At 51.2% G+C, this 230,686-nt stretch carries 199 protein-coding genes, 6 tRNA genes and 1 pseudogene (1 of these 206 cut by a window edge); 96 read left to right on the top strand and 110 right to left on the bottom strand.

What is annotated here, in order from left to right; all coding sequences use genetic code 11:
• Positions 1-376, bottom strand: a 376-nt coding sequence (locus tag ACY2RQ_RS00005) for an IS1096 element passenger TnpR family protein (protein ID WP_490110893.1), incomplete at its 3' end; no start/stop codon positions are given.
• Between the two features lie 217 nt (positions 377-593).
• On the opposite strand from ACY2RQ_RS00005, the gene ACY2RQ_RS00010 reads away from it, so the two are divergent.
• From ACY2RQ_RS00010 to ACY2RQ_RS00020, 3 genes are all read left to right on the top strand, one after another.
• Positions 594-1,088: an ISAs1 family transposase gene (locus ACY2RQ_RS00010; RefSeq protein WP_490110894.1), complete on the top strand. Its 495-nt coding sequence runs from the start codon at positions 594-596 to the stop codon at positions 1,086-1,088.
• 163 nt (positions 1,089-1,251) lie between these two features.
• Entirely contained in the window at positions 1,252-3,108 is a 1,857-nt protein-coding gene (locus tag ACY2RQ_RS00015; protein WP_490110895.1) for an RING finger protein, read from the top strand.
• Between the two features lie 610 nt (positions 3,109-3,718).
• Positions 3,719-6,502: a hypothetical protein gene (locus ACY2RQ_RS00020; RefSeq protein ID WP_490110896.1), complete on the top strand. Its 2,784-nt coding sequence runs from the start codon at positions 3,719-3,721 to the stop codon at positions 6,500-6,502.
• Between the two features lie 387 nt (positions 6,503-6,889).
• Here the strand turns inward: ACY2RQ_RS00020 and ACY2RQ_RS00025 are convergent, their stop codons facing one another.
• The 4 genes from ACY2RQ_RS00025 to ACY2RQ_RS00040 all read right to left on the bottom strand — a co-directional run bounded on the left by ACY2RQ_RS00025 (position 6,890) and on the right by ACY2RQ_RS00040 (position 9,832).
• Positions 6,890-7,339: an acyl-CoA thioesterase gene (locus ACY2RQ_RS00025; RefSeq protein WP_490110897.1), complete on the bottom strand. Its 450-nt coding sequence runs from the start codon at positions 7,337-7,339 to the stop codon at positions 6,890-6,892.
• A 403-nt stretch (positions 7,340-7,742) separates the two neighbouring features.
• Complete coding sequence (locus tag ACY2RQ_RS00030; RefSeq protein WP_490110898.1) at positions 7,743-8,243, bottom strand: acyl-CoA thioesterase; 501 nt, start codon at positions 8,241-8,243, stop codon at positions 7,743-7,745.
• A gap of 2 nt (positions 8,244-8,245) precedes the next feature.
• Complete coding sequence (locus tag ACY2RQ_RS00035; RefSeq protein ID WP_490110899.1) at positions 8,246-9,394, bottom strand: acetyl-CoA acetyltransferase; 1,149 nt, start codon at positions 9,392-9,394, stop codon at positions 8,246-8,248.
• A 3-nt stretch (positions 9,395-9,397) separates the two neighbouring features.
• Complete coding sequence (locus tag ACY2RQ_RS00040; protein ID WP_490110900.1) at positions 9,398-9,832, bottom strand: Zn-ribbon domain-containing OB-fold protein; 435 nt, start codon at positions 9,830-9,832, stop codon at positions 9,398-9,400.
• A gap of 268 nt (positions 9,833-10,100) precedes the next feature.
• On the opposite strand from ACY2RQ_RS00040, the gene ACY2RQ_RS00045 reads away from it, so the two are divergent.
• From ACY2RQ_RS00045 to ACY2RQ_RS00060, 4 genes are all read left to right on the top strand, one after another.
• Positions 10,101-11,147: a TetR/AcrR family transcriptional regulator gene (locus ACY2RQ_RS00045; protein WP_490110901.1), complete on the top strand. Its 1,047-nt coding sequence runs from the start codon at positions 10,101-10,103 to the stop codon at positions 11,145-11,147.
• Between the two features lie 278 nt (positions 11,148-11,425).
• Positions 11,426-11,671: a hypothetical protein gene (locus tag ACY2RQ_RS00050; RefSeq protein WP_490110902.1), complete on the top strand. Its 246-nt coding sequence runs from the start codon at positions 11,426-11,428 to the stop codon at positions 11,669-11,671.
• 111 nt (positions 11,672-11,782) lie between these two features.
• Positions 11,783-12,049: a hypothetical protein gene (locus ACY2RQ_RS00055; RefSeq protein WP_490110903.1), complete on the top strand. Its 267-nt coding sequence runs from the start codon at positions 11,783-11,785 to the stop codon at positions 12,047-12,049.
• Between the two features lie 434 nt (positions 12,050-12,483).
• Positions 12,484-12,741 (top strand): hypothetical protein, encoded by a 258-nt coding sequence (locus tag ACY2RQ_RS00060; protein ID WP_490110904.1) that lies wholly within the window; start codon positions 12,484-12,486, stop codon positions 12,739-12,741.
• Positions 12,742-13,152: 411 nt separating this feature from the next.
• On the opposite strand, the gene ACY2RQ_RS00065 is transcribed toward ACY2RQ_RS00060, so the two are convergent.
• Complete coding sequence (locus ACY2RQ_RS00065; protein ID WP_490110905.1) at positions 13,153-15,144, bottom strand: hypothetical protein; 1,992 nt, start codon at positions 15,142-15,144, stop codon at positions 13,153-13,155.
• Between the two features lie 274 nt (positions 15,145-15,418).
• Here ACY2RQ_RS00065 and ACY2RQ_RS00070 point away from each other — a divergent pair, with 274 nt between their 5' ends.
• The gene (locus ACY2RQ_RS00070) at positions 15,419-16,543 is read left to right on the top strand and encodes an LLM class flavin-dependent oxidoreductase (RefSeq protein WP_490110906.1); all 1,125 of its coding nucleotides are present in this window, start codon (positions 15,419-15,421) and stop codon (positions 16,541-16,543) included.
• A 72-nt stretch (positions 16,544-16,615) separates the two neighbouring features.
• Here ACY2RQ_RS00070 and ACY2RQ_RS00075 read toward each other — a convergent pair whose 3' ends face one another.
• Both ACY2RQ_RS00075 and ACY2RQ_RS00080 read right to left on the bottom strand, forming a co-directional pair.
• Positions 16,616-17,959: a hypothetical protein gene (locus tag ACY2RQ_RS00075; RefSeq protein WP_490110907.1), complete on the bottom strand. Its 1,344-nt coding sequence runs from the start codon at positions 17,957-17,959 to the stop codon at positions 16,616-16,618.
• A gap of 134 nt (positions 17,960-18,093) precedes the next feature.
• On the bottom strand, positions 18,094-19,299 hold the full coding sequence (locus tag ACY2RQ_RS00080) for an aromatic ring-hydroxylating oxygenase subunit alpha (protein ID WP_490110908.1): 1,206 nt from the start codon (positions 19,297-19,299) through the stop codon (positions 18,094-18,096).
• Positions 19,300-19,465: 166 nt separating this feature from the next.
• Between ACY2RQ_RS00080 and ACY2RQ_RS00085 the strand changes: the two genes are divergently transcribed.
• The 5 genes from ACY2RQ_RS00085 (at position 19,466) to ACY2RQ_RS00105 (ending at position 25,285) form a co-directional block, all read left to right on the top strand.
• On the top strand, positions 19,466-20,740 hold the full coding sequence (locus ACY2RQ_RS00085) for an MFS transporter (protein WP_490110909.1): 1,275 nt from the start codon (positions 19,466-19,468) through the stop codon (positions 20,738-20,740).
• A 56-nt stretch (positions 20,741-20,796) separates the two neighbouring features.
• A complete protein-coding gene (locus tag ACY2RQ_RS00090) occupies positions 20,797-21,222 on the top strand; it encodes a GtrA family protein (protein WP_490110910.1) in 426 nt (141 codons plus the stop codon).
• A 126-nt stretch (positions 21,223-21,348) separates the two neighbouring features.
• Positions 21,349-22,860: an ArnT family glycosyltransferase gene (locus ACY2RQ_RS00095; RefSeq protein WP_490110911.1), complete on the top strand. Its 1,512-nt coding sequence runs from the start codon at positions 21,349-21,351 to the stop codon at positions 22,858-22,860.
• Positions 22,861-22,958: 98 nt separating this feature from the next.
• The gene (locus ACY2RQ_RS00100) at positions 22,959-24,677 is read left to right on the top strand and encodes a proline--tRNA ligase (protein WP_490110912.1); all 1,719 of its coding nucleotides are present in this window, start codon (positions 22,959-22,961) and stop codon (positions 24,675-24,677) included.
• A 14-nt stretch (positions 24,678-24,691) separates the two neighbouring features.
• Positions 24,692-25,285: a transglycosylase SLT domain-containing protein gene (locus ACY2RQ_RS00105; protein WP_490110913.1), complete on the top strand. Its 594-nt coding sequence runs from the start codon at positions 24,692-24,694 to the stop codon at positions 25,283-25,285.
• A gap of 32 nt (positions 25,286-25,317) precedes the next feature.
• On the opposite strand, the gene ACY2RQ_RS00110 is transcribed toward ACY2RQ_RS00105, so the two are convergent.
• A complete protein-coding gene (locus tag ACY2RQ_RS00110) occupies positions 25,318-26,511 on the bottom strand; it encodes a Tle-like phospholipase domain-containing protein (RefSeq protein ID WP_490110914.1) in 1,194 nt (397 codons plus the stop codon).
• 114 nt (positions 26,512-26,625) lie between these two features.
• On the opposite strand from ACY2RQ_RS00110, the gene ACY2RQ_RS00115 reads away from it, so the two are divergent.
• The 3 genes from ACY2RQ_RS00115 (at position 26,626) to ACY2RQ_RS00125 (ending at position 28,850) form a co-directional block, all read left to right on the top strand.
• A complete protein-coding gene (locus tag ACY2RQ_RS00115; RefSeq protein ID WP_490110915.1) occupies positions 26,626-27,276 on the top strand; it encodes an HAD family hydrolase in 651 nt (216 codons plus the stop codon).
• 69 nt (positions 27,277-27,345) lie between these two features.
• Positions 27,346-28,320 (top strand): alpha/beta hydrolase, encoded by a 975-nt coding sequence (locus ACY2RQ_RS00120; RefSeq protein ID WP_490110916.1) that lies wholly within the window; start codon positions 27,346-27,348, stop codon positions 28,318-28,320.
• Positions 28,321-28,493: 173 nt separating this feature from the next.
• Positions 28,494-28,850: a hypothetical protein gene (locus ACY2RQ_RS00125; RefSeq protein WP_490110917.1), complete on the top strand. Its 357-nt coding sequence runs from the start codon at positions 28,494-28,496 to the stop codon at positions 28,848-28,850.
• Here the strand turns inward: ACY2RQ_RS00125 and ACY2RQ_RS00130 are convergent.
• Positions 28,800-28,970, bottom strand: a complete 171-nt coding sequence (locus tag ACY2RQ_RS00130; protein WP_490111272.1) for an IS1 family transposase — start codon at positions 28,968-28,970, stop codon at positions 28,800-28,802. The two genes, ACY2RQ_RS00125 and ACY2RQ_RS00130, sit on opposite strands and share 51 nt — an antisense overlap.
• Positions 28,971-29,059: 89 nt before the next feature.
• Between ACY2RQ_RS00130 and ACY2RQ_RS00135 the strand changes: the two genes are divergently transcribed.
• Complete coding sequence (locus ACY2RQ_RS00135) at positions 29,060-31,507, top strand: acyl-CoA dehydrogenase (protein WP_490110918.1); 2,448 nt, start codon at positions 29,060-29,062, stop codon at positions 31,505-31,507.
• Between the two features lie 90 nt (positions 31,508-31,597).
• Here ACY2RQ_RS00135 and ACY2RQ_RS00140 read toward each other — a convergent pair whose 3' ends face one another.
• Positions 31,598-32,065, bottom strand: coding sequence for a thiol-disulfide oxidoreductase DCC family protein (locus ACY2RQ_RS00140; protein ID WP_490110919.1), 468 nt, complete (start codon positions 32,063-32,065; stop codon positions 31,598-31,600).
• A 169-nt stretch (positions 32,066-32,234) separates the two neighbouring features.
• On the opposite strand from ACY2RQ_RS00140, the gene ACY2RQ_RS00145 reads away from it, so the two are divergent.
• Positions 32,235-33,614, top strand: a complete 1,380-nt coding sequence (locus ACY2RQ_RS00145; RefSeq protein ID WP_490110920.1) for an amino acid permease — start codon at positions 32,235-32,237, stop codon at positions 33,612-33,614.
• Positions 33,615-33,619: 5 nt separating this feature from the next.
• On the opposite strand, the gene ACY2RQ_RS00150 is transcribed toward ACY2RQ_RS00145, so the two are convergent.
• On the bottom strand, positions 33,620-35,992 hold the full coding sequence (locus ACY2RQ_RS00150) for a DNA polymerase II (RefSeq protein ID WP_490110921.1): 2,373 nt from the start codon (positions 35,990-35,992) through the stop codon (positions 33,620-33,622).
• A gap of 80 nt (positions 35,993-36,072) precedes the next feature.
• Positions 36,073-36,684, bottom strand: coding sequence for a hypothetical protein (locus tag ACY2RQ_RS00155; protein ID WP_490110922.1), 612 nt, complete (start codon positions 36,682-36,684; stop codon positions 36,073-36,075).
• A 272-nt stretch (positions 36,685-36,956) separates the two neighbouring features.
• Here ACY2RQ_RS00155 and ACY2RQ_RS00160 point away from each other — a divergent pair, with 272 nt between their 5' ends.
• From ACY2RQ_RS00160 to ACY2RQ_RS00170, 3 genes are all read left to right on the top strand, one after another.
• Positions 36,957-38,942 carry a RecQ family ATP-dependent DNA helicase gene (locus tag ACY2RQ_RS00160; protein ID WP_490110923.1) on the top strand — a complete coding sequence of 662 codons (1,986 nt, stop codon included), beginning with the start codon at positions 36,957-36,959 and terminating at the stop codon, positions 38,940-38,942.
• Positions 38,943-39,091: 149 nt separating this feature from the next.
• The gene (locus tag ACY2RQ_RS00165; RefSeq protein WP_490110924.1) at positions 39,092-40,492 is read left to right on the top strand and encodes an MATE family efflux transporter; all 1,401 of its coding nucleotides are present in this window, start codon (positions 39,092-39,094) and stop codon (positions 40,490-40,492) included.
• 81 nt (positions 40,493-40,573) lie between these two features.
• Positions 40,574-43,495: a hypothetical protein gene (locus ACY2RQ_RS00170; protein ID WP_490110925.1), complete on the top strand. Its 2,922-nt coding sequence runs from the start codon at positions 40,574-40,576 to the stop codon at positions 43,493-43,495.
• Here the strand turns inward: ACY2RQ_RS00170 and ACY2RQ_RS00175 are convergent.
• From ACY2RQ_RS00175 to ACY2RQ_RS00210, 8 genes are all read right to left on the bottom strand, one after another.
• Positions 43,492-44,427 (bottom strand): hypothetical protein, encoded by a 936-nt coding sequence (locus tag ACY2RQ_RS00175; protein WP_490110926.1) that lies wholly within the window; start codon positions 44,425-44,427, stop codon positions 43,492-43,494. The genes ACY2RQ_RS00170 and ACY2RQ_RS00175 overlap by 4 nt on opposite strands.
• Positions 44,428-44,511: 84 nt before the next feature.
• Positions 44,512-52,995, bottom strand: coding sequence for an SEL1-like repeat protein (locus ACY2RQ_RS00180; protein WP_490110927.1), 8,484 nt, complete (start codon positions 52,993-52,995; stop codon positions 44,512-44,514).
• A 141-nt stretch (positions 52,996-53,136) separates the two neighbouring features.
• On the bottom strand, positions 53,137-53,610 hold the full coding sequence (locus ACY2RQ_RS00185) for a ProQ/FINO family protein (protein ID WP_490110928.1): 474 nt from the start codon (positions 53,608-53,610) through the stop codon (positions 53,137-53,139).
• Positions 53,611-54,034: 424 nt separating this feature from the next.
• Positions 54,035-54,110, bottom strand: a tRNA-Ala gene (locus ACY2RQ_RS00190).
• Between the two features lie 36 nt (positions 54,111-54,146).
• A tRNA-Glu gene (locus ACY2RQ_RS00195) sits at positions 54,147-54,222 on the bottom strand.
• 151 nt (positions 54,223-54,373) lie between these two features.
• Positions 54,374-54,449, bottom strand: a tRNA-Gly gene (locus ACY2RQ_RS00200).
• Positions 54,450-54,455: 6 nt separating this feature from the next.
• Positions 54,456-54,531, bottom strand: a tRNA-Glu gene (locus ACY2RQ_RS00205).
• An 18-nt stretch (positions 54,532-54,549) separates the two neighbouring features.
• Positions 54,550-54,625 (bottom strand) — tRNA-Ala (locus tag ACY2RQ_RS00210).
• A 230-nt stretch (positions 54,626-54,855) separates the two neighbouring features.
• On the opposite strand from ACY2RQ_RS00210, the gene ACY2RQ_RS00215 reads away from it, so the two are divergent.
• Complete coding sequence (locus tag ACY2RQ_RS00215; protein ID WP_490110929.1) at positions 54,856-55,401, top strand: hypothetical protein; 546 nt, start codon at positions 54,856-54,858, stop codon at positions 55,399-55,401.
• 67 nt (positions 55,402-55,468) lie between these two features.
• Here the strand turns inward: ACY2RQ_RS00215 and gltX are convergent, their stop codons facing one another.
• On the bottom strand, positions 55,469-56,968 hold the full coding sequence (gene gltX / locus ACY2RQ_RS00220; protein WP_490110930.1) for a glutamate--tRNA ligase: 1,500 nt from the start codon (positions 56,966-56,968) through the stop codon (positions 55,469-55,471).
• A gap of 333 nt (positions 56,969-57,301) precedes the next feature.
• Here gltX and nhaD point away from each other — a divergent pair, with 333 nt between their 5' ends.
• A complete protein-coding gene (gene nhaD, locus ACY2RQ_RS00225) occupies positions 57,302-58,696 on the top strand; it encodes a sodium:proton antiporter NhaD (protein WP_490110931.1) in 1,395 nt (464 codons plus the stop codon).
• 175 nt (positions 58,697-58,871) lie between these two features.
• Here the strand turns inward: nhaD and ACY2RQ_RS00230 are convergent, their stop codons facing one another.
• The gene (locus ACY2RQ_RS00230) at positions 58,872-59,366 is read right to left on the bottom strand and encodes a hypothetical protein (RefSeq protein WP_490110932.1); all 495 of its coding nucleotides are present in this window, start codon (positions 59,364-59,366) and stop codon (positions 58,872-58,874) included.
• A gap of 111 nt (positions 59,367-59,477) precedes the next feature.
• Between ACY2RQ_RS00230 and ACY2RQ_RS00235 the strand changes: the two genes are divergently transcribed.
• The 5 genes from ACY2RQ_RS00235 to ACY2RQ_RS00255 all read left to right on the top strand — a co-directional run bounded on the left by ACY2RQ_RS00235 (position 59,478) and on the right by ACY2RQ_RS00255 (position 62,925).
• Positions 59,478-59,693 carry a transposase gene (locus ACY2RQ_RS00235; protein WP_490110933.1) on the top strand — a complete coding sequence of 72 codons (216 nt, stop codon included), beginning with the start codon at positions 59,478-59,480 and terminating at the stop codon, positions 59,691-59,693.
• A 134-nt stretch (positions 59,694-59,827) separates the two neighbouring features.
• On the top strand, positions 59,828-60,457 hold the full coding sequence (gene msrA / locus ACY2RQ_RS00240; RefSeq protein WP_490110934.1) for a peptide-methionine (S)-S-oxide reductase MsrA: 630 nt from the start codon (positions 59,828-59,830) through the stop codon (positions 60,455-60,457).
• 56 nt (positions 60,458-60,513) lie between these two features.
• Complete coding sequence (locus ACY2RQ_RS00245) at positions 60,514-61,329, top strand: alpha/beta fold hydrolase (RefSeq protein WP_490110935.1); 816 nt, start codon at positions 60,514-60,516, stop codon at positions 61,327-61,329.
• A 43-nt stretch (positions 61,330-61,372) separates the two neighbouring features.
• A complete protein-coding gene (locus tag ACY2RQ_RS00250) occupies positions 61,373-62,539 on the top strand; it encodes a tyrosine-type recombinase/integrase (protein WP_490110936.1) in 1,167 nt (388 codons plus the stop codon).
• Between the two features lie 83 nt (positions 62,540-62,622).
• Complete coding sequence (locus ACY2RQ_RS00255) at positions 62,623-62,925, top strand: HU family DNA-binding protein (protein WP_490110937.1); 303 nt, start codon at positions 62,623-62,625, stop codon at positions 62,923-62,925.
• 83 nt (positions 62,926-63,008) lie between these two features.
• Here the strand turns inward: ACY2RQ_RS00255 and ACY2RQ_RS00260 are convergent, their stop codons facing one another.
• Entirely contained in the window at positions 63,009-63,338 is a 330-nt protein-coding gene (locus ACY2RQ_RS00260) for a helix-turn-helix domain-containing protein (RefSeq protein ID WP_490110938.1), read from the bottom strand.
• Between the two features lie 416 nt (positions 63,339-63,754).
• On the opposite strand from ACY2RQ_RS00260, the gene ACY2RQ_RS00265 reads away from it, so the two are divergent.
• Positions 63,755-64,651 (top strand): DNA replication terminus site-binding protein, encoded by an 897-nt coding sequence (locus tag ACY2RQ_RS00265; RefSeq protein WP_490110939.1) that lies wholly within the window; start codon positions 63,755-63,757, stop codon positions 64,649-64,651.
• A 127-nt stretch (positions 64,652-64,778) separates the two neighbouring features.
• A complete protein-coding gene (gene gltS, locus ACY2RQ_RS00270; protein WP_490110940.1) occupies positions 64,779-65,972 on the top strand; it encodes a sodium/glutamate symporter in 1,194 nt (397 codons plus the stop codon).
• 63 nt (positions 65,973-66,035) lie between these two features.
• Here the strand turns inward: gltS and ACY2RQ_RS00275 are convergent, their stop codons facing one another.
• From ACY2RQ_RS00275 to ACY2RQ_RS00290, 4 genes are all read right to left on the bottom strand, one after another.
• On the bottom strand, positions 66,036-66,608 hold the full coding sequence (locus ACY2RQ_RS00275; protein ID WP_490110941.1) for a hypothetical protein: 573 nt from the start codon (positions 66,606-66,608) through the stop codon (positions 66,036-66,038).
• 87 nt (positions 66,609-66,695) lie between these two features.
• Positions 66,696-67,409 carry a purine-nucleoside phosphorylase gene (gene deoD, locus ACY2RQ_RS00280; RefSeq protein WP_490110942.1) on the bottom strand — a complete coding sequence of 238 codons (714 nt, stop codon included), beginning with the start codon at positions 67,407-67,409 and terminating at the stop codon, positions 66,696-66,698.
• A 13-nt stretch (positions 67,410-67,422) separates the two neighbouring features.
• A complete protein-coding gene (locus ACY2RQ_RS00285) occupies positions 67,423-67,596 on the bottom strand; it encodes a XapX domain-containing protein (RefSeq protein WP_490110943.1) in 174 nt (57 codons plus the stop codon).
• Between the two features lie 21 nt (positions 67,597-67,617).
• Entirely contained in the window at positions 67,618-68,826 is a 1,209-nt protein-coding gene (locus ACY2RQ_RS00290; protein ID WP_490110944.1) for a NupC/NupG family nucleoside CNT transporter, read from the bottom strand.
• A gap of 328 nt (positions 68,827-69,154) precedes the next feature.
• On the opposite strand from ACY2RQ_RS00290, the gene dusA reads away from it, so the two are divergent.
• Together dusA and tal are read left to right on the top strand one after the other, a co-directional pair.
• Positions 69,155-70,177 carry a tRNA dihydrouridine(20/20a) synthase DusA gene (gene dusA / locus ACY2RQ_RS00295; RefSeq protein WP_490110945.1) on the top strand — a complete coding sequence of 341 codons (1,023 nt, stop codon included), beginning with the start codon at positions 69,155-69,157 and terminating at the stop codon, positions 70,175-70,177.
• Positions 70,174-71,136, top strand: coding sequence for a transaldolase (tal, locus tag ACY2RQ_RS00300; RefSeq protein ID WP_490110946.1), 963 nt, complete (start codon positions 70,174-70,176; stop codon positions 71,134-71,136). Before dusA ends, tal begins: the two co-directional genes overlap by 4 nt.
• Before the next feature lie 61 nt (positions 71,137-71,197).
• Here the strand turns inward: tal and ACY2RQ_RS00305 are convergent, their stop codons facing one another.
• The 3 genes from ACY2RQ_RS00305 to ACY2RQ_RS00315 all read right to left on the bottom strand — a co-directional run bounded on the left by ACY2RQ_RS00305 (position 71,198) and on the right by ACY2RQ_RS00315 (position 73,914).
• Positions 71,198-71,719 (bottom strand): STAS domain-containing protein, encoded by a 522-nt coding sequence (locus ACY2RQ_RS00305; protein WP_490110947.1) that lies wholly within the window; start codon positions 71,717-71,719, stop codon positions 71,198-71,200.
• Between the two features lie 13 nt (positions 71,720-71,732).
• Positions 71,733-73,040 carry a response regulator gene (locus ACY2RQ_RS00310; protein WP_490110948.1) on the bottom strand — a complete coding sequence of 436 codons (1,308 nt, stop codon included), beginning with the start codon at positions 73,038-73,040 and terminating at the stop codon, positions 71,733-71,735.
• 103 nt (positions 73,041-73,143) lie between these two features.
• Complete coding sequence (locus ACY2RQ_RS00315) at positions 73,144-73,914, bottom strand: MlaA family lipoprotein (protein WP_490110949.1); 771 nt, start codon at positions 73,912-73,914, stop codon at positions 73,144-73,146.
• A gap of 249 nt (positions 73,915-74,163) precedes the next feature.
• Between ACY2RQ_RS00315 and ACY2RQ_RS00320 the strand changes: the two genes are divergently transcribed.
• The 3 genes from ACY2RQ_RS00320 to ACY2RQ_RS00330 all read left to right on the top strand — a co-directional run bounded on the left by ACY2RQ_RS00320 (position 74,164) and on the right by ACY2RQ_RS00330 (position 75,662).
• Positions 74,164-74,239: transfer RNA gene (locus ACY2RQ_RS00320), tRNA-Arg, on the top strand.
• 235 nt (positions 74,240-74,474) lie between these two features.
• The gene (locus ACY2RQ_RS00325) at positions 74,475-75,017 is read left to right on the top strand and encodes a hypothetical protein (protein ID WP_490110950.1); all 543 of its coding nucleotides are present in this window, start codon (positions 74,475-74,477) and stop codon (positions 75,015-75,017) included.
• 240 nt (positions 75,018-75,257) lie between these two features.
• Positions 75,258-75,662: a hypothetical protein gene (locus ACY2RQ_RS00330; RefSeq protein ID WP_490110951.1), complete on the top strand. Its 405-nt coding sequence runs from the start codon at positions 75,258-75,260 to the stop codon at positions 75,660-75,662.
• Between the two features lie 23 nt (positions 75,663-75,685).
• On the opposite strand, the gene ACY2RQ_RS00335 is transcribed toward ACY2RQ_RS00330, so the two are convergent.
• From ACY2RQ_RS00335 to ACY2RQ_RS00345, 3 genes are read right to left on the bottom strand one after another with little or no spacing between them, the layout of a single operon-like run.
• On the bottom strand, positions 75,686-75,946 hold the full coding sequence (locus ACY2RQ_RS00335; protein WP_490110952.1) for a FeoC-like transcriptional regulator: 261 nt from the start codon (positions 75,944-75,946) through the stop codon (positions 75,686-75,688).
• Complete coding sequence (feoB, locus tag ACY2RQ_RS00340) at positions 75,936-78,260, bottom strand: Fe(2+) transporter permease subunit FeoB (RefSeq protein WP_490110953.1); 2,325 nt, start codon at positions 78,258-78,260, stop codon at positions 75,936-75,938. Before feoB ends, ACY2RQ_RS00335 begins: the two co-directional genes overlap by 11 nt.
• Positions 78,229-78,495: a FeoA family protein gene (locus ACY2RQ_RS00345; protein ID WP_490110954.1), complete on the bottom strand. Its 267-nt coding sequence runs from the start codon at positions 78,493-78,495 to the stop codon at positions 78,229-78,231. The genes feoB and ACY2RQ_RS00345 overlap by 32 nt, the downstream gene beginning before the upstream one ends.
• 283 nt (positions 78,496-78,778) lie before the next feature.
• Between ACY2RQ_RS00345 and ACY2RQ_RS00350 the strand changes: the two genes are divergently transcribed.
• Entirely contained in the window at positions 78,779-79,654 is an 876-nt protein-coding gene (locus ACY2RQ_RS00350) for a hypothetical protein (RefSeq protein WP_490110955.1), read from the top strand.
• A 72-nt stretch (positions 79,655-79,726) separates the two neighbouring features.
• Here ACY2RQ_RS00350 and ACY2RQ_RS00355 read toward each other — a convergent pair whose 3' ends face one another.
• Complete coding sequence (locus ACY2RQ_RS00355; protein ID WP_490110956.1) at positions 79,727-80,752, bottom strand: hypothetical protein; 1,026 nt, start codon at positions 80,750-80,752, stop codon at positions 79,727-79,729.
• Positions 80,753-80,992: 240 nt separating this feature from the next.
• Complete coding sequence (locus tag ACY2RQ_RS00360) at positions 80,993-82,063, bottom strand: methyltransferase (protein WP_490110957.1); 1,071 nt, start codon at positions 82,061-82,063, stop codon at positions 80,993-80,995.
• A gap of 196 nt (positions 82,064-82,259) precedes the next feature.
• Between ACY2RQ_RS00360 and udk the strand changes: the two genes are divergently transcribed.
• Positions 82,260-82,880, top strand: coding sequence for a uridine kinase (gene udk, locus ACY2RQ_RS00365; protein ID WP_490110958.1), 621 nt, complete (start codon positions 82,260-82,262; stop codon positions 82,878-82,880).
• A gap of 102 nt (positions 82,881-82,982) precedes the next feature.
• Here udk and ACY2RQ_RS00370 read toward each other — a convergent pair whose 3' ends face one another.
• A complete protein-coding gene (locus ACY2RQ_RS00370) occupies positions 82,983-83,597 on the bottom strand; it encodes a glutathione S-transferase C-terminal domain-containing protein (protein WP_490110959.1) in 615 nt (204 codons plus the stop codon).
• Positions 83,598-83,789: 192 nt separating this feature from the next.
• On the opposite strand from ACY2RQ_RS00370, the gene ACY2RQ_RS00375 reads away from it, so the two are divergent.
• Together ACY2RQ_RS00375 and ACY2RQ_RS00380 are read left to right on the top strand one after the other, a co-directional pair.
• Positions 83,790-84,830, top strand: a complete 1,041-nt coding sequence (locus ACY2RQ_RS00375; protein WP_490110960.1) for a GMP reductase — start codon at positions 83,790-83,792, stop codon at positions 84,828-84,830.
• A 413-nt stretch (positions 84,831-85,243) separates the two neighbouring features.
• Positions 85,244-85,702 (top strand): hypothetical protein, encoded by a 459-nt coding sequence (locus ACY2RQ_RS00380; RefSeq protein ID WP_490110961.1) that lies wholly within the window; start codon positions 85,244-85,246, stop codon positions 85,700-85,702.
• Positions 85,703-85,767: 65 nt separating this feature from the next.
• Here ACY2RQ_RS00380 and ACY2RQ_RS00385 read toward each other — a convergent pair whose 3' ends face one another.
• From ACY2RQ_RS00385 to ACY2RQ_RS00395, 3 genes are read right to left on the bottom strand one after another with little or no spacing between them, the layout of a single operon-like run.
• Positions 85,768-87,072 carry a sodium ion-translocating decarboxylase subunit beta gene (locus tag ACY2RQ_RS00385; protein ID WP_490110962.1) on the bottom strand — a complete coding sequence of 435 codons (1,305 nt, stop codon included), beginning with the start codon at positions 87,070-87,072 and terminating at the stop codon, positions 85,768-85,770.
• Positions 87,073-87,082: 10 nt separating this feature from the next.
• On the bottom strand, positions 87,083-88,864 hold the full coding sequence (oadA, locus tag ACY2RQ_RS00390; RefSeq protein WP_490110963.1) for a sodium-extruding oxaloacetate decarboxylase subunit alpha: 1,782 nt from the start codon (positions 88,862-88,864) through the stop codon (positions 87,083-87,085).
• Positions 88,865-88,905: 41 nt separating this feature from the next.
• Complete coding sequence (locus ACY2RQ_RS00395; protein WP_490110964.1) at positions 88,906-89,163, bottom strand: OadG family protein; 258 nt, start codon at positions 89,161-89,163, stop codon at positions 88,906-88,908.
• A 380-nt stretch (positions 89,164-89,543) separates the two neighbouring features.
• Here ACY2RQ_RS00395 and ACY2RQ_RS00400 point away from each other — a divergent pair, with 380 nt between their 5' ends.
• The 3 genes from ACY2RQ_RS00400 (at position 89,544) to ACY2RQ_RS00410 (ending at position 92,931) form a co-directional block, all read left to right on the top strand.
• Positions 89,544-90,527: a tRNA-dihydrouridine synthase gene (locus ACY2RQ_RS00400; RefSeq protein ID WP_490110965.1), complete on the top strand. Its 984-nt coding sequence runs from the start codon at positions 89,544-89,546 to the stop codon at positions 90,525-90,527.
• Positions 90,528-90,558: 31 nt separating this feature from the next.
• Positions 90,559-92,556, top strand: a complete 1,998-nt coding sequence (gene mnmC, locus ACY2RQ_RS00405; protein ID WP_490110966.1) for a bifunctional tRNA (5-methylaminomethyl-2-thiouridine)(34)-methyltransferase MnmC2/FAD-dependent 5-carboxymethylaminomethyl-2-thiouridine(34) oxidoreductase MnmC1 — start codon at positions 90,559-90,561, stop codon at positions 92,554-92,556.
• 126 nt (positions 92,557-92,682) lie between these two features.
• Positions 92,683-92,931, top strand: coding sequence for a hypothetical protein (locus tag ACY2RQ_RS00410; protein WP_490110967.1), 249 nt, complete (start codon positions 92,683-92,685; stop codon positions 92,929-92,931).
• Here ACY2RQ_RS00410 and msrA (ACY2RQ_RS00415) read toward each other — a convergent pair.
• Together msrA (ACY2RQ_RS00415) and ACY2RQ_RS00420 are read right to left on the bottom strand one after the other, a co-directional pair.
• On the bottom strand, positions 92,928-93,554 hold the full coding sequence (gene msrA / locus ACY2RQ_RS00415; RefSeq protein ID WP_490110968.1) for a peptide-methionine (S)-S-oxide reductase MsrA: 627 nt from the start codon (positions 93,552-93,554) through the stop codon (positions 92,928-92,930). The genes ACY2RQ_RS00410 and msrA (ACY2RQ_RS00415) overlap by 4 nt on opposite strands.
• A 29-nt stretch (positions 93,555-93,583) precedes the next feature.
• Positions 93,584-94,471, bottom strand: a complete 888-nt coding sequence (locus ACY2RQ_RS00420) for a M23 family metallopeptidase (protein WP_490110969.1) — start codon at positions 94,469-94,471, stop codon at positions 93,584-93,586.
• Between the two features lie 314 nt (positions 94,472-94,785).
• Here ACY2RQ_RS00420 and ACY2RQ_RS00425 point away from each other — a divergent pair, with 314 nt between their 5' ends.
• Complete coding sequence (locus ACY2RQ_RS00425) at positions 94,786-96,534, top strand: multicopper oxidase family protein (RefSeq protein WP_490110970.1); 1,749 nt, start codon at positions 94,786-94,788, stop codon at positions 96,532-96,534.
• Between the two features lie 272 nt (positions 96,535-96,806).
• Here ACY2RQ_RS00425 and ACY2RQ_RS00430 read toward each other — a convergent pair whose 3' ends face one another.
• Complete coding sequence (locus ACY2RQ_RS00430; RefSeq protein ID WP_490110971.1) at positions 96,807-97,175, bottom strand: hypothetical protein; 369 nt, start codon at positions 97,173-97,175, stop codon at positions 96,807-96,809.
• Between the two features lie 236 nt (positions 97,176-97,411).
• On the opposite strand from ACY2RQ_RS00430, the gene ACY2RQ_RS00435 reads away from it, so the two are divergent.
• Positions 97,412-97,810 carry a hypothetical protein gene (locus ACY2RQ_RS00435; RefSeq protein WP_490110972.1) on the top strand — a complete coding sequence of 133 codons (399 nt, stop codon included), beginning with the start codon at positions 97,412-97,414 and terminating at the stop codon, positions 97,808-97,810.
• Between the two features lie 28 nt (positions 97,811-97,838).
• On the opposite strand, the gene hemG is transcribed toward ACY2RQ_RS00435, so the two are convergent.
• Positions 97,839-98,408, bottom strand: coding sequence for a menaquinone-dependent protoporphyrinogen IX dehydrogenase (gene hemG, locus ACY2RQ_RS00440; RefSeq protein WP_490110973.1), 570 nt, complete (start codon positions 98,406-98,408; stop codon positions 97,839-97,841).
• A gap of 300 nt (positions 98,409-98,708) precedes the next feature.
• Between hemG and hutG the strand changes: the two genes are divergently transcribed.
• Complete coding sequence (gene hutG / locus ACY2RQ_RS00445; RefSeq protein ID WP_490110974.1) at positions 98,709-99,821, top strand: formimidoylglutamase; 1,113 nt, start codon at positions 98,709-98,711, stop codon at positions 99,819-99,821.
• Here the strand turns inward: hutG and ACY2RQ_RS00450 are convergent.
• Together ACY2RQ_RS00450 and ACY2RQ_RS00455 are read right to left on the bottom strand one after the other, a co-directional pair.
• Complete coding sequence (locus ACY2RQ_RS00450; RefSeq protein ID WP_490110975.1) at positions 99,808-100,371, bottom strand: hypothetical protein; 564 nt, start codon at positions 100,369-100,371, stop codon at positions 99,808-99,810. The genes hutG and ACY2RQ_RS00450 overlap by 14 nt on opposite strands.
• 20 nt (positions 100,372-100,391) lie before the next feature.
• Entirely contained in the window at positions 100,392-101,744 is a 1,353-nt protein-coding gene (locus tag ACY2RQ_RS00455) for a hypothetical protein (RefSeq protein WP_490110976.1), read from the bottom strand.
• A 224-nt stretch (positions 101,745-101,968) separates the two neighbouring features.
• Between ACY2RQ_RS00455 and ACY2RQ_RS00460 the strand changes: the two genes are divergently transcribed.
• Positions 101,969-102,646: a M15 family metallopeptidase gene (locus ACY2RQ_RS00460; RefSeq protein ID WP_490110977.1), complete on the top strand. Its 678-nt coding sequence runs from the start codon at positions 101,969-101,971 to the stop codon at positions 102,644-102,646.
• Positions 102,647-102,795: 149 nt separating this feature from the next.
• On the top strand, positions 102,796-104,682 hold the full coding sequence (locus ACY2RQ_RS00465; RefSeq protein ID WP_490110978.1) for a bifunctional metallophosphatase/5'-nucleotidase: 1,887 nt from the start codon (positions 102,796-102,798) through the stop codon (positions 104,680-104,682).
• An 81-nt stretch (positions 104,683-104,763) separates the two neighbouring features.
• On the opposite strand, the gene ACY2RQ_RS00470 is transcribed toward ACY2RQ_RS00465, so the two are convergent.
• From ACY2RQ_RS00470 to ACY2RQ_RS00480, 3 genes are all read right to left on the bottom strand, one after another.
• Entirely contained in the window at positions 104,764-105,717 is a 954-nt protein-coding gene (locus ACY2RQ_RS00470) for a lipase family alpha/beta hydrolase (protein WP_490110979.1), read from the bottom strand.
• A 68-nt stretch (positions 105,718-105,785) separates the two neighbouring features.
• Positions 105,786-106,862, bottom strand: coding sequence for a lipase secretion chaperone (locus tag ACY2RQ_RS00475; RefSeq protein WP_490110980.1), 1,077 nt, complete (start codon positions 106,860-106,862; stop codon positions 105,786-105,788).
• 301 nt (positions 106,863-107,163) lie between these two features.
• The gene (locus tag ACY2RQ_RS00480; RefSeq protein WP_490110981.1) at positions 107,164-109,203 is read right to left on the bottom strand and encodes an oxidoreductase; all 2,040 of its coding nucleotides are present in this window, start codon (positions 109,201-109,203) and stop codon (positions 107,164-107,166) included.
• Between the two features lie 167 nt (positions 109,204-109,370).
• On the opposite strand from ACY2RQ_RS00480, the gene ACY2RQ_RS00485 reads away from it, so the two are divergent.
• Together ACY2RQ_RS00485 and ACY2RQ_RS00490 are read left to right on the top strand one after the other, a co-directional pair.
• Positions 109,371-110,396: an AraC family transcriptional regulator gene (locus ACY2RQ_RS00485; protein WP_490110982.1), complete on the top strand. Its 1,026-nt coding sequence runs from the start codon at positions 109,371-109,373 to the stop codon at positions 110,394-110,396.
• A gap of 93 nt (positions 110,397-110,489) precedes the next feature.
• Entirely contained in the window at positions 110,490-112,178 is a 1,689-nt protein-coding gene (locus tag ACY2RQ_RS00490) for an HAD family acid phosphatase (RefSeq protein WP_490110983.1), read from the top strand.
• Between the two features lie 135 nt (positions 112,179-112,313).
• On the opposite strand, the gene ACY2RQ_RS00495 is transcribed toward ACY2RQ_RS00490, so the two are convergent.
• Genes ACY2RQ_RS00495 through gspE form a run of 9 tightly spaced genes read right to left on the bottom strand, consistent with a single transcriptional unit; the run spans position 112,314 to position 119,982 of the window.
• Positions 112,314-112,817, bottom strand: a complete 504-nt coding sequence (locus tag ACY2RQ_RS00495) for a type II secretion system protein M (protein ID WP_490110984.1) — start codon at positions 112,815-112,817, stop codon at positions 112,314-112,316.
• Positions 112,817-114,169 (bottom strand): type II secretion system protein GspL, encoded by a 1,353-nt coding sequence (gspL, locus tag ACY2RQ_RS00500; protein ID WP_490110985.1) that lies wholly within the window; start codon positions 114,167-114,169, stop codon positions 112,817-112,819. Before gspL ends, ACY2RQ_RS00495 begins: the two co-directional genes overlap by 1 nt.
• 2 nt (positions 114,170-114,171) lie before the next feature.
• Positions 114,172-115,140 carry a type II secretion system minor pseudopilin GspK gene (gene gspK, locus ACY2RQ_RS00505; protein ID WP_490110986.1) on the bottom strand — a complete coding sequence of 323 codons (969 nt, stop codon included), beginning with the start codon at positions 115,138-115,140 and terminating at the stop codon, positions 114,172-114,174.
• On the bottom strand, positions 115,140-115,877 hold the full coding sequence (gspJ, locus tag ACY2RQ_RS00510; protein WP_490110987.1) for a type II secretion system minor pseudopilin GspJ: 738 nt from the start codon (positions 115,875-115,877) through the stop codon (positions 115,140-115,142). The genes gspK and gspJ overlap by 1 nt, the downstream gene beginning before the upstream one ends.
• Positions 115,874-116,260 carry a type II secretion system minor pseudopilin GspI gene (gspI, locus tag ACY2RQ_RS00515; RefSeq protein WP_490110988.1) on the bottom strand — a complete coding sequence of 129 codons (387 nt, stop codon included), beginning with the start codon at positions 116,258-116,260 and terminating at the stop codon, positions 115,874-115,876. Before gspI ends, gspJ begins: the two co-directional genes overlap by 4 nt.
• A 43-nt stretch (positions 116,261-116,303) precedes the next feature.
• Positions 116,304-116,816, bottom strand: a complete 513-nt coding sequence (gene gspH / locus ACY2RQ_RS00520) for a type II secretion system minor pseudopilin GspH (RefSeq protein WP_490110989.1) — start codon at positions 116,814-116,816, stop codon at positions 116,304-116,306.
• Entirely contained in the window at positions 116,813-117,262 is a 450-nt protein-coding gene (gene gspG, locus ACY2RQ_RS00525; RefSeq protein ID WP_490110990.1) for a type II secretion system major pseudopilin GspG, read from the bottom strand. The genes gspH and gspG overlap by 4 nt, the downstream gene beginning before the upstream one ends.
• A 36-nt stretch (positions 117,263-117,298) precedes the next feature.
• The gene (gene gspF, locus ACY2RQ_RS00530) at positions 117,299-118,522 is read right to left on the bottom strand and encodes a type II secretion system inner membrane protein GspF (RefSeq protein ID WP_490110991.1); all 1,224 of its coding nucleotides are present in this window, start codon (positions 118,520-118,522) and stop codon (positions 117,299-117,301) included.
• Between the two features lie 2 nt (positions 118,523-118,524).
• Positions 118,525-119,982 carry a type II secretion system ATPase GspE gene (gspE, locus tag ACY2RQ_RS00535; RefSeq protein WP_490111273.1) on the bottom strand — a complete coding sequence of 486 codons (1,458 nt, stop codon included), beginning with the start codon at positions 119,980-119,982 and terminating at the stop codon, positions 118,525-118,527.
• Between the two features lie 402 nt (positions 119,983-120,384).
• On the opposite strand from gspE, the gene ACY2RQ_RS00540 reads away from it, so the two are divergent.
• The 3 genes from ACY2RQ_RS00540 (at position 120,385) to ACY2RQ_RS00550 (ending at position 124,333) form a co-directional block, all read left to right on the top strand.
• A complete protein-coding gene (locus tag ACY2RQ_RS00540; protein WP_490110992.1) occupies positions 120,385-121,041 on the top strand; it encodes a type II secretion system protein N in 657 nt (218 codons plus the stop codon).
• Between the two features lie 42 nt (positions 121,042-121,083).
• Positions 121,084-123,126: a type II secretion system secretin GspD gene (gene gspD / locus ACY2RQ_RS00545; protein WP_490110993.1), complete on the top strand. Its 2,043-nt coding sequence runs from the start codon at positions 121,084-121,086 to the stop codon at positions 123,124-123,126.
• 124 nt (positions 123,127-123,250) lie between these two features.
• Positions 123,251-124,333 (top strand): hypothetical protein, encoded by a 1,083-nt coding sequence (locus ACY2RQ_RS00550; protein ID WP_490110994.1) that lies wholly within the window; start codon positions 123,251-123,253, stop codon positions 124,331-124,333.
• 478 nt (positions 124,334-124,811) lie between these two features.
• On the opposite strand, the gene ald is transcribed toward ACY2RQ_RS00550, so the two are convergent.
• The gene (gene ald, locus ACY2RQ_RS00555; protein WP_490110995.1) at positions 124,812-125,933 is read right to left on the bottom strand and encodes an alanine dehydrogenase; all 1,122 of its coding nucleotides are present in this window, start codon (positions 125,931-125,933) and stop codon (positions 124,812-124,814) included.
• Positions 125,934-126,209: 276 nt separating this feature from the next.
• On the opposite strand from ald, the gene ACY2RQ_RS00560 reads away from it, so the two are divergent.
• The gene (locus tag ACY2RQ_RS00560; protein WP_490110996.1) at positions 126,210-126,905 is read left to right on the top strand and encodes an endonuclease; all 696 of its coding nucleotides are present in this window, start codon (positions 126,210-126,212) and stop codon (positions 126,903-126,905) included.
• Between the two features lie 53 nt (positions 126,906-126,958).
• Here the strand turns inward: ACY2RQ_RS00560 and ACY2RQ_RS00565 are convergent, their stop codons facing one another.
• From ACY2RQ_RS00565 to sdhC, 12 genes are all read right to left on the bottom strand, one after another.
• Positions 126,959-127,675 carry an isochorismatase family protein gene (locus tag ACY2RQ_RS00565; RefSeq protein WP_490110997.1) on the bottom strand — a complete coding sequence of 239 codons (717 nt, stop codon included), beginning with the start codon at positions 127,673-127,675 and terminating at the stop codon, positions 126,959-126,961.
• A 134-nt stretch (positions 127,676-127,809) separates the two neighbouring features.
• Positions 127,810-128,229 carry a globin family protein gene (locus ACY2RQ_RS00570; RefSeq protein WP_490110998.1) on the bottom strand — a complete coding sequence of 140 codons (420 nt, stop codon included), beginning with the start codon at positions 128,227-128,229 and terminating at the stop codon, positions 127,810-127,812.
• A 34-nt stretch (positions 128,230-128,263) separates the two neighbouring features.
• A complete protein-coding gene (locus tag ACY2RQ_RS00575; protein ID WP_490110999.1) occupies positions 128,264-128,770 on the bottom strand; it encodes a hemerythrin domain-containing protein in 507 nt (168 codons plus the stop codon).
• A gap of 183 nt (positions 128,771-128,953) precedes the next feature.
• Positions 128,954-129,826 carry a succinate--CoA ligase subunit alpha gene (gene sucD / locus ACY2RQ_RS00580; protein ID WP_490111000.1) on the bottom strand — a complete coding sequence of 291 codons (873 nt, stop codon included), beginning with the start codon at positions 129,824-129,826 and terminating at the stop codon, positions 128,954-128,956.
• The gene (sucC, locus tag ACY2RQ_RS00585; RefSeq protein WP_490111001.1) at positions 129,823-130,992 is read right to left on the bottom strand and encodes an ADP-forming succinate--CoA ligase subunit beta; all 1,170 of its coding nucleotides are present in this window, start codon (positions 130,990-130,992) and stop codon (positions 129,823-129,825) included. The genes sucD and sucC overlap by 4 nt, the downstream gene beginning before the upstream one ends.
• Before the next feature lie 135 nt (positions 130,993-131,127).
• On the bottom strand, positions 131,128-132,564 hold the full coding sequence (gene lpdA / locus ACY2RQ_RS00590) for a dihydrolipoyl dehydrogenase (RefSeq protein ID WP_490111002.1): 1,437 nt from the start codon (positions 132,562-132,564) through the stop codon (positions 131,128-131,130).
• 37 nt (positions 132,565-132,601) lie between these two features.
• Positions 132,602-133,822 carry a 2-oxoglutarate dehydrogenase complex dihydrolipoyllysine-residue succinyltransferase gene (gene odhB, locus ACY2RQ_RS00595; protein WP_490111003.1) on the bottom strand — a complete coding sequence of 407 codons (1,221 nt, stop codon included), beginning with the start codon at positions 133,820-133,822 and terminating at the stop codon, positions 132,602-132,604.
• 32 nt (positions 133,823-133,854) lie between these two features.
• On the bottom strand, positions 133,855-136,701 hold the full coding sequence (locus tag ACY2RQ_RS00600) for a 2-oxoglutarate dehydrogenase E1 component (protein ID WP_490111004.1): 2,847 nt from the start codon (positions 136,699-136,701) through the stop codon (positions 133,855-133,857).
• 445 nt (positions 136,702-137,146) lie between these two features.
• The gene (locus ACY2RQ_RS00605) at positions 137,147-137,851 is read right to left on the bottom strand and encodes a succinate dehydrogenase iron-sulfur subunit (RefSeq protein ID WP_490111274.1); all 705 of its coding nucleotides are present in this window, start codon (positions 137,849-137,851) and stop codon (positions 137,147-137,149) included.
• 20 nt (positions 137,852-137,871) lie between these two features.
• Positions 137,872-139,644: a succinate dehydrogenase flavoprotein subunit gene (gene sdhA / locus ACY2RQ_RS00610; RefSeq protein WP_490111005.1), complete on the bottom strand. Its 1,773-nt coding sequence runs from the start codon at positions 139,642-139,644 to the stop codon at positions 137,872-137,874.
• A gap of 3 nt (positions 139,645-139,647) precedes the next feature.
• Positions 139,648-140,016 carry a succinate dehydrogenase, hydrophobic membrane anchor protein gene (gene sdhD, locus ACY2RQ_RS00615; RefSeq protein WP_490111006.1) on the bottom strand — a complete coding sequence of 123 codons (369 nt, stop codon included), beginning with the start codon at positions 140,014-140,016 and terminating at the stop codon, positions 139,648-139,650.
• Positions 140,010-140,384 carry a succinate dehydrogenase, cytochrome b556 subunit gene (gene sdhC, locus ACY2RQ_RS00620; protein WP_490111007.1) on the bottom strand — a complete coding sequence of 125 codons (375 nt, stop codon included), beginning with the start codon at positions 140,382-140,384 and terminating at the stop codon, positions 140,010-140,012. The genes sdhD and sdhC overlap by 7 nt, the downstream gene beginning before the upstream one ends.
• A 501-nt stretch (positions 140,385-140,885) precedes the next feature.
• Here sdhC and gltA point away from each other — a divergent pair.
• On the top strand, positions 140,886-142,172 hold the full coding sequence (gltA, locus tag ACY2RQ_RS00625) for a citrate synthase (protein ID WP_490111008.1): 1,287 nt from the start codon (positions 140,886-140,888) through the stop codon (positions 142,170-142,172).
• 93 nt (positions 142,173-142,265) lie between these two features.
• Positions 142,266-142,985 carry a TerC family protein gene (locus ACY2RQ_RS00630; protein WP_490111009.1) on the top strand — a complete coding sequence of 240 codons (720 nt, stop codon included), beginning with the start codon at positions 142,266-142,268 and terminating at the stop codon, positions 142,983-142,985.
• Positions 142,986-143,011: 26 nt separating this feature from the next.
• Here the strand turns inward: ACY2RQ_RS00630 and ACY2RQ_RS00635 are convergent, their stop codons facing one another.
• A complete protein-coding gene (locus ACY2RQ_RS00635) occupies positions 143,012-143,767 on the bottom strand; it encodes a sulfite exporter TauE/SafE family protein (RefSeq protein ID WP_490111010.1) in 756 nt (251 codons plus the stop codon).
• A gap of 125 nt (positions 143,768-143,892) precedes the next feature.
• Between ACY2RQ_RS00635 and ACY2RQ_RS00640 the strand changes: the two genes are divergently transcribed.
• From ACY2RQ_RS00640 to ACY2RQ_RS00665, 6 genes are all read left to right on the top strand, one after another.
• A complete protein-coding gene (locus ACY2RQ_RS00640; RefSeq protein WP_490111011.1) occupies positions 143,893-144,732 on the top strand; it encodes a sulfotransferase in 840 nt (279 codons plus the stop codon).
• A 211-nt stretch (positions 144,733-144,943) separates the two neighbouring features.
• Positions 144,944-145,873, top strand: coding sequence for a sulfate adenylyltransferase subunit CysD (gene cysD / locus ACY2RQ_RS00645; protein ID WP_490111012.1), 930 nt, complete (start codon positions 144,944-144,946; stop codon positions 145,871-145,873).
• Positions 145,873-147,771, top strand: a complete 1,899-nt coding sequence (gene cysC / locus ACY2RQ_RS00650; RefSeq protein WP_490111013.1) for an adenylyl-sulfate kinase — start codon at positions 145,873-145,875, stop codon at positions 147,769-147,771. The genes cysD and cysC overlap by 1 nt, the downstream gene beginning before the upstream one ends.
• An 18-nt stretch (positions 147,772-147,789) precedes the next feature.
• Positions 147,790-148,590: a sulfite exporter TauE/SafE family protein gene (locus tag ACY2RQ_RS00655; protein WP_490111014.1), complete on the top strand. Its 801-nt coding sequence runs from the start codon at positions 147,790-147,792 to the stop codon at positions 148,588-148,590.
• 167 nt (positions 148,591-148,757) lie between these two features.
• Positions 148,758-149,078 carry a hypothetical protein gene (locus tag ACY2RQ_RS00660; RefSeq protein WP_490111015.1) on the top strand — a complete coding sequence of 107 codons (321 nt, stop codon included), beginning with the start codon at positions 148,758-148,760 and terminating at the stop codon, positions 149,076-149,078.
• Complete coding sequence (locus tag ACY2RQ_RS00665) at positions 149,075-149,374, top strand: hypothetical protein (protein ID WP_490111016.1); 300 nt, start codon at positions 149,075-149,077, stop codon at positions 149,372-149,374. The genes ACY2RQ_RS00660 and ACY2RQ_RS00665 overlap by 4 nt, the downstream gene beginning before the upstream one ends.
• On the opposite strand, the gene ACY2RQ_RS00670 is transcribed toward ACY2RQ_RS00665, so the two are convergent.
• The 6 genes from ACY2RQ_RS00670 to ACY2RQ_RS00695 all read right to left on the bottom strand — a co-directional run bounded on the left by ACY2RQ_RS00670 (position 149,323) and on the right by ACY2RQ_RS00695 (position 157,739).
• Positions 149,323-151,968: a nitrate reductase gene (locus ACY2RQ_RS00670; RefSeq protein WP_490111017.1), complete on the bottom strand. Its 2,646-nt coding sequence runs from the start codon at positions 151,966-151,968 to the stop codon at positions 149,323-149,325. The genes ACY2RQ_RS00665 and ACY2RQ_RS00670 overlap by 52 nt on opposite strands.
• Positions 151,969-152,001: 33 nt before the next feature.
• Entirely contained in the window at positions 152,002-153,243 is a 1,242-nt protein-coding gene (locus tag ACY2RQ_RS00675; protein WP_490111018.1) for an NAD(P)/FAD-dependent oxidoreductase, read from the bottom strand.
• A gap of 2 nt (positions 153,244-153,245) precedes the next feature.
• Entirely contained in the window at positions 153,246-153,590 is a 345-nt protein-coding gene (nirD, locus tag ACY2RQ_RS00680) for a nitrite reductase small subunit NirD (RefSeq protein ID WP_490111019.1), read from the bottom strand.
• 174 nt (positions 153,591-153,764) lie between these two features.
• On the bottom strand, positions 153,765-156,299 hold the full coding sequence (nirB, locus tag ACY2RQ_RS00685; RefSeq protein ID WP_490111020.1) for a nitrite reductase large subunit NirB: 2,535 nt from the start codon (positions 156,297-156,299) through the stop codon (positions 153,765-153,767).
• A gap of 378 nt (positions 156,300-156,677) precedes the next feature.
• Positions 156,678-157,079 carry a hypothetical protein gene (locus tag ACY2RQ_RS00690; protein WP_490111021.1) on the bottom strand — a complete coding sequence of 134 codons (402 nt, stop codon included), beginning with the start codon at positions 157,077-157,079 and terminating at the stop codon, positions 156,678-156,680.
• 414 nt (positions 157,080-157,493) lie between these two features.
• Positions 157,494-157,739 (bottom strand): YecH family metal-binding protein, encoded by a 246-nt coding sequence (locus tag ACY2RQ_RS00695; protein ID WP_490111022.1) that lies wholly within the window; start codon positions 157,737-157,739, stop codon positions 157,494-157,496.
• Between the two features lie 134 nt (positions 157,740-157,873).
• Here ACY2RQ_RS00695 and ACY2RQ_RS00700 point away from each other — a divergent pair, with 134 nt between their 5' ends.
• A complete protein-coding gene (locus ACY2RQ_RS00700) occupies positions 157,874-158,299 on the top strand; it encodes a desulfoferrodoxin family protein (RefSeq protein ID WP_490111023.1) in 426 nt (141 codons plus the stop codon).
• Here ACY2RQ_RS00700 and ACY2RQ_RS00705 read toward each other — a convergent pair.
• A complete protein-coding gene (locus ACY2RQ_RS00705; protein ID WP_490111024.1) occupies positions 158,296-158,544 on the bottom strand; it encodes a hypothetical protein in 249 nt (82 codons plus the stop codon). The two genes, ACY2RQ_RS00700 and ACY2RQ_RS00705, sit on opposite strands and share 4 nt — an antisense overlap.
• Positions 158,545-158,801: 257 nt before the next feature.
• Here ACY2RQ_RS00705 and ACY2RQ_RS00710 point away from each other — a divergent pair, with 257 nt between their 5' ends.
• Genes ACY2RQ_RS00710 through ACY2RQ_RS00725 form a run of 4 tightly spaced genes read left to right on the top strand, consistent with a single transcriptional unit; the run spans position 158,802 to position 166,079 of the window.
• On the top strand, positions 158,802-160,295 hold the full coding sequence (locus tag ACY2RQ_RS00710; protein ID WP_490111025.1) for a type I restriction-modification system subunit M: 1,494 nt from the start codon (positions 158,802-158,804) through the stop codon (positions 160,293-160,295).
• A complete protein-coding gene (locus tag ACY2RQ_RS00715) occupies positions 160,292-161,794 on the top strand; it encodes a type I restriction-modification system subunit M (protein WP_490111026.1) in 1,503 nt (500 codons plus the stop codon). The genes ACY2RQ_RS00710 and ACY2RQ_RS00715 overlap by 4 nt, the downstream gene beginning before the upstream one ends.
• On the top strand, positions 161,794-162,993 hold the full coding sequence (locus ACY2RQ_RS00720) for a restriction endonuclease subunit S (RefSeq protein ID WP_490111027.1): 1,200 nt from the start codon (positions 161,794-161,796) through the stop codon (positions 162,991-162,993). The genes ACY2RQ_RS00715 and ACY2RQ_RS00720 overlap by 1 nt, the downstream gene beginning before the upstream one ends.
• A gap of 23 nt (positions 162,994-163,016) precedes the next feature.
• Complete coding sequence (locus tag ACY2RQ_RS00725) at positions 163,017-166,079, top strand: type I restriction endonuclease subunit R (RefSeq protein ID WP_490111028.1); 3,063 nt, start codon at positions 163,017-163,019, stop codon at positions 166,077-166,079.
• Between the two features lie 247 nt (positions 166,080-166,326).
• Here the strand turns inward: ACY2RQ_RS00725 and ACY2RQ_RS00730 are convergent, their stop codons facing one another.
• The 3 genes from ACY2RQ_RS00730 to ACY2RQ_RS00740 are packed head-to-tail and all read right to left on the bottom strand — an operon-like array spanning position 166,327 to position 169,153.
• Positions 166,327-167,205 carry a lysophospholipid acyltransferase family protein gene (locus tag ACY2RQ_RS00730; protein ID WP_490111029.1) on the bottom strand — a complete coding sequence of 293 codons (879 nt, stop codon included), beginning with the start codon at positions 167,203-167,205 and terminating at the stop codon, positions 166,327-166,329.
• Positions 167,205-167,459, bottom strand: coding sequence for a hypothetical protein (locus ACY2RQ_RS00735; protein WP_490111030.1), 255 nt, complete (start codon positions 167,457-167,459; stop codon positions 167,205-167,207). The genes ACY2RQ_RS00730 and ACY2RQ_RS00735 overlap by 1 nt, the downstream gene beginning before the upstream one ends.
• Before the next feature lie 56 nt (positions 167,460-167,515).
• Positions 167,516-169,153, bottom strand: coding sequence for an amino acid adenylation domain-containing protein (locus ACY2RQ_RS00740; protein ID WP_490111031.1), 1,638 nt, complete (start codon positions 169,151-169,153; stop codon positions 167,516-167,518).
• Positions 169,154-169,489: 336 nt separating this feature from the next.
• Here ACY2RQ_RS00740 and ACY2RQ_RS00745 point away from each other — a divergent pair, with 336 nt between their 5' ends.
• The 8 genes from ACY2RQ_RS00745 to ACY2RQ_RS00780 all read left to right on the top strand — a co-directional run bounded on the left by ACY2RQ_RS00745 (position 169,490) and on the right by ACY2RQ_RS00780 (position 177,200).
• Entirely contained in the window at positions 169,490-170,941 is a 1,452-nt protein-coding gene (locus tag ACY2RQ_RS00745; RefSeq protein WP_490111032.1) for a diacylglycerol/lipid kinase family protein, read from the top strand.
• Positions 170,942-171,083: 142 nt separating this feature from the next.
• Entirely contained in the window at positions 171,084-171,581 is a 498-nt protein-coding gene (locus ACY2RQ_RS00750; protein WP_490111033.1) for an acyl-CoA thioesterase, read from the top strand.
• A 278-nt stretch (positions 171,582-171,859) separates the two neighbouring features.
• Positions 171,860-173,014: a ribonuclease D gene (gene rnd, locus ACY2RQ_RS00755; RefSeq protein WP_490111034.1), complete on the top strand. Its 1,155-nt coding sequence runs from the start codon at positions 171,860-171,862 to the stop codon at positions 173,012-173,014.
• 39 nt (positions 173,015-173,053) lie between these two features.
• Positions 173,054-173,353, top strand: a complete 300-nt coding sequence (locus ACY2RQ_RS00760) for a YcgL domain-containing protein (RefSeq protein WP_490111035.1) — start codon at positions 173,054-173,056, stop codon at positions 173,351-173,353.
• A 117-nt stretch (positions 173,354-173,470) separates the two neighbouring features.
• Positions 173,471-173,926 (top strand): YcgN family cysteine cluster protein, encoded by a 456-nt coding sequence (locus tag ACY2RQ_RS00765; RefSeq protein ID WP_490111036.1) that lies wholly within the window; start codon positions 173,471-173,473, stop codon positions 173,924-173,926.
• A 388-nt stretch (positions 173,927-174,314) separates the two neighbouring features.
• Entirely contained in the window at positions 174,315-175,298 is a 984-nt protein-coding gene (locus ACY2RQ_RS00770) for a hypothetical protein (protein ID WP_490111037.1), read from the top strand.
• A 302-nt stretch (positions 175,299-175,600) separates the two neighbouring features.
• Positions 175,601-175,960: a saposin domain-containing protein gene (locus tag ACY2RQ_RS00775; protein WP_490111038.1), complete on the top strand. Its 360-nt coding sequence runs from the start codon at positions 175,601-175,603 to the stop codon at positions 175,958-175,960.
• Between the two features lie 520 nt (positions 175,961-176,480).
• The gene (locus ACY2RQ_RS00780) at positions 176,481-177,200 is read left to right on the top strand and encodes a hypothetical protein (RefSeq protein ID WP_490111039.1); all 720 of its coding nucleotides are present in this window, start codon (positions 176,481-176,483) and stop codon (positions 177,198-177,200) included.
• Positions 177,201-177,267: 67 nt separating this feature from the next.
• Here ACY2RQ_RS00780 and ACY2RQ_RS00785 read toward each other — a convergent pair whose 3' ends face one another.
• A complete protein-coding gene (locus ACY2RQ_RS00785; protein WP_490111040.1) occupies positions 177,268-178,902 on the bottom strand; it encodes a SulP family inorganic anion transporter in 1,635 nt (544 codons plus the stop codon).
• A gap of 224 nt (positions 178,903-179,126) precedes the next feature.
• Here ACY2RQ_RS00785 and ACY2RQ_RS00790 point away from each other — a divergent pair, with 224 nt between their 5' ends.
• Positions 179,127-179,636 carry a nuclear transport factor 2 family protein gene (locus ACY2RQ_RS00790; protein WP_490111041.1) on the top strand — a complete coding sequence of 170 codons (510 nt, stop codon included), beginning with the start codon at positions 179,127-179,129 and terminating at the stop codon, positions 179,634-179,636.
• 53 nt (positions 179,637-179,689) lie between these two features.
• Here ACY2RQ_RS00790 and ACY2RQ_RS00795 read toward each other — a convergent pair whose 3' ends face one another.
• The gene (locus tag ACY2RQ_RS00795) at positions 179,690-180,331 is read right to left on the bottom strand and encodes a hypothetical protein (protein ID WP_490111042.1); all 642 of its coding nucleotides are present in this window, start codon (positions 180,329-180,331) and stop codon (positions 179,690-179,692) included.
• 43 nt (positions 180,332-180,374) lie between these two features.
• On the opposite strand from ACY2RQ_RS00795, the gene ACY2RQ_RS00800 reads away from it, so the two are divergent.
• The 3 genes from ACY2RQ_RS00800 to ACY2RQ_RS00810 all read left to right on the top strand — a co-directional run bounded on the left by ACY2RQ_RS00800 (position 180,375) and on the right by ACY2RQ_RS00810 (position 181,765).
• Positions 180,375-180,512, top strand: coding sequence for a hypothetical protein (locus tag ACY2RQ_RS00800; RefSeq protein WP_490111043.1), 138 nt, complete (start codon positions 180,375-180,377; stop codon positions 180,510-180,512).
• A 105-nt stretch (positions 180,513-180,617) separates the two neighbouring features.
• A complete protein-coding gene (gene syd / locus ACY2RQ_RS00805) occupies positions 180,618-181,196 on the top strand; it encodes a SecY-interacting protein (RefSeq protein ID WP_490111044.1) in 579 nt (192 codons plus the stop codon).
• A 125-nt stretch (positions 181,197-181,321) separates the two neighbouring features.
• Entirely contained in the window at positions 181,322-181,765 is a 444-nt protein-coding gene (locus ACY2RQ_RS00810; RefSeq protein WP_490111045.1) for a DUF3010 family protein, read from the top strand.
• Between the two features lie 237 nt (positions 181,766-182,002).
• On the opposite strand, the gene ACY2RQ_RS00815 is transcribed toward ACY2RQ_RS00810, so the two are convergent.
• The 6 genes from ACY2RQ_RS00815 to ACY2RQ_RS00840 all read right to left on the bottom strand — a co-directional run bounded on the left by ACY2RQ_RS00815 (position 182,003) and on the right by ACY2RQ_RS00840 (position 188,852).
• Entirely contained in the window at positions 182,003-182,500 is a 498-nt protein-coding gene (locus tag ACY2RQ_RS00815) for a hypothetical protein (protein ID WP_490111046.1), read from the bottom strand.
• A gap of 81 nt (positions 182,501-182,581) precedes the next feature.
• Complete coding sequence (locus ACY2RQ_RS00820) at positions 182,582-183,472, bottom strand: radical SAM protein (protein WP_490111047.1); 891 nt, start codon at positions 183,470-183,472, stop codon at positions 182,582-182,584.
• Positions 183,473-183,530: 58 nt separating this feature from the next.
• A complete protein-coding gene (locus ACY2RQ_RS00825; protein ID WP_490111048.1) occupies positions 183,531-183,785 on the bottom strand; it encodes a formate dehydrogenase subunit delta in 255 nt (84 codons plus the stop codon).
• A gap of 96 nt (positions 183,786-183,881) precedes the next feature.
• A complete protein-coding gene (gene fdhF, locus ACY2RQ_RS00830) occupies positions 183,882-186,761 on the bottom strand; it encodes a formate dehydrogenase subunit alpha (RefSeq protein ID WP_490111049.1) in 2,880 nt (959 codons plus the stop codon).
• Entirely contained in the window at positions 186,754-188,364 is a 1,611-nt protein-coding gene (locus ACY2RQ_RS00835) for a formate dehydrogenase beta subunit (protein ID WP_490111050.1), read from the bottom strand. The genes fdhF and ACY2RQ_RS00835 overlap by 8 nt, the downstream gene beginning before the upstream one ends.
• On the bottom strand, positions 188,361-188,852 hold the full coding sequence (locus ACY2RQ_RS00840; RefSeq protein WP_490111051.1) for a formate dehydrogenase subunit gamma: 492 nt from the start codon (positions 188,850-188,852) through the stop codon (positions 188,361-188,363). Before ACY2RQ_RS00840 ends, ACY2RQ_RS00835 begins: the two co-directional genes overlap by 4 nt.
• 657 nt (positions 188,853-189,509) lie before the next feature.
• Between ACY2RQ_RS00840 and ACY2RQ_RS00845 the strand changes: the two genes are divergently transcribed.
• Complete coding sequence (locus ACY2RQ_RS00845) at positions 189,510-189,815, top strand: hypothetical protein (protein WP_490111052.1); 306 nt, start codon at positions 189,510-189,512, stop codon at positions 189,813-189,815.
• Between the two features lie 179 nt (positions 189,816-189,994).
• On the opposite strand, the gene ACY2RQ_RS00850 is transcribed toward ACY2RQ_RS00845, so the two are convergent.
• From ACY2RQ_RS00850 to adk, 4 genes are all read right to left on the bottom strand, one after another.
• Entirely contained in the window at positions 189,995-190,795 is an 801-nt protein-coding gene (locus tag ACY2RQ_RS00850) for a class I SAM-dependent methyltransferase (protein WP_490111053.1), read from the bottom strand.
• 4 nt (positions 190,796-190,799) lie between these two features.
• A complete protein-coding gene (locus ACY2RQ_RS00855; RefSeq protein ID WP_490111054.1) occupies positions 190,800-191,606 on the bottom strand; it encodes an undecaprenyl-diphosphate phosphatase in 807 nt (268 codons plus the stop codon).
• Entirely contained in the window at positions 191,606-192,310 is a 705-nt protein-coding gene (gene tsaB / locus ACY2RQ_RS00860) for a tRNA (adenosine(37)-N6)-threonylcarbamoyltransferase complex dimerization subunit type 1 TsaB (protein ID WP_490111055.1), read from the bottom strand. Before tsaB ends, ACY2RQ_RS00855 begins: the two co-directional genes overlap by 1 nt.
• Positions 192,311-192,449: 139 nt before the next feature.
• Positions 192,450-193,100, bottom strand: coding sequence for an adenylate kinase (gene adk / locus ACY2RQ_RS00865; protein ID WP_490111056.1), 651 nt, complete (start codon positions 193,098-193,100; stop codon positions 192,450-192,452).
• 253 nt (positions 193,101-193,353) lie between these two features.
• Between adk and ACY2RQ_RS00870 the strand changes: the two genes are divergently transcribed.
• Positions 193,354-193,665 carry a hypothetical protein gene (locus tag ACY2RQ_RS00870; protein ID WP_490111057.1) on the top strand — a complete coding sequence of 104 codons (312 nt, stop codon included), beginning with the start codon at positions 193,354-193,356 and terminating at the stop codon, positions 193,663-193,665.
• A gap of 55 nt (positions 193,666-193,720) precedes the next feature.
• Here the strand turns inward: ACY2RQ_RS00870 and ppc are convergent, their stop codons facing one another.
• The 3 genes from ppc to ACY2RQ_RS00885 form a co-directional block, all read right to left on the bottom strand.
• Positions 193,721-196,354, bottom strand: a complete 2,634-nt coding sequence (gene ppc / locus ACY2RQ_RS00875; RefSeq protein ID WP_490111058.1) for a phosphoenolpyruvate carboxylase — start codon at positions 196,352-196,354, stop codon at positions 193,721-193,723.
• A 310-nt stretch (positions 196,355-196,664) separates the two neighbouring features.
• Positions 196,665-197,711, bottom strand: a complete 1,047-nt coding sequence (locus ACY2RQ_RS00880; RefSeq protein WP_490111059.1) for a hypothetical protein — start codon at positions 197,709-197,711, stop codon at positions 196,665-196,667.
• Positions 197,712-198,060: 349 nt separating this feature from the next.
• Complete coding sequence (locus ACY2RQ_RS00885) at positions 198,061-198,546, bottom strand: hypothetical protein (RefSeq protein ID WP_490111060.1); 486 nt, start codon at positions 198,544-198,546, stop codon at positions 198,061-198,063.
• 319 nt (positions 198,547-198,865) lie between these two features.
• Between ACY2RQ_RS00885 and ACY2RQ_RS00890 the strand changes: the two genes are divergently transcribed.
• Positions 198,866-199,816 (top strand): phytanoyl-CoA dioxygenase family protein, encoded by a 951-nt coding sequence (locus tag ACY2RQ_RS00890; protein ID WP_490111061.1) that lies wholly within the window; start codon positions 198,866-198,868, stop codon positions 199,814-199,816.
• Between the two features lie 63 nt (positions 199,817-199,879).
• On the opposite strand, the gene rluB is transcribed toward ACY2RQ_RS00890, so the two are convergent.
• From rluB to ACY2RQ_RS00910, 4 genes are all read right to left on the bottom strand, one after another.
• On the bottom strand, positions 199,880-200,806 hold the full coding sequence (gene rluB, locus ACY2RQ_RS00895; protein ID WP_490111062.1) for a 23S rRNA pseudouridine(2605) synthase RluB: 927 nt from the start codon (positions 200,804-200,806) through the stop codon (positions 199,880-199,882).
• 171 nt (positions 200,807-200,977) lie between these two features.
• A complete protein-coding gene (scpB, locus tag ACY2RQ_RS00900) occupies positions 200,978-202,111 on the bottom strand; it encodes an SMC-Scp complex subunit ScpB (RefSeq protein ID WP_490111063.1) in 1,134 nt (377 codons plus the stop codon).
• Positions 202,108-202,992: a segregation and condensation protein A gene (locus ACY2RQ_RS00905; RefSeq protein WP_490111064.1), complete on the bottom strand. Its 885-nt coding sequence runs from the start codon at positions 202,990-202,992 to the stop codon at positions 202,108-202,110. The genes scpB and ACY2RQ_RS00905 overlap by 4 nt, the downstream gene beginning before the upstream one ends.
• A gap of 41 nt (positions 202,993-203,033) precedes the next feature.
• Positions 203,034-204,245 carry a tryptophan--tRNA ligase gene (locus tag ACY2RQ_RS00910; RefSeq protein WP_490111065.1) on the bottom strand — a complete coding sequence of 404 codons (1,212 nt, stop codon included), beginning with the start codon at positions 204,243-204,245 and terminating at the stop codon, positions 203,034-203,036.
• Positions 204,246-204,450: 205 nt separating this feature from the next.
• Here ACY2RQ_RS00910 and ACY2RQ_RS00915 point away from each other — a divergent pair, with 205 nt between their 5' ends.
• Together ACY2RQ_RS00915 and ACY2RQ_RS00920 are read left to right on the top strand one after the other, a co-directional pair.
• Positions 204,451-205,818, top strand: a complete 1,368-nt coding sequence (locus tag ACY2RQ_RS00915; protein ID WP_490111066.1) for a hypothetical protein — start codon at positions 204,451-204,453, stop codon at positions 205,816-205,818.
• Between the two features lie 141 nt (positions 205,819-205,959).
• Positions 205,960-207,312: a hypothetical protein gene (locus tag ACY2RQ_RS00920; protein ID WP_490111067.1), complete on the top strand. Its 1,353-nt coding sequence runs from the start codon at positions 205,960-205,962 to the stop codon at positions 207,310-207,312.
• 41 nt (positions 207,313-207,353) lie between these two features.
• On the opposite strand, the gene ACY2RQ_RS00925 is transcribed toward ACY2RQ_RS00920, so the two are convergent.
• Complete coding sequence (locus ACY2RQ_RS00925) at positions 207,354-207,974, bottom strand: L-threonylcarbamoyladenylate synthase (protein WP_490111068.1); 621 nt, start codon at positions 207,972-207,974, stop codon at positions 207,354-207,356.
• A 73-nt stretch (positions 207,975-208,047) separates the two neighbouring features.
• Complete coding sequence (locus ACY2RQ_RS00930; protein ID WP_490111069.1) at positions 208,048-208,944, bottom strand: PHP domain-containing protein; 897 nt, start codon at positions 208,942-208,944, stop codon at positions 208,048-208,050.
• Between the two features lie 98 nt (positions 208,945-209,042).
• Between ACY2RQ_RS00930 and ispZ the strand changes: the two genes are divergently transcribed.
• Positions 209,043-209,651: a septation protein IspZ gene (gene ispZ / locus ACY2RQ_RS00935; protein WP_490111070.1), complete on the top strand. Its 609-nt coding sequence runs from the start codon at positions 209,043-209,045 to the stop codon at positions 209,649-209,651.
• A 116-nt stretch (positions 209,652-209,767) separates the two neighbouring features.
• Positions 209,768-210,439 (top strand): TIGR04211 family SH3 domain-containing protein, encoded by a 672-nt coding sequence (locus tag ACY2RQ_RS00940; protein ID WP_490111071.1) that lies wholly within the window; start codon positions 209,768-209,770, stop codon positions 210,437-210,439.
• A 19-nt stretch (positions 210,440-210,458) separates the two neighbouring features.
• Here ACY2RQ_RS00940 and ACY2RQ_RS00945 read toward each other — a convergent pair whose 3' ends face one another.
• Positions 210,459-210,752 (bottom strand): Rdx family protein, encoded by a 294-nt coding sequence (locus ACY2RQ_RS00945; protein ID WP_490111072.1) that lies wholly within the window; start codon positions 210,750-210,752, stop codon positions 210,459-210,461.
• 208 nt (positions 210,753-210,960) lie between these two features.
• Between ACY2RQ_RS00945 and ACY2RQ_RS00950 the strand changes: the two genes are divergently transcribed.
• Both ACY2RQ_RS00950 and ACY2RQ_RS00955 read left to right on the top strand, forming a co-directional pair.
• Positions 210,961-211,755, top strand: a complete 795-nt coding sequence (locus ACY2RQ_RS00950) for a hypothetical protein (protein WP_490111073.1) — start codon at positions 210,961-210,963, stop codon at positions 211,753-211,755.
• A 240-nt stretch (positions 211,756-211,995) separates the two neighbouring features.
• Entirely contained in the window at positions 211,996-213,018 is a 1,023-nt protein-coding gene (locus ACY2RQ_RS00955) for a glycoside hydrolase family protein (protein WP_490111074.1), read from the top strand.
• A gap of 551 nt (positions 213,019-213,569) precedes the next feature.
• Here ACY2RQ_RS00955 and ACY2RQ_RS00960 read toward each other — a convergent pair.
• The 3 genes and pseudogenes from ACY2RQ_RS00960 to ACY2RQ_RS00970 form a co-directional block, all read right to left on the bottom strand.
• Positions 213,570-214,013, bottom strand: a complete 444-nt coding sequence (locus tag ACY2RQ_RS00960; RefSeq protein WP_490111075.1) for a regulatory protein RecX — start codon at positions 214,011-214,013, stop codon at positions 213,570-213,572.
• Positions 214,013-215,053: a recombinase RecA gene (gene recA / locus ACY2RQ_RS00965; protein WP_490111076.1), complete on the bottom strand. Its 1,041-nt coding sequence runs from the start codon at positions 215,051-215,053 to the stop codon at positions 214,013-214,015. The genes ACY2RQ_RS00960 and recA overlap by 1 nt, the downstream gene beginning before the upstream one ends.
• 236 nt (positions 215,054-215,289) lie before the next feature.
• Positions 215,290-215,388, bottom strand: a pseudogene (locus ACY2RQ_RS00970) (YkgJ family cysteine cluster protein); the annotation flags it as partial.
• 252 nt (positions 215,389-215,640) lie between these two features.
• Between ACY2RQ_RS00970 and ACY2RQ_RS00975 the strand changes: the two are divergent.
• On the top strand, positions 215,641-217,803 hold the full coding sequence (locus ACY2RQ_RS00975; RefSeq protein WP_490111077.1) for an FYVE zinc finger domain-containing protein: 2,163 nt from the start codon (positions 215,641-215,643) through the stop codon (positions 217,801-217,803).
• 168 nt (positions 217,804-217,971) lie between these two features.
• Here ACY2RQ_RS00975 and ACY2RQ_RS00980 read toward each other — a convergent pair whose 3' ends face one another.
• Together ACY2RQ_RS00980 and ACY2RQ_RS00985 are read right to left on the bottom strand one after the other, a co-directional pair.
• Complete coding sequence (locus ACY2RQ_RS00980) at positions 217,972-218,868, bottom strand: hypothetical protein (protein ID WP_490111078.1); 897 nt, start codon at positions 218,866-218,868, stop codon at positions 217,972-217,974.
• A gap of 123 nt (positions 218,869-218,991) precedes the next feature.
• Entirely contained in the window at positions 218,992-220,269 is a 1,278-nt protein-coding gene (locus ACY2RQ_RS00985) for an alanine racemase (protein WP_490111079.1), read from the bottom strand.
• Between the two features lie 167 nt (positions 220,270-220,436).
• On the opposite strand from ACY2RQ_RS00985, the gene ACY2RQ_RS00990 reads away from it, so the two are divergent.
• Complete coding sequence (locus ACY2RQ_RS00990; RefSeq protein WP_490111080.1) at positions 220,437-221,690, top strand: valine--pyruvate transaminase; 1,254 nt, start codon at positions 220,437-220,439, stop codon at positions 221,688-221,690.
• Between the two features lie 215 nt (positions 221,691-221,905).
• Entirely contained in the window at positions 221,906-222,439 is a 534-nt protein-coding gene (locus ACY2RQ_RS00995; RefSeq protein ID WP_490111081.1) for a hypothetical protein, read from the top strand.
• Positions 222,440-222,523: 84 nt separating this feature from the next.
• On the opposite strand, the gene ACY2RQ_RS01000 is transcribed toward ACY2RQ_RS00995, so the two are convergent.
• Entirely contained in the window at positions 222,524-223,927 is a 1,404-nt protein-coding gene (locus ACY2RQ_RS01000; RefSeq protein ID WP_490111082.1) for a YfcC family protein, read from the bottom strand.
• 615 nt (positions 223,928-224,542) lie between these two features.
• Between ACY2RQ_RS01000 and arcA the strand changes: the two genes are divergently transcribed.
• The 6 genes from arcA to ACY2RQ_RS01030 all read left to right on the top strand — a co-directional run.
• Positions 224,543-225,763, top strand: coding sequence for an arginine deiminase (gene arcA, locus ACY2RQ_RS01005; protein WP_490111083.1), 1,221 nt, complete (start codon positions 224,543-224,545; stop codon positions 225,761-225,763).
• A gap of 143 nt (positions 225,764-225,906) precedes the next feature.
• Positions 225,907-226,908: an ornithine carbamoyltransferase gene (gene argF / locus ACY2RQ_RS01010; protein WP_490111084.1), complete on the top strand. Its 1,002-nt coding sequence runs from the start codon at positions 225,907-225,909 to the stop codon at positions 226,906-226,908.
• Positions 226,909-227,116: 208 nt separating this feature from the next.
• Positions 227,117-228,055, top strand: a complete 939-nt coding sequence (gene arcC, locus ACY2RQ_RS01015; protein ID WP_490111085.1) for a carbamate kinase — start codon at positions 227,117-227,119, stop codon at positions 228,053-228,055.
• A 345-nt stretch (positions 228,056-228,400) separates the two neighbouring features.
• The gene (locus ACY2RQ_RS01020) at positions 228,401-229,801 is read left to right on the top strand and encodes a V-type ATP synthase subunit B (RefSeq protein WP_490111086.1); all 1,401 of its coding nucleotides are present in this window, start codon (positions 228,401-228,403) and stop codon (positions 229,799-229,801) included.
• Between the two features lie 3 nt (positions 229,802-229,804).
• On the top strand, positions 229,805-230,425 hold the full coding sequence (locus tag ACY2RQ_RS01025) for a V-type ATP synthase subunit D (protein WP_490111087.1): 621 nt from the start codon (positions 229,805-229,807) through the stop codon (positions 230,423-230,425).
• On the top strand, positions 230,422-230,686 hold the start of the coding sequence (locus tag ACY2RQ_RS01030; RefSeq protein ID WP_490111088.1) for a V-type ATP synthase subunit I. Its footprint extends 1,526 nt past the window's final position; only the first 265 of its 1,791 coding nucleotides appear in the window; its start codon is at positions 230,422-230,424; the stop codon falls past the right edge of the window. Before ACY2RQ_RS01025 ends, ACY2RQ_RS01030 begins: the two co-directional genes overlap by 4 nt.

Genomic DNA, 230,686 nt, shown 5'->3' on the forward strand with positions numbered 1-230,686 from the left:
TATCTGTCAGGCTGGTCTGACCTGTGTAACCATCAACGTCGCTGGTGGCCTCATGTCCGATATAATGCACAGCACCATAGCAGTCGAAGAACTCGAAGTGATACAGATGGTCATTATCAAACCGGAAAGCCTCGAGAATTGCCTCGGCAATTTCATCCAGGTTATGGCCGGATGAAACAGATAGCCTCCGCCAACACCCCTTACCCAGACTGACCTTGAGAATATAAGCGGAAGCTACCTCTTCGTCCTTAACAGTCAACCACCGTTGCACACCTGGGCAATGCCTTTGCACCAAAGCCGCAAACGGATACTCATCAGAACTTTCGTCAGGGTCATCGCTACCAAACAGTGCATCTATAGCGATAGCATGACTCATAACGAGAAGCTGAATCCCCCATGGAGTGAAACCGAACTGCTTCAGCTCCTTTCACAACGGCTCCGAACATCGGTCACTCTGGAGATTAAGGCAGGTATTATTAAAGGAAAACGCGGATTTTACACCATCAGCCACATCAATCAGATGTTTTAGTGCCACACATTTATTAAGGAAAACAACTTGCCAAAGCAAACACCTGATAGCCGAGCCTCTTGTCGTGGAAGGTGATCATATCCGGCAGGTCAAGGATAATCAGTTACTGGTTATAGAGGTGAAATCCACCTACCTGCGCAGCACCATCGAAGAGATCTGGCATTATAAAACCCGCACGCTTCGCAAAGCTGGTGAACAGGTACGTCGCAAGCGGGCAATGGTCGAATGGCTGGATAGTTGCAAGAAAGGCAAAGGGCAGACATTAATGCGTTACTTTATCTCAAGTCGTCAACTCTCTGCCGAAGAGGTTCTGAAGGCCACCCGAAAACACTGGTTGATTGAGAATCAGCTGCACTGGGTGCTGGATGTTGCTTTCGACGAAGACCGTTGCCGGGCAAGAGACGGTTATGCCGCTGAAAACCTGGCCGTTGCTCGACAGGTGACGCTTAATATCCTGAAGCTGGATACTTCAGTAAAAGCAGGTATCAAGAATAAACGGAAAACCTGTGGCTGGAGTGAAGACTACATGATGAAAGTGTTTGGGCTGATCAATTTATGATCATGTTTTTGCCCTGTTGTAGGGAGCAACTCGTTTGATAAATTGCTCTATGGTAAGAGCACCTAACAAAAACAGTATTTTGATAATTCAATATGTTTGTTGGAAGAACTTGTTGCCAACAATAGGGTCAAATCAGTGATGTTATGTTGAGCTGAGAAAAATCATGGATACAAGTTCCCTCTCAAAAACACACTTCACTGCCCAGTGCACACAACAGATAAGTCGAAATCAGAACCCATCAGCCATTTGCGGAGCATCTCTTTCATTCTTTTCGGGGGTCTCTGGCGCTTCCGCTGTACCTATTCATGGCAGAAAAGCTGAGGTTGTTCAACAGCTGTCGCCGGAAGATGTCGAAAGTAAAATTCATCTCAATACTGAAGATGCGCTTGAACTGGGAATACTAATGGGCCTGCCTCCCCAAACCCTTCTTTCACTCCATGGTGGAGATAAAAATTTAGCGGCTCTGAACAAGCTTGTGCATGCCAATCCTGCCAATTTTACCCCCGCCAAAACTATTGCGGCCCTGAAGCGAGTGACACTTCAAAAATGGAGTCTGGCTGAACAGATTGAAAAGTGGGTTAAGTGGAAAAAGCTTGACCTCGACCAGCCCCTGGATGAAAAAGACAGGGACACTCTTATCCAGTATCTGAAGCCAGTGGCGTCAAACTGGAAAACGCTTGGATTAAACACCAGGATACCCATCTCAGTAATGCATCAACTGGAAGATACATTACCTTCTCTAGGATTTATTCGTCATAGAGTTTATGAGCTTGCACAACAGCATAACCTGCTAACCACTGAAAACCTGACCGGAGCTTTGCTGGCTATGGGGCAGTTAGGCCATGCAAGGCGTTTTCTTCCAAATGTTGATTATCCAAAGTACGGGTCAAATAGCCATTGGGCGCCTTTGTTAAAAACACTGCAAACATCTGGGCGAGTTCATCTGGCCGAGTTGTGGTTTGCTCTCAGGAAAACTCATTCGGAAGAAATGCAGCTCTGCCTGGAAAGCACTTTATCAGGAGTGAATAAAAGTCTGTCCGCGATTTTAGCTTTTCTGGAACTGGCATCCAAAGATCAGCTCACCCTGCCACAGGTTCGGAAAATGGTTGTCTGCAATGTTGGTTCTCCTATACCTGCTGCCGTTCACGGATATTTCAAGGATCTCTTGCCAGAAGATAGCGCAAAGTGCTGTCTTCAACCCAGTGATTTTGCCCCTTTTCTATTAAGGGGCAGTACACCAGATCAAACCCTGCTCAGGCTTGCCACTGCCCTGGGCATCAGAATTCAATGTTCTCTCCTGCCGGACATAAGCAGAACGCCCCGTGGCCGAGCACTTTATCTTATAGGGGAGATAGTTAACTCTCTGCCAGGCCTGCAAAAGGGACACCTTAAACAGGCTCTTATGGTTCATCAGATGGATCACGCTCTCCGATTTATGCCGGAGATCGCTAATGCCCAGGATCCGGGCACATCCCTTTATAGCATCAGCTACCATGCCGGAATCGTTTCTGATCTTGGGTACCTTCTAAGACAGCATCCTCAAAAAGCCGAGAGGATAACCAGCGCATTAAGAAGACAGGCATATGACTGGTGTGAGATAGGTGATGGAGTCACAAGCATTCTTAATCATTTACTCTGCAACCAAGGGGCTGTAAAACTGATATACCAATACTTGGATGAATTATCTTTTGAAACGCCTCAAGACCGGCAACGGTTAACCCAGATTAAAAAGGTTATGTCCCATAACTCTGATATACCGCCGGATGACCTTGTCTGTCCTCTCACTCTGGATTTGATTGAGAACCCAGTCGCCCTCAATATTCAAACAGACCCGGAAAAACTGCCAGTTATCCGGTATTTTGAGAAAGCAGATTTGCTGCAAGCTGTTCATATAAAAAATGAAAATCCTCTGACACGGGAATATTTAGCACCAGAGATGGTAATGGGACTGCCTGTTGATCAAGCTCATGTCCAGAGAACCCGGCAATGGCTAGGTGAGCATCCCGGTTATCAAAGCTAGAGTTAAGGTCTCGCGGCTGCAGGGCATTTTGCTTTATGGCAGCCGCGCCCTGTCACAGTATCAAAACCTGAATCTTGAACGTCGCGAGATACTGGCTGCGATTGAACGCGATCTTCGTAACGATAAAGGAACATATATGGTATTGCTATGCATGAGTACCAGCGGCTGGATATGAATATTATGAAAGCTGTTATCGAAGGTCACCTTGATGATTTGCGTATGCTTGGAAAAACATTACTCTCCTCCCAACTGTCCTGACTCTGCGGGGGCTGCTGAGACTTAAGATTCAGGGCAGAGCTTTGGCTCCGCCACTAAAAGAACGATCGTGCCAAAAAGAGTAAATTACAAACATAAAAATATAAATAGATGATCCATCTGCAATATACGACTATATAAATTTATTCCTTATCCCGTCCTGATTACGTTTTAATAATCAAAACTTCCGCCGGAAAGATCACTTATAGCGATTAGTATTGGTACGCTGAAACTTTTTAGATTTTACCTGAGGCCAGCTTGCAAGACCGCAATCCCCTGCTAGATATACCCACTTAGTCTTTATGGTGAGCGTTTTTTGCGCCCATTCTGCCAGGGGTGTTGCAGAGGAAAAGTCATGCCAGGTATACAATGTTCGAAAAAAGAATCAGGTCGACTGCTACTGTCCGCCAGTATTGCCATGTCCGCTCAGGTTATGGCATCTGCCGATGTCTCAGAACAATTACAGGTATTGGGGGGGGCCCTCGCAGGCAAAAGTGGTTTTGCCTCGGTTCCTGCCTTGAAGGATGCCGCCAAAAAGCATCAGCAGTACGCTTCCTGGCTGCCTGGTTACAAAATGGCGAACCTGGCTTCAAGCCCATACAGTGCCGCAGACCGGGTATGGGAAGTCGTTTCCGGAGAGATTACCCCCGTTGCCGCCATCCTCGCTCTGCATACGGTATCCACCTGGGGCGGGCTGAATATCCAGCTCAGCAGCCTTGATGACGAGAAACTTGCCGACCTTATCTGGCGCCTGTCAGAAGGTCTTGGGGACTTCGCCACCACAGACAGCCATTCTGAGCTGCTCTGGCGCCTGTTCGCGTCCAATATAGACCTGATCCAGTCTCCCAACCTCAGCTCAAAATCCGCGAAAAACATGCTGTGGTTATTCAAGCGGGTTCTTGCTTACACGCCCATGCTGTACAAGACAGTACCTGAATCCCTGAGAGAGTATGTACTGAACTCTATCGGGTATGCCGGTATTGCCTATGAAACACCCGAGCTGAACGAGAACTTCCCGCTGACTTTTGTCAGCTCAAGCTCTGCGGATGATCCGGGTCGCCCCTCCGACGCTTACCTGGACATGAGAATTAATCACGAAGCACCTCCCTACACCTCAGACATGGCGGTGGGGCGTTTTGAAGAAGCTTTGTCTGCGCTGGATGTGACAGCCAGAGACAACAACCTGACGATGATTCGCTTCTACCCAACGGTTATGGGCGATCACCGCAAAGGGGGCAAACTGACCCTGTTTGTCCGCCCCTACTTCAACAACCGTCCCGGCCCCCTTGTACGCTTCCCGGCCAGTTTCGGTTCCAGTAATGACCGTCTGTGGTGGACCGACGCGGTTAACAGGAACATCCTGCAGGGGGTTTATAACGAAGATCAGTACACTGTCGTTAATTACATCAACAGGGCTCTCGGCTATGACAAGTCCCTGATTACACCGATTTCAGACAGAATTCTGGAAAAACTTCCCGAAATTGTGAAGTGGGCTGCCAATGAGCCTGAAGCCAGCGATTACGGCTTCTCATTTGAAGAACAAATGCATACAGCGGCTGAACCCGAAGGCATTGAGGCAGATGACAGCATCAACCTTGGCCTGCCGGGAATTCCCAAGCAGTCAATGTACCATACATCCATTAATCTTGGTGACAATGGTCATATGTTCATTGATGACACCTTCAGCCAGCGGGTTGAATTGCCACTGTTCACCATGGTGACCCGTGCCCGTTACAGTGACATCAAAACTTCAGATCTTCTGAAGCTCGAAAAATACCTTCCATGGAAACAATACCGTGGAATGGAAAAAATTGGTTTCACCCTTGCGAAAGGGCAAGCCTACAGCTGGTTTGTGAAAAAATTGATGCAGGCTCGCTCAAAAGAGTTAAGGGAGCGCAGAGAAGCTGCCCAGGAGTTTGTGAAAGCCCTGCCAGATGCAGGCTATGACGAACTTCTACTTCTGCACAACCACAAGAAAGCCCTTCTTAATGGTGAAGATCTTGATAACGCACTTGAAACACAAAAGAGAAAAGTCAAAGAGTTGCCGGAAGAAGCCCGTAACAAATACGAGGCGGCAAAGGAAGCTCTCGTCCAGGCCAGGAAAGATAAAGTTGCGCTTGACGTAAGCGGTGCTGCTCTTGAGAGAAAAATGAGTAATGCAAGGGAAGGATTGATAAAAGCCCAGGAAGAACAGGCGGAGAAACTCGGAAAAGCCAAAAAAACACAGCAGAAAAAATACGAAGAACTTCTTGAACTCCATAAACAGCTTGCAAATGAGCAGACCAAAGGTAAACAGCAAAAAGCCCTCAGGGGGAAAATTGAAGAGGCCAAAGGCAAGATTCTTGTTGATCTTTCCAAGAGACTGGACAGGATTCATCAATTTGAGAAAAACATCAGCAAAGTTGAAAAAGATCTTGAGACTCACAGGGAAAAAGCTGGGCCAGCACAACAAGCTCTTGATGAGGCCCACAAAGGTGTTAAGGAAGCTCTTGCTCCAAACAAGGAACTTAGAAAACTGGTCTACCTTCAGCTTGTAAAAGATGTACTGACTCCTCAAAAAGAAGCTCTGGAACAGGCGATAGTGCGGGAAAATATTAAGGAAATGAAGGAGCATGGTAGAGAACTCAATTTACCAGAAGCTGGTGGTGTAGTTGAACATGCGAAAGATTTCGCCAGAAACGCACTGCATGCATTAACACCAGACCTCAGTTTCCTGCGTAAGAAAGAAGCTAAAAGCACGGACGCACATGCAGCGGATGCCCCCCCCCGAAAAGACGACAAAAAAGCAAAGGCTGAAAAGTCAGAAAAAGTAGATGATGGACAGAAAGAAGAAAGCGAAGTGTCTAAAAGACCCAGAAGGGGGCTGAGACAAAAAACCAAGGAAAAATCAGCCGAAATTGATGCTGATTTAAGTGACACTGCTGATTTAAGTGGCACTGCTAGTGGCACTGCTGATTTAAGTGGCACTGCTAGTAGCACTGCTAATGACACTGCTGATTTAAGTGGCACTGCTGCTGAGGAAGCCTCCTCTCAAACATCCTATGAACCCGAAGAAAGACTGGTTGAATCTGAAGAAAGCGAACAGCCCAAAAAAGGCAAGAAAGGTCAGAAAAGGGGAGGAGTGAAGAAAAAGAAATAATTAACCTGGGAACACTCTTTCAACAATAGCAAGTATCTTTCTTGTATCAGTCATGCATTATCAGCCAGGGATGGCCGTATTTCTCCCCGAAAAGCCGAAATCAAAGGATACCTGATAACCATTGATGCTATGGGCTGCCAGAGAGCTATTGCCCAAAAAGAGCTATTACCCAAAAAATTGTTGAAAAAGAAGCCGATTACCTGCTGTCGGTTAAGGGAAATCAGGGCAAGTTACACGATGCATGTCAAAGCCATTTCAACATGATGAGGGTGCAAAACTGGTCGGGTGACAGCTATGAAACGGTTGAGAAAAATCATGGCCGCCATGAAACACGATTGTAACTATTCAGCACCCAGTCAGCACCCAGCAATGGCTCAGCATGCCCAATTATTTTAAAAACAGTTCCAGCGCCGCTCGCACATTCAGGGGTACCGGTGCTGAACTATCTTTTTCCCGATCCACATAAACATAGGTAAAGGTGGCACAGGCCGCAGCCTCAGTCTCGCCCTGTTTAAACATGGCCACTCCATACTCCACACTGCTGCGACCAATGCGGTTAACCCGCAGGGCAATCTCAATATCATCGGGATAGGCCAGAGACTTGAGATAGTTGCACTGGGAATGCACAACGTAAGCGACAACCCTGTCCTGCTGCACATCCAGTTTGCAGTTCTCCCGCAGAAAGTCGCCGACGGTGCAGTCAAAATAGGCGTAGTAAACGGAGTTATTCAGATGGCCGTAATGGTCATTGTCATCCCAACGGGTATTGCGGGAGACATAGTAACGGTAATTCTCCCGCAGAGTGGCTTCTTTATGATCAATTCCGGACTCACTCATAATCGGCTTCCCTTATTATTTTTGTTTTACTTCTTGGTATTGTTCACAGGCAAAAAAATACCGCCGTTCTTTAGGGGCTGTTCACAATTAGTTATCGCGCTCAGCCTTTCCGAGGACTTTCAGGGCAAGGCGCAGCGACGAAGGAATACTGGTTGTCTTTCAAGTCGCTGTAACGCAGCCATGGAAGCCCTCGGAAAGGCCCTTCGGGTGTCCCTAAAAGCAGCTATCCGCTGCGTCGGGCTTGTTCAATGTAGAATAACTACGATTTTCACAAGCCCTTCTAACGGCTGACTGCTTTTAGGGACACTGAGTCGTATAACTAATTGTGAACAGCCCCTAATCATTTGAAGAGCGGCAGTATTTTTATTCGGCTATTCGAGAACCCATGCTTAGGTAAACATGCTCAGACAATATAGTCCTGCATCTTTTCACGAATATCGTCCGGTACCGGGACTGGCTGGCCACTGGCCCGCTCTACGTAAACATGGGTAAAGGTACCATGGGCCGCAGCCTGGCTCTCCCCTTCCCGAAACATGGCGAGGCCATACTGCACGCTGGTGCGGCCAATTTTATTGATTTTCAGGGCCAAATCAACACTGTCAGGATAGCTGACAGAGGACCGGTAATTACACTGGGAATGGGCCATATAGGCTACCACCGGCTGGTTCATAAAGGTACCCTCGGTCAGCTTCGCCAGGAAGTCACCCAGGGTGCTATCGAAGTAGAAATAATAAACGGCATTATTCATATGACCGTAATGGTCATTGTCATCCCAGCGCGTAGGCCGGGTGACGATGAATCGATAATCTTGCCGCTCATGGCTACTTTCCCGGACATGGCTGTTTTTATCAACAGCCGCCGGGTCCATATTGGCTACTTCCGCCTTAACTGCAGGCTCGCCCATAATTACAGAGTATCCTCAGTTCCGAATACAGTGGTGAACTGGTGAGACAGGGTACCGCCGTTACCATGGGCAATCGCCAGGTTGGCACCGTCAATCTGACGAGCACCCAGGCCACCACGAAGCTGACGTACAGCTTCAATCATACAGAAGGTGCCGTACATGCCGGGGTGTACGCAGGAAAGACCACCACCGTTAGTATTTACAGGCAGTTCACCGCCGGGGGCGATACGACCACCGGAAACAAAGTCACCACCCTCGCCCTTTTCACAGAAGCCCAGGTCTTCCATAAACAGAACAGTGTTGATGGTAAAGGCATCGTACAGCTGAACCACGTCGATATCGCTGGCCTTGATACCAGCCATCTCGTAGGCACGGGCACTACTTTCAGAAGCTGCAGTTACTGTCAGGTCAGGCATCTGACTGATTTCACGGTGCCAGTGAGCACCGGCAGCACCCAGCAGATAAACCGGCTTCTGCTTCAGATCACGGGCACGGGCTGCGCTGGTCAGAATCAGTGCACCGGCACCATCACTCATCAGACAGCAGTCATACATGCTCAGGGGGTCAACAATCACCGGCGCTTCCAGCACTTCCTCAATGGTGAGGTCGTCCTGCATGGTAGCTTCCGGGTTCAACTGAGCCCACTTACGGGCAGACACAGCAACTTCGGCCAGCTGACGTCTGGTAGTGCCGTACTGGTGCATATGACGACCGGCGGCCATGGCATAGCCGCCCATGGGGACCAGGTATTCGTAAGGCTCTTCAAAGAACGGAGTCTCCACCAGACCGTTCAGATCTCGGCTGCTACGGGCGTTACTACCGTAAGCCACCAGCACGGTATTACAGATACCGCTGTTAATGGCCATAGCCGCCTGCTGGATGTGGGACATAAAGGAAGAACCGCCCACCATATCGGAGCTGGACCACTTGGGCTTGATACCCAGATACTCAGCAACAGAGAGAGACGGGAAGAAGTGATAAAAAGTACCGGCACAGATACCGTCGATATCACTCAGCTGCAGGCCAGCGTCGTCCAGGGCAACCTTTACCGCGCCGGACATAAGCTCCATGGGGTTCATGCCCGGAGTTTTGCCCAGACCGAAACAGCCAACACCGGCAACCGCGGTTTCGCCACGAATAGAATGAGTCATAATTTATTCTCCGGGCTGTTCTTGAGTGGCGGGGTAGAAAATGACAATGGGCTGTTCACTGTCTTTGTATTTACCAAAGGCAGGCACTTCCACTTTGGCTTTCACCTTCATGCCGATCTTTACGGTCAGGGGGTCACAGCCTTCCACGCGGCTCATCATGCGGGGGCCTTCCGCCAGCTCCACCAGGGCCAGGTTGTAGTTGCCGCCACGCTTTTCTGGCCGACGAACAGTTGTTGTGGCGTAAACAGTGCCTTCACCGCTGGCTTCCACCCATTCCAGATCGGTGTCGCCGGTTTCCGGCTCCATGGTCCGAGGGTAAAAAATATAATTACCGGATTTGCGGGCCCGCTGGATCATAAAGCGGCCTTCGCGCAGCAATTCCATAAATTTGGCTTCAGGTCCGGACTGAAAACCTTCGCCGGCAAGCTTCTCACTCATGATGTCAGGTCTCCCCCACACATTCCGGACAGAGGTCCGCCGGTCGCATGGATTCTTATTAACAGATATGTTTTTAGCGAGTGAACGTTCGGGCGAATTAGAATAAACTTTTATACCCCCGTCAACCGATACCCCTCAGGCATCCCGACGGGATACCGCTAAAGACCGTTGACTGGCCTGAACAGCCAGCCACTTTTCAGGGTTTCTGTTACAGTTCGGCCCTTGTCTTTGCTGTTTTGACCTTTTACCGGGACGAGCTTCTCTGTATATGAGCACGGATGATCTGACAAAACTTTTGGGTATTCGCTTCGAACGTGAGGACGACGGACGCTTTATCGCCTGGAGCAACCTGTCCGCTGAAACCACTGTCGGCACCATTGATCCGGCCCGCTGGATAATGACCGCTATCGCCGATGCCTGTGCCCAGTTCGGGGCCGACAAACTCGCCGGCAAGAACAAAACCGCGCTGATGTGTGGCAGCAGCAGCCGTTTTTTCAGTAACGGCAAAGGCAGCCGCTTTATGGCTGTGGCCGAAATTCTTTACCGGGATAACGAAACCAGCTCCTGGCGCACCTGCCTCTATCGCCTGGGCGATAATGAACGGCAGACCCCCGAGAAGCTGGTGGCGGACTTTAATGCCGACTTTATTGATATTGACCAGCCGGAAGCGCCAGTCACATCATCCGAACAATCCAAACTTCTGTCTCCGGTCGAATTAACTCCCTTTGCCGAAAGCCAGACCGAAACAGTTGCCGACCGCCGTCGCCAGCAGATATTTGTGGGTGCCTGTGAAGTGATTGCCCGCAAGGGTTTTGGAGCGGCCTCCATGCGGGAAATTGCCAAGGCCGCCAACATCACTATTCCGACGATGTACAAGTACATCGAAACCAAGGAAGACATACTGTTTATGATTACCCAGGTGTGCATGGAGGAGATTTTTAATAACTTCCAGCACAGCCTGAAAACCTCCGATGACGCCCAGACAAAGATGACCTGCGCCATCGACGCTTATGTGCGCTATGTTTCCAAAAACCGGAAATATATCAACCTGGTGTATCGAGAGACCCGCTCCCTCAACTCCGAGAACCGCAACCGGATTTTCAACCTGGAGCGGGAGTTTATGGAGCTGTGGGAGCAGATTATTCGTCAGGGTATTGAAGAAGAGGTGTTCCGGGAGCAGGACACTTATCTTTCCGCCAATATGATCTACTTCTTCTGTAATGTCTGGGCTCTGCGGCAGTGGACACTGGATGGTTATACCGAGTTGCAGATTAAAGAGCGGCTGGTTTCGTTTATCCTGCCGGGTTTAACGTAAGAAAGCTCTTATTTCGCTAAAGTCACCAACCTTGAACACAATCCCCGTCATAAGGCAGGGGTTGTTTATCAGTCCAACCAGGTATCCTGCTCGCATCAGGCGTGCCGGATGCATCAGTCTGGATGCATTTGTTACATGCTGAGTGATGTACTATATATACAACCTCTATAGTATATTTTTGTGTATGTCACCACATATTTAAGATTTTTTAGTTTTAAGATTTTTTAGTCGTATGGTCGAGACACCCTGATTATTAATTGTTTAAAATGAGTTTTAAGATGAAGTTATTAACAGGTATTGGGTTGGTTATCTTTCTGCAAATAATGGGTGCAAATGCATTTGCAGATACAGATGCAGATCCAAATTTTCCTAAGTGTAATGACCAGGAAAACTGTAATGATTTGCTAAAACATATTGCATACTCATTGGGTTTTTTGTGTGCTACTGGTGATGCATGTCTTTTAAAGCAATTCCGTTATTGCAAACTTTGTGGTAAAAGCTACACAAACGAAAACTTTGAATGAGAATTTCATCAGGAGTGAAGCTAAAAATCAGTTGATTTTTTAGCCTGATTTTTTAGTCATAGTGTCGAGAGACACCCTTATTACTATTTTTTAATTAAAATGAGTTTTAAGATGAAGTTATTAACAGGTATTGGGTTGGTTATCTTTCTGCAAATAATGGGTGCAAATTCATTTGCAGATGCAGATGCAAATGCAGATCCAAATTTTCCTAAGTGTAATTACCGGGAACGCTGTGGAGATGTGCTAGAGAGTCTTTTATACTCATTTGGTTTTTTGTGTGCTACTGGTGATGCATGTCTTTTAAAGCAAATCCGTTATTGCGGGTACTGTGGCAAAAGCCACCTTAACGAATATTTTGAATGGGAACTTTATCAGTAGTGCAGTAGTGAAGCTCAAAATCAGTTGATTTTTTAGTCGTAGTGTCGAGAGACACCCTGATTATTAATTGTTTAAAATGAGTTTTAAAATGAAATTATTAACAGGTATTGGGTTGGTTATCTTTCTGCAAATAATGAGTGCAAATTCATTTGCAGATGCAGATACAGATGTAGATCCAAATTTTCCTATATGTGACAACCGGACAGACTGTGACGGTGTGCTAAGGAGTCTTATAAACTCATTGGGGACTTTGTGTGCTATTAGTGATGCATGTCTTTCAAAGCAAATCCGTTATTGCAAACTTTGTGGTAAAAGCTACACAAACGAAAACTTTGAATGGGAATTTTATCAGTAGTGAAGCTCAAAATCAGTTGATTTTTTAGTCGTAGTGTCGAGAGACACCCTTATTATTAATTGTTTAAAATGAGTTTAAGATGAAGTTATTAAAAGGCATTGGGTTGGTTATCTTTCTGCAAATAATGGGTGCAAATGCATTTGCAAATGATGATCCAAATTTTCCTAAGTGTAATTACCGGACAGAATGTGCAGAGATGCTAGAGGATATTTTATACTCATTTGGGACTTTGTGTGCTACTGGTGATGCATGTAATTTAAAGCAAATCCGTTATTGCAAACTTTGCGGTAAAAGCTACACAAACGAAAACTTTGAATGGGAATTTCATCAGGAGTGAAGCTCAAAACCAGTTGTTTTTTTAGCCTGATTTTTTAGCCATAGTGTCGAGAGACACCCTGATTATTAATTGTTTAAAATGAAATTATTAACAGGTATTGGGTTGGTTATCTTTCTGCAAATAATGAGTGCAAATTCATTTTCAGATGATAATTTCCCTAAGTGTAATGGCCGGGTATGCTGTGCAGATTTGATAAAAAATATTGCATACTCATTGGGGTTTTTGTGTGCTAGTAGTGATCCATGTGATTTAAAGCAAATGCATTATTGCGGATCCTGTGGAAAACTTAACGAAGATTCTGAATGGTAATTTTATCAGTAGTGAATCTCAAAATCAGTTGATTTTTTAGCCGTAGCATCAAGAGAAACCTTCTACTTTCTGTTGCATGGAGGTTTCTCAGCTATACAGTCGCTATTTTAACTCTTGTTGTTGAACCTTCACAGACATTAATATTACTTCATTACATTGCGGGCCCTTCTTACCGAGATTTTTTTCCTGTTCAGAGGGGGCAAATTTGATTCTTGACCCACAGAACTCTCCCCGGTGCGGACATTTCCAACACCAGTCACGACACTTCTTAAGCAGATGAAAAAGGGTTGGACCGCATCCACATTTATAACGAACAAATTCTTCAATCCCCAGCAACACAACACTGCCCAACAAACCACCTGCCACTCCCAGAGCAACAGCATTCGTTGCCACAGGCACTGCCTTGGCAACAACAGTAGGGGATGGCAAAGGACAGAAAAGCCCATAGGAATTACACATAGCCTGGCTGAATGCGGATGCCGCTCCTCCGGCAGAGGAAGCAGCTGTAGCCCCTGCGGCACCGAGTTGTGAAAGCGTTACCCTGGTTGGAGAGACATGTTCTGCTTCTGAAGGTACAGGTGTCGTTGTCGTTGAAGAAGGTACAGAGGTTGTAGCAAATGAGGGTGTTGGCACCATAGAAGGCACTTTTGTCGTTGGAGGCGCTTTTGTCGTTGGAGACGGTTTCGGCATAACAGGGGCACGGCAATACATTCTGCGCACCACATTATTCCCCCCATGCTCTGTCCTTAAAGAACAACCAGATGAGTTCTCCAGACAAACATCAGTACCATTACAACGACCAGACATTCGACAACTGCCACAGGTATCCTGCATCACCAGCTGATAACCGGAAGCCACCTCATTCTCTTTAAAAAGGATGGAATTCCTGTCTCCTCTGGCCAGCACAACATCGTCCGGCAATTCAAAAAGGCTGTTCAGTACATGCCCGGAAGCGTCCCTGGCCCGAAGTAAAAGATCATGTGAGGACTCGGGGCTGCTGTTCCCAGGGCCGGAACCACTGCCTTCAGGACTGGTAAAATGGAGGTTTTCCAGCACACAGTGACTGCCATCTGTACATCGAATCGCCCCTGTAGAATCCATCAAATCAGGATTAACCACAATCTGCGCCCGGGGGTAATTGGTGGAGTTCCCAGGGGGGAGTGGTTCTAACGTCTCGTTACCCGGCGAGCCCGAGCCAGACAGGTCAGTCTGCTCCCCAAGACGCCAACCGACTAGAGTCACCCGGCTGCCCTGGTTCATCACCAGGCTTTTATTCATAGGCACCGCACCATAGGTATCATCAACAATCACCATAACCCTTCCTCTGGGAAACTCTTCCAGGTAATGATTTAAGGGAACAGTGCCGGTGTCCGCATTCAGGTAGAGGGCATTATCGTAGTATTCAGTGCCTACATAGTCCTGAAAGGGCTGAATCTCTCCCGGTGTATGGCTCCAGTTCTGCACTTCCGTTTTATTCAAGGCACCGTGTTCCAGGCCCCTGACACAGACATCACCTCCGACAGGAGGTAACCGGGAAAAAGGAGAATAGACTTTGCCAGTAATCGTTTTGGTACTGGTACTTTCCCAGGAACTCGTATCTGGCTGAAAAAGCACCCAGTAAAACTGCACGGATATATTATTGTCAGAAGCTCTGGCCCGACGAAACAACAACCCTTTTATGCCATTACTGTTTCTGGTAAAGAATCTGTCCGGCAGAGTCGATGTCGTATATTTCTGCCCGTTAATCCGGTAAAAAAGCGAGGTATTTGGAGGAAGATTCAGGCTTTCCGGGGAGAGAAAGAGCATATCCCCACCTTCCGTGGTCCGAATAAGTAAAGGGTAGTCATTCCCTGTATATTCCACATAAGTCGTCGCTCGCTTGCTCCGCAGAAAATAATCATGAGGTATGGGCTGTTCTTCCCTGTGCTGCTTCTGCCCGTCTATAGCTTCCCTCAAAGTCTCTTCAAGCGGCATAAGCTTCGGTGCAGTCTGGCCTGGGCGTTTGGTGTCGAAAGATGCCTGAACCATCCATACGCTGACCATCAAACCCAAAAAGAGGACTCTGGCGGTGAAGCGACGAAACGGAACAGACATATCAATACAACTCACTACTCTGATACTCCACATCTACAGAAAATATCCACCCACTATAGTCAACTTCCCTCAGAAATCAGGCGGCCAATGGGGATGAGAATTCTTATACATCGTTCCAGTTCCATTGATTCTCCAAATTGGCTCACGTACACTTCCGAACGAACGTTCACCTTATAAGAAACGTCCGCAACAGCGAAACATTAGAAAAAAAAGATTAGAAAAAAAGTCATCCGAACTGCGTAAGCAGAATTATCAAAAAACCGGAAGATCAATCATGAAAGCCCACGTTCTTGTTCAGCCGTATATGCGCGGCATCGGCGAAGATGTAAAAAATCCCGGCTCTGACCCCCAGCGTTACCAGGATCTGCTGGAAAACCTGACGACCCAGATGAAGTTCGCCGACGACAACGGCTACTATGGCTTCTGTATGACTGAGCACCACCTGCAGGTTGAAGGTATTGAAACCACCACCAACCCGATCCTGTGGAACATGCATGTTGCCAACCACACCAAGCACTTGAAAGTTGGTCAGGTAGGTATGTGTCTGCCGGCTCATAACCCGGTGACCCTGGCCGAAGACCTGGCCATGCTGGACCATATGACCAAGGGTCGTCTGTACGTTGGTTTCGTGCGTGGTAACACGCCCCGCTGGCTGAATACCCTGGCCCAGCACCTGAACATCTCCACCTCCCAGTCTGATAAGTCTGAGGTGGACCAGCGCAACCGTCGCCTGTTTGAAGAGAACTACCGCATTATCAAGAAGCTGTGGACTGAAGACACCATCAATTTCCAGGGCGAATTCTGGAACATTCCCCCGAAAGATCCGATTGAGTGGCACTTCCCCCCCACCAAACTGTGGAGCCGTGAAGGTGACACCGACGAGAACCACATCATCCAGCGTGTGGGTATTGTGCCCAAGCCTTACCAGGACCCGCATCCGCCCATCTACGCGCCCTTCTCCTGGTCCATGGACACCTGTCGTTTCTGGGCCCGTGAAGGCGGCAAGATGGTCTCCTTCGTTGGCAAGAACGACTTTATCGATATCACCATCGATGAATATGTGAAGGAAGCTGAGACTGTCGGCCGCAAGGTTGCCCGCAGCGACGTACTCGCCCTGGGTGGTCACCTGGTGATCGGTCGTACCGAAGCCGAGTCCAAGAAGCACAAAGCCACCTTCGAGAACCTGTTCAACACTGCCTACAACGTGCCTCCCTACAAGGTTCCCATGGGTCGACTCTGGGAAGGTTCCATCCAGCAGGTAATCGACCAGGTCGGCACCCTGAAGGAAACCTACGGCGTTGACGAGTTCGTCTGCTGGCACCACGTTGGCTACTTCCCCCAGGAAGAAGAACTGGCCATGCTGGATGCCTTTGGTGAAGTTATCAAGGCGCTTAAGTAAATTGAGAAATCTGCCTCTTTCCAGAGGCAGATTGAACAGCCCCGGCCTTACAAAAGAGCCGGGGCTGTTTATTTATTCGCGTTCATCCAGATAGTCAGCACTGTCTATCGCCTGAGTGATTCTGGCCTTAACAGGATTTTCGCTGTCTTTTTTCTCAATCGTGTCCATAGCCATAATCAGGTCAACCATCGCCGGATAACTTTCTTTAATGTGGGGGTTTGCATTTGCTATCCAGGCACGCAAAATATTTCTGATCCATGGTTTTCCATTGTTTTTATTATCCCGGCCAGAGAGGTTGTTCTCCCCAAGACTATAGAAATCAAAATCAGATTCCGGACCAATCAACAGCAATACTCTGCCAAATTTTCTGACATTATCTGAATACTTATTGAATAACGAATGCATCTCTTTACACCGAGTATCAACCCAATCGACGATTTCGTCCGCATTCATCAAAACCCCTACCCCCATAGTAGCGGCAGCCCCCCCTGTACCGGGAAAAAAATCCCTCATTTCCGGCGCGGCCAAAAAGCGCTGAGGGTTTTGTACCACTTCCTTGCTGGCGAGGTGCCGGACCCAGTAACTTTGAAATATTTCTCTGGCTTTGGGCTGGTCAAACTTTCTCATGGCCACACCCAGGTATATCCAGGAAGGCTCAACCTCATAATTCAGATTACCTTCATCCTCTTTCAGGATCCGGCGTTGAATAACCTCCCAAAATGCATCCTCCTCCCCTTTGGCAGTAAGATTTGGAACGTTAAAAAAACCAAAGTCCAGGGCAATAGATTTCCAGTGTTTGATCACTTCATCATTAGGTTGCCCCAGACGTTTTACTTCCTCAAAATGCTGCTCCGTTTCAAGTGGCCCAAGGGAAATCTTAAGTCTTTGTTCTGGGTCACGGATGAGGTTTGCCCCCTTCTCATGGCGTAACACAGGCACGGTTGGAGTAGAAGAGGTCTCCATAGGTTCTTCAGGCATTATGGAACGAACCGTGCGCCTTGATATCCGAGACCTTCCTGCAAATAAATTATCAATAAGCTCTTTATGGGGATTTGGACGTGGTGCATATACAAAACCTGTTTGCACAAGCCTGATATTCTGCAAATCCATGCCATGGTTATTTGCAAGTCCGTGAAGCTTTCTGACCACGGCACTATCATCATCTTTTGCTTTGAATAAAGCGGCAGCGAGAATAGTTTCATTCAAAGACACAGTTTTCCCGCCACACATAATCGTATCATCGACAAAGCTTTCTTCTCCCCTGACTTTCTCCAGAAGCGTAACCGCAGGAAGCTTAAGATCTTTCGGCAGACCAGCCATTGAAAAACCCGAAAACAGGAAAACCAACAGAAAAAAGCAGCTGCGTTTTATAACAGCCAGACGGGAAATCGCATGCCTCAAAAAGGTATAATACATACAACGGCTCCAATGCATAAAAAAAAGCCGGAGCAGTATAGATGCTCACTCAAGGTGCAGAACGCCATACTCACCCATAAAAAAGGGGAGCCCGGCAGGTGCTCCCCTTGATACTACCCAGACTGAATTGAAGCTCAGGCTACCTCAGTAGATTTCTCGTCAGTCACATCCACTGTTTCGATAATATCCAGCCCCATAATCTTGTGCCCTTTCTCCTCGGAGTATGGCTTATCAGGCTCTGTTCCAAACAGACGGTTGGAGAAATACTGGTGGAAGTCCACCACTATCCGCTCCAGTTCCACCAGCGGTCCGCTTTTATGGTGCCGGGTAGACATACCGGAGTGGGCCCGCTCACAGATAAACTTGTCTTCAGCAAAGAAGTCATCAACAAACTTCTTCACTGCGCCGGTCGGTTCTTTCTCATCTTTACCAACCCCCCCGCCACGCACGTAACTTCTGTTGGGGCCTTCCGGCAGGATGGCGATATAACCAAACATACCACCAGAAGACATAACGCCGACAAAAGAAGGTGGCAGGGAAATCAGGGTGTAATAACCCGTCCCACCGCTGTTTTTCGGCATAAACATGCGGTAATACCAGGGCATATCTGGTGTGTGAGTTATTCCCCCGGTCACTGACCATTCCGCCCCGCCCTGCACGTAATAAGCGTCTTTGGTGGGAGTAATGGTTTCCAGAGTCGGCTTATGTACCTTGAACAGATGGTAGCTTTCCATGGCATTTTCCATGGCCAGCTTCCAGTTGGATGCCCAATGGTCAGACTCTGACTCATAACCACTGTTAATGCCTTCAGGATGATGCTCGGCAATATAGCGGTCCAGACCGGCAATGCGCTCTTCAAAGGGGCGGGCATTGGGGTCCAGGTTCACAAACAACAGGCCATGCCAGTTGGCAAGCTGATACTGGGGCAGGCAGAGTTTCTTTTTATCCAGCTTGACCGAACCGGTCATGGGTGCGCCACGCAGCTTGCCATCTTCGGTAAAGTTCCAGGAGTGGTAGGGACATACCAGGTTGGTGGTGCCTTCACTGAAACCATCATCAGCCAGGAGAGTACCCCGATGACTGCAGGTGTTAGACATCGCCCGAAGCGTACCATCCTTGCCCCGCAGAATAACGACCGGTTCATCAGCCAGCTTAAAGGCAAAACGATCACCCGGGTTAGGGATAGCATACTCATTGCAGATAAAGACCCAGTCCGAGTGGAAGATTTTTTTGGTCTCTTCCTCATAAACATCCTGGTCAATGTATGTTTCAAAAGGGAGAGCCACAGCAGAGCCGGAGCTACCCGTTGCCGCTTCTTTAATCTCTTCAAACAGACCCATGACTTGTTCTCGTTATAGTTAGAATTGTTGTTATCAGGTAGTGGGATTTCATTATAGAACACATTTGTTCCATTTATAAATATAAAAATCACCATAAAATATTCTAAAAAGCCAGAAAAATTCGGCTAGATTTGTGCCTTCAGTTCAATAAGCTGCACAAAACTGTATGAAAGCACACCCCAAATATCCAAAATACCACTGGCCGGGATATCGCTGGATTGTGCTTGTGTCTTTTATGGCACTGACCGCCATTATTCAGGTTCAGTGGCTGGCGCTGGCCCCTGTCGCGCGAGCCGCGACCGCGTTTTATGGTGAACAAATCTCTGCCAGTCACTGGTTTGACATTGATGATCTGGCGACTGTTTACATGCTGGTCTACCTGGTGGCAGCCCTTCCTGCTTCATGGATGATTGCCCGTTTTGGCCTGAGAAAAAGCCTGGGGCTGGCCGCTGTTCTGACCGGTGCTTTCGGCCTGCTGAAAGGCTGTTATGCCAGAGACTTCTATCTTGTTCTGCTGGCCCAGACTGGTCTCGCAATTGCCCAGCCACTGACCATCAATGCTGTTACCACCCTGACGGACCAGTGGTTTCCTGAACCAGAACGAGCCGTTGTAGCAGGGCTCGGGGTTTTCGCCCAGTTTATCGGCCTGCTTCTGGCCATGGCCATTACCCCTCTTGTTATCAATACAATTCCATCCCATGCCGGATTCGGCCAGGGTGTTGATTCTGTTTTGATGGCTTACGGTGTGGCCTGTGCTGTTGTTGCTGTTATAGCGTTAATTTTTATCCAGGAACATCCCTCAGCCGACAGATCACGTCTTCCGGAACACGTCCCGCTTTCCTCCCACATGCTCACTCTTCTGAAAAACCGTAATATGAGGATCTGCCTGTTTCTCTTTATTATCGGGCTAGGCATTTTTAATGCTGCAGGAGCGTTGATTGATACCATCAGCGCCCACCTTGGCATACCCGATTCCGACAGTCTGGGAACGATTATGCTACTGGCAGGTATGGCTGGCGCTGTTGTTCTTCCCTTCTTTTCCGATTACCTGCAGACCCGCAGGAAAATGCTGATTACCTGTATCTCCGCCATGCTGCCCGGACTTGCCGGCCTGGCATTTGCCAATGGCCTGTCATCACATATCGATACCATCTCCCTGATCGCCCAGCTCTCCTGTCTGCTGTTCGGATTCTTTGTGCTTGGTGCCGGTCCTATAGGCTTTCAATATATTGCAGAGGTCACCAGGCCCGTGCCCGAAGCCATCTCCCAGGGTTTTCTTATCCTTGTTGGCCAGGCGTCAGGAATGGTTTTTGTCTGGCTGATGTCTATACACAACCATGCATGGCTTGGAACCATGCTGGGTCTGTTTATCCTGTCCGGTATCATCTGTCTGCTTATGGTGACAAAGCTGACAGAGTCTCCGGACATGGCCAGGGTTTAATAACCACAGGCAGATGAACCCACATTTTTTCACAGGCTCCATGCCACGCTTCAAGCATGAAAACACTCATATATTGGCAACACTCTCTGCTCAGGCACCCTTTCCTGAAATTCTGTCTGGTTGGCGGAAGTGGATTTCTTGTTGATACCGCCTTGTTTCTGATGTTCAGCAGCCTGCTGGAATCCATGATTATTTCTCGCATTACCGCCTTCTGGGGCGCAGCCAGCTGGAACTGGTTCTGCAACCGTCACTTCACCTTTCAGCGAACCCAAAAAAAATCCCCCGCCCTGCAACAGTGGGGGCAATATATGTTGGCATCCATTATTGGTTTCTTCCCCAACGTTGGAATGTTCTGGTTTCTGACAACCTTTACCAGTCTTAGCCAGTGGCCGGTGGCCCCTCTGATTATTGGTATTCTCGCGGGACTGTTTTGTAATTATCTGCTGACCAGTCGGCTAATCTTCAAGACCTCACCGACCTGAATACGACCATGGCCGTACAACCAGAACCCACCACTGGTATTATTCAAACCACGGCCAGTATCTATAACAAGGAGGCTGTCAGCTTCCCCCGAACAAAAACCTTCCAGAAAACCATGAGGCCCACCTGTGAACCAAAAGCCAGATACAAGAACCTTTTCCGTGATCAGGCTGGCCCTGTGGCTCACTATTGCGGCACTGGGTATACGCCTGCTCAGTCTCGGCCTCTATCCGCTAATGGACACCACCGAAGCCCGCTACGGTGAGATCGCCCGGATTATGGCGGAAACAGGTAACTGGATTACCCTGCAGTTTGATTACGGAGTGCCTTTCTGGGGCAAGCCGCCCCTGTACAGCTGGATAACTGCCGCCAGCTTTAAATGGCTGGGTATCAGTGAATTTGCCGCCCGTTTACCCCACTTTCTTGCCGGACTGATGGTGCTTGGCCTGGTGTGGCAACTGGCCCGGAAGCAGGAAGGTCTGCCCAACGCAGCTTTATCTGTTCTGGCCCTTTCAACTACAGCGGTTTTCCTGATCAGCATCGGCGCAGTGATGACCGATACGGTCCTGCTACTGGGAATTACCCTGACGCTGGTGTCTTTCTGGCTAGCCTGGCACAGCAACCGAAAGAAAGGGGGTATCTGGGGGTATCTGTTCTTTATCGGGCTGGCTATCGGTCTTCTGGCAAAAGGACCGCTGGTTTGGGTACTTGCGGGTCTGCCGGTAATCTTCTGGTGCCTCCCTGAAAAGCGCATTCTGAAGCTCTGGTACAAGCTGCCATGGATATCTGGCACCCTGCTAATGCTGGCCATCGCCCTGCCCTGGTATATTCTTGCAGAGCAGGCCACCCCCGGGTTTCTGGATTATTTTATTCTTGGCGAACATATCCGTCGCTTTCTGGTTCCCGGCTGGAAAGGTGATTTATACGGCACTGCCCATATACAGCCGAAAGGCACTATCTGGCTGATGTGGCTCTATGCGGCACTGCCCTGGAATATTATCCTGCCCCTGGCCTGGTGGAAAAGCCGGTCTCTGAATAAAAGCTCTCAAAATAAACAGTCGGAAACGCCCGGATATATAAATAGCAGAAGCTGGAGACAGTTTCTTCTGTACTGGCTGCTCAGTCCGATGATTTTCTTTACCCTGTCGGGAAATATTATCTGGACTTATGTTCTACCGGCCACTCCGGCTCTGGCGTTGCTGACTGCCAGTTACCTGAAACCTTTGACTCACAACATGACCCAAGCCGACCAGGACAGATTCCCGCACCGCTGGATTACTGTTCCTGCAGCCCCTATCCCGGTTCTTCTGATTGCCCTGGTGCTGGGGATGAATCTCGGGCTGAAATATTCCGCTGCTGATGCTGTTCAGACCTGGCAAGAACAACCCGACAGCCGGCAGGCTCCCCTGCTGTTCTGGAACAAGGAGCCTTTCTCCGGACAGTTTTATTCCAGCGGTAAGGCTATTCAGGTGACCAGCACCGCAGAGCTTATAAAGTGGATAGATAACAGCCCTACAGGTGTTTATATCACTATCCGCACCAAAGACAGCGATACCCTGCCAAAGGAAGTCTGGGATAAACTGGAGCTGGTCCGTGAGTTTAACAGGCGGTCACTCTGGAGAACCCGGGGAAATGGTTAATTTAAAAAACAACACAATAAAATTCTTCTTTGCCAATATGGCCAGTCCCCTTAAAATGGCTGGCCATATTTCATTTATTTCGGCATAGCAGAATATCCATGCGTGCAAGCCAGTATTATTTACCGACCCTGAAAGAAACCCCTGCGGACGCTGTTGTTATAAGCCACCAGCTGATGCTCCGCGCCGGCATGATCCGCAAACTGGCCTCCGGCCTGTACACCTGGCTGCCAGCAGGCAAGCGAGTGCTGAACAAGGTTGAGCGTATTGTCCGTGAAGAGATGGACCGCTCCGGTGCCCTGGAATGCTGGATGCCGGTGACCCAGCCCGCCGAACTCTGGCAGGAAAGCGGTCGCTGGGAGGCCTATGGCCCTGAACTGCTGCGCATCAAGGACCGCCACAATCGTGATTTCGTACTCGGCCCAACCCACGAAGAAGTGATCACCGATATGGTCCGTGGCGAGCTGACCAGCTACAAGCAGCTGCCGGTAAACCTGTACCAGATCCAGACCAAGTTCCGTGATGAAATCCGCCCCCGCTTCGGACTGATGCGCGCCCGTGAATTCCTGATGAAAGACGCCTACTCCTTTCATGCCGATACCGAGTGCATGAAGAAAGAGTACGCCAACATGCATGCGACTTACTGCCGCATCTTCGACCGTCTGGGCCTGGATTACCGCCCGGTGGAAGCGGACACCGGCTCTATCGGTGGTACCGGCTCCCACGAATTCCATGTACTGGCCATGTCCGGCGAAGATGCCATCGCCTTCAGTGACAGCAGCGACTACGCCGCCAATATCGAAAAAGCCGAAGCCCTGGCACCGGAAGGTGACCGTCCGGCTCCCTCTGAAGAGATGGCCCGTATTGCCACTCCCAATGCCAAGACCATTGAAGAGCTGGTTGAACAGCACGGTATCGCCATTAAGAAGACCGTAAAAACCCTGATCGTAAAAGCGTCTGAAGACGCCGAAGCGGACCTGATTGCCCTGATGGTACGCGGTGATCACGAGCTGAACGAAATCAAGGCGGAAAATCTGCCGGACGTAGCTGCTCCCCTGGAAATGGCTTCCGACGCGGAAGTGCGTACAGCGATTGGTGCAGGCTTTGGTTCCCTCGGTCCTGTTGGCCTGAATATCCCCGTTATTGTTGACCGCACCGTCGCCAAGATGGCCGACTTTGGTGCCGGCGCGAACAAAGATGGCGAACACTTCTTCGGTATTAACTGGGAACGCGACGCCAGTTTTACCCGTGTGGAAGACCTGCGCAGTATCGTTGAAGGCGACCCCAGCCCCTGTGGTAACGGCAAGCTGTTTATCAAGCGTGGTATCGAAGTGGGCCATATCTTCCAGCTGGGCCAGAAGTACAGTGAAGCCATGAAAGCCACGGTACTGGACCAGAACGGTAAAGACGCCACCATGTACATGGGCTGCTACGGTATCGGCGTAAGCCGGATTGTGGCTTCCGCCATTGAGCAGAACCACGATGACCGAGGCATTATCTGGCCCGACACCCTGGCACCGTTCCAGGTATCCCTGATCGCCCTGAAGATGGAAAAGTCCGAAGCTGTCCGTGAAACCACCCTGAAACTCTACGATGAGCTGACCACCGCTGGTTACGAAGTACTGATGGATGACCGCAAGGCCAGCCCCGGTGTGAAGTTTGCCGACGCTGAACTGGTTGGTATTCCCCACCAGATCGTAATCAGTGACCGTGGCCTGGGGGACGGAACCCTGGAATACAAGCACCGTCGCAGCGGCGAGAAGCTGGCTTTCCCCGTTGATCAGGTTGTTGCTGAACTCAAGAACAGGATTCAGCTCTGAGCTTCGGCTTTCTCATGAAAATGCAGCGGCCCCGGCTTATGCCGGTGCTGCTGCTTTGCTCTGCGCTTCTCTGCGCTCTTGTCTCCTTCCATTCCCATGCCGTCGATAAGTTTATTGACGACGATATGAGGGCTTATCTCAAACAGACCATAGAAAACGCGGAAAGCTTCCCCGACCCTTATACGGCGGAAGTCTGGCTTGTGGATATGTCCCTGCGCCTGTCCCGCTACATTAAAGACGACGCAGAACGTCTTAACCTTTTGCAAACCGTGCACCGGGAAGCGAAAAGAACCAAACTGCAACCGGAACTGGTACTGGCTGTTATCCATACCGAAAGCACATTCGACCGTTACGCCATCTCCTCGGTGGGTGCCCAGGGGCTGATGCAGATTATGCCGTTCTGGAAAAAAGAGATTGGCCGGGAAGACGACAACCTTACGGAACTGGAAACCAATATACGCTACGGCACAACTATCCTCAGTTACTACCTGAAGCGGGAAAAAGGCAATCTGACCCGCGCCCTGGCCCGCTATAACGGCAGCCTCGGAAAAACCTGGTACCCGGAAAAAGTCATGGTGCGCTGGGAGAAGTACTGGACGACTCGTTAGCCAGGGCAAAAAGTGCCTGAAGGCCAGACAGATTAATCAGTTTTGCCGCCGTCCAGCTGTTTGTTCACGGCTACCATTACATGTTTATGGGCGTGCATATGCCTTCCTATCACGTAATTCCGATGCTTTGAACTTTGACCATCCATAACGATACGGGTACCAATATGGGTCGCGGAAAAATGCTTATGATAAGCACTCAGGCCCAAGGGGTTACTGACCGGATCTCCCTTGAACATGACATGGGTGATGTTCTCCTTCAACCATTCAGAATCAAGCCTCTCCCTGGCAGCCAGTTCAACCAGGGCAGCCTTGCCCAGGGCCGCCGGGCTGAAGCAGTTGGCCGGAATCCGGTGCATGGCACCGGCATACTGGGCCAGCCCCGCACCCAGGGAGTGGCCGGTCAGGGTCAGATTTCCCTTAAAACTGTCCCTGGCAATACGGGCCATTTCCTCAGCCTGATGATAGCTTTTGGGAATGCCCAAACCGGTAAAGTTTACAGCATCAGCCCCCGCCTGCCTGAGCAACAGTTTTTTCCCGGTAAGAAATGACAGGCGCTTGCCCGCCGTTGTTCCCCCAAACACCAGTTTGGTTTCACCGGAGGTTTTGTCCTGAAAGAGTGTCGCAACCAATCCGCTTTTCTTGTCTATTAATAAGCCCTTTTTCATTTTCAAGCGTCCTTTAAAGAGGTCACTCTGCTCAAGGGTGCTTTTAAACTCTTTCAGTTCCTGTCCAGTCATCTGGGTGCATTCATTCATGGTACCCCTGACTTCGGATACATCCCCGGCATTAAGGTTCAAGGCTTCCTGCACTTCTTTACGGTTCTGTTCGTAGGGGAACTGGGACAGGGCGGAATCAATAGCTATCTGGCGGCAAGTGGTTTTATCGTTCGGTAAAGTGGATTGTTTCTGCCACAATGTGGAGCGATCCAACTGTTGGAAAGCACTTTTGCCCGGAGAGTAAGAGTCTCTTTTACCCAGAGCCTTACTCACGACCCAGCTCACCGGTGAGAAGACTCTTTTCGCCAGGCGTTTGCCCTTTCCTTCCCGGGGCCGGTCAGCTCCATCCTCAGCCTTTAGAGAATACTTAGACTGTGAGTCAGTAACTTGTACGGTGCGCTGTTCAAAAACAGAAGTCCCGCTTTTCTGCTGGGTTGGAACTCCCTCTCCGGAGGATGTACCAGGTACGGAAGGTCTTTGGGAAGGGTCAATAGATGGAGGCAGTGACATATTCAGTTCCTTTGAATTCAGAGATGTTTTTAGTCTAGAACTTCCGTGCCCTTGCCCGCTTTCCAATAAAGAGTAATTATGACGCTTTCCTAAACTTCACCGGAGCCAGCTATCTTGCCTCAGCCCCCTTCCGTCATTCTTCTGGATATGGATGGCACTCTTTTTGACAGCGAATCCTTCTATAAAGGTCTCTGGCAACAAACCGCCGGTGATTTTGGCATCCACCTTGATGATGCGACCTACCAGCGTTTTATCGGAGCCAGGTTTGATCAGTGTCAGACATATATGAAGACACTGGGGGGCCCGACTCTGGATATGAAAGCCTTTCTTTCTCAAATGGAAAACCATGCCTCCGCAATGACCTCCCTGCCTTTAAAACCGGGCGTTCAGGAGCTGTTCCAGTGGCTGGAAAAAACCGGACAGACCACAGCTCTGGTCACATCTTCCGGTACAGAATTTATTCAGCGACATTTTGCAACCTATGGCGGTACCGGCCACTTCAAGATAATTGTCTCCGGCGATGATGTAGAAAACCCGAAACCCAATCCTGAACCCTACCTGCTGGCCTGTAAAAGACTCAAGGTACAACCCTCGGAATGCGTAGCTGTGGAAGATTCCAATACCGGCGCACGCTCTGCTATTGAAGCTGGCTGTCGAACGGTTGTGATTCCCGATACAGTACCTCCAGCAGAGGATGTGGTGAATAAAGCTGCGGTTATTCTGGAATCCCTGTTTGAACTGCCAGACTGGCTAACCCGGTTATAGGTTAGCAACAGCAACCCCGGTATACTCAAGGCAGTTTTTATTATTTATCTCAGTTCCGGACCGAAGAACGTGCCCAGAGCCATACCCAACGGCGAGCGCCTGCAAGATCTGCGTAAACATATGCCACCGCTGTCGCTCGACCCGCAACAACCGGATGAAGATCAGCAATATTTTCTTGATGCCTACCAGCTGAGCTTCCACCAGACAATGGAAGGCATCTCCTATAACGGCGGCTATCTGAAAGTAGGCAGCCAGAGAATAGCCTGCCATCAGTGGCAGCAAGACGCTCCACACAACAAGGGCACTGCATTTATCCTCCATGGTTACTACGACCATACCGGCCTGTACAGTCACCTTATTCGGTTCTACCTGAAACAGGGCTACAGTGTGTTTGCCTATGACCATCCGGGTCATGGTTTATCCGACGGTCCCCGGGCGGATATCGACACATTTACCAATTATACCCAGGTTCTGCGCCTATGCCTGGACTGGGCTATCAACGCCGGATTACCACAGCCATTCCATCTGAACGGACAAAGCATGGGTGGAGCCATTATTACCGAGCTACTGGTAAGTGAAGGCTGCAGCCGGAACGACTATCCCTTAGGCAAAATCATACTGTTCGCACCACTGATTCGCCCGATACTCTGGCGCTGGGGGCGGATTCAGTACCATATCGTCCGCCACTTCCTTAACAGTATTCCCCGGTCCCGATCCCAGAACTCCCATGACCAGGAGTTTCTCGATTTTCTGCACCGGGAACCTCTGCAGCCCAAAACCCTGCCGGTGAGCTGGGTAGGCGCGATGGATAAGTGGATAAAGAAGATTGAAGCCACCCCATACCCCTGTGATTTCGACGCAATTATTATTCAGGGACAGAACGATAAAACCGTAGACTGGCGACACAATATGTCGGTGTACCAGACGCTTTATAAGTCAGTGAAAATCTATTTCCTGCCAAAGGGCCAGCACCATCTGGTTAATGAGTGTGAAGATTTTCGTAAAGATTATCTGGACTGGCTGGCTGAGAAACTGGCGGAATAGAAAAAAGAGCCGGAAACCATTCATCCAAACAGCTGGCTCTGCGAGGAGCCAGGAACACCCTGTCCGTGATACCGGCGGCTATTCCGTTTGGCATTTTCTATGTCTGACAAAAACCAGAGATTGTCGTTTATGGCGGCCATGGCCATGTCGTGAGTGAGTGATAAGTGGTTACAGTGGATAACTCTACCTGTTTTCTTGACAGGCACTATGCTTACGAAGCTTTTCCTTCAGCTAGCGTTGATACCATGATTACTATTGCCATCGACTGGAGTCAGGCCGGCCCCCAGGAAATCATCGGTTCCATCGCATCTTTTTTGGTGTTTCTGTCCTTTTTTGAAAAGGATATGAAACGCCTGCGCATCGTCGCTATTGCCAGTAATATTATGTTTATATCTTATGCGATTATACGATGGCTGCCTCCTGTTATAGTGCTCCACTCTTTGCTGCTGCCCCTAAATATCTGGCGACTTTCTCAGATTTTAATCAACCAGAAGCAGGAAAACCAAAAAAAGATGGAAGATTCGGACTAACCCCTCATATAAACGTCGATTGGCGTACATCCCCACCTTGTTGATCAGTAACCCGATGACAATATCGTGCATGTCCTCAAGTTTGGAAAAGCAGATCGCTTTCCGGGCCAGACGTTTGATCCAGGTTCTGAATCTCTGAAGGACAAGCCTGCCCTTCCGCTAATCCCCGGCTATGCTCCCTGATGAATATTCACCGGAGGGCGTGCATAATGGCCTGGGTTATCTTTATTGCCGTAGTTCTGGCATTGGCTTACCAGCGGGTTGAACTACGCCTGTCCACTATCACCCTCTGCATTCTGACCCTATTGTTTTGGGTGACCGATGCCGGCAGCTGCCTGACCTGGCTGACTCTGCTGTTTACCATTCTTCTGGCCGCGCTGGGTCAGACCGGGTTTCGCGCCCGCATACTGACCCGTCCTGTCTTTGAACTGTACAAACAGAAAATGCCGGAGATGTCCGACACTGAACGTACAGCCCTGGAAGCGGGTACCGTGTGGTGGGATGGTGAGATTTTTTCCGGCCATCCGGACTGGAGCAAACTCCATGACCTTCCCAATCCTCTGTTAAGGGACGACGAACAAGAGTTTATCGATACCCATGTCGATACCCTGGCCTCCATGATTGATGAGTGGGAGATTGAACAGGCGGGCGACCTGCCCAAAGAGATCTGGGATTACATCAAGTCCAGCGGTTTCTTCGCCATGATCATCCCCAAAGAATACGGTGGACTCGAATTTTCCGCCCGGGCCCAGTCGGTGATTCTACAGAAACTCTCCGGGCTTTCCGGAGCCGTGCTCTCCACCGTTGGAGTCCCCAACTCCCTTGGTCCTGGGGAACTGCTGCTGAAATACGGCACCCGGGAGCAGAAGGAATACTACCTGCCCCGTCTGGCGGATGGCCGGGAGATCCCCTGCTTTGCCCTGACCGGGCCAAGGGCCGGATCTGACGCTACATCTCTGCCAGATACAGGGGTAATCTGCGAAGGCGAATACAACGGTGAAACTATCACCGGTATTCGTCTGAACTTTTCCAAACGCTATATCACCCTGGCCCCTGTAGCCACAGTAATCGGGCTGGCCTTCCGTATGTTTGACCCGGACCAGTTTCTGGGGAAAGAAACAAACATAGGCATTACTGTTGCCCTGTTGCCCCATAACCTGCCGGGGCTGGATATCGGCCATCGTCACAAGCCTCTGGGTTCTCCTTTTATGAACGGTCCTGTGCGTGGCAAGAACCTGTTTATTCCTCTGTCGTTTATTATCGGTGGCCCGGAGAGACGGGGCCAGGGTTGGACCATGCTGGTGGAATGCCTCTCTGCCGGACGCAGCATTACCCTGCCATCGTCCGGTGCCGGTGGTGGCCGCTACGCCATTGCTGTGACCGGAGCCTACGCCCGGATTCGCCGGCAATTTAATGTGCCTATATCCAAACTTGAAGGTGTGCAGGAAGCTCTTGCCCGCATTGCCGGCAACGCCTATATTGCCGCAGCAGGTGCCAGGATCACCGCTATAGCCATCGACCAGGGGGAGAAGCCAGCCGTTGCCTCCGCCATCCTGAAGTACAACATTACCGAAATTGCCCGACAGGTGTCTCTGGACAGCATGGACATTCACGGGGGCAAAGGCATTATCACCGGCCCCAATAATTATCTGGCCAGCAGCTACGCCTCTGTTCCTGTGGCTATTACCGTGGAAGGTGCCAATATCCTGACCCGGGCCATGATGACCTTTGGCCAGGGCGCTGTGCGCTGCCACCCGTTTTTACTTCCGGAAATCCATGCTGCGGAAGAGAACAGCCTCCAAGACTTTGACCATGCTCTGTTCGGACACCTCGGTTTTATTACCAGCAACACCATACAGGCATTGCTGCTCGGACTCTCCTGCAATACCCTGGGAAACTCTCCCGAACATGGCCCGACCAAACCCTATTACAAGGCCATCAGCCGCTATAGCGCCGCTTTTGCCCTGACAGTGGATGGCTGCATGCTCTCCCTGGGGGAAAAGCTGAAGTTCCGGGAACTGATCTCCGCCCGGCTGGCGGATATGCTCTCCAAGCTTTACCTGGCCTCCTGCGTACTCAGGCACTGGCACAACGAGGGTTGCCATACAAGTGATCTGCCCCTGGTGGAATATTCCTGTAGCCAACTGTTCTTTGAATTTGAAGATGCCCTGAACGATGTGCTTGCCAATCTTTCCGCACGTCCTCTCTCATGGCTGCTAAGGCTATTGACCCTGCCTCTCGGCCGCCGGGCCCATAAGCCCTGTGACAAGGCGATCCATAAAGTAGTGGAACTCATTACCAATCCTACTGATGCCCGGACACGCCTGACCAGCCATGTCTTCCGCAGGGATACTGGCCGTAACCCTGTACCGGTTCTGGACTCACTGCTGGAACGAGCCGATAAAGCGGAAGCCTGTTACAGGAAAATCAATCAGGCGGTACATAACGGGCAGTATAATGAACAGGTGTTATCTATTGAACGTCGTATAACTGATGGGGTAGGGAACGGAGTTCTTACAGAAGAAGAAGGTCAGTTTATGCTGGCTTTTGAAAAAGATGTGATGAAGATTATTGATGTGGATGAGTTTCCCCTGGAATTCTTTGGCCCTGTGGCTGAAACCCGTAACCTTAAAACATCTTTAAACAATGTAGAATAAGCCAGCACACTCCCTGTGCTGCTGTTTCACTCAAAGGGCATCCCTGGCCGTCTCTTTTAGGCGGTCGCAGACAGGGAAAACATGACCTGATCAGGGTTTTTCCCGTGTATTAACCGAGCAAGAGGGTTTTCCCAGAACAAAAGACAACTTTCTTGCCAGAACATGGCGATTATCCGCAAACAGCCGATAAGCCTGATCCGACAACCACCGCAGACCCGGCCAGCGCAAAGGCACAATCCACAGACCTTTGCCCACTGCTTCCCAGGCCGCCAGGGTGGCATCAACACCTGTCACCACCCGGCCACTGCCAAGACGGGCATGAATCAGCCGGTCAAAATCCTCAAGACGCTTTCCGGAAAGGTTCTTTTCTGAAAAGCTTTTTCCGGAGAAATACTGTTCGTACTCCTGCTGAAATGCCTGACTGTGAATATCCACCATACACAGCCTGCTGTGTAAGTCCTTCCTTTGCAACCAGTGAATCTCTTTTATGCAGACAGGGCACTGGCCATCATAATACAGGGTTACGGGAAAACTGATATCGCTACGCTTTAAAACCATAGACCCTCCGTTTTACCATTCTGTCCCTATATTCACCTGTCTATTCCCAAGCCTGTGAGTCTGATGGTATACCCCCCCGCAGAAATCTGTCCATCTTTGGGACAAAATAGAATCTAATGAAATATCCGGGCTATAGTCTGACTCTGATTATGCGCTGTCAGGCTGCTTTTTGACTCGGAAAATCCCCCTCTTTAATCTGGTGATGATAATCACCGGAATAATCACCAGTATCCATGGTGCCGCCTCCATGGCCGAGTATGGCCTGGCGCTGGTCTTTATTTACTGCGTGGTTGCTCTTGTATTTTTGTTGCCAAGTGGATTGATCGCAGCCGAACTCGCCACTGGCTGGCCAGACGACGGTGGTGTGTATATCTGGGTGCGCGAAGCATTTGGTGAGCAATGGGGGTTTATCGCCGTCTGGCTGCAGTGGACAGAAAGTGTCATCTGGTTTCCTTCCATCCTGCAGATCATGGTGGTTACTGCGATTTACAGCTTTGCACCAGATTTACAGAACAACACTCTGTTTATATTTGTGTCTGTAAACCTGATGTTCTATACCCTCACGGGGCTGAATATCAGAGGGCTACATATTTCCAGCAGGATAGCGATTCTGAGTGCTATCTTTGGTCGCATTCTTCCCATTTTCTTTATCTCATTCCTGATTATACGACATTTAGTGCATGGCTTCCCTTCACAAACTCCTTTGGATTTTCCGCACTTTTTTCCTGATATGACCAGCGAAGGAATGCTGACCTTTATCGTCGGTTCATTTTTTACCTTTACAGGTATTGAAGTAGCGGCCTCCAATGCCGACAGCATTCACAACCCTACGAAAAACTACCCCAAGGCCATTTTTATTTCATCTGTGCTGGCTTTTATCATGGTCACGCTGATTTCCCTGGCGATCGCCATTGCCATTCCCCATGAAGATATAGGTCTAGTGACGGGCGTTATGCAAACTCTTTCACGGATTCTTGATGATAGTGGTCATGGGGACCTGATCCCGGTATTTGCGATATTGATTATCCTGGGGATGTTGGGGGAAATTAATAACTGGATACCTGGCCCGACAAGAGGACTGCTGGTGGCGGCCAGGCACGGGATTCTGCCACCTTTTTTCAGGCAAAAAAACCACCGGGGTATGCAGGGGAATATCCTGATCGTGCAGTGTGGTATTGTGACCCTGATCTCATCTCTGGTGTTTATATTTGAAGTAGAGATAGCCTGGTGGATCATGAATATTGTGCCAACGATGCTTTACTTGGTGATGTACGCGATGATGTTTATGGCCGCTGTCAGGTTACGCTACACCAGACCTGATGTGGAGAGAATCTACAAGGTTCCGTTCGGCTATTCAGGTATCTGGTTATTGGCAGGGCTGGGTACAACAGCCTGTATAACAGGGTTGGTGTTTTCTTTTTTCCCGCCGGGAACACTGAACCGCGAGCAAGCTTCTGCATATATTCTCTGTATCACCCTGACGTTTATTGTCTTTACTGTCTTACCCCTGCTGATATACAGAATGTGCAAACCTGAGTCGGAAGCATAGACTGGCTAAAACAAACCAATCTGGTCATCCACCAGCTGATCAAAATCCAGGCCGATAAACGGCAGTATGCCATCCGCCACCGGCTTCAACTGTTTCTCGATATAATGCTGGTAATCGATCAGACTGGTACAGTGCTCTACCACCTCCGGCCCGTTCAGAGTAATAACATAACTGATCCAGGCTTTATGCTGATAGCGCAAAGGTTTGCCCTGCTGCCGGTTCTGTTCATCCGCCTGACGGGCCGCCCGTACCTGTGGCGGAATATTTTTTATATATTCGTGAAGATGACGACGCAGACGCTTGCGGTACACCAGATAATTATCCAGCAGACCAGTTCGGGTGTCGTTTACATATTTCAGCACCAGTTCAACCGGTGACTTACCGGTAAATACCAGCTGATAGAGTTCTGCCTGGAAATGCTTGGCCACTGCCGTCCAGTCGGAACGGACAGTTTCCAATCCTTTAAAAACCAGCTCTGGCTCTCCCGCATCATTAACTTTTATACCGGCATAGCGTTTTTTGCTGCCGGTTTCAGAACCGCGAATAGTCGGCATCAGGAAACGGGTGTAGAGGGTTTCATATTCCAGCTCCAGGAAACACTCCAACCCCAGCTCATCTTTGATAACACACTGCCAGTGCTGGTTAATATCTTGTTCCAGATTATGGCCAATCCGGTCCGCTTCTTCCGCAGATACATTATCCCCCAACAGCACAAAGGTGGAATCCGTATCCCCATAGATTACCCGATAGCCCTGTTCCTCTATCCAACAGGCGGTCTGCTGCATAATTTTATGGCCACGCATGGTAATGGAACTGGCCAGACGGGTGTCGTAGAAACGGCATCCTCCGGAACCCAGCACCCCATAGAAGGAGTTCATAATAATTTTCAGGGCTTGGGAACGGGCTGCGTCCTTCTCCCTCTTAGCCTCATCCCGCTGCTGCCACAGGGAAGTGATAATATCCGGCAGAAAGTGTTTATCCCGGGAGAACATGCCACCCCGAAAACCGGCAATGGCTGTATCTGGATGCCGCAGACCTTCCACAAGCCCCATGGGATCTATACGGAAAGTACGAATAATAGAGGGATACAAACTTTTAAAATCCAGCACCAGCACATTACTGTAGAGACCGGGTACAGAGTCCATCACATAACCGCCTGGGCTGGCCAGACCGCCCCCTTCCGGAAGATTAGGGGCAATATATCCGGCCCGGTGCAGGCGAGGCAGATAAAGATTGGTAAAAGCTGCCACAGAACCACCGAGGCGATCCAGCTCCAGTCCCGTTAACTGACTGCGCAGACGCAGATAATCCAGCAAACGGGTTTTCTCAAAGATATCCCAGACCAGACGACAGTCTTCCAGGTTATAACAGGCCAGTTTAAGCTTGTTATGGTGAAAATCATGGGTAATGGCTTCCAGGCGATTTTCTACATCTTCTGTCGCCTTACCACGCCCCAACAGCTCCTGACTGACAAACTCCAGGCTGAAACTATCAAAATGCCAGGTGGCCGCTTTCAGGCTGTCAATGCCATCTATTACCACCCTCCCGGGCAGGGTGACAAAACCCTGGTTGCGCTCCCCCTGCCTGTCCCGCCAGTTGGCAAACTGTCCTCCACGGCCCAGCTTTAAACGCTGTTTGTGAAGTTCTGCCCGTTGCAGTAACAGGCGGAAATCAAAGTTAATAACATTCCAGCCAATAATAATATCCGGGTCCCACTGGCTGATACGGGATTCCAACTCCCTTAACAGCTCCCGTTCATCATTAAGCCAGACAATGGAATCATCACTCCCGCTCTCAGGCTTGAGTCCTATCATCAGCACCAGTCCGGAGATACCTCCCAGGTCGTTATGTCCATACAGGCCGATAGAATAAAGTTCACCGGACGCGGAACATTCAATATCCAGGGAAACCACCCGGAAACTGGGCACATACTCCACCGGCCGTACCTTAACCTGACGGAACTCCCGATAACCTTCTTTCGCTTCACATCTGCCAGTAAATTCCAGAGCGCCGTTAACAAAACGCTCCATCAGGTAACGGTCCTGGAGGCGAAAGTCAGCTTCGTACAGGGTTATTCCCGCCAGACAGTCACGGGCATGGCGAAAGGCTTCAATCGTAAGGAAATAAACGGCACAGACAGGTTGCTGGTCAAAGGTTCTCAGGGACAACTCACGGTGACGAAAAGTAATACCCTGCCCCTGCAATCTTATATGAACCTTTGGCCAGTCCTTCTGGGAGAGGAAGAAAACCGGCTGCTCACCTTCCACTACCAGCCTTGCCGGCCCGTGATCTGTCGACACCCACAGCACAATCTCCGTATGGCGGCTGCGATCATGGCTGTTACGGGTCAATAGAAAGCCGGTATATATCTCTGTCACGGGCTGGAATCATTATCTGTCAGTCATGATTTATCCTACCACGGCCACGGATTATTTTACTTGCTCAGGGGGCAGACAGATCAGAAGGTGCAGACAGGTCGGACCGGTAAATCACCTCCAATAACCGTCACCTGATTCCCGTGCTGTAATCTCCCCCATCGTAGTTCCTGCTCCCGAATGGTGTTTTGAACCGTACCACCGTGCTCCCAATACTCATGCTGCTCATAGGGCAGGTTCATACGCGGGTCCATAATAATACGATGGCTGCTGTCAGCTTCGAGAATATGCTCTGCCGCAGATACTGCTGTGTCCTCTTCAAGGCAGCCTGTCATCAGTACCGTATCTATGTTGTCTTGCTCCATGGCAGGCAGCAGATCGTCCTCTACCCAGGGACCCATCTCGTCTGAAGGCTTCGGGTTGACAACAACCCAGCCAGGCTCACCCTCAAGAAGATCAGGTTCCCAGGTACCTTCATCAGAGGCATAAAAACGGGCAATCTGGTTCCTGCGAATGAGACCTGCAATATCCCCCACTGTCGTGTCTCCCGCTCTCTCTACCTCCAGACGCCTGAAGACAACCCGAGGGTTTTCCGCATATCTTTCAAACAGCTTGACGTAATCATTAAGCATTTGCTGAACATTATTATCATTAAGGTCAAAAGACTCTCTTGTCATATTGCAGATCAATATCATGACTTTCTTGCCACCTCCTGCCAGCGCTGCGTCAATAGCTTCTGAAGATGACCTAACTAGATCAGGATTCCTCCCACTAGCCATAGAAGAAAGAAAAAAAAGAAGAAGAGCAATTTTTATTGAATATACGACGTATCTAGCATAATTAATCATGGTGCAGCCTAACGCGACTCCCATAATAGAAAACCGAGTATAGCCGACCCTTTGTCTGACCTACTCCTCACCCCGTCACCTGACGTACAATGGTTTTTTTCTTCGCTGGAACCTCTTCAATGACCCAGGGCGCAAACGCCAACCCGGCCCTTAGCCAGAATCTTCACAACACCCTGCAACAATATTTTGGTTACTCATCATTTCGGGAAGGACAGGAAGAGGTTATACAGTCTCTGGTCTCAGGGCACTCTGCCGCCGCTATTTTCCCCACAGGCTCCGGGAAATCCCTGTGTTACCAGCTGGCAGCCCTGCATCTGCCCCATCTGACCCTTGTTGTCTCTCCGCTGCTGGCTTTAATGCAGGACCAGCTCACATATCTCAATGCCCATAATATTCCTTCTGCCAGTATCGATTCCGGTCGCAGCAGCGAAGATATTCGTGCAACTATGCAGGCAGCCCGCAATGGCTCCCTGAAAATACTGATGGTGTCTGTTGAGCGGCTAAAGAACGAAAGGTTCCGGCAGTTTCTCTCGGGGGTTCAGGTCTCCATGCTGGTGGTGGACGAAGCCCACTGTATTTCCGAATGGGGCCATAACTTCCGGCCGGATTACCTGAAGCTGCCGGCCTATCAGAAAGAGTTCAATATTCCCCAGGCTCTGCTGCTCACAGCCACAGCCACCCCAAAAGTGATTGCCGATATGCAAAGTAAGTTTTCTATTGCTGACCAGCATATTGTCCGTACCGGGTTTTACCGCCCGAATCTCGATCTCTCAGTGGCATCAGTGGCTCAGGAACAGAGGAACCAGGAGCTGATCAACTGGCTCCAGCCCCATAAATACCAGCCCACCATCGTTTATGTCACTTTACAGAAAACCGCAGAAAACCTTGCTTCGATGCTGCGGGATAACGGTATCAACGCTATCGCCTACCATGCGGGCATGAACAGCGAACAACGGGAACAGGTCCAACAGGCATTTATGGAAGACCAACACCGCTGCATTGTCGCCACCATCGCTTTTGGTATGGGCATCGACAAAAGCAATATTCGCGCTGTTGCCCATTATGATCTGCCCAAATCCGTTGAGAACTATTGCCAGGAAATCGGTCGGGCCGGAAGGGATGGCGAACAGGCCCACTGCCAGGTACTGGGCAGCCGGGACAATATCCATGTACTGGAAAACTTTGTCTATGGCGATACCCCCGGTTTTAAAAATATACGCAGAGTATTGATGGCCATTCGGGAAGCGGGCAGCCAGTGGGAATTTCTGCTGAACAGATTGTCCAGTGACACCAATATCCGCCAGCTGCCCCTGAAAACTCTGCTGGTTTACCTGGAAATCCAGGGGATTATCAAACCACTGTACAGCTATTTTGCTGAGTACAGACTGCAGTACCGCCTGCCTCCGGAAGAGATTATTCAGCACTTTAAAGACGAACGTCGTGAGTTCGTGGAAGCTCTGCTGCGCAATGTGCGCATCGCCCGTACCTGGGGTTCACTGGATATCGATAATGTCTGCCGGGGCTATCCTAAAGCTGACCGCCCCCGCATTCTGAAAGCCCTGGATTATTTCCAGGAACAGGGCTGGATTGTGCTGGAAAGCCAGCAGATGACCGAGGTTTATCAGGTTATTAGCAACCATTTTGTGCTGGATGAACTGGCTCGCTCACTCCACGAACTCTTTGTGCAGACGGAACAGAACGAAATCAACCGTATACATGCCATGATCGCCCTGTTTGAAAGCGAAGAGTGCCTGAGCCACCAGTTGGCCAACTGGTTTGGTGATGATCAGGCTCCTGAGCACTGCGGTCATTGTTCAGCATGCCACCATGTATCGGTGGCCTTTCCCGCCCATATCGTTACACCAGCTCCTGAATCCGTGGACTATCACACCCTGACCTCGGCCCTGTTCGCCAGACTGGAACAGGAACAGCGCACCGACGCAGAACTCATTACCCGCTTTCTCTGTGGTATTACCATGCCTCTGTTTACCAAGCTTCGGGCACGCTCACTACCCGGCTTTGGCGCTTTGGAACAATGGCAGTTTCAGAAAGTAAAACGATGGGTGCAACAGTACATTTCGGTCGGTGTTCCAGCGAGAAATTAGGAGCCTGTTGAATGCTCCCGCCGTCTTGCTGTGAATTTATAAAAAAATGTCTATAGGATTCAATCCTCATATCACCTGACATAATGAATCTATAAAATGGTCGATTACCTCCCCATTCCGGGAGGTGATTTTGCTGTGGGGTTGTACAAGTGCCGAACAAGACCATTGACCTGAATAAGGACCCAGTCAGAACAAGCTTTCTGCATTTTCTCATGCCTGCCATTACCGGCATGATTATCAAATCACTGTATGTTGTCTTTGATGTGGTGTTTATCGGTCATAGTCTGGGGCAGAACGGCCTGGCTGCGATCAACATTGTTATCCCCTATTTCGCCTTTATGTTTGCCGTATCCATGATGATTGGTGTGGGCGGCGCAGCCCTGATGGGCATCCGTTTTGGTGAGCAACGCATCAAAGAAGGCCTGGCCATCTTCCGTCAGGCCCTGACCCTGATCGCCCTGGTGATGGTGTTTATGTCCTCCGCCACCCTCTACTGGCTGGATGATATTGTCCGCCTGTTCGGCGCCACCGGTGACCTTGTCCCTCTCGCCAAGGATTATATGGGTACCCTGACCCTGTTCTCCGCGCCCTATGCTACCGGCTGGGTAATGTCGAATTTTATCCGTAACGACAACAACCCCAAACTGGTGATGAACGCCATGATTATCAGTGCGGTCACCAATGTCGTGCTCGACTGGCTGTTCCTGTTCCCCCTGGACTGGGGCATGCCCGGTGCGGCCCTGGCCACGGGTATTGCCCAAATGACCATGGTCATCACCCTGCTGTTTCATTTCCGCCGCCCCAATTGTCGACTGCGGTTCCACCTGGTGCGTCTGGAATTCCCACTGGTTCGCCAGATTGTCAGCAACGGCCTGCCGGCATTCTTTATGGAAACGTCTATCGGCGTGCTGATACTGGTGTCTAACCATGTACTGTTGTCCCTGGGCGGCAGCCTGTACCTGTCGGTATATACCATAATCCTGAACTGCATGTGGCTGGTGGTGTTGCTGGTGTATGGCGTGTGCCAGGCGGTTCAGCCTCTGGTGAGCTTTAACCACGGTGCCCGCCGCAGTGCCGAGATTCTGGAAACTCTGAGACTGGGACTGAAGCTGATTACCGGTATCACCCTGATCTGCTCAGTAGCAGCCCTGATCTTTCCCCAGGAAATCTTTGCCCTGTTTATCTCCGAAACCAACGATGAAATGATGGCCCTGGCCAAAGTCGCCATGACCGCCTATGCCCTGGCGCTGGTGCCCATGGGCATTAATATTCTGGTGGTGAGTATCTACCAGTCCATTGCCCGCCCGACAATATCCAGCATACTCTCCCTGACCCGGGCCCTGGTTCTTCCCACTGCGGGACTGGTAGCGATACCGGCACTTGTCAGCCGGGAGATGGTGTGGACCAATGTCCTGGCAGCGGAACTGATTGTCGCCTGTGCCAGCGTCATCCTGCTGCTGGCTTACCGGAAAAAACTGCTGCGCAAAGAGCCGGTTTTACAGCCTGCGCAGGTAGAAGCCTCCCAACCCAAAGAACGGCATGCCGCCTGAGAAAACAACCGGGCCTGCATTTCCCTGAAAACCGCAGGCCCGGCATATACTGTCAGTATTCCTTCATAAAACTGGCAGCACATGGAAGCGCGCAAACCAGTCCGGTTCAGTCATATGTACCCTGAGAGCTGGGAAAAACTTCAGCATCAGGGCGCAAGCCTGCACAGCTTTAACCACCATCAAAAACAGGTACGGGTCACCCGTGGCTGGAAGCGCAACCGGGTTGTAGCCGCCATTATTGGTTACTTCTCCCGTCTGAGTTCCCCCAAACAGCACCCGACTGTAAGCCAGGAGCTGTTCCACGCCTATATGCACGAACTGGATCAGCAACATTCCTCCCCGAACGCTCCCCCAAACGAGCCTCATAACGCCAGCCTGCGCAGTCGTCAAATTTCCCCTGTTCCCCCCCGCAAGTCTTCCGGTGAAACCACAGCCCTTTTTGAGAACCGGCAGAACCTGCACCTGGCCGCGGCCATGCAGCTGGCGGAACTGGCCCGTATCAGCCAGTGTGATAACCAGATACATCTGCAGTTCCAGGATATACCGGTGAGTGCCGCCAGAATCCGTAAGCTGGACCACTGGGTTAACTGCACCCCGTCACGGCTGGTGTATGAATACCTGGCCGCCGGCAAACAGCAGCAGCTGCCGCCGCAGTTTATCTCTCTCGTTCTAGTTCCAGACCTGACTGAACAGCTCTGCGCCGAAACCGGGCTGTTAAACAGAGATGCTGCGCACATTATCGATAACCTGTTGCTGAAACACGGTATCCAGAGTTCGGCCGACCTGAGCCTGGAAAATATGATGGAGGTAAAAAATGCCATTCGCCGGTTAAGAACGGAACATCACCGGGTGGTGTCCGCAATTGCCGCCCGGGAAAACCATCTTCACAACACACCGTTATCCAATAGGCCTGTTCCATCGGGAAAACCCCTTCAGGAGCGCACAGCCACCAGCTGCCCGTCTGGTGAGAATCCCGAATCATTGTTGACGGAGCGGGGAGCTAATCTTGTTTCCGTCAGACAGCACTTTATCAGCCATCTGGAAAAATCCGGGGTGCCACGCCCCAGGGCCATTCGAAAAGTCGAGAGTATTCTGGCCCGGCACAATATTCATGGTGACAATGATATTTCCCTGACCCGGTTTATTGCCCTGGCCGATGAAGTGGCGCAGATCACCACACAAGCCAATGCCCAGCTGACGAGGGTAAGATCCAGCGAACTCTCCGTTCTGGATTATATCGCCCAGCTCTCCCCATCACGCCAGCGCACCAGAACTCAGCGTGCAATTCACCAGCGTAGAATCCCACAGCGGAGCCTGGGACGCTCCCGCAAACAAAGCATGCCAAAACACTCACCAGTACGAGTGCAGAAAGACAGTGATGGCCACTGGCAGATCCAGGGCAGGCCGACCCTTGAGCAACCGGACACCGAGCCGGACATTATCTGCGACAGTGATGATGAGTGGCTTATCAAACATCAGGTGGATAATGGTCACCTGTTGCGTATGGCCCGGGATTTCGGCATGCGCATTCTGCGCTGGTGTAGTCGCAACAAGAGGGTGATTGGTGTCCAGGCCGGTTTACTGCTGATGATGGGAACCGTGTATGGTGTTCAGACGGGGGGTATCTCTGTAGCCATTATGCTTATCACCTATATGATCAGCGGCGTGGCGTGGATTGCTATAGATACGGTGGCTGACCGCCTGCACCGTATTTATATACGACGTAAGCTCAAAAAAGCCGACACAGCCAGAGCCAGCCGCAGCGGGGCCGATGCCCCGGGAGAGGAAATTGATGATTACCTCAACAGTTACAGCTGGCTGACCCGTCACGGCGGTTTGGCGGATATCCTGAATAGCTTCCGCAATCTTCAAAGCAATGTTGAAGCCATGAAAGACAAGCCCGAGAATCTTCATTTGAATGCTAAGGAGAGAGTCAAACGCCGCCGGACCCAGGCCCTGTGCCAGCTGCGCTCTATCCAGATGGCCGGTGCCTTTGAAAGCCTTGATCAGCTGGTGGTGGAAGGTGTGCAGGAAGTCAGCCGGCTGGATCATCACTTTATCGAGAAGTTTCCGGAACTCTGGCAACCTTTTGAAACCCTCGACCCGCGTACCCGCATGAAAATCTTTAACGACGCCGCCAACAGCCCGGAGCTGAAAAGTCATCGGTTCCAACCCAGGCAGAATTTTACTGGCTGGGTACGGGATACCCTGAATTATCACCACTCCGACGTTGATATTGTCGCCCTGACCCTAGAGCAGGCTCTGAACCTGGAGAAACCCCTCAGCGACCAGGAACTGGAGATTGATACCCTGACCGCCCGCCTGGGCAAACCCGTCGACACAGGAACCAGAGCCGCCAAAGCCACAGCAAAAGCAAGCATCAGCTTTATTGATACCACTCTACGCAGCACTCTCTGGCGTTATATAGAGTCAGCGTTAACTAAAGTCTTTACCGGAGTCAGCCCCACAGCCGCGGGACTGGCCCCTATTCCCACTGCGGCGGGTGCCATATTCTGGATATACAGCTTTGTTGCTACCAAGGTGACCGAGAACCTGAACAGGCTCCACAACAAGGCCGCAGTAAAAAAATATACCGCAACTCACCATGATGACCGGTTTGATACCGGTTTCTTTCGCGCCAGCCAGAGCGAATCAGAAAAAGAACTGGCAGTAGCCGCAAGACAGGATTACCTCAAACGGCAGAAAGCCCTGCGCCGGGAGGCCAAGGAAAACACCAGCGAACTGGTAAAAACCATCAGAAAGCTGCGCAGGGAAAAGCAGAAAATAGACGACGAATTACAATTCCAGCTCAAAAATAATGGACCTGTTAACCATCAACAATATATCAACAGAGCCATACTGATTCTGCGCCATAAAATGCTGGAAAAGCAGGTCTATGAAAAAATGAATGGTGCATTTGGCCATATGCACCATGAAACCGTTAAGGCGACATCCTGGCTGCAGGACAGCGCCGGTATTTATCGACACCAATCCTCTGATTAGTCCTCATCAAATCCTTCGGGAGGCAATGGAATACCCCGCTCTTTCATCCACTCACCAAGAGCCTCATGAATATTGACAAGAATTGCCGGATTCAGCGGACTACCTTTAGCGGTAGATCTGCAGACTCTACTCCCGATAACCTGTGCAGCTGCAGATGTATAGCGATAGATCGCCTTCACCTCGTCTTCGCTATAACAGCTCTCTACAAACGCCCTGGGGTTATACATATGGTTGCTTAGAATAATTCGCTCACCGGCTCTCGTATAATCCCCCTTGGAGAATTTCGGTAGAGGCTCTTTCCCTTCCTCCGCTTTTTCAGCAGGTGGAGTCGGGTTCATAAGAACCGTGGTTTTTTCCTTCTGTGCTCTCCTTTCTCTCTGACTGGCTGGCTGCTTTCCTTTGCCCTTTCTCCTGCTGACTGCCTGCTCTTCACTTTCTATGGAACTGGAATAACTCTCTTCTGATTCTATTCGTAGTCGTTTTGCCAGTGGCTTTACGGTTTCACTGTCACAGCTATGTTTCTCCATCTCACTAAAATCCACAGATTTCTCACACCCCAGACAGGTAAACCATACATTCTTACGTTGCTCCTGGATTTCCAACCGTGAAGCGTCAAACTGCGACTGAGAAAACATTTTTACTTTTCCCATTTTATCTCGACGACAAAGCTGACAGCTTTCTCTCTCCATGTAATAGTGCAGGCAATCCCGACATAGCAGATGCCTGCTTTTACAGATCTGACTCTCCCCCAGTCTGGATTTATCACAGAATGAGCACTCCTTCAGAAGATATTCCTCCGGGAGATAAGCATGGGATATAGAGAAGGAGAACCCGGAACTGCTGTTAACAACAACTGGCTGCTCCGTCTGTAACGTTTCATAGCCTCCAGAGGCTTGACTCTGGGAAAACGGTAACGGTGTGTAGCGATCCATGGGTGTGACTCCTGGAGAAAATCTCTTTCAAGGACTGATTTTGAGTCACAGGATATTTAAAGATTCCTCTCTCTAACCATCCGGTTAGGTGTTGTCAACACTCCTGGAACCGGCTGCCTGTTCAAGGATATCTGAATGGATATGCTGATCTGTCTGCTGTTTCCCCCGGAGGCTGACTTCTGATTCATCAAGGCCTGGAGATAAAGACTTTCCGGATGACAGTGGCTGTTGGGAAAAAGCTTTTCCTTTTTTCTGGAGGATACGCCGCAGCATACCGGTGATATGAATTTTGTGTATAGCATTACTGCCAGACACCGTCTGCTCTTCAACAAAGTCGACTAACCCTGAGACTATCTGCGTCAAAGCCGGGGACACTCGGGAAACCCTTATAAGAAGAGGGTTACACAGGCTTCCAAGCAACCCTGTTTGCCTGGGCGTATTTCTGACTATCTGGTCAAGGGAGATCAGTCCATGCACTACGCAAACCAGTACTCTCAGTTCCTCTAATGCCTTCCCATCCAGGGCATCTTCATCCAGCGTCCCGGTTAAAGCATTCAGCCAGGAGACATAACGTTCGGAGTGGGACAATGGATCTTTAAGAAATGCCTCAGAAAACAACAATTCTCGTATATCCTGAACCTCCCGGATGGCCAGGCTCCAATCCGGCTCAATATCAACTGACGCCACATCAACAGGTTCTATATTTACAGGCTCTATATTTACAGGCTCTATATTTACAGGCTCTATAAAAGCCTGCTCTATTTCTTCAGGCTGTATCCATTCCTCGGCGGTTTCTTCAAGGTACTTCTGCCGCTGTTCATAGAGCTCCATCAGCAGACGGGTATCCCTGTCATCTACGGCATAGGTCATCACATTATCTAAAACCTGTTGGAATTCTGCCTGCGGATCATGCAGGTGATGTTTTAGATAACGAATACCATGAAGGATGGAAACATTGCTCTGCACAAGTTCCGCAAGTGTTTCCGCTTCCGCCGTCAGGAAATTTTCATCCTCCAGCCCCTCAGCCAGGCAGTGCCTGTCCGCTTCCGTCGCCTTGAATGGCTGGATGCTCAGATATTTAATCAGCGTACCCAGAGCTTCGCGGTTCCTGCCCCTATCCTCAGAGCAAACCTCTTGTACCAGCGTTTGCAGCTCCGACACACTGGCAGTGATGCCCGGCACCGGCTCTACAGACTGCTCTGCCTGAAACACCCCAGCTATCTTCTTTCTCGCTTCGCTTTCAGGCTGGCACCTCTTCCAGATTTCCAGCAACCACTCTACCTGCTGTTCCCTGTCCGGCAGATTCTGCCATTCATTCGCCTTTATCGCAGTCAGTAAGTGACAACAGACGTTTGCTGTAAGGGCGGGAACAAGCAGATACAGTTTCCTGTCTTCACTCCCCCGCCCACCTGTAACAGTTTCCAGGGTGCAGAAAGTATTCAGTTGATCCCATACCTCAGAATAAGTCGGTTTTTTGCGCAGGCTTTCTATAAAATCCAGAATACAACGGCAATCTCCGGCCTGGGCCTGGTGAACTTCGCTGACAGGTACTCTCTTCACACCTGTCGACCTGGGGGAAGGTTTATAGTCGGTAACAGCCTTTGCGGATAACACCTGCTGTTCACTGATAGCTTTCGGTGAAGATAATTCCACCAGTGTCTTTTGCAGCTCTGTAAGCTTCCGTATAAACGTCAGGTCATTTTTATCCTGTTCTATTTTCCTGAAACATTGAGAAAGAAAATGGCCAAGACGCTCTTTATAGTTATAGGATGAATGATATTCCCTGATAGCCTCATATTCTTCCAGCCGGACATTCAACTGTTCCAACTGCTGTAGTTCATAAGGAGGCTCACCGGTCACATTCTCTTTTACTCTGACCCTTACCACCTTGATTTTCCCATTGAGGACGTTACAGATTTTCGTGTCCAGATCGACAATCATTGACTCCTGACAGGCACCGGGCAGCTGAAGTATCTCCCGGGCCAGTTCCGTCAGATCATCCAGATTTTGATTAAGTTTATGAATCCTGTCTGTCAGCTTATCCAGAACCTTTGTCTGGAACACCTGTCGTTCTTCCGGGGTATGGCACAGATAATCAAGGACAACCATCTCCCGGGAAGACAGGCATGCTTCTCCTGCCTTTTGCCTGAGCTTTATCAGCTCCACCCGGAGTGCATCGCGCACAGGCTCAGTCAGCCTGGCATGTTTATCCACCATCTGCCGGAGTTGAACCGGCACGACAGCCTGTTCAAGGGCTGTTTTCCCGGAAAGGTAGAAATCCTGCGCTTTCCAGACATTCAGCCGCTGGATCAGCGTATCTACCTGTTCTTTCAACTCAGTTCCCAGTTTCCGCCGTCCTTCCAGTTGTTCAACAATCCGGGAAATATCAGCTGTTAACTGCTCACGGGCCAGTTCCGGGATTTTCTGTTTTTCCCTTTCCTGAATACAGAAGTGCTGGCAGGCCAGCCACCTGCTTTTCAGGGTGGCTTCCTGGCCAACCTGGAAAGTTGTCTGGGGGAACATTGTTCTCAGAAGCCCCAGGGTTTCTTCCATCGCTTCCGGGGCAACTGCTTGACACCTCCCAACAAGGTTCAACAGTGCTTCCAGCTGAAAAGGGGTAAAAAAAGAATAACGCTCTAATAACGGCCGTAGAACCCTGTTCAGGTCGTACTGCCTGGTCTGCTCCAGCCATTTCAGAACAACCTTGAGAACCTGTTCCCTCTGCTCCGGATATTCCTGGGCCAGAAGATCCTCAAGTAAGTCGTTAAGAGCCAGCCCCTTTAACGGGAGCGGCATGGCTCCCAGCAATGCTGGCAGTTGCCGGCTTTTCAGCTGACACCAGCCTTCAGATTTTATGGTGTTATAAATACGCAGCAATTCTTCAGCACTGAAACCCTGCAGCCAGAAGTCCGGTTGCGCCAATCCCAGAATAAACTGCAACAGACTTTTATTTTCCGGATTCTCACGGAGCAACCGCAGAAGAACAGACTGGGGAGCATTTTCCAGGTAAGGGGATGGGTTCGACGCAAGGTAATTCAGGGCGGCGTCTGCCAAACCTTTCGGCAACAAGCCTTCCTGGCCTGCCAGCATCCGTAAGAAACGGGCGCTATTCAGCTTTATTAGAGCCTCAGTATCAGCTGTGGAATTATCCGCCCGCCACTGGCGCACCCTTGAAGAAAACGACAAAGGACAAATTTCCCCAAGGGTCTCCCTGACTTCCAGCCCACACAGCAATTCAAAAAGATTACCCGGTTTTTCAGCGCAAGCATTCTTTGCACGGCCTACCGCCCCAGCGGGAAAGCTCTGGAACTCCGGCTTATGTATTTTTGAGAGCAACGTCATGAATCTTTCCTCTCCTTTAGGAAGAGATGACAACATTTGCGTCATTTCTTCCCTCAACAGGGTATCAACCCGAAGTTGATCCTCTTCCCCTGCGGATTTTGGCAGCGCGGTCAGCCAGTTCAATTGAATTTTCTGGTTCACCGGGAGCTTTCCAGCCTGTATGCGGTAATAACGAGCCATATGTGAACGCAGTCCGTTAAGCTCAATACTCCCCAGTTTTTTACCTTCCCGACTCTGCTCAAGGGCCTGGATAACCTGATCATGGCACTCCGCAACAGGAGCCGGACAAGAACCAGCTTCTTCCATCATAAATGTCTTCAATACCCGGGCCAGAATCACTGCCGGGCATGCAGTAATAACGTCAGGGCAGTATTTTCGCACTGTGCAACAGAACTGGCAGGCTTCTACCCATTCGGCTCTGGTGCCAGCACTTTTCAGGCTTTCGTGACATAGGGATACAATCTCCCCCTGCTTATCCTTCAGGGTTGGTATTTCAGATAATCCTGACAATTGGCTTAAGACATGGTGAATGGCACCGTAAGGACGGGGAGACTCCTCCAGCAACCTCTCCAACTGTTCGACCATGAGTTCGGCCAGCGGTCTGGTGGTTATTTTTTCCAACAGGGCGAGCCAGTCGGAGAACAGTTTTTCCCCGCCCCCTTTTCGTAACCGCTCATCCAGACACAGACCGGCAAGTTTTGCAGCCTGCTCCTTATTCACCAGTGCCGGGTCTTTCTTACACAGGGTGAACAGATCATTCATTTCCTCCCGTGATGCGCCATTGGGAGAAAATGCCTTATTTTTCAGAGTTTCAAACCGACTCTTTTTCGAGACCTTCCCAGTCTCGGGTTTTCCTTTAAAAACCGGAACAATATCGTTGACGGCATTACAAATATCACTCAACTTTTCCAGGCTACAGCGCACCGGATCACGGGACAGTAAATTTGAGCTGTAAAACTTGAGCACACCCAGAACCTCCGGCATATCCGGGTCATCAAGCAGAAAATAAATATTTTCAGCTTTCATCTTTTTAACCAACTGACTGACCAGACCGGGAAACTTCGGATGGTCATACAGTTTCTCTTCCCTGGCCACTATAGCGGTGAGGTGGAACAGGATATGGGGGTCGTCGCTCTCAGCCCATACCATAAGCTGGTTCACATGATGCTGCCTGATATCATCTGTACTGTTTCTAAAATTGTCATAGTCGGCCAGGAAACGGAAAACCGGCTGATGGGTAAGCCATGGGCTTTTCTTAATGGTGTCCCATGTTGGACAGGCCGATAAGGCTTGTTTCTCTTTCATCTCCATACGAAGCTTGAGTACCCAGGATGGGAGGTAGGCCAGGGAGCAGCCATGGGTCAGATAACGGTCTGCGGTCTCCCTGGTCTCAGGGCCTTTCATATAAAGCAGTGCCAGTTGATGGCAAGCCGCGGGATCTGACGCCTGTATACCCGTGGCAATCGCCCCGCGTTTAAAACAATCCCGGGCCTTCTCTATACTCTCCCTGCGCTTAATAACCCCCATCAATGTCCATGCGTGGGAAAAATGCAGATCAGCAGCAGACTGCAGCCTCAGCACAATCTCTTTATCTGTATCGACTTTTGCGCAGAGTCCAAAAATCTGGAGTTGAGACAAAAACATTTGATAAAAAGCGACACCGATCCTGTACCCTTGCGCTATCTCCTCACTACGATTCTCCCCGGGGGCGGGAGCTGAATTCAGCCTTGCGATAATACCCACCAAATAACCGTGAATATTTTTAGTTTCCCCTTTATAGAGTGATACCAGGGTGCGCAATAGCGGGAGAACACTGCTGGAAATTCTAGTCTCATACTCCCTTGTAACTGATTTTCTCCTGGTCATCTTGTCATGCAGATACATCAACCAGATAAAACCCGGATCCTCCGTTCGCTGATATTCGGCAAAAAGACGCTGCGCAACCGAATAGGGTTCCGCATTCATCAACCGGGAAAAATCAGTCTTTGAAGTCAACCTGGGGAAGCAATACTGCTCCTCTTCCGGAACCGGGTCTGGCCAGGGTATGCTGCAGAACAGGCGCAGCATCTCTACAGGGTTAACCGGCAACAGGTCAGGGCATTCCCTGCAAATAAGCCCTACCCCCGCCACCAGCCCGACTGGGGATTCCATCAATAACGCCCGCCTCATCAATGCCTGCAGGCGAAGCGCCCATGAAACCTTGTTTACACCATCACCTATTTCCAGGTGAAGGTTATTAATAATACGCTCGGCCAGATCACCATAAACACTGCCATCACCGGTGCGTTCTGCGATAGTGTCCGCCAAATCCAGCAAGCTCTGGTATATTTCATCAGAAAATCTGCCCTGCCCCTCTCTTAATCCAGGAGTGGCAAAAAAACGCAGTTGCAAGAGCTGGTTAGCCCACGCCATCAACCAGTTAAGGGTTTCTCCTTCCGGAACAGGCCTAAACTTCTCAATCAGATCCGAGGCCGGAACATGGCCCCAGCCACAGGCCAGATAGACGACGGCCGGCCGCAAAGCCTGAAGGCAACCCATCTGTGCTGCCTTATGAAGGAACAACGATGCCTCTTCAGTCTGCTTCAGGTGGTGACAGGCCATGCCCATGTTGTAAAACATTAATCCAATCTGCTTTTTCTGTTGGTCACTGAGTTGAATATCACTCAGGACATAATCAACCAGTACCGATTCCAGAAGGGGCAACAAGCGAGAATGAACATCTCGACACCGCTTTCCCGGAGTATCGAAATCCAGGTTACGCTTGGGCAGAAATTCCTGCAGCTTCTTTATCGCATTCGGAACATAGCGAAAAGCGACAGGTTGATGGAGCTGTATCGCCTTCTCCCTCAGCCTGGCTGACCATTGATAGATATCCCGCATTTCCGGATGTGTCATTAACTTATCAGCCATTGTCGTCTCCCACTGGCTGAAACAGGAGGGAATAACCATCCGGGGATACAGCCCGGAATCTGTTCGGTAAACAGTCATGCAGGCCCATTCACAGCAAACCCGCTCCAGAAGCTCTGCCGCTTCACCATAGCAGCCCTCCTGCTCGAAATTAGCTGCCAGCCGACTGGCATATGCTCTATCACCACTCAGGGCAAATGCCTTTTTATAGCCACTTTCCCAGATATCCCGCCGACTATCATGGCTGTCTGCCTGCATAATCAGTTCACTGGCAACAAGCTGGCTGCCGGGATCACTGCGCCGAAAATAGCACTCCCGCTCAGTCATATTCTTCCTGAGAACATCAGCCAGCTGTTCCCTGGTTACCCCTTCGGGAAGATCAATAAAGCCATTCGAATGCAGTTCCAGCAGGCGGAAAGCAGCATTTTCATCCCGAAAGAACAGCTCCGACGAAAACGACAGTGGCCATATCGTCTGCTTTTTCGCGGCCATCACGATCAAACGTGCTTCCGGCGTATGGATGTCTTTCAGAGTCTCCTGCAACATATCCAACTGCCCGTTTTCCAGTTGAATCCGGGCCTTCAACACGGCCGCGCGGTAAGAACCTTTGGTGATCAACACATCCAGGCTCAACTCTTTGGGTCTTCCAAACAGGTCACAGGCCTGCCTGTACAGAAGAAAATAATCATCGGGCTGGGTATGCATATCAGGGGTCTGGCAAAGCGTATTAGAGGCCAGTTCAGCCTGTCTCAGGTCTCCTCTCTGCAGAAAGAAATCCCGCTGTCCGGCATAGGCCGCAGCGCGGGCTTTCTCTGATGCCCCCTGGTGCAGGAAAAGCCTTGCCAGGGCCTGCCCGGTGGTATCTAAAGGCTCCTTACGCCAGAGACACCCCAGCTGACTGGCCGCCGGATCAAAGCCCCGATTGAGGGTGAGCAGTGTCCGGTACCGGTGTGCCTTTGTTAGCTCCATCCTCTGCAAACCACCCGGGTTCATACCCATCAGCCTGAGAAACCCCTGGCTGTCCCCGGCTGCAAGCATCCTGTCCCGAACCTCCTCTGCATTCAGTTTCTCTTTATTTAAAGGCGTTGTGCTCCTGCCCTGCCCCTGCTCACTGTGCCGTCGATTATAAAATTCAATAAGACCCTCGACATACAAACCATCCGGCCATTTATTAACGATTATTTTTGTAAGCTCACTGCAAATAATCGATACAGGCGGTCGCTTTCCGAACTCAGTCAGATAAGCCCTGGCCAGCCCTGAGCTGGCTATCGCCTCAACCGGTCGGCAATTTTTATTGCACAACTGCGGAGTGCTGCTGAATTGGGCCAACCAGTCGGATTTGATTAATTGGGCGGATGGCGATTGCAGGGCAACGGCCTGTTCCAGCAGAAACCAGGCCCTGCCGAGATCCTTCTCATACCCCAGGTTACCGTCCATAGCCGCTTCTGCCAGCTCCACCAGCACAACAGCATCACCCGCTTCAGCGGACCAGGCCGCCACCTTCTCAAGATAACGCCGGTCTTCTTCATCCAGTACTTGTTGGGGCTGCCAGCCATTTGTTCTTTCTATGGCTATCTCATAACAAGCCAGCCCAAGCCAGTGCCCGGCAGAAGGAAAACCCTCCTGCCAGGCAATTCTGAGTTCTTCAGCAGCTTGCTCCGGATTATTCAGAAGAATGCCCAGGGCATACCAGAAGCGAGCATCCAGACACCCCAGTTCCCGCCCCTCTCTGAATTTTTCCACCGCCCTGTCTTTGTCCTTTTGCAGCAGAACAATACCTTCCATAACCAGCCGGACGCCCTTGACATCAGTACCGGGCATATCTTCCAGAATCGACGCCAGACACTCATATCTCTCACAAAGATCTCTGCATTGCTGGGGGTTGCCGGTTACGAGTATGTTACGGGTCTCGGTCAAGAAAGTTTTTATCTGCTCTGAAGCCTCAGGAGTGAGTTCTTCCTGCTGCAGCACCAGGGAGCAGGTATAGAGATGCATCATCTCAATGCGCAGACCTTCCTCTTCCCCTGCCAGAACCTCCTGAAAAGAAGGATCACGATATAACCTGAGAACCTCCTCTAATTTATCCTCCTCTGCATGCTTTCGAATGGCATCACAGGTTTCCGCAATGGACTCCTCAACGGAAATCATCAGTGGGGGTGCGGTCGATGTTTGAATGGCCCGGTCTAACAGGGAGGTACTGACAGAACTGTCTGCTGTCTGGACAACAGGTATCTCTCTCTGCGAATCAGGCGCAGATTGTGAGAGTAATGATGAGGTGGACCCGGAAGCATCCAGGGGTCCGGATTGTATTTTTTCCATAGCATCCTGCTGATACCTGACCTACCAATTCTCAGACACTTGGATATAACGACTGTGCGGGGGAAATAACTGCAATGACAGAACCCCTTACCGTGATTTCACATAACACGGCAAGGGTTCAAGCGAGGGACAAAGGGAAAATCAGGCAGAGGCTTTTTCTTCTTCCGTTGCCAGCCGCAACTGGCCAATAAACATCCGGGGAGGATTCTTTCGGCAGTAACGTGCGTACAGCATCATATCCGCGTTCACCGCCTCTTCAAGACGCACCCTGCCATCGGGTTTACCATTCAGGTCAATACGGGGACGGCCCGCACGAGTGCTTTCCAGGTACTGATCCAGGCGGGTATAGCTGCGCAAACCGGCTTTTACCACTGTTTCCGGCACCTTGCCTGTGGCGATAATCTCTTTATCTATCCCTATCTTTAAAGGCCGCGGGGATGATACCCGGAAAACGCCAGGCCACAGGATACGCAGCACTCGCAGGGCCTCATGCCCCATAATCTCCTTGCTGTCTCTTGTACTCAGTTCAACCAGAAGGGTGGCCACGTCATCCTTCTCTCTGGCATCTCCGGATGCCGGGCGGTTCTGGTACTCTGGTTGGGTCACTGACTGCATAAATCCGAAAACCTGTAAGTCACGTTCTGCATCCCCGCATTGGGTGGGACAGGTAAAATACAATACAGCTCAGTATTTTGCACCGCTGATCCACTCTGGTCGAGGTTTTATTGCTTCCTCAACCCTGGAATTCAGGAGAAAGATAATAGAACACCATAGCCTTATGGTCTGGCTATCCGTAACCGCTTTCCACATATTATGCATCGGTCGGTTAATAGCATTGCGAGAAGGCATGCCGACAAAGTCCATAAACATCTGCACACCGTTGGCACAAGTATAAGACAGTGTATAGTCATGGGCTGTGACACTGACTGCTATGGATTAGTTTTTTTCAGGAAAAATTTGAAAGGGAAATAAACTTCTGAAGAAAAGAAACCCCGTAATAAGGCTAACAGGGGGAAAAATAATTAAGGTTATAATGAATTGGTGGAGCCTAGCGGGATCGAACCGCTGACCTCAACACTGCCAGTGTTGCGCTCTCCCAGCTGAGCTAAGGCCCCACATTTCTCACAAGAGATTCTCTCCAGAAGAGAATATGGCATCCCGTAGGGGACTCGAACCCCTGTTACTGCCGTGAAAGGGCAGTGTCCTAGGCCACTAGACGAACGGGACACACTGGAACTTCATTTTGCAGATTATTCTGCATACTTCAAATTGCACACTGCAATTTCAAATTTGTAGCAGGAAACGATATTTGCCGAACTCTGGAGTGACGACCCAAACCTTGGCAACTCTATTACACTACAACTCACAACTACAAATTTGGAGCGGGAAACGAGATTCGAACTCGCGACCCCAACCTTGGCAAGGTTGTGCTCTACCAGCTGAGCTATTCCCGCAAAAAATGGCATCCCGTAGGGGACTCGAACCCCTGTTACTGCCGTGAAAGGGCAGTGTCCTAGGCCACTAGACGAACGGGACACAGGCTTTCCGGTAGATTGGTGGAGCCTAGCGGGATCGAACCGCTGACCTCAACACTGCCAGTGTTGCGCTCTCCCAGCTGAGCTAAGGCCCCTTAATAACCTACCCGGCGCTTCGCTGTTACCATCACCCTCTTGAACTTGGTGTTGGTCAGTGCCGAAGTGCGGGGCGCATTCTAGGAATACGCTTATAACCTGTCAAGCGATATCCTATTATTTTTAATAGCGAATATTTACAAACCAACCAGGCAAATGGCTGTCTATCTAACAAGCAACAAGAAGGTTCGCCCCAGTCAGAAAGAGACTTAAGCAGGAGATATGAGAAATGCAGCGCTCCCAACACGAAACAGCAGGGACTCCCGGTAAGCCATTTGTCTACGAACAGGACAATTTCACGGATCAGAAAGATATCGATCAAGTCACTGCCCTTCTAGCCGGAGGAACACTGACCATATCAGTTCCGGTATTCATTTTTGGTGGTTTCTATTCTGCTCTGGCTGTTGCTGGTACAGCACTGGCTGGTTACGGGGCTTTGATCTCTGGCCACGCCATTCTTCAACCCAAGCCTCTCCAGAACAGAGCGATCAGCCCTGTTCCCACCTGGTTGAAATGGGGCCTGAAGAAAGCGGCTAAAGTTGTTAAGCCTTTCACACCTGCCCTGTCGACCCAGACTTTGAACTCTGCGACTAAAGCCCTTGTGCATTTCAGTGTTGCAGCAACAGTTGGAATTTCCTTTACGCTGATATGCGGCTATACACTGGCAGCACAGCTTTCCGCCACTGCGCTTTTTATTGCCGGAACAGCCCTTGCAGCCGCCTGGTACAATAATGAAGGTTACATCCCCTGGTTCTCACAGCAAAACACCCGGTGAAACCGGGTGCTTTTAAAGGCCATTATAAAATCCAGGAGCTTTCAGCTCCCTTTGGGTTGAACAGCCCTCAGCCTTCTTTAGGCTCCTGCCCCAGGGTCTTGAACTCTTTTTCCAGCTTCTTCATCTGTTTTTTGGATACGCCACCCAGTACCTCAATGGCGTGACGCAGGCGGGCACGGCTCATATCCGGCCCCAGTATTTCCATGGAATCCACCACTGACCAGCTGTTAGGAGTACCGGCAACAGCCACAAAAATCGGCTGCATGCAGTCACCGACTTTCAGCCCCATATCCTTGGACAGACCTTTAATATCTCCAAAGATATTGTCCTTGTTCCAGACACGCTGGGCTTCCAGCTTCCAGAGAGCAAACTGCAGCAGTTTGCGAACACCGTCATGATCCAGCTTTTTATGGGTGAAGTCTTCCTCCCTCAGATCCAGCATGCCGCTGAACATAAAGCTGGCCATGGGAGCAAAGTCAGACAGCTTTTCTGAGCGTTCCTTGGCAAAGGGCAGGAACTTCTTGATGTACTGTTCATTCATCAGCCAGCCGTGCAGGCGGTCGGCGAACTCATCCACAGAGAGGTTTTCCCGAATCCAGCTGCCGTTCAGCCAGGACAGTTTTTCCCGGTCAAAGATCGGCCCCCCCAAGGAGACACGGGAGATATCAAAGTTCTCAATCATTTCACTCACAGTGAACTTCTCCCGCTCATCGGGCATGGACCAGCCCATACGGCCCAGATAGTTCACGACGGCTTCCGGCAGAAAGCCCATATCACGGTAATAGGTGATACTTGTGGGGTTCTTGCGCTTGGACAGTTTGCTCTTGTCCGGGTTACGCAACAGGGGCATATGGCAGAGAACCGGCATCTCCCAGCCAAAGTACTGGTACAGCAGGGCATGTTTGGGAGCGGAGTTAATCCACTCTTCACCACGAATCACATGGGTAATACCCATCAGGTGATCATCCACCACATTGGCCAGATGATAGGTGGGCATACCATCAGCTTTGACCAGAACCTGCATGTCGACCTGCTTCCAGTCGATTTCAATATCCCCACGAAGCATATCCTTAACAACACAGGAGCCTTCTTCCGGCACCTTCATACGGATCACATGGGGTTCACCGGCAGCGACTCGACGACTGACTTCTTCTTCACTGAGGTGCAGACAATGACCGTCATAGCCCGGCATTTCTTTATTGGCTTCCTGCTCTTTACGCAGAGCGTCCAGTCGCTCGGAAGAACAGAAGCAGCGGAAGGCGTGACCTTTCTCCACCAGCTCAGCGCCATGCTTATCATAAATATCCCGCCGCTCACTCTGCCGGTAAGGGCCACAGGGGCCGCCATTGTCCGGGCCTTCATCCCACTCCAGCCCGAGCCATCTCAGGGAATCAAGAATCTGCTGCTCCGATTCCCGGGTACTGCGCACCTGATCGGTATCTTCGATTCGCAGCAGGAACTGCCCACCCTGGCTTTTTGCGAAAGCCATATTAAACAGGGCAATGTAAGCTGTGCCAACGTGGGGATCACCGGTTGGGGAAGGAGCAACACGAGTACGAACGGTCATAATATAGTGTTCAGTTATCACATCAGACGAATCGGCGAATTATAAGGCTATTTCCCCCGTTACTCACCTGAAACAACTATACAAATCACGTTCAGGCACAATAATTAACCCGCAACCCTTGAGCCCAGGTAGTACAGAGCGATAGAATCCGCCCCGATTCTGCCCCCCTTCTGTCTGTTTACACAGAATCTGGCGTTTTTCGGAACGGCCGATCACCCGGGAAGCGACTATCGTTGTATAAGTTATATATGTCGGACAATAACATGTCATGCGCAGAACCTGACGGAACAGCATGAACATATTCGTTCTCTCTGCGAATCAAGCAAAAAAGCCATGAATAACAAATTCTACACACTGCCTCTTATCGCCCTGCTCTGCCTGAGTCCGGGACTTACCATGGCCTCAGGGCCTGCTCTCGATATGACCACCAGCCCGCTGGCCATCGTCTGCCTTGTGGTCTTTTCCGTAGCCTATGCTGCCGTTATTTTTGAAGAACAACTGCACCTGCGAAAATCCAAACCCATGCTGCTGGCGGCCGGGGTTATCTGGGTACTGATCGCTATACTGGCTTCCCAAAACGGCGTTGATAAACACACCATCGAAGCGGCCGTGATGGTCGACCTGGAAGAGTACGCCTCTCTCCTCCTCTTCCTTCTGGTGGCCATGACCTATGTCAACGCCCTGGATGAGCGCGGCGTATTCCAGACCCTTCGGGCCTGGCTGGTCAGCCGCGGGTTCAATTACCGCAGCCTGTTCTGGGTTACCGGCACCCTGGCCTTCTTTATCTCTCCTATTGCCGACAATCTCACTACCGCCTTGGTCATGGGTACGGTGATTATGTCCGTGGGACGGGATCGTCCGGACTTTGCGGTTCCGGCCCTGATTAACGTTGTTGTGGCCGCCAATGCCGGTGGCGCTTTCAGCCCGTTCGGGGATATCACCACCCTGATGGTATGGCAGGCCGGCAAGGTTGAGTTCTTTGAATTCTTCAAGCTCTTCTTCCCCTCCGTGGTGAACTATGTGGTTCCTGCACTGCTGATGACACCGTTTATTCCCAAGGCTCACCCACAGGCCATTACCGGTACCGTACGTATGCGCCGTGGGGCCAAGGGCATGTGCGCCCTGTTCCTGATCACCATCGCGCTGGCGGTGATGTTTGAACAGCTGTGTAACCTCCCTCCGTTCCTGGGGATGATGACCGGCCTCTCCCTCCTGATGATTTACACCTGGATTCTAAAGCTGCGCACCGGCGGCTATATTCCCGGTCACCGGGATGCCCACGTGCGCAAGTACGGCTCCCTGGATACCTTTGACAAGGTCGCCCATGCGGAGTGGGACACCCTGTTCTTCTTCTTTGGGGTTATGTTCTCTGTGGGTGGCCTGAGTTACCTGGGTTACCTGCAACTGCTGTCCGAAGGCATGTACGGCAACCTTGGTCCCTTTATTACCAATGTCAGCGCCGGGTTGATGTCGGCGGTGATTGATAATATCCCGGTCATGTTCGCCATTCTGGATATGAACCCGGAGATGAACCAGTTTCAGTGGCTGCTGATTACCCTGACCGCCGGTGTCGGCGGCAGTCTGCTGTCCGTGGGTTCCGCCGCCGGTGTTGCCCTGATGGGCCACTCCCGTGGTCTGTATACTTTTGTTGGCCATATGCGCTGGAGCTGGGCGGTGATGGTCGGCTATATCGCCAGTATCAGCACCCACTGGCTGATCAATGGCTGACCACTGGCGTTAACCTCTGTCCGCTTCAAGATTCTTCTTGTCACAGGAATTATGAACACAGATAGTTTTGCCCTTTATCATCAGATGGTGGAGGGCATAAACTGCCGCTGAAGTTTTCCTGGTCGTACGGGCACTAACACCGACCAGCCCGTCAGACTTTGACCAGCAAATAATGTTATTGATCAAATGATTGCAAATACTCTTTTACAGACGGACTGGGGAGACAGCGACTATGCTCTCCGCCATAGCTCCAGCTCCCACCCATATCCTGCAGAGAGTGTCTGGTCAGCGTAACAGTTCCATTTTCAGATACATCAACACTAATCACAAACCCCTCAGAGAATAAGTCGGATTCACTGCGAAAATACTTTCGGTCCATGCTGGCAGCGTAGTTAATGGCATCCTTCGGGCAGAGTCCGACTTCAGCAACATGGGGAATCATATTCCCGTCACGGGCCAGAATATAACTGCCGGTTTTTTTCAACCCTGCCTCAAGGGTACTGAACGCCCTGTGTCGTTCACAAAACGGAAGAATAGAACCATAGCCTCCATAAGGATTAACTGGTGCCTTGGGACATGTGTCTATTGCCAAACATGTGTCTATTGCCAAAATAGTGTTGCTACCCGCCAAGAGTAAGGCTATGACCAATCGACTATGGAACCTGGACATATTTTTCTTACCTCATAGGCATAGACGGAACCACGAGCCTAGCCCTAAAACCCCACCAAACCAGAAATATGTTTTAATAGCCCTCCGGGTTTTCCATAAGAAGTAGCAGGGATGCGGGCAGATTATCTGTCTGACCCTTCCCACAAAGTGGTATTCCATTACACGCCGAAGCATGCCTCCTGGCTCAACCAGATAGAGATCTGGTTTTCCATTCTGGTGAGACGCTATCTCAAGCGAAGCAGCTTCTGTTCAAAGAACGCATGGAGGGATGGACTCCATGCATTCATCCGGTTCTTCAATAAGACAATGGCCAGACCCTTCAAATAGACTTACAAGGGCAGGCTTTACCATCGCCGTCACAAACAATCGGTCGAGTATCGGATACGGTTATATTTCAATGCCAACATTGAATCCATTTCCCCTGTTGCACACGTATAACAACAAAACAGAGGAGTTATTTCATGAAGTTATCCCTCCCCTCGGGCCTGCGCCTGATCGCCATTATCATCTTTGCCCTGCTGGCCACCCAGGCTCAGGCTAAAACGGAGACCGCTATTTTTGCCGGCGGCTGTTTCTGGTGTACCGAAGCTGATTTTGAAAAAGTGAAAGGGGTTTACTCTGCGGAGAGCGGCTATATCGGCGGACCTGAACAGAAACCCAGTTACCGGCAGGTATCTGCCGGCAGAACCAGCCATACCGAAGCCGTACGTGTTGTCTATAACCCGGAACAGGTGAGTTACAAAAAGTTGCTGTATGTTTTCTGGCGCAGCATCGACCCAACAGTACAGAACCGGCAGTTCTGTGATACCGGCAGCCAGTACCGCACGGGTATCTTTTATAAAGATGAAGAACAGCATAAAGCCGCGCAGGCGACTCTGACCGAACTTCAGAACAGCAAACGCCTGCCAAAAATTTATACCGAGTTAACCCAGGCCGGCGAGTTCTGGCCCGCTGAAGATTACCATCAGGATTACTACAAAAAAAATCCTGTCCGTTATAAGTACTACCGTTATCGTTGCGGACGTGATCAGCGCCTCGAAGAGATCTGGGGAGAGGAAGCCGGTACCCACAGCCCGGTAAAAAAATCATAAAGCCTTCCCCGTAATGCCCTGCACCTCCCGGTCGATACATGAACCTGGAGGTGCTTATGCCAATTACACAGGTCGGTGGATACCCACTGTTTTATCGTCTCGTCGGAACCCCAACAGCAAAAACACCAGTGATTCTGATCCACGGATTAGTGTCCAATCACAAAGACTGGTTGCTGCAGTTACCGGTGCTGTGCCGCGACCGGCAGATATTGCTGGTTGACCTTCCCGGTCATGGCAAAAGCGGTTACACCATGCACTTCAGTGTTCAGACCATGGCGGAAGATATCTACGCCCTGACCCGGGAACTGAATATAAACCGCTGGGATGTCGCCGGCATCTCCATGGGGGGCATGGTGGCCATGGCCCTGGCAGCTATCCGACCTGCGCTGGTAAATCGCCTGCTGTTGATCAATACCGCGCCTTCTCTTCGGGATCTGGAATTTTCCCTTCGCTGCATGCTGCCTCTTCGTCGTTTAATTGCCCTGATTCCCATGAAACCACTGGCCCGTATCCTGCTCTGGTACCTTCTGCCCAAAAAGCATCTTGAAGCTTTTCGCCACCATGCCCTGCAGTACTGGAAGAAAAGCAACCCCAGAATACTGATCCGTATTCTGGACGGCCTGACACAGGTCAACCTCTGGGATCATCTGCAAAGCATTCAGGCCAAAACTCTGTTTATTCGCGGCGAGCATGACAGTTTTACCGGCCAGGCCGCCGCCAGGGTCTGCCGGCTGATTCCCCAGGCCCACCTGATCACTGTGGCGAACTCTGGCCATGCCACCATTGTGGATCAGTGCTCCCGGTTTAATGAATTGATGACTGATTTTTTTGATACCAGAAAAAAAACCGCCAAACTGCTCCAGATTTACTGAGCTGGGCTATTAAGACTTGGGATCACAATGATATAGTGACCCCATGAGTGTGCCTGAACAGATTATTACCCCGGCAGCGGAATCAACATCACTGCCTGCCCCTCATCCTGAAAACCTCCACAGTAACAAACTGGGTGTTAACAACGACCGGGATGCCCTGGCTCTATTTCTACGCCGGGCGGCCCGCCGCTCTAATGAAACCCTGCGCCGTTATACCCGGGAGCTGGTGCGTTTTACTACATTTATCCGCCATGAACGGCTGAAGGGTTACGACGACTGCTCCGTCGCGGATATAGAGGTATACACCAACTTCCTGCAGGCTCCCTGGCCCCACTGGCAAAAGCCGGGTATGGATAATGCCAACCCGAACAAAGTATTCTTCCCCAATGCCATTAGACCGGGAAAAAGCACGGACCAGATTGTTACTGTCCTCAACAGTTTTTTCAGCTATCTGCAGGCTACGGGTTATATCTCAGGTAACCCTGTTCACGGTTTTGATAAGAGCGGGGAAAGGCATGCCCGGGGACATGGAGAAACCCGGTTCTTCTATGAAGATGAGTGGCAGGTGATTACCCGGGCCATTCATAACTATCCGGAAAAAACCGAACGCCAGCGTCTGGAAAAGGCCCGCCTGGAATATGTGTTCAGCATCGCTTATGGCCTGGGGCTGCGTCAGTCAGAGATGACCAACCACAGCTGTGTTGATATTCGCCAGGACCGTTATGGTGACCTGACCCTGCTGATTCGAGGTAAAGGCCGCAGGTTGCGGCAACTGCCTGTGAACGACAATGTACTGCAGTCCATTATCAAATATCGCACCATGCATAACCTTGAACCTTTTGCCCGGGATAACTTCCCCCTGGCTCCTCTTCTTCGACCTGTCAACAAGGAGGGTGAGTATGCCGCCATGAGTCAGCGGCAGGTACGTAAGTGGTTCAGTCAGTTTATGCGATATTGTGCTGACACTTTGACACAAGACGACAATGATCTTGCAGAACGAATTACGGGAAAAAGCTTCCACTCCCTGCGCCACACATGTCTTTCCCACCTTGCCAGCAATATGGATATAGAAGACCTGGCACTGTTTGCGGGACACGAAGCCATTACCACAACACAACAGTACTACACCCCCGAAAAAAAGCGTCTGAGAGAGCTGACAGCGGACCATGGATTAACGAAAAATACTGACGACATAACAGAAAATTATTAATCCACTGTCTCTTATCCTTTTTTTTCCCTATAGGACGCTACCAGCCCCGTAATCTTTCGTGTATTATTCGCCGCCTCGCAACTTTGGCTGTAGTAACCTCAGGACTCGACATGAACAAGAAAGAGCTGATTGAGGCGGTTGCCGAACAGGCAGACCTGCCCAAAAGCAAAGCTGAACTGGCTGTGAATGCGTTCCTTCATGCTACCCAGAATGCACTGGTTAGTGGCGAGTCTGTACAGCTGATCGGCTTCGGTACTTTCACCGTTACCGAGCGTGCTGCTCGCAAGGGTCGCAACCCTCAGACTGGTCAGGAAATTGAGATTCCCGCATCCAGGGTTCCTCAGTTCAAGGCTGGTGCAAAATTGAAAGAAGCCGTGAACGCATAATCGCGAACGCAGATACAAAAAAAGAGCATCTCCATGCTCTTTTTTTGTATCTGCGTTCGATCTGTGAAAGAGAACTCGGCTGGTCAGTGCATAACCTTGATAACGTCCAGAAGAGCTTTTTTGTGGCGGGTATTGAGGCGGGCAAGGAGACGGTTGATTTCATTATCCAGTTCATCGTCACTGATTTCATCATTATTGGTGGTCATGTACTGGTTACCGCGCCCGGTGGCCAGCCACTCAAAAGATACATCCAGCACTTCGGCAATCTTTCTCAGATTATCCAGGCTGGGGCGGCTCATATCAGTTTCCCACTGAGCCAGGGCACTTCTTGAAACTCCAATCAGATCAGCCAATGCCTGTTGTGATAAGCGCTTCTCCCTCCGAGTTTTTATAAGTCGAATTGTCAGAGTCATAACTTCTGCACTCCCTTAATCCCTGTCTGTTTACGGCTCCATCCCCTCAAAATATCCAGAGAACCGGCTGACCAGGCCTGTATACCCTGGCTGGCAGCTACGCTGCCCGGCAATGATCCTGAGTAGAAATGGCGAGTATGAAAGATGACCAAAAGTCATATTCACTGAGGGATTAGAATACGACTTCGGATAGAAGTTCCCTGAACCGGTAAAAGGGGTAGAGAGTTCCGGGAATTCTGTCAGCCCTGCTGTCACCTTCTGTCAGCCCGTGTAACACTGAAACCCGTCCAGTCAGATGAAAGCAGTGGCCTTCAAGGCGAGCATTATCCTGGATACCCGGCTCTGCTGCTTTAGGTGGATTTCTCCTCCATCAGGGAGTATTTTGATGAAATACGCACCATTAATGATTGTATATTATGGAAAATAAAACAGCCGCCCGCATCCAGGTCAGGGACACCCTGCTGGCCTTGATTGAGGCTCGGGATGCCTTTCGTGAAAGGCTTCTGGAAGATCATACCCTGCCAGCCTGGGTCTTTCAGGAGGAGGGGAAACATGAGGATGACCGGGCCAGGGCTGCCCGCATCAGCCTGATGCTGACCTACGAACCGGACCAGCCCGGCCAGGAAACCTGCAAGCTCACAGGGCTGATAGGCATTTCACCCACCACCCTTGAGGCCGGCGAACAGCTGAATTTCAGTAAGTCCGCTTTTAAGGATGCCATGCAGGAGTTCAGGCGTTGTTACGGCCAGGGCTTTGATATGACCGAACTCAGCTCCCGGGAGCTGCGGGAGGGCATGCTGGGCAATCTGAAAATCCAGCACCTGCACTTCGTCCAGTGTTACCGTCAGCTCAAGCTCTTTTCTGTGCCCCCCAAACGGGTGGGATTCAGCTGGGCCTCCGGAACCCATGGCAGCGTCCGCCTGACGGCTGCCAAAGCCATTGAGCACCTGCGCAAAAACTTCACTCCCAGTATGGGACTGGCGGAAGATATCCGCCTGCTGGAAAATCTTCCGGAGAATAACGAGGTTGTTATTCGCCGGCCCCTGGCTCCCCACCTGCGGGCCAACCTGACCTGGCCGGATATCATCAAAAAAGAAAAAAAGAAAAACCCTGAAAGCAAGAAACTCTGGCCCGGGCAGACCAATACCCCCCTGCCCCTGTTTATTTTGTTGGAAAAAGGTCAGCCCCTGCCGGAGTTTAACCGGATAAAACCCTGGAATCCGGCCATGAAGCAGGAGCGCCTGCAACGCAGCGATACCCGGCTAAAACCCCTGTCTACCCGCCCAGGCTCCCTGCTTTTCCAGCCAGTTTGATCCTGTTTTTTCAGCCTGTTCGGATTAGTACTTCTAACTTGGCTCTGTCTGTACGCAGAGTCCACAGTGACATGTGCCTGATTTCCACCTACTACTTTTAACAGAAAGAAAAAACTCCAGGACGATCATGGCTATCACTATCTCCGGCTTCAATCTGCTGATAATGAGCATCGCTGTACTCTATCTGGGAAGTTTTATCACCCACCATATTCGGGTACTTGATGAGTACAATATCCCCCCCTCCGTCACCGGGGGCTTAATCTTCAGCCTTATTCTTACCCTGCTCCATGAATATGGCTACCTGAAAGCCATATTTGACCTGGAGCTGCGCAATATTTTCCTGCTGATGTTCTACAGCACTGTCGGCCTTTCCGCCCGCTTCGCCTTATTGATGAGTGGTGGCCGTACCCTTGTAGTTCTATTAGTGGTGATGTTTATCTTCCTGACACTGCAGAACGGCCTTGGGGTGGCGACCGCTCTGGCCCTCGGGGAAACACCGGACAAGGGGCTGCTGGCCGGCAGTGTGGCTTTCGCCGGTGGCCATGGAACAGCCATTACCTGGGGTATTCACCTGGAGGAAATGGGTTATGGTGGTGCCCAGGAATTTGGGTTGGCAGCCGCCACCCTCGGACTAATCTTTGGAGGCATTATTGGCGGACCTGTGGCCCACCAGCTGATCGTGCGCAAAAATCTTGCAGAAAACCAGCAAACATCAACCCGCTCAGGGCTGAATCCTCTGGAAGGCGACTTTGCCCATGTCACCTACGACAGAATCATTCGCACCATGTTCGAGATTGCGATCACTATCTCTGTCGGGCTCTGGCTCCATAGCTGGTTTATCGGAAAAGGCATTGTTGTTCCCTCTTATCTTCCGGTATTGCTGGTGGGTATTGTGATTGCCAATATCACCGACCTGCTAAAAATGAGATCTGACGCCAACACCCTGAATATGTGGGGTGAAGCCAGCATGGGAGTGTTTATCGCCATGAGCCTGATGTCTCTGCAGCTGGGCATCCTGACCACTACAGCCGCTTCCCTGATGATTATCGCGGCGCTCCAGTGCCTGATGATTATTATCTTTGCCTATTACATATTCTTTCGCTTTGCCGGTGGCGACTACGATGCTGCGGTGATTACCTCAGGGTTTATCGGGGCTGGGCTGGGTGCCACCCCTGTGGGCATGGCCAATGTAGAAACAGTTTCCCACAAGTTTGGCCTCTCCCCCAAAGCCCTGCTGATTATTCCGCTCCTGGGGTCTTTCTTTACCGACGTACTTAACGCCATAGTGCTGAGAAGCTTCCTGTCACTGCCCTTTTTCTGAGAGCTGGCAGGAATAAAGAGAAAATAGATTAGGCAGGGGAGAATGAGATGAGTAATAAAACCGTCAGGTTTTTTCATCCAGCCGAAGCCTGGACATAATCTGCTCGACAATCACCCAATCTTTCTCCCAGAACTCGGGCAGGGTTTCAAAGGTCACCACATAGAGTGTTCCGGTCTGTTCATTGGCTATCAACAGGCTGAACGTCTTAATTGGCTCTTCAACGCCTGTGTAATGCAAAGATGTTGCTGCGGTACTGACCAGAATTCCGGAACGATTCTGCCATGTTTCCAGCACCCGGGATGAACGATCCAGCTCTTCCATAAACAGCGCCATATGCCGATCTGTGCTCAGCCCTGTGAAAGATTCCGAATGCCGCAAAATATTAATCCGAACCCTCGGAGGCAGTGAACGACTGTGGTTTTTTTTAATAATCTGGTATTTCAGAATTCTGCCATCATCAAGCTGCTCAAAACGCCAGCCTTCAGGTACAAGAAAATAACAATCCACAGACCGGCAGGATTTCCACTCAAACCCCGGCGGTGGTAGATCATTTCCGCCTCGGGCATGACCTGAAAAAGGCACCAGCAACAGAACAGCCAGCAACAGCTCTTTCATTTTCACCCCTTTCGCCTTCATAGAGGGACAATCCTTTGTCTTGTTCCAGGTTATCTTTCAGTCTAATGTTTTTGCAGATATTGTCCTGTGAAAGATTAAAAACAAAGCTCAATACAACTCAACAATATCCAATGCGATCTGCGCAGCCGCTCTGAAGGCATTTTCCCGATCATCAGCCGGAAGAATATCGCCCTCGACAATATGCTCGCTGACGGAACAGATACTGAGCGCCCTGCGTCCACACTCTGCTGCAACACCATACAAGCCAGCCACTCCCATATCCGTGGCCAAGATCCCCATACGTTCCATCGCCCGCTGCTGTTCACCGGAAATACCGTTTCCCGGGCACTCCATGCTGCAGATATTTCCTGTTCTTACTGAGAAATCTTTCTTCCTGCCCAGGTCACAGGCTTTACTCAGTAAATCGAAATCACACAGGGCGGCGAAATCACCACCACTGAATCTTTGTCGGTTCACACCGGAAAAAGTACTGGCCCCCATGGCCAGGATCAGATCCCGCACCGCCACATCCTGATGCAGCGCACAGCACTCAGAAACAGCGATTATCGCTTCCACTCCATAATCAATATACAGCTCGCGGGAATAAATGCTGATAGATGGAATGCCCAGGCCTGCCCCCATAATCGATACCCGTCGGCCAAGATACTCCCCGGTAAAGCCCAGCATGTTCCTGACATCGGTTACCTGTTTTACTGAGTCTAGGCATCTCTCGGCAAGATAACGGGCTTGAAGCGGGTCATCGGGCATAATGACTACCGGTGCAAAATCACCGGGAGCGGCACTGATATGAGTGGTAGCCATAGCCTCTCCGTTCTTACATACGACCAAGCATGGTCAGAAATTCCATATAAGCCATGCGTCCCAAAAATATCCCCACAAATCCCATCAATCCCGCCAAGGCTGAGGGTGCGGGAATAGGCAGTTTAAGCCAGGAGAACAATACACCTACTACGAACCCGGTCACTGTCGACAAAAAAACATCGTACATATACACGGTTCACCTTTGGGATCAGAGAAACAATCCAGCCAGAGCTGCGCTCATCAGGTTCGACAATGTTCCCGCCAGCACAGCCTTCAGGCCAAGCCGGGCAATATCCGGACGCCGGGCAGGAGCCAGCACCCCAAGCCCCCCCAGCAATATTGCAATAGACGACAGGTTCGCAAAACCGCACAACGCAAAGGAGATAACTGCCTGGGTCTGTGGGTTAAGTATTTCTCTGACATTAATAAATTCGATATAGGCCACAAACTCATTCACGATCAGTTTCTGGCCAATCAAGCTGCCGGCAATAATCGCTTCATCCCAGGGAATACCAAGGGCAAAGGCCAGGGGCGAGAACACATAGCCCAGTATTTCCTGGATGGTGAGGCCCTCCAGCCCAAAGAGCCCCCCCACCCAGCCAAACAATCCGTTCAACATGGCAATCAGGGCGATGAAGGCCAGCAGCATGGCACCGACATTCATCGCCAGGTGCATGCCGGAGGAAGCGCCGGTGGCAGCGGCATCCAACAGGTTGGCATGATCCGTCGACTCTATAGTTCCCGATGACTCTTCGGGATTTCTGGTTTCCGGAAGAATCATCTTCGCCATCAAAAGGCCACCGGGAGCAGCCATAAAGCTGGCCGCTACCAGGTAGCGGATATCCACCCCAAGGCTGGCATAACCCGCCAGTACTGCGCCCGCCACGGAAGCCAATCCGCCAACCATCACGGCAAACAGTTCCGACTCTGTCATTTTGGGAATATAAGGTTTCACCAGCAGGGGTGCTTCCGTCTGCCCGACAAAGATATTCCCCGTGGCAGAAATGGATTCCGTTCGGCTGGTACCCAGAAACTTCTGCAGCCCCCCCCCCAGAACACGGACAATGGCCTGCATAATGCCCAGGTGATAGAACACGGAAATAAGTGCCGAGAAGAAGATAATCATAGGCAACACTTTGATTGCGAAGATAAACCCGACTTCCGCAGGGTTAGCCAGATTGCCGAAAAGGAAGTTGATACCATCATTGGCATAATCCATTACATGCTGGACGGCGTCAGCCACCGTCATCAGAATATCCTTCCCAAACGGCACAGCCAGAACGAACCCGGCAAAGCCCGTTTGCAGAAGCAGCGCGCCCCCAATAGTGCGCCAGTTAATCGCCCTGCGATTTTCTGACAGCAGCCAGGCAATCAGCAGAAGCAGGAAAATTCCGAAAAGACCGTTAAGAAATTTCATGGCAGGCGACAGGTAACCTATAAAAAATGGAGAACCCCTGTGCGACTATGAGCCATAGTCAAAGCACAACGAGCCATAGTCGAAGCACAACTCAAAACTCAATGCCGACCATGGTTCCTGCACAGGCGTCGGCTTCAATATAGGCGCAGTTGCGCAAGAGTGGTAATTCCCTCACTCAATGCAAATAATCCGATGCTTTTCTGCTCTAAGCACTTCTCCTACTAAAATCCTTGCCGAAACAGGGAACCACCGATAGATTACCGCTCCATTTTCCTGATATTCTAAAATGGCATTGCCCTTGATCACAGCACCAGAGAGCCCCGCTGCCATGACCGGGCCAGCAACAGACTCTGCCCCCGTTAACCGCCGCCTGTCCGTAGCTCCGATGATGGATTGGACGGACCGCCACTGCCGGTATTTCCTGCGTCTTATATCCCGTAACACTCTGCTGTACACAGAGATGGTGACCACAGGCGCTCTGATTCACGGGGACCGGGAAAGGTTTCTTCACTATCACGACATAGAGCACCCCGTTGCTCTGCAGCTGGGGGGAAGCAACCCTGTAGAACTGGCACAGTGCAGCCGGTATGCCGAAGAGTGGGGTTATGATGAGGTTAACCTTAATATCGGCTGCCCCAGTGACCGGGTACAGAACGGCGGCATTGGAGCCTGCCTGATGAAAGAGCCGGCCCTGGTAGCCGATTGTATCAAGTCCATGCAGGACGCGGTCAGCATTCCGGTCACCATCAAGCATCGTATCGGTGTGAATGGCCGGGAAAGCTGGGAGCATCTGGTGGATTTTATCGGGCAGGTGGCTAACACGGGTTGCAAGACCTTTGTCGTTCATGCCCGCATCGCCATTCTTGAAGGTTTGAGTCCGAAAGAGAACAGGGATATTCCACCGCTTAAATACGACTGGGTCTACCGACTGAAGCAGACCTTTCCTGACCTGGAATTTATTATCAACGGCGGGATCACCAGCCTGGACCAGACGGAACAGCACCTGCAGCACACAGATGGTGTTATGATCGGTCGCGGGGCTTACCATAATCCATGGTTGCTGGCGGAAGCAGACGACAGAATATTTGGTGAAGCGAAACAATTATTGAGTCGTCACGATGTCATAGAAAAGATGATACCCTACGCCCAGCAACACCTTACGAACGGGAAGCACACCCTCAACCATATTTCCCGGCACATGCTTGGGCTGTTTAATGGTTTGCCTGGTGCCCGGCGTTTTCGGCGGCTGTTAAGTGAGCAGGCCTATAAACCGGAAACAACCGCAGATATTCTGCGGGAGGCCAGTGCTTTCTGTTTATCGGAGAACCCGGATTCAGGACACCCGGTATGACCAGCCAACTCGAACAACTGAAAGCACTTACCACCGTTGTCGCCGACACCGGCGACATAGATGCTATTCGCCGTTACCGCCCCCAGGACGCTACCACCAACCCGACTCTGCTGCTGAAAGCGGCGAACCTGCCTGCTTATCAGGAGCAGGTGCATGCGGCCCTGGCTTTTGGTAAAACCTATGGCCGTGGCCATACCGACATGCTGCACAATGCCGCCGACAAACTGTCTGTTCTGATTGGCAAGGAAATTCTCAGCCTGATTCCCGGACGTATTTCTACAGAAGTGGATGCCCGCCTCTCCTTCAATACCAGGGCCACCGTAGAAAAAGCCCAGCGCCTGATTGAGATGTACCACAATGAAGGCATTGAGAAAGACCGGGTGCTGATCAAGATCGCTTCCACCTGGGAAGGGATTCGCGCGGCAGAAAAGCTTGAGCGGGAAGGTATCCAGACCAACCTGACCCTGCTGTTCGGTTTTTCCCAGGCCTGTGCCTGTGCCGACGCCGGGGTTTACCTGATCTCTCCCTTTGTGGGTCGCATCCTGGACTGGTACAAGAAAGCCACTGGCCGTGACAGCTACGCCCCCTCGAAAGACCCGGGTGTACTTTCCGTCAACCGTATCTTTAACTACTACAAATCCAACGACTACAAGACCGTAATTATGGGTGCCAGCTTCCGCAATACCGGGGAGATACTGGAACTGGCCGGCTGCGACCGCCTTACCATCAGCCCCGCCCTGCTGGAAGAACTGGATAACAGCCAGGACCCAGTTAAACGCAAGCTGGATGCCAGCAGCCCGGAAAAGTATGAGGCCAATATATCCATGAGTGAAGCACCGTTCCGATGGGCAATGAACGAAGATGCCATGGCGACGGAAAAACTTTCGGAAGGTATTCGCAACTTTGCGGCAGACCAGGTGAAACTGGAAGAAACTCTGGTTCAGCTGGCGAAAAACTGATAACTGAACAAGCCTTTCCGGGCTTACCCCAGGCAGGCTTTAATAGTCTGTTTGCATTTACCTATGAGCTGCCTGGGTCCAGTTTCTCTTTCTCCAGCCTGCCCTTTTCCAGGCTTCTGACCAGATCCTGAAATTCCTGGCGGTTGTGCTCGTTCAGGTCCATCAGGGCCTTATGGGCACTGATCACCTTTTCCATAATATCCGGCTCGGAAGCCTCTTCGTACACAGGCAGATCCTTCAGCACCTCAACCCCCATACCCTTCTCTTTCACAATCACAAACACCTGATCAAATCCCATAGTCAGGAGAACCCGGTTAATATCATCGTTGGTAGAGACAATGGTGGGGGCAAAGCCAAAGCGCTTACGGGACTGAATGGACAACTTGGCCAGCAGCCCCAGGGAAGTACTGTCGATACCCTTGGTATCCGTCAAATCTATCACTACAGATCGAATACCTGGCCGCTGCAAAATGGATTCAAGGGTTTTGTCAAGAGCCGAACAGAGAGTTAACCGTACATCTCCGACAAACTTCAATACAAACATGCCGTCTACTTCGGCATACTGGATTTTTCCCGTATTCATTCAGCCTTTCCGTCTAACCACCGGCAAGTACCAGCAGGGCAATATCATCCGGAGCCTGATCCGGCGCTTCATCCAATGCCTTGATATCAAGGCGGGATATAACCTGCTCTGCAGTTTTTGCGTCTTCATCTATCACGGACAAGAGATACTGCTCCTTTTCCTTCAGGCTGTTCTGGGGCAGAACCTCCAGAATTCCATCAGAGAACACCGTCAATGTAAATGGACCGGACACATCTATTTTCACATCAGCAAACTCGGCATCTTCAAACAAGCCGACCGGCAGCCCCTGTCCTTCCAAAAACCGGGGTTCCCCCCCCATGCACAGCACAGGCAGGGGAAAATGCCCTCCGACAGAATAGGTCAGGGTGTTCAGACGGGTATCCACAACTCCACCGAAAATAGTGACATGCTTGCCCAGATCACTGTTTAGCAGGTTCTGGTTAATAGTCGACAACACGAACGACGGTCTGACTGGTCCACTCTGCCCTTTGGCCTGGTATTCCTGCAGTAACGACATGGACATATGCTTCAGTAGAACCGTCACAAAAGCCGATGACGCCCCATGGCCGGAAACATCCGCCAGATAAAAGCCGAAACAATGATCGTTTACGGGGAAATAATCAACAAAATCCCCGCTCAGATAGAGGGAAGGGTAAATCTTGTAATCAAGGGAATAATCCTGGAAGTGGAAATGCTCCTTGGGGAGCATCTTCATCTGCACCTGGCGCCCGGCTTTCTGGTCTTCCTGAAGTACATCCAGGCTCTCCCGCAGGGATTGAATCGCTTCTTCCAGACTCTCACGGTATTTGCTGTTCTGCCGGGCCAGGGCGGCATTGTCAAGGGCCCGGTGCACACCGTGTTCCAGTACTTCCAGGTCCACGATGGGCTTGATGATATAGTCACTGGCACCAAGACGCAGCGCTTCTACCACATCAGCCATCACGCCGGCTCCGGACACCACGATAAACGGCGTGTCCGGGGACTCTTCCCGCACCCTGCGCAGCACACCAAGGCCATCCAGACGGGGCATACGCAGATCACACAGGATAAGATCCGGGGACTGCTCCCGGAACACCTCAAGACCGTGTTCACCATTTTCTGCTTCAAGAACCTGAAAGCCGCTGTCCACAAGGTAGGCGACGATGCTGTCACGTACAATGGCATCATCATCAATAACCAGAAGTCTGTTATTGTCCCGGCTCATAACCTCGCCCTTCCCTGGTCGGGTTTCTGCACGGAAGTGGTCCACACTGGAGGGGCTGGACTTCGGCAATATCTCCATCACATATTTCAGGTGGGCCAACAATGGAACCTCTGACATTACTCTCTCACCGCAGACTCTGCAAGTTCCCGACAAAGAGCGCAAACGAAGATAGCAGAAAAGAAAAGGGCAGGCGGTGCCTGCCTTTTGCAGCCTCACAGACTTAGAAGTTATCCTGAGGCAACTGGCCGGTGGTCAGGTAATCCCTACGCTGCAGATATGCGTCACGAATAAATGTGTATTTGTCCCCTACGATCAGGTTTTCCTGTTCCAGCAGGGAAGCACGCAGGCTGATCACATCAGAGACCTGCATCACCGTCCGTTCTTTGCTGTCATGGACATGGTTCATCGGGTTCAGTTGCATATCCGGATAGATACCTGCAGTTGATCGCAGGGTTCTCGGCCCAAAGAAAGGCACCACAACATAAGGGCCGGAAGGTACATTCCAACGGGCCAGAGTCAGACCAAAATCCTCATAGTGGTATTCAAGCCCTATAGAATTTGCAACGTCCAGCATACCCAGCATACCGATGGTGCTGTTGATAAGAATCCGCCCGGTGGTTCCACCAGCATCCATCAGCTTGAATTGCAGCAGGGAATTTACCAGGTTCCTGACTTCCCCCAGGTTTTTGAAGAAATTAGACACCAACCCCTGCACGGGCTTGGGGGTAACCGTGTCATATCCTGTGGCTACAGGCTTGAGCAACCAACGGTCCAGGGCGTCATTAAACCCGAAAGTCACCCGGTTGACCCCTTCCCACGGGTCATTGTAAGAGACCGTAGCTGCGGCCTGCACCTGAGCCCCCCCTAAACATATAAGCAGCAGAAACAGACGTACAGTGCCCTGAAATATTGTCGACATAAGACCTCTCATTATCCTTTTTTCATCAGCGTTGTCATTGTTATCGCCGCTTCCGGCCTTCATTATACTCATCTCTGCAGGTCTCCGGGCACCCATGCAAGTCACAACCAGCCCTTTTTCAGCAAATCAAGCCCACTTCTGCCTATGTGAAAACAATCTCCGGACGGTTTCAGAGACGGCTGTTTTCAAGTACTGAATTTCCTGGGAAGAAGAGCACTAATCTATTGAAGAATCTGATAGGATTTCGTTACACTAGCGGCGTTTCCTCAAGGGCAGTTATTTACTGCACTCCTTGGGATTCATTCTACACTCGGAGTGCCGGTCCCCATAGTTCAACCGGATAGAACAGTCGCCTCCTAAGCGATCGATCCAGGTTCGAGTCCTGGTGGGGACGCCAATAAAATCAAGGCGTTACAAGCGTACGACCGTACACCATCATCAAAAAGAAAAATTTAGTCACGGTAATGGAGAGATTTCTCTCTCCTTTACCCCATAGCCCGCCCCTTTGCCATGGATTTTAATCCCCCCTTTATTTCATTCCAGTGGACATTGTCGATCCAGATACCGGCAACTACCTTGTCAACCTTTCAGGCTGTCGCCTTCCACCTCTGAAAGTGTGATGACAACAGGCCATGCTCCTGCGTTCGAACTGTTATACAACGCTTCTGCTGTTTTTTCTGCTCTTGTCCGCACAAGGCATGGCGATGGTCACCCCCAAAGAATCCCCAGCAACATCCCGGCCTACTTCTCTGACCGAGGCCATGCCTGTACCCGGCAGTGTTATTATGGATGTTCCTGAAGATGGGATCAGTCAGACATCAAGAGAGTCCCAGCTTTCCAACATCCCCACCGAAGCTCTGGTAAAAGAAATTCTCGAACGGGTCACCGCCCAGTCTGATAAACCAGATTATCCTGACATAGAGTCTCAAAAGGAAATAGAACCCACTTCCATCGGCCAGCGCTTCTGCCGATCCTGTGATCTGAAACTGAAGAAAATCAAACCCTGGGTCGTACCATTAATCTTTATGGGGGGCGTAGGTTCTATTATCGGGGACTGTATTATTTATGCCGGAGGTTCCTCCCAGGACACACCCAGATATGTCGCCCTGGGGATGATGGCCTGCATGATGACCGTAACAGGTATCTATGTCTGCTGCCGGCGTATCTTTAAATAGTCCTTCCCAGCAGCGAGCAGGTTCCCCAAAATCCGGATGATGACCCCGTCGAACAGCTGCTGGCCCGTATAAAAACCAAAGGGAAGCAGAGAAGCCGCTCGACGAGAAAAGTGGGCTAGGCGGGGAGTGTCTTTTCCATGGATTTACACAACGATACAACCAGAATCTGGTTGGACAGGAAATATCGCCTAGACTAGAACCCCCCTTCTAATTAGCAGCCGGCAGCGCTCAAGTGACCCTATGGCACATCTTTGTTGCAAGACCGCTTTTAGCAGGATGGCTTCCGGCGTGTCCGCCTGTGGCAAGGCGGGACTTTACCTGAGCCTTGTCCTCTGGGTATCCGGGTCCGCTCAAGCCCTGAGCCCCGCCTGGAACCCTCATACGGAGATTCTCCAGCGGGATCAGCAACCAGCGATATTCACTCTCCCCCCGGCCAGATCTGTTTCAGACCTGAGTCCGGCCATGGGCACACTGGAAATTAACCAGGAGTTTCTGAATACGGAGGAAATTATTCCCACAGCCGAGGCTTTACCCCACGAACACCAGGAATCCCAGCGCCGTAAACGAAAAAGGCTTCCACTCCTGCACAAATTGCGACAGCTTTATTTTCTGCATCTGCTGCACCCAATGGGCATCAGGGGCTGAAAGCTACAGGAACGTTAGCCTCCTCAGCTCTGGCAGCTCAGGGAAATGAGCGTAGGTGCATCGGGTGTTGACACCCACTGATACCATTCACCGTCACTGCCCTTGTCACATCCTCCGCACTTCTGGTTGCAGGGGGAAAGCACTTTGATAACCTTCCCCTTCCGCAGCCAGTGGCTGAGCATACCGGACATAACCGCCTCTTCCACATCAAAGCGGCTGGCCAGCTCATAAAGGCTGACCATCTCCACATTCGATATCAAATAGCGGCGAATATCACTTAGCACTGGCTACACCCGTCATGTTCATCTCCCGAGAGTGGCGTCCACAATAGCGGAGAAGCATGGTCACACCGGCAAATACAAAGCCCACCACCGTTATCACAACCGTGGAATAGCCCGGATGCTGACTGAAAGTCACCACTTGGTAGTACATGGTGGCCACCGTATAGGCGATATAGGTTGACCAGGCACCCACCAGCCACATCCAGGTCTTACCAGCCTCACGGTTAACGGCACCCATGGCGGCCACACAGGGCGCATACAGCAGTACCAGCAGCAGGTAAGCGAAGGCGGATGCCTCAGTACCAAACTGGGTGCGCATCACCTGGTAGGTGCTTACATTCACGCCCTGCTCATCTGCGGCCACAGCCATATTGTTGGTGGTTCCCACACTCAGACCCAGGGGGTCGGTCAGGGTATCAACAATAGCGGACAGATTAGCCGGAATAGTGGCAACAGCCTCGGAAATACCGCCCATCAGGTTAAAGTCACCACCTTCATCACCACCGCCAACATGGCTGTACAGGGAGTTCAGGGTGCCGACAACCGCCTCTTTGGCGAAGATACCGGTGAACAGGCCAACGGCGGCGGGCCAGTTATCTCCATGCATACCCATGGGCTCAAAGGCCGGGGTTATCATCTGACCAACATGGCTGAGTACGGACTGCTCAGTATTTTCATGACCAAAAGTGCCATCAGTACCCAGGGAATTCAGAACCCCCAGAACCGCTACCACCAGTACGATGGTCTTACCGGCGCGGACAATAAAGGACTTCAGGCGATCCCAGGTGCGGAGCAGAATGCCCTTCAGAGTAGGCAGATGATAACGGGGCAACTCCATTACGAACGGCGTGGCCTCACCCGGCAAAAGGGTGTTTTTCATAATCAGACCGGTCAGCACCGCCACGGCGATACCAGTCAGATACAGCGCAAACACCACATTCTGGCCGCTGTCAGGGAAGAACACCACCGAGAACAGGGCATAAACAGGCAGGCGTGCACCACAGGACATAAACGGGTTCATCAGGATGGTGAGCTTGCGATCGCGCTCATGCTCCAGGGTCCGGGTCGCCATAATCGCCGGCACGTTACAGCCAAAGCCCACCAGCACAGGTACAAATGCCTTGCCCGGCAGGCCGAGGGTGCGCATGGCGCGGTCCATAACAAAGGCCGCCCGGGCCATGTAGCCGGAATCTTCCAGCACGGACAAGAATAAATAGAGAGCCGCAATAACAGGAATAAAGGTTGAAACAGTCTGAATACCGCCACCGATACCATTGGAAAGCAGAGTAACCAGGAACGCAGGTGCCCCGACGCCTTCGAGTACATGGCGGACACCATCCACAAAAACAGTGCCAGAAAAAATATCAAAGAAATCAATAAAGGCGCTGCCAACATTGATAGAGAACATGAACATCAGGTACATGATACCGAAGAAGATCGGCATACCCAGGGCACGACTCAGTACCACGGAATCGATCTTTTCAGTCATGGAGCGACTGACATTCTGACTGCGGGCTACAACGCCATCGGTAAGGGTGTCGATAAAGCTGTAGCGGCCATCGGCAAAGAGGATATCTACCTCTTCATCACCGGCAGCCTGCAGAGCATTGCGGGCACTGGTGACCGAGGCCATGGTATCCGTGGACATCAGGCTTTCCAGGCTCTGGTCCCCTTCCAGAAGGCGACCGGCCAGCCAGCGCTTGCAGACATTCAGCTCTGCGGCTTTTACCCCAACCACAGGCTTGAGTTCAGCCAGAGCCTGCTCAATGATGTTGCTGTAACCTACCTGTACCCTCTTATCCTGGCGGCTACCGGACAAGTACTCTTCAAGAGCCACTTTCAGGGGTTCTACGCCATCGTTACGACTGGCAATCACCGGAATCACCGCGCAGCCCAAGCGGTTTGCCAGCCCTTCAGCCTTGATGGATACGCCCTTCTCTTCGGCGACGTCCATCATATTCAACACCACCATCATCGGCCGGTTCATTTCCAGCAGCTGGGTGGTCAGGTAGAGGTTTCGCTCAATATTGCCGGCATCAATAATATTGATGTAGAAATCCGCTTCATCCCCCAGGACATAATCCCGGGCGAGCTTTTCATCAATCGCTGTATTGCCTATGCCGACATCAAGAGAGTAAGTGCCGGGAAGGTCTACCAGCTCTACTGAACGACCGGAGTATTCATAAATACCTGTTTTACGCTCCACCGTAACGCCAGGCCAGTTACCGACCTGCTGCCTGGCACCGGTGAGAGCGTTGAAAAGCGTTGTTTTACCACAATTCGGATTACCGAGGACAGCAACACTCACCTGCGCCATTACAGGACTCCTTTTTCACTAATACACACTGAGCTTCATCCTGACGCAGACTCAGACTGAAACCACGAATTTCCAGTTCTACCGGGTCTCCCATAGGGGCCCTCCGGACCACCTTCAGTCCGGTTCCCGGAGTCAGACCCATGGCCAGCAACTGGCGCCTGTAGCCACCACCACCAGCATATCCGGCCACAAAGCCGGATTCGCCGACATCAAGATCGCTCAGTGTTAAAGACATTCATTACTCCTTGCACAGCACACCTTGAGATTCACCCAGGCAAACAAACGCAGATTATAGAATAAATGATAATCGTTCGCGTTAAGGACATGTATTAAAAATCTGCGAAATACACGCACTTTGAGGATGAAAGAATCTGATTGAGAAGCATACGCAATAAAGGAAAACCATCCTTTGACATATATCAAACCTACGGAGGTAACCCATACCAAGGTGGAATAGCCCCTCCCCCCCGTTATTCATACACTCCCCTTCATCTGACTCATTCCAGGGAACGGTATTTATGAATATGAGCACCCTATCCACCACACTCCGGAGCGGCCTTCAGTCGACCCAGGCCGCCCTGGTTGAGCTGACCCATCAGACGAAAGCAAGGCTGAAAGTGCTGGCCAAAGTCACCACCTACATCGGCCAGCTGTTCAGGACCCATATTCTCAACAGTCCCCTGTTCAAGCTGTTAAGCCAGCGCAGCTGCGTAAACACGGCCACCAATACCCAGGTGAATGCAATAACCGAAGACTTTGTCCGTGTCGCGGCAGAAAAATCCAGGCTGACACGGAAAAACAACAAACTTGCACGGCAGCTCAATCATGCCCAGCAAAGGCAGAAACATATGCAGCACAAGCTGAAAGAACAAAAACAGGTACAAACCGAGCTGAAAACCAGCCAGCAGATACTTGAGCAGAAGTTTAGGGAATCTGATGAAAATGTTGAAAAAATCAGAGGTGAACTGAAAGAGCTTGATCTTGCCCATAACACCGAACAATGGAATGTGCAGGAAGCGAAAGCCCAGCTGGAAGCGTACAAAGAACGAGCCGAACAGAAGATGTCTGAGCTGGAAAGTGAAGCGGCGCTGCTCTCCAAACAGCAGAAAGACGAGATAGAAATTCAAAGAGCAAAAATCTCTCTAATGGAAGACGAACGCAACCGCCTCAAGGAAGCCCTGGAACTAACTACTACGGAGAAAGAGCTGGGACAACAAGAGTGCCGTGATCTGATATACAGGACACATCTTCAAGAGTCTCACTACCAACATCTTCAGCAGGAATACTACAAACTGCATGAGCAATTCAACAGAGCCAAACAAGCCATCGCCTGTGTGCTTGATCTGCCACAGAACCCGGCATTACCAGAGCCCGCAGAAGAAAAGCAGGATTAATTCTTCACCCAGAAAAACACAAACCCGGCCAAGCGCCGGGTTTGTGCTGTTCAGGCTGGAAATGAATCGGGTCTATTCGCCCTCACCTCTTTCCCGGAACTCTTCTGGCGGAGGAATGATCGCATTATCCAGCTGCTCCCACATTTGATGCAGAGCGCCTTTCTTATTACCCGAGAAATCACGAATGGTGGATGGAATACCGAGAGTCACCCGGTACACATCCATAAAGTGGCTGCGCTGCTTCTGGCTACCAAGGTAACCCCTCAGCTGGTCTATACCCTTCTGTACCGCAACAACACGCAGCTGCCTGTACTTTCGGGGAGTAATCGGAACTTCACCGGCTTTGGCCTCCTTAACACGCTCCACATACTCTTCCTGAAGGGCTTCTGACTTGGCCTGCATCTGCTGCAGAGTTTCCTGAACCGCTTTCTCCATAATATGTTCATACTGCTCACGATCCAGATAGCCTTCTGCCGGATGCTGCTCCGCCATACGTTTCGCGGCTTCTTCTTTAAAGAAATGCACAACACCATCGGTCAGGTGCGGGTGACCATGGACAATATTGTGAATATCCCAATCCTGGGTCCAGTGGGGGTTGTCTTCAACAAACTTGCGCTCTTCCTCAAGCACCTTGATATTGCGATCCCCGGTTTTCTTTTTGGCCACAGCCTCTCTGGACGCCTTCAGTTCCTGATCGGCTTTCAGTTTCGTATCAGCCTCTTCAACTATATTTTCCAGCCGTTCTTTCAGTCCGCCCTCTTCCATAGCCTGGAGAATATTTTTTGCCATAGCCCGGATTTCACTGGGATCACCGGACAGCACAAAAGACTTGGCATCATTAAGCTTGCTAGTGTCACCTGTCATCAGCGCATCAACTACACGTACCTTACGTTGATTCAACAGGCGGAAATGCAGACCAACATCCTGAATTTTCCTTTTCAGGTATTGGGTAGCATCCACAACCCTGGCAGAAACCTTCCGATACCAGTGGGATACTTTACCCTGGATATTATTGTTGGTTAATCTGGTCCAGACCTTGTTATGGACATTTAAAAGGTCTGGCACCCTGTCCCTGATGACTTCCTGTATCCACCCCATCGGTATACCACTCCCTGATTGCTTTACCAGCCTGTCCGGGTTCGTTCACACAACAGCTAGACAACCCAAATTACCCATCACCATAGATAGGGAGAACAGGACAGGCAAATAGGGGGAAAAATACGACGAAAGATGTACTCACCCCATGAATGAGTACCGGGAAACATGGCCCAGTGTCAGCTTTTCTCGACAAAAGTCATGACACAGAACCATGAAAAAACAGCAACATGGAGCAGACTGTCAGAATTTCGAAGACTGAAATCCGGCCCCACCGGCCGTAGCCCCATAAATGGTAAAACCATCCCGGTGGGCCAGCTCCTCACAATAGCCAAAGGCTTCCTTTATAAGGGGCCGGTATTTCAGAAAACTATTGGCGACGATACGCAGCTGCCCGCCCTTGACCAGATGCTCCCTGCACTGGCTCAGAAAACTTTCAGTCACGTCATAACGGGTTTTCACCCCTTCATGGAAGGGAGGATTGGAGATAATCCAGTCATAACGGCCTTTAACCTGGTCCAGGCCATGGCTGGCGATCACTTTGCCTTCAATCTGATTCAGAGCCAGAGTACGCTTGGCAGCTTCCAGAGCCATGGCATCGGTATCCAGCAGGGTCGGTCGGCAACGCTTGTGACGATTGGCCAACCAACCGCCGATCACCCCAGCACCACAGCCAAAATCCAATACCTGCCCCCGAATAACTTCCCGGGACAACGTCTCCAGCAACAACCGGGTTCCCACATCCAGCCGACCATGGCTGAACACGCCCGGAAGGGAAACTATATCCATTTTTGTATCAGCCACCTCCACAGAAAACTGCTCTTCCTTCAAGACTGCATCAGTTATTCGCTTACCCTGGGCTGGCTCCAGGGAAAACAACCCGGCATGACAGCCGCTGCCGACAGACTCAACTTCACCCCAGGCCTGAAGCCTCTTTTTCCAGGGTTTAATACCTGTACCATTCTCCCCCACCAGCAGAAGATGTCCCTTCTCAGAAAGTCGGGTACAGAGCATATCCACCATACCCGTAATCAAAGGCCGGCTTTTCTGCAGATAGAGCACAATTATATCGAATGTACCGGCCAGCTTATCCGGAGTGTGGGAGTAACAAACCCGATTTTCAGGCAGGGTTCGCAGAGCATGACTGCTCACTTCCACCACCGTGGTGAAAACACTGAACTCTGACTGTGGATACAGGGCTGACAACTCCGCCAGGCCATTATCAGCCGGGGGCAGTGCCAGCAGTAATCGCGGAGCATCCAGTAACTCACTGTTGCGTAACAGAAGACGGGAAGGGTTTGTCAGGCTGCTCATTATGCATCCGGTCAGAAAAACGGGTTTTATACAACAGTGGTATATATACGTCCACAGGAGGCGCTTTCAATTAAACTCCCCCCCTGCATCAAATAAATGTAAAAAGATTAATAATCTATGTAGAAAGCCCGATGCCCGGAAAACAGACAATCACTATAATGCCCGTGATTTTGTTAATTCAGGATAGATGATCCACATGTCGAAAAGAACAATTGTGGTCGGTATTGCCGGTGCCTCCGCATCCGGAAAAAGCCTGCTGGCAGAAACCCTGATTAAAGAGTTTCCCCGCGAGCACCTGTGCGTTATCTCCGAAGATTCCTATTATCGGGATCAATCTCATCTCACCATGGAAGAGCGCCAGAAAATCAATTACGACCACCCTGAATCCATGGATCATGACCTTCTCCTTCAGCATCTGCAACAGCTGAAAGACGGGAAAGCCATTGAAGTACCGGAATATGATTACGCAGAACATAACCGCAGTCGTAAAACCCGCCGGGTAGAACCTTCCAAGGTAATTATCTTTGAAGGCATACTGCTGTTTGTTAACCCGGCCATCCGTGAAGCTTTTGACCTTCGTTTCTACATGGATACGCCCCTGGATATCTGCCTGACCCGCCGCCTGGAGCGGGATATTGTCAGCAGAGGCCGGGATATGAGTTCCGTAATCAAGCAATATATGGACACGGTTCGCCCCATGTTCCTGCAGTTTATTGAGCCTTCCCGCCAGCACGCCGACCTGATTATTCCCCGGGGCGGCAAAAACCAGATCGCCCTTGACCTGATCAAAACCAAAATTCACTCCCTGGTAAACTGATTTCCAAAGGCCCATATACAGAACCCCTTCTTTACTCTGGCTCAGAACAAAGAAGGGTTCAGACAATATTGATAATGAATAGACGACTGTAGATATTCAGAATCAGGAGCAGTTCAGAATTTCCCTGCACCAGGAGATTTCAAGACAGTTATCACATATTCGTTCGATATGGGGATAAGGGTCCATGACTACGCCAGCCCTACGGGCAAACACAACCTGGGGCACCAGAGCGTAATCAGCAAGGGTCATAGTTTCACCAAAACAGAAGGTTCCGGTCCGGGCCTGGTGGGCCAGCCGGTATTCAAGACGACGAAAGACTTTTTTTAAACAGAACAGCGACCACTCCCGGCGCTGTTGCTCATCCAGTTCTGCATGCTGCCCCAGCCATTCTCCTGGCCGACCTTCCTCCCAGGGCAGGACTTCACTGGCAATAACATGGACAAAACTGCGTACTGCTGCTCTCTGTGCCAGATTTTCCGGATAGAGAGGGTTTCTCTGGTCAAAACGACCCAACTCCTCCAGATACTCGACGATGGCCAGGGGCTGATTAACATAGATATCTCCGTGCATCAGTACCGGCATATCATCCATACCTGCCGGGAAACCGGGCTCGGGCTTATCCGTTAAACGGACAACTTCATACTCCTGCCCCCGGGCAGCCAGCGCCAGCTGCACCATAAGAGCTGCAGGAGACCGCGAACCTATACAGAGCTTCATAACCTACCCCCTGTAATATCCACAAAAACCCGTGAATTATCGCACACAACTTTACACTCCCTTCCAATTCCCTGATACTTCCAGCGTATAAATGCCCACGTCTGCCAGCACTTCTGATTATTGCTCCTGTGGCTTGTACACTTTTAGCATCTCTAATCGTTTTTCTTTCGCCTTACAGGCTCAGGCATGCTTATGCGCATTGAAAGTGATATTAAACTCGGTTTTAAAGACGTTCTGTTCCGCCCCAAGCGCTCCACTCTGCGCAGCCGTTCCCAGGTTGACCTGAAGCGCACCTTCCGTTTTATTCATTCCGATCGCGAATGGACCGGCATCCCCGTGATTGCCGCCAACATGGACACTGTCGGCACCTTTGAAATTGCCAAGGCACTGGCCGAACACGGCATGCTCACAGCCCTGCACAAGCACTACACCGAACAGGACTGGAACGCATTCCTGGCTGACGCGGACGAAGAGATCTACAACCGCATCATGATCAGCTCCGGTACCTCCGACAAGGATTTTGCCAAACTGACAGCCCTCCTTGAACGTCATCCCAAGCTGTATTTTATCTGCATTGACGTGGCTAATGGTTACTCCGAACACTTCGTCGACTTTGTCTCCAAAGTCCGTACCACATTCCCTGACAAAGTAATTATTGCCGGCAATGTCGTGACCGGTGAGATGGTTGAAGAACTGCTGCTCGGCGGTGCCGACGTGGTTAAAGTTGGCATTGGCCCCGGCTCTGTATGCACCACCCGGGTAAAAACCGGTGTTGGCTACCCGCAGCTGTCCGCAATCATTGAATGCGCCGATGCGGCCCACGGCCTGAGTGGCCAGATTATCGGTGATGGTGGCTGTACCTCTGCCGGTGACGTTGCCAAAGGTTTTGGCGGTGGCGCAGACTTTATGATGCTGGGTGGCATGCTGGCCGGCCACGATGAGTCCGGCGGTGAAATTATTGAAGAGAACGGCGAAACCTTCAAACTGTTCTACGGCATGAGTTCCTCCACTGCGATGGATAAGCACTCCGGCGGTGTAGCCGGATACCGCGCGTCTGAAGGCAAGACTGTTAAGGCTCCCTACCGCGGCCCGGTAGCAAACACCGTTCAGGATATCCTTGGAGGCGTGCGTTCCACCTGCACCTATGTGGGCGCGGCCCAACTCAAAGAGCTGACCAAGCGCACAACCTTTATCCGCGTACAGGAACAGGAAAACCGTATCTTTAACAGTTAATCTTCCTGCCCGGCTTTATCTGCCGGACAGTGCACGTATTGTTTGGCAGATAAAAACTTTCAGTGGCCAATCCATCAATAAACTGCACTGTTGCCCCGGCCAGTAAAGATTTTCATCAGGCGTTGCATCAGCTGATCCGAAGGGAGCTTCATCTCTTCCAGCTCATACTCGTCCTTCAACAAATCTCACTTATGCCTGCCCAGGAGTTATGCGTCGATAAAAGCGTCAGCTGACTTCTTATAGTCACGTGCTGACTGAATAAGGAATAAAACAAGTGTAAAGATATGATGAGGCCGGTATTTATATACGGCAGCTTTAGGTAATGTTACCTATATTGGCTCTACAGGGCATTGTCTAGTATTCGTACCATAAAGATTTTAAAAGTTACAGGACGTCATCCTCCGGAGGACGAAATGAGCAAATATATTTACCAGACCGTCTATGAGGAATTTACCGGTTTGAAACCCCCTGAACCTACTGATAGCAAACAACGCCGCAAACGTGGTTACGGACACCCATATCGCATGCGATTGAACATGCAGGAAGAAACTGAAACCAGACAGAAAAAACCCGAACGCCGTAACCAGTTTGGCCAGCCAATCAATGGTTCCCGCAAATCAAGAGATGATCAGTCCATACAGGCTGAAAAACATGACAACCGGCAGAAAAACAGAATCCCCAGAGAGCCGGAACTGCCGCCCCGGTTTCATGCCGGAGATACCTATATGCAGGACTCCATGAACGCACTGCCTGCCATGCCCGGCGAACACCCGGCAGAAAGAAGGCGAGCCACAGCCATGCCCAAAGTGACCTACAAGAAGCGTCGCCACTTCAACCTGGATGCGCCCTCCGACAGAGATACTGACTCCTGATTGGCTCCCGGCTAACGCCTGAGGCCCTGCTATGAGGGGCAAGGCCTGTAGACAGATCAGTTTGCTTACATTGCTGATACGTACTTGATCATCACACCCGCGGCAACCGCAGAGCCGATAACACCAGCCACATTCGGACCCATGGCGTGCATCAGCAGGAAGTTGTGAGGATTAGATTCCAGGCCCACCTTGTTGGATACCCGGGCTGCCATAGGTACAGCAGATACACCGGCAGAACCAATCAGCGGGTTGATCTTGGTCTTGCTGAATACGTTCATCAGCTTGGCCATCAGCACGCCCGCAGCAGTACCGATACAGAAAGCCACGATACCCAGGGAAAGAATACCCAGAGTCTCTGCCGCCAGGAACTTATCGGCCACCAGCTTGGAGCCAACGGACAGACCCAGGAAGATAGTCACGATATTGATCAGTGCATTCTGGGCGGTATCGGACAGACGATCCACCACGCCACACTCACGCATCAGGTTACCGAAACAGAACATACCCAACAGAGGCGCGGCGTCCGGCAGCAGGAAGGCCACCAGCAGCAACAGCAACAGCGGGAACATAATCTTCTCTGCTTTGGAGACGTGACGCAGCTGCTTCATCTCGATGGCACGCTCTTTCTCGGTGGTCAGCGCCTTCATGATCGGGGGCTGAATCATGGGAACCAGAGCCATGTAAGAATAAGCCGATACCGCGATGGCACCCAGCAGTTCAGGAGCCAGTACGCTGGACACATAGATGGCCGTCGGACCATCCGCACCACCGATAATACCTATAGCCGCAGCCTGGGCCAGGTTGAAGTCCATCAGACCGGTAGCCGTCAGGCCCACAGCACCCAGAACCGTAGCGAAGATACCAAACTGCGCCGCAGCACCCAGGAACAGAGTACGGGGATTCGCCAGCAGCGGACCAAAGTCGGTCATGGCACCCACACCCATAAAAATCAGCAGCGGTGCGATGCTACTGCCAATAGCTACGGAGTAGAAGCTGTACAGCATACCGTTGCTGTAGTTCAGATCCGCAGCAAGGTTCTCAGCTAACGTCTGAACAGCGGCAGGCGCATTGTGGTATGCAGCCAGCATCTGCTTCACACCTTCATATTCAACTCCCAGAACAACAGCCAGTTGATCCACATGGGCCATATTCTGCAGATTCACCAGCTGCTCAACAGCGCTGAGGGCCAGACCGGCCGCCGGGATATTCGCGAGAATACCGCCAAAGCCGATAGGTACCAGCAGCAGTGGCTCGAAGTTCTTGCGAATCGCCAGGAACAGCAGCAGGAAACCAACGGCAATCATAATTGCCTGGCCGGATGTCAGGTTGTAAATCCCTGACCCCGTCCACAGAGCCATTAACTTATCCATATCAGCCTCCTTACGCCAGGGTCAACAGCTCATCGCCGACAGCCACAGAGTCACCCTCTTTCACGCTGACGCTACCAACAGTACCGGCCTTCATCGCACGGACTTCGGTTTCCATCTTCATGGCTTCGAGAATAACCACCACATCACCGGCCTGGACGTTCTGACCAGGCTGGACATTGACCTTCCAGATATTACCGGCCAGAGGGGCAGGCATAGGGTCACCACCACCGGCAGGAACGGCTGCAGGGGCCGCACCAGCTGCCGCTGTACCTGAAGAGACGGACTTGATACCAGTCACATCACCACCGTCGTTCACCTCAACCACATACTCGCTGCCGCTGACAGTGACGGTGTAAACCTCAGGCTTACCACTGTCCCTGGCGACCAGTTCCTGTCCGGTAGGTACAGGCTCAAAGGCATCGGGGTTACCCCGATTTTCCAGGAACTTGTAACCAATCTGAGGGAACAGAGCGACGGTCAGCACATCATCAATGGCATCGTTAGCCAGAGTGATGCTCTTTTCGGCAGCCTGGGCTTTCACTTCAGCTTCCAGCTTGTCCATTTCTGGCACCAGCAGATCAGCCGGACGACAGGTGACGGGTTCAGCACCATCCAGAACACGGGCCTGCAGCTCGGCGTTCATGGCAGAAGGTGCCGCGCCGTATTCACCTTTCAGGATACCCTGAGTCTCTTTGGAGATAGTCTTGTAACGCTCACCAGTGAGTACGTTCAGCACAGACTGGGTACCGACAATCTGGGAAGTCGGTGTAACCAGAGGGATATAACCCAGATCTTCACGGACACGGGGAATCTCTTTCAGAACCTCGTCAAACTTGTCCGCAGCGCCCTGCTCTTTCAGCTGATTCTCCATATTGGTCAGCATGCCACCGGGCACCTGGGCGACCAGGATACGGGAATCCACACCGCGGAGCGCGCCTTCAAACCTGGCATACTTCTTCCGCACGTCACGGAAGTAGGCAGCCACTTCTTCAATAGCTTCGATATTCAAACCGGTATCACGCTCGGTGCCTTTTAGGGCAGCAACGATGGATTCGGTGGGGGAATGTCCGTAGGTCATGGACATGGAGGAAATCGCAGTATCGACACGGTCAACGCCGGCTTCTACGGCCTTCAGCAGGGTCATGGAAGAGAGACCCGCTGTTGCATGACAATGCAGATGAACTTCCAGATCAGTCTCTTTCTTCAGACGGGAGACCAGCTCGTAAGCGTCGTAGGGGGAGAGGATACCGGCCATATCCTTGATACACAGGGAATCGGCGTCCAGATCTTCAACCTGCTTGGCCAGGCTTACCCAGTTATCCATGGTGTGCACGGGGCTGGTGGTAAAGGAGATAGTACCCTGGGCATGAGCACCCTGCTTCTTCACCGCCTTCATGGCCTGCTGCAGATTGCGGGGATCGTTCATGGCGTCAAACACCCGGAACACATCCATACCGTTGGCCACAGCGCGCTCAACAAAGCGATCTACGACATCGTCCGCATAGTGGCGATAGCCCAGCAGGTTCTGGCCACGGAGCAGCATCTGCTGTCTGGTCTTCGGCATGGCCTTTTTCAGGGCCCGCAGACGCTCCCAGGGGTCTTCACCCAGAAAACGGATACAGCTGTCAAAAGTGGCTCCACCCCAGGTTTCCAGGGACCAGTAGCCAATTTCGTCCAGCTTCTCCGTAATAGGAAGCATATCGTCCAGACGCAGACGGGTGGCAAACAGCGATTGATGGGCATCGCGCAGCACGACATCGGTAATGCCCAGAGGCGCTTTATTAGCGGTCATCCTTTCAATTCCCCCAAGAGATAAAATACAGAAATTGTCCGTTAGCGGCGGGCTCTGTGCTGACGCAAGGCCTCACCAATCACCGCAAGCAGCACAGGATCGGCAGCAGGGTCGGAAACGCCGGGCACAGGAGCGGCAGAACGCCGGGGTGCAGGCTCAGCCTGCTCGGGTACCAGTGCCGGAACAATTTTCGACATTAGACTGGTAGCGAAGACCAGGACGGTAAGAAAAATAAAAACAAAGCCCATGCCGAACATCATCAGCGACAGACCTTCATTCATAAGATCCACTTGGGACATGATTCACCCTGTTATGGTTTTCCTGCTCTGCTGACCGGTTTTTATTCTGGTGAAATAATAAGGTTCAGCTGACAGTCTTTTAGGATTTATTAGGTCATAAGTCCGTGGCCATTTTACCGAAATAGGTGTTTGGCGCAATATTTGCGCTATAAATGCTCCCTATAGTACTTATAAGCAGCCGTAATATCAGACAGATAACTCCTACAAGTATGCCCAGCGTCTTCTGTATCCCTCCCCCTTTTTTACATCGATTTTTTCCGAACAGTACGGCACAGAAATCAGCCATCCCGAATTTGCGCTTCTTATAGGTATGGCATCTGGCATTTCTGTCCGATGGGGCTTAGCATATCGCCCCTGTTCAGCGAATATTCCCAGCTTCAGTGAAAATCACTCTTGCTCCAATGGAAGGTGTGGCCGACTACCTGACCCGGCAACTGCTCACCGAAACCGGTGGCTTTGACCTGTGTGTCACTGAGTTTATCCGTATCACCAACACCCTGTATCCGAATAACGTGTTCTACCGCATGTGCCCGGAGCTGCGCCACGGCAGCCGTACCCGAGCCGGAACGCCTGTGTATGTCCAGCTGATGGGCAACGACCCTGTGCTTCTGGCAGAAAGCGCCTGCAAAGTGGCCAGGCTGGGAGCCCTGGGAGTGGATCTGAACTTTGGCTGTCCATCAAAAACGGTGAATCGCCACAAGGGCGGCGCAACCCTGCTGAATGAACCGGAAACCATTTATTCCGTGGTGAAAGCCGTTCGCGCGCAGGTACCTGCGGATATTCCTGTCACCGCCAAAATGCGCCTGGGATATGATACGCCTGACAATGCCCTGGATATTGCCCTGGGTATTGAAGCGGCCGGTGCCAATGGTCTGACCATTCATGCCCGCACCCGCAAGCAGGGTTATCGTCCGCCGGCCCACTGGGAACGACTGGCCTGTATTCAGGAACAGCTCGCTATTCCCCTCACAGCTAACGGGGAAATCTGGACTCTGGAAGACTACCATCGCTGCCGGGAAGCCAGCGGCTGCGATGATGTGATGATTGGTCGCGGAGCTGTAGCCCGGCCCATGCTGGCCCGGCAGATTAAGTCAACAACATCAAACCTTTCTTTCCCTGCCGGAAATGACTGGTCCCATACCCAGAAAATACTGGAAACCTTTGCCGAACTGGTGATCAGCCTGGAAGATGGTGAACCCCTCCTTTATGGTATCCATAATCCCCAGCGCTATCTGCCAGACCGTATCAAGCAGTGGCTGGGGCTGATTAGCAAAAGCCACGAACAGGCGGCGACCCTGTTTCATACGGTGAAACGCCATAAATGTGTTCATACGATATTATCTGAATTAAAAAAAGCGGCCTGACGGCCCCGCAGGAATACCTGAAAGAAAAGCTATGCCCGAATCGATGATTCACTCCGCTGCCGTTCGCTGGGACGACGATGGACAGCCACTGTCTGAAGAGTTTGATGATGTGTACTTCTCCCGCATTAACGGGATGGAAGAGAGCCGTTATGTTTTCCTGGACAATAATGATCTGCCAACACGTTTTGCGGCACTGCCTGACCATGGCGTGTTTACCATCGGGGAAACCGGATTTGGCTCCGGTCTGAACTTTTTGATGGCATGGCAGTGCTTTCTGAAGCATGCTCCGGCAACGGCCCGACTGCACTTTGCTTCTGTAGAGAAATATCCGATGACAGAAGCTGATTTTCAAAAGGCTCTGGCACTATGGCCGGATATTACTGAGCTCAGCCAGGAAGTAATCCAGGTTTATCCCGGAGAAGTGCCAGGCTTTCATCGGCGCAGCTTTGCCAAAGGCCGGGTACAACTGACTCTGGTGATTGATGATGTTCTCAATGCCCTGCCCCGCTTCACCGGCCCGATTGACGCCTGGTTTCTGGATGGCTTTACCCCATCCCGTAACCCGGAAATGTGGCAACCGGAGCTGTTCCAGGCCATGGCCGCGACATCATCTTTCGATGCCACCTGGTCCACATTTACCGTGGCACGTATTGTCAGGCAGGGCCTGGAAGCCGCAGGATTTCCCTACATCCGGGTACCCGGATATGGCAAAAAGCGGGAAATGATTCGGGGAACAGTAAAAACCACCAGCCCTACCCTGAATAAACCCTGGCTGCAACAGGTGACGACTCAAGATACACGACAAGCCATTATTATTGGCGCGGGGCTGGCCGGCGCTTCCACCGCCCGGGCTCTGGCAGAACGGGACTGGCAGGTCACTGTACTCGATAGGCGGAGCGATCCCGCTGGCGGAGCTTCAGGCAACCCCCAGGGCATGCTGTATACCCGACTATCCGCCCATGATATGCCACTTACCCAACTGGTGTTACAAGGCTATCGCCATACTATTGCCCAGTTATCAAAGGTACCCGATAATCTTTACGCTCTTTGCGGTATTATCCAACTTCCCGATTCTGAGAAAGAACGTCAGCGCCAGAATGAACTGACAGGCAATGGCCGTTTTCGCAGCATTCTTGACCTCAAAGGGGATAAAGAACTCTCTGAACTTGCCAGACTCACCATCAACAGTGACGGACTCCATTTCCACGACAGCGGATGGGTGAATCCCCCCGGGCTGGTGAACTGGCTGCTGGATCATAAGAACATTCATTTTCAGGGCAACAGCCAGGTTCAGTCTCTGGTACATGGCCAGTACCACTGGCAGATCCATATAAAAGACAGTGCCACCTTAACCAGCCCGGTAGTTGTAATAGCCTGTGGCCATCAGGCCAGTGAACTACAACAGACAGAACATCTGCCCCTGAAAGCGATTCGAGGACAGGTCACCGTGGTACCAGCCACAGAGTCCAGCCGGAAACTCTCCCAGGTTCTCTGTGAAGAAGGCTATATCGCCCCGGCAGCCAATGATGTTCACACCCTTGGTGCCACCTTCCATTTTAATGACCCGGAAGAACAGTGCCGGCCAGCGGACCATCAGAGCAACCTGGACACCATTGCCAGCTTCGCCCCCAGCGTGGCCAGCGCCCTGAACTTTGACCAGCTCAAACCGGAAAATCTGACCGGTCGAGCCGGCTTCCGCTGTACCACGCCGGATTACCTGCCGGTAATAGGACCGGTACTGGATAATGAAGCTTTCCGGGAAACTTTCGCAGACCTGGCCAAAAACGCCCGCAAGCCCATTGATCATCCTGTTCCATGGTATACAGGGCTGTATATCAATGCCGGCCACGGCTCCCGGGGACTGATTACCTGCCCTTTGTCCGGGGAGATTCTGGCCAGCCAGATTTGCGGGGAACTGGCTCCAGTCGGAGCGGACCTGCTGGCAGAGCTTCATCCCGGACGTTTTCCGGCGAGAGCATTGATAAAGGGAAAAAAAAGTAAGAAGCCAAAGACTGAGACCAAAGCCTGACAGGCTTAAACTTATTAAACCCGCAGTTCATTAAACCTGCAGTTCATTAAACCATAGTGCAATACCGGTTTTCGCTGCTGATCTCTACTCTTGAATCCAGTGCAACCAGAGAGCAAGAGATCGAACATGGCAATTTCACATCAAAGCAAATTCACCTGCTCCGGCTGGAGCAAACTGACCACCGCCTGCTCCTCCGCTCTGCACAAGCTGCCATCAGCCCGGCACAGCTGGAGTGCTGCCCAGACAACCGCCGTTCAGGTAAACGAAGCGGCTATCCAGTCAACCTCAATAAAAAACATTGAAACAGGTGCTCAAATAAGCCCGGTCTGGCGCTTTGCTGGAGTTTCTGCCCCCCGCCAGCCAGGTTTGATTTAGATGGGACAGCTGGCCCCTGTCCCTTTCAAGCCGCAGTAACCACCCGGATTTCGGGCCAGATACTGCTGGTGATAGTTTTCTCCGTAATAGAACATGCTGAGTGGTGCGATTTCCGTGGTAATCTCCTGAAAGCCCTGTTCTCTTAAGGCGGGCTGAAACGCTGCCAGGCTTTCCCTTGCCTGCTCCAGCTGGGTATCAGTCGTCGTGTAGATCGCAGAACGGTACTGGCTGCCAATATCATTCCCCTGCCGCATACCTTCCGTAGGGTTATGCTGTTCCCAGAATAAGGCAAGAAGCTGCTTGAAAGAAATTTCTGCAGGCTCATAAATCACCCGCACTACTTCCGTATGACCAGTCTGCCCGGTACATACCTGCTGGTAAGTAGGATTTGCCGTATAGCCACCGGCATAGCCGACAGCGGTCACATACACGCCGGGCCGTTGCCAGAACAACCTCTCAGCTCCCCAGAAACAGCCCATACCAAAAACAACTTCTTCCATATTCTCGGGCCAGGGAGGCAGAAGTGAGTGATGGAAGATCACATGGGGTTCTGTCACCGCCATGGGTTCCGGTGAACCTTCCAGCGCCTCATCGGTGCTTATCATACGTGTTAAACCAGCCATAACATCTTTTCTCGGGAAACATGAAAATTTTAAGGAGTCTTGTCTGAAGACGCGCGGTCAAGGGACGCTTTGTCAAGGGGGAAATCCCCCAACACCAATGCCGGATCAAGGCGAACAGCGCCCCAGTTTACCCGCCAGTCCAGATGAGCGCCTGTCACCCGGCCGGTAGCGCCTACTTCCGCAATCGGCTGCCCCTGCTTAATAACATCCCCTTCTTTCACAAGCAGCTTGCTGAGATGGAGGAAGCTACTGTTGATGCCCATACCATGGTCAATAATCATCGTACCACCGGAGAAATACATATCCGGATGGGCCAGGGTAACAACACCGGAAGCGGGCGCCAGCACCGGAGTTCCTGTGGGGGCCGCATAGTCAATGCCAAAGTGGGGGCGACGTGGCTCGCCATTAAAATAACGCTGACTGCCATAGACGCCGGTGACCGGGCCATCCACGGGCTGCAGGAAACCACTGAGGAACTCATACTGCTCTCTCCGTTGCTGGCGGGCCTTGCCCACCTTTTTATTCTCCTTGCGGATACGTTGCAAACGCTGCTCCGGCGGCTTTACATACTTTCTTGCCACGCCCTTGATACGCTGGATTTTATACTCCCGGGACGCCAGGTTCAGTAAGTGCCGTGTTTCCTTGCCCTCAGGGCTGACTGTGAGATAACTCTGGTCAAGCTTCGCGTCCCGACCAAAGCCCAATACAAAACGGCCGTCCGGAGCTATCATCACTTCTTTCTTTTTATAAAACACTTTATAGCCCGGCCTGACCTTCCCAAGATACAGGCTGCCCTGGGTCAGCACCTGAGGCTTTTTCGGGGAAAGCTGGGGCTGGGAAGCCTGGGCGGATGACAGACACAGCATCACCATGAATCCCAAAAAACCACATACCCACGAACGGAGCAAACTCATCATTTGTGCAGAACCCTTCCTGACATGTGTAGCATCTGTTTATATAGTAATCATACTCCCACTCTAAGAACAGGCACCGTTATGTCCCACATAATTCTTGCTATCTCCATTGTTATGCCCCTGGTATACGGCATAACCATTATGTTTGCCCTGCTGAGGGATACCCTCCACAAACAGAAGTGAAAGCAGAAGTGAAAGCCCGACTGACGGCTTTGTTATCCCCGCCATAAGCAGCGTTCCTGATTTCGTTGTCCCTTATATGGGTCCCTTACATGAGCCCCTTACATTAATGGGATAGCTGAATATGGAAATACGTGATGAAAATAGTTAGCGGGATAATCCTGACCACTCTGCTTTTTGTTACAGCTATTTTGGCGACCACTGCCGGTTATGCCGACATGGTGAAACCTTTACTCGCCGAACCACAGGTTATAACCAGTGCCGAAGGAAAACTCGACCTGAACCTGACCTTTACCAAGGGAACCCTGGAAACCCCCTGCCACACCATCACGACTCGTCTTTACCAGACACCGGATGGTACGCCCTCATCTCCCGGACCGACATTACGGCTGAAAAAGGGAGATACCCTGAATCTGAACCTGGAAAACAACCTGCCTGCTGACCCGTCCGAAGGGACAATTAACACTTTCAGGGCACCGGATACCACCAACTTCCATACCCATGGCCTTCATGTCTCCCCTGAAAAAGGCTCGGACGATGTGCTTTACACGGCCTTGAATGGCGGACAGACCCTCCATTCAAAATTCCAGATACCGAAATACCACACATCCGGGCTTTACTGGTACCACGCCCACTTCCACGGCTCCACAGCTATTCAGGTGGGTGGGGGGGCCCTGGGGGCCATTGTTATTGATGATGACGCAAACGACCAGCTTCCGGAAGTTATCGCCAACCTGCCCCAGAGTCTTGTGGTTTTCACCCAGGTGCACCTGCCAAAGATGGAAGAAATGACCCAAACGGCCAATGACTCGGTGTGGCAGGCGGAACCCAAAACGGATCAATGTTCCCAGGCAGAAATCAATGCTGATGCTGACAGTTTCCTGGCCAATGGCCAGAGTGTCCCCTACCTGAACATTGAAGCTGGCCAGTGGACCCGGCTGCGACTCTTGAATGGCGCAATGATGAAGTGGCTTGATATCCAGAAGCCCGATAACTGTGAATTCCAGTTATTGGCTAAAGACGGTATTTACCTGAACGACGCCCCCAGGCAGGTGAACCACTCTGTGTTACCCGGTGGAGGACGTGCCGATATAGCCGTCCGCTGTCATACAATCGGAGATACAACCCTTCAGTCCACTCTGACTAAAGACAGGGACGCCAATCAGTTTCTCTGGACGGGAGAACTGCTTACCCTGCGGGTGATACCCAATAACAAACCCAGCGCGGATGACCTGCCAAAGCTCTGTTACCAGCGTCCCTGCTATCTGCCGGATCTGCAGAATAAAGAACCGCAGTTTAACCAGACTTTCGCCCTGACAGACGATGCGGAAAACGGTATTTACCAGATTAATGGCCAGTCTTTTAATGTGACAAAGCCCTCTTACCAGATGGAACTAGGCTCACTGCAGAACTTCTATCTGGAAAATATTAATTACCATACCTTCCATATTCATATTTCCCCCTTCCAGCTAATGCATAACGGGGGACCGGATGATGATAACTATTTCCTGGCAGGGGACTGGCACGACACGATATTTCTGCCAGATCTCCCAGTGAAATATCAAAACACCCTGCGGATCGGCTACCAAAGTGACTATTTTGCGGGAGATTACGTAATCCATTGCCATATTCTGCCCCATGAGGATCAGGGCATGATGGGATACGTCCACACCGTCGATAAAGGAAACCATCCCTCTCTGTGTAGCAACCAGACTGCCCCCTCCTGGCCAGCCTGGAAAACAGGTACCATAGTCGGCTCATCAGTCTTTCTCTGCATTGCCACAAAAGTCGGAATATGCGCCTTGGGGTTTTATGCCAAATACCACCAGAAGCGCAGACGATTCGGAGGGTTTATTAGACTGAATCCCATGACTGATATTAATTAAACAGCATTGACACCCTTTCCACTCCGATAATTAATATATCCCCGGACAAAGGCAAAAGTCTTTGTCCGGGGATATATACTCAATATCTTTAGAAGCGTCGGTATTGCCGCCGGTCATTTTCATAATCAGCTGGATCATAATCCGGTCATACCAGGCATAAATGGCCACGGAATAATCGAAACAGATCAGAAATCTGAGGATATGAGCGCAACCGCAGGAACGACGTTGACTGAATGCCCTTTCTGCCCCCATTCTCCAGCAGACTGCTTATTTTACCGGACAAAAGTGTAACTCATCCTCATACTCAAATGTATCTCTTTAAAGAGAACCTGATTGCCTCGATACCTGTTGCCAGCTCCCGCTCCAGCACCAGCACCAGCACCACCAACACCCGCTGCCAGAGGGTGCCATCCCTGTTCAAAAATCTTTCCAATGCCATGGTAACGTGTTTGACCAGCTCTCTGCGAATAACATGTAAAATACACTGAATCCAGATATTCAGGGTCAACGTTATCCCAAGTAAAGCAAAGCATGGTTTCGTGAAATGCCAATGGTTGTGGCTGTGGTTTTTCCTCCTGAGCGGTTAGCTGAACTGAGATAAAGAAAACAGCCGGAAACAAGAGAGAGGGAAAACATTTCATAACATAAAGCACCCTGAGAACTATTATACTGCCTGAACATTCATGCCGGTCTGTCGACATTAACCAGTCCAGGCATAAGAGAGAATATATAGCAGATTATCTATGTATCTGTATGTTGGACCAGGCCAGGCACCCAGATGCTTTTCTGGTGCCCGAGTAAAGTTTCCAGACCCGATCCCCTTGCTTTATGCCAGTCTCCTTACAGATAACAACCCTACTCCCCCAGGAGGATGAAAATGGCCCTTGCATTCCAATCTGCCCTGACAGTCGCTCTTGCCCTGGCTGCCGGCACCTATGCCCACATGACGCTTGAATTGACTAGCGATCACCCCAATTGTCCGGCATGCCGACACTTTGCTGCCTGCATAAGCTGTTCGAGTCAGTCCATTGACCAACATAACTGCCAGAGAGTGCAGAAAGGGGAATGTCCAGGGCAAGAACTAAGCTTTATAGATATGGATGTTGATCTGAAAGTGGCCAGCAAGGCCGCCTCTATAAAAGCCAGCTGGTGCGAAGATGCACATATCCAGGTGGAAATTCCGGTTCATCAGGACAATGATATTCCCCTTCGAAACATAACCTGTTCCTGCAGCGATGGAAGATATTCCAGACAGATAGACTGCGACAAACTGTAACCCCATTACCCTGCGTTCTACTATTGGTTTACAAGTATCGGTTTACAAGCTTTCGCTTCAGATAATTCCCGTAGCCCTGAGCGAAGGCTTTTACTTTTGCCCAGTCGGTATACTCAATATCTTTAGAAACATCGGTATTACCACCGGTCATTTTCATAATCAGCTGAATCATAATCCTGTCATACCAGGCATAGTGGCTGTAAGACAAAGCCCCCGCCAGCACCCCTTTGTATTCAGGCTGCCATGGACTTTTACGTAAGAACTTACGCATATAAAGGTTAGTTTCCGGCACCTGCTTTTCCGGTTTGCGGGCGGTCAGGTTAACGCTGAAAAAACCACCAGGCATGGCTTTCAGCTTTTCAACATTGGCCGCGATAAAATCCCGGGCCACCGGCAGGTGATGACCATAGCGAACCGGCGTGCCAATCAGAACCGACTGGAATGTATCCAGCTCAAGGTTTTCATCCAGCCGTTCCAGATTATCCCGCTGCACCGACAGACCAGCCAATTGCATTTCACTGGCTATGGCAGCGGCAATACGGGCTGTCTGACCATCATGGGAGGCATAGAGGATAAGCTGCTGCTCTCCGACCTCCATAATTTTCCTGTCGTTAATAACCTTTCCCCTTTTTTTATATACAACACTACAGGCCATATTTGTGGAATGGATTCTCCCCGAAAATCAGTGGGTAAACCTTGATAATGATCAAAGGAGGTTATTTGTTTAAACAACCCAAATTTCCATCGCATTTCCAAGGCTGCAGGAACGGTATCCTGCACTGAAGCAAGCAGTGTATTTTTATAAACAGGGCTACTCTGTTTCCTTCTGTCACATCTGCAATGGGGACACTTCCGACTCACCCATGGCAGCCCACTGCTCAGTAAGAGAATTCCGGATATGCACCTGCCACACATGCTTTTGATAACGGCTGCCTTACAGATAACACCTGTTCTGGCAGACAGTCACAATTTCTGGAGCGGGAGAATCGACCACGACCCTCCCCTGTCACAGACTCAACGCTGGCACCAGCAGGTACAGATGCTGGATATACAATCCTTAGCCATTCTACCCACCGAGGGTGCTGCTTTAGCGGGATTTGCCAGTGACGAAGGTGTACGTCGTAATCAAGGCAGATCTGGTGCCATCAATGGCCCAGACAAACTGCGAGCAGCCATGCCCAACCTTCCGTGGAACCGGCAATCCCCTCTCTGGGATACAGGCAATATCACTAACACATCAAATACCCTGGAAGTGGCACAAAATGCTTACGCCCAGCTTATTACCCGGCTTTTAAACAGCGGCTTGTTTCCTGTTGGCCTGGGTGGTGGCCATGAAATCGCCTGGGGAAGCTACCTTGGGCTGGCTCACCATCTCGAAGAACAACTTGACCAGGCCCTTCAACATCAACATCAACAACATCCTGCGGTTCTGAATGTCCCTGTCCGTATTGGTATTATCAATATTGATGCCCATTTTGATTTGCGAAAACCCGCGCCCAACGCCAGTTCAGGTACACCATTTTACCAGATGGCGGAGTATGCCAAAAAGAAAGACTGGCCCTTTCATTACTTCTGCCTGGGCATCAGCCACAGCAGCAATACACGACGACTATTTAACAGGGCGGATGAGCTGGGTGTTGACTACATGACTGACCGACAGATGTCTCTGAACAATATGGAGAGTATTGCCATCCGTATACATACGTTTCTGGCACAGGTCGACCACCTTTATTTATCCATTGACCTTGACGCTTTTCCCGCATCCATTTCTCCAGGCGTCAGCGCTCCAGCGGCGAAAGGTATCAGCCTGGAGGTTGTGGAGAATCTTCTGGATATTATCAAGAACACCGGCAAACTCAGGCTGTTTGATATAGCGGAATACAATCCTGTCTACGATATTGATAACCGTACCGCCCGACTTGCTGCCAGGCTGATTTATCAGCTTGTCGGTGAAGATCAAGGAGATAAAAACACTACGACAAACAACCATGGTTTGCCTATAAATCACTGAAGAACGTCGTGTTATGGGGCCAGCCAATACCAAAAAAACCATAGTCTTCCGGTTTAGCTGTTTTCACTGAGCCGCCCCTCATAAGCTTCTCGCAAGTATAAACAAACTTATTGTTTTCAACAGCCCCCCGCGCAGTGGCTGCACAGCAGGCATTCAGACTTTGTCCCATAACAGTGATAATATTCAGCTTCACAGTATCAGCAACCAGCTGGATGTTATCGAAAGCATTGGTTTCCATAATCCCCTTCGCATAAACAAAAGTGGAATGGGGAACATGCTGGGCCAGATAAGGACTCATACCTCCGCTAAATATTTCTTTGTCACCATAACGTCCATCCCGCCCATACTGGACGATAAACAGAGGCACTTCCTCGGCAACCGTAAAATCAATCGCTTTTTTTTGAAGCCTCTGGCAGGCGTCCCTGTCTTCAGAAATATCCGGGTCTGAATCCGTTTCATCAACAAGAATGAGACCAACCTCTTTTCCCGCGTCAAGTTTATCAATCAGGGCATCAAATAAAGAACCACTTTTGTAAGTAATATTAGCCATGAAAGATCAATGATTTTAACTTAGCGTTTGCTGGTGGAATGAGTTCTGGGGGGAAGAACAACCTCTTCTGTCAGTGGATGCAAAACATAATATTGACCAAAATCACGAATCACTCTCTCACCTTTATAACCGATATGAATTTGCTGCCTTCGCATGCGATGAGCCTGGCTGACAGATCCAATATAAGCAGGAGTCATCCAGTCACTACTCACAGTCCACTCTTTATTATTTCCCACCGGGTCAATCATATTGACACCACTGAGCTGCTCGTAGTGGTAAGGTTTCATTCGCTGACTCCAGTGACACAAAAGCATATTGCCTTCTTCACAGCTCAATGCATGATTCACATGTATATTTTTTTCTTTGGCGGCCTGAATATGTGACTGTTCAGGGGCCTTGAGGCCCATCGTGAAGATTTTCCACGGGGTATCTAATGTCGCTCCCCCAGTACCAAGCGTCAGTAGCTCAGATAGCTGCTCTGAATCCAGCGTGGAAAAAACAGACGAATGCTGCGAAAGCGCCCGGGATATTGCCTCACTACTCAAAGAGCCATGACCAACAGATAAGTCAATACTGGCACCAGCGCCTACGGCATCAAAATAAAATTGCCAGCCCATTGGGGATGACAATGGAAATAATGGAAGAAATGTAGAGTACGTCCTCAGGAGTTCCCTATCCCAGAACGAAGACTCCATGGCACCCCGCAGGTCTTCCTGATTTTTCAGGTTATAAACGATCAGCGCCTGTGTATCATCGGGTGCCCGGACGAAAAACGTCCTTAAAAGGTAGCTCTCATCAGGCGGCCCGCTATCCGGCAGTTCATGGGGACTGGTGTCTGACAGTACAGAAGAGTAAGTCGTTGTGTTTTCTGCATCCCGTAACGGAGTTTCTTCCACACTTATCGAGGAAGGCAGAATAACAATATGTTCGGCCTTAACATATCTACTCCTGGTTGGCTCTGTGAAATTTAACTGGCTAAGGGGGTTGTCTGGGGTAAATACATCCGGACTGATATAAAAAATCATTTTCTGGAAGAGCTTTCCCAGCACTTCCATTTGTTTTGAGAAGTCCTCCAGAGAAATTCCCGGAGTAAATATATGCAGCGGGGTACCCATCATGGCCGCTGTATACATCACTTCGAAAGACGCTATGGAGTTGTTATCAATTACACAGAGTAACGTCCCTGGGACAACACCGCTATCTAAAACTAAAAGGTGGCCATAAAGGCGTTTAGCGTCTTCCAGCAGTTCCTGATAACTGATTGATCTGGTCTGGCTGAAAATCCGGGGGGTATCCTCAAAAATGACAACGGTTCTTTCAAGTTCCCGCTTCAGGTCACCCTGGCCCGAGAGTGCTGAGATTGGGACGACCAAGACAGCAGCCAGAAGCAGTCTCAAACATAGTTTTCGCGATCCGGCAGAAACTATGTTTACATATGTTATGGGTTTCCACTGAATCACTGCTGTTGTTCCTGCTGGTATCGTTTGCAGCAGAATATAGACAACTTTAACAATCAGGGATCAGGCAATCCCTTTTCCCGCAGTAAGGGCTATCCTTGCGAGCCTCTGTTTACGGTTTTCCAACAGGCATTCACATCATGAAAAATGTCACATTAAGCGGACTGCTTATACTGTTTCTTACCTGCTCGGCCGCATCCGGGGCGCAGCTTCCTGCAGGTTTCTCTTACTGTCTGGATGTTATTCCCTCGCTGAAAGTGGAGCTGAGATATGCAACCACTGAGAACTTCACTGGAAAGCCAGTACCCGGTTATAAAAAACCTGTCTGTATCATGTCATCGTCAGCCCTGGGTGCCCTGTATAAAGTCCAGACAAAACTGAAAGAGTTTGGCCTTGGCCTGAAAGTGTTTGATACCTATCGCCCCCAAAAATCCGTTGACGCTTTTGTGGCCTGGTCAAATACCCCCGACAAGCCCTCCATAAAAAATATCTACTACCCGGCTTTTACGAAAAAGGAGCTGTTTGAGAAACAATATATTGCCAAACATTCCGGCCATACCCGGGGCAGCTCGGTAGACTTGACTATTGTGGACCAGGCATCCGGGAAAGAGCTGGACTTCGGCACTGTCTATGACTTTTTTGGCTTGCAGGCAGGTCCCTTTTACCCTGGCCTGAACCTTCAGCAACGAGCCAACCGGCTGCTGCTCAGAAACCTGATGATAGAAAGCAGTTTTACCCCTTACCACAATGAATGGTGGCACTTTACACTGGCGAATGAACCTTTTCCCAACACTTACTTTAACTTTGATATTCAGTGACAAACCGGTCACTGACTTTTTCATACTGAAGCCGGGTTAAGCCCACATCAGGGTGTGATTACTGTGCCCGGCATTTGCCCGGACATCCTCCGCCCAGTACACTCACAGAGCAATTAAAGATCTGTCTGTAAGTGATAAAGATTATAATAATGACCTTTTTTCAGCGCTTTTCCCTGTTTGTCAGCCTGAGTTTCTCTTCCCTGCTTATGGCCGCCGGCCAACAATTTACCATCCTGCACACAAATGACTGGCAATCCCGACTGCTGGGGTTTGGCCCCAACACCGAATACACACCTGCAACTATTAATGATGATACAACCATAGGTGGTATCGCCCGTCTGGCCACATTAATAGACCAGAGACGCCAGTCTCTGGGCAACCAGCCGTCTCTGCTGCTGGATGGTGGTGATATCAGCCAGGGCACACTGTTCCATACCCTTTATCGCCAGCATGCCCCCGAACTGCGTTTAATGAAGCAGCTTGGCTACGATGCCATTACCCTTGGTAACCACGAGTTTGATTTCCGCACCAATGGCCTGTCTGACATGCTGTCCTCCGCCAGTAAATACATGGATGAGCTGCCCCCCATTGTCAGCTCAAACCTGACCCTGGCCCCTGAACAACAGCACCTGATGGACAACGGCCCTATCTTTCCCTGGAAGATTATTGAAAAGAACGGTATTCGTTTTGGGCTTTTTGGTTTAATGGGTAGAGAGGCTGCGGAAGTTGCTCCCAATGCACGCCCCTCAACATTTGCGGATCAGATTACCACCGCAAAGAGAATGGTCAGACTCCTGAGGGATAAACAAAAGGCTGATGTCGTTATTCTTATGTCCCACAGTGGCATAACCCGGAATCAAGACGGCAGCTGGGGTGGCGAAGAGGTGGAATACGCACGCCAGGTTGATGGTATCGACGTTATTGTCGGTGGCCACAGCCATACGCCACTCCATAAGCCCATCCTGATTAACAATACCGCAGTCGTTCAGGCTGGTTCAGAGACCCGCTACCTGGGGGAACTCTCCCTTGAGCTGGAAGACAATGGAACTGTAACCTTTAAAGATTACAAACTGCACACCATTGACGATCAGATTCCTGGAAAAACTGCCGTCACCGAGCAGGTCAACACTTTCAAAAGCCGTATCAACAGTGAAGTTATGGCCAGCAGCCCCTTCACCTTCAGCCAGCCCCTGGTAAAAACCCCGCAAACCTTAACCCGGGCCTATGAAGACCCGGTACTGGGCAACCTAGTGGCGGACGGCATTCGCCGGGCCACCGTCAGTGATATTGCCATGACCACCAACAGCCTGATTAGAGATGATCTGCTGAAGGGGGAAACAGGTATTCAGTCAGTGTCGGATATATTCCGCCTGCAGCCCCTGGGAGTCGGCGAAGACAACCAGCCGGGTTACCCATTAATGAAAGTCTGGATGACCGCCCAGGAAATACGGAACCTGATGGAAATCATGTCCTTTGCCTGGCATATCAAAGGCAAGAACTATTTCCCCCGTATTTCCGGCATGCGCTTTACCTACAACAGCCTGCGTCCGCCCCTGGACCGTATCACCTCTATTGAGCTGGGTTCTCCAGAAACTGGCTATAAACCTCTGGATCTTTCTGATACCCAACGTCTTTACAGTTTCTCCGCCACCAGTTTTGTGGGCAGCTTTGCCTGGGTGGTCAAAGACCTGAGCTACGGGCTGGTGAATATTGTGCCCAAAGACCAGGACGGAAAACCCTTTGGCGACCTGACAGAAAGCATTATCGACAGCAATCCATCCGAACCTGGCATACAGGAATATAAAAACTGGCAGGCCCAGCTGGATTTCTTTTCCAGTCTTCCGGATACCGATGGTGATGGCCTGGCCAATATCGTGCTGACTCCCCAGATTACCGAACCCCGTATGCGAGCCATCAGCAGCCTGAAGCCCGCAGACCTTTTTATTAATGCCACCTGGATTCTCTGGTCAGCCCTTGGATTTATTGTGATTATCCTGGCAGCAATTATCGCCGCTATACGTAAGTTAGTCCGATAACAGCTCCAGGAACAATGATCGGGGCAAACTGTCTTTGGGTGTTTGTCCCGGTACAAAATCAAAAACCTATACCTGCGCCGTCTATAGGCCTGCATTTTTCAAACGGTTGGCATGCTGGCGATAGACAGTCACCGGATCGGTATCAAAGATACTGTGCAGACCAAACAGAAGATTAGTTTCATCAATATGGTTCATCCGGTAATTGTCCCGAATCACCATTCCCATATGGGTACTGCACCGCCCCACCAGACCATCATTGGGTTCATCAATTAACCGCCCCAGCACAGTGAAAAAATAATCGGACGGATCCAGTGGATTGGTAAAGGCTTTGGTTCCTCCCCAGGAGTAATAACGTATTCCATTCACCTGATACGCCCCTTCACCACAGCCATTGGGAATCGCGGCCGGATAGCGGCGGTTAAAGTCCGCCATGCCCGCTGAACTCAGGGACGCAAAGGACGCTGCTGCATCCTGTCCATTATGGGTTCTGTTATTGGACAGCAAATTCAATAACCCGGCCAGGGCTTCAAAAGACGTGCGTAAAATACGGTCAGCTACCGGTTTATCTTTCAGATCAACAAAAGCATCAACAACCGGACTTCCTTTATGGGGAGAGCCTACGCTGGTTACAGATTTCACCAGATCCGGGCGAACGGCAGCCACAAACCGGACTGTAGGGCCACCATGGGAGTGACCGATCAGATTAAACCCCTCAGCCCCTGTTATGGCTTTGAACGCCTCCAGTTGCTCCATCAGTTCCAGCCCCCGTACTTCCGTACTGTGCAAACCGGAAACCTGGGCAACAAACACTTGAGCGCCACCCTTCTTAAGTTCATCGGGTATGCGATACCAGTATTCAACAAGGCCAAGGGCTGTGGTATCAAAACCAAACATGCCATTCACCAGCACAATGGGATAGCGGGTTTCCGTGTAGGTATCTTTTTTATTCCACCACCAGGCTGAGGCCTGGGGAATAAAAAACAAAGAACACCAGAAGAACAGCACGGCTCTCAGCAAAGGGGGACGGGTCACCATGATTCTTTCCTTTTTATTATTTTTATTTTCGGTCGTACTTTCTTTACCTTTCTTTTACAGCCTTGCGCTTACAGCTTGCGCAGCTTTTCCAAAACCCTGACCAGCTCAGCCTCGGTTTCGGAAAAGTAGGTTTTCCTTAACTGTTCCAGGGCACTGTCTTGTTGATTCATGTCTGTCGTCAAAAGAGCCTGTTTCTGTTCTGAGTAATCGTTCAGTCTTTGCTGCCACTGGCTTCGCTCCTGATCCAGAGCCGATAAACGTACCGCAGCCTCATAACCAAAAGCCTCCTGACGCACAGTGAAAATCTCACTGTCAGGCATACCGCGTGTTCGCATTTGAGCAATAGTCTGGTGAACTTTGTGCTGACGAATGGATAAAGATTCACGGGAAGAAAATTCCGGCCACTGCAGAGCCAGTTGATCCAACGCCTGCTGACGTCGTGTGTTATCCCGTGCAGTGCTCTTTGCAATTTTCAACTTTGCGAGGGTATAGCGATCATAGTCTTCTTCCTTACGAAAAAAGGCTTCAGACATTTCCGGCCCCAGCTCACGCTCCCGAACAGAGGCCAGCATCTCCTGTCGTTGCTGCAGACGTTCCACCATATCGGCAGAATCCATGGCTTCCGCCATTTCCTTCTGGGCTTCTGCCAGGCGATACCGGTAAGCAATATAGCGATCAAAATAAACCTGCACGGCATCTGCCACTGCTTCAGAATACTGCTCTACAATCGCGCTATATATTTGCGCCCGAATGGCAGAAAAGGGCTGCTCCCCCAGGGTGGAAAGGTAATATTCAAAGAACCGCCGCATGGACATTGAAATGACCGGCTGCCCTGATGCATCAAGGGTAATACCGCCATCCGGGGTTGTTCCCCTTAGGGAAAGCCTACTCCATGTTGGTACTTCCGGGAGAACTGGAAAAGCCCCTTTACCGCTCGCCACTTCAAAAGCAGACCTCATCACAGAATCAATGTCCGAAATCATTTCTTTTGAAGTCACACCTTCAAAAAGGTCGTCCGGAGACTGTTCTCTTCTCTGATCTGAAGCGCCACTCATAAAGAGACTGCCTCCAAAGAAACAGACAGCTCCAACAACCACCACCAATAACAGCGGGACTGAAAACCGGGGTTTATAGATATGTGCCATAAAGCGCGCCTTTATTGTTATTCTGATCTGCGCTCGATTTAAACAAACAAAATGTAGGCATTGCTCATTATTTGAGCATGCGCACTCTTATGGAGCATTGCCATAAAACCAAACCGCAATGTCAGACAGGCCAATGCAAGAGGATAAAATTAGAGAATGGAAAGGATCTGACGACATGGCGCTACTGGACAAGAAACCCCTCTCGGGCATCCCCATGGACGTGCTAGTCAAAAGCCAGAATTACAAAGCAAAGGGGCCTGCTGTTATCAGCAGGCCCCTTTCATTGAACAGACGATAATTTTTATATTTCAGCCGCCAGCCTTGAACCCTGGTTAATAGCTCGCTTGGCATCCAGTTCCCGGGCTTCATCCGCACCGCCAATCAGGGACACGGAGATACCTGCCGTTTCCAGGCCCAGCTGCAGTTCGCGGAGAGGGTCCTGGCCCGCGCAGACAATCACATTATCCACATCCAGTACCATCTCTTCCCCTTCCCGACTGATATGCAGACCATCGTCGTCAATCTTGCGGTACTCCACCAGGTTCATCATCTGCACACCCTTGTGCTTCAGAGAGGTTCTGTGAATCCAGCCGGTGGTTTTTCCGAGATTCTGGCCAACCTTGCTCTTCTTACGCTGCAGCAGATAAACCTCACGGGGAGAGGCTTCCGGTTCAGGTTTCATACCTTCCACGCCGCCACGGGCTTCCAGGGAGAAGTCCACGCCCCACTCTTTGAAAAAGGCTTTGGAATCCTGGCTGGTAGCCACGCCTTCATGGGTAATGTATTCAGCCACATCAAAGCCAATACCACCGGCACCGATAATGGCAACCTTTTTGCCCACCGGCACTTTTTTAGCCAGTACGTCGAGGTAAGTCATCACCTTGCTGTGGTCGATACCGGGAATCTCCGGCAGACGGGGAGCAATACCGGTCGCCAGAACAACATGGTCGTAGGTTCCACCGGCCAGGTCTGCCGCTTCCACCCGCCCGCCCAGGCGAACTTCAACCCCGGTCAACTCCAGTTTGCGCTCGAAGTAGCGCAGGGTTTCGTAGAACTCTTCCTTGCCGGGAATCTGCTTGGCCACATTGAACTGGCCGCCGATCTTGTCCGACTTATCAAACAAGGTCACCGTATGGCCACGTTCCGCCGCAACCGTGGCAAAAGCCAGGCCCGCAGGGCCGGCACCCACAACCGCAATCGTCTTCTTTGGCTCATTGTGGTGCAGGGGAATGTAGTTCAGCTCGGTCTCATGGCAGGCACGGGGATTCACCAGGCAGCTGGTCAGCTTGCCACCAAAGGTGTGGTCCAGGCAGGCCTGGTTACAGCCGATGCAGGTGTTGATTTCATCCACCCGGCCTTCTTCAGTTTTTTTCACAAAATCCGGGTCAGCCAGCAACGGACGGGCCATAGACACCATATCCGCCTGGCCGGAAGCAATAATGCTTTCCCCAACATCGGGTGTATTAATACGGTTGGTGGTCACCAAGGGAATGCTGACTTCACCCTTCATTTTCTCGGTAACATTGGCAAAAGCACCACGGGGCACCATGGTGGCGATGGTGGGTACACGGGCTTCGTGCCAGCCAATACCGGTATTGATAATTGTCGCGCCGGCCTTTTCCACTTCCTTGGCCAGGGTGACAATCTCATCCCAGTCACTGCCACCTTCCACCAGGTCCAGCATGGACAGGCGATAAATAATGATAAACTCAGGGCCAACGGAAGCACGGACACGACGGATAATTTCCAGGGGCAGACGAATACGGTTTTCGTAAGAGCCGCCCCACTCATCGGTACGCTTGTTTACCCGCTGAGAGATAAACTGGTTAATGAAGTAACCTTCGGACCCCATAATCTCCACACCGTCGTAACCGGCATGTTTGGCCAAAGCTGCGCAATTTACAAAGTCTTCGATCTGTTTTTCGATTTCTTCAGAAGTCAGTTCTTTGGGCTTGAACGGGTTGATCGGCGCCTGCACGGCAGAAGGAGCCACACACTTGGGGTTATAGGCATAACGGCCGGCATGGAGAATCTGCATGCAGATACGGCCACCGGCCTGATGTACGGCGGTGGTTACCTTACGATGCTGAAAGGCTTCTTCTTCGTTGGTCATCTTGGCTGCGCCCATGGCCACGCAACCTTCTTCATTGGGACCTATACCGCCGGTGACAATCAGGCCAACGCCACCACGGGCGCGCTCGCCGAAGTAGGCCGCCATACGTTCAAAACCATTGGGACGCTCTTCCAGACCCGTGTGCATGGAACCCATAAGGACACGGTTTTTCAGGGTGACAAAGCCCAAATCCAGGGGCTCCAGAAGGTGGGGGTAGCCTTCAGACATGCGATCTCCTCTTTCCCTGATACCCTTGGCACCGGGGCAACTCTGTTCACGGAATGATTTCTGCTGCCCATTCTGGTTATGATTTTTTACAATGGCAGCGGCTCCATAACATTACCAGTGTCCTGCCAAACAACAATGATAGGAACTGACAAAAAACTGATCGACGTGTGCCTTTATCTTTTATGAACCTGGGTGAACTTTCTTTAGACTTTGTCCTGGCCCTGCTCCGTGCCACCCGCGCCTGTGACCGGGACCCGTCCGCCGTTCTTGAACGCTTTCAACTTCAGGAAGAGCAACTCCATGAACCTGACCAGTGGCTCAGTATCCCCCGATTTATGCGTCTGGGTGAGGCTTTAATTGATCTCACCGATAACCCAGCCTTGGGCCTGGTGTCAGGACATATGGCCGGTATCACCGGTATGGGCCTGGCGGGGCTGGCAGCAATCACAGCCCCCGACCTTCGCACAGCCTTCCAGATCCTTGTTCGTTACGAAGAGCTCTATGCCAGAAATATCCGGGGGCATTCTTCCTGGAACGAGGAAACAGATTGCCTATCCATGAACTTCTATTCCCTGACGCCCTACAACGAATACAATCGCTTTGTCGTGGATAATATCCTGATGACATGGACACAGTTATGCTCATCCCTCACCGGCCAGAGTGACTGCGTTCGAGAAGTGCATATTGAGTTTCCCGCCCCCCATTATATTGATGCCTACTCCCGGACCTTTCCCTGTGAAGTACTGTTTGCCCAGGAAACCAACCGGATTATTCTTCAAAAAGACGCTGCCAGGCTGCACCTGTTGCAAAGTTCTCCGCCGGACCATACCCGCTTGATCCGCCTGTGCGACCAGCAGCTCCAGGGCCTGGACCATGCCCTGACCATCAGCCATAAAACCGCCCGCACTATCGCGGCTTTGCTGCCAACCCCCTGTACCCTGGAAACCGTTGCCGAACAGCTGAAAATGCCAGCCTGGACCCTGCGCCGCAAACTGCAGGAAGAAAACAGTTCCTTCAAGGATATTCTGGAACAGACCCGCAAAGACCTGGCCTGCGCCAACCTGGCCCATACCACCCTGCCCATTGCGGAAGTGGCCTATCTCACTGGTTTTTCCTCCACGGAAGCCTTTCAACGGGCCTTTAAACGCTGGTTTGGGTTACCCCCCGGTGAATACCGCCGAAAGCAGACGTAAGACCTGTCAGCGAGGCTAACCCCCTGGTTAGCCAGCTTGCTTCTCCCTTCTGGCACTGTTGAGCCAGAACTTATATTTCAGGGAGGAAGCATTATGTTAAGTGTCCAGGCATCAAAGCAATCAAACGGCCTAAGCCCTGATTCCCCCCCTGACACCGTTACTCCTTTCCAGCCCCGACCACAGGCAGACTCCAACACGCCTGAAACCACATCCCTGGATACCCGCAGGACCAGACGCAAAAAACTCTTTTCAGAGTTAGATCAGGCCATTACCTGGAAGCAGAAATCCGCCGCCTATCGTGCTTTATGTCTGCAGACATTTGCCCTTGCTGAACAGGCTCTGGAAAAGAAACTGGCGAATTTACAGGAAGGAGAGCAGGTCAATCTGATTCTGGATATTGATGATAATCTGCTGGAATGCTCCAGTTTTTTTGCTGGTATGGCGGATAGCGGGGAAACCATGACTATGGAACGCAATCTGGACTGGTGGCAGAACGCCCAGAAAGACTACGCTTCCCCCCTGCCCGGCACCCTGGAGTTTGTGAAGAAGTATGCTGACGACCCCAGGGTCAAACTGACTTACCTCACATCACGAACCAATCATCCCGAATTGACACAATGGACGACAGAAACCCTGAAACACCACGGTTTCCCCATCACCCGGGAAGGACAGGTTATTGTCGCCTATGGCCGAGGGGAAAACGGTAAAGCCCATATTATCGGAGAGCTGAAAAAGCAGGCGGCAGAGACTTTAACGATGGGTGATAAACTCTCTGACTCCGGTATTACCGAGTCCGACTGGGTACATGGCGAAACCGGAAAACAGGTACTGGGGCGGGATTTTATTATTATGCCGAATCCTGTTTACGGCGAGTGGGATATTATGACCCATGCTGCTGACTTTGACCCGGAAGAAATGGAAGCCAAAAGAAACAGCAGGCTGACAGGGGAAGAGTCCCTTGATGACTACGGCAAAGGAGATGAAGCCAGAGCCAGGGCCTGTCGGCAGAGCCTGCATTATCTGCAAAGCAGTAATTTTGACGCCTATATGATTCAGCTGGCCAATATTGCCACTGATAATCTTGATTCCCCCAACGAGCCACCGGTTAAAGGTGCCATTTTTGATATAGACGGCACTGTACTCTCCAACGACAAATGGCGTGTGGCCATGAGCTTTGAAAATAAAATCGCGTCCGGACAGGAATGTTTTAATCTGTGGGCCAAAAAGCAGACCGGACGGATTATTGTCGGAGTATCAGAACTCCTTAAGACACTGAGAGAAAGAAAAGTCGCTATCAGCTTTGTCACCAACCGGCCTTTAAAAATCCAGCAAGGGGACACGGAAAACACCTTAAAAGACATTACCCAGCAGGAATTAATGGCAAAAGGACTGATGCAGGATGGCGACCTTCTACTGATGAAAGAAGAGCACAATACACATCCGGAAAACCCTAGAAGTAAAACATCACGTCTTGCCTATGCCCTGGAAGAAGTACAACAAGGAGACACAAACGCCCGAGTCTATCTGCTCGGTGATGCCATAGCAGACTTGGATATGTCGCCCCATGCCCTGCACGGTAATGGCAGAGCATTCTGGCCATCAGGCTGGCAGGAACTGGGCCGCACCCGTTACCTCTGCCCCAACCCCGCCTTCACCACGGGCTGGGAGACTCCCTATAAAAACTGGGTCACCTCTCTGTCGCCACATCAGCAACTGGCCGCAAGAACAATCAGGCGCTGGTCTCCTGATAATTGGTTTGTTCCCGTGCCGATGGCTTCATAAGCGTTCCACCAATAATAAGTAAAACGTGAACGATTATGACAACAGCTTGCTGGTGTGTTCTGGCTGCGGGGTTGATGCCGTTCATCTGGGCCATTCTTACCAGGGGTTCCCGCCCCGGCTTTAACAAATTGCGGGTTAGCGTGACAGTCTCAAGAAGACTTTTACCATACCTTCGACGTCTGTCCGCTCCACCCGGATCTGGCGGACATCCAGGGCTTCCTTATTGTGAAGCTGGATCAACCAGCCCAGCACCTTCTGGTAAGGGGCTTCATCAATCCACACAGAAACCCCCTGCCGGGCAGGCTGAACCCTGGCCAGTTCCAGCCCGGCTTTACGGCCACTGCTGGCAATAACGGCGGCGGCATCCTTTTTCGGGCCGCTGCTCTGGGCTTTGATCAGCTCTTTGGCCCGTTCATAATTCGCTTCCAGAAATATCTGGGTATCACGCTCCCTTACCAGTTCTCCATGCTCCCGGTCAGACCAGTGATCCAGTGGCCGCCACACCAGGAACCAGAACAGCACGATTGCCAGAAAAACAGACAGCCCCATCAGGGCCCACTGGTCTTTCTGGGGCAGATGCTCAAAACGTTCCCTGACCCGGCTAATCACCGGATGCAATCGGCTTGTCAGCGCATTCATCAAGCTTTCCTCACTATCAGGCGGGCAGAGACACCCTGGGTATCCTGATTGCCGGTTTCCATCTTGGCATTCACTCCCGCAGCTCTCAGTTCATCCAGATAACGGTTGAGAAGATCGAAATTACTCGCCTTAACATCCAGGGATAAGCGTCCGTTCGCTTCGTTAAAATCCATGCTCCGGGGGGTAATGGCTTTTCCCACCTCTCCGTCAGAAACCTTTGACAGAGTCTGCAGCATCTCCAGAAACATCGGAGAATTCTGCTGACTATTACTGGTACGCAGGAACGTGGTGAGTTTGTGGCGCACATCCACCACATTGCGGTCACCGGGACGCAGTTCCTGGTAAGTAGCCAGGTTCTCCCCTCGTAGCTGATCGGCTCTGGCCTGGAAATAAAATCCGCTGCCAGTGCTGAACACCAGCTCCAGACCCAGCCAGAGGCTGGCGGCAACAGCCACTGGCCGCCACTGACGCCAGCGCCGGGAAGCTCGGCGGGTACATTTGTAGGTACCAGTACGAAAGTCCAGCAGAACCCGTTTACTGGCATCCCCGGCCATGGCATCCATCACCATAAACACCAGTGACTGCTGGGAACGATCACGGATATCAACGGGCACATCATTCCCTGCAAGTGCTTTAATACTCTCTACACCTGCACCATCCTCCGGCCCGGCATAGACGACAACCCCTGTCATCACAGGCTTATCACTGTACTCTTCCGGGTCTTCATCCTGAAATGAAGGCTCTTCCTGGCCCTGCAGGCTTTCCTGGTCTTCCAGAAGTCCGGGAAGAACAATACCCAAAGCATCACTGTCAAGAAACTGGGCGCAGTTCTGCCCTTGGGCAAGAAGAATATAATCACTATCCAGCCAAACACTCACTTCACCATCACGCCCGGTGAAGAACTGGGACTCAGGAACAACTTTCAGGGGATCGATACCCGCCTCATTAAAATCCGCCAGCAGCTGTTCCATGGCTTTATGGGCAATACAGCTGGCCCGTGCCATCTCTTCACCTGAATGAAAACCAGATACCAGGTGCTGGCTTTCCAGTTCAGAGGCAAGCTGCTCTTCCAGAAGGTAAGGCAATGCCTGTTGCCAGTGTCTGCGCTGATTCTCATTCAACGCCATCCTGTGGCTGGTAGCCAGATCACCGGGCACAAGCAGCACTATGGGAAGGTCCTGGTCATCATGACTCTGCTGTTCAAACCAGGATGACAGTTCTTCCAGGGTTCCACTCTGAACAAGATCAAACTGCCCACCCTGGTGCCGCCAGCCCCACTCCAGCGAGAATTTTCCTCCATCCAGATCTGAGCTGTGCTGCGGCCTTATCCTGATAACCAACTGTATTTTCATAATCACCTCACTGATTCCCTGAGGGTTTTCGCCCAGCGGGGAAACTGTCCTGTCTCCCGGCCAATCACCGTCACCTTGCCCTCATCATTACGTGCCAGCCGACTGTGCAGGTAATAAGTCATATCCCGGTAACGGGCTTTGACATACACACTGAAGTAATGGCTTCTCAATACCATAGACCCAGTCGTCTGCAGATGCAGTTTTCCCCTGAGGGAAACATGGGTTAGCACCTCTCTTATATCGGTGAATCCGTCCTTACTGCGGGCGTCAATGAAACTTTTGGCATCGTCCTGACTGATGCGATCCCCAAATGCCCTGACCACCTCAGCCGACACTGTATTCATATTGATACCCGCCCCTTCCGGGAGCACTGACACCAGTGGAACCAGCTTGTTGAAATCATCGGGTGTCAGAATCTGCAGAAGCCGCAATTCAGAAACCGAGGCCAGGGGGAAGTCGCCGGTGCGGTAGGGCTGATCCAGCAGCAGATAGGTATCATCTTCCGCACCACCGGGCAATGGATCCTGATTCTCATCAACCCAGTCCTGCAGACGGTGGGCCAGCTCGGCGTCCAGCCCGTTGGCCACCAGCAACCGCTCCAGCATTTTCAGTTTTTCTTTGTCGCCTTTACCCGCCAGCAGATTCAGGTTGAAACGACCCTGGTCGTCCAGAACCATAATGTCAATCTCACCATCATCGGTTTCCAGGGTGATATCGTTGGCGGCCCACTCTTCATTCCAGTGGTCAACAGGCCTGGGGGACTGCCTGTCTTTAATGCCATCTTCTTCCAGCAAAACGGCAATATACTGCTCAGCCCCCAGTGCATAGTGACGTGCCTGCATATGCTGGAGATAGCGTGCATTCTTCTCGGTATTAAACTGCAGATCCGTAACGATACGGGTCGCCATAACCGTGATCATGGCGAAGATCAGCAATACAAAAATCAGCGCGACACCTTTCTCCCGACGCATCACCAGCCCCCCTCATCCGGAAAAACAGGTACACTCCCTCCACCGGAGCCAGGTATTGACCCATACGGATTATTGGGGTATCGCCTGTCCCTGTCACCGCGATCATTTCCGGGAGGTTTCTTCGCCTCTTTCTTATATGTGATGCCACTGATCAACTGCTGCACCGGACCAAGGCGGGGATGGACAAGAGTTACCTCTATCGCAGACGGCATGTCTATCAACCGTTCAGACTGCTTGTCACTTGTCGGGGGCCAGTTCTGATGCCAGCGCTTTTTGTCATCACGGAATCGTACGATGAAGTCCTGAAGGTCCTCCAGCACTACCTGCTCCCGGTAAGGTGTTTCCGGTGCACGATCCAGGGTTTCCCAGTAACGGCGCAGTAACCGCCCTCCTTCAAACAGGTAACGTACTCGTTGAAGATCACTGCGGGGAGCCTCGGTAAAATTCCGCCAGCCGGAACGGGTCAGTGTGACCGCTCCATTAGCGGCGACAAGGGCTGTTTCCTTATCACCAAACTCATTGCGTACCGGTCGCATGGACAATTGAAAAAAATCTTTCTGCAGAACCAGCATGGCCCGCTGTATATCGCTGGTCTGCTGCCATAATCTGGCCGTAACCTCCTGGGTACCACTGACCGACCGGAACAACCGGTAACAGCCCGCCGCCAGCAGGCCGAAAATAGCGATAGCAATCAGAAGCTCTAACAGGGTAAAACCGTTTCGCTTTGATGGTGTCATTCCGGATACCTCCGGATATAACCTGTCAGTTTATAGAGAGGAACAGCCTTGTCCGAAGGATGTTCGCTACCGGCAAACACACTGACTTCCACCCGGCGCAGCCCATTCTGGGATGTAGCGGAAATCTGGTCCCGTACATACCATTCCTTTCCTGCCAGCTGCATGGTGGAGGAACGGCGGCCAACACTGGGAAAGAGATTTTCAACGTAATAACGGTTCAAAGCCTGGTCCGCTACCCAGGAAGCCTGAACTTTATCCTGAATCCTCGCGGTCTGACGAATAGCACGTCCATCGGTAACCAGCAGTACAGACGCGGCTAAAGCAAAGATGGCCAGAGCCACCAGAATCTCCAGTAGAGTAAAACCGGCACCCCTTCTGTGCATTCCCTTTGGCTTAGGTGCACACTGTTGTTTATAGAGCTGCTGTTTATGGGCTTGTAACTGGTCCAATACCGTCGCTCTCCAGAATCACGGTTCGGCGCTTGTCCCCCAACAGGGAGAACTCCAGCCGGAAAGGCGTTACCTGAGCATCCGTGTAAAAAATCCAGTCCGGACGGTCTTCAGAACGATCCTGTTGGCGGGAACTGTTTTTTCTCGCGAGGTCCGTCAGTTTGATATCCTCGGGAAGCTTGTAGTGCCGGAAGCTCTGCTCTTTGAACGGTTTCCACTTTTCTTTGTCCCGGGACCAGTGCCACCACTGGTAGCCCTGGCTGGTCAGGGACAGTCCCAGCTCCCGGTCTTCCATCAAGGTTCGTTCCCGGGCCTGTTCGATCAGCACCTGCAGCCGGGTTGACTCATCTTTCAGCTTTTGTCCGGGACCACCGACATTGGGTGCCACCAGGGCAACACCAATCACAATTCCGATTATCAGGACAACAACCAGAATCTCAATCAGGGTAAAACCCTGACCCCGTGACCGCAAAGGCGCTACAGATATCACTCTTCCCAGTTGCCTATGTCCGTATTGGTGCCTTCGCCACCAACACGGCCATCCGCTCCCAGGGAGTAGAGGTCGTAATTATTGGTGTTATGGTTACCCGGGTTCTCATACTGGTAAGGGTTGCCCCATGGATCCTGGGGAATCTTTTTCAGGTAACCATCGGGGTTCCAGTTACGGGGTTCAGGATTGCCGGTAGGCTCCCTCACCAGGGCTTCCAGCCCCTGTTCACTGCTGGGATAAAAGCCGTTATCCAGACGGTATATCTCAAGGGAGCTGGCAATGGCTTTCACATCGGCCTGGGCCACGGTGACCTTGGCCTGATCCGGGCGGCTCATAATATTGGGCACCACCAGAGCGGCCAGAATCCCCAGAATAACCACCACAACCATAATTTCGATCAGGGTAAAACCACTCTGACCGGGTCGGTGACGATAAGTTTTCCTCATGGTTGCACTCCTTCGGTCTTCCAGTCTCTTTTCAGATCAGCTGATCAGGGTATTCATATTGAGAATAGGCAGCAGTATCGCCAGCACAATGGTCAGCACCACGCCCCCCATCACCACCAGCATCAATGGTTCAAACAGCCCTACCAGCATAGCCACCCGATTTTCCAGCTCCATCTGTTGGTTATTGGCGGTCCGTTCGAGCATATTGTCCAGTTCACCGGTGGCTTCCCCGCTGGCGATCATATGCAGCATCAGTGGCGGAAACAGGGAGGTATCCTGCAGGGATTTATGGAGACTCGCCCCCTCACTCACCTTACGGGCCACTGCTTTTACAGAGTTACGCATGGCATCATTGCTGACCACCTGGGAAGCGATCGCCAGGGCATCCACAAGGGAAACGCCGCTGCGGGTCAGTATGCTCAGGGTGCTGGCGAACTGGGACGTGTTCAGCGCCCTGCTGAAACGACCAATTATCGGCATGGACAGCATCCTTCGGTGCCAGACCAGTCGCACCCCTTCCTGCTTAAGGGCATAGTTCGCACCAAAGGCAGCAGCCGCGCCTCCCAGCAACAGCCATGGCCACCGGGCCTGGAAGCCATCACTGGCGGCAATAAGAATTCTGGTAATCAGCGGCAGCTCCTGACCACTATCGATAAACACTTTAATGACATCCGGCACCACATAACCCAGAAGAAAGCTGACAATACCGACCGCCGCCAGCATCAGAATCATGGGATAGAGCATGGCCAGCTGTACCTTCTGGCGGGACTGCATGCGCTGTTCGGTATAGTCCGCCAGCCGGTTCAACACCTTGTCGAGATAACCGGCATACTCACCCGCCGCCACGGTAGCCCGGTACATCTGGGGAAAGTGCCCGGGAAAAGCATCCATACTCTGGGCCAGCGTGTAACCCTCCAGAACCCGGGAACGAATGGCCAGTACCGCATTCCTTGTTCTTCTGTTCTCCTGCTGGGCCGCCACCGCCTGCAGAGCTTCTTCAACGGGCATGGCAGCCTGAACCAGGGTAGCCAGCTGTCGGGTGATCAAAGCCAGTTGAGCTGCGGACAGCCCCCGACCGAGACTTAACCCCCCTGCCGGACTGTCTTCACGCTTTTTCTGCTCGGAAAGGGTTTCTACAACCAGGGGTGTCCAGCCTTTATCCCGCAGCATTTGCCGAATCTGCCGGGGGCTGTCTGCCTCCATATTGCCCCGTTGTTGTTTCCCCCCCTCATCCAGGGCGGTATATTCGTAGGCAGCCATAGTTAATCGTCCTGGGTCACCCGCAGAACTTCCTCAAGGGTCGTCACGCCTTCCAGCACTTTCTCCATGCCATCCATGCGTATACCCGGTGTGGTTTTGCGCAAGTATTCCACTATGTCCTGTTCATTCTGGTTGGTGTGAATCATCCGCCGTACCTGCTCATCAATGATGATGACTTCATAAATCCCCGTACGGCCTCTGTAACCATTGGATTTGCATTCATTGCAACCCCGGGCGTGATAAAGGGTAGGCGGATTTGCGGAAGATACACCCAGCTGTTCACATTCGGCTTCATCCGGGGAGTAAGGCTCCTTACAGTTATCGCACAAAAGCCTGACCAGACGCTGGGCCAGCACACCTACAAGGCTGGATGACAGCAAAAACGGTTCAACCCCCATATCCTGCAGACGGGTAATCGCGCCCACCGCAGTGTTGGTGTGTAATGTAGACAGAACAAGGTGACCTGTCAGAGATGCCTGAACGGCGATTTCTGCAGTTTCCGTATCACGAATCTCCCCCACCATAACCACATCCGGGTCCTGGCGCAGTATCGCACGCAGCCCCCGGGCAAAGGTCATATCCACCTTGGTGTTTACCTGGGTCTGGCCAATACCTTCCAGGTTGTATTCGATAGGGTCTTCAACAGTCAGGATGTTGCGGCTGGCATCATTTAGAGAAGACAGTCCGGAGTAAAGGGAGGTGGTTTTACCGGAACCGGTCGGGCCGGTTACCAGAATAATCCCATGGGGCTGGGCCAGCATGGACTGAACCCGCTGCATGTGCTCAGCGGGCATCCCCAGATGTTCAAGGCATAGCCTTCCGGTGGCCTTGTCCAGCAGACGCAGCACCACACGCTCACCATTGCTGGATGGCAGGGTTGATACCCGCACATCCACTTCCTTGCCTGCGACTCGCAGAGAAATGCGCCCGTCCTGGGGGATTCTCTTTTCTGCAATATCCAGCCGGGCCATAACCTTGATCCTCGACACCAGCAGCGCTGCCAATGCCCGTTTCAGACTGAGAATCTCCCGCAGCACGCCATCCACCCGGAACCGGGCCACCAGCCGGCTCTCAAAGGTCTCGATATGAATATCAGAAGCCCCTTCCTTAATAGCTTCCGTCAGTAACGCATTGATCAGGCGGATCACCGGAGCGTCATCGGACTGTTCCAGCAGGTCTTCGGTTTCCGGTACTGCATCCGCCAGGCTGGTCAGATCCGGATCATCACCAATACCAGACATATGCTGGAGGGCATCAGCACTGTTCTGGTGATAACACTGGGTCATCAACTCGGCAAAGGCTTCCGCATCCAGATGCCGGTACTGCAGAGGACGTCCGGCAAAACGACGGACTTCCGAAAAGATATCCGGCCTTGGAAGGCCATGACTGAGCAACAGGGGCTGACCGTTTTCTTCCGTCAGAATCACCTGGTGCCGGTTCGCAAAAGGGAACGGCAGCATGGCTACCGGTACACCCTCTTCGGTATTCAGGTCTGCGGGGAGTGTATTCAAATCCGGACTCCTGATCGTAGTATCATGCCTGTGGCCGCTGAGTGTTATGGTTCTTATGATTTTCTTATTGCTTCGATCGGCCGTTTTAAGAGGCCGTTGAGGTTTTATTGCCCTCCCCAATCAGCCCCAATCACTCTGGGGACAGTAGGAAAAGTAATCGTTTTTGGGTTTTTCGCCTGGAATATTTGAATTGTTCCGGGCAGGGTCAATAATGAAGCCGAACATTTATGGATAAAAATTAACCGATTTATGTTTTTTTTGAAGCGACTCTTGGCTTCACGGCTAGGCTAATACCTATGACCAAAACCCATAAACTGTCCGGACAACCCAGGCTTTGGCTTTGTTATCAGAATGAATAAAGAAACACTGGCCACTTGCCAGCGATGGATCATCAGTTACCACAGGCAACTTCTGCTGGGTCTTCTCTGCGTCGGGCTTATTTACTCTCTGACCGACCATACCCTGCGCATTATGGACGATCTGATGACGGAAGTGCCTGAGCGCAGCCACTTATCAGCCCCCCGAACCCAACCCCTCGCTCTTACCGATTTCCAGTTCCTTTTCGGTGAGGCAGAAGACAAACCCCGGGGAGTACGCAGCACCGATATTCCCGCCACCAACCTGAAACTGGTTCTCAGGGGTGTGCTGGCGGGTACCGACAATGAAGCCTCCAGTGCCATTATCCAGGGCAATGACGGGCAGGATCACCTTTACCAGGTAGGACAGACCATTCCCGGAGGAGCCGTGCTGAACAGCGTGCACAGCCTCTATGTCGTAATTAATTACAACGGTCGCCTGCAGAAACTGTTATTTCCGGAAGCGGAAAAAAATGAACAGAGCCTGCAGGCCTCTGCCTCTTCCATCCGGGCACAGGATCTGCCCCCCGGGCCGATGCACAGCTCCAGTCCCCGAACCCAGATGGAGGAGCTTTCAAAACGGACAATGGAAGAAAAACTGGAGCAAATTCGCCAGCAAATGGAAGACGGCGAGAGCAGGAAAGGAAATTGATCACTTGTCGATAACAACTAAGAATTCACAGGTTGGTACACGATGACAATGCGTATTTCTTCTCTGCCAGGCCGTATCAGCCTGAAGGTTATTCTCCTGTCCCTGACTGCGGCCTGGATGATACCGACCCAGGCAGAAACACCTCCCGCGCAGCCAGACAAACCTGCCGCAGCGGCTGACGCTGCCAAACCGGAAGACAAGCGCTGGACCCTGAATCAGCAGAACGCCGATATTCGGGAGTTTATCGCCCAGGTCGCCGCTATTACCGGGGAAACCTTTGTTATTGATCCTCGTATCAAGGGAGGCAATACCGTCAGCGTGATTTCCTCTCGTCCCATGACCAAGGATCAGGTTTACGATATTTTCCTGGAGGTGCTTAATGCCAATGGCTATGCCGTCATTCCCAAGGGCAAGGTGCGCAGCATTATTCCCAGCACAACGGCAAAAACCTCCAGTCCTTCTTTTGATGGCCGCGACAAACCCGCCAAAGCGACAATGGTGACCCGGGTAATTGACCTGCACAGTGTTTCATCTATTGAGGTCATCCCCATTATCCGGCCATTGATTGCCCAGTACGGCCACGCGGCCGCTTCTGCCTCCGGCAATGCCGTGGTGATCAGTGACCAGAAGGACAATGTCGAGCGAATCACCAAGCTGATACGTGAACTGGATCAGGCCAGCGATAACGATTACGAAGTGCTGCCCCTGGAACACGCCTGGGTCGGCGATGTAGCCAAAATTATTCAGGACACCCTGGCGACCTTCAAAGGCCAGCTCCCCAGTGGTATGCAGGTGATTGCCGATGAGCGCAGTAACCGTCTGGTGATCAAGGGCAATGCCAACAAGAGAGCCAGGGTCAGGAAGCTGGTTCAGACCCTTGATAAAGAAGGCATTCGCAAATCCTCCACCCGAGTTTTGTTCCTTCGCCACGCTGACGCAAAGAACCTTGCCGACCTGTTGAATGAAGCTTCACAGAATATCCAGGATGACTCCCCGGATAAATCTGCCGGCCCCAAACACAGGCCAAACCGCCCAAATCCCCAGCAGTCCGCCAACAGGAGTTCAAATGTCGGTAAAGGCGGTATTGGTGGTAACGCCTTTATCAAGGCCGATGAAACCACCAATGCCCTGGTGATGATTGCCGACCCTGACACCCTTAAAGAACTGGAAAGCATTGTCCGCCAACTGGACATACGCCGGGCCCAGGTACTGATTGAGGCCGCGATTGTAGAAATATCAGGAAATATCGATGAAACCCTCGGCCTGCAGTGGGGCTACCAGGGTAAGAACGCTGTTACCCAGAGAGGTGGAAAAGACGGCACAGCAACAGCGATTTCTGTTGTAGGGGTTCCCCTTGACCCCGCAAAAATGAGCATTGGGCAGGTACTGCTACGAAACAGCAACTTTGGTGTGCTGGTGAATGCCCTGAGCAAGAAAAGTAATGTCAACCTGATGTCCACCCCCAGTCTGATGACTCTGGATAATGAAGAAGCAGAATTCGTAGTGGGTAAAGAAATCTCCTTCACTACGGGTTCTTACCAACAGAACAACACCGATAACAAAAACCCGTTCAATACCACTGAGCGGAAACCTGTGGGCCTGACCCTGAAAGTTACTCCCCATATCGGTGATGGCAACACCCTGCGTCTGGAGATTGAGCAGGAACAATCCAGCATACTGAATGAATCCACCACCATTGATAACAATCCTGTGACCTCACAGAGGAAAATCAAAACCGTTGTACTTGTCGATAACAAAGAAACCATTGTTCTTGGCGGGATTCTTCGGGATATCGTCGCCCACAATACCGATAAGGTTCCGCTTCTGGGTGATATTCCCCTGCTGGGGCGGTTGTTTACCAATAAGAAAGATATTGTTGAAAAGCAGAATATGATGCTTTTTATCAAGCCCAGTATTATTCGGGAAGGCGATGATTCCGACGAAGCCACCATGGACAAGTACACCACCCTGCGCATGATCCATAACGGCAAGGCTCGTTCCCCAATCTATGGTGCCATGCCCGATGAGGCCAGCAAGCTGTTTGACCGTACCAGCCACGCTGCTCCTGCCCCCCAGGAAAAATAACTTCCTTCCATAACCGGGTCGACTCTTCGACCCGGATTTACAAAATATTCACCATTATTTTTTGTTTTTTTGGCGATAACTGCTAGAAATTGAGATTGATTCTCAATCTTATTAAGTGGTATACGTGAAAAACAGAAATATTCACTACAAGCTCTTGAAAAATTTTCTCCCACAGAAGTACATCGTCTCATGCTGTCTGATGCTCTTTACCCTGTTACTGACCAGTGAAACCTTCGCCCTTTCCTCAGAGCAGCTAGTACCAAGCACCCGAGATGGCTCTTTTCAGATCAGCGAAATCAATAATAAAAATGGATTCGAGACAGTCTCTGTCACACTCAACAGCCACATTCAGGGTTCCCCAAGGCTGGCACCTCTGGATAACAACCAGAAGCCCTCCTGTCATATCCTTAAACAATACATTCTGAACGCCCTGGAGCTCTCAAAAGCGGATATTTCACTGACATGCTCAACCACCCCACAGGCCCGGCTATCAGTGAGTTTTGAATTCCAGCACCGTGACCAGTGGCAACTCAAACATATCGCCTGGCATAACGGCTGGATGGTATTAACCGGCAAGATCAATAATAACGTCAACATAAACCAGCAAACGATTCACTCTCTTATGGGAATCCAGAACCAGTTACTGGCGGCCTCCGGAGAGCTGGGCCGAAACTGGCCCGGACTGGGAACAATGCTATCCCTTCAACGGCCTATTGCCCTCTGGCAATGGTTATCAGGCAGCAGATTGAGCCTGTTAAACGGCGCAATAACCGCCTGGCACGGCTACGAAGTAATTTCACATACAACGGGGACTATTGGAGCATTCAAATGCCGGGACTGGTATGGGTTGATTCTTAATACCCTGGCTTTGACTTACCATACCCTGGAAGGACTAACCCACGCTGATGAAACAGCCCTGGGCAATATCGTTCACCTGGATTTCCAGGGGGACTTTATCCAGGCCAGTGGTTACCCACACGCCGCTCTCACGGCTCTCACGGGTGGCGCGCTGGCGGTTACAGTGCTTGACCTGTTACATCACAGTCATGGTCATCATCACGGAGAATCGCCCCATCCTATCGGCAACAGCCTTGTGGCCATGGCTGAAGCCATGCATGCCATAATGCATGCTTCAGAGTTTATAGAGGCAGTGAAAGGCTGGATTTATGGCCATAGCCATAGCCATAGCCATAGCCATAGCCATTAATAACTCAGCCTACAGTGCGTAGGATATATCCCAATCCACAAACCATAAAAAAGCGTCCGGTCAAAAGTGAAAGATAGATTAACCACCTACGCCGAGATTCTTCGTTCACACTGTGTAGCAGAGCAACAGGCGCTTTCATAGCCAGAAGTGAAGGGAACAACAAGGGTGAAGACAGCAGAATCAGAGAGAGCCAGGACTCCAGCCGAAACGAGAACAGCAGACATTAATCCGAAGAACACAGCCTGCTGCTATAAAATCCAACTCTTACAGTAAATGTGCCGATATGATGAACCCGGTCTTCATCAATATTCTTTAACTCATTGGCCAACAAAAGCATGGAGGAAATCATGCTGACATGTTAACAGGTAATGAGTAAAGACACAGCGCTCACAAAGACCGGTTTTATAAAGAGGGACAAACAAAAAACGGTTTGCCAGAGCACCAGAAAACCGTTTTCATGCCTTATATCCAACAGGAATCAAAGATCCTCAAGCATAATTTCAGGATTGGCATAAGGCATATTCAAGGCCTCTGCTACTTCTCGACAGGTGACTTGTCCGTGGGCAACATTCAATCCGTTTAACAGGTGGCGATCATCTTCCAGTGCCTGACGAACACCTTTATCCGCCAGAGCCAGGGCATAAGGCAGAGTCGCATTGTTCAGGGCCTCGGTGGATGTACGGGCAACTGCGCCAGGCATATTAGCTACACAGTAGTGAACAACACCGTCAATAATGTAGATCGGCTCTGCGTGGCTTGTCGGCTTTGAGGTTTCAAAACAGCCGCCCTGGTCAATGGCTACATCAACAATCGCCGCTCCAGGCTTCATGCGGGATAACAGTTCACGGGACACCAGCTTGGGCGCGGAAGCACCGGGTACCAGCACCGCGCCAACCACAAGGTCAGCCTGCAGAACATGCTCTTCAAGGGCTGAACTGGTAGAGAACACAGTGCGAATACGATTACCGAAGCGAGCATCCAGGCGACGCAGAACATCGACAGAACGGTCCAGCACCACAACATCAGCACCCAGGCCTACGGCCATGGCAACGGCATTTTCACCCACAACACCACCACCAATCACTACAACCCGGCCAGGTTCAACACCGGGAACCCCTCCAAGAAGAACACCCCGACCTCCATTGGCTTTTTCGAGGGCATTGGCACCAGCCTGAATCGACATACGTCCCGCCACTTCTGACATAGGTGCCAGGAGGGGAAGACGTCCGTGATCGTCGGTTACGGTTTCATAGGCGATACATGTTGCACCAGAAGCGACCAGACCCCTGGTTTGCACTTCATCCGGCGCAAGATGGAGATATGTGAAGAGAATCTGTCCCTCTTTCAGTAGTGCCCTCTCAACAGCCAGTGGTTCCTTAACCTTAACAATCATCTCACTGCACTTGAAAACCTCTTCTGCAGTGGCAAGAATACGTGCTCCCACTTTTTTATAAAGATCATTAGTAAAGCCAATACCTGCACCGGCATTATTTTCTACAACAACCTCATGGCCATGTTTAATCAGTTCCATAACGGAAGCCGGTGTCAGGCCAACGCGATATTCGTGATTTTTAATTTCTTTTGGCACACCAATCAGCATAAATAAACTCCCCATTACCGGTTGTTAAAACAAGCACGGCAGAATAAAACAAAGCAGGAAACACAACCAAAATACAGGCCATAAAATAACTGACATCTTGAGTATATTTATATGCTTTTGGATGCCTACCCTTAATCTGTATTCCGGGTAAAATAAAGAAAAAAACAAGGTCATAGCTCCACATTCAGAATTTTCATCTGCATATATACGTCAATAATCTTTCTTATAAACATCCATAGTGGTTGAATAGGGCAAAATTCAGTTTTCCTGACCATTATGTTAACAAAATTATTCTTCTCTCTTCTTTTAACCTTGCCCTTCTCCATACCATTGCAGGCTGAGGGCGTACCCGGAAGTTTCCGGGCCGCAAAAAAAGTAGCCAAAGATATTTACCGGGATAAGCAGACCAGCTTTTACTGCGGCTGCAAATACAGCGGCAAAAAGAAACTGATTCCCGACCTCGATTCCTGCGGCTATAAGGTTCGCAAACAGAAAAAACGGGCCTCACGTATAGAATGGGAGCATGTGATACCGGCCTGGGTATTCGGCCACCAGCGCCAGTGCTGGCAGGGTGGCGGACGCAAAAACTGCAAAAAAGACAAGGTGTTCCGCACAATGGAAGCCGACCTCTATAATCTTGTCCCCGCCGTGGGTGAAGTGAATGGTGACAGGTCCAACTACAAATTCGCGGTGCTGCCCGATATCGGCAATATGTATGGTCAGTGCGATTTTAAAGTGGACTTCAAGGCCCGCAGGGCTGAACCGCCGGTTAAACAGCGGGGCAAGATTGCCAGAATCTATTTGTATATGGCCGATCGCTATAACCTCAAACTCAGCAAGCAGGACAAAAAACTTTACCAGGCATGGAACAGAAAGTATCCGGTTACACACTGGGAGCTGGAACGGGGCAAGCGGATAGAGAAAATCCAGGGCTGGCCAAACCCTTACCTGACCAATAACACAATTCAGTAATACTACTAACTCCTACGAGTCCGCGGATAACATCCGCAGGGGCGGAAATGGCATTAAATAAGAGTGCAGGCCGATGGTTTTTTGGGGATTATTTTAAGTTCTGGATGTTCACGTTCCAGTTGTCTCCATTCACGAACGGCTAACTTCTTCGCTTCATCAGGAGTATTCAGGCGAAACCTGTGCAATATCCCATATTCAATATTTAAGTCAGGGTCGACATGCACAGTAAAGCCTTCTTTTAAGGCCCCTTGCGCTGTGGATTTTATACATACTGTGTCGTAACAACCTATAGTGAGAACATCGCTAATCTGGCTTTTCTTCAGGTATTCTCCCAGTCTGCCCTGAATCAGATTTTCCAGTTCCTCATAACCCTCAGTGACGCCAACCTCCTCAAAGGCATCATTCACATTCTCACCTTTCAAAAAATATTTGAACAACTTGCTTTTTTCCAACTCTGTTTTGAGTGGGGGTATGATCTCTGATGATTCCATGGGAAGTGTTTTATCATCAAGACGAATGCCAATAAAAGTGACCTTCAGGTTACCTGCATATACCCGTATCAGCTCAGCCATACGAGCGACAAGAGGGCGATTCACAGGTTCTTCAAAATCTCTGGAGAACCCGACTTGCATGTCTATCAGCAGAACAGCAACAGACTTACCCTCTTTTAACAGCTGATTAATATGAAAGATTGTATCTTCCAAACCAGCCCGGACATTTGAAGTCAGTAAAAAAAAGACCAGAAATGCTTTCAGGCTGTTGGTAAGCATCCGGTTTTACTCCTGAATTCACTTGTCGAAAGATAGCTAATCTTCATACGCAGGACATGACCAGTTCCTGTTTGAACAGTTCTGGCAACAGGGTGAAAGCGGCTGGCTCCGGCAAAAGGAACCAGCCGGAACAATCAGGCCATTTCCGCCTCAGTACTCATCATGGTGCTGGCCAGCACACCATAAACAGCCGTCCAGGCGCTGCGCACATCATCGGTAAAGGCATCACCCAGCCCCTGCTCCAGAGTCCACAGCAGTGCCGCAGCTACAGTCTGGTAATGTTCGGGCTTCACACCATAACCCTCATGACGCTTCCCCATTTCCTGCAGGGGTGAAATCAGGGCATCCAGATTGCGCAGACCATTTACGGCTACACCAATCATCTGCATCAGTTTTTTACCCTGTTCTTTCATATCACTGCTGAACAGTGGCCGCAAAGAAGGATCGAGTTCAAAAAGGCGGCCGTAAAACAGTTCGGCAGCAGTATCTGCAATCGGTACAACCTTTTGCCAAGACTCTTCTACCAGCTTGATATCTTGTTCTAAAACAGACATGTACTTACCTATTTATTATCAATTATATCCCGTATCAGGCGTATGACGACTCCGGCATATAAAGAGGATAAAGTGTCTGTTCCTCATGCTCAATACGTTTCACCAGTACCGCGCCGATAGCCTGCAGCTGGGGCAGGAATTCGCCCTTCATGGCGGCTGACCATACGGGCTTATCATAGCGAGTGACAAACTGGTTCACTGTTCGACCAATATGCATCATCTCCTGGCGAAACTCCCGAATCATCCCCTGGCTGTCAGGATCATTCTGCAGGTTGCTGGTAAGATAGACGTAGAGTTTCAGGTTTTCAGTCAGCAGATGACCACGCAGGATAGTGGTGAACTCTTTCAAGGCAGCCTGGACTTTGCTCCACTGCTGGCTTTCAGCATGCGTCACCATCTGCCCGAACAGGTTCAGCAGATTCTGGTGTTCCTCAGTGAATTGATTTATCAGACGACTGTCGTAACCAATACCCTTTGTTGCACTGGCAGGTGACGATCGTACAGGCTCTTTGACTTTTTTTTTGCGAAATAAACCGAACATCCTTCCTTACTCTTTCTTCTTTTTATGATACTTCCAGTGTTTAGGAGACTGTCGGACTTAACCGACCGTAACGAGAAAAAATCCGGCAGGCTCCTTTACTCATTCTTGGTATTAGACGACATATATATTACACAAAAAGCCCCTGCAAAAGCAGGGGCTTTGAAAAAGTGAGAACGGCTTAACTTACCAGCCAGCCACTTCCTTAAGGGCAGCACCGATATCGGCCAGACTGCGGACAGTCTTGACACCGGCGTCTTCCAGGGCTGCGAACTTCTCATCTGCAGTTCCCTTACCACCAGCGATAATGGCACCAGCATGACCCATACGCTTACCGGCAGGTGCAGTTACACCAGCGATATAGGAAACGACAGGTTTGGTCACGTTGGCCTTGATGTAGGCAGCCGCTTCTTCTTCCGCAGTACCACCGATCTCGCCGATCATCACGATAGCTTCGGTGGCAGGGTCCTTTTCAAACAGCTCCAGGATATCGATAAAGTTGGAGCCCGGGATGGGGTCACCACCGATACCAACACAGGTGGACTGACCGAAACCGAAGTCAGTAGTCTGCTTAACGGCTTCGTAAGTCAGGGTGCCGGAACGGGATACGATACCCACCTTGCCAGGCTTGTGGATATGACCGGGCATAATGCCGATCTTGCACTCGCCGGGAGTGATCACGCCGGGGCAGTTAGGGCCGACCAGACGTACGCCCAGTTCGTCGCACTTCACCTTGGCATCCAGCATATCCAGAGTCGGGATACCTTCGGTGATGCAGACGATCAGCTTGATGCCACCGTTAGCGGCTTCCAGGATGGAATCCTTACAGAAGGGAGCCGGTACGTAGATTACGCTGGCAGTAGCACCAGTGGCTTCTACAGCTTCTGCTACAGTGTTGAACACCGGCAGGCCCAGGTGAGTCTGACCACCCTTGCCCGGAGTCACGCCGCCAACCATCTGAGTACCATAGGCGATAGCCTGCTCAGAGTGGAAAGTGCCCTGGGAACCAGTAAAGCCCTGGCAGATAACCTTGGTATTTTTATCGATCAGAACGCTCATGCCTGGCCTCCCGCTGCTTTCACTACCTGTTGCGCCGCGTCGGTCAGACTGGTCGCTGCAATAATATCCAGACCACTTTCGGCCAGGAGCTTGGAACCGTTCTCGGCGTTGTTACCTTCCAGGCGTACAACCACCGGCACGTTAACACCCACATCCTTCACTGCACCGATGATACCTTCGGCAATCAGGTCACAGCGAACGATACCACCGAAGATATTAACCAGGACCGCCTTCACATTGTGATCAGACAGGATGATCTTAAAGGCTTCGGTCACACGCTCTTTAGTCGCGCCACCACCAACGTCCAGGAAGTTGGCCGGCTCACCACCGTGCAGTTTAACGATATCCATGGTACCCATGGCCAGACCAGCGCCGTTTACCATGCAGCCGATGTTGCCATCCAGAGCCACGTAGTTCAGCTCCCACTGAGCAGCGTGAGCTTCACGGGCATCTTCCTGACTGGGGTCATGCATCGCCTTCAGCTTGGGCTGACGATAGATAGCGTTGCTGTCGATGCCCAGCTTGGCATCGAGGCAGTGCAGATCACCGGCATCAGTGATAACCAGCGGGTTAACTTCAAGCAGTGCCAGGTCATGATCCTGGAACAATTTAGCCAGACCCAGGAAGATCTTGGTGAACTGCTTCACCTGAGTAGCATTCAGGCCCAGCTTGAACGCCAGATCACGGCCCTGGTAAGGCTGAGCGCCAACAAGAGGATCGATTTCGGCTTTCAGAATCTTTTCAGGAGTTTCTTCCGCAACCTTCTCGATTTCAACGCCACCCTCGGTAGACGCCATAAATACGATGCGGCGGGTAGAGCGGTCAATAACGGCACCCAGATACAGCTCATTAGCAATATCGGTGCAGCTTTCTACCAGAATTTTAGCAACTGGCTGACCTTTTTCGTCTGTCTGATAAGTCACCAGATTCTGACCCAGCCACTTGTCGGCAAAGTCGCGAATTTCTTCGCGGGTCTTTACCAGTTTTACTCCACCGGCCTTACCACGGCCACCGGCGTGTACCTGGGCTTTAACTACCCACATGTCGCCGCCAATTTTGTCGGCGGCTTCTACAGCTTCATCGGCCGTATCACAGGCATAACCGGTGGACACCGGCAGGCCATAGGCAGCAAACAGCTGCTTGCCCTGGTATTCGTGCAGATTCATTCAAGTACCCTGTCTGCGCGCTGTACGCACAACCTTTATCATTATTGGGCAGGACGGAACTTCTGGAACCTGCCCCCCTCACTTATCAGCACCCGCCAAGGAACAGCGGGTGCTTTATCATTATCGAATTACGGGCTATTTGCGGTTAGGGATATGGATAGCGTGGCCATCCACTGCCAGGGCCGCTTCATGGAGACACTCACCCATGGTCGGGTGAGCGAACATGGTCAGGGCCAGATCTTCCGCACTGGCGGCAAACTCCATGGCAATTACGCCCTGCTGAACAATCTCAGCAGCGCTCGGGCCGACCACGTGAACACCCAGTACCCGGTCAGTGGCCTTGTCGGCAATCACTTTTACCAGACCGTCAGTGTCGTTGGCGGCCAGGGCACGGCCACTGGCCATGAATGGGAAAGTACCGATTTTGTACTCTTCACCACTGGCCTTGAGTTCTTCCTCGGTCTTACCAACCCAGGCGATTTCCGGGTGGGTGTAGATAACGGAAGGAATCAGGTCATAGTTCACCTGAGCCTTCTGATCAGCAATCAGATCGGCCACCATCACGCCTTCTTCAGAACCCTTGTGGGCCAGCATGGGGCCACGGACCACGTCACCGATCGCGTATACGCCGGGTACGTCTGTACGACACTGGTCATCAACAAAGATAAAGCCGCGCTCATCAAGGTTGATACCGGAATCCTGGGCCAGCAGGTTTTCAGTGAACGGGCGACGTCCAACCGCAACAATCAGCTTGTCAAAGATTTCCGTCTGCTCTTCATCACTGTCCTGGGTCATGTATTTCACAGTGACTTCGGTGTCAGTTTTTTCAGAGCCAACCACACGGGCACCCAGACGGATATCCAGCTTCTGCTTCTTGAAGATCTTGCCGGACTCACGGGCAATCTGCTGATCCGCCAGGCTCAGGAACTTGTCCTGGGCTTCCAGTACGGTCACCCTGGCACCCAGACGGGCCCAGACACTGCCCAGTTCGAGGCCAATTACACCGGCACCGATCACACCCAAACGCTCAGGCACTTCCTTGATTTCCAGGGCACCAGTGGAGTCGATGATCAGATCACCGTCCTGACGGGCCGGGGGAATATCGATAGGTGCAGAACCGGTCGCGATAACAATGTTCTCAGCGCTGATAGTGCTGACGGAACCGTCCTGGGCCGTTACCTCAATCTGCTTGCCAGCCAACACCTTGGCAGTGCCCTGCACAGTGGTGACACCATTCGCCTTGAATAAACCGGTGATACCGGTGGTCAGCTTCGTGACGATCTTTTCCTTACGGGCAATCATCACCGGCACATCTATCTCTGCATCGCTGACTTTAATGCCATGCTGCTTGAAATGCTCCTGGGCCTCATAAAACTTATGAGAACTGTCCAGCAGCGCCTTGGACGGAATACAGCCCACATTCAGACAGGTACCGCCGAGCTTGGGCTTTCCCCTGCCGTCGACCCACTTCTCAATACAAACCGTTTTCAGGCCTAGCTGCGCAGCACGAATGGCGCAAACATATCCGGCTGGACCTGCCCCAATCACGGCTACGTCAAATTTATCGGTCATGTCTTTATTCCAAAATTAATAACAGGTGAAACTGTCATCAGATATCCAGAAGCATACGTGCCGGGTCTTCCAGCAGTTCTTTAATAGTGACAAGGAAAGTCACTGCTTCTTTGCCGTCCAGCAAACGGTGGTCGTAGGAAAGCGCCAGATACATCATGGGCAGAATTTCAACTTTTCCGTCCACCGCCATGGGCCGTTCCTGAATCTTATGCATTCCCAGAATGGCTGCCTGGGGGGGATTCAGGATGGGCGTGGACAGCAGAGACCCGAACACACCACCATTGGAAATGGTAAAGGTGCCGCCGGTCATTTCATCAATAGAGAGCTTACCCTCACGGGCCTTGGTGCCATACTCCCTTATAGTGGACTCAACATCCGCCAGACTCATGTCTTCGGTATTGCGCAGAACAGGCACAACCAGGCCACGATCACTGGAGACCGCCACACCAATATCCTGGTAGCCATGATATACAATATCATTACCGTCGATGGAAGCATTTACAACAGGCTGACGCTTCAGGGCTTCAACCGCAGCCTTCACGAAGAAGGACATAAAGCCCATCTTCACGCCGTGGCGCTTCTCAAACAGATCCTTGTACTGCTTGCGCAGCTCCATAATCGGCTTCATGTTGACCTCATTAAAGGTGGTCAGCATGGCCGCTTCCTGCTGGGCAGAAACTAAACGCTCTGCAACCTTGGCCCGCAAACGGGTCATAGGCACACGCTTCTCAACACGATCACCGGCAAACACAGGCGCAGCGGGAGCGGGCTGGACTTTAGGCGCTGCAGGAGCCGAAGCGGGTTTCTCGGCAACGGGTGCCGGTGCAGGCGTGCCGGACTTGGCAAAGGCCAGCACATCTTCCTTAGTCACCCGGCCGTCTTTACCGGTACCAGGAATATCACCGGGGTTAATACCGTATTCATCAGCAGCCCTGCGGGCAGCCGGGCTCAGCAGGGGCTCGGCTTCAGTCGCGGCCGGAGCAGCAGCCTGGGCAGCCGGTGCCGGTTCAGCGCCGGCAGCACCGGCCTCAAAACGGCCAATCAGCTGCTCGCTAAGGATAGTGTCACCCTCAGGGCAAAGTATTTCAGCTAACACACCGTCAACGGGAGCAACAATTTCGAGAACAACCTTGTCGGTCTCAATATCCGCCAGCAGCTCATCACGTTTGCAGCTTTCACCCACCTGCTTGTGCCAGGTGGCAATAGTTCCGTCAGCAACAGACTCAGGAAATGTCGGGGCTTTTATTTCAGTGGCCATAAATGTCTGATTCCTTGTGCTCCAGTAAGCTGTTAGTTCAGGCCCAGTGCGTCGGCCACCAGCTTCTGCTGCTGTTCAACGTGCATGGACATGTAACCACAGGCTGGCGCGGCTGATGCCGGACGACCGGCATAGGTCAGTTGTAGTTTTTTATTAATATGAGAGGCAATGGCCCGGTGCATATGGTGCTGACTGCAGTACCAGGCACCCTGGTTCATTGGCTCTTCCTGACACCAGATAACCGAGGTCAGGTTGGAGTATTGGTTGGTAACCACCGTAAGATCCCCTTCAGGGAACGGATAAAGCTGTTCGATCCTGACGATGGCGATATGGTCCAGCCCTTCCGCCTGACGTTTCTCTGCCAGATCGTAGTATATCTTGCCACTGCACAGCACCAGCCGGGTGACTTTACTCTTGTCCTGCTCTTCCTGTTCAGGTATCACCGTCTGGAAGGAGCCTTCCGCCAGTTCTTCCAGGGAAGACACAGCAGACTTGTGACGCAGCAGACTCTTGGGTGAAAACACCACCAGGGGCTTACGCAAGGGACGCAGAATCTGACGACGCAGCATATGGAATACCTGGGCCGGTGTTGTCGGTACGCAGACCTGAATATTATGTTCAGCACACAACTGCAGAAAACGCTCCAGACGGGCTGAAGAGTGCTCAGGTCCCTGACCTTCATAGCCGTGGGGCAACAGCATAGTCAGGCCGCACAGTCTTCCCCACTTTGACTCACCGCTGGTAATAAACTGATCAATCACCACCTGGGCACCGTTGGCGAAATCACCAAACTGGGCTTCCCAGATCACCAGAGAATTAGGCTGGGTTGTGGCATAGCCATACTCAAAGGCGAGAACCGCTTCTTCGGAAAGAACGGAATCATAAATCTGCATCCTGGGCTGATCTTCGGAAAGATGGGCCAGGGGAACATAGGTTTCACCGTTCTTCTGGTTGTGCAGTACCGCATGGCGGTGGGAGAAGGTACCACGGCCTACGTCCTGACCAGTCAGACGTACCGGATGACCTTCCATCAGCAGACTGGCATAGGCCAGAAGCTCGGCCATACCCCAGTTGATGGGCAGCGCGCCTGCGGCCATCTTACGACGATCTTCAGTAATCTTGCTGACCTGGCGCTGCTGAACAAAACCTTCAGGTACATTCACCAGTTTCTGTCCAAGTTCCTGCAGGGTCCCCATGGCCACACGAGTGTCGTGCATAGCGGTCCATTCGTGACCCAGATAAGGTGTCCAGTCAACATAAAGGCCGGTATTGGGTTCACGTACCAGGCTCTTGGCCACGTGCTCACCATTGTCCAGAGCGTTGCGGTACTCCTCCACCATGACATCAGCAAGCTTACTGGTGGCGACATTTTGTTCCGTCAGGTACTTCGCATACAGGGCACGGGTTGTTTCCTGTACCTTGATCTGGCTATACATTATTGGCTGAGTAGCCGCCGGCTCATCAGCTTCGTTATGGCCTCGACGGCGATAACAGACAAGATCAAGGACAACGTCTTTCTTGAATTCGTTGCGATAGTCTGCAGCCAGTTTGGTGGCAAAAATAACCGCCTCGGGATCGTCTCCATTCACATGCAGAATAGGCGCACCAACAATCTTGGCTACGTCAGTACAGTATTCTGTTGAACGGGCGTCTTCCGGCTTGCTGGTGGTAAAGCCAACCTGGTTGTTAATCACAATGTGAATAGTACCGCCGGTGGCATAAGCGCGGGTCTGGGAGAGCTGGAAGGTTTCCATCACTACACCCTGGCCGGCAAAGGCCGCATCACCATGAATGGAAATAGGCAGCACCTGCACCCGGCTGTTATCGTCACGGCGCTCCTGACGGGCACGTACAGAGCCTTCCACTACAGGACTGACAATTTCCAGATGGGACGGGTTAAAGGCCAGTGCCAGATGCACTTCACCGCCTGGGGTCATTACATTGGATGAGAAACCCTGGTGGTATTTCACGTCGCCGGAACCGTTTTCGGAGTGAAGATTGATCTTGCCCTCAAACTCATCAAACAGGTCTGCGGGATTCTTGCCGAAAATGTTTACCAGAACATTCAGACGGCCACGGTGAGCCATACCAATAACGACCTCTTTAGCCGCGCCGGCACCGGTACGCTGGATCAGTTCGTCCAGCATGGGAATCAGAGACTCACCACCCTCAAGGCCAAAACGTTTGGTTCCGGGATATTTAGTACCCAGATATTTTTCCAGTCCTTCTGCTGCAGTCAGACGCTCAAGTAGGTGCATACGGGCATCAACGCTCATTTCCGGACGACCGCGGACACTCTCCAGTTTATGCTGGAACCAGCGACGCTGTTCGGTATCGACGATATGCATGAACTCAGCGCCGATGGAGCTGCAGTAGGTACTCTCCAGGGCTGAACGGATTTCCCCCAGGGTCGCTTCTTCTTTACCAATAAAGAGCGAGCCTGTCTGGAAAGGCGTATCAAGGTCAGCTTCGGTCAGGCCGTGATGCTCCAGCATCAGGTCGGGAACCGGCTTGCGCTTCATCAGGTGAAGAGGGTCAAGAGCAGCCTGTTGATGGCCACGCACCCGATAAGCATTAATCAGGCGAAGAACCAGAACCTGCTTTTTCTCATGCTCACTGCTGACAGAGCTGGCAGAAACCGGCTGCTGACGCTGACGACTGCGGGCAAGATGAATAAAGTTTTCACGAATAGTGGAATGTGGAACGTCATTAGCCTGGGCACCTTCCGTCTGGGGAAGGCTGGCAAAGTAGTCGCGCCATTGTTCAGGCACGGCATTCGGGTCACGCAGATAGCGCTCGTAAAGCTCTTCCACGTATGCAGCGTTTCCCCCGGATATATGGGCCGTCTGCCACATCCGCTGCATAACACTATCTTGCATTTTTTATGTCACCCCAGATTTGCGGGGCGCTATCTGCCAGCAGGTAATGACTGGTTATTCAAATGACAGTAAATGTGATAATCCACGGCTCACAAGATTGCCTGCCAGTTGCCGGTCCCCACAGATAGCCCGGATTGTGCCCGGATGCCCCTGTTGGTTAAACCTTAACGAAACTGTTGTTCTTATTGAGATACCGGGAATCGGTTCCCATACAGTCTCGAGTAAATCCTGTCCACGCCGAACATGCCTTGTAAGCACAAATATAGGCGCAACCCATGAAAAGTACTTAAGCGACTTTCCAGTAATTGGAAATCAGTAGTTAATTATAGGCATTTTCGACGACCTAAATCACCTGTCGTCTGCTTCTTATTCTGTATGCTTTCTGTTACAGAGCGTTGAGCAACCATTCAGAAAGCCCCTGGCCCTGGACCAGGGGCACACATCATCAGGTACCGCTGGCCAGCAGCATATTCCGGATATGACCAATGGCCCGTGTCGGGTTCAAACCCTTCGGGCAGACATTGACACAGTTCATAATACCCCGGCAGCGGAATACGCTGAACGGGTCATCCAGGTTCGCCAGTCGCTCTTCCGTCGCGGTGTCACGGCTGTCCGCCAGAAAGCGATATGCCTGCAGCAGACCGGCCGGACCCACGAATTTGTCCGGGTTCCACCAGAAAGACGGACAGGCCGTGGAACAGCAGGCACAGAGGATACATTCGTACAAGCCATCCAGCCTGGCTCGCTCTTCCGGGCTCTGCAGCCGCTCAATGGCAGGTGCAGGTTTGTCGTTGATCAGATAGGGACGAATCTTTTCATACTGCTTGTAGAAAAGATCCATATCCACAACCAGATCGCGGATAACCGGCAGACCGGGCAGCGGGCGCAGCACCAGCTTGCCCTTACGTACCGCCTCAGACAGAGGGGTTACACAGGCCAGGCCGTTAGTGCCGCTGATATTCATACCGTCGGAGCCACACACACCCTCACGGCAGGAGCGGCGATATACAAAACTGTCATCCTGCTCTTTGATCAGGGCCAGCACATCAAGAACCATCAGGTCTTTACCTTCAGGAATATCGATGGTCAGATCCTGCATCCAGGGAGCGGAATCCTTTTCAGGGTTGTAGCGATAAACACTGACCTTCAAGTTCATTCTTTCTCCCCTCCTCAGTATGTCCGCTTCTTCGGCGGGAACGCTTCCATGGTCTTGGGCGCGAAGTTAACGTCACGCTTACCGACACGCTTCTCCAGCGGGAAATACAGGGAATGCTTCAGCCAGTTCTCGTCATCCCGTTCCTGATAGTCGTTGCGGGCGTGGGCACCGCGGGACTCTTTACGTTCCAGGGCGGACACAGCTGTGGCATAGGCCACCTCAAACAGGTTCTCCAGCTCCAGGGCTTCAATACGCGCTGTATTGAAGGCCATGCTCTTATCTTCAAGATAAGTATTACCCAGACGAACTTTCAGCTCATCCAGCAGCTTGAGGCCTTCAACCATTTTGCCCTCTTCGCGGAATACGCCGAAGTTGAGCTGCATGATGTTCTGGAGATCCTTACGGACATCAGCCACTTTCTCGCCGGAAGTGGAATCATTCAGACGATTCAGGCGGGCCATGGCACGATCAATGTCTTCATCGCTGGCATCGACAGAGTCAAAACCTTCATCCAGGCTCTTCTTGATCTGCAGGCCTGCTGCACGACCAAAGACCACCAGGTCAAGCAGTGAGTTACCACCCAGACGGTTGGCACCGTGCACAGATACACAGGCGGCTTCACCACAGGCATACAGGCCTTCGACAACACCGATCTCACCGTCGGCATCCTGCGTCAGCGCCTGACCACCGATATTGGTGGGAATACCACCCATCATATAATGGCAGGTCGGCACAACAGGTACAGGCTCTTCCACGGGGTCAACGTGGGCAAACGTCTTGGACAGCTCACAGATACCGGGCAGCTTGGCATGCAGCTCTTTCTCGCCCAGGTGATCCAGCTTGAGCAGTACGTGGTCCTTGTTAGGGCCGGCACCACGGCCTTCCATAATTTCAAGAATCATGGAACGGGCAACAACGTCACGACCGGCAAGGTCTTTGGCGTTGGGTGCGTAACGCTCCATAAAGCGTTCACCTTCACCGTTTATCAGGAAGCCACCCTCACCCCGGCAACCTTCGGTTACCAGAACACCGGCACCATGGATACCCGTGGGGTGGAACTGCCACATTTCCATATCCTGGGCCATATAACCGGCACGCAGGGACATGCCAACACCGTCTCCGGTATTAATCAGGGCATTGGTTGTGGAAGCATAAATACGCCCGGCACCACCGGTGGCCATAACGGTGGCCTTGGCCTTGATGTAGACCACTTCACCGGTTTCGATGCAGATGGCAATAACACCGGCCACCTGGCCCTTGGCATTCTTCACCAGGTCAACGGCATACCATTCGTTAAAGAAGGTGGTACCACCTTTCAGGTTACCCTGGTAGAGAGCGTGGAGAAGTGCGTGACCGGTACGGTCGGCAGCAGCACAGGTACGAGCCGCCTGACCACCCTCACCAAAATTCTTGGACTGGCCACCAAAAGGACGCTGGTAGATACGGCCTTCTTCTGTACGGGAGAAAGGCAGACCCATGTGATCCAGCTCGTAAACCGCCTGTGGGCCTACGGAACACATATATTCAATAGCGTCCTGGTCACCGATATAGTCTGACCCCTTAACAGTGTCGTACATATGCCAGCGCCAGTCATCATTAGGATCATCACTGGCGATTGCGCAAGTGATGCCACCCTGGGCCGATACGGTATGGGAACGGGTCGGGAAAACTTTGGTAATACAGGCTGTGCTAACGCCGGACTCTGTCAACTGCAGAGCCGCGCGCATGCCTGCACCCCCACCGCCGATGACAATCGCGTCAAAAGTCAGCGTGCGAATCTTAGACATGTTTTACAGCCCCCAAAGAATCTGAACACCCCAGACGACATAGCTGAACATCACGATGCCGCACAGTGCCTGAAACAGAAAGCGAATTACCATGGCCTTGCCACCTAGGGCACGCTCATTGAAATAATCCCCGGAAATGGTCCACATACCGACCCAGGCATGGGCACCGAGGGAGATCAGCGTCAGCAGGCTGAACACCCGCATCCAGGTCTGGCTGAAAAGCTCTTTCCAGGCTTCATAACCTACCGGACCATTGCAAATCAGCCAGGCCACGATAAAGACGGAAAAAACCGCCAGCACCAGGGCTGTCACCCTCTGCACCATCCAGTCGTAAAGACCACTGCGCGACAGGTTAGTTATATTTGTTACCATACCCAGACCCCCGCCAGGATGCTCAACAACACGCCCAGTACCAGAGTAACAACCGCGCCGACTTTACCAGACTCTTTGGTTTCGCCGATACCCGCATCCATCAGGAGATGCTTGATACCCGCAACAAAGTGGTAACCCAGCGCCGTCAGCAGTCCCCAGACCACAAACCTGGCAAGCGGTGAAGTGAAATACCCCATAAACTGCTCAAAGCCCTCCCTGGATTCCAGAGAAAGATCAAGCCCATAAAGAAGGAAGGCAATACCCACAAAGAGAATCACGCCGGAGATCCGATGCAAAATCGATGTATAGGCGGGTAAGGGCAACCTTATTGTTGTCAGGTCGAGATTGACTGGTCTCTTGCTATTCACGGTCTGACACCCTGTAACCCGAACGGGCTTTTGGAATTGTGTGTTATTTAGACTACTCAGGAGAAAAACACCGGATTCATACAAGAATTAAACAATAATTATATGTACCCTTTACCCCCCAGCTTTCGGGCGGGAGTATAGACATTTCGTTTTTTAATTACAACGACTTAAGTCAGCGCCCCCCTTGGCAGCGTGCATTTTTTCATTGCCTGCACACCACGATGAAGCAAATAACTTTTCGTTAAAAAACCCTTTAACCCATTGACAAAACAGGTCGTACAAGAAACGGACATACGTATACATCTTCTGCATTCCACCGGCGCAGCTTTTCAAAGGTTTCAGGTATATAAGCATGTTTGACAAAAACATTAATCTCTCTATAGTTGGGCGAATCTAGCCTGGTGAGCCAGATGATAAAGTACGCATAGACGACTCCCGGCTCTATATAAAAAATTCCAAAAAAGTAAATACACAATCAGACAGTACAAAGCAGGAGGGCCCATGGCTGAGAAGCTCGCGCGGCTAACCATTGAAGGTAGCGATCTGTCCCTGGAACTGCCGGTATACAGCGGAACTCTTGGACCCGATGTCATTGATGTAAGGAAACTCACAGGCAATGGCGTTTTTACTTACGACCCGGGCTTTGTCTCTACAGCGGCCTGTGAATCAAAAATCACCTATATTGACGGCGACAAAGGCGTACTGCTGCACCGCGGCTACCCCATTGAACAGCTGGCCGAGAAATCCGACTTCCTGGAAGTCTGTTATCTGCTGATTTACGGAGAGCTGCCCGATACAGCCCAGAAAGATAACTTCTCCAGCATGATAATGAAGCACACCATGGTGCATGAGCAGATGGTGGAATTTCTGAACGGTTTCCGTCGCGACGCACATCCCATGGCTATCATGTGTGGTCTGGTGGGCGCGCTGTCTTCTTTTTACCATGACGCCCTGGACATCAAGAATGCGCGTCACCGTGAAATCACCGCTTACCGACTGATCTCCAAAATGCCAACCCTGGCAGCCATGGCCTATCGCTATTCCATGGGCCTGCCATTTATGTATCCCCGCAACAACCTGAGCTACGGCGGCAACTTCCTGCACATGATGTTTGCCACCCCTTGCGAGGAATACGAAGTTAACCCTGTCCTGGCCAAAGCCATGGACAAAATCTTCCTGCTGCACGCTGACCACGAACAGAACGCCTCTACTTCTACCGTACGTCTGGCGGGTTCCAGTGGTGCCAATCCCTTCGCCTGTATCGCTGCCGGCATCGCGGCCCTGTGGGGACCTGCCCACGGCGGTGCCAATGAGGCGGTACTGAAGATGCTGGACGAAATCGGTGACGAGTCCCGCATCGACGAGTTCGTTGCCAAAGCCAAAGACAAGAACGATCCGTTCCGCCTGATGGGCTTCGGTCACCGTGTCTACAAGAATTTTGACCCCCGCGCCAAAGTGATGAAGCAGACCTGTGACGAGGTTCTGGGTGAACTGGGCATCAACGATCCCCAGCTGCGTATCGCCAAGCGTCTGGAAGAAATCGCTCTGGAAGACGAATACTTTATAGAGCGCCAGCTATACCCGAACGTTGACTTTTATTCCGGCATTATCCTGAAAGCCCTGGGTATTCCGGCTGATATGTTCACCGTTATCTTTGCCACCGGTCGTACCCCTGGCTGGGTTGCCCACTGGCACGAAATGATCAGCGGCAGCTACCGTATCGGTCGCCCCCGTCAGCTATACACCGGCCCGGACAAGAGGGATTTCACCCCCCTGTCTGAGCGTTAAGCAACAGCCCACTTAAGTTGAAACCCCAAAACGCCACTGCATACAGTGGCGTTTTTTATTACAGTAAAAAAATAACAGACACGGACTGCACCTATGGAATGGCTCAGCGACCCTCAGGCATGGCTCTCTCTGCTCACGCTCACCTCCCTGGAAATCGTACTGGGCATTGACAATATTATTTTTATCAGCATCCTTGCCGGACGCCTGCCAGAACACCAGCGCAATAACGCCCGCAATGCTGGCCTGCTGCTGGCCATGGTGACCCGTATCCTCCTGCTACTTTCAATTTCCTGGGTGATTGGCCTGAAAGAAACCCTGTTTACCCTTCTCAACCACGATGTCTCAGCACGGGATCTGGTTCTGATGGGAGGCGGCTTGTTCCTGCTGGCGAAAAGCACTCACGAAATTCACGATTCAATGGAAGGCACCGGCAGCAACTCTTCTAACCAGACTGCTGCAGCCAGCTTTGGCATGGTAATGGCGCAGATTGCCATACTGGATATCGTTTTCTCCCTTGATTCGGTTATTACCGCTGTTGGTATGGCTGAACATCTTCCGGTGATGATTATTGCTATTGTTCTGGCTGTCGTGGTGATGATGTGTGCCGCCAAACCTATCGGAGATTTTGTTGATCGCCACCCCACCCTGAAAATGCTTGCCCTGAGCTTCCTGCTTCTGGTAGGGGTATCACTTATTGCCGAAAGCCTGTCTTTCCATATTCCCAAGGGCTACATCTACTTCGCCATGGCCTTCTCCCTGGGTGTGGAAATCCTGAACATCCACAGTGCCCGCAGAAGTAACAAAACCATGTAATCACAACCAGCCCTTTTTCCCAAACCTCATTTCCAGAGCAGATGAAAGAGCAATCCCCAGCCAGCAATAAAAATCATGGTATTGGCGCATTTTCTATGGCGACTTTCAGGAATGCGACTACGCATGTATGTTCCCAGAGGTACTGCAACAGCCAGCAAAGGTAGAAACAGAAGATAATCAACCAACAGGTTTTTCGTAATCACGCCAGAAAAACCGAGAAGAATAAAACGCTCACTGGCGAGAACAATAAAGGCCATCTGGAGGGCAGCAAAATACCGTTCTACCGGATAATGGTTAACCCGGAAAAACGCCAGAAGAAACGGGCCTGGGGCTCCAAAGACAAACCCGGATATTCCCCCACAGGCCGCCAACACATGCGATGCCTTCCCGGGCTTCAGCAACCGGGATATAACTGTGCAGATAAACGGGAAGAAAATCATAAATCCCGCCAGGGCCACCAGCAGAAAATCATTTCTCAAGTATGACAGGAACAGAAAACCCAGCCCTCCTCCCCCGAGCAGGCTGAGGCATGTTATCACATGGCCGCGTATATCGCTGAATATCTGCTCCCTCTCCCGGTAAGCCAGAAACCCACCCAGACTTATAGAGTTAATCGATAAAACGCCTACACACTGCATCATAGGCATGGATAAAGCCAGCATCGGCATAGCCAGTATGGCACCGCCGAAACCGAACGTAGAACGTACTGTCGAAGCCACCGCCAAAGGAAGTATAACCGCAAGGCGATGGAGCATGTCCTGCTGCGTTATCTCAAAGCCCATTCCCCGGCTCCTCTACAACTGTGCCATAATCTTAGCCTGCCAACACAACGGAGGTTCTGTTTTTCCAACAGGCAACGTTCGAATACTACTACACTGGGGCATCTGATAACCTGAAGCACACTTCTATGAACACCATTCTTCTGGCCGGCACACCAAGGTCAGGTTCAACGCTTACCTGCCAACTCCTGAACACCCTTCCCAATGTCGTAGCCCTTGATGAACCCCTGGAGGGCGACTACGACAGTATGGACACTGAGGCAGAAAAATTTACAGGTTTTCTTGACCGTAAAGTTGAGGAATGGAGGACCTCACTTATTCATAAGCGCACTGCTTTCTCTATCCAGCACCAGGGTCGCATTGAGCAGCACTATGATCATGGGAAGAAGCATGGGAAGGAGGACAACCTGCGGAACAGACAGGTTGAATATGGGAAAATTACCATAGATAAACCCCTTAGCGAAGATTTCACTCTGGTAATTAAACAGCCTTTTACGTTCATGGTTTATGGTGAAATACTGTCAAAGAAATACCCGGTTTTTTCCCTGCTGAGAAATCCCCTGGCAGTTATAGCCTCATTAAACACCCTGCGGGGCTGGGAAAATGCCTACCGGGCCGGTCACAAAAGGCAGGCTCCCGATTATGTCGAAAAAGTGCAGAAGATGACATCAAAGGCGGAACGGCTGACAGCTTTTATGGAGAAAACCTTCCGTGCCTGTCTGCACCTTCTTATACAGGATCGGGTTATTCTCTATGAAGACCTCGTAAGCTCTTCCGGCAGAGTTCTTGGAAAAATCACACCACTGCCGGAAGGCACCTCCTGGCCACTGGAGAACAGGAACCTGAACCTTGCATCTTCCCCGGAAGAAGTCCGGGAACTGGGAGAGCACCTGCTGAACTTCAACGGTGCTTACTGGGAGTTTTACTCAAAGAAGAGCGTTCTTGAGCTTATGCCCCCCCCTCCATAAGACATATCTGCGCAAACCTTCAGTACACGACGCATTAAATATAAATTCCAGCATTTTGAAATCCGTCCAGGCAGAAACACCTGGATTGCTATTTACTCAAAACCGCCTATATATTCTCAGCCAACTAGTATCCGTCGTACAGAAACAAACCCAGCCTGAGATTTTCCCAATGTGTCCTTATCACGCCCCACTTATAAGGAAAGTAACCGCCATGGCCAAAGCCGCACATCCTGAAAGTGATAAGCCCCTGTCCAATCTTGAGTGCCTGGAGTCTGAAAGTATTCGGATATTTCGTGAGGTTACGGCCTGCGCAGAGAATCCGGTGATGCTCTACTCTGCGGGCAAAGACTCTTCGGTGATGCTGCATCTTGCTCAAAAAGCCTTCTGGCCCGCCAGAATCCCATTCCCGATTTTGCACATAGATACCGGCTGGAAATTCAGAGAGATGTATGAATTCCGGGATCGCCGTGCGGCCAGTGTCGGCGTAAAGCTGCTCGTGCATATAAATCCCGACGGACTGGAAAAAGGCATAAACCCTTTTACCCACGGTTCTGAAGTTCATACCGACATTATGAAAACCCAGAGTCTGAAACAGGCCCTTGACCTGTACAAGTTTGATTTTGCCCTTGGTGGCGGACGCAGAGATGAAGAGAAATCCAGGGCCAAAGAACGAATTTTCTCCTTCAGAACCCATCACCATCAGTGGGACCCGAAAAACCAGAGGCCAGAAGTCTGGTGGACCTACAACTGCCACAAAAGCAAAGGCCAGAGCATACGGGTTTTTCCGTTATCCAACTGGACGGAACTTGATATCTGGCTCTACATCCGTCGAGAAAAAATCCCTGTCGTTTCCCTCTATTTCTCAGCCCTCCGTCCGGTTGTACGCAGGGACACTGGTCTGCTGATGGTCGATGATAAACGCTTCCCCCTACACCCGGAAGAAAATCCCGAACATTTAAACATTCGCTTCAGAACCCTGGGGTGCTATCCACTGACCGTCGCTACAGAGTCCAGGGCCACCAGTGTCACCGATATTATTTTTGAGCTGTTGTCAGAGAAACACTCTGAACGACAGGGACGTACTATCGACAGTGACGGCACCGGAGCCATGGAGAGAAAAAAACGGGATGGCTATTTCTAATGAACCCCCTTAACCAGCTGGAACACCGGGATCAGCTCCGTGTCGTTGCCTGTGGCAGCGTTGATGATGGGAAAAGTACTCTTCTCGGTCGCATGCTTTACGATTCTGGCCAGATTTACGAGGACCAGATGGAGGCCCTGGCTACAGACTCAAAAAAGTACGGCACCCAAACCAGTGATTATGATTTCAGCCTGCTGCTGGACGGGCTGAACGCAGAGCGGGAACAGGGAATTACCATTGATGTTGCCTGGCGCTTTATGGCCACGGCCAAACGCATGATCATTCTCGCTGACACGCCCGGGCACGAACAGTACACCCGCAATATGGTGTCCGGTGCCTCCACTGCGGACGTGGCAATAATTCTGATTGACGCCAGCCTGGGTATAACAGAGCAAACATGGCGTCACAGCTTTATTGTCTCCCTGATGGGGGTCAGTAAAATTATCGTTGCTATCAATAAAATGGATCTCGTGGAATACAACCGGAGTATTTACGACGAGATCTGCAGTAATTATCAAGCCTTCAATCGGAAACTCGCCTTTTCCGACCTGACCCTGATCCCCATCTCTGCCCTTAAAGGCGATAACATCACCAGCTCCAGTACCTGCACGCCTTGGTACGAGGGGCCAGCTCTGCTCCCTGCAATACTGGAAACAACACCTCCCGATAACCGCAACCACACCTTTCGTATGCCTGTGCAATGGATATGCCATACAGGCTCCCATTTTCGCGGACTTGCCGGCGCGGTGACTGACGGTGAAATTTCAATAAACGACAATATTCTTATTCTTCCGAGAAATACCAAAGCCCGGGTGAAAAGTATTATTTTCTGGCACGATGACAAAACCCGTTTAATTTCCGGCGAGTCCGGGATAATAGAGTTGGACCGGGATCTTGATGTCTCCCGCGGAGACTGGCTGGTAAAACCGGAGGATAACAATATCCTCTCAGACAGCTTCAATGCGTATTGCGTCTGGATGGGTGAAACCGCCCTGACACTTAATCAGGATTATATTATTCAGTGTGGCTGCCACAGCCAGAATGCCCGGATAACCTCCGTTAAATCCGTTATCAATATGGGCACCCTCAGCAACGGCCCCGGGCGGAGCACACTTGAAAAAAACGATATTGCCATGTGTCACCTGAGCCTTAACAGCCCGGTTCTTCTGGATACCTATAAAAACAGCCGTGAAACCGGCAGCTTTATTTTGATAGACCGCATCAGCTGTCACACTGTAGCAGCCGGAATGGTAGAAACCATTCTTTCCCCCAGGCAGCCAGAGACAGCACCTCTTCCATCCATAAACGATAAAAACATAGTCAATAAAAGTACCCGAAGCGCCCTGAAACACCAAAAGCCCTGTGTACTCTGGTTTACCGGTTTATCCGGTGCGGGAAAGACGACTATAGCCAGACATCTGGAAATACTGCTGCACAAGCACGGGCTTCATACTTTCATCCTCGACGGAGACGAGCTTCGTAACGGACTCAGTGACGACCTGGGTTTCAGCGAAAAAGACCGGCAGGAAAATATTCGCCGCGCCGCAGAAGTGGCCGCGCTGCTGGTAGATGCCGGCCTGATTGTTCTTGCGACATTTATTTCCCCGTTCAGGGGCGGCCGACAGATGGCAAGATCACATTTTGGTACAAAAGAGTTTATTGAGATTTATGTAGACACCCCTCTCAACGTTGCAGCCAACAGGGACCCCAAAGGACATTATAAGGATGCCCATTCCGGGAAAATTCCCATGTTCACCGGCCTGGATTCCCCCTATGAACCACCAAAACAACCAGAACTGACCCTCCATACCCTGCAGCAAAGTCCGGAAGAGTCAGCCCGGATCGTTTACCAGTGGCTGCTTGAACACCATATTCTCATCCCCATTGGAACCCGTTGAGAAGTAAGTTTCCTCCCAATGATTGAACAATTCGGTTTTATCGGTATAGGCATGCTGGTCGGCTTCCTGGTCGGAATGACCGGCATGGGAGGAGGCGCTCTGATGACCCCCTCCTTAATAATGATGAATGTGCCAATAGGTGTGGCCATAGGTACAGACCTTTTGTTCGCGGCCTTCACCAAAGCCCTGGGTGTCTGCGTTCACCACGTAAACAACAATATCAACCTGCAGGTAGTCAAGCTTCTGTGCATAGGAAGTATTCCAGCAACCCTGGGCACTACATTATTTCTGAAGAAATTCGGAGTAGGCTTCTACCTGCCCCACATCATAAGACCGACACTGGGGGTTTTACTCCTGCTCACAGCCCTGATTCTCTTCTCTATTGACTCGATTCATGCTTTCAAGGAGAAAGCGCCCCCCCCTGTCACAAACAACAGTACTCTGACAGCAGCTCCGCCATTAAGGACCAAGTCCTTATACATCATCCTGTGCGGCTGCCTGCTGGGTATTCTTGTCACTCTGTTTTCTGTGGGCACAGGAACCCTGGGCACAGTTATCCTGTTTCTGATATTCCCCGGCTGGAAAGCAGCCCATATCGTTGGTACAGACATTGGCCACGCCATGACTTTGACAACTATCGCAGGACTTGGCCATTTGCTGATTGGAAACAGCGACGTAAAACTGCTGCTGTTTCTGTTGATGGGCTCACTGCCCGGAGTGTATCTGGGAGCCAAATCTACGGCAATGATTTCAAATACCAACATGCACCGCATACTGGGTTCCATTCTTGCTGTCATTGGCAGTTCATTTATCTTTTAGGCATCTCTCTTAGAACCTGTTCATGATCTTTCGTGAAAAGAGAAAATGCCGAGGTTTTGACAACCCCGGCCTTTCCCACCTCAAACAGGGAGCCTCCGCCTACACTGGATATATCACCCTGAAAAACAGAGTGACTCCTGAAGTACCAGATAGCAGTGAGGTTCAAGATGTTCTGGAAAGGATGCCAAATACTGGCGATTGGATTCGCCCTGTCAGCTGTTTCAGGCTGCAGCTCATATCCCTTCAAATATGCCCCCTATTCCCCGCCCCATGCCTTCTCCAGCTGGAGCGAGGTGGAAGCCTCGGTAAAGCGACTGGAAACTTATGCTGTAAACTGTCAGACCAGCGACAAATCACAGAATTGCGCAACGTTTAATAATGAGTTCCAGCATACCCTGGCACGGATAGTCCGCACAGAGTTTGAACTGGCAGTCACTCATATCAAACGCCTGAGCCATTTGCGCTCTGTTAGCTGGAACGCCCGGTGAACCCAGCGTACTTTGACGGGCTCTACCATAACGGCCGCTATTTTGAAGTGACCCAGGAGGAGTACGCCATTCACTGGCCCTGCCACGAAGGCTGCAATGGTGAATTGTTTGTGCCCATGGCACGGCTCTGGCAACAAAAGCTCGGAAACTTTCGCTTACGATGTCCCTGTTGCCAAAGCCTGTGGCAAGTGGAGATCACCAGTCTGTCACGGCCGATGCAGGCGGATATTATTGAACTGGATGATCAGCCTGCCAATTCAAATTTATTCTCACCCAGGCGCTCTTCAGCCAGATAACGCTTTAACTCCGGTATACAGGAACCACAATTGGTTCCTGCTTTTAACTCAACACCCAGCGCTTCTACCGACTCACAGCCTTCGGCAATCTTTCCGCAGATAGCCCCTTCCGAAACTCCAAAACAGGCACAGACCACCGCCCCCCGGGACTCTCCGGAGCCACTGAAACCTGCAAGAATACGCCAGTCTGCTTTTTCCTGGACAAACTGTTCACGCAGCCATGAGCGGTCGATATTCAAGGGCTTATCAGACACCAAAAGCACACCCTCAACCCCATTATTCACGACAACAGCCTGACGTTGTATGCCTTGGCTATCCGACAGTTGCACCCTGTCACCCTCGGGCATCAAAGACTCCAGAACAGGCTGGCTACCCTGGTAAGCGAGTTCATAGCGCCAGCCCCCCTCTTCCCTGACGGCAACACAATAATCCACATTCGGCATAGCAACAGGTTTACGGGTGAGCAGAACCCCATACCATTGGGCCTCGTAAGCCTTAATGCGTACGGGTGTTGCCTTGCTGTCCGGCTGCCGGGAGACAGGATCTGTACGGGAGTGGACAAGGGGCCCCATCAATCCGCCCTGACAGAGCTCCCGAGTCCAGTGCATGGGCATAAATACCTGCCCGGGAACCATAGCCTTATCAACCTTCACCCGGGCCAGGGCAAGCCCCTGACGGGACTCAAGCACAGCTAGTTTACCGTCTTCAATGCCATAGCTGCCGGCATCACCGGGATGCAACTGTACAAACGGCTCATCAATATGACGATTTAATCTTGGGGAAAGGGATGTCCGGGTCATAGTATGCCACTGGTCACGAATACGACCGGTGTTTAATACAAGAGGATATTCAGAATCCCGGGTAATACCTTCCACCTGATCAGGCACTATAAACCGGGCTTTGCCAGACACTGTTGAAAAACCGCCACAGACAAAAAGACGGGAGCTGTTATCTTCGCCATTTTCTGGCATCGGCCACTGTTGAGGCGAAAGGGCATCATACTGCTCACGGGTAACAGATTTTAATGCTCCAATATTAAACATGCGGAAACTTTGCTCCGGTCTGTTTTCAAAAGCCGATAGTGCAGCATGCTCACGAAATATATCGGACGCATGGTGATAGTCAAAAGCTTCACCATGGCCGAGTCTTTGCCCTACCCGGGATAAAATCCACCAATCCGGCTTTGCTTCACCAGACATAGGAAACAACGCCCGTTGACGGGATATACGACGCTCGGAGTTTGTGACGGTACCGTCCTTCTCACTCCAGGGCGCAGCTGGCAGCAGAATATCGGCGAAAGCCGCAGTATCAGTGCCAGCCATACAGTCCGATAACACCACATGTTCGCAATTTTCCAGAGCCTGACGCACTTTATCCGCATCTGGCATAGTGACTGCAGGATTGGTTCCCATTACCCAGAGAAAACGAATCTCGCCACGACCAGTGGCCTCAAACAGGTCTACAGCTGTCAAACCCGGCTTTTGAACCATACTGGCGGCTTTCCAGAATCGTCGGACACGATCCATATCATCCGGATTGCTGAAATCCATGTGGGCCGCCAGCTGGTTTGCCAGCCCTCCCACTTCCCGTCCACCCATAGCATTGGGTTGGCCAGTTAACGACAACGGCCCACAACCCGGCTTACCGATACGTCCGGTGGCCAGATGCACATTAATCATGGCATTCACACGATCTGTGCCATCAAAACCCTGATTGGAACCCTGGGACCAGGCGGTTACGGTTTTATCGGTTTCAGCAAACCATCGGTAAAATGTTTCCAGACGCTCTACATCCTGACCACAAACTTCCGCTGTCGCCTGAATACTTGGTGCCAACCCACGGGCATTGGCCAGAGCCTGTTCAAAATTCTCCGTATGGGCATCAATCCAGGAATGGGCAGCAAAACCATTATCAAACAACCATACCAGCAGGCCGGCAAACAGAACGGTATCGGTGCCAGGCTTTAACGGCAGATGAAGATCAGCGGTTTCACTGGTGGCTGTTCCCCGGGGGTCAATCACCACTACTCGCCCGGACTTGGCCGCCTGAATACGCTGATAGATCACTGGATGGCACCAGGCGGTATTGGAACCCACTAGTATAATCAGGTCTGCCAGCTCCAGATCTTCATAACAGCCGGGAACAATATCTTCCCCGAAAGCCCGCTTATGGCCTGCCACCGTAGAGGCCATACATAAACGGGAGTTGGTATCCATATTGGCACTGCCAACAAAGCCTTTCATCAGCTTGTTGGCTACATAATAATCTTCAGTTAACAGCTGACCGGAGCCGTATATCGCGACACTGTCCGGCCCGTACTGACGAATCACCGACTGCATACGCTTGGCAACAACATCCAGAGCCTGTTCCCAGGGAACCTGCTGCCCATCCACTTGGGGGTGCAGTAACCGTCCTTCCAGACCAACGGTTTCCCCAAGGGCCGAACCTTTGGAGCATAAGCGCCCGAAATTGGCCGGATGCTCCGAATCACCAATAATCCTGACCTTATGGGCTGCTATATCCTCTACAGTGGCTTCAATACCACAGCCCACACCACAATAGGCGCACGTCGTTTTTATACAGGTATCCGTCACGTCATTCCCGCTTTATTATTACGCTTATTGCCGTCAGGCAGCCTGTCCGTCTTTAGCCACATAGCCCTGGCCGAAAATCATCATATCCCGTATTCCGGAAATATCCTGACCGGTCTCAATCAGTTCCTGATACCACAGGGCATCGGAGGCATCGCCGTAGAACAAGGCTCCAACAAGACAATTCCCCTGAAAGGTCAGCTTTCGATACAAACCCTGGGACGGCATACTGACAATCCGCAGATCATCACTGCTCTCTCCGGCAAAGTCACCCAGGGAGAAAAGCTCAATACCTGTGACTTTCAGGCGGGTTGGAGTCACTTCAGAAACGAACCCATCACCAGCTTTACCCAGTAACACATCCGCCAGAATTCGCGCCTGCCGGTACACCGGTTCAACCAGGCCAAAGACTTCGCTATCAAGCTGAATGCATTCCCCAAGGCCATAAATATGAGGATCATCAGTCTGCAGGTAAGCGTCCACCAGCACGCCCCGCTCACAGGGAAGGTCACAGGCTTTCATTAAATCAATATTGGGCTGTACCCCAGCGGCAAAGATAACCAGATCCGCAGGAACCACCCGGCCATCAGCAAACTCAACAGCCGATACACGACCATCTTTTCCCTGAATAGCTTTGGTATTCACGCCCAGCTCAAGGGTCAGTCTCTGGTTTTTCAGATGAGTGGCCAGCAGACCACCGGTATCTTTATCCAGCTGGCGATTCATCAGCACCGGACAGTTATGGACAACAGTCGTATTCATACCCCGGCTCTGCAAAGCACAGGCCGCTTCAAGACCCAACAGGCCGCCACCAATAACTACAGCATGACCGCCCCCCGCTGCCGCGGAAAGCATCCACCCCACATCATCCAAAGTACGGAAGCCCATCACTCCATCAAGGTCATGACCGGGAAGCGGAATAATAAAGGGGCGGGAACCTGTTGCCAGAACAAGGCGATCATAGGAGAACACTTCACCACCAGCCGTTGTCACCTGCTGTAACTCCCGGTCAATACGGGTGACCCGATAGTTTTCACCGGAGAACAATTTGATGGCGTTATCCGAATACCACTCAGCCGGACGCAGAACAATACTGTTCGCACTTATATCCCCGGCCAACAGTGGCGACAACATAATCCGGTTATAACCGGGCACAGACTCACCGGACAGTACTGTAATCTGATAATCATGGGACTCCGCCGCTAAATGCTCCAGCAGCCGGACACTGGCCATACCATTGCCCACTACCAGCAACTTCTCTGGCTGCTTCACATTCATAATCAGGCGGCCTGCTGGCCTGAAGCTTTATTCAGTGCCACCTGCACCCTTCCACCTTCAACACGGACACTATGGACAGCAATCGATACACCGTCGTCCTCAATACATTGACCAGTGGTCATAGAAAAGTGCTGTTTATAAACAGGAGAAGCCACCACAAGCTCTCCCTTCAAATCACCGGTAATACCCCGGGCCAGTACATTGGCACCGCTGAAGGGATCATGGTTATCAATGGCGTACAGTTCGCCTTCAAGCAGGAAAATAGCGACCTGATGGCCTTCTACAAGCGCACCTGCACCCAGGTTCTCCGGCAGGTCACTGAAAGAGCAGATAGTTTCCCAATTCATAATGTTCTCCAAAATCCCAGAAGTGGACTCCATTACCGAAGGGCCGGAGTCTGATTGTGTATTTCAAGCGCCAGGATGGCGCGCTAGCGACTTGATACATGGAGGTATCGATGGAGCGGAAATACACAATCAGACACCGATCCATGCACCAAATCTCTTCTATCACCTACATCATCAGGCACTTCTGGCGATAATTTTCTCTTCCTCCGATGCCGGGCGAATCTGGCCGCGCTCTTTAACAAACACGACATTGCTGTCCTGCTCATCGGAATTCACATAGTGGCGGAAACGCTTCAGCTTCTCCGGGTCTTCAAGAGTGGTCTTCCATTCACACTGGTAAGCATCAATATTGGCTGCCATCTCCTGGTCAAACTGCTCACACAGACCCAGGCTGTCTTCCAGAATCACCTCTTTCAGGTAGTCCAGCCCACCCTCCAGGTTATCCAGCCATACAGAGGTCCGCTGCAGACGATCAGCAGTACGCAGGTAAAACATCAGGAAACGGTCAATGGTCTGAATCAACTGTTCAGCATTCAGTTCCGTGGCAAACAGATCCGCATGACGGGGTTTCATACCACCATTGCCGCATACATACAGGTTCCAGCCCTTCTCTGTCGCGATAACACCCACATCCTTGCTCTGGGCTTCCGCGCACTCACGGGTACAACCGGAAACCGCCATCTTGATTTTATGGGGAGAGCGCAGACCGCGATAACGCTCCTCAATCTTGATCGCCATACCGGCACTGTCCAGCACACCGTAACGGCACCATGTCTGGCCCACACAGGACTTCACCGTTCGCAGAGATTTGCCGTAAGCGTGGCCCGTCTCAAAACCGGCATCCACCAGACGCTTCCAGACCGCCGGCAACTGATCCACCCGCACACCAAACAGATCAATACGCTGGCCACCGGTAATCTTGGTATAAAGGTCGTAATCCCGGGCCACCTCGCCAATCACAATCAGCTTCTCAGGAGTGATTTCACCACCGGGCACACGGGGCACAACAGAATAAGTTCCATCCTTCTGCATATTGCCGAGGAAATAGTCGTTCGTGTCCTGCAGAGGCGCATGCTCCGGCTTAAGGACATACTCATTCCAGCAGGAGGCAAGAATGGAACCAACAGTCGGCTTACAGATATCACAGCCCTTGCCGGTACCATGTTTCTCAATCATCTCACCGAAGGACTTGATCTCACCGACACGCACCAGGTGATACAACTCCTGGCGGGAATAAGGGAAGTGCTCACAGATATCTTTCTTAACTTCCACGCCCAGCTGTTCCAGTTCATAGTCCAGCACCTGCTTGACCAGTGCCGTACAACCACCACAACCGGTACTGGCTGAAGTCGCGTCTTTCAGACTGGCCATATCCTGACAGCCACCGGCCACAGTGCCGGTCAAATCGCCTTTGGTTACATTAAAGCAGGAACATATCTGGGCCGTATCCGGCAGTGCCGCCACGCCCAGGCCAGCGGGCTCATCACCAGTCCCTTGAGGAAGAATCAAACCCGCCGGATCAGCCGGAGGGCGAATATCATTCAACATCATCTGCAGCAGGGAACCATACTCTTCCGCATCCCCCACCAGTACCGCACCCACTACTTTCTTTTTGTCGCCGGACACTACCAGCGACTTGTAAACTTCTTTCTCTTCATCAATAAAGCGGTAGCTCAAGGCACCGGGAGTGCGAGCCTGGGCATCACCCACACTGGCCACATCCACACCCATCAGCTTGAGCTTGGTGCTCATATCCGCGCCGTTAAAGCCAATCGTGTCCTGACCCAGCAGATGGTCAACAGTCGCCTGCCCCATCTGGTAACCAGGAGCCACCAGACCAAAAATCCTGCCATCCCACAGGGCACATTCACCGATGGAATAGATATTGGCATCGGATGTCTGGCAATTGTCGTTAATCACGATACCGCCCCGCTCGCCGACCTCCAGACCACTCTGGCGGGCCAGTTCATCACGGGGGCGGATACCGGCGGAGAAAACAATCAGATCAGTATTCAGTACTTCACCATCGGCAAACTGCATCTGGTGAGTAGCGCCCTCTCCATCGGTAATCAGCCGGGTATTTCTGGAGGTATGAATATTCACCCCCAGACTTTCAATCTTGTGGCGCAGCATGGCACCACCACCTTCATCCACTTGCACCGCCATCAGGCGGGGGGCAAATTCCACCACATGGGTGTCCAGTCCAAGGTCTTTCAGGGCCTTGGCCGCTTCCAGACCCAGCAGACCACCGCCCACAACCGTGCCTACTTTAGCGGTACGGGCGGCTTCGGTAATGGCTTCCAGGTCTTCAATCGTTCGATACACCAGGCAACCATCCCGGTCATGCCCGGGCACAGGAGGAACAAAAGGATAGGAACCGGTGGCCAGCACCAGCTTGTCGTAGCGCACCCTGCGACCAGAAGCAGAGGTAACTTCACAGAGCTCGCGATCAATAGTGTCGACCTTGTCAGACAACACCAGCTCAACACCCTCCTGGTCATAAAAACCTTCAGGTACCATGGACAGCTCATCGGCGGCAGTGCCGGTAAACCAGGAAGTTAAATGAACTCTGTCGTAAGCTGGCCGGGATTCCTCACCAAAAACAATTACCTGATATGACTCCAGACCGCCGGACTGAATCAACTGTTCAACAAAGCGGTGCCCCACCATGCCATTTCCGACAACAACCAGTGTCTCTTTCTTATTCATTCACGGCCCCAGAACTTTCTGCATTTTTATTCTGATAAAACATCAGATGTTTTTGCCTTTGTGCCTTTTACTGCAGATGCCGTGCCCGGGAAGGAAAAACAATTATATTTCAAGAAGTTAAATAAAAATCACAATATAAAACCCATAACTGCAATGGAAAATGCGCACCATTTAAAAACATAAACAAAAATCCTTATTACGATTTCGGTGCACAACAAAACACAACCAGTCCAACAACATCTTTAAGTACCTGGACAATCGTTTTCAGTAACTGCTCAGGTACTGATGATATTTATGCTGCGATGGACCACAGTCGCAGAATGCCCCCTTGACTTCAGAGGGCACCTCCAATAAACCACCCGACTCCAGAATATCTATTTATTCCAGAATCCTGCAGATATCCTGGGGCTGACCCAAGACATTGCACACACACCTATCATCATTATCCATGCAGTCTGATGTGTAATCATCAATAGGGTTAGGGATATGGAAAAGCTTGTGACGGGAACAGTGAATATCCATGGCAACCCATGGATTTGAAAAAGTATTGGAAAGTTTGGGGCCATCTCCCAGGGTGGTCACGGTGATAGGAAACTGGTCTTTATGAACGCAGGTATAGTAAGCCATGCAAGGTTCATTTTTATGACAGCCACTGAGGATCGAAAAGATGGGCAGGGAACCGGTTCTTTCCAGATCAATGGACGCGCCATTTTTCTGGGTAATTCGAATCCCCTGATGACAGCCCCAGTTCTCAACTTTGATACAGCGGGCTTCTGCCAACGAGCCCCCCGCCCAGAGCAAAAAACAAAAAGCCTGAAAAAGCCGCGGCCAGGAAGGAAAAACCATAAAAGAGCCTCCACTACAGATGCTGACTGGACTCAGTCATCGGCACTTGAGTGTAGTGGATCAGGTTATTACCCCTGGAAAATAAAAGTCACTTTTCAGACTTGTTTATAACTGTTAGCCCGGATATTTCATAAATTGCCCCGAAGATCGCGTCGGGCCTTGTTGCTCTAAGGTGTTTGGCGAAGAAGCGCCGTACCGGGGTGTACGGTCGACTGAGTCAAATCGCCTTAGAGCGGCAGGGAACAAGCGAGATCGGGAGCATGTTTATGAAATATCCGGGTTAGAGCCTGTTCATGATCTTTCGTACGAAGGTATTGATCCGGTCCATGAGCAGATCAGTTTTGACAATCAGTGATGGCTGCACATTTTTGAAGCATCGGCAGACAGGCCGCTTTCAGTTTCTACCAGCTTGCCCTTACCCAGAAAAAGGTCAATGATGCCATTGGCACTGAGTTCACTTACAGAACAGGTATGGAATTGCGCGTCTGCGCCAAACTGTTCAGCCAGTGTCGCCAATAGCTCTTCCCTGGGCCAGTCGTACTCAGCCTCCAGAACCAGCTTAAGAATATTACGACCGTGTACAGATTGGCTCATACCTGCCTCTATGTATGCTTTCAAGAGTTGTAAAACCGGCAATTAGCGGTTGAAGCACAATACTTCAGCTATTGTTCCATAGGGATCCGTAATTGTGCCTAAAGATAATCCGGAAACTGACGAAAGGGTCAATAATGAACAGACGCGCTTTTATCGCCGGAAGCCTGGCTGGTGTCTCCACCGGGCTGGTATTGCCAACACTGGCTTTTAATGAACTGCCTGACACACCTCTGGCCGGACATATCTATTTCACCGCAGATCAGCCCGGGCGTTTCAGTTCCAAGGCAAAATCCCATGTACCCGAAGTGACAGTTACCCACTCAGGAGCAGCTGCACAGGTACAGGTTCGCACCAACCATGAAATGCGGGCCTGGGAACACTACATCATCAAACATCAGCTGTTTGACCGGAACCTGAAGCTACTGGATGAACATATGTTTAACCCGGAAAAGGACAAAGTACCCCTTTCAACATTTACTCTGCAGAATTACCAGGGGCTGCTATTTATCACCAGCATCTGTAACAAACATGACCTGTGGCTGGCACAAGTTAACGTTTAAAACCCCCGGACGAAGCTGGATTGCGCTTTTCTGGTGCGTAACTTCACAAAAAGCCCTGCCAGCAGCGGCATTATCCCCATACAGGTCTGAGTGCTCAGGGATTCTACCGTCGGGAACACCTCCAGCCCGCTTATTGTCGGCCAGCCTTCCAGCCAGGTATTGGGAAGCCAGCCGGATATCTGCAGCCCCAGCACGGCCTTACCAGAGAAAACAACAGACAAGCCGTAAACAGGGAGCTTTACCAATCTCTGGTTAAGCTCCCTGTTTTTGCCATTAGGTTACTGATCAACAAGGTGGAATTCGGGGTGGATGTTTATGCCAAAACACACATTTGGCCTACTACCCCTTCTTGTGACTTTCGTCCTGCAGCTGCTGATTCTGCCCATACCCACCCCCGATATCTAAAGGTACAATCCCCTCATTATGTTTTCTTAAGCACCTGCCGAGCCCCCCCTGAACATTGCAGCATCAGGATCACTCCAAAGGTAGCAACTGAGTATCTATGACCAAACTCACCCTGGATCAACTGGAACATCACCTCTGGATGGCGGCCCACATTGTCACCGGCCCCATTGATGCCTCAGACTACAAAACCTACATATTCCCAATCCTGTTCTTCAAACGGGTCAGCGATGTCTTCGATGAAGAACTGAACACGACGGTAGAAGAGTACAATGACGAAGCACTCGCTCGCACTATGCGTGAGAACTTCACAGTATATATCCCGCAAGGTTCACACTGGAAAGATGTGTTCTTCCGCAGCCAGGATATCGGCGAAGCACTGAAAACCGCTTTCCGTACCATCGAGACAGAAAACGACGATCTCTACGGTATCTTCGGCGATGCCCAGTGGACCAACAAAGAACGCCTGCCAGATCACTTAATCCACCAGCTGCTGGATCACTTCAACAAAGTTCATATGGGGCTCAGTGAAGTCCGTGTGGATGATATGGGCCTGGCCTATGAATTTCTGATCAAGAAGTTTGCCGACAAAGCCAACAAGAAAGCCGGTGAGTTCTATACCCCGCGCACCATTGTCCGGCTAATGGTGAATATTCTTGATCCACAGGAAGGTGAAACAGTGTATGACCCGGCCTGTGGTACTGGCGGCATGCTGCTGGAAACCATTCACCATGTACGCAGGCAAGAAGGCGATGCCCGTCGTGTGCATCTGTACGGCCAGGAGAAAAACCTGACCACAGAAGCCATTGCCCGTATGAACCTCAAACTCCATGGTCAGGAAGACTTCACCATTCTTCGTGACGACACCCTTCGCCATCCACGCTTTATCCGTAACGACCAGCTGCAGAAGTTCGATTGTGTACTGGCTAATCCCCCTTTCAGCCTGAAAGAGTGGGGCCATGAAAGCTGGGCGTCGGATCGCTGGGGCCGTAATGAATTTGGCATCGCTCCCAAAACCAATGCCGACTTTGCCTGGGTGATGCATATGTTCACCTCCATGAAGGCAAGCACCGGTCGTATGGCGGTAGTATTGCCCCACGGAGTTCTGTTCCGTGGTGGCTCAGAAGCGAAAATCCGTAAACAGCTGTTAGAGAACGGGCATATCGAAGCCATTATCGGTGTGGCTTCCAACCTGTTCTATGGCACCGGTATTCCTGCCAGCATTCTGGTGTTGCGGGCCAAGGCACAGCCCAAGCGTTCGGTGCTGATTATTAATGCCGAAGAAATCTTCACTAAAGGCCGCGCGCAAAACACCCTGTCTGAAAAACAGTCCGACAAGATTCACAGCATCTACAACGCTCAGCATAAGAAAAATGCCGAGCCGATAGAGGGCGTAGCCCGCTGGGTGCCCTACAGCGAATTGAAAGATAACGACTTCAACCTCAACATCGCCCGCTATGTGCAAAAGCCGCTGGAAGAAGAAACTATTACCGTGGAAGAAGCCCTGAAAGATTTCCAGAACAAGCTGCAAGCATTAGAAGAGGCCGAAAACGAACTGGAAGCCCTGCTGATTAAAGAAGGGTTTGAAGTATGAGCACTGAAGCAAAAGCAAAACTGATCACCCAGAAAGACCTTGAGAGCTTGCTCTGGGGAGCCGCCGAACACCTGCGCGGGCAGATCGACGCCTCCGACTACAAGCAGTACATCTTCCCGCTGCTGTTTTTTAAGCGCATTAACGATGTGTTTGATGAAGAATACCAGATCGCCCTGAAGGACTACGACGGCGATGAAGAGATGGCCCTTGCACCAGAACAGCACCGCTTTACCGTGCCGGACGATGCCCGCTGGGCGGAAGTTCGCCGGGCCACCAGCGATATTGGCCGCACGTTAAAGCTGGCGTTTCAGGATATCGAGAAAGCCAACGATGAGCTGTACGGTATTTTCGGTGATGCGCCCTGGACCAACAAAGAGCGTTTGCCCGATCATCTGTTGATCTCTCTGATCGACCATTTCAGTAAAATCCCATTAGGGCTGTCTGCGGTGTCTCAGGATGATCTGGGTGCCGCTTACGAATACCTGATCAAGAAGTTTGCCGACGATTCTGGTCATACGGCGGCAGAGTTCTATACCAACCGTACTGTAGTGCATCTGATGACCCGGATTATGGAACTCAAACCCGGTGAGTCTGCCTACGACCCCACCTGCGGCACCGGCGGTATGCTGCTGAATGCCGTGATGGATTTGAAGGAAGGCCATAACGAGTGGCGCACCGTGAAACTCTACGGTCAGGAAGTGAACCTGCTCACCTCCGCCATTGCCCGTATCAATATGTTCCTGCACGATATTGAAGACTTTGATATCCAGCGGGGCGATACCCTTGGCGAACCCAAGTTTATTGAACAGGACCGGCTGAAACAGTTTGACTGCATCTTTGCCAACCCGCCGTACTCCATTAAAAAGTGGAACCGCAGCAAGTTCTCTCAGGACCCATTCGGCCGGGCCGAATACGGCACACCGCCACAGGGCTGTGCCGACTACGCCTTTTACCAGCATATTATCCAGAGCCTGAAACCCGATACTGGCCGGGCCGCCATGCTCTGGCCCCATGGGGTGTTGTTCCGGGATTCTGAAGCCAGTATTCGCCAGAAGATTATTGAAGCCGACTTGGTAGAAGCCGTGTTTGGTCTGGGGCCGAACCTGTTTTACAACTCGCCGATGGAATCCTGTGTGGTGGTGCTGCGCCGCAATAAGCCTGCGGAACGAAAAAACAAGATTCTGTTTATTAACGGGGTTGATCTGGTCACCCGTGAACGGGCCCACAGTCGTTTGTCGGATGATGATCTGGAAAAGCTGGTCGGTAGTTACTTTGAGCCGGAGCAACACAGCGATGTTGCCCGTCTGGTGGACCTGAGTGAAATCGCCGACAACAGCTACAACCTGAGTATTCCGCTCTATATCCAGGTCAGCAACGGCCACCATGAGCATGATATTGAAGGCGCCATTGAAGACTGGAAGGTCAGCCGTACCCTGCTGAAAAAGCAAACGGACGGATTGTTTAAGGCACTGAAAGAGATTGGGTACGGAGTCGAGTAATGGCCAGTTCTTCAAATAAGCAGTTAACAGAGAAGCAAATCGCTGAAGGCTGGCGCGTGGTGAAGTTTGGGGAGATGGCTAACCAGATTTCCAAACGGGTAGAACCCTTAGAAACCGATCTGGAAGTCTATATCGGGCTGGAACACCTGGATAGCGGCAGCCTGCGTATTAAACGTCACGGTCATCCTTCTGATGTAAAAGGTCAAAAACTGCTGGTGCACGCCGGGCAGATTATCTTTGGCAAGCGTCGTGCTTATCAGCGCAAGGTTGGTGTGACTGAGTGTGATGCTATCTGCTCTGCCCATGCGATGGTTCTGGAAGCCAGACCGGAAACGGTTATTCCTGAGTTTCTGCCGTTCTTTATGCAGTCTGATCTGTTTATGAATCGAGCGGTGGCGATTTCTGAAGGTTCACTGTCGCCGACTATTAAGTGGAAAGCACTGGCCAACCAGGAGTTTCCGCTGCCGCCGGTGGAGCGGCAGAGAGAGCTTATTGCAATTTTTTCTGCTCTGACTTCTTCTAAAGAAAGCTCTGAAGATGTTTGTGAAACTGCTGAAATACTAGCCTATATGCTTTTCCAGCATGAAACAGATAAATTCTGTAAAGGTAAATCTCCTGTACTGCTTGGATCAGTACTTACCAGTATTGATGCAGGAAAAAGCCCCAAGGCCATTGACAGGCCACCACAGAAAGCTGAAAAGGGTGTTTTAAAAGTCAGCGCTGTAACCTCTAGATTCTTTAACGCAACTGAGTCAAAAACATTACCTGAAACATATACGTTTACAGATATTCAGGTAAATGAGGGAGATTTTCTTTTAGCACGGGCAAATGGAAATCCTGACTTAGTTGGGCGCTGTGCGATAGTTGATAAGTTACCTGAGCAGCCACTTATGCTCTCAGATAAAACTCTGCGCCTACGTCTCGATGAAACAAAAATCAGACCCAAATTCCTTTATCTCTACCTGAACTCTCCTTTTGGTAGAAAACAAATAACAAAGTTATTTAGTGGTAGCAGTGGTCAAAAAAATATTTCTCAAGATAAATTGAAGAAACTTAAAATCATGCTGCCGGATATTGATATTCAAGACAGAATTATTGATGTTACTGATTCACTATTCACGTTAAAGAATGTAGTCAATAGCAAATCAATAAGACTCAATTCTTTGCATAAAGCTATTAACTCTGAACTCGCTGCATAGGCCCATATCAAGGAAGTTTGCTAATGCCCTTCAACGAAGCCAACACCATAGAAGCCGCCCTGATCGACAAACTCACCACCGGCCGGAGCCTGAAGTGGAACTTTGTCCACGGCGAACAACTCCCCAAACAGGCCGGTGATGTGCTGATTGGTGAGTACCTGCACGATGCCCTGTGCAAGCTCAACCCAGATCTGTCGTCAGACTCTTCAGGAGAGAAGGCCGACGAAGTGATCTACAAACTCAAGGGTGTACTGCTGGAAGCCAGAAACAGCGGACTGGTGCGGGCCAATGAGCAGTTTATGGAATGGCTGTTGGCGGAAAAGTCGTTGCCTTTCGGTGAAGATGGCGAGCATATTACCATTCGGCTGATCGATTTTGATCAGCCGGAGAATAATCACTATGTCATTTCTCAACAGGTGGAATTTATTGGCCAGAGCCAGGCGTTTTTTGATCTGGTGTTATACGTCAATGGTATTCCACTGGCGGTAGGCGAAGTAAAAACCCCGGTGCGTGGTGCCATCAGCTGGCAGGATGGCGCGGCGGATTTTATCGGCGGTAAAAAACGTTACTGGGAATACTGCCAGACCTTTTTTGTGCCCAACCTGCTCTGCTTTGCCAGTGAGGGCAAAACCTTTGCCTATGCCTCGATTGGTGCTGGCTATAAAAACTGGATGCCCTGGCACAGCACCAAGGATGAAGGGCAGATTCCCAAATCCCTGAGCAGTGTCACCAAAAGCGCAAAAGGGCTGCTGAACCCGAACACGCTGCTGACCATGCTGCGTTCTTTTGCAGTGTTCTCCACCACCAAAACCGAAGATGGCAAGCCGGGCAGAAAAATCAAGATTCTGGCCCGTTACCCGCAGTTTGAAGCCGCTAACCAGATTGTGGAACGTGTGGTGGGGGGCGAAGTGCGTCAGGGTTTGATCTGGCATTTTCAGGGTTCTGGTAAATCCCTGCTAATGCTGTTTGCCGCCCGAATGCTGAAAGCCCGGCAGGATATCGGCAACCCCACGGTGATTGTGGTGGTGGACCGGAAAGATCTGGATTCCCAGATCAATGCCGTGTTCGACAATGCGGATATCAAAAACGTCACCCAGGCGAAAAGCTGTAACGATCTTGAAAGACTGCTGCGGCAGGATACTCGCAATGTGCTGGTTACCACCGTGTTCAAGTTTCAGGAAGTGGTGATTGATGAAACCAACGAAAACGGCTTGAACCCACGGGACAATATTATTGTGCTGGTGGATGAAGCCCACCGAACCCAGGAAGGTAACCTGGGCGGACAAATGCGCTGGGCGCTGCCCAATGCGTTCTTCTTTGGTTTAACCGGTACGCCCATTTCCGGGCTGGAAAAGAACACCTATAAACTGTTTGGTGCCGAGCAGGACCCTGGCCGTTATCTCAACCGTTATTCCTACAAACAGTCCATTCGGGATGAAGCCACGTTGCCGGTGAAGTTTGACCCAAGGCTGGTGGAACTGCGGGTAGACCGGGACCAGATTGATGCCGAGCTGGATAAACTGGCCGAAGCCAATAATCTCGACGAAGAACAGAAAGCCCTACTCTCTGAAAAAGGCGGCAAGCTGGCGCACCTGCTGACTGCACCGGATCGGCTGGAAGCAGTGGCCGACGATATTGTTGAGCACTTCACTTCCCACGTTGAGCCGAAAAACCTCAAAGGCATGGTAGTGGTGTATAACCGCGACGCCTGTGTGCTGATGTACGACCTGCTCAGTAAACGACTGGGTGAGGGTGCTGTTGATGTGGTGATGAACGTCAGCGGTGGTACGGTCGAGGATGAGAAAGACGATAACGGGCAACCGAAAAAGAAATCCAAGGACTGGCTGGAGTGGAATCGCAAAGAGTACCCCATCACCAAGGAAGATTTTAAACGCTGGCAGACCATTGATCAGGAAACCGGCGTTCAGGAACAACTGCTGGAAAAGTACAAAGCTGCTAACCACCCGTTAAAGCTGATTATCGTCACCGCCAAACTGCTCACCGGGTTTGATGCGCCGATCTGCTACGCCATGTATCTGGACAAGCCCCTGCGGGACCACACTCTGTTGCAGGCCATGTGCCGCACCAACCGTTTATACGGCCCCAATAAGCGCAATGGTCTGGTGCTGGATTATCTGGGTGTGTTTGAGAATGTCGCCAAGGCGCTGGATTATGACCCTAAGGAGATCGACGGGGTGATTGAAGCCCTGGAAGCCATGAAGAAGCTGTTCCCGGAAGCGATGAAACTCTGCCTGGACTTCTTTCCCAATGTGAATCGTTCCATTGGTGGCTTTGAAGGTTTGATTGCTGCTCAGGACTGCGTCCCCACACAGGAGCAACGCGACGCTTTTGCGGCCCAGTTCAATGTACTGCGACGTATGTGGGATGCTCTGCACCCGGACGAGTTCCTTACCCCCTACAAAAACGACTACAAGTGGCTGGCTCAGGTGTTTGAATCCCTGCGTCCGCCCAGCGGCGGAGGCCGTTTGTTGTGGGAAGCCCTCGGTGCAGAAACCATCAAACTGATTCATGAGAACGTGACGGTTAACCGGATTCGGGATGATCTTGATGAACTGGTGATTGATGATAAAGCCATGCTCGACCTCACCGATGAAGAACGGGCCAAAAACGCCAAGAAGCTGGAAATCAGTTTGATTGGCCGTATCTCCAACCGGGATGAACCTGAGTTTAAAGCCCTGGGTGAACGGCTGGAGAAACTGCGGGCGGATTATGAAGCTGGTGTGTTAAGCAGTCTGGAGTGGTTGCAGGAGCTACTGGAAGCAGCCAAGGAAGCAGTGAAGGCAGAGAATACCACTGAGGTTCAAGTCGTTTCTGAGGACAATGTGAAAGCACTGAGCCGGTTATTCAAAGAGCTCAAGCAGGATGCAACGCCAGAGATCATTGGCCGGATTGTGGAAGATATCGACGATATTGTGAAAGCAACCCGGTTTGATGGCTGGCAGTCCACCAAGAAGGGGGAACGGCAGGTGCAGCAAGCATTGCGGAAGACTTTGCATAAGTACGGCCTGGCTAAAGAGCAGGAGCTTTTCAACAAGGCGTATGCTTATATCAAAGAGAATTATTAAGCACCTTTGACCCCAGCTAATATCGAGCCGGGGTTTAAGCTTCCAGAATGTTACAGGTAATGACTACAAAACAGGGAACAGAACAATATGATCTGACGGCAAATATACAGTGGGATTAAAACGACAAAGGCTCTGTACACAAAAAATCCATCTGGAGTTACTGTCATTTGCGGGGGATTTTCTTCCAGTCTTACTCCGCAGCCGGTGATAATCATTATCATTTACAGTAAGTTCCTGTATTTATCTGTCAGTCCTTTTTCTTAATCCGCTTGAACCGGTTGTAGCTCCAGACCCACTGATCAGGATACTGGCGAATCAGTTGCTCGTAGCGGGTCATAATACGCTGCATATTATGCTGAAGGGTTTCTGGCCGGTTCTCTTTCGCTTCCATGTCAAAGGCTTCGAAATCAATATGATGCTGCCCTTTACCATCCCTCCAGCACCAGGAAATAATAACCTTCGCCCCCAGCATTGTTGCAAGGCTCAACCCACCGGAGGGAGCCTGGGTCTCCTGGCCAAAGAGAGTAACATCCACTTCCCTGGCGAACTGGTCCGAGTAAAAACAAACGATCTCACCGGCGCGTACCGCCTGCATAAGCTCAATCATACTGCGGGAATCGCCCCGACAGATATAGGGGATCTCAGCTGTCTGGTAGCACTGGTGAAGTAACGAAAAACTCTTGGGGACATTGGTCAGCACATGGGCCCTGTAGTTCTTCTTGCGCAGGGCCAGGGGAATGGCCTCCCAGCTGCCAAGGTGCAGGCTCATCAGGCAAACACCCTTCCCTGCATCTGTGGCTTCTCGTAAAAGCTGCTCGTTATGGACAATGGGATTGAGTTCGTTCAGCCACAGCAGATCAGCGCCGCTGAGAAGTGTCTTTTTATAACTGCTTAAAGCCAGGTTTCTCCGCCACTGTTCGGACTGTTCCGGATAGGCAAAGGCCAGACTTTTTGCCGAAAACTTCCGCCCTCGCTTATCCAGCCGCCATACAAGGGCCGCTAAGGTATTGAGCACAGGCGTGCGCCAGCAAGGCTTTATTTTAGGTACCAGTAAGGCGAACTGATGGGCCAGCCATTTTTTCAGGGCGGCCTTTTTTATAGCCGCAGCACTTGTTTTCCGGCTCATCAGGCTTCCGCGTTAGCTGCCCACTGGGAAAAACCGCCGAGGGTAACAAAAGTTTCTATATCAGCAGTTTCCATATTCAATGGCTTACCAATAAAACCTTCGATATGCACGATCAACTCAACAAAATCCATAGACTGGATATATTCCAGTAATGAGCTTTGCTCTGTAATTCCACTGGTATCTGCCCCTTTTTCCTGCAAAAAGGCAAGAATCGCTTTTTGAATATCAGACTGACTGGTGTGATTAGAATCCACGCTTTACTCCAAATCTAAAACGCAATAAAACTCAAATAGTGTGATAAAAAATATGGTTAAACCGCTGAAGAAGAACGGTTGCTCTGTACGTCGGCACTCATCTGCTGCAGGCAGCGAACATCAATTTTGCCATTGGTATTTCGTGGCAGTTCGTTCGACCAATAGACCCGGGCAGGCACCATGTAAGCTGGCAGGCTCTCGCCACACAGCCGTTTGATATCAATCTCTGAGTGAGCATCCCCATTATCTCCCCCCAGCCAAGCAACAATTCCGGTAGCCAGGCCGGTGTTTTCATCAATGGGCCAGGGTACCGCGACCGCCCAGAGGCAGGAGACTTTCTTCCTTAACGTACTGGCAATTTCATCCAGCTCAATACGGTAACCATTGACCTTCACCTGGAAGTCTTTACGACCGTGGATCAGCAGGTGTTGATCCTCCCGCTCTGACACAAGATCACCGGTACGGTACCAGCGTTGAGCTGATTTCCCCGGAATAGACAGTTCAACAAACTGCTCAACAGTTCGCTCCGGATCGTTCCAGTAACCCTGCGTGATCTGATTGCCAGCCAGGAGAAGTTCGCCCTTACCCCCCAGGGAAACCGACTTACCCTGGTCATCCACAATGGCCACTTCCTGATTGGGATAGGGCTTGCCGATGGGCAGATTGGGGCCGTTACAGTCGGCACTGTTCCACTCAAAGGCGGTAAAGTGAATTGTCCCTTCCGTAGGGCCATACATATTAAAAATACGACTGTTAGGGCATACTTCAGACCACTCCCTGGCCATATCCTGGGACAGTGGCTCACCACTGAAGACAGAGAAGGTTACGGATGGCAGAGAGTTCGGTGTCATCCTGCCAAAGCGTTTGATAAAGGTCAGCAGGGACGGCACTGACCCCCAGCGCGTCAGCTGGTGCTCCTGGGTAAAGGCCACCGGGCACAGTTGAGCTGACTCAGGGATAACATAAAGACAGGCACCGCTCTGCCAGCAGGTGAAGACATCATGCACTGAAACATCAAACGTCTGCTCGTAAATCTGGGTACAGCGGTCTTCAGGGCTCACTGGCCAGTTCTGCTGAAAATGTCGGAGATAGGCCAGAATATTGCCATGGGAAACAGCAATACCCTTTGGTTCCCCTGTTGTACCGGAGGTAAACAGAAGATAAGCATTATCTGTCTCACCCAGCTCTTCAGGCTGAGCCCAGAACGACGATGCACATTCTACATCCACAGCACACAGATACTTGTGCGTGGTATTTTGCTGACACCATTCCGGTACTGAGTCATGTTCTGGAAATATAACCAGCGCCCCGGCGGGCACTGAAGGAATCCATTCACGGGCCTGCTTTTCGCAACGCTTATCGATGCAGAATATTTTCACATCTGCCAGAGACGCTATTTTCCGGTTACGATCAACCGGGAATTTTGGCGTGAGCGGAACATAGGTTTTTCCAGCCAGGAGCGTGGCCAGCATACTGATGTAGGCCGAAGCGGAGCGATAACTGTAAATGGCGACATTGTCTTTGCCACAGTCGAAGGCATGCATGACCCCGGCCAGCTTTTGAGAAGATGTTAAAAGTGCGCTGTAGCTATAGACCTGCCCGTCAACCCAGAGTGCAGACCTGCCTGGAAATGTCTCTGCAGCCTCGGAAATATGACGACCGAGGTTCTTTCTTGGATAGTGAAGTTCATTCATTGAGGTTAATACTTGGCCTGTTGCATAGCACGTCATTTCGTCATTGTGACGATTCTCCAATGACTTTTGCAACCATCTTGAAGCGCAATACCTGCGAAGAAAATCAATAACTGAATTTTTTCTCCATAATTTCCTTATTCTACGGCTACCTGCCTGGTCACCAAGTGTCTTTTTGTAACCCGACCAAACCAGAAAAGCCCCGTTACCCCCGTTAAAAAATCGTACTCTCTCGGATAAATACGTTGAGCCAGGGTATTCAAGAGCCTGTTCAGCCATAGACGACGTCAATAAATGAAAACTGTTCTAACCTGTTGGGCTGTTTTAGGGAGGATGACAATGAAAACGGCCCAACCTTTTTTCCTGATCCTTGTACTATTCAGTATCGGCCTACCTGTTAAGGCCGGGAAAACCCATCTATTCCACAGCCTTCTATCCCCCCTGCTCTCCTGCCTGCCAGGAGACAGGAGCTGCAGTGTATCAGCTTCAGAAGACAGCCTGATGATCAATCATGGTGGAAAAACACAGATCATTCCAAAAAGCCATGTCTTCGGAGTAAAAAAGGATGCTCCTGACACCTTTGCACTTGATATTGTCCACACCCCGGAACAGCTGGACAGACACCCCACAAGAATTCCTGTCCATAACACAACGCTGTACTTTGAATCCTGGGCCAATAGAGATCAGGCGCTCAAGCTGCTGCAGTTCCAGGTATTCGGCAACGAAAATGGACTGGAAGATAAAAAACTACTGGTGATTATCAACCCTGTCAGCGGGACCGGTAACGCCGAAAAGATCTGGAGGGATGCTGGACAGTTACTGGAAAGTACGGGAATAAAGCTTGACCAATACATAACATCCAGGCCAAAGCAAGCCCTGGAAATCACTCAGTCTGCAGATTTCTCAGATTATGCCGGGGTAATAACTGTTGGCGGTGACGGCACTCTCCATGAAGTGATTAATGGCATGACCCAAAATGGTATGCGGCCTCCCCCTGTACCAGTTATGGCCATTCCCGCCGGTACGGGTAATGGCCTGACAGCTTCCCTCGGCATTCGCAACACCAGGCGTGCTGCCCTGGGGATTATCAGAGCCCTGAAGTCAGCCCCTCCCCCACCGTTAAAACTCAACCTGTTGACCTATGGGATTCACACACTGCATGCCGGGAACGTAGTTCTTAAGGAGTCCGGCCTCAGCTTTCTGGGGTTCCATACGGGCATTGTCTCAGATATAGACCTGCGCAGTGACTGGCTTCGAAAACTGGGCTCAGCCCGGATAATACTTTACGCCCTGAAAGAAACCGTTCAGAACCGCAGCCACTTTTTGCACCTGAGCGTCGAAGATCCAATGCACTCTATAAACCCGGGGCCTGCCTCTGCCACAGGCCCCCATAATGAATTTGTAGAAGAAGTTGATATGGATACAGATAAAACAATCTCCGTAGACGTGAATGATTTCAGTTTTCTGGTGCTTATGAATATTTCCCATGCTGCTGATGACTTTATTCTTGCCCCCGGAAAAACCCTGGATTCCCATAACATGCATGTCATTTATATCCCTAAATCTGAGGCTACACCTGGTGTAAGACTGGCAGCCCTGCTGAGCACCGGAAATGGCAGCTATATCAGCATGCCTGCGGTGAAAAGGCTGGTAAGCAATAAAAAAGTCACAATCGAAAATCGATCCCAGGGAGAGGACAGTGTACTTTTCAGTATTGATGGAGAACAAAAATATGGAGACCGATTCACCCTGAAAAACTGGGATCACCAGGTAGAGCTGCTTTATCACTGATTGTTCAATATCAGCCCCTTGTCTGAAAATACTATTGCTGAATTCATGGCAGGGGGCTGTTTATCATTAAACAGCCCTTGCTCCACCGTCGTCAGTCGCAGACAATGCCGTTCCGGATATTGAAGTCTAAGAAATAACAATAATGAACCTTGTTTTCCGCATACTGCTGCTGATGCTGTCCTGGTATCGCTCTCCTGCAACTCGCTTTGACGCAGCCCATATCACCCGCTTTCGGACCTGGCCCCACGACCTTCGCCTGAGGGATCACCTACCCAATCAGCGTTACTGCAACTTTATGGAATTGGGGAGGATGGCCATCTGGCACCGCAGTCGACTGGCTCGAAAGGGCCTGTATTCTGGTCGTCTGATTGCAGCCCAGGAACTGATTTACCTGAAGTCCATAGGCTATTTTCAACCTTTTGAAGTTCACTCCCGGATTGCGGGATGGGACAAAAAATATGTTTATTACCGGCAAGAGTTTTACTGCGGACAATCCCTGAAAGCTGTCGGGCTGGTAAAGGAAGCCTGCCTGAAGGCAGGAAAGATCGTATCTCCTAATAAGATACTTGGCCCATCTCCTGAATTGCCAGAGTTTATCCACCACTGGCAACAGAGCATAAAGGCCCTCAAAAATAACTGAACCCTTAGAAATCATCGTGGTCCGTTGATAAAGCCCTGGAAAACATAAACGTCGACGGCCCCATGAAAATCAAATGCGCCACAGGCGTCATTTGGCTGATCTTGTTAGGCGTTTATCGGGTTTGCATGAATTTACCGCACAACGCTATGAAGTCCGTACTTTACTTATGTCTCGCGTTAGCAAAAGTTTGAATCACACTCACGGCCGGTAATGATAAGTCGTGGCGGTAACGTCTCTGCCACCGTATAATCCCGGTTTTATCCAGACCCGGAACCTGCATGTCACAACCCCGTATCCACTGGCTGACCGATAACAATCAGCTAAGCCAGGCCGCTCAAGAGTGGCAGAACCTGACCTGGCTGACCCTGGACACGGAGTTTGTTCGTACCAGAACCTTCTGGCCGATTCCCGGTCTGATTCAGGTGGGCTACGGGGACGATGTCTGGCTGATTGACCCGGTCACCATTACCGACTGGGAACCCCTGCGTGCCCTTCTGACCAACCCCGGCATTACTAAAGTCATGCATGCCATGGGGGAAGACCTGGAACTGTTCCGCCACCTTCTGGGTGAGCTGCCGGTCGCCGTGTTCGACACCCAGATTGCTGCCGCCTATGCGGGGCTGGACTTCTCCATCGGTTACCAGCGACTTATCAGCACCCTGCTTGATATTACCGTCTCCAAGGGGGAAACCCGGTCCGACTGGCTGGTCAGACCGCTCACACCTTCACAGGTGCAGTATGCGGCGCTGGATGTATTTTATCTGGGCAAGGTCTACCCGCAACTACTGAAAGCCCTTGAAGACAAGGACTTTACCCAATGGCACCGGGAAGATTGCGAGCGCCAGATCGCCGCTGCCGCTGCCGATACCGATACTGATCCCGAACAGGCCTGGCAGGATGTCAAAATGGCCTGGCAGCTGAAGCCACAGCAGCTGGCGGTTTTAAAAGTGCTGTGCCACTGGCGGGAAACCCAGGCCCGGGCCAGGAACCTATCCCGCAATCGTCTGGCTCCAGCAAGTGCTTTGTGGGATCTGGCCCGCTTTCAGCCGGAATCCATGAATGACCTGCGCCGGATCAAGACCATGAAGCCCCAGACTATCCGTCAATCCGGTGAAGAGATTCTGCAGAATATTGCCCGTGGGAAAAAAGTCCCACCCTCCCAGTATCCAAAACCGCCGGCGGGGCCTCTGCCAAAGAAGGTACAGCCCTGTGTGGATGCGATTAAAAGCTTCTGCCGCCAGCGAGCTACCGAACTTGGGATAATGCCAGAGCTGGTGCCCGCCAAGGCCTGGACCGGAAAATTACTGCGGGGCTGGCTGGCCAACGATACGTTCACCATGCCACCGGGACTCTCCGGCTGGCGGGTAACTGAGGTTCTTGAGCCGTTGGTTAACCACCTCAATCAACTCGATTTCACGTCTGCCCAGAAATAATAAAATGTGCCGGGTGGCCGCCCAGCAGGATGTAGTGTTATGAAAATTGTCACCTCAGTTTACAAAACCGCCCGTAAAGAGGGGCTATATCTGTATATCAACAAACTGAAAGGGTTGGACAGCATTCCCGAACAGCTGCGTCAGCTGATGGGTGAACCAGAACATGTGATGGATTTCCTGCTGACCAAAGAGCGGACACTCGCCAATGCCGATACTGCGGAAGTGCTCAGCAGAATCCAGGAGCAGGGCTATTATCTGCAGATGCCGCCCCCGGACCAGAAGGATGATTACGCTATTAGCCTTCCCGAAGAGTTGCTGGGCTTTAACGATCCTCAATAATCTTCCGGTTTACCAGGCTCTGTAACATCAGGCTCTGTAACATTAGCCTCTGTAACATCAGAACCCGGATGATTACACTGTCCGGGTCTGAACTGTTTTAACCACTGCGAAAAGCGAATGACCCAAGATCAACCGGAAAAGCCTTTCTGGAAAAGCAAAACTCTGGACCAGATGACCCGCGATGAATGGGAATCCCTCTGTGATGGCTGTGCCCGCTGCTGCCTGCAGAAACTGGAAGATGAGGATACCGGCGAAGTTTATTACACCGAGCTGGTCTGCCATTACCTGAAAGATGATGAGTGCCGCTGCACCATCTATGAAAGCCGCAATAAGAAAGTTCCTAACTGCATCTGGCTGAAGCCGGAGCATGTGCCACAGTTTCACTGGCTGCCAGATACCTGTGCCTACCGGCTGATCTCCGAGGGGAAAGACCTGCCTGAGTGGCACCCCCTGGTTTCCGGTACAACTGAAACCGTTCACATGGCGGGTATTTCTGTGAAAGACCGGGTGATTCCCGATAACAGTATTCCGGAAGAAGACTGGGAAGAACACGTTATCCACTGGGTTAACTGACAGCTCAGCGCTGGCCGAAGGATTATTGCCTGAATCCAGCCCCACTCCAACACACTTGTTATATTTTCTTCCCCATTCGTTATCAACGAACCCCCAGCAAATCTGTCCTATCACAGCAAGGAAAGTCATATTACAGGCATTCATTAAATATAACTCTGGAGTAATGGTTCCCATGAAAACCTTAGATTTTTTCATCTCACGACTATTAATAAAGATAATAAAAAGTTCATTAATTCTTTTTACAGGATTTTTGCTATTACAAGCCAGATACACTTTCCCCATGGGAATGGATGCCTATTTCTGTGAAAACTGTACTGACAGCAAACCAGGCTATCAAATAAATGAAAATGAACAGGACAGAAATATTCAAAAGAGTCGAAAACATATATTGGATAGAATATTTACTTTCGAGCAGGGGTTAAATACATATCAACCTGAAGAGAGCGAAATTCCACCCAAAATCATTGGCAGTGGCTCAAGCACCCTGGGCTTGCAGATTCCCGGGCTCGAAAGGCGGCTGGTACGAAGGCTGCCAGGTTTTTATGATTACACCTCAGCAAAGCGGCATATCTCAATTATTAAACGTTTCAGGGAGCGCCTTCATCAGCTGGGTATATCTACGACAGACACTCAACTGATAGCCCTTGAAACCCATAATGGTTACGGTGTTGTCTATGTTATCCAGCCTTTTCTGAAAAAAGCACAGCTCGCCAAAACAGTACTGGAGGAGGGGAACATACGTTTAAAAGAACAGCTGCTGGAGAAACAGGTAAAGGTTGCCGAACAGCTGATTAACCATAACAACGCAAATCCGGAAAACCCTATCACTGTAGATATCGTTGGTAACAACTGGGAAATACACCCACTTGGCAATGATGATTTTGAAATCAGGCTGAACGATCTGGCGCAGCCCCTGTATAAAGAGCAGGGGCAACCCGTTTATCAGTGGTATGACCAGGCTCTTTCTGTGATCGCTCCTTTGCACCTGATTGCGCAGTCTGAAATGATTGAGGGAAACGGAAAGCTGTTCGATTCAAGAAATCTGCTCATGCAGGCGCTGTGGGGTTATGAAAATCCAGACCAAACAGAATATCCCCAGTGGGCACTGGATAAAGTTAACAGGTTACTGGAGAAAAAGAATCTGCCTCCACTTACCTCAGATGAAGTCCGTGAAGGTCTCCAATCCGATAAATTCTCCATAGCCTGCCTGCATAAATACAGACACCTGACTATGGAAACGAGGAATGTTCTGGAGTTACTGGGCTTCACCAGAAATCAGTATATGAACCCAGGTGACACACCTGTAGAAATGTATACGACAGAAGATCAGCCAGGCTATTTAGAGTGTTTATATAATGCTCTTACTCACTGAGCATATAAAATGATCACTGTACAGAGTGCAGGCCTCAATCACATATTACAGTCACCCTTGAGTCCACACTCTGCCTTTGGCCTTTGACCCGGGGCGCAGAACCGACAGGGATATTGGACAGGGGTACTGAACAGCTCCACTGTATGCCTCGCAGTTTCTTTAAGCACACCGCACCACTCGTTCTATCATTCCTGTCCTGTGCTATAAAACATCCGGCATCAGACAGGCAAGACCCACAGGCAAGACTATATTGGCTGTGCTGTGCTTCTTGCAACAGCTGCTTTCATTAATGAGGTATCAACATGAAAAAAGCTCTTTCACTCACTGTAACCAGCCTTCTTCTCGCCGCCTCTATCAGTAGCCCGACCATTGCTTCGACCGATGTCGCTGCCGAAAAAGCGGTTGGGGGATATGTTGGGTGTCATATCTGCAAGCTTGGTGTTGAGGCCATCAAGTTCGGCTCCAAACATTTCTCAGGGGATATAAAGAAAGTGGCAGATTATGCCTGTAAAAAGATAGGGGAACGATATGCCAACGATTGTGAAAAGATAACGCATTATGTAGAGAACATGTCACAAAGTGAAATCGCTTCTCTAGACCCCTCAAAAACCTGTACCACCCTCATGCTGTGCCCACACAGTGAGCCCCAGTATTTCTATTGATACCCTGGAATAAACCGTACCCATTAGCCCGGATATTTCATAAATTGCCCCGAAGATCGCGCCGGGGCTTGTGGCTCTAAGGTGTTTGGCGAAGAAGTGTCGTACCGGGGCGTACGGTCGACTGAGCCAAATCTCCTTAGAGTGACAAGGAACAAGCGAGATCGGGAGCATGTTTATGAAATATCCGGGTTAGGGCCTGTTGAGGTTCTAGCATTGGCTGTTCTTGCCTTGCCACATCAAGCGCAAAAGCAAGAGCAGCCAGCACATCTGATATTTTTACATGTGGACACTACCTGAGCCCGTGCTGCTTGAGCCTGTGATGTACCAGGTTGTTCTGCTGAAGATTACCCGGAATAACTAACGGGGAAAGGCCAGGCTGGCCCGGTTCACATGGGTTGCGGTAAAAGCTTTTAAATTTTTATAACTGTCCTGTTCTGAACAAGAGGCAACACCAAATATGAAACTTATCCCCCTGAACACTGTCAAAGCATGTGGATTTTGAAGACAGGGATAGCAAATAATGAATCATGTCACCTCTGGTATAAGAAAAACTGTCTTCTGGATACCGCAACCAGCCAAAACAGCACGAAAAATCTATTCTAAGACCTGCAGAGAAACACGCACTTTTATAGCAGCCATAAAGAATATTACTGACTCAACACCTACAGGTAAAAGAACAGGTAAAAGAACCTGTTATTTTATTGCTCAGGTATTCAGACATATTAAAAGTAACCCTGTAGTCTGCACTATGACAATCGGTTTCCTTGTTGGGTCGGCACTGAGCCTTGCAACGGTCACTGGAGCGGTTCCCGTTATCGCGTTCCTAACAAATGACGAATTATTAGGACTGATGTTTATCGGCGTATATTTACTGGCTAACGCCTCTTTGAACAGTTATTTGGGAGCTCAGATTGGTCATACTGTGGACAATGACCGGAAATCCTGTAAATCCAGCACTCATGCAGAAGCACCGGGCCATTCTGCACGAAAGAGTACATGGAACAAACGAAATCCATGTTCAATTATCGGAGGAGTTACGGGCTTTATCCTGGGACCCACGACTATTATTGGCGGTTTCACACTGGCAGACAGTATATCATCGGGCTATACATCCAGCTGGGCAGCCATTCAGCTTCCTAACTTATTCTTAATGGGGGCGATGGCATCATTAGCTGTCGGATTACATGCCAGGAGGCAGAATATCCCTGCATCCCAATATTCCCTGGATGATATTGTTTAACCAGGGTCTCACAAAAAAGGCCAGTCTGAATTACCCGACTGGCCTTCAAACAACCGCTACTCAAATCTCAGGCATTAGTCGCGACAAAATACTTCGGATCTTCAATCACATTCACTTCCACCAGAGAACCCGCTTTCTTCAGAAGCTGGCGGCAATCCGGACTGAGATGCAGCAGATGAAGGGTTTTACCAGCGTTCAGGTAACGTTCCGCCAATGTATCAATCGCTTCCAGGCCAGAGTGATCGCTCACACGGGAGTCAGCAAAATCAATCATCACATTGGGGTTATCATCCCGGGGCGTGAACTGCTCCAGAAACGCGCTGGTGCAGCCAAAGAACAGGGGGCCGTGAACCTTGTAAACAGTTGAACCTTCCCGGTCTTCCTGCTTTTCCACCCGGATATGCTTGGCATGTTCCCAGGCGAAAATCAGCGCGGAAACAATCACGCCAATCACCACCGCCATGGCCAGGTCAGTGAGTACTGTCACAACAGAGACTAGCACCAATACAAAGGCATCCCCTTTCGGCACCTTTCGGAGAATCCGGAAGCTACTCCACTCAAAGGTACCCAGCACCACGATAAACATAACGCCCACCAGCGCGGCCACGGGAATCATCTCAATCAAAGACGACGCGAACAGGATAAAGCACAGCAGGAACAGCGCTGCGGAAATACCGGACAAACGACCACGACCACCGGAATTCACATTAATCATACTCTGGCCGATCATGGCGCAACCGCCCATACCACCAAAGAAACCGGTCACCACATTAGCCATGCCCTGACCCATACACTCACGATTACTACTGCCGTGGGTCTCGGTGATCTCATCCACCATACGCAGGGTCAGCAGAGACTCAATCAGGCCAATGGCTGCCAGCACCAGGGAGTAAGGGAATATAATGGTCAGGGTTTCCCAGGTAAACGGCACCATGGGAATACTGAACTCCGGCAGGCCACCGGCAATACCGGCCACCTCACCTACGGAACGGGTATCCAGGCCAAAACCTATCACCAGAACCGTGACCACAATAATCGCCGCCAGGGAGGAAGGCACAGCGGTGGTCAGCCTGGGAAGGAAATGAATAATAGCCATGGTCAGCGCCACCAGCCCCAGCATGGTGTACAGGGAGCTGCCTTCCATCCAGGCCACGTCAATGACGCTGCCCTCAAAGGAAGTGCCCGCCAGCCAGCCGGCTTCACCGGATACCCCGAACTGGCCAAGCTGGGCCAGGAAAATAACAATGGCCAGACCATTTACAAAGCCCAGCATCACCGGATGGGGCACCATCCGGATAAACTTACCCAGCCGGAATATTCCCGCCAGAACCTGCAGAATCCCCATCAATATAACAGTGGCGAACAAATACTGAACACCATGGTCGGCCACCAGAGCCACCATCACCACAGCCAGGGCACCGGTAGCACCGGAAATCATCCCCGGACGGCCACCGATAGCTGCGGTAATCAGGCCCACCATAAAGGCCGCGTACAGGCCCACCAGAGGTTCAACCCCCGCGACAAACGCAAATGCCACAGCTTCGGGAACCAGTGCCAGCGCAACGGTCAGACCCGAGAGAAGGTCATTTTTAATACTGGATGCCTTACTGGCATGAAGATCAAACAAAAGAGAGCACTCCTGAATGCAGCCTCTGCCCATAACAGGGGGATTACGGAACAGGGCCAGATAATTATTAGCCACTTATCACAGTGTACGATCAGATTCGGCAAACCACCTCTCCCGGACCATCCTGCAAAACCGGCGGAGTATATAGGCAAGCCAGTCATCTGTTCAATTGCAGAAGAATGACATTTCCACTCCGCCGAATAAGCATGTTTCAGATCATTTGAAACAAATTGAAGCAACCATGGTCTACTCTGTAGGTTTAATTCACCATGGGGGACATATCCTATGGGGGACATATCATGAAGACACCCGCTCTGAAAGCCTTGGTACAGGCTGGCTCCTTTCTGGCCCTGGCTCTGGCCTCAGCACTCTGCCTGGCGGGCGATCCAGGCCAGGCCGAGGCCATGATGCATAAATACGTCAATGCCTATATGGGCAAAAATACCGAGGCGCTGGTGAAGCTGTTGCCCAAAAATGGTCGTATAGATTTCTGGGGTACAGGCGTGGATGAACATATCACTTCTGTGGCTGAGTTCCGGGAGGCCATGAAACGGGACTTCTCCCAGGCCACAACACGTATCCAGGTGAAAAACCTGCATACCTTTATAAAGGATGATGCCGGCGTAGTACTGGCCGAGTGGGATGTTCACTTTCAGCTGCCCAAATCTTCAGAATGGCAGAATATTCCCAGGGTCAGAACCACCCTCTATCTGGAGGAGGACAACGGCACCTGGTATATCCACCATGCCCACTGGTCGGTTCCCTTCAGCCAGCAGCCTGCGGGGCAATCCTTCCCTGCCGATCAATGATCTTCGGTTTCAGTGGCATCCTTCCCCAGGGTGCCTGCTCTTTCTCCATATCTTCAGTCATGCAGACAGGGGTTGGGGACTGAGACACGGTGAATTCTGTCATGGGAGGCAAAAAGTTTTTCCCAGTCTTCTAAATTTTTACTGACGTCCAAAGATTTCGTACCAGGAAGGCTGTATTTCTCCAGATTGGACAGCATAATATTGAGGTCTGAATCAATATGAATATTAAAGCCTTCTTTTTCCCCACCAAGGGCTGTGTCCCGGACACATTGACCGTCCATACAGCCCAGAGGCATGATATCTGTCACCTGATTCTGGCGCAGATAATCACCCAAAGTCTGGGTAATAACATCTGCAGGTGCCGTGACCTTTTCTGAATATTGAACCTCTCTTTCCTCGAAGGCATCCATAGTGCTTTTGAAAAATCGCCTGTAAACGAATTTCCTCTTCAGGGTTGAAGTAATTGCATCTATTGTTGGGCTGGCTTTGTCTCTGCCCATCACAGACAGAGTGGTGCTGACAAAGATAAGTCTGTCGTCTTCCGGAAGTCCCTCAAGGAAATGGATCTGCTGCTGCAGCACTTCTGCGGCTTCTTTTATATCAACACCAAGGAGTTCATTTTCCTGCATGTCGATCACCATAATGACAACTTTCTTGTTGTTGGCCAGCAAATCTTTTATATATGACAAGGACATTTCAAAATTTGCAGAGGCAGGAGCCATAAACAGCGCACAGAATATGAGCATACTCAGAGTTTTCATGGTTCAGCTTCAAAGCAAAGAAATGATTACCATAGTAAAACCGTCCAACTCCGACAATAAACGTCAACATACTGCTATGGAGCTGTATGTGCCAACACTGGATGATTCTGGCTAACCCTACAAACAATACCCTGCCTGCCGCTTTCCTGATGTTCTGCTTTACCGGTACCGGCAGCGGGGAAAACCAGGCAATAATAATGCCTTTTGGATTATACCCTTTATGTCTGATATACCTGACAACGTTCACACGGTGATTCAAGCTCTTGGATCTTTCCAGCAGAACTGGCTGCAACAGTACCAGAACACTCACAACAGCCTGCCACAGACCAGGCATGACGACAGCTGGCCTTCCCCCTGCGAACAGGGGGAATCTGATGCAGACGGCAGGGTGAGCTGGAAACCAGTGTCCTGTCCGGATCAACTCGACTTTGCTAATGTAGAAAAGGCCCTTGAAATGGAGCTCCACGGGGATTTCAAAAGCTATTTCACCGGTTTTTACAGCAACAACCTGCCGGCCATCAGCGCAGGGGACAATCTGGAACTGCTGCAGGTATGGAATCTGCAGGACTTTGAACGCCTGCAGGAAAACCTGATCGGCCATATTATGATGAAGCGGAAACGTCGCCAGCCGGAAACTCTTTTCTTCGCGGTAACAGACGATGATGAGACTATTCTTTCGGTCCAGAATGAGACTGGAGAAGTCTGGGTCGAACGGGTCGGACAGAAACCCCACCACCGTATAGCCGCGAGCCTGGCAGAATTTATCGACAGCCTGCGGCCAAATACAGATATGCCATAAATTCCTGCCTGTAATGCCGATCAATATGGACTATCTTTTCCAATCACAGGTGAGGAACAGCTATAATGGCCAGATTTTGAATCTGACCAGATTGCGGCTCTGTCCGCGATACAAGTGAAATAACCATGAAAATCTGCAGTGTTGATATTCAGGGCAGTGAAGCCCTGCTCTGCCTTATATCCCTGAACGACGGCATGATAAGCGTCCATGACTGCCGCCAAATCCGTATTCCCCTGTTGAACGGTGCGGACACCACCAGGATGCGGGCTTTCCAGAATATTTTCCGTAAATTGCTGGAAGATTATAAGGTGAACACTGTCGTTATTCGTGAGCGGCTGAAAAAAGGCAAGTTCGCCGGTGGCCCCGACAGTTTCAAGATTGAAACTGCCATCCAACTGATTGACGGTATCTGTGTTGAGCTGATGTCAGCCTCCGCCGCAAAGGAACAGCTCAAGCATACCCCCCTGCTGCTTGACGCCCGGGACGCCGGCCTGAAAAAATTCCAGGAGCAGGCTTTCCAGACCGGGTTTGCCTGGCTGAACAGTAAAAACAGAAAACCGGAAAACTAAACGAACCACGTTCGTAAGCCCCCTCCATGGAAGGGGGCGATGAGCCGACACGGGAGATAACCTTTTGGGCTTCGGAGTGAACCAGCTCTTTGTGCTTCGCCAGTCATGCGTCTGGATCTGACTTCTTTATCATAATGGCCACAGGGGAATAGTCGTGTCTGGTAAGGACACTCATTTCGGTATTGTTCTGTGTAGACAGGCGCTCTTTTTCTTCGGCTTTTTGGGGAGGGGGGCAGATCAGATTCCCACGCCTACCGTACCATCAAACCGGATATTGCTCCGGTTTTCGCTCTCAAGAACACGGTTCCAGTTACTTTCAGCCTCTTTTATTTTGTCGGGTACATTTGCGCAGTTATAAACAGCGCCTTTATAGTGTATTTCATAACCTCCTTCTCTATTGCTTAAGAGAAAATTATCCTCGGGTAATATCCGGAGTACTGGCGCTGCATAGTATTTACCGGTGTTATCTATCATTTTCTTAAACAGCCCACATCGAAGATCCATTTCATTGTCTGCGATCATATTGCACTCAACGATTTTAAAGGTCTCTGGGTCCCTGGCGAGGGTTACCCAGGTATCTAAACCGCCGGGTTCGCAAACGGGTAGCACATAACCGGTTGAATAGGTGAGAACGTAGGGCATTTGGCCGCAGGCATCTTCATCAAATGCGGCACGCAGGTCGACCGGAAGAAGTGCCAGCAGGGCTGCCGGAAGGGCTTTAATCAGGGGAGACATAACTAACTACTAACTCAGGATACGGAAGTGTATCCTGAGTTAAGCAGAGATCGGAATATTGGCAAGAGTGGAAAAAGGTGTTTATAACCCCCGCTGCCATTCCTGGCGCAGGGGAATCTCGCCTGGCCGGTTGATGGCGGTTTTGACTTTATTAAGCAGCTGTAGTTTATCCCGCCCGAGAATGCCCTTCAGAACCAGGTAGTTGGAGGCATGGTCACTGCGGAATACTGTTTTCTCCAGTTCCAGGTTTTCCAGAAGAATCTCCATTTCCCGAAATAAATCCATCTGTTGCAGAGGTTCAAATTCCCCCTGGAAGTTTTCCCGGAAATGTTCTTCGCCGGCCGGGAAGCTCACTACCAGGGTGGACAGATACTCCGGCTGGGATTCGTTCATCAGCCGTGCGGAGTTCAGTGCATGCTGTTCCAGGTATTTGGTACCACCCAGGCCGTTAAGAATCATTACCGAGCTTTTCATGCCCGCCGCACGGATTTTCTGCAGGGCCACCAGAGAGGTTTCGTAGGTTTCCCCTTTCTTGATACGCTCCAGCACCAGGTTGTCACCGGATTCGCAGCCCACATACATCAGGTTCAGGCCCATCTCCCGCAGCTCTGCCAGTTCTTCCACGGTTTTGTTATTCAAATTCCGGGGCAGGCAGTAGGAGGATATACGCTGAATACCGGGCAGGTAACGATTCACCGTTTCGACAATTTCTTTTAGACGGCGGAAAGAGAGGGTCATAACATCACCATCGGCCAGGAATACCCGTCTTACCGGCATACCGGTGGCAATAATAGTTTGCAGCTCCTTTTCAATTTCGGCAATGGGCTTTGGACGGAATTTCTTCTGGGGCAGGGTGTACATTTCGCAGAACGTACATTTATTCCAGGAGCAGCCATTGGTCACCTGCAAAATCAGGGACTGCCATTCACTGGGCGGACGGAACACCGGCTCTATATAGTCAAGGTCGTACATCAGAACTGATTTTTTGTGTTTACTATAGTGGCTATTGTCGCCGGAAAAGCGAAGGTCGTCATCTGCATAAAGAGGAATCTCCCTCGCAATACTGCGCCACTTTTTGCAGTGTCAGCTGAATATCTTCTGCAAGCGCTTCTTTTTCTTCCCGGTAATACTCAAGAATATCCCGCTTCATAGGTCGTGCCCAAAACCGGATAATATGACCGGCAATTTTCTCGGCATTCTTCTCCGGGCTGCCATGGTGTCGGTTATTATCGACAATCTGTTGCATCATGGTGACCAAGCGCTCGCGCTGTGTCGTATAAATCATGGTAAATCCCTGATGAACCACGGATGTTAATTATATCGCTCATCCAAATTCCGGAGTAACAGGTCTGTCAGACTGTTACCCGGTTTTTATTGTTGCTCAACGAATTGGCTCGCTGACCTTGTTCTTTGAGGTTTTCAGGAAGCCTTCCTGTTGCTGGTTAAATTCCTGGTAACGCTGCTGCCAGTTGGAAGGCTGCTGAACCTTTTCCACCTGTACGGCAGTGACCTTGTATTCCGGGCAGTTGGTGGCCCAGTCGGAGTTATCGGTAGTAATTACATTGGCACCACTGCCCGGATGGTGGAAGGTGGTATAGACAATTCCCGGCTGCATGCGGTCGCTGACCCTGGCTCGCATCACCGTATCACCAGCCCGGCTGCTGATACCCAGCCAGTCGCCATTCTTAATACCCCGATCCTCAGCATCCACAGTATGGAGCTCCAGCACATCCTCATCATGCCAGACCTGGTTATCGGTACGGCGGGTCTGGGCACCGACATTGTACTGGCTGAGAATCCGGCCGGTGGTGAGCAGCAACGGGAACTTGCGGGTGCTGCGTTCTTCGGTGGGTACATACTCAGTAATAGCCAGCTGGCCTTTGCCAATGGGGAATTCTTCGGTATGCATGGTGGGCATACCTTCCGGGTTCTCGTCATTACAGGGCCACTGGATGCTGCCAAGTTGTTCCAGCTTGTCGTAGCTGACTCCGGTAAATGACGGTGTCAGGCTGGCGATCTCATCCATAATTTCCGATGGATGGCTGTAATTCATCGGATAACCCAGGGCGGTGGAGAGTTCCTGGGTCACTTCCCAGTCCTCTTTGCCGGCAATTGCAGGCATAACCTTACGCACCCGGTTTATACGACGTTCGGCATTGGTAAAGGTGCCGTTCTTTTCCAGGAAAGAAGAACCCGGCAGCAGCACATGGGCGTACTTTGCCGTTTCGTTCAGGAAAATATCCTGCACAATCAGGCATTCCAGGGATTCCAGGGCCGCCTGCACATGCTGGGTATTAGGGTCGGACTGGGCAATATCTTCACCCTGCACATACATGGCTTTAAAGGTGCCTTCAATGGCGGCATCGAACATATTGGGAATACGCAGGCCGGGTTCATTATCCAGGGTGACATTCCAGCTCTGTTCAAACCGTGCACGAATGGTGTTGTCAGCCACAGGCTGGTAGCCGGGTAATTCATGGGGGAAAGAACCCATATCACAGGAACCCTGCACATTGTTCTGGCCCCGCAGCGGGTTTACGCCCACACCTTCCCTGCCAATATTGCCGGTAATCATCGCCAGATTGGCAATGCCCATCACAGTGCTGGAACCCTGACTGTGTTCGGTCACGCCAAGTCCATAGTAAATCGCGCCATTGCCCGCAGTGGCATAGAGCCGGGCCGCTTTGCGCACAGCTTCTGCGGATACGCCGGTAATAGCTTCGTTATGCTCTGGTGCGTTTTTCTCTTCCAGAATAAATGTGCGCCACTTGTTCAGGGCTTCGGTATCGCAGCGTTCGGCAATAAAGGCGGTATCTTCCAGCCCCTCAGAAATAATCACATGGGCCAGGGAGTTGATCAGGGCAACATTGGTGCCCGGACGAACCGGCAGGTGATGACCCTCTTTCATATGAGGTGTTTTCAGCAGATCAATATCCCGAGGGTCGGCGACGATCAGGGAAGCACCCTGACGCAGACGACGGCGGAGCAGTGAGCCAAATACCGGGTGGGCATCGGTGGGGTTGGCACCAATAACAATTACTACATCGGCTTGCATCACCGAGTTAAAGGTCTGGGTGCCGGCGGATTCCCCCAGGGTGGTTTTCAGGCCGTAGCCGGTGGGGGAATGGCAGACCCGGGCACAGGTATCGGTGTTGTTGTTGCCGAATGCCGCCCGAATCAGTTTCTGTACCAGATAGACTTCCTCATTCGTACAACGGGATGAGGTAATACCGCCCACACTTTCCCGGCCATATCTGGCCTGAATGCCTTTGATCTTGTCTGCGGCAAACTGAATGGCTTCTTCCCAGGACACTGTGCGCCAGGGCTGGTCGATAGAATCCCGGATTTTCGGTTCTTTAATACGGTCTTTATGGGTGGCATAGCCAAAGGCAAAACGGCCTTTGACGCAGGAGTGCCCCTGGTTGGCTTCACCGCCTTTGTAAGGCACCATGCGGATCAACTGGTCGCCCTTCATTTCGGCCTTGAATGAACAACCCACACCGCAGTAAGCGCAGGTGGTGACCACAGAATGTTCCGGCTGTCCCTGTTCAATGACGCTCTTTTCCATCAGCGTGGACGTAGGGCATGCCTGGACACAGGCGCCACAGGAAACACAGTCGGAATCCAGAAACTGTTCGCTCTGTCCGGCAGCCACTTTGGAATCAAAGCCCCGCCCTTCAATGGTCAGGGCAAAGGTGCCCTGCACTTCTTCGCAGGCCCGTACGCAGCGGGAACAGACAATGCACTTGGATGGATCAAAGGTGAAGTAGGGGTTGGACTCATCTTTTTTTGCATCCAGATGGTTCTCACCCTGAAAGCCATAACGCACATCCCGCAAACCCACAGCTCCGGCCATATCCTGCAACTCGCAGTCACCATTGCTGGGGCAGGTGAGGCAGTCCAGGGGGTGGTCGGAGATATACAGCTCCATAATATTGCGGCGCAATTTGGCGATAGCGACATTCTGGGTGGTGACCTTCATACCGTTTTCCGCCGGTGTGGTGCAGGAAGCAGGCAGGCCACGACGGCCTTCCACCTGAACCGCACACAAACGACAGGAACCAAAGGACTCCAGATTGTCGGTGGCGCAGAGTCTGGGAATATTAATATTGTTCAGGGCTGCGGCGCGCATCACCGAAGTGCCTTCCGGCACGGTCACTTCCACGCCATCAATTTCCAAAGTCACCATAACGTCGGAATGGACAACCGGCGTACCGTAATCTTTCAGGGCATCGGTTTTCGGATCGAAATACTCAAGCATGGGCAATCTCTCCTGATGTGAGAGAGTCAGTACTGCTCTCATCCTTGTTATTTTTCTTGTTGCTCTTGTTTTTGAAATCTTCAGGGAAGTGTTTGGTGGCACTGCGTACCGGGAAAGGGGTCATACCGCCCATGGCGCACAGGGAACCCAGTTCCATGGTGTCGCACAGATCATCCAGCAGCTCCAGGTTGGCGTCTGGATTGTCGCCATTGCGGATACGGTCAATCACTTCCACACCCCGGGTGGAACCAATACGACAGGGAGTGCACTTGCCGCAGGACTCTTCCACGCAGAACTCCATGGAGAAACGGGCCTGTTCCGACATATCAACCGTGTCGTCAAATACCACCACACCACCATGGCCGAGCACTGCGCCAACACTGGCAAAGGCTTCGTAATCCAGGGGCAGGTCCCACTGGGATTCTGGCAGATAAGCGCCCAGGGGGCCGCCGACCTGAATGGCCCGCATCGGTCTGCCGGACGCCGTGCCCTGGCCAAAATCTTCAATAAGTTCCCGCAGGGTATGGCCAAAGGGAAGTTCAATCAGCCCGCCCTGTTGAATATTGCCCGCCAGCTGGAAAGGCAGGGTGCCTTTGGAACGGTTCACACCATATTCGCTGTAGGCCTGGCCGCCATCGGCCATAATCGAGGGCACGGCGGCAAGGCTGAGGACATTGTTGACCACTGTCGGACATCCAAACAGCCCTTCCAATGCCGGAAGAGGCGGTTTGGCCCGTACCAGCCCGCGTTTGCCTTCCAGACTTTCCAGCAGGGAGGTTTCTTCACCGCAGATATAAGCACCGGCACCCAGCCGTACTTGCAGATGGAAGTTCTTGCCGCTGCCAAGAATATTTGCACCCAGGTAATTGGCCTGTTCCGCTTTGGTAATGGCTTCCTGAAGAATATCGAAAGAGAGCTGGTACTCGGAGCGCACATAGATATAACCCTGTTCTGCTCCCACCGCCAGACCGGCAATGGTCATGCCTTCAATCAGCATATACGGGTCGCCTTCCATCACCAGACGGTCGGCAAAGGTGCCAGAGTCACCTTCATCGGCATTGCAGACAATATATTTGGGTGTAGCAGGCGCATCGTGAACGGTCTGCCACTTGATTGCAGTAGGGAAGGCTGCGCCACCACGACCTCGCAGGCCGGAGGTTTTCACTTCATCAATAATCTGCTGACTATCGACTTTCAGCGCCGCCTGCAGCCCGGCAAAACCATTATGTTGTACATAGTCTTCGACAGAGACCGGGTCGGTAATGCCGAGGCGGGAAAAGGTGACCCGTATCTGTTTTTTCAGATAAGGGATTTCTTCGGTCAGCCCCAGAAATAACGGATGCTGGTCGTAGGCTCCTGCAGCAATACTCTCTGCCAGTGACGGAGTATCTTCTGGATTCACCGGTCCAAAGGCCACCCGCCCCTGCTCTGTTTCCAGCTCCACCAAAGGTTCCAGCCAGAACAGACCCCGGGAGCTGTTGCGAATAAGATTCAGAGGTACATTCTTTTCTGAGAACTGTGCTGCGAGACTGTCAGCCACAGTACCAGCCCCAAGAGAGAGGGAGGTGGTATCTCTCGGTACAAAAAGGGTGGTCTGGCTCATTGCAGCTCCAGGGTCTTGGTGGTCAGTTGATTGACCAGACCATCAAAGCGTTCCGGTGTGACACGGCCGACAACATCGTCATTGACCTGAATATTGGGTCCGCAGGCACAGTTACCGAGACAGTAAACGGCATCCAGGCTGAACTCCTGGTCGAGCGTCGTCTGATGATAGTCGATACCCAGTGACTCCTTCACATGCTTTTCCAGGGTTCTTGAGCCCCGGGCCTGGCAGGCTTCCGCGCGGCAGACCTGTATTCTGTTATTGCCGGGTGGTGATGTACGGAAATGGTGGTAAAAGCTGATAACGCCGTGGATTTCGGCTTTGGTCTGTTGCAGTGCCGGCGCGATCAGTTCGGCGGCACCAGAAGGGATATAGCCCAGCTTCCCTTGAATGGCATGAAGGATAGGAAGCAGGCTGCCTGGTTGATCTTTGTATTGCTCAAGAGCAGCGTTCACGGTAGAAAATGCTGCTTCGGTCATGCCTGTCATCAGATAAAAGCCTTTCATTGTTCTTATTTGGGTGAAATGTTCTGATGTGCGCTGGTGTCTGGGTGGGCGGGTTATCAGCGGTTAAATAACCCCGTCCATCGGCGGCTCATGGTAACTGTATTGGCTCTTTCTGTACAGAAATGTGCATTTGTGTTTGCATGGAAATTTTCATAATTATTGCGAATAAGAATATAGTGAAATCAGGGCCTCAAGTGCCGAAAAGGCAACCATACTTGCACTTCCTTGTGACATGAAAATAAAGAGCTTCTTATGATTTCCTTTTCCCGTATAGCGGTTTTCGTCTGGATGCCAATCCTAACTGGCGCACTCAGCATAGCTACAGCATCGGATAGTATTGATGCAAGTATAAATCCAGCCACTTCTTTTAATAATCACTTGCTTGAACTGGCGGCAGAAACCTGTGTCCCTTCTGGTCATCAATACACTGATAGTAACGAGCATGAGTGCTACAACTGTTGTCCTGGTCTCCGTTGTCAAACCTGGGTTTCCGGGTACTGGAAGTGGACACATAAATGCGAATAGGGTCAATAGGCGTTACTATCATCCTGTCCACCACACTCCTGTACCCTGTGCAGGAGTGTGGTGGAGTTTCAGGAGGCATGATTTTATTTCGATGGCTGCCAGGGCTGGTCCTTGTTGTGGCCACTTCTGTCCCGTTTTGTATGGCACCTAAAAAGTTTAGGTGTAGAAGACATTTTCCCTATGGGGTGCTTTGATAGCATGTGTGTTTTTGAAACAAGTAGAGATGCACTAAAATATGACTTTACCGTGCACATTGACCGTGAATTAATTCTTCTTAGAGATCAAGTTATGGTAAAAGAATATGGAGATGATTCTTGGAGATTTATTTCTAATGATCAGTGGCGAAAACTTCACAGTGAATACCCAGAAAAGCTTAAATTTATCCAGCGTGATCATTCAAAATCAAGCTGCCTGATCTGAACAGGTAGTAGTTATAATATTTTTCACTGTAAGCATGGCTGGTTTGCAGCTAACAGAAATATATCCGTCGGTGCAACTGACGTTCAGCTCTCAGCATATATATATGGTGGAAGGGTCATCCGGCCCCCATTATTCAGCCATAATAACAGGTGGAAACCGAATAACTTTTCAACAACCACTCAGAAGCGTTTGAGGGAATAAATATCAAACCGCCCTGACTTCCCTTCTAACCGGTAAGCTGGCTCTTTCCCGGCCAGATTCGGGGCTTTTTTCGGACGTTTTACTACAACCCGGTGTTGCGCCAGCTCCAGGGCCGGAACCAGCAAGTCATCGGCATCCATATCCGGCCCCAGCAGGGACTGGAACAATACCATCTCTTTTTTTACCGCAGCGGACTTTTCCCGGTGGGGAAACATAGGATCAAGATAAACGACATCAAATAATTGCTTATTGTCGATAAATCCCTGCATCAATTCAGGGGCATGACCGGAAGCCAATAACATCCGGACTACAATCTTTCCAGCTTCCGGATCATCTCCTGCCCGGGCCAGCCCATCAGCCAGCAGGGCACGGACAACCGGGGAACGTTCAATCATAGTAACCCGGCAGCCCATAGTCGCCAGCACAAAAGCGTCACGGCCAAGGCCAGCCGTGGCATCAAGAACTGACAACTGTCGCCCGGTATCGGAAACACCAACGGCTTTGACTATTGACTGACTCTTTCCACCACCATATTTACGACGATGTCCAGCAGCGCCACCGACAAAGTCCACCACAACCGGGCCAGGAGCGCCCTTGCCGGTTTGCTGCAGAGCCAGACCGGCCGGACTGAACCAGAGCACCAATCCCGGTTCCCGGATAAACTTCGGAACATCCCCTTCAAGGATGGACAAACCTGTGGCAGCAGCCAATTGTTCCAGCTTCTCAGTATCACAGGCTGGCGTCGCAAGAATTTTTATGGAGACAGGGTCTACACCCACAGCATTAAACCCACAAGAGGGCCACCAGAACAAAACCAAGGATAAGGCGATAAATAACAAACGGCATCATGCCAATGCGATTAATAAACGCCAGGAAATAATGTACGCAGATATAGGCGCTGATACCGGATACCACTATACCCATAATCAGCATGCTCCAGTCCACAACGATACTGGATGTCATCAGTTTCAAAAAGATCAGGACATTAGCCGCCAGAATAATGGGAATGGACATCAGGAAGGAGAACCGGGACGCCGCTTCCCGGGTCAGCCCCATCATCAGGCCGGCAGTCATGGTAATACCGGAACGGGAGGTGCCCGGAATAATGGCCAGGGCCTGGGCAAACCCTATAACCATGGCTTGCTTCAGGGTCAGCGTCTCCAGTGTCTGGTTCAGGTTCTTGCGTCGATCCGCCAACCCCAGCAGTGTACCGAAGATCAAAGTGGTGGCTGCAATCACCGCCGTGGTGCGCATCATATCGTCCACACCGGTCACACTGACTATGCCACCGAATACGACAGCGGGAATAGTTGCCCAGATCAGCATCCAGCCCTGCCGACTGTGAAGGGTCGCTTCACGCTTTCCGACAAGGTTCAGGCACCAGTCCTGGGTAATGCCCATCAGGTCTTTGCGAAAATAAATCAGTATCGCACTCAGTGTGCCCACATGCACAGCCACATCAAACACCAGTCCCTGATCCTGCCACCCCAGCAACTGGGAAGGCAGAATCAAATGAGCCGAACTTGAGATTGGCAGAAATTCTGTAATGCCCTGGATCAGGGCCAAAATAAAGAGTTGAATAGCATCCATTAACGTTCACTCTTCTTCAACGCAACATTGTCGCGCAAATAAACGGGAAGTGCCTGCTCCGCCGAAACAACGTGTCCGGCTGCCAGTTCCGGTGCAGCCAGAACGGCAATATCCGCCGCATGGGGAAAGGTGTCCTGAATACAGTCCGCCACCGGAATATTAATCCGGTCCCGGAATATCCAGCCACTGCCAATAGCCAGGGCCTGTCCGTTCCACTTATCCGTCAAACCACTTTCCTTCCAGGCTTCCGCGGCCTGTTCCGGCCTACAGACACGCTCAACAATCACCGGTTGCATCACACCATCCACGGCACTGTACATGCCCCAGTAGATTTCATCCATACGGGCATCAATGGCGGTCAGCACCCGTTCAGCTTTATGTTCCCGCAACCCCTGCTGGGCCAGTGCCGCCAGGGTAGACACCGGTACCACCGGACGACCCAGGGCCCAGCCCAGCCCCTGGGCAATGCCCGTAGCGATACGCACACCGGTGAAAGCGCCGGGACCACGGCCAAAAGCGACAGCATCAATCTGGCTGCGGGCAATACCTCCACCTGATAACAGCTCATCAATCATCGGCAACAGTCGCTGGCTGTGCTCGCGGGGGATGACTTCGTAGATCTCCTGTACCTGTTGCGTTTCTGTGTCGAGAATCGCGGCGGAGCAAGCTTCAGTAGCTGTATCAAGGGAAAGAATCAGTGCCATGGGAAAACAACTGTCAGGGTCAGAACAAAGTGGAGTATTTGTACACGAAAAAACCGCTGAGGGCATTATCCATTCACAGGACACACCCGCAGCGGTTTTCATGTCCGCTTTTCATACTCAAAAAGGGGCAGTGGGCAGATTACTCACTCAGAGAAGCCAGAACAGTCTTGGTAATGCTCTCAACGGAGCCAACACCTTCAACGGCGTGGTACTTGACGTTACCCTGTTTCTCGGCCATTTCGGTGTAGAAGCCAACCAGGGGCTTGGTCTGCTCGTGGTAAACAGACAGACGGTTACGCACAGTCTCTTCCTGGTCGTCGTCACGCTGGATCAGGGGTTCGCCGGTTTCGTCGTCGATACCTTCCTGCTTGGGGGGATGAAAAACGACGTGGTATGTACGACCACTGCCGGGATGTACACGACGACCGCTCATACGCTTAACGATCTCTTCGTCTTCGACAGCAATTTCCAGCACGTGATCAATGGTAACATCGGCATCAATCAGGGCCTGAGCCTGGGGAATAGTGCGGGGGAAACCATCAAACAGGAAACCTTTGGCGCAGTCGTCCTGTGCGATACGTTCCTTAACCAGATCAATAATTATGTCGTCGGATACCAGGTGGCCGGCATCCATAACTGCCTTGACCTTCAGGCCCAGGGGGGTTTCATTCTTGATCGCTGCACGCAGCATATCACCGGTAGAAATCTGGGGAATGCCGTATTGCTCAGTAATAAAACGAGCCTGTGTTCCTTTACCTGCGCCCGGGGCGCCCAGCAGAATGACACGCATGGACATATGCTCCTGAATTCAAATCCTTTCCGTCACCCAGGCATTCTCTTGGAGTTAATAACCTGAAGTTGACAGGGCTAAGACGCGCAACAATACACATGACCTTGTGTCAACTCAAGTAACGAACATTTTTGTGGCCCCATGGAAACCACGTGTCCCGCTATTACCAGGCAGAAAATACAGAAAATCGCAGTCCCACAAAGCTTCTATACTGGAATACCCTGATCAACACTGTATCGCCAGGGTATAAACCATGCCTCATCTGCAACAGATTAAACGTACCAGCTTAATTCTAAGCGCTGTTCTACTGAGTGTATTTGGCTGCAACGGGGCTTTTGCCAGTTCAGTAGCAGGCTGCGGCCCCAACAAATTTGGACAGTCATCCGAGGTAGTCTATTGCTGTGCTCCCGGCCCCCTGTGGCTGGATAGTGACACATCCCAGGAAGAGGCCACTGACCATGACTGCACCCTGGGCACCCCGGTGAAATACTATGGTACTGACTACCCAAATCCGGCGGCATTATGTTCTTCAGCTCATGCGCAACCGCCACAGATATATCAATAACAGCGTTCGCTCCCGAAACCTTAACCTGTGTTAAGACACATGCCTGCCGGTACCATCAGCCGGTATTACGCATACCTGCCGCAATACCGGTAATGGTCACCATCAACGCCTGGCATAAATCTTCACTGGCACACTCCGGTGTATGCCGACTGCGGTGCAGCAGTTCTGCCTGTAAAAAGTGCAACGGGTCCGAGTAGGGGTTCCTTAACTCAATCGCCTTGCGTACCCAGGGCTGGTCACCCAGCAGGGAGCCACCTTTCAGGGCAATGGTTACCTGCACCGCCTCCTGCAACATGGCCCGCAGCTCATCCCCAAGATGCCGCAACTCTTCCGGTACCAGACGGGTATCATAATAGCGGGCAATATCTTCATCGGTTTTGAGGTACACCATTTCCAGCAGTTCCAGACGGGTCCGGAAAAATGGCCACCGGGCCAGCATCTCCTGCAGCAGGGGTTCCTGTCCCCGGTCAACGGCCTGTTTCAGGGCAACACCACTGCCCAGCCAGGCCGGCAGCATTAGCCGGTTCTGGCTCCAGGCAAATATCCAGGGAATAGCCCGCAGGCTTTCCACCCCACCATTGGGGCGACGTTTGGTGGGACGACTGCCAAGAGGCAATAGTCCAAGCTCCTGTTCAGGGGTTGCAGCCCGGAAGTAAGGAACAAACTCGGGTTCTTCCCGCACCATACCCCGGTAAACTTTCAGAGAATCGCTGGACAAGACATCCATCATCTCCCGCCATTCAGGTTCAGGTGCCGGCGGCGGCAACAGGGTCGCTTCCAGGGTGGCACTGGTGTACAGAGCCAGACTCTCCACGGCGATGCGGGGAAAACCAAACTTGAAGCGGATCATCTCCCCCTGCTCCGTCACCCGCAGATGACCGGCAACAGAACCGGGGGGCTGGGAAAGAATCGCCTGATGGGCCGGGCCACCACCACGGCCAACTGTGCCACCGCGGCCATGGAACAGGGTCAGCTCAACACCTTTTTCACGGCAAACATCCGTTACCCCTTCCATTGCACGGTACTGCCCCCAGGCAGCGGCCATCTGACCGGCATCCTTGGCTGAATCCGAATAACCCACCATCACCATCTGCCGACCAGCGGCATAGCTCCGGTACCAGGGTACATTCAGCAGGCTTTCAATACTGTCTTTGGCCTGGTCAAGGTCGGCCAGGGTTTCAAACAGGGGCGCTACCGGCATATCGAAGGGACAGCCACACTCCCTTAACAGCAGGATCACCGCCAGCACATCGGATGGCGTGCTGGCCATGGAGATAATGTAAGGCCCCAGGCGTTCCGGTTCCTGGTTAGCAATAACCCGGCAGGTATCCAGCACTTCCAGAGATTCACCGGATGGCTGCCACCGGGGCGGCAGCAGTGGGCGGGGATTATCCAGTTCCGCCAGCAGAAAAGTTTGACGCTCTCTCTCTGTACAGGTCTCGTAATCGGGCAGTTCCAGATATCGAGTCACTTCAGACAGAACCCGGGTATGACGGGACGATTCCTGGCGAATATCCAGCCGCACCAGGCCCAAACCAAAACAGCGGGCCCGCCACAGAGTATCCCGGAGAGAACCGTTGGCAATCAACTCCATGCCACACTGGCACAAAGAGTCGTAACAGATTTGCAGAGGCTCAATCAGTTCTTCATCCCGGTGCATAATTCCGGCATCTCTTGCAGGCCTTTCACCAAGCTTGTCTCCGCACCAGTCCCGGGTGAGCTGCAGGCGCTTACGCAGCCCTTTAAGAACCTGTCGGTAAGGCTCATCAATGACGCCACCGGCAATGGCCGCCAATGCTTCGGAGCATTCCGGCATGGAAAGCTCGGAGGCCAGCTGCTTAAGGTCACGCTGGAACAGATCTGCGGCCATCCAGCGGCCATTAAGCAAAACTCTCTCTGTCACTTCGGCGGTCACATTAGGGTTTCCGTCCCGGTCTCCCCCCATCCAGGAGGAAAAGCGTACAGGCACAACGGTCACGGGCAGTCCCTGCCCCGTGTTTTCTATCAGTCTGTTATCCAGTTGACGAAGAAAACCGGGCACCGCTTCCCACAGGGAGTGCTCCACCGTGGCAAAGCCCCAGCGGGCTTCATCTTCCGGGGTTGGCCGCCGGTTACGGATCTCTCTGGTATGCCAGATCTGGCTGACCAGCTGATGCAACCGGTTAACCGCCCTGTCACGCTCAGCGGGCAGAAGATCTTCACGATCCAGCTCCGCCAGCTCACGGATCATACTGTTGAACTTCTGAATAATGGTGCGCCGGGTCACTTCTGTGGGATGTGCGGTCAAAACCAGTTCCACGCCCATGGCCTGCACATGTTGATGAATAGTGTCCGCCTCTACGCCCTTCTCCCTCAGCCGGGTAAACAGCTCTTCCAGGGAGTCAACTGCCTCACCCAGCTGTTCCCGGTGCCGGGAGACGGTGTCGTACTGTTCAGCAAGATTGGCAAAGTTCAGGAACTGGGTGAACGCCCTTGTTACCGGTAGCAATTCATGATCTGACAGGCTGTGGAGCAGGTCCAGCAACTGTTGATGGGCTTCTTCATTACCATTGCGGGCGGCTTTGGAGAGCTGCCTGATCTGTTCGATTTTTTCCAGAAACGCTGGGCCAAGATGAGAAGATATGGACTGCCCCAGCAGTTTTCCCATCAGGTGTACATTCTGCCGCAGCGCGACCTGTTCATCTGGCATACAAGAACCCCCCGGATAAAACCTGCTTAGAAAATATCCTATGTCAGTGAAAAAAACACCAATTGACACAAATCACATGGCTACAGAAAAATTGCAACATTGATGCAGGACTTTACATAACCCCAACACATAACCCCGACGTTACGCCTGTAAGGGAGGTTAACATTAACACCCTTGCCATGAACACGGGCGTTTATCTTCTGACTAAGTTCCTGCTTGCACTATTGTTCAGTATTTTCTCTCAGGTGCAGCAGGCGGGCTTTTTAGCCCGCCTTTTTTATCCTGCTGCCTTTCTTTTATGAATAGAAGTTTACTGGGATTCAGATTCCTGCATCAATGTCTCCTGCAGTTTCTCCATACGCTCCAATGCGTTAGCACCATAAAGCGTCTTAAACTTTGCCGGGGACATATTTTGTTCCTGCAACACCTCTCTACGCTTACCTGTCTCCTGCCGCAGAACCTCAAGCTCCTGCAAAGACATACGGGCCATTGTTCTTACACTCCAGCGCTTTCTTAACTCTTTATGGGAGAAATCCTCCATCGACAACTTGTGTACAGGCAGAGGGGGCTCATTCTTCTCCCTGACGGATTCAAGGGTCGTTTTTAATTCATGACTGGTTTCTCTGTTGACCAGCTGAGCGCCATTTATCAATTCATTGAGTTGTGCATGTGCAAGGGGAATAAAGTGCTTTGTTACCGGGCTACTGGCAAGCCCCCTTAATTCTTCGTAAGCAGCACTGGCATCCTCCGGGTTATCGTTCTGAACAGCCCGTTCCAAAGGTTCCAGAATATTCAGAACCACATCTAATACCACCAGTTTTCTGGCCAGGATTTTCACAGCTCTCTGGTGATGCTCCCCTGCCGGGCAGACAAGAACATTTTTACAGTAAATAAAAAAATTCTGCTCAGTCCATTCCAACATTTTTTCCTGGAACTCCCGAACGCTCGAATATGTACCAGGATTACCCGGAAAAACTTTATCTCTGGCTTGCCTCTGGTTTGTTGCAAACACTTGGAAGCTTTCTTGCCACAGTTGAGGCATGGCTGTTGAATCAAACTCCTCAGAGTTCAGGTATTTTTCCGCAAGCCAGCTATTACGCAGCTGATAATAAAGCTCATCCAGTATGTGAGTGCTGGTTGCTGCGACCCGATAAAGCCGCTTTTCTTCATCGTGGCTGGTCACCCTCTCTCCACCTTCTATCTCTGCATACAGCAAAGGGGCCTGGGTCATTCCCTCCAGTAATATCCATGCGTTCACCGCCGGCTTCTCCATGCTGACACCCGCAACGGCTTTAAACGCCATACCCAGACATAAAGCTGCAAAGATCACCCTCAAACCCATGTCTCGTACCAGCATGTGAAATACTCCCATCCTGTCATTGTGAAGTTATGCTGGACAAGGTAGTAATGAGAAAAATCCTCATCAAGTTATCAGCGCTGCGCAGGTGTACTTATTCAACCAAAGAACAGTGGGCTCATATGATGCTCCTGTTGAGCAATCGAATAAGCAGTAGAGATATATCATGAGTACAGAGATTACTGGCACACCCTGCAACTGCATGAATATCTCTTCAGTGCATTTGACCTGTTCAGCCAGAGCGAGAGGGTCCTGACAAGGCACAGCAACGAAGGAATATCGGGGACTTGCGAGTTGCTGTAACGCAGTCAGGGGAACTCTCAGGCCAGCATTATGTGTGGCGTAATTGTTAACCGGGGATACGCACATGCACAGAAGCCCCTTTTGGAAATTCATAGTGCCTGAAGTGCGGATCCCACTGAAAGCGTATAATGTCAGTCAATGCGTAATTATCCAACCAGTCTGAAAGGCGCACCTGCATACAGTTCACACCATCGTTGAACATCCCCCGCATCCCGAATGATGTGATCCGAAATGAACCCGATGTTGGCAGGGACAACAAGGAAATATTAACACTGGGTGTGCCTTTTTTCCCAGGAGGCCATTTCTCTTGGTCATAGTCCAGATTGCACACCCCGTTGACCATGTGACCTACAGAGACAGTAATGGAATCCAGGTGCGACGCGCTCCATACAAACTCGTAGCTGATTTCTATGAAACGCTGTGTTTTTCCTGCGTTCATTTCTTGTGCAAACGCTTGTGCAAACGCTCTGGTCGACAACCACGGTATGGAAATAACTACGGCAACCAATGCAGCACTAATAAGCTTTTTCATAGTATTACCCTCCAACAACTGCCAACTTGGACAATAGTGGAGGGATAAAGATTTCTCCAAAAGATTCTGAAAAAAATGCAGACTACCTGCTGGCCACTACAGCCCTTGCCCATGGACACCTGTCCCGTTCGAGAGACCTGATCCAGAGAGCCGGCCGTTTATGATTTTGAGACGCTCTGCCGACAGATTGCTGTTCTCAAGCGACAATCACAGGATTCCCGTAGATTCCGACAAAGGCTATTAAACAGGTTACACTGCCTGATGCCGCCCCAATAAAATAAAAACAACAAATGCCGGCTACAGCAGGAGCAGTGCACCTATGATTACTTCTTATCCCCATTCCCGGGAAAACGCTTTACAACAAGTACTTACGCAACAGCAGCTGGACCACTACCAGCAACAGGGTTTTATCTGTCCGGTTTCTGTTCTTACAGCTGAACAGGCAAAGAATATCCGCAGCCAGCTGGAATCCATTGAACACAAACAGGGCCACCCAATGGACCGAGCCCAGTGCAATAAAAGCTATCTGTTATATGACTGGGCCGATGAGCTTGTGCACCACCCGATAATTCTGGATGCCGTTAAGCAACTGATTGGCCCGGATATTCTCTGCTATATGACCAACCTGTTTATCAAGGAAGCCGGTTCATCCAGTTATGTTTCCATGCATCAGGATGCCGCTTACTGGGGTGTAGATGCCGATGATGTGGTGACCGCCTGGGTCGCCCTTAGCCCGGCAACCGCAGAGTCTGGCGTGATGAAAGTAGAACCCGGCAGCCACAGGAAACAGCTTCAGCAAATCAATACCTACGCAAAAAACAATCTGCTGACCCGTGGACAGGAAATTCCAACACAGAACCTGAATCCGGATAATCAGGTGTATATGGAACTTGAACCGGGGCAGATGTCACTGCACCACTTTATGCTGGTCCACGGTTCTGATGCCAACACCTCTTCCGACCGCCGTATTGGTTTTGCCATTCGTTATGTGGCCGCCAGCGCAGGTAAAATTGGCAATCCGGAGTCGGCACTGCTGGTCAGGGGGAAAAACAGGGGGACTTTTTCTCTTGAAGAACGGGCCAAAGGGCTGACTTCAAGCCAGCGCAGCGTGCAACATCTTCAGGCCCTTCGTCGCCAGCTGAGAAATGTCTTTGAGCCGGATAAAAACTCAAGTGTCCGTGAACGTATACGACTGTGGATTATGAAAAGAGCAGCCATTAGCCTGAGTTATGTAAAAGAGCTGACAGCCCGACTGGGATTTGCAAAATAAACCCCAGCCATAAAAAATGCCGGAAATACCCGGCATTTCAGTCAAACATACTCCAGCACAGAATTACCGCGCCCGACGAGCACCCACAGGACGCACACCACGACGGCCACCGGTTTTACGACCAGGGTTGGGGCCGGCACTCTTGCGTTGCTGTCGTTCAATTTTCATTTTATCTTCCCGGCTCTGGGGGCCGGCAGCAACACGGGGCAGTTCCACCAGATCGGCCAGTGCATCCACATCAGCCTGTTCCAGCTCCAGCCAGCGCCCCTGACGCAGGTGATCCGGAATAATAGTGCTGCCGTAACGGACACGCTTCAGGCGGCTGACACTTAAGTCCTGGGATTCCCACAGCCGACGCACTTCCCGGTTACGGCCTTCCAGAATACAGACATGGAACCAGCGGTTAATGCCTTCGTTCCGGCTATCGACGATATCAGTAAAGCGGGCCATGCCATCTTCCAGCTCAACCCCTTCAAACAGGTTTTTCACCTTCTGCTCAGTGACGTCACCAAATACCCGCACCGCGTACTCCCGCTCAATCTGGTGGGACGGATGCATCAAACGGTTAGCCAGTTCACCGTCAGTGGTAAACAACAGCAGACCGGAGGTGTTGATATCCAGGCGACCAATAGCAATCCAGCGCTCTCCCGGCAGCTTGGGCAGGCGGTCAAACACAGTCGGGCGCCCTTCCGGGTCCACACGGGTACACACTTCCCCTTCCGGCTTGTTGTAGGCGATCACACGACGGGAGGTTTGTTCTTTCAGGTGTACCGGACGACCGTCCAGGGCCACCTGGTCACCGGGCACGATACGGATGCCCAGTGTGGCTTTCACGCCATTGACATGAATACGGCCTTCACCAATCCAGCCTTCAATCTGGCGGCGGGAACCCAGTCCCTGACGGGCCAGTGCTTTTTGCAGGCGCTCACCGTCCGGCGTGACTTTTTTCGTTTCGGTCTCGGCGGACGCTTCGTTTATTACTTCAGTCATGATGTTTTACTCTAAAGGATTCACGGTTTTCCCAAACGGTGAAGAAGCCATGACAACGGCTGTCTACAGACACGGTTGCCATGACTTTTGGCCCGGAGCTCACCCCGGGCCTGGGGAATTCTACGGCAGTACTATGGACTATTTACGCAACAATATCAGCCCTGTCACACTTTAATTATTATCATTGTCAGGTTCTGTATTCTGACCAGATAGACCTGTATCACCGTCGCCGCTATTGTCAGAATCGCTCATTATCTCAGTAATACCGGTATCAGTGGTATCTGTATCTGCCCTATCGGCGTCCGGTTCATCCGCGTCCTCCGAGTCTGCAGCAGTCAGGGGGTTATAATCGGTATAGGTGGTCGGAAGATCACCTTCCATCTCATTCAGCTCAGCAAACAGTTTCTCAATATTCTGCTCGCCTTCTTCCTGAAAAGCCTGGGCTTCTTCGACGGACACCAGTGCATCGGCAGAGGCTTCCTCTGCACTGGCCTCTCCACCTTCAGCCCCCTCTTCACCCTCTTCACCTTCAATCATCTCTGGCTGAATGCCAGCAGCTTCCAGTTTCTCGGCCATGGCATCCAGGTCCCGCAGCTCAGAAAGCGGCGGCAACTCATCGAGATTGTTCAGGTTGAAATAATCCAGAAACTGTCGTGTGGTGGCGTACATGGCCGGGCGGCCGGGCACATCCCGGTGGCCAACAATCCGCACCCACTCCCGTTCCTGCAGGGTACGGATGATATTGGTGCTGACGCTGACCCCACGAATATCTTCAATCTCACCCCGGGTTATAGGCTGGCGATAAGCCACCAGTGCCAGGGTTTCCAGCAGAGCACGGGTGTAACGGGGAGGCTTCTCTTCCCAGAGACGGCCGACCCAGTGCACCAGGTCCTGACGTACCTGAAAGCGCCAGCCACTGGCCACTTCCTTCAACTCAAAGCCATGGCCTTCGCATTTTTCAGCAAGTTCGGCCATGGCCTGCTTGAGGGCAGGTTTATCCGGACGGGCATTGTCGTCAAACAAACCTGCAATCTGTTCCAGGGTCAGGGGCTTGCCTGAGGCCATCAGGGCCGCTTCTATTACCGCCAGCAGGGGGATATCATCCAGTTCCGGTTGCTCTGTCAAAACCGGAACCTGTTGTTCATCACTGTCATCTGCACTACTGCTTTCTGTACTACTGTCTGTTACTGGTTCAGAGGTGTCATCAACGGTTGCTTCAACCTCAGCGCCCTCAACGTCAGCTTCTTCAACTGCGATGCTTTCAACTGCTGTATCTTCAACTGCGTCTTCCACCGTCTCACTCATTCTGATCGTGCCTTTACATGAATGGGTCCATAGGATTCGGTCTGAACCAGCTCGACCAGAGATTCTTTAATCAGTTCCATAATGGCCAGGAAGGTCACCACAACCCCCAGCCGTCCTTCTTCCAGGGTAAACAGGGTGACAAAGGGTACGAAGCTGTCACTGTCCCGCAGTTTTTCCAGCACCATGGTCATACGCTCACGGGTGGACAGGGATTCCGCCTGGATATGGTGGCTCTCAAACATTTCTGCCCGTTTGATCACCTCCCCTAAAGCCACCAGCACTTCCCGCAGGTCCACATCCGGATGCACAGTGCCACGCTCCAGTACCGGAGGCTCAACACTGGCTTTATGTATCTCCCGGCCCATACGGGGCATGGCATCAATATCTTCCGCCGCTTTTTTGAAGCGCTCGTACTCCTGCAGGCGACGAATCAGCTCGGCCCTTGGGTCTTCCTCTTCTTCCACCCCTTCCACCTGACGGGGCAGCAGCATACGGGACTTGATCTCCGCCAGGGTCGCAGCCATTACCAGATACTCCGCCGCCAGTTCAAACTGGCTGGCTTCCATCAGCTCCACGTAATCCATGTATTGACGGGTAATCTGGGCGACCTGGATATCGAGGATATCCATATTGTTGCGCTTGATCAGGTACAGCAGCAGATCAAGGGGGCCTTCGAATGCCTCCAGAAACACTTCCAGCGCGTCCGGGGGAATATAGAGGTCATCGGGAAGTTTGCCGAACGGCTCCCCCTGAACCATAGCCAGGGGCATCTGCTCCCCCTGGGCTGACTCGGCGGGCACAGCAGCTTCCGAAGCCTGTGCCCCGTCATCAGCCGTCGCTTCCGCTACGGCAATTTCATCGTCCTGGTCTATTGTGTCCATCGCTCTCCCTGTCTTTTTGCCCCGGACTCTGGTCGGCCTTTTCAACGCCATCCGAGCCCCATGGCTTCCCTGACGTCCTTCAGGGTTTCGCTGGCTTCGTCCCCGGCCTTCTCACAACCTTCCGCAATAATATTGCTGACTTCATCAAGGTTATCTTCCAGATCCACAATTCTCATACGAACGGGGGCAACCTCAGCCTCAACAGCTTCAATAATGGGGGCCTTACATTCCAGACAACCAATGGAAGCAGTTGTGCAACCATCACATACCCACTGCCGTTGTTTCTCATCGGAATACACCTGATGAAAATTCCATACCGGACATTTGTCCGGCTCTCCCGGATCATCCCGGCGAATACGGGCCGGGTCTGTGGGCATACGCTTGATTTTGCCGGCAATGGTGTCGGTATCATCCCTCAGGGCAATGGTATTGCCTAGGGATTTGGACATCTTCTGCCCGTCCAGCCCCGGCATCCTGGCCTGGGGCGTGAGCAGTGCCGACGGCTCAGGCAGGATCACTTTGCCGGTGCCCTCAAGGTAACCCTGTAACCGTTCCTGATCCCCCAGCGTAATATTTTGCTGCTCCTGGAGCAATGCCCGGGCGGTTGCCAGCGCTTCCAGATCACCGGTCTCCTGGTAGGATTTCCGCAGGCTGCGATAGAGCTTGCCCTGTTTCCGTCCCATTTTTCCGATTGCCTGTTCGGCGTTCTCCTCAAAACCCGGTTCACGACCATAGATATGGTTGAACCGTCGTGCCAATTCCCGGGTAATTTCGATATGGGCTTCCTGGTCGCCGCCCACGGGTACCAGCCCGGCGCGATAGGCCAGAATATCGGCACTCTGTAACAACGGGTATCCCAGAAAACCATAGGTGGCCAGGTCCCGTTCCCGCCGTTTGTCCTGCTGGTCCTTATAGCTGGGTACCCGCTCCAGCCAGGAAAGCGGCGTCATCATAGACAGCAGCAAATGAAGTTCCGCATGCTCCGGCACCCGGGATTGCACAAACAGTGTCACCTGCCCAGGGTTAATGCCTGCCGCCAGCCAGTCAATTACCATATGCAGGGCGTGTTCCTGAATCAGCCCTGTTTCATCATAGTGGGTGGTGAGTGCGTGCCAGTCGGCCACAAAGAAAAAGCATTCATATTCATGCTGAAGCTTAAGCCAGTTCTTCATAACACCGTGATAGTGGCCCAGATGCAATTGCCCCGTGGGGCGCATGCCGGACAGAACCCGCGAGTGAGGGTCTGCGTTCAAGGATAGACTCCCGATAAAAATGAATTCCGGAAATTTTATAACGATTCAGGAACCGTTGAATAGCAGGATTATTACCCTGGAGCTGTATAAGGGCCATCACAGTAAGAAATTGCGCAACCCATGTGGCACAAATTAACGACCTCACCAATACTCCCTGACACTGAATGAAAAGCCACGTTCCTTTATTAATAAACCAGCGGCCTTAATGACAGCAACAGCATTCGGACAAACAAAGAAGCAGGTTCTGAAATTTGTTTCAGGTGTATCCTGTTACTGCCTGCTATCCGTTCCTGTGGCTGTGACTTTTATTCCTGACGCTATGGGCAGCTCCGATCATCCAGATTTTATATCCGGCTCACACCAGGAAGAACTGTTTCTCTCCCTGAGCCGCTCTGCTCGCGAGCTGCTTACAGAACCCCCAAAGCATTACCAGGACATCAAAGACCGCATTGCCCGCCTGGAAGAACTGGGCTTTATGAAACTCGGTGAAATCTGTGAGATTGACGAACAGAAGAGCTGGATCCCAGACGGCCACTGGCAGGCATTCTCCCACTTAAATAACGCCATAGCCCACAGTGGGAAAAATCGCTCATTCATTGAATTTGAAGAACTGCGCAACACTCCTGTTCCCGATGAAAACATAACTCCCGAAAACTGGAAAGACATTCACCTCCTGTTACAACGCTCAGGCCAATTTCTTCATGGCAAACGCGAAAATATTCTGCACTGGGGTGATTATGATTTTGTTAAAATGCGAAAATCCCGGTTCAATCCTTCTGAACTGTTTGACCCGGAGAAGTTTCATTCCTGGTTAAATATCAACAGCGAAATTTTTAATAAAGATAACTCCTTCCTGCTGCTCTGGTATGACATCCTGCTTGTACTCTGGACAGATATCTCCAGCCTCGCCTACGCTGATATTCCTGATACCCAGGCTACGCTGGATAATGCCCCACTGCTGAACTGGCGCAAACTCGCTATACATTCTGAAGGCAGGGAAAACGAATCTCCAGTGCTTCCGCCTTCTGCAGAGAGTAGTGCTTACCCGCATAGCCCGGATACAGCTCGTTCCGAAAACCCTGAAAGGGAAAGCTTTCGACAGGCAGATTCTGAACAGAGGCACACAGTTCACGAAGAAACACCCAGAGAAGAAGAAAGAGCCAGAGAAAAAGCCACACCAAAAGAAGTGACCGAACATACTTCGGCTACCATGTCCTATCTGCCTCCTACCCCCAGGCTTGCCAGCTCTTTATCGCAGATACCTGATAAGCTTCCAACTATCAATTTCCCTCTGCTGCCAGATACCCGCCTACTAGAGCTCGATAACAAATACTATATTCTGAGAGCCCCCTCCCAGACATATACCATTACGCCTATTGAGAGTCTTATTCCCCATAATATGCGCCCCCGGGGATACTGGGCGCTCCACTTCATCCCTCCCTGCAAAGAAGTGATAAACACCACTGAGAGTATTGCATTTTTTGATTCACTCCATCGGCCAACATCACTTCCTCAGGATTGTTTTATGTCCCCGGCTCCACCACTGGTCCTGCCCCTGACCCACAAAAACTGAGCAATATTTATTTCCAAGTGGCAGAACCTGTTTCTGCTTCTACTATTTCCTCCCATATCAATAAAACCAAAGACTGTAGTTCATACAACACCAAAACCTGCAACAGCAATATTTATGGACAAATGACAGACAGAGTAATTAATGAAAACAAATAAACCTGCTCGCCAGCAAAGATTATTCCTTTCAATAGTGGCGCTACTATTGTCCCTGTGGTCTGCACAGCCCTTATCAGCCAGCCCCCAGAGACTTGAGCGGCTTAGCCTGAACCAGACATCGACCCAGGAAGATCTGATCAACGCACTGACCACAGAAGTGCGAACTCTTTTGAAAGATACGCCTGTAAATTATGACCAAGTCAAACAGCGAATACATACTCTGGAAGAGCTGGGTTTTCAGCAACTGTCCAGCTACTCCACAATAATGAAACAACGCAAGTGGATAGAACAGACCGTTTGGAACTCTTATTCACAGTTCAATAATGCTGTGTACTGGCATAAAGGAGCCTCTGCGGAGTTCGACGAGTTAAAAGAGGCGGCCCCGAAGGGGCAATCGATTTCCACTGAAGAGTGGGCATCACTGAAAAAGCTGCTACGTCAGTGCCAGGGATTTCTCAATGAAGGCATCGAACATATTCTGAAAGAAGATGCCTATAAATATAAAGAAATACGCAACGCAAGACTCACCCCAAAAGGTATTTACGACAGGGATCTGGTTCTGAATCACTTTAAGGGACTTCAGAAAAATGATGACCTGCTGCGGCTCTGGTATAACGCTTTGCTGATTTTGTGGGCGGATATCTCCAGCTTTGCCCATATTAATACTAACAACCCAGAGGACACAGCAACGCGTCCTCCCCTGGTAGATTGGAGGAGCTTGTTTCAAGGGCAGGAACAGGAAGTTACACCAACAGATGAACCTGACTCAACATCAACTGCGAGTATTCCTTCTGGCGATAGCTCTGTAACCCTGTTCAAAAAACCCCGCCTTCAGCTAACCCGCGTGACCATGTCACTTGCCGGCGTAGACAAGCAACAACTTAATCGAATTGAGAAAACTCTACAGCAGATACAACAGCAACAAAAAAAAGAGATTGATAAATTGCACACTGGTATAGCAACCCTATCAACAACGCTTACCAACCAACGGCAACCGATGGGACGTACAGCTCAGTCGACTGTCCCTCCTCTTGTTATCGCCCTGGTTCTGCCTGGTACTCGAATCAGAACCGATAATGACGAACGATATCTGTCCATCCCCCCCAGATCATCAGAAACCACTATACCTCTCAAAACCTTTACAGATGCAGCAGCAAGGGAGTACGGAACATTCAACCTGCGTATCAGAGAACTCTCTGAAACAGTTGCCGGGGAAAAGGTACCGATAGTAGTAATTGACGATCCAGATTCCAGCCCCAAAAGGGCATCAGGCAATACCTCGGGCAATACCCAGAGAGGTGAAATATATCCCCGGATACAATCGGCGCAAAAAAAATAGTAAGAACAACAAAAACAAAAGGCAGGAGCGCTTCGCGTTTTTTATGCAAAAAGCCCAGGATCACCCTTGCCTTGACGCCAAACTTCCGGAGTATCATCCACCAGGCTGACAACAGTTGTCGCTTCCATTCCGCAGAAGCCACCATCAATCACCAGATCCAGATCATGCTCCAAGGTAGCACGGATATCATAAGGGTCGATCAGGGGAAATTCGTCACCGGGCATCTGCAGTGTTGTGCTCAGCAAAGGTCCACCCAGCTCAGACAACAGAGCACTGACAATATTATGCTCCGGCACCCGTATCCCAACTGTACGACGCTTGGGATGCATCACCAGCCGGGGTACCTGGGTAGTGGCAGAAAGAATAAAAGTGTAAGCGCCGGGAGTAGCGGCCTTCAGAAGCCGGTAGGAAGCGTTGCCCACTTTGGCATAGGTCGCCAGTTCCGATAAGTCCCGACACACCAGAGTCAGGTTATGGCGGTCATCCAGGTTACGGATACCGCGCAGTCTGGCAATGGCTTTTTTATCACCGATACGACAACCAAGGGCATAAGCGGAGTCGGTGGGATAAGCAATAACACCGCCCTTATCAAGAATGATAACCGCCTGCCGGATAAGGCGAGCCTGGGGATTATCCGGGTGAATCTGGAAAAACTGGCTCACGGGCTGATCCTGTGTCTGAATCCTGCAAAAGGATTAACGGGGTGTGGAGGAAAGCCACAGCAGTATAAATCAGTCAGACAGCAGGCAGAAGCGCATTTACCAAAGGGCAACCTTCCGGCAGGGGAGCCAGTCGTCCAAGCTCTACAAATTCCGACCAGGGACCATGGAAGTCGCTGCCCATGGATCCATAAAGGCCATAGGTGGCGCAGAGTTTTGCCATGGATTCCCGCTCACCCCAGGGCTGCTGACAGCCAACCACTTCCATGGCCAGGCCGCCAGCGTCAGCAAAATCCCTGACCATGGCCCGAAGCTTCATATCCGTCATACGATAACGACCGGGATGGGCCAGCACCGGTATAGCCCCCCAGCGACGAATTTCCTCGACCGTGGCTTTCATTCCCGGCCAGTGCTGTTTGGCATTACCAATCTGTTTCGCTCCAAGGTATTTATCAAAGGCACTGTTGCGGTCAGCCACCAGCCCTTCCTGTACCATCCAGCCAGCGAAATGGGGCCGCCCTACAGGAATATCACGGTCCTTCAGAATAAAGTCCGGATCAGCCTTGCTCTGGGCCAGGCGGGCCTGGGCCACAGCCCCTTCAAGACACTGCTCCGCAGTGTAATCCGGCAGTCGCCGGGCCAGCTTGCCGGCAATTGTCTCGCAGCGCTGCCAGCGGGCAGTGGACTGGCTATCCAGAAAGGCGTTCATGTCCGGGCTGTCCATGGGTACATTCAGGGCAACAATATGAATCTCCCTCGTGCCCCACAGGGTAGAAAGTTCGCACCCTGGTACCAATCGAATACGGTCCGGAACCCCCTGTTCCAGCAACCAGCGTACCCCGGCCACGGTGTCGTGGTCGGTTAAAGCGAGGCAGTCAACCTCCTGCTCCAGGGCCCTTGCCAACAGCTGGCCCGGGGAAAGTACACCGTCTGAAGCGGTGCTGTGGCAATGGAAGTCTACCTTCTGTGACATATCTGTCCTTTATCCTGGGGGAAACTGGCTTTACACTGTTGTGCCTGTCTGTAATCCTTGGAGCACCCCGGCGATTATCGCCGATAAGCCGGTTCAGCATGAAACAGTTTATTGATTTTCTACCACTGATCATCTTCTTTATCGTGGCTAAAATGGATCCCCGCCAGGTGGAATTCCTGGGCCAGTCCTTTGAGCTGGGGGGGATTATCAGCGCCACGGCGATCCTGATAGCAACCTCCGTGGTGGTTTACGGCCTGCTCTGGTACAAGCAGAAATCCCTTGAAAAGGGCCAGATATTCACTGTTGTCGCGGTCATCCTCCTGGGTGGCCTGACGGTTCTGTTCCGGGACGAAACTTTCCTGAAATGGAAAGCCCCCATTGTGAACTGGGTCTTTGCCACAGGTTTTCTCCTCAGCCAGTTTATCGGTAAAAAACCCCTGATTGAGCGCATGCTCTCCCATGCCATGACCCTGCCTGCGGCGGTATGGAGCAAACTTAATATCAGCTGGGTGATTTTTTTCACCCTGCTGGGTGCCACCAACTGGTTTGTCGCCTTTATGATTCCCGGGGATTTCTGGGTTGATTTTAAAGTGTTCGGCAACCTGGGCCTGACCCTGGTGTTTGTGGTTGTGCAGTTTATGTTCCTGGGACGCTATATCCAGGAACAGGAAGACGACACCTCCAAACAGACGCCCCCCGAATCCTGATCTTTCACTATACCTGTGGGTGGCCAGCAGCTACCCACTGTGTCTCCTGTCTTTTGTAGTCTTTGCCAATCTGTGTTAAGAATTCTGCATATTCTCTATGGATCCGGAGCCTGGATTTGAAATACCTGACCCTGCTACTGGCCCTCATCCCCCTGCCCGGCATGGCGATGGCCGAAACCGTTTATATCTCTGATGTCTTCTATGTTCCCCTGCGTTCAGGCCCAGGCAGTCAGTACCGAATAATTAACCGGGCACTGAAAACCGGAACCCCCCTAACCCTTATCTCCAGGGACGCGGACAACAAGTATTACCAGGTGAAAACCGCCAGCGGCCAGGAAGGTTATATTCCCGAACAATACATTCTCTTCCAGACACCGGCCGCTAACCAACTGAAATCCGTACTGGATGAGAACACCCGCCTGAAGGCTGAAGTACAAGCCCTGAACGAAAAGGTACAGAACCTCGACAGCACCCTGAAAAAGAGTGCCTCTGATCAGCAAACCACAAAGAACATTCTCGCCAGGGCCCAAACAGAACTGACTCGGATTAAAGCAATCTCTTCCAAAAGCCTGGACCTGAACAAACGTAACCACGAACTGGTGATCGCCAATGAGCAGTTAATGAATGAACTGCAGACCTTACAGACCTCCAATCAGCAGCTCTCGGATACCTCAACCCAGCGCTGGTATCTTTATGGCGCGGGCACCCTGCTGGGGGGGCTGTTCCTGGGGTTGATTCTACCTATGTTCCAGTCCGGACGTAAACGCTCCAACGACGGCTGGGCATAAGCACTTCGCTCTTCTCTGCTTATTGCCTGTCGATATGGCCCAGGGAGCGTTCCGGATCAATCCGGTCACGCACTCTGCGCTTTAATTCGCGAATATCCGGAAAGCCACCATCGGCTTTCCTCTCCCAGATTTCATCCCCGTTAACCGTCACCCGGAACACACCGCCGGAGCCCGGTACCAGGCTGACCTGCCCGAGATCGGTAGAAAAGGTCTGCAGCAGCTCCTGGGCCATCCAACCAGCCCTTAATAACCAGTTACACCCTGTACAGTAGGTGATAACAATAACCGGTCCTTTTGTTTCTTCATCTGTCATAACAGCCCCCTTGATGTTACATCAGAATACTCCGACTGTTTGCTTCTGTAACCCTCCGCCCCTCTTTCCTATGATCGGGGAACATATGGTTATGGCTTCTGTCTGTTGTGGTTACCAGAACTGAGCAGGGTCCATCATGCGGCTATTTATCTCTGTTGCTCTACTTGCATGCATACTGACAAGCAGTTCCGTATCCAGCACACCAAGTATGCTTCCTTTCAGAAGCGAAGTGGATAATAACTATGATGTGGGCCTCGCACCGGGCACCTCATCACACAGGTATCGTGTTATCAATGGGTTAATGGATTGGTTGAACCGACGTCAGGAACAACTGACAGATGCAGATCCCATTCTGCAGGCGGATGGGGCCAGAATCAGGAACTTTCGCTATCAGGCTATACAGATCACCAGGGAAAAACTGCAAGATCTGGGCAATTTTGGCCATATTGGCAATTACCAGATGGAGGATTTTGAACGAGGCATGGTCAGAGAGTTTGTCGAAAGCCTGGACCGAATGGCCTACCAGGCGGGGATTGCCAACGCTCACCCGGATGATGTTGGTGCCCTAGCCTTTGCCGCTATATTTCTTGAAATTATGGATCAAATCAATCACCAGTTTTCCGGAGCTGTGTCCTGGGCGCGGCAAAACTCCAGACTAAAATCCGGCTTTAAACGCCTTCAAAGCGTCGTTTATGAACTGAAGAAAAATTCCCACATGAGCGGCCCTCCCGAACATGCGCTGGCTTCACTGGAAGCTGCACTCACCACTCTGATCGAAAGTCAGGATGCAGGCTGTCAGACGTACAGCAATATGCTGATGGTGAAAATAGGTCTGGCCAATGTTATTGAGTCCTATGAGTTCACTATTCACAGGCTGGCCAGGGGGCCATCACTGGCAGAGCTGGACGGGCATCCGGTTTCCAAGCTGAAGAACAATATGCGCTGCTGGCCAGATAGAATACACAAAAACAAACAGTATTATTTCTGTACAGAAGCCGAGTAATTTGAAACGTCTGCAAAGACCGGAGATAAAGGTCAACCATCTTTCACAGCTCGCTAGAATGCGCTTTTCCTGGGAAATATCAGGGCGCAGCACAGGGGTGGGGCGTAACAATCCAGCGAGGGAAGCAGTGTATGAACTCTTCGAGAAAGTGTCCGGAATAAAATAGACAGGACAGCCCAAAGAAACCTGCTAATCTCCATAACGAAATATCTTCCATGACTGCTCCCCAGGCGGTAAACCATGCGTACTCTTGTTGTCGCATCTTTTCTTATTGTGCTCACTGGCTTTGCTTACGCACAGGACGATACTCTCATTTTTGCCTACAGCAAAACCTATCATGTTGGAAAACCTACGCTAGGCAAGGATAACGCCATAACCAATCACAACTGCCTGATGCTGGCTCAAAGCACTGACGGTCAGCATTGGCAACAGCTGGAAAATCCCCCTGACAACTGTTTTTACCGCCCTAAAACAGGGTGGGCGGATGACCGACTACCACTGCCGTACATAGCCCGTGAGGCACCCGAAAAGTACTGGATGATATGGCAGAGTGACTTTGCCTCCTTTTCAGTAGCCTTTTCAGCGAACCTAAAGGAGTGGACAGATCCCCTGCTAACCATAGGCCCTGAGACCGCAAACCTTGGCAAGAGTCTGTGCAAAGTTTCTGATCCCAAAATGTTCTGGAACTCTAATACAAAACAGTACTACGTTTACTGGTTGGCCATTGTGGACTCTGGTAAGAGCAATTCCAAAGGGATTAAGGTGGTTAACTATATTCCCTATTTCACAACGACATCAGACCTTAAGAATTTCTCTCCACCGCAGCCTGTACAGGCTCCCAGCCTGCAACCGGATAATATAGCCATTACTCTCTCTGGCACTGACCAGAGCGTGATGCTGGCCGGGACCATGCCCAGCAACAGCACAGAACAGGTAAAAGCTCTCTGGGGTGATGGAAAAGCCCAGAGCTTTGCCAATCCTTCCGCGCCTGTAATAACGAATCAGAAGTCTTTAAGCCATTTTATCCTTGCGACGCTATCCCATAGCTCCCGTATGTACTATCAACAGGCGTCCTCCCCTAAAGGCCCGTTTAAGTGGGGCGCTATGGAAACAACGGACTTCCATAGCTGGCATCCAGTAACCGGTGAGATTACCTTCTCACTCTCAAACCAGGGAGATATTCCCTGGGGTGGATCTATCGTCGCTATTCCACAGAAGGAGGCTGATGGGGTATTCAAGGATTCCTCTATCCGTTTCCAGTGAATAAACCGACAAGAAGTACCCACAGTTTCAGATATTGGTAGAGTGGGTCACATGTTTGTTTCAGGGCTAATACGGATAGAAAATTGAGCACTCACCCTACCATCTCGCATATGGTATGCCTTACAGAAGTCAGCGCACGAGCTGCAACAGTCCAAACATTAGGAAATGCAGTTTCAACCGCCGTGGCATTCAACGCTATCGCTGCCAGAATCCAGAACGCACTACCAAAAGCTTCATGCTGACATATCGCTATAAAGCCTGTATTCCTGATGAAAATAAAAGATGACGTGTTCAAAAAGCTGAAAGCGCTTCTGGAACCTTTTGGTATACAACGTTTTTATACCGATGACTGGGGTGCCTGTGAGAGACAACAAGGTGGAATTCGGGGTGGATATTTATGCCAAAACACACATCTAACACACACATTTAACCCACTGCCAAACACGGGACGATGCTGCCCGGACCATTAAAATCCTTTTTTCTGGAACGGAGCACTACTGAATTTTTTGGGAAGTTTGTTATAAAGAATTGAGTGAGCAAGGCCAACCTGTTCACTCACTGACGGCACTGAGAATACAGTCCATATCAAAACCCCGGTACTGCAGATAACGCATCTGCTTGTTCCTGTCCCTGTTATCCACCGGGAAGCTTTCACCAAACTTGCGGATACGGCTCTCTACCGCCAGGGCGTACCAATCGATATCAATAGCCTCAAGGACATCACGAACAAGATCACTGTCCACACCCTTCTGCTGCAGTTCCTGACGGATACGCACTGGGCCATAACCGCGACCGATTCTGACATTGATGAAATTTTCAGCAAAGCGCTTATCGGACAGCAGATGGTCAGCTTCGAGGGTGTCAAGCACGTCTTCAAGGTGCTCGACACTCTCCGCTCTTCCCCGCAGCTTGCCCATCAGCTCTTTTCGGGAGTGCTCACGGCGTGCCAGCAAATCCATGGCTGACCGCCGGAGCAGGGTTTTCTCCTCTGTCATCAGGCCAGGGTCAGTTCTTCATTCTGACCGTCTTCTGTTTCCGCGTCCTGTTCCAGATTCAACAACTGACGACGGATTTCTCCTTCGATTTCAGCGGCGATCTTCGGGTTATCCTTGAGATACTGGGAGGCATTGGACTTGCCCTGGCCGATCTTGTCGCCCTTGTAGGAGTACCAGGCACCGGCCTTGTCCACCAGTTTCAGTTTCACGCCCAGGTCAATCACTTCACCCATATGGTAAATACCCTGACCATAGAGAATCTGGAATTCAGCCTGTTTAAAGGGAGGGGCAACCTTGTTCTTAACCACTTTCACCCGGGTTTCGTTACCGATCACTTCATCCCCCTGCTTGACCGCACCGGTACGACGGATGTCCAGGCGAACAGAGGAGTAAAACTTCAGGGCGTTACCACCGGTGGTGGTTTCCGGGTTACCAAACATAACCCCGATCTTCATACGGATCTGGTTGATGAAAATCACCAGGCAGTTGGCCTGCTTAATAGAGCCGGTCAGCTTACGCAGGGCCTGGCTCATCAGACGTGCCTGCAAGCCCACATGGGAATCACCCATATCGCCTTCGATTTCCGCTTTTGGCACCAAGGCTGCAACCGAGTCGACGATAATTACGTCAACGGCATTAGATCGTACCAGCATATCCGTAATCTCAAGGGCCTGTTCACCGGTATCGGGCTGGGACACATACAGGTCATCAACATTTACCCCCAGCTTGCCGGCGTAGTCCGGGTCAAGGGCGTGTTCTGCATCCACAAAGGCGCAGGTGTTACCGGTTTTCTGGGCTTCGGCAATCAGGCTGAGGGTCAAGGTAGTTTTACCGGATGACTCAGGACCATAAATTTCCACCACACGTCCCTTGGGCAAGCCGCCTATGCCCAAGGCAATATCCAGCTGCAGAGAACCGGTGGAGATAGCAGGAATCGCTTCCCTTTTATGATCCCCCATGCGCATCACCGCACCTTTGCCGAATTGTCGCTCAATCTGGCCCAAGGCTGCTGACAGCGCCTTTTTCTTGTTGTCATCCATTCTCTTTCACCTCACTCGCAATGATCCCGGTTGCTTTTCGATACCCCTGAACCTGTTCGGTTTCGGGGCAAAGATTCAGGTATTATCCGCTGAACTGCTCCGCTTCCTCGATCTTCGGCTGTCAGAACAGTATCAAAACACAAATACTGTATGCATAAACAGTATTAAAACACATCTTCTGAAAAGCGCATAGTTTTCATAGGCATTTTTCAGAAAGGATGTTCAAACCCCATAAAACATCTTACCCCGGCGGGCTTGCCCTGGGGCATACCGGGAATCGGAGAAGTAATGGAAGGAGCAATGCAACAGGCTCCACAGCCTTCCCGGCAAGTCATCCGGCTGCTCACAGACGTATCTCCACTTGAACACATGCACGCACTCAAACACACAAAACGTGCAGTATTGTTATCCTCCGGACAGGTAGCGTCAATCCCAGAAAACCAAGCAAAACCTTGTACGCCAGTGCCCCACAAAGTTCAAGCCCTCCACTGCTGATATTGTCTATGCTTGCGGCCCCGCTTCGGGTTTTACCGGACGGATAAAGGTGCATGAACACGCCCGGATTTGCAGAATCAGGAGAGTCAGCCATGCAAACCAGGTTTCGCTATTGCCAGAAAACCACAGTCTTCTCCCCTGGCAACCTGAAAATTCTGTTACCGCTCCTGATTACCTGTATTCTGGTCTGGATACCCGTCACAGGTTCCTGCAGGGGCAATTCCAGCCCTGCCCCAGAACCGGGATTTGTGCACATAGGCAGCAGCGCAACAGGCAGTTTCCTGGGCATTGGAAAACACATTGTTTTCCTGGAAGGACTTGGACATCAGGAGCTGGCCAGAGTCATCCAGCACAGTACCATAAGCGGGATATTAAGCGGAGGGCTGGAAGGCATCCGGCCCTTTGCCCGCCTGGCCTCCCAGGCCACCATGGGTAATGAGGTGGCAGAGGTCGTGGACCAGTCACTCAATGCGTTGAGCCTACTGCCTCTCCTCTCCTCAAAAATCTCCAATATTCAAAACATATTCAAGGCCGGACTCTGGTATGCAGTACCTTCCCTGTACTCTGAAGGGTATCTACAGTTCAACCAGCTGTTTGGGCAAGAGCCTCCGTCGATGCTCAGTTATTACGCTTTCCATATCGCCAGTATTCTGACCGGCGCATTGTTTGAGCGTATTCATCACTATATAGCTGGAAAAGATACCAGCCAGATTATCTCGTTGACCGGTCCTGCCAGCAGGCACCTTTTCATCAAAACCCGTCTACATGTTGGCAATATCCGGCAGCAGTCCCTGGAAATCCACAGGGTCAAACTGAATAACCAGCCTCCCCCCACAACCGACACGCCTCTGGAACGCCTCGCCCTGGCAATGGATAACGCTAACAGCGATATGCTTCTGTTAATCCCTCAAAGCCTGCCCCAGGGCAACAAACTCAGCCTGGTTATGGCCCTCGACCGGAGCTCCGGTAGCCAGGTGACTGTTCAGGCTGCCAACCTTGACATTAACTTTGGGGAGCACAGATACACCCCCTGGCTGGAAACAAACCTGCTTGATGAGCACTGGTTTTCGGGGAAGCGCTTCAGCTATATCAACAACCGCTATTTGAGTGTTTTCCAGCCGATAATTCTCAACACCATCACCGATTCACTGATCTGTCTGAACAGGCAGGCACTCTGCACAACAGGGCTGGTACTGAACTCTTCCGAGTCTTATAAAATTTATCAGCCCACCCAACAGCCTTACCTTGAAGGAATAATCCCCAAGCTTGTGGACAATGTTAACCACTATTCCCTGGGGTTCTCATTCGCCGGGGATAACCACCTGATTATTCCCGCAAAATTCGCCGCCATAACTTATGGCACTTCCCGGCAGGACGCCTCTTCAATTATCCAGCACTGGATTCCATCCTGGTTAGGCCATTTAACCAGCGCAGAAGTCACCTCAGCGACCCGGAACGTCTTCTATGCTGGTACAAAGAGCCTCCTGCACGGTATGGCCGATGCCTTGGCAATAGATATTCCAAAATACGACATGCTCAGGGACTGGGAAAAGAGGCGGAATCGACGAAACCGCCGGGGCCAGCCCCACCACGCAACACAGGAGCCAACAGCACAGCCAGGGCAAGCTAACCTCCAGCACACAGCCTACCCAGTCAGACAGATTTATCAGCTGACTTCCCCCCTGCCTTACCCGGGAGAAGGTAAAGAGATTCTTGGCCACAGGTACGGACGGACAGCACTGCTACAACAGCATGATTTCAATAGGGGAAAAAATATAGAAGACATCGCAAAGGCCGACGCCAGAAGGAGACATCGCCCCCATGGTTTACAGGATCCGGTTCCCTACGCAACATTTGAAGAGGCCAGGGATTCATTTCTCAAGGAAGAAACTTTCCAGGCACACGAAAGGTTCCAGCACCCTCTTTATGCCGGTGGCCTTGTCGGTGGAATTGAACCCAAAGACGACCATACCCGGCATTGCGGAATATGTTTCGATACTAAAGATGACAATGGCCAGGCCACACTTTTCGGATGCACAGGTGACTGCAACGGTCGCTATCATTTTGGTTGCCTGGACCGATTTTACCGAAATAAACTCAGGGCTATAAAGTTCTCTTCGAGTGCACCACCCCTGGTAGGACTCAAGCTGATGAATATAGATTGCATCTTCTGCAACCGGCCCGGACAACTTAAAGGAGAAGCCCACTGGTTTCATGAACCGGACTATTCACCTGGACGGTATAGATTTTTTTAAAATTTTAGTAACCAGGGCTTGGTTAGGCAGATTCGAGTGAAGTGTTACGGTTTTTTGGATCAGAGCCTCTGCAGTATCTGCTTCACCCGCCAGAGGTTAGTGCTTTGTCGGATAGGGGACGCAGTCCGTTAAAAGTCACACTTCGGGTTTGATGGTTACAGTTACACCTTATTCAGAAAAACTCTGGCCCTGGTCACCACTCTGCCAGACCATTCCCAGAGATTTTTCGTCCTGGATTTTCCGCCAGGGAAAATCCTGATCTTTCTGAATTTCATAAAGATGCTGAATCATGACCTGAAGGGCCGTACGCATACTGCCATCCACCGGGCCATTACACCGGAAGAAGTCTTCCCCCAGCTGATACCCCTTTTTCCATAAAGGTATGGCATCTTCCACCCGACGCAGCAGCTGTCTTACGACAACGGAGTCGTCCCTGTCCTTTAACCGAATTTCCAAGGTTCTGAGATAAGCCAGCATTACCCGGGGGTCCCGAGCAGAACGTTTCTCCTGCCAATCCTTGGTGCGGGAACGACATTCCAACAACCGGGCAGCGGTAACCAACTCACAGGCAAACAGGCCGGCATTCCAGAAATCAAAAATAGTAACCGGCAACACTACCGGCTCGCCGGGAATCCCCCTCAGGGTTCTGTCCAGAAAATCTTCAACCAGAACACAGGGCAGGGTATCTACACGCCACAGGGCTTCCTGACACAAATCATCCGGTGCCAGGTTTACCAGCGCCCTGGCCTGCTCAATCTGCCAGTGTTGAACCTTGTTTAGCATCCCACCGGTACGGAGCATGCCCTTTGCTTCATCAAAGTAAATCAGTCCAATGGCTATCAGAGCCAGATCTGCCCTGGCCTCAGCCTCCCGGTGGGCACACTCATCACTGCCCGCTACCAGGCTGAGCCTTTCGGTGATCAAACCCTGCTCCAGGCAGGCTATGGTTTTCCTGCTCTGCCGACGCTCTGCCAGTTTATCCAATGGCAGCCACTTTCCCTTATATCCGACCGCGAATATCCCGTAGTCCGGATGAAAACGCTCCCTGCCCCCCCTTTCACTCATCTTTCTGCACTCCCTGCAACAACCCGTCCATACGCTAACTAAGGCTATCGGCTTATGGCAGGAAATCTTCTCGCTGAAATGAGTTTTTTATTCGCCCTGAAAAACTCTTTTCTATTCAGTTTGTTACTGCTGCAGCGCTGGCCATTCATCCACTATTTGACCATGCCTCAGGATACGTATTGAACCGAACTGGAGCATTACGAATTCACTCTGGCAGGGACGAAGAAAAACATAATCTTCCACATCCAGCCCATGATTATGGGAACCAGTCAGTAGTTCCTGATTGGTACTGCGCCCATACACAGGATTAATGGACAAGCCTTTTGGAGAACAGGGGTTGGCCATCCACCAGCCACCATAAATAAAAAGAGATGTTTGCCAGTTACGATTCAACCGGGGCCATACCCTTGATAAAGATTCCAAGAAAGGAATTGTGACCCCTTCAAGTTTTTTTAAAACACGGGTGGCAATGAAAAACGCAGGAACATGATCCGTCAGTGTCGGCACATCAAAGTCACTGCCTTTTACAAACGCGGAACCAATCGTAATATCATTGAATGCCCCCCAGTCATCAGGGGTATTCATTTCATAGGTGTAACTGCCCGCCCCGTTCATACACAGATCATTCCGCCACAGAGCCGGCCATTTATACTTCAGATGTCTTGTATAACGGGAATAACAGTTCCTGACTTTATCCCTTTCTCTCCGCCGGGCACTCTCCCCGAATCCGGGCACAGCCGGTTTTTTTACGATATGGGCGTCATAGCCCATAAACCCTGACACCTGTATGTTGCTACCATGACGGGAAAATAGAATCAGCATCTCATCCAGCATGGACAAACTCGTAACTCCGCCCCTGTGCAGACCAATATCCAGCTCAATATTAATCCTTAACAACAACTGTTTTTCTGCGGCCAGCTGCTGATACGCCTTAAGTCTTTGGGGGGTATCCACCAGCCACTGGATACGGGATAGCTGTTCCCGCTCAGCCCCTGAAAGTTCATCAATAAAACGGGCCACCGCAACCACTGGAAATGGTTTACCGATAAGAATATCCACCTGGGGCAGGCGTCGGAAAACCTGTAAAGCGAAAGGATAGTGGAATGCCATAACCTGCCGACTGCCCAGTTTATCCAGCAGGTACTCAATCAGCTTCAGACAGGGCAGGGATTTCACTGCGATGCGTACCCCGCTGGTATCCCCCAGGTTCTTTCTCACCCGCTCTATGTTCTGATCAACCCGATCCATATCCATGAGCAATACCGGATACCCGGGTTCATGGCGCTCCTTGAGCATACAGTTCAGGCCAGAGAAATACTGGTCGTGGGCCTTCCCCCTATCCCCCCTTCTCATCAACCCGTACACCAGAACAGCTACCGGAATTACCCAGAACAGATTCATCTACGCTCTACCTTGTCCAGACAGGCCAACAAAGATAGACAAGTTTCATGGCATATTCGCAGGGCTTCCCCAGAAGTCTTGTAAAACAGTAATATAGAAGGGTCCATTTCGGCATTGTGCCCGGAATTATCAGCGCCAAAAGAGCGTCCACACATACAGAGTACAAGATGCGACTGTCGAAGTTTGGGGATAAATTCACCAGCCATTCCGGAATCCTGTCCTTAATGGACGACCTCGGCAATGCGCTGGCCGACAATGACCACATGATTATGATGGGAGGGGGAAATCCAGCCCATATTCCTGAAGTTGAGGAGATATTCCGACTGCGGCTTCAGTGTATCCTGGATTCCCAGACCGAGTTCACCCGCCTGATTGGCACCTATGACCCACCCTCAGGTGACCGAGCCTTTTGCCGAAACCTGGCGGCCATGCTGAAAAAACGCTTCGGCTGGAAGCTGACCGAAAGAAATATCTGCCTGACCCATGGCAGCCAGACCGCCTTCTTTATGCTGTTTAATATGTTTGGCGGTCCTGACAGTGAAGGCCATCATCGCCGTATTCAACTGCCTCTGGCCCCGGAATATATTGGTTATACCGATACTGGCATTGTTGAAGACCTGCTGACTGCCGGTCAGCCCGAAATCGAAAATATTGATGCCCATACTTTCAAGTACCACATCAATTTCAACAACCTTAATGTCAATGATGATACTGCAGCTTTCTGCGTATCCCGCCCCACAAATCCCACCGGCAATGTCCTGACCGACCAGGAGATTGAAAAACTGGACTCCCTGGCCAGGAAACATGATATCCCCCTGATTATCGACGGTGCTTACGGGTTGCCCTTCCCGGAACTGATCTTTACCGAAGCCACGCCTTACTGGGATGAACACGTTATTCTCTGCCTGAGCCTCTCCAAGCTGGGGCTGCCGGCACTGAGAACCGGCATCGTGATCGCCAGTGAAGAGGTGATTGCCGCGGTATCCGGTATCAATGCCATTACCAGCCTGGCCCCCAGCAGCGCCGGATGCCTGCTGGCCAACGAGATGGTGCGGGACAACAGCATCATGACCCTGAGCCGGGATATTATCCGGCCCTGGTACAAACAGCACATGGACTTTGCCCGCCAGGAGTTTACCCGTCAGCTGGGTGACCTGCCCTGGGCCATGCATAAGCCGGAAGGGGCCATGTTCCTGTGGCTGTGGTTTAAAGATCTGCCGGTCAGCAGCCTTGAGCTTTATCAGCGACTGAAGCAGAGAGGAGTTCTTGTGGTGTCCGGGCATTACTTCTTCCCCGGTATAGAAGAACCCTGGCAGCATCGCCATGAATGCCTGCGGGTTACCTACACCCGGGATGAAGACACCCTGCGCCAAGGCATAGCTATTATCGCCGATGAGGTTCGCAGCCTTTACGAAACCTGATAGCTGTTTACAAAAAAGCACTTTATAAATAACCAGCCGGCGAAGCCTTTATCGGATTTCGCTGGTTTCCCTTTCCAGTCAGGTATACCTGCCAGCCTATGGGTGCCCGCCACCCAAATCCTACTGCCCCGTGATACATACCAAAACCCTTACCTGCTGGCATTTCCCCCAATCCCCTTCTAAGTTTCAGGCCACCTTCTGCCGAGGACCCTCCCATGACACGCCTGCGCACTCCCCTGTGTATAATTGGCATCCTGTTGATCAACACAGGGCTGGCACTGACAATCTCACCACTGAGCCACGCTACCCCTGAGACCACCAGAGCGGAGAATATTCAGCCCCTGGAAAAGATCATTGCTATTGCCCGGGAAAAAAAACCGACAATGCGCATCATCAACACCTTCAGGGAAACAAACGCCAAAGGCCAGGATGTGGACAATATTTTTTACTTCCTGCCGGAAATGAAAGAAACCCGGGTGATGTCCCTCAATCCCCACACAGGAAAAATACTGGATGACCGGGCCTACAAAATTCCCGAGAAGCAGGAGACCATTCCCCTGGAAACCCTGCTGGTAAAGCTGAAAATAAAATATCCCATCAAGAAAATCATCCGCACCCGCACTGATCACAGGGATGGCCGGGATGTGCGTATGATTATCTACCTCGACAACCTGGAACAGCGCCGTGTGATGATTGTTGACGCCAGAACCGGTAAAGTTATCTCAGACAAAGCTCGCAAGCTCACCTGATATTGACGGTTCACCTCATGCATCAACAGATTCAGATTCAATCAAGGCAGGACTGCACCTGCCTTTGCCTTATAAACGAATGCACTACATGATGGTAGCGATACTAAGCATCACCATAATCAGTACACTCAGAATGATCAGCAGCGGCCAGATAAAACTCAGCCATTTTTCATAAGACACCCTGCCAATAGCCAGCCCCCCCATAACCACACCGGATGTTGGCGTCACCAGATTAACAACACCACTGGCGGACTGATAAGCCGTAACGACCAAGTCCCTGGCAACATTCGAGAAGTCCGCCAAAGGTGCCATAATAGGCATGGTCAACACGGCCAGACCTGAGCTTGAAGGAACAAAAAATGACAGGATAACCTGAATCCAGTACATCACATTGATAAAGGCAATAGAAGACAGCCCACTGACAGCATCTTCAGCCCAGAACAGGATGGTGTCGGTAATCATGCCTCCGTTCATCACCACCACAATGCCCCTGGCTATACCCACCACCAGGGCGACCCCGAGAAGGTCTGCAGCCCCGGCCACAAAGGTGTCGGTAAATTCTTTTTCACTCAGCCGGCCAATCAGACCCACCACAATAGACATCACTAGAAACAGGGCTGACATTCTCGCCATCCACCAGCCCTGGGAAGATACGCCCCATATCATTACGCCGAACGCAGCCAGGAATAACAGCAGAATCACTTTGCGCTGACCGTTAAGTTCAGGCACTTCACCTTCCGACCCACTGAGAAAGTGCTCCCTGTTTGCTTCCCCCATGGACGCAACCAGTGACAGGTTAGGGTCACGTCGTACCTTCTCGGCATAGCGCATGACATAGGCAATACAGATCAGCATGCCAATCACATAAATCAGAAAACGCAGATTCAGTCCTTCAGTAAACGACACTCCCGCAGCATCTGAAGCAATAACAGTAGCGAAAGGATTCACCGTGGATGCCAGGGTACCCATGCCTGCGCCAATCATAATAATGGCCACTGCAGTGACCGCGTCATAGCCGGCGGCAATCATTACGGGCAGCAGCAAGAGGTAAAAAGGCAGTGTCTCTTCAGCCATCCCGTAAATGGTTCCACCAAGAGAGAAAACAAACATAAGAATAGGAATCATCCACTTCTCTCGTCCTTTTAAACCACTCATCGCAGCAGCTATACCTGCGTCAATCGCTCCGGTTTTGGTGACTACAGCCAGAAACCCGCCGATAAACAACACAAACAGGGCAACATCAATCCCGTTGGCTTCATAAGTATCAGGGTTGTAAAAACCGGCAATTGGAGCCAGTACAACATCTTCAAAACCCTGGGGGTTGGGATCAACCTCATGGTAAGTACCGGCAATGGGTACTTCTTTGCCCACCGCATCATCCATGCGAGTCTGGTACTGGCCGGCCGGGATTATCCAGGTAAGGATTGCGACAAGAATGATAATACCAACAAGAATGGTATAGGCTGAGGGAAAGCTGAACTGCTTCATATCAGAAACCTCTTCCTGACGATGGCAATAATCTATGGCAACAATGCCTGGAAGAACGCCGAACAGACAGACCATCCCGACAGAGACAGAAAAACAACACCCTGCATATATCTGACCCGATCAAAGCCAAAGACATCGTGATGAAAGTCAGCTCACGTCTGTATTATCCAGTCTTGGTTGGAGTGACGGTTGTTATAGACGAACCGTATATGGTTTGCACTGAATGGTGCAAGGCAAAAAGCGTATCAATGTAAAATAACTGAAAAAAACCATGCCCTGCATCAACAAAAAAAGCAGTCTCATAAGAATCAGAGCTAATACAACCAGCAATCTGCCTGCACACTTTAATATCCCTGTTGCTTATTTATGATTTTTTGTAGTCTATTATCTTGCCATTCACGCAACCAATTACGTATATGTCCGGAATGCCAAAAAATACAGTGGTCGATAATCTATGCGCTACAAAACAGGTTTGCTTATGCAAGTTCAGAAACTCTAATAAGCCCCCTTGGTTTCGAGATCAAACGTCAGTGATTCGTGGATCTGGTCGGAAAAGCGCATCTGAGCTGCAGAACATAAACCACCCTGTTCACAGTTTTTAACAGGAGTACTGACATGCCCCGTTTCTACGTAGGTTCTGAAGTTGGCCAACTGCGCAAGGTGCTGCTGCACCGTCCCGATCTGTCCCTGCGTCGCCTGACCCCGACTAACTGCGAAGACCTGCTGTTTGATGACGTTCTGCGTATAGAAAAAGCCGGTGAAGAGCACGATACATTCCAGAAAGTCCTGCGTGATCAGGGGGTAGAGGTCTTCCTGCTACGCGACACCCTGGCTGAGACCCTGGCCAATCCGGAAGCCAAGGCATGGGTTCTGGACCGTCAGATTAACGAAAACCGTTACGGCGCTACCCTGGCCCGTGAAGTTCGCGCCTACTGCGAAAGTATGAGCGACAAAGGTCTGGCTTCCCATCTGATAGGCGGCCTGACCGTTGACGAGCTGGGTTCCGCCTGTGGCAGCCCAACCCTGGCCATGATGGCCCAGACTGATTTCATCCTGGACCCAATCCCCAACCACCTGTTCACCCGCGACACATCCTGCTGGGTATACGGCGGTGTATCTGTAAATCCGATGGCCAAACCGGCCCGTAAGCGCGAAACCGTTCATATGCGCGCTATCTACAAATTCCACCCGATGTTCAAGGATGCGGACTTCCACACCTACTACGGTGACACCGACCAGAACTACGACCTGGGTACCATTGAAGGTGGCGACGTACTGGTTATAGGTAAGGGCGCTGTACTGATCGGCATGTCCGAGCGCACCACCGCTCAGGGTGTAGAAAACCTGACCCGCAGCCTGTTCAAGACCGGTCAGGCCAAAAAAGTTATCGCCCTGGAGCTGCCCAAGGCCCGCAGTTGCATGCACCTGGACACCGTGTTCACTCACATGGATGTTGACTGCTTCACCTACTACCCCGACATAATGAAGGGCAACAATGTCTGGGAACTGACTCCCGGTGACAACGAAGACATCGCCTTTACCCAGGTTAAGGACGGCTTCACCAACTCCATCGCCCGTGCCCTGGACGTGGATTCCCTGCGCATGATCCCCACCGGCGGTGACGTGTTTGAAGCAGAGCGTGAACAGTGGAACGACGCCAACAACGTTCTGGCTGTTAAGCCCGGTACGGTTATCACCTACGAGCGTAATGTTTACACTATCGAAAACATGCAGAAGGCCGGTATCGAAGTACTGGCTATTCCCGGCGAAGACCTCGGTCGCGGTCGTGGTGGCGCCCGATGCATGAGCTGCCCGATGGAACGTGACGATATCTAACCACTTGAATGTATACTAGTTTTGGAAAACAAATTAGTGCACAGCGGTTAAAAAAGCCTGCCGGTTTGAGTCGGCAGGATAGATATAGCAGTGGTTTTTGTAGTAACACAGCTAAAGCGCCATTTATATTCAGGATTACTATCATGGCTTTCAATCTGCGCAACCGTAGCTTCCTGCGCCTGCTGGACTTCACCACCCAGGAAATCCAGTACCTTCTGGATCTGTCCCGTGACCTCAAGCGTGCCAAGTATGCAGGTACCGAGCAACAGCACCTGAAGGGTAAAAACATCGCCCTGATTTTTGAAAAAGCCTCTACCCGTACCCGTTGCGCCTTTGAAGTTGGTGCCATGGACCAGGGTGCCAACGTGACCTACATCAGCGGCGGCTCCCAGATGGGCAAGAAAGAAACTGTAAAAGACACGGCCCGGGTTCTGGGTCGCATGTACGATGGCATTGAGTTCCGTGGTTCCAAGCAGGTTCACGTTGAAGAACTGGCTGAATTCTCCGGTGTTCCCGTATGGAACGGCCTGACTGACGAATGGCACCCCACCCAGATTCTGGCTGACATGCTGACCATGCTGGAACACGGCCGTGGCAAACAGCTGCGCGAAATGAAGTTCTGTTATCTGGGCGATGGCCGCAATAACATGGGTAACTCCCTGATGGTTGGCCTGGTGAAGATGGGTGTTGATTTCCGTATTGCCGCACCCAAGGCTTACCAGCCTGAAGAGTGGCTGGTAGAAGAGTGCCAGAAGATCGCTGAAGAGACCGGCGCGAAAATCACCCTGACCGAAAACGTTGACGAAGCCGTTAAAGACTGTGACTTCCTGTACACCGACGTGTGGGTATCTATGGGTGAGCCGGCAGAAGCCTGGGACGAGCGTGTAAACCTGATGAAACCTTATCAGGTGAACATGGACTGCATCCGCAAGACCGGCAACCCCCACGTGAAGTTCATGCACTGCCTGCCGGCCTTCCACAACGATGACACCACCATCGGTAAGGAAGTGTCCGAGAAATACGGCATGAAGGGCCTGGAAGTGACTGAAGATGTTTTCGAATCTGACATGTCCCTCGTGTTCGATGAAGCCGAAAACCGTATGCATACCATCAAGGCCATTATGGTTGCCACTCTGGGCGACTGATAACCCAGTCTAAATAAAAAAGAAGGGTGCATTGGCTCCCTTCTTTTTATTGACTATAAAACAGGCACTCAAATGAACTGTCGACTACACCATAAGGCTAGGAGCCTGTTCATTGCAATTTCACTACATACCTTAATTCACAGGTGAAGCAGGATGCTGAACCGTCACGATATCCACTTAGCTCTGTTAATTCGGGAGGAGTCGGGACATGCTCGTCGTTATGGCACTTGGCGGTAACGCCATACTGCAACGGGGCCAGCCCCTTGAAGCCCACGTACAACGGGAAAATATCCGTATAGCCGCTAAATCCATCGCCTCGGTTGCCAAGCATCATCAGGTTGTCCTTACCCACGGCAATGGCCCCCAGGTCGGCCTGCTGGCGTTGATGAATGAAGCCTATGAAGAAGTGAACAATTATCCCCTCGATGTACTCGGTGCCCAGACCCAGGGCATGATCGGCTTTATGTTTGAACAGGAGCTCCGTAATGAGATGCCTGGCCGAAAAGTCTGCACGGTTTCTACCCAGACCCTGATCAACCCTTCAGACCCCGCATTTGAAAATCCGGATAAATTCGTCGGACCGGTTTATACCTACGAAGAGGCCCAGGTGATAAAAAATGCAAATCCTTCATGGGTCATTAAGGAAGACGGTAACTACTTCCGGCGGGTTGTTCCTTCACCTCAGCCTGAAGAAATCCTTGAATTGCCTTCACTGAGGCACATTGTCTCGTCTGGCGACATCACTTTGATCTGCGGGGGCGGAGGCGGAATTCCCGTACGCAAAGACAGCGAAGGTAAACTCCACGGGGTTGAGGCGGTGATTGATAAAGACCGGGCCTCCCGGGCACTTGCAGAAGGTATCGAAGCAGACGGGCTAGTCCTCCTGACTGACGTTCCCGCCGTGGAAACGGATTACGGCAAGCCGGATTCCCGCAGAATCAAGGAGTGCACACCGCAGGAATTTGAAGCCTTCCCCTTTGCGGCCGGTAGCATGAAGCCTAAGGTAGAATCCGTATGCCACTTCGTAAGAGCCGGTGGAAAATTTGGTGCTATCGGTGCACTTGACCAGGCCGAAGCGATTCTTACAGGCAACTCAGGAACCTTTGTCAAGATAGATGTTCCCGGGGGCATTACCTACTACGACTAATGTTTTATGTAATCGGGGCATGTATTGAGTCCAACTTCAGCTGCGTCTACGAGCCCAATCACAAGGCTCACAGACGTTAATGTCGTTGGACGCTGTTGCCGGAACGGTATCAGATACTCTGCGGAAATCCATTATCTGCGGAACTGATGTTAACAGTCAGTTCGGCAGACTGCCCCATCGGGGTTTATCCACAAACGTACGGTTAACAGCCGCTCAAAAGCAGGCACCCTGCGTTATCGCTTTGTCTGAGCAACGGCCTGAGAGCAGTGTGTTCTTGTGGATATACGCCCGGTGAATATGGCGACTTTCTTATTCGTGATTCCGATCTCAGGACAGGAAATAACTATGTCCCAAAGCCTTATACGCTACACCAATATACTCAGTATCGTCGGTGATATTATTCGGGTTGAAGTTCCCAATCTGAACGGTGCCACGTCCCAGGCTCGCAATGGCGAGCTGGCCCTGATTGAACAGGATGGCCAGCCATACTCCACGGCCCAGATTATCAAGCTGAACCGGAATGAAGTTTCCCTGCAGGTTTTTGCCGGCACCAAGGGCCTTTCCACTAGCGCAGCTATCTGTTTCCTGGGTGAGCCTATGCAGGCCACCTACTCCCCAAACATCCTGGGTCGTATTTTCAACGGAGCCGGTGTCACCATTGATGACGGACCAGCCCTCTATCAGGACCCAAAAGTTGTTATCGACGGCCCTTCCGTAAATCCGGCACAGCGTGTACTGGCGTCTCGCATGGTGCGTACCAATATACCTATGATCGATGTCTTCAACACTCTGGTTGAATCACAGAAAATTCCGATCTTCTCCGTATCCGGCGAACCCTACAACCAGTTCCTCGCCCGTATCGCGATTCAGGCCGAAGCGGACGTGGTAGTTTTCGGTGGTATGGGTCTGATTTTTGATGATTACCACTTTTTCAAGACCGCTTTCGAAGACGCCGGTGTATCTTCCCGTACCATCATGTACTCCAACCAGGCCTCTGACCCTACGGTAGAACGTCTGATGGTGCCCGACCTGGCCCTGGCCACCGCCGAGCACTTCGCCGTTGAAGAAGGCAGGAAGGTACTGGTTCTGCTCACCGACATGACTTCCTACGCGGACGCCATGAAAGAGATTGGTGTAGCCATGGACAAGATCCCTGCTAACCGTGGTTACATGGGTGACCTCTACTCCCAGCTGGCCAAGCGTTATGAAAAAGCTGCCGACTATAAAGGTGCCGGTTCCGTAACCATCCTGGCGGTCACCACCATGCCCGGTAACGACGTAACCCACCCGGTTCCGGATAACACCGGCTACATCACCGAAGGTCAGTTCTATCTCCACGACGGCGTGCTGGACCCGTTCGGTTCCCTGTCCCGTCTGAAACAGATGGTTATCGGCGAACAGACCCGGGAAGACCACAGCCAGATCATGAACACCATGATCCGCTTCTACTCCGACTCCGTGAACGCCAAGCAGAAACAGGCCATGGCCTTTGAACTGTCCGACTATGACCTGAAAACTATCAAGTTCGGTGACCTGTTCAAGAAGTACTTCATGGCCCTGGATGTCGCCATGACTCTGGAAGAAGCTCTGGACAAGTGCTGGGAGACCCTGGCTGACTGCTTTACGCCGGAAGAAACCCTGATGAAGCAGAGTCTGATTGAGAAGTACTGGCCCGGGAACGCTCAGGCCCGGGTGAATGCCGAGGCTGCAACAGCCATGAGCCCGGAAAAAGCCGCGGAGGTCTAAGTCATGGCCACCAAGATTTCTCTGAACAAGAGCTCGCTGAACAAGGAGAAGCGCAGCCTCAAAACGTTCAACCGTTACCTGCCTGCGCTGGAACTCAAGCGCCAGCAATTGATGGCTGAACGGAAAAAGGCCGAAGAGGCCGTTGAGGAAGTGCGCCGCCGCATTGAGCGTATCGAAGCGGATATTGCCGCTCAGCTGCCCATGCTGGCCTGCGAAGATATCAACATCGAGGATCTGGTCACCGTGACCAATGTTGTTCTTGGCGAACAGAACATCGTCGGCACCAGCGTGCCGGTGCTGGAAAAGGTGGAGATTGAAGTCGCTCCCTACAGCTTTCTGACCCGTCCCCACTGGGTGGATTTCCTGGTTGAGAAACTGCGGGAAATGACCGAGCTGCACCTGGAAAACCAGGTACGGGAACTGCGCTACAAGGAAATCAGCGCTGCCACCCGCATCACCTCCCAGCGTGTCAACCTGTTTTCCAAGGTGCTTATTCCACAGACCAAACAGCATATCGCCAAGATCAAGATCTTCCTGTCCGATCAGGATCGTGCCGGCGTGGTAAACGCCAAGATCTCCAAGTCGAAGATGGATGCGGCGGCGAATGCAGGAGCGGGCGTATGAGTATAAGAACTCTCAAGAAAATTACGCTCTACGGGCTGGCCAGTGAAAAGGACACCCTGCTGCGGGGTTTACAGACCCTCGGCTGCATGCACCTGATTCCGCTGACAGAAGCCCAGGGAGCGGAAGGCGAACTGACGGAACCCCAGTCCGCCAAAGATGCCATGACCTGGCTCACCAGCTGCCCAACCAAGCGCCGGGAAGCCAGAACAGCCGATATCAGCGCCGACGAAATTGTTGCCCGTGTACTGGACAACAAGAACC

It is taken from the genome of Parendozoicomonas sp. 209JJ7-1 (assembly GCF_058147085.1).

What these genes read in the sequence shown, in the direction of transcription:
- ACY2RQ_RS00810 (WP_490111045.1), top strand. Translation starts at nt 181,322, where the DNA reads ATGAAAATCTGCAGTGTTGATATTCAGGGCAGTGAAGCCCTGCTCTGC.
- ACY2RQ_RS00380 (WP_490110961.1), top strand. Translation starts at nt 85,244, where the DNA reads ATGAGCAAATATATTTACCAGACCGTCTATGAGGAATTTACCGGTTTG.
- ACY2RQ_RS00110 (WP_490110914.1), bottom strand. Translation starts at nt 26,511, where the DNA reads ATGTCACTGCCTCCATCTATTGACCCTTCCCAAAGACCTTCCGTACCT.
- fdhF (WP_490111049.1), bottom strand. Translation starts at nt 186,761, where the DNA reads ATGCTTGAGTATTTCGATCCGAAAACCGATGCCCTGAAAGATTACGGT.
- ACY2RQ_RS00885 (WP_490111060.1), bottom strand. Translation starts at nt 198,546, where the DNA reads ATGAAAAAGCTTATTAGTGCTGCATTGGTTGCCGTAGTTATTTCCATA.
- ACY2RQ_RS00480 (WP_490110981.1), bottom strand. Translation starts at nt 109,203, where the DNA reads ATGTCTGAAGGCTACCCCCACCTTCTGGAGCCCCTGGATTTGGGCTTT.
- ACY2RQ_RS00060 (WP_490110904.1), top strand. Translation starts at nt 12,484, where the DNA reads ATGAAGTTATTAAAAGGCATTGGGTTGGTTATCTTTCTGCAAATAATG.
- ACY2RQ_RS00890 (WP_490111061.1), top strand. Translation starts at nt 198,866, where the DNA reads ATGATTACTTCTTATCCCCATTCCCGGGAAAACGCTTTACAACAAGTA.
- ACY2RQ_RS00395 (WP_490110964.1), bottom strand. Translation starts at nt 89,163, where the DNA reads ATGTCCCAAGTGGATCTTATGAATGAAGGTCTGTCGCTGATGATGTTC.
- ACY2RQ_RS00265 (WP_490110939.1), top strand. Translation starts at nt 63,755, where the DNA reads ATGGAAAATAAAACAGCCGCCCGCATCCAGGTCAGGGACACCCTGCTG.
- ACY2RQ_RS00985 (WP_490111079.1), bottom strand. Translation starts at nt 220,269, where the DNA reads ATGAATCTGTTCTGGGTAATTCCGGTAGCTGTTCTGGTGTACGGGTTG.
- ACY2RQ_RS00815 (WP_490111046.1), bottom strand. Translation starts at nt 182,500, where the DNA reads ATGTCTCCCCTGATTAAAGCCCTTCCGGCAGCCCTGCTGGCACTTCTT.
- ACY2RQ_RS00055 (WP_490110903.1), top strand. Translation starts at nt 11,783, where the DNA reads ATGAAGTTATTAACAGGTATTGGGTTGGTTATCTTTCTGCAAATAATG.
- ACY2RQ_RS00465 (WP_490110978.1), top strand. Translation starts at nt 102,796, where the DNA reads ATGACCTTTTTTCAGCGCTTTTCCCTGTTTGTCAGCCTGAGTTTCTCT.
- ACY2RQ_RS00310 (WP_490110948.1), bottom strand. Translation starts at nt 73,040, where the DNA reads ATGTCAGAGGTTCCATTGTTGGCCCACCTGAAATATGTGATGGAGATA.
- ACY2RQ_RS00765 (WP_490111036.1), top strand. Translation starts at nt 173,471, where the DNA reads ATGACCCAAGATCAACCGGAAAAGCCTTTCTGGAAAAGCAAAACTCTG.
- ACY2RQ_RS00160 (WP_490110923.1), top strand. Translation starts at nt 36,957, where the DNA reads ATGACCCAGGGCGCAAACGCCAACCCGGCCCTTAGCCAGAATCTTCAC.
- ACY2RQ_RS00420 (WP_490110969.1), bottom strand. Translation starts at nt 94,471, where the DNA reads ATGATGAGTTTGCTCCGTTCGTGGGTATGTGGTTTTTTGGGATTCATG.
- ACY2RQ_RS00760 (WP_490111035.1), top strand. Translation starts at nt 173,054, where the DNA reads ATGAAAATTGTCACCTCAGTTTACAAAACCGCCCGTAAAGAGGGGCTA.
- udk (WP_490110958.1), top strand. Translation starts at nt 82,260, where the DNA reads ATGTCGAAAAGAACAATTGTGGTCGGTATTGCCGGTGCCTCCGCATCC.
- ACY2RQ_RS00725 (WP_490111028.1), top strand. Translation starts at nt 163,017, where the DNA reads ATGCCCTTCAACGAAGCCAACACCATAGAAGCCGCCCTGATCGACAAA.
- ACY2RQ_RS00045 (WP_490110901.1), top strand. Translation starts at nt 10,101, where the DNA reads ATGAGCACGGATGATCTGACAAAACTTTTGGGTATTCGCTTCGAACGT.
- ACY2RQ_RS00305 (WP_490110947.1), bottom strand. Translation starts at nt 71,719, where the DNA reads ATGAATACGGGAAAAATCCAGTATGCCGAAGTAGACGGCATGTTTGTA.
- rluB (WP_490111062.1), bottom strand. Translation starts at nt 200,806, where the DNA reads ATGACTGAAGTAATAAACGAAGCGTCCGCCGAGACCGAAACGAAAAAA.
- ACY2RQ_RS00385 (WP_490110962.1), bottom strand. Translation starts at nt 87,072, where the DNA reads ATGGATAAGTTAATGGCTCTGTGGACGGGGTCAGGGATTTACAACCTG.
- ACY2RQ_RS00750 (WP_490111033.1), top strand. Translation starts at nt 171,084, where the DNA reads ATGAACCTTGTTTTCCGCATACTGCTGCTGATGCTGTCCTGGTATCGC.
- ACY2RQ_RS00090 (WP_490110910.1), top strand. Translation starts at nt 20,797, where the DNA reads ATGAAAACACTCATATATTGGCAACACTCTCTGCTCAGGCACCCTTTC.
- ACY2RQ_RS00945 (WP_490111072.1), bottom strand. Translation starts at nt 210,752, where the DNA reads ATGACAGATGAAGAAACAAAAGGACCGGTTATTGTTATCACCTACTGT.
- ACY2RQ_RS00795 (WP_490111042.1), bottom strand. Translation starts at nt 180,331, where the DNA reads ATGTCCTTGTCATATATAAAAGATTTGCTGGCCAACAACAAGAAAGTT.
- ACY2RQ_RS00540 (WP_490110992.1), top strand. Translation starts at nt 120,385, where the DNA reads ATGAATAAAGAAACACTGGCCACTTGCCAGCGATGGATCATCAGTTAC.
- ACY2RQ_RS00080 (WP_490110908.1), bottom strand. Translation starts at nt 19,299, where the DNA reads ATGGGTCTGTTTGAAGAGATTAAAGAAGCGGCAACGGGTAGCTCCGGC.
- ACY2RQ_RS00015 (WP_490110895.1), top strand. Translation starts at nt 1,252, where the DNA reads ATGGATACAAGTTCCCTCTCAAAAACACACTTCACTGCCCAGTGCACA.
- rnd (WP_490111034.1), top strand. Translation starts at nt 171,860, where the DNA reads ATGTCACAACCCCGTATCCACTGGCTGACCGATAACAATCAGCTAAGC.
- hemG (WP_490110973.1), bottom strand. Translation starts at nt 98,408, where the DNA reads ATGGAGGTCGGAGAGCAGCAGCTTATCCTCTATGCCTCCCATGATGGT.
- ACY2RQ_RS00460 (WP_490110977.1), top strand. Translation starts at nt 101,969, where the DNA reads ATGAAAAATGTCACATTAAGCGGACTGCTTATACTGTTTCTTACCTGC.
- ACY2RQ_RS00855 (WP_490111054.1), bottom strand. Translation starts at nt 191,606, where the DNA reads ATGGATGCTATTCAACTCTTTATTTTGGCCCTGATCCAGGGCATTACA.
- ACY2RQ_RS00085 (WP_490110909.1), top strand. Translation starts at nt 19,466, where the DNA reads ATGAAAGCACACCCCAAATATCCAAAATACCACTGGCCGGGATATCGC.
- ACY2RQ_RS00325 (WP_490110950.1), top strand. Translation starts at nt 74,475, where the DNA reads ATGCTCCTGCGTTCGAACTGTTATACAACGCTTCTGCTGTTTTTTCTG.
- ACY2RQ_RS00020 (WP_490110896.1), top strand. Translation starts at nt 3,719, where the DNA reads ATGCCAGGTATACAATGTTCGAAAAAAGAATCAGGTCGACTGCTACTG.
- ACY2RQ_RS00040 (WP_490110900.1), bottom strand. Translation starts at nt 9,832, where the DNA reads ATGAGTGAGAAGCTTGCCGGCGAAGGTTTTCAGTCCGGACCTGAAGCC.
- ACY2RQ_RS00230 (WP_490110932.1), bottom strand. Translation starts at nt 59,366, where the DNA reads ATGTCCAGGTTCCATAGTCGATTGGTCATAGCCTTACTCTTGGCGGGT.
- ACY2RQ_RS00035 (WP_490110899.1), bottom strand. Translation starts at nt 9,394, where the DNA reads ATGACTCATTCTATTCGTGGCGAAACCGCGGTTGCCGGTGTTGGCTGT.
- gspK (WP_490110986.1), bottom strand. Translation starts at nt 115,140, where the DNA reads ATGCGTCGGGAGAAAGGTGTCGCGCTGATTTTTGTATTGCTGATCTTC.
- odhB (WP_490111003.1), bottom strand. Translation starts at nt 133,822, where the DNA reads ATGGCCACTGAAATAAAAGCCCCGACATTTCCTGAGTCTGTTGCTGAC.
- gspL (WP_490110985.1), bottom strand. Translation starts at nt 114,169, where the DNA reads ATGAAAATACAGTTGGTTATCAGGATAAGGCCGCAGCACAGCTCAGAT.
- ACY2RQ_RS00660 (WP_490111015.1), top strand. Translation starts at nt 148,758, where the DNA reads ATGTTCTGGAAAGGATGCCAAATACTGGCGATTGGATTCGCCCTGTCA.
- ACY2RQ_RS00745 (WP_490111032.1), top strand. Translation starts at nt 169,490, where the DNA reads ATGAAAACGGCCCAACCTTTTTTCCTGATCCTTGTACTATTCAGTATC.
- ACY2RQ_RS00425 (WP_490110970.1), top strand. Translation starts at nt 94,786, where the DNA reads ATGAAAATAGTTAGCGGGATAATCCTGACCACTCTGCTTTTTGTTACA.
- ACY2RQ_RS00075 (WP_490110907.1), bottom strand. Translation starts at nt 17,959, where the DNA reads ATGTATTATACCTTTTTGAGGCATGCGATTTCCCGTCTGGCTGTTATA.
- ACY2RQ_RS00790 (WP_490111041.1), top strand. Translation starts at nt 179,127, where the DNA reads ATGAAGACACCCGCTCTGAAAGCCTTGGTACAGGCTGGCTCCTTTCTG.
- ACY2RQ_RS00630 (WP_490111009.1), top strand. Translation starts at nt 142,266, where the DNA reads ATGGAATGGCTCAGCGACCCTCAGGCATGGCTCTCTCTGCTCACGCTC.
- lpdA (WP_490111002.1), bottom strand. Translation starts at nt 132,564, where the DNA reads ATGACCGATAAATTTGACGTAGCCGTGATTGGGGCAGGTCCAGCCGGA.
- ACY2RQ_RS00030 (WP_490110898.1), bottom strand. Translation starts at nt 8,243, where the DNA reads ATGGGCGAGCCTGCAGTTAAGGCGGAAGTAGCCAATATGGACCCGGCG.
- ACY2RQ_RS01000 (WP_490111082.1), bottom strand. Translation starts at nt 223,927, where the DNA reads ATGAAGCAGTTCAGCTTTCCCTCAGCCTATACCATTCTTGTTGGTATT.
- ACY2RQ_RS00775 (WP_490111038.1), top strand. Translation starts at nt 175,601, where the DNA reads ATGAAAAAAGCTCTTTCACTCACTGTAACCAGCCTTCTTCTCGCCGCC.
- ACY2RQ_RS00180 (WP_490110927.1), bottom strand. Translation starts at nt 52,995, where the DNA reads ATGGAAAAAATACAATCCGGACCCCTGGATGCTTCCGGGTCCACCTCA.
- hutG (WP_490110974.1), top strand. Translation starts at nt 98,709, where the DNA reads ATGCACCTGCCACACATGCTTTTGATAACGGCTGCCTTACAGATAACA.
- ACY2RQ_RS00905 (WP_490111064.1), bottom strand. Translation starts at nt 202,992, where the DNA reads ATGGACACAATAGACCAGGACGATGAAATTGCCGTAGCGGAAGCGACG.
- ACY2RQ_RS00430 (WP_490110971.1), bottom strand. Translation starts at nt 97,175, where the DNA reads ATGAAATGTTTTCCCTCTCTCTTGTTTCCGGCTGTTTTCTTTATCTCA.
- ACY2RQ_RS00315 (WP_490110949.1), bottom strand. Translation starts at nt 73,914, where the DNA reads ATGAGTATAATGAAGGCCGGAAGCGGCGATAACAATGACAACGCTGAT.
- ACY2RQ_RS00105 (WP_490110913.1), top strand. Translation starts at nt 24,692, where the DNA reads ATGAAAATGCAGCGGCCCCGGCTTATGCCGGTGCTGCTGCTTTGCTCT.
- gltS (WP_490110940.1), top strand. Translation starts at nt 64,779, where the DNA reads ATGGCTATCACTATCTCCGGCTTCAATCTGCTGATAATGAGCATCGCT.
- ACY2RQ_RS00250 (WP_490110936.1), top strand. Translation starts at nt 61,373, where the DNA reads ATGAGTGTGCCTGAACAGATTATTACCCCGGCAGCGGAATCAACATCA.
- ACY2RQ_RS00730 (WP_490111029.1), bottom strand. Translation starts at nt 167,205, where the DNA reads ATGAGCCGGAAAACAAGTGCTGCGGCTATAAAAAAGGCCGCCCTGAAA.
- ACY2RQ_RS00980 (WP_490111078.1), bottom strand. Translation starts at nt 218,868, where the DNA reads ATGAGTGAAAGGGGGGGCAGGGAGCGTTTTCATCCGGACTACGGGATA.
- ACY2RQ_RS00575 (WP_490110999.1), bottom strand. Translation starts at nt 128,770, where the DNA reads ATGTTCGGTTTATTTCGCAAAAAAAAAGTCAAAGAGCCTGTACGATCG.
- ACY2RQ_RS00370 (WP_490110959.1), bottom strand. Translation starts at nt 83,597, where the DNA reads ATGAAGCTCTGTATAGGTTCGCGGTCTCCTGCAGCTCTTATGGTGCAG.
- adk (WP_490111056.1), bottom strand. Translation starts at nt 193,100, where the DNA reads ATGCGTGTCATTCTGCTGGGCGCCCCGGGCGCAGGTAAAGGAACACAG.
- argF (WP_490111084.1), top strand. Translation starts at nt 225,907, where the DNA reads ATGGCTTTCAATCTGCGCAACCGTAGCTTCCTGCGCCTGCTGGACTTC.
- feoB (WP_490110953.1), bottom strand. Translation starts at nt 78,260, where the DNA reads ATGGCGCAGGTGAGTGTTGCTGTCCTCGGTAATCCGAATTGTGGTAAA.
- gspG (WP_490110990.1), bottom strand. Translation starts at nt 117,262, where the DNA reads ATGAGGAAAACTTATCGTCACCGACCCGGTCAGAGTGGTTTTACCCTG.
- ACY2RQ_RS00355 (WP_490110956.1), bottom strand. Translation starts at nt 80,752, where the DNA reads ATGGGGTGGATACAGGAAGTCATCAGGGACAGGGTGCCAGACCTTTTA.
- ispZ (WP_490111070.1), top strand. Translation starts at nt 209,043, where the DNA reads ATGAAACAGTTTATTGATTTTCTACCACTGATCATCTTCTTTATCGTG.
- ACY2RQ_RS00215 (WP_490110929.1), top strand. Translation starts at nt 54,856, where the DNA reads ATGCAGCGCTCCCAACACGAAACAGCAGGGACTCCCGGTAAGCCATTT.
- ACY2RQ_RS00840 (WP_490111051.1), bottom strand. Translation starts at nt 188,852, where the DNA reads ATGACAGGCATGACCGAAGCAGCATTTTCTACCGTGAACGCTGCTCTT.
- nirB (WP_490111020.1), bottom strand. Translation starts at nt 156,299, where the DNA reads ATGAATAAGAAAGAGACACTGGTTGTTGTCGGAAATGGCATGGTGGGG.
- syd (WP_490111044.1), top strand. Translation starts at nt 180,618, where the DNA reads ATGTCTGATATACCTGACAACGTTCACACGGTGATTCAAGCTCTTGGA.
- ACY2RQ_RS00375 (WP_490110960.1), top strand. Translation starts at nt 83,790, where the DNA reads ATGCGCATTGAAAGTGATATTAAACTCGGTTTTAAAGACGTTCTGTTC.
- gspJ (WP_490110987.1), bottom strand. Translation starts at nt 115,877, where the DNA reads ATGACACCATCAAAGCGAAACGGTTTTACCCTGTTAGAGCTTCTGATT.
- gspE (WP_490111273.1), bottom strand. Translation starts at nt 119,982, where the DNA reads ATGCTGCCGTTCCCTTTTGCGAACCGGCACCAGGTGATTCTGACGGAA.
- ACY2RQ_RS00135 (WP_490110918.1), top strand. Translation starts at nt 29,060, where the DNA reads ATGGCCTGGGTTATCTTTATTGCCGTAGTTCTGGCATTGGCTTACCAG.
- ACY2RQ_RS00275 (WP_490110941.1), bottom strand. Translation starts at nt 66,608, where the DNA reads ATGAAGGCGAAAGGGGTGAAAATGAAAGAGCTGTTGCTGGCTGTTCTG.
- msrA (WP_490110934.1), top strand. Translation starts at nt 59,828, where the DNA reads ATGAAGTTATCCCTCCCCTCGGGCCTGCGCCTGATCGCCATTATCATC.
- mnmC (WP_490110966.1), top strand. Translation starts at nt 90,559, where the DNA reads ATGCCCGAATCGATGATTCACTCCGCTGCCGTTCGCTGGGACGACGAT.
- ppc (WP_490111058.1), bottom strand. Translation starts at nt 196,354, where the DNA reads ATGCCAGATGAACAGGTCGCGCTGCGGCAGAATGTACACCTGATGGGA.
- ACY2RQ_RS00140 (WP_490110919.1), bottom strand. Translation starts at nt 32,065, where the DNA reads ATGGTTTTAAAGCGTAGCGATATCAGTTTTCCCGTAACCCTGTATTAT.
- ACY2RQ_RS00070 (WP_490110906.1), top strand. Translation starts at nt 15,419, where the DNA reads ATGAAAGCCCACGTTCTTGTTCAGCCGTATATGCGCGGCATCGGCGAA.
- arcC (WP_490111085.1), top strand. Translation starts at nt 227,117, where the DNA reads ATGCTCGTCGTTATGGCACTTGGCGGTAACGCCATACTGCAACGGGGC.
- ACY2RQ_RS00560 (WP_490110996.1), top strand. Translation starts at nt 126,210, where the DNA reads ATGTTAACAAAATTATTCTTCTCTCTTCTTTTAACCTTGCCCTTCTCC.
- ACY2RQ_RS00930 (WP_490111069.1), bottom strand. Translation starts at nt 208,944, where the DNA reads ATGTCACAGAAGGTAGACTTCCATTGCCACAGCACCGCTTCAGACGGT.
- ACY2RQ_RS00155 (WP_490110922.1), bottom strand. Translation starts at nt 36,684, where the DNA reads ATGATATTGATCTGCAATATGACAAGAGAGTCTTTTGACCTTAATGAT.
- ACY2RQ_RS00880 (WP_490111059.1), bottom strand. Translation starts at nt 197,711, where the DNA reads ATGCTGGTACGAGACATGGGTTTGAGGGTGATCTTTGCAGCTTTATGT.
- ACY2RQ_RS00450 (WP_490110975.1), bottom strand. Translation starts at nt 100,371, where the DNA reads ATGGCTAATATTACTTACAAAAGTGGTTCTTTATTTGATGCCCTGATT.
- ACY2RQ_RS00175 (WP_490110926.1), bottom strand. Translation starts at nt 44,427, where the DNA reads ATGGATCGCTACACACCGTTACCGTTTTCCCAGAGTCAAGCCTCTGGA.
- deoD (WP_490110942.1), bottom strand. Translation starts at nt 67,409, where the DNA reads ATGGCTACCACTCATATCAGTGCCGCTCCCGGTGATTTTGCACCGGTA.
- recA (WP_490111076.1), bottom strand. Translation starts at nt 215,053, where the DNA reads ATGGATGACAACAAGAAAAAGGCGCTGTCAGCAGCCTTGGGCCAGATT.
- gspD (WP_490110993.1), top strand. Translation starts at nt 121,084, where the DNA reads ATGACAATGCGTATTTCTTCTCTGCCAGGCCGTATCAGCCTGAAGGTT.
- ACY2RQ_RS00995 (WP_490111081.1), top strand. Translation starts at nt 221,906, where the DNA reads ATGACACGCCTGCGCACTCCCCTGTGTATAATTGGCATCCTGTTGATC.
- ACY2RQ_RS00640 (WP_490111011.1), top strand. Translation starts at nt 143,893, where the DNA reads ATGAACACCATTCTTCTGGCCGGCACACCAAGGTCAGGTTCAACGCTT.
- ACY2RQ_RS00635 (WP_490111010.1), bottom strand. Translation starts at nt 143,767, where the DNA reads ATGGGCTTTGAGATAACGCAGCAGGACATGCTCCATCGCCTTGCGGTT.
- ACY2RQ_RS00360 (WP_490110957.1), bottom strand. Translation starts at nt 82,063, where the DNA reads ATGAGCAGCCTGACAAACCCTTCCCGTCTTCTGTTACGCAACAGTGAG.
- oadA (WP_490110963.1), bottom strand. Translation starts at nt 88,864, where the DNA reads ATGACCGCTAATAAAGCGCCTCTGGGCATTACCGATGTCGTGCTGCGC.
- sucC (WP_490111001.1), bottom strand. Translation starts at nt 130,992, where the DNA reads ATGAATCTGCACGAATACCAGGGCAAGCAGCTGTTTGCTGCCTATGGC.
- ACY2RQ_RS00920 (WP_490111067.1), top strand. Translation starts at nt 205,960, where the DNA reads ATGAAAACAAATAAACCTGCTCGCCAGCAAAGATTATTCCTTTCAATA.
- ACY2RQ_RS00410 (WP_490110967.1), top strand. Translation starts at nt 92,683, where the DNA reads ATGGCAATTTCACATCAAAGCAAATTCACCTGCTCCGGCTGGAGCAAA.
- arcA (WP_490111083.1), top strand. Translation starts at nt 224,543, where the DNA reads ATGCCCCGTTTCTACGTAGGTTCTGAAGTTGGCCAACTGCGCAAGGTG.
- dusA (WP_490110945.1), top strand. Translation starts at nt 69,155, where the DNA reads ATGACCGGGCCAGCAACAGACTCTGCCCCCGTTAACCGCCGCCTGTCC.
- ACY2RQ_RS00720 (WP_490111027.1), top strand. Translation starts at nt 161,794, where the DNA reads ATGGCCAGTTCTTCAAATAAGCAGTTAACAGAGAAGCAAATCGCTGAA.
- ACY2RQ_RS00260 (WP_490110938.1), bottom strand. Translation starts at nt 63,338, where the DNA reads ATGACTCTGACAATTCGACTTATAAAAACTCGGAGGGAGAAGCGCTTA.
- gltA (WP_490111008.1), top strand. Translation starts at nt 140,886, where the DNA reads ATGGCTGAGAAGCTCGCGCGGCTAACCATTGAAGGTAGCGATCTGTCC.
- ACY2RQ_RS01025 (WP_490111087.1), top strand. Translation starts at nt 229,805, where the DNA reads ATGGCCACCAAGATTTCTCTGAACAAGAGCTCGCTGAACAAGGAGAAG.
- ACY2RQ_RS00740 (WP_490111031.1), bottom strand. Translation starts at nt 169,153, where the DNA reads ATGAATGAACTTCACTATCCAAGAAAGAACCTCGGTCGTCATATTTCC.
- ACY2RQ_RS00470 (WP_490110979.1), bottom strand. Translation starts at nt 105,717, where the DNA reads ATGGTGACCCGTCCCCCTTTGCTGAGAGCCGTGCTGTTCTTCTGGTGT.
- ACY2RQ_RS00820 (WP_490111047.1), bottom strand. Translation starts at nt 183,472, where the DNA reads ATGTACGACCTTGACTATATAGAGCCGGTGTTCCGTCCGCCCAGTGAA.
- ACY2RQ_RS00600 (WP_490111004.1), bottom strand. Translation starts at nt 136,701, where the DNA reads ATGCAAGATAGTGTTATGCAGCGGATGTGGCAGACGGCCCATATATCC.
- ACY2RQ_RS00700 (WP_490111023.1), top strand. Translation starts at nt 157,874, where the DNA reads ATGAACAGACGCGCTTTTATCGCCGGAAGCCTGGCTGGTGTCTCCACC.
- ACY2RQ_RS00800 (WP_490111043.1), top strand. Translation starts at nt 180,375, where the DNA reads ATGAGCATACTCAGAGTTTTCATGGTTCAGCTTCAAAGCAAAGAAATG.
- ACY2RQ_RS00170 (WP_490110925.1), top strand. Translation starts at nt 40,574, where the DNA reads ATGGAAGCGCGCAAACCAGTCCGGTTCAGTCATATGTACCCTGAGAGC.
- ACY2RQ_RS00570 (WP_490110998.1), bottom strand. Translation starts at nt 128,229, where the DNA reads ATGTCTGTTTTAGAACAAGATATCAAGCTGGTAGAAGAGTCTTGGCAA.
- ald (WP_490110995.1), bottom strand. Translation starts at nt 125,933, where the DNA reads ATGCTGATTGGTGTGCCAAAAGAAATTAAAAATCACGAATATCGCGTT.
- tsaB (WP_490111055.1), bottom strand. Translation starts at nt 192,310, where the DNA reads ATGGCACTGATTCTTTCCCTTGATACAGCTACTGAAGCTTGCTCCGCC.
- gspI (WP_490110988.1), bottom strand. Translation starts at nt 116,260, where the DNA reads ATGCACAGAAGGGGTGCCGGTTTTACTCTACTGGAGATTCTGGTGGCT.
- ACY2RQ_RS00870 (WP_490111057.1), top strand. Translation starts at nt 193,354, where the DNA reads ATGCCTCATCTGCAACAGATTAAACGTACCAGCTTAATTCTAAGCGCT.
- ACY2RQ_RS00565 (WP_490110997.1), bottom strand. Translation starts at nt 127,675, where the DNA reads ATGCTTACCAACAGCCTGAAAGCATTTCTGGTCTTTTTTTTACTGACT.
- tal (WP_490110946.1), top strand. Translation starts at nt 70,174, where the DNA reads ATGACCAGCCAACTCGAACAACTGAAAGCACTTACCACCGTTGTCGCC.
- ACY2RQ_RS00675 (WP_490111018.1), bottom strand. Translation starts at nt 153,243, where the DNA reads ATGAATGTGAAGCAGCCAGAGAAGTTGCTGGTAGTGGGCAATGGTATG.
- ACY2RQ_RS00345 (WP_490110954.1), bottom strand. Translation starts at nt 78,495, where the DNA reads ATGTCTTTAACACTGAGCGATCTTGATGTCGGCGAATCCGGCTTTGTG.
- ACY2RQ_RS00655 (WP_490111014.1), top strand. Translation starts at nt 147,790, where the DNA reads ATGATTGAACAATTCGGTTTTATCGGTATAGGCATGCTGGTCGGCTTC.
- sdhD (WP_490111006.1), bottom strand. Translation starts at nt 140,016, where the DNA reads ATGGTAACAAATATAACTAACCTGTCGCGCAGTGGTCTTTACGACTGG.
- gspF (WP_490110991.1), bottom strand. Translation starts at nt 118,522, where the DNA reads ATGGCTGCCTACGAATATACCGCCCTGGATGAGGGGGGGAAACAACAA.
- ACY2RQ_RS00185 (WP_490110928.1), bottom strand. Translation starts at nt 53,610, where the DNA reads ATGCAGTCAGTGACCCAACCAGAGTACCAGAACCGCCCGGCATCCGGA.
- ACY2RQ_RS00285 (WP_490110943.1), bottom strand. Translation starts at nt 67,596, where the DNA reads ATGTACGATGTTTTTTTGTCGACAGTGACCGGGTTCGTAGTAGGTGTA.
- ACY2RQ_RS00950 (WP_490111073.1), top strand. Translation starts at nt 210,961, where the DNA reads ATGCTTCCTTTCAGAAGCGAAGTGGATAATAACTATGATGTGGGCCTC.
- ACY2RQ_RS00990 (WP_490111080.1), top strand. Translation starts at nt 220,437, where the DNA reads ATGCGACTGTCGAAGTTTGGGGATAAATTCACCAGCCATTCCGGAATC.
- ACY2RQ_RS00495 (WP_490110984.1), bottom strand. Translation starts at nt 112,817, where the DNA reads ATGAATGCGCTGACAAGCCGATTGCATCCGGTGATTAGCCGGGTCAGG.
- cysC (WP_490111013.1), top strand. Translation starts at nt 145,873, where the DNA reads ATGAACCCCCTTAACCAGCTGGAACACCGGGATCAGCTCCGTGTCGTT.
- ACY2RQ_RS00915 (WP_490111066.1), top strand. Translation starts at nt 204,451, where the DNA reads ATGACAGCAACAGCATTCGGACAAACAAAGAAGCAGGTTCTGAAATTT.
- nirD (WP_490111019.1), bottom strand. Translation starts at nt 153,590, where the DNA reads ATGAATTGGGAAACTATCTGCTCTTTCAGTGACCTGCCGGAGAACCTG.
- sdhA (WP_490111005.1), bottom strand. Translation starts at nt 139,644, where the DNA reads ATGTCTAAGATTCGCACGCTGACTTTTGACGCGATTGTCATCGGCGGT.
- ACY2RQ_RS00835 (WP_490111050.1), bottom strand. Translation starts at nt 188,364, where the DNA reads ATGAGCCAGACCACCCTTTTTGTACCGAGAGATACCACCTCCCTCTCT.
- ACY2RQ_RS00975 (WP_490111077.1), top strand. Translation starts at nt 215,641, where the DNA reads ATGCAAACCAGGTTTCGCTATTGCCAGAAAACCACAGTCTTCTCCCCT.
- ACY2RQ_RS00350 (WP_490110955.1), top strand. Translation starts at nt 78,779, where the DNA reads ATGAATATGAGCACCCTATCCACCACACTCCGGAGCGGCCTTCAGTCG.
- ACY2RQ_RS00475 (WP_490110980.1), bottom strand. Translation starts at nt 106,862, where the DNA reads ATGGCACATATCTATAAACCCCGGTTTTCAGTCCCGCTGTTATTGGTG.
- ACY2RQ_RS00960 (WP_490111075.1), bottom strand. Translation starts at nt 214,013, where the DNA reads ATGACAGAGGAGAAAACCCTGCTCCGGCGGTCAGCCATGGATTTGCTG.
- ACY2RQ_RS00290 (WP_490110944.1), bottom strand. Translation starts at nt 68,826, where the DNA reads ATGAAATTTCTTAACGGTCTTTTCGGAATTTTCCTGCTTCTGCTGATT.
- ACY2RQ_RS00780 (WP_490111039.1), top strand. Translation starts at nt 176,481, where the DNA reads ATGAATCATGTCACCTCTGGTATAAGAAAAACTGTCTTCTGGATACCG.
- ACY2RQ_RS00695 (WP_490111022.1), bottom strand. Translation starts at nt 157,739, where the DNA reads ATGAGCCAATCTGTACACGGTCGTAATATTCTTAAGCTGGTTCTGGAG.
- scpB (WP_490111063.1), bottom strand. Translation starts at nt 202,111, where the DNA reads ATGAGTGAGACGGTGGAAGACGCAGTTGAAGATACAGCAGTTGAAAGC.
- ACY2RQ_RS00245 (WP_490110935.1), top strand. Translation starts at nt 60,514, where the DNA reads ATGCCAATTACACAGGTCGGTGGATACCCACTGTTTTATCGTCTCGTC.
- ACY2RQ_RS00710 (WP_490111025.1), top strand. Translation starts at nt 158,802, where the DNA reads ATGACCAAACTCACCCTGGATCAACTGGAACATCACCTCTGGATGGCG.
- ACY2RQ_RS00825 (WP_490111048.1), bottom strand. Translation starts at nt 183,785, where the DNA reads ATGATTTATACGACACAGCGCGAGCGCTTGGTCACCATGATGCAACAG.
- ACY2RQ_RS00025 (WP_490110897.1), bottom strand. Translation starts at nt 7,339, where the DNA reads ATGAGTGAGTCCGGAATTGATCATAAAGAAGCCACTCTGCGGGAGAAT.
- ACY2RQ_RS00435 (WP_490110972.1), top strand. Translation starts at nt 97,412, where the DNA reads ATGGCCCTTGCATTCCAATCTGCCCTGACAGTCGCTCTTGCCCTGGCT.
- sucD (WP_490111000.1), bottom strand. Translation starts at nt 129,826, where the DNA reads ATGAGCGTTCTGATCGATAAAAATACCAAGGTTATCTGCCAGGGCTTT.
- nhaD (WP_490110931.1), top strand. Translation starts at nt 57,302, where the DNA reads ATGAATAACAAATTCTACACACTGCCTCTTATCGCCCTGCTCTGCCTG.
- ACY2RQ_RS00955 (WP_490111074.1), top strand. Translation starts at nt 211,996, where the DNA reads ATGCGTACTCTTGTTGTCGCATCTTTTCTTATTGTGCTCACTGGCTTT.
- ACY2RQ_RS00235 (WP_490110933.1), top strand. Translation starts at nt 59,478, where the DNA reads ATGCGGGCAGATTATCTGTCTGACCCTTCCCACAAAGTGGTATTCCAT.
- ACY2RQ_RS00330 (WP_490110951.1), top strand. Translation starts at nt 75,258, where the DNA reads ATGGCACATCTTTGTTGCAAGACCGCTTTTAGCAGGATGGCTTCCGGC.
- ACY2RQ_RS00050 (WP_490110902.1), top strand. Translation starts at nt 11,426, where the DNA reads ATGAAGTTATTAACAGGTATTGGGTTGGTTATCTTTCTGCAAATAATG.
- cysD (WP_490111012.1), top strand. Translation starts at nt 144,944, where the DNA reads ATGGCCAAAGCCGCACATCCTGAAAGTGATAAGCCCCTGTCCAATCTT.
- ACY2RQ_RS00100 (WP_490110912.1), top strand. Translation starts at nt 22,959, where the DNA reads ATGCGTGCAAGCCAGTATTATTTACCGACCCTGAAAGAAACCCCTGCG.
- ACY2RQ_RS00065 (WP_490110905.1), bottom strand. Translation starts at nt 15,144, where the DNA reads ATGTCTGTTCCGTTTCGTCGCTTCACCGCCAGAGTCCTCTTTTTGGGT.
- ACY2RQ_RS00490 (WP_490110983.1), top strand. Translation starts at nt 110,490, where the DNA reads ATGTTAAGTGTCCAGGCATCAAAGCAATCAAACGGCCTAAGCCCTGAT.
- ACY2RQ_RS01020 (WP_490111086.1), top strand. Translation starts at nt 228,401, where the DNA reads ATGTCCCAAAGCCTTATACGCTACACCAATATACTCAGTATCGTCGGT.
- gltX (WP_490110930.1), bottom strand. Translation starts at nt 56,968, where the DNA reads ATGACCGTTCGTACTCGTGTTGCTCCTTCCCCAACCGGTGATCCCCAC.
- msrA (WP_490110968.1), bottom strand. Translation starts at nt 93,554, where the DNA reads ATGGCTGGTTTAACACGTATGATAAGCACCGATGAGGCGCTGGAAGGT.
- ACY2RQ_RS00715 (WP_490111026.1), top strand. Translation starts at nt 160,292, where the DNA reads ATGAGCACTGAAGCAAAAGCAAAACTGATCACCCAGAAAGACCTTGAG.